The sequence below is a fragment of the Erwinia papayae genome (genome assembly GCF_058241465.1).
Genome location: NZ_JBZCHT010000002.1, coordinates 1 through 230,686 on the forward strand (window position 1 = coordinate 1; position 230,686 = coordinate 230,686).

At 51.9% G+C, this 230,686-nt stretch carries 196 protein-coding genes, 5 tRNA genes and 8 pseudogenes (1 of these 209 cut by a window edge); 85 read left to right on the forward strand and 124 right to left on the reverse strand.

All coding sequences use genetic code 11. From position 1 onward, the window contains the following. The first annotated feature begins 174 nt into the window (after positions 1-174). From AC3RPL_RS00025 to AC3RPL_RS00035, 3 genes and pseudogenes are all read left to right on the forward strand, one after another. Positions 175-1,399: pseudogene (locus tag AC3RPL_RS00025) on the forward strand (tyrosine-type recombinase/integrase). A gap of 931 nt (positions 1,400-2,330) precedes the next feature. After that, positions 2,331-2,634 (forward strand): annotated as a pseudogene (locus AC3RPL_RS00030) (helix-turn-helix transcriptional regulator). 9 nt (positions 2,635-2,643) lie between these two features. Further along, positions 2,644-3,354 carry an antA/AntB antirepressor family protein gene (locus tag AC3RPL_RS00035; protein WP_490738510.1) on the forward strand — a complete coding sequence of 237 codons (711 nt, stop codon included), beginning with the start codon at positions 2,644-2,646 and terminating at the stop codon, positions 3,352-3,354. A 377-nt stretch (positions 3,355-3,731) separates the two neighbouring features. Here AC3RPL_RS00035 and AC3RPL_RS00040 read toward each other — a convergent pair whose 3' ends face one another. Further along, positions 3,732-3,914, reverse strand: a complete 183-nt coding sequence (locus AC3RPL_RS00040) for a DUF3950 domain-containing protein (RefSeq protein WP_490738511.1) — start codon at positions 3,912-3,914, stop codon at positions 3,732-3,734. 145 nt (positions 3,915-4,059) lie between these two features. Here AC3RPL_RS00040 and AC3RPL_RS00045 point away from each other — a divergent pair, with 145 nt between their 5' ends. The 21 genes from AC3RPL_RS00045 (at position 4,060) to arsC (ending at position 17,815) form a co-directional block, all read left to right on the forward strand. After that, on the forward strand, positions 4,060-4,263 hold the full coding sequence (locus AC3RPL_RS00045) for a host cell division inhibitor Icd-like protein (RefSeq protein WP_490738512.1): 204 nt from the start codon (positions 4,060-4,062) through the stop codon (positions 4,261-4,263). Continuing rightward, complete coding sequence (locus tag AC3RPL_RS00050; RefSeq protein ID WP_490738513.1) at positions 4,256-4,468, forward strand: hypothetical protein; 213 nt, start codon at positions 4,256-4,258, stop codon at positions 4,466-4,468. The genes AC3RPL_RS00045 and AC3RPL_RS00050 overlap by 8 nt, the downstream gene beginning before the upstream one ends. Next, a complete protein-coding gene (locus AC3RPL_RS00055) occupies positions 4,461-4,769 on the forward strand; it encodes a hypothetical protein (protein WP_490738514.1) in 309 nt (102 codons plus the stop codon). Before AC3RPL_RS00050 ends, AC3RPL_RS00055 begins: the two co-directional genes overlap by 8 nt. Beyond that, positions 4,766-5,134: a hypothetical protein gene (locus AC3RPL_RS00060; RefSeq protein ID WP_490738515.1), complete on the forward strand. Its 369-nt coding sequence runs from the start codon at positions 4,766-4,768 to the stop codon at positions 5,132-5,134. Before AC3RPL_RS00055 ends, AC3RPL_RS00060 begins: the two co-directional genes overlap by 4 nt. After that, positions 5,131-6,903: a DNA primase family protein gene (locus tag AC3RPL_RS00065; protein WP_490738516.1), complete on the forward strand. Its 1,773-nt coding sequence runs from the start codon at positions 5,131-5,133 to the stop codon at positions 6,901-6,903. Before AC3RPL_RS00060 ends, AC3RPL_RS00065 begins: the two co-directional genes overlap by 4 nt. Before the next feature lie 379 nt (positions 6,904-7,282). Next, on the forward strand, positions 7,283-7,525 hold the full coding sequence (locus AC3RPL_RS00070; protein WP_490738517.1) for a hypothetical protein: 243 nt from the start codon (positions 7,283-7,285) through the stop codon (positions 7,523-7,525). 84 nt (positions 7,526-7,609) lie between these two features. Beyond that, positions 7,610-8,056, forward strand: coding sequence for an STM2901 family protein (locus AC3RPL_RS00075; RefSeq protein ID WP_490738518.1), 447 nt, complete (start codon positions 7,610-7,612; stop codon positions 8,054-8,056). Beyond that, positions 8,050-8,376 (forward strand): DUF1493 family protein, encoded by a 327-nt coding sequence (locus AC3RPL_RS00080; RefSeq protein ID WP_490738519.1) that lies wholly within the window; start codon positions 8,050-8,052, stop codon positions 8,374-8,376. The genes AC3RPL_RS00075 and AC3RPL_RS00080 overlap by 7 nt, the downstream gene beginning before the upstream one ends. A 250-nt stretch (positions 8,377-8,626) precedes the next feature. Beyond that, a complete protein-coding gene (locus tag AC3RPL_RS00085) occupies positions 8,627-9,799 on the forward strand; it encodes a phage major capsid protein (protein WP_490738520.1) in 1,173 nt (390 codons plus the stop codon). Between the two features lie 51 nt (positions 9,800-9,850). Beyond that, on the forward strand, positions 9,851-10,414 hold the full coding sequence (locus AC3RPL_RS00090) for an HK97 family phage prohead protease (protein ID WP_490738521.1): 564 nt from the start codon (positions 9,851-9,853) through the stop codon (positions 10,412-10,414). Position 10,415: 1 nt separating this feature from the next. Further along, positions 10,416-11,630: a phage portal protein gene (locus AC3RPL_RS00095; RefSeq protein WP_490738522.1), complete on the forward strand. Its 1,215-nt coding sequence runs from the start codon at positions 10,416-10,418 to the stop codon at positions 11,628-11,630. Next, the gene (locus tag AC3RPL_RS00100) at positions 11,627-11,962 is read left to right on the forward strand and encodes a phage head closure protein (RefSeq protein ID WP_490738523.1); all 336 of its coding nucleotides are present in this window, start codon (positions 11,627-11,629) and stop codon (positions 11,960-11,962) included. The genes AC3RPL_RS00095 and AC3RPL_RS00100 overlap by 4 nt, the downstream gene beginning before the upstream one ends. Beyond that, entirely contained in the window at positions 11,959-12,261 is a 303-nt protein-coding gene (locus tag AC3RPL_RS00105) for a head-tail connector protein (protein WP_490738524.1), read from the forward strand. The genes AC3RPL_RS00100 and AC3RPL_RS00105 overlap by 4 nt, the downstream gene beginning before the upstream one ends. After that, a complete protein-coding gene (locus tag AC3RPL_RS00110; protein ID WP_490738525.1) occupies positions 12,261-12,698 on the forward strand; it encodes an HNH endonuclease in 438 nt (145 codons plus the stop codon). Before AC3RPL_RS00105 ends, AC3RPL_RS00110 begins: the two co-directional genes overlap by 1 nt. 7 nt (positions 12,699-12,705) lie before the next feature. Further along, the gene (locus tag AC3RPL_RS00115; RefSeq protein ID WP_490738526.1) at positions 12,706-12,831 is read left to right on the forward strand and encodes a hypothetical protein; all 126 of its coding nucleotides are present in this window, start codon (positions 12,706-12,708) and stop codon (positions 12,829-12,831) included. Positions 12,832-13,006: 175 nt separating this feature from the next. Further along, positions 13,007-13,363 (forward strand): phage terminase small subunit P27 family, encoded by a 357-nt coding sequence (locus AC3RPL_RS00120; RefSeq protein ID WP_490738527.1) that lies wholly within the window; start codon positions 13,007-13,009, stop codon positions 13,361-13,363. Then, positions 13,341-15,008 (forward strand): terminase large subunit, encoded by a 1,668-nt coding sequence (locus AC3RPL_RS00125; RefSeq protein ID WP_490738528.1) that lies wholly within the window; start codon positions 13,341-13,343, stop codon positions 15,006-15,008. The genes AC3RPL_RS00120 and AC3RPL_RS00125 overlap by 23 nt, the downstream gene beginning before the upstream one ends. A 9-nt stretch (positions 15,009-15,017) precedes the next feature. Further along, entirely contained in the window at positions 15,018-15,212 is a 195-nt protein-coding gene (locus tag AC3RPL_RS00130; RefSeq protein WP_490738529.1) for a hypothetical protein, read from the forward strand. 65 nt (positions 15,213-15,277) lie between these two features. Continuing rightward, complete coding sequence (locus AC3RPL_RS00135) at positions 15,278-15,583, forward strand: DUF1889 family protein (RefSeq protein WP_490738530.1); 306 nt, start codon at positions 15,278-15,280, stop codon at positions 15,581-15,583. A 285-nt stretch (positions 15,584-15,868) separates the two neighbouring features. Further along, positions 15,869-17,299: a beta-barrel assembly-enhancing protease gene (bepA, locus tag AC3RPL_RS00140; RefSeq protein WP_490738816.1), complete on the forward strand. Its 1,431-nt coding sequence runs from the start codon at positions 15,869-15,871 to the stop codon at positions 17,297-17,299. A 162-nt stretch (positions 17,300-17,461) separates the two neighbouring features. Continuing rightward, a complete protein-coding gene (arsC, locus tag AC3RPL_RS00145; protein ID WP_490738531.1) occupies positions 17,462-17,815 on the forward strand; it encodes an arsenate reductase (glutaredoxin) in 354 nt (117 codons plus the stop codon). Positions 17,816-17,862: 47 nt separating this feature from the next. Here the strand turns inward: arsC and hda are convergent, their stop codons facing one another. After that, the gene (hda, locus tag AC3RPL_RS00150) at positions 17,863-18,564 is read right to left on the reverse strand and encodes a DnaA inactivator Hda (RefSeq protein WP_235192763.1); all 702 of its coding nucleotides are present in this window, start codon (positions 18,562-18,564) and stop codon (positions 17,863-17,865) included. Positions 18,565-18,804: 240 nt separating this feature from the next. On the opposite strand from hda, the gene AC3RPL_RS00155 reads away from it, so the two are divergent. Beyond that, positions 18,805-19,833, forward strand: a complete 1,029-nt coding sequence (locus tag AC3RPL_RS00155; protein WP_490738532.1) for a DUF4062 domain-containing protein — start codon at positions 18,805-18,807, stop codon at positions 19,831-19,833. A gap of 58 nt (positions 19,834-19,891) precedes the next feature. On the opposite strand, the gene uraA is transcribed toward AC3RPL_RS00155, so the two are convergent. Next, positions 19,892-21,175, reverse strand: a complete 1,284-nt coding sequence (gene uraA, locus AC3RPL_RS00160) for a uracil permease (RefSeq protein WP_490738533.1) — start codon at positions 21,173-21,175, stop codon at positions 19,892-19,894. Between the two features lie 252 nt (positions 21,176-21,427). Further along, entirely contained in the window at positions 21,428-22,054 is a 627-nt protein-coding gene (gene upp / locus AC3RPL_RS00165; protein WP_261639987.1) for a uracil phosphoribosyltransferase, read from the reverse strand. Positions 22,055-22,286: 232 nt separating this feature from the next. On the opposite strand from upp, the gene purM reads away from it, so the two are divergent. The 5 genes from purM (at position 22,287) to tehB (ending at position 28,508) form a co-directional block, all read left to right on the forward strand. Then, positions 22,287-23,327, forward strand: coding sequence for a phosphoribosylformylglycinamidine cyclo-ligase (purM, locus tag AC3RPL_RS00170; RefSeq protein WP_367166690.1), 1,041 nt, complete (start codon positions 22,287-22,289; stop codon positions 23,325-23,327). Beyond that, on the forward strand, positions 23,324-23,962 hold the full coding sequence (purN, locus tag AC3RPL_RS00175) for a phosphoribosylglycinamide formyltransferase (protein WP_261639981.1): 639 nt from the start codon (positions 23,324-23,326) through the stop codon (positions 23,960-23,962). Before purM ends, purN begins: the two co-directional genes overlap by 4 nt. A 344-nt stretch (positions 23,963-24,306) precedes the next feature. Then, the gene (gene ppk1 / locus AC3RPL_RS00180; protein WP_034938324.1) at positions 24,307-26,367 is read left to right on the forward strand and encodes a polyphosphate kinase 1; all 2,061 of its coding nucleotides are present in this window, start codon (positions 24,307-24,309) and stop codon (positions 26,365-26,367) included. Between the two features lie 6 nt (positions 26,368-26,373). Then, entirely contained in the window at positions 26,374-27,906 is a 1,533-nt protein-coding gene (ppx, locus tag AC3RPL_RS00185) for an exopolyphosphatase (protein ID WP_261639978.1), read from the forward strand. Further along, on the forward strand, positions 27,903-28,508 hold the full coding sequence (tehB, locus tag AC3RPL_RS00190) for a tellurite resistance methyltransferase TehB (RefSeq protein ID WP_490738534.1): 606 nt from the start codon (positions 27,903-27,905) through the stop codon (positions 28,506-28,508). Before ppx ends, tehB begins: the two co-directional genes overlap by 4 nt. On the opposite strand, the gene AC3RPL_RS00195 is transcribed toward tehB, so the two are convergent. Continuing rightward, positions 28,498-30,645 carry an EAL domain-containing protein gene (locus tag AC3RPL_RS00195; RefSeq protein ID WP_490738535.1) on the reverse strand — a complete coding sequence of 716 codons (2,148 nt, stop codon included), beginning with the start codon at positions 30,643-30,645 and terminating at the stop codon, positions 28,498-28,500. The genes tehB and AC3RPL_RS00195 overlap by 11 nt on opposite strands. Before the next feature lie 398 nt (positions 30,646-31,043). Here AC3RPL_RS00195 and AC3RPL_RS00200 point away from each other — a divergent pair, with 398 nt between their 5' ends. The 3 genes from AC3RPL_RS00200 to AC3RPL_RS00210 all read left to right on the forward strand — a co-directional run bounded on the left by AC3RPL_RS00200 (position 31,044) and on the right by AC3RPL_RS00210 (position 33,963). Continuing rightward, on the forward strand, positions 31,044-31,211 hold the full coding sequence (locus AC3RPL_RS00200) for a YfgG family protein (protein ID WP_437125093.1): 168 nt from the start codon (positions 31,044-31,046) through the stop codon (positions 31,209-31,211). Between the two features lie 97 nt (positions 31,212-31,308). Next, entirely contained in the window at positions 31,309-32,799 is a 1,491-nt protein-coding gene (mgtE, locus tag AC3RPL_RS00205; RefSeq protein WP_490738536.1) for a magnesium transporter, read from the forward strand. 93 nt (positions 32,800-32,892) lie between these two features. Continuing rightward, the gene (locus AC3RPL_RS00210) at positions 32,893-33,963 is read left to right on the forward strand and encodes a hypothetical protein (RefSeq protein ID WP_490738537.1); all 1,071 of its coding nucleotides are present in this window, start codon (positions 32,893-32,895) and stop codon (positions 33,961-33,963) included. Positions 33,964-34,206: 243 nt separating this feature from the next. Here AC3RPL_RS00210 and AC3RPL_RS00215 read toward each other — a convergent pair whose 3' ends face one another. Then, positions 34,207-34,431 carry a putative T6SS immunity periplasmic lipoprotein gene (locus tag AC3RPL_RS00215; protein WP_490738817.1) on the reverse strand — a complete coding sequence of 75 codons (225 nt, stop codon included), beginning with the start codon at positions 34,429-34,431 and terminating at the stop codon, positions 34,207-34,209. Next, positions 34,428-34,607, reverse strand: a pseudogene (locus AC3RPL_RS00220) (putative T6SS immunity periplasmic lipoprotein); the annotation flags it as partial. The gene AC3RPL_RS00215 and the pseudogene AC3RPL_RS00220, both read right to left, overlap by 4 nt. Before the next feature lie 257 nt (positions 34,608-34,864). Between AC3RPL_RS00220 and AC3RPL_RS00225 the strand changes: the two are divergent. Further along, the gene (locus tag AC3RPL_RS00225) at positions 34,865-35,368 is read left to right on the forward strand and encodes an alcohol dehydrogenase catalytic domain-containing protein (protein WP_490738538.1); all 504 of its coding nucleotides are present in this window, start codon (positions 34,865-34,867) and stop codon (positions 35,366-35,368) included. 677 nt (positions 35,369-36,045) lie between these two features. On the opposite strand, the gene AC3RPL_RS00230 is transcribed toward AC3RPL_RS00225, so the two are convergent. The 5 genes from AC3RPL_RS00230 to guaB all read right to left on the reverse strand — a co-directional run bounded on the left by AC3RPL_RS00230 (position 36,046) and on the right by guaB (position 41,853). Next, the gene (locus AC3RPL_RS00230) at positions 36,046-36,612 is read right to left on the reverse strand and encodes a hypothetical protein (protein WP_261639972.1); all 567 of its coding nucleotides are present in this window, start codon (positions 36,610-36,612) and stop codon (positions 36,046-36,048) included. A gap of 4 nt (positions 36,613-36,616) precedes the next feature. Then, on the reverse strand, positions 36,617-36,910 hold the full coding sequence (locus tag AC3RPL_RS00235; protein WP_490738539.1) for a hypothetical protein: 294 nt from the start codon (positions 36,908-36,910) through the stop codon (positions 36,617-36,619). Continuing rightward, on the reverse strand, positions 36,907-38,376 hold the full coding sequence (locus tag AC3RPL_RS00240) for a class I SAM-dependent methyltransferase (protein WP_490738540.1): 1,470 nt from the start codon (positions 38,374-38,376) through the stop codon (positions 36,907-36,909). The genes AC3RPL_RS00235 and AC3RPL_RS00240 overlap by 4 nt, the downstream gene beginning before the upstream one ends. 351 nt (positions 38,377-38,727) lie before the next feature. Continuing rightward, positions 38,728-40,308: a glutamine-hydrolyzing GMP synthase gene (guaA, locus tag AC3RPL_RS00245; protein WP_490738541.1), complete on the reverse strand. Its 1,581-nt coding sequence runs from the start codon at positions 40,306-40,308 to the stop codon at positions 38,728-38,730. Positions 40,309-40,386: 78 nt separating this feature from the next. Continuing rightward, positions 40,387-41,853 (reverse strand): IMP dehydrogenase, encoded by a 1,467-nt coding sequence (gene guaB / locus AC3RPL_RS00250; RefSeq protein WP_490738542.1) that lies wholly within the window; start codon positions 41,851-41,853, stop codon positions 40,387-40,389. 169 nt (positions 41,854-42,022) lie between these two features. Here guaB and xseA point away from each other — a divergent pair, with 169 nt between their 5' ends. Further along, a complete protein-coding gene (gene xseA / locus AC3RPL_RS00255; protein WP_490738543.1) occupies positions 42,023-43,390 on the forward strand; it encodes an exodeoxyribonuclease VII large subunit in 1,368 nt (455 codons plus the stop codon). 140 nt (positions 43,391-43,530) lie between these two features. Here the strand turns inward: xseA and AC3RPL_RS00260 are convergent, their stop codons facing one another. Continuing rightward, complete coding sequence (locus AC3RPL_RS00260) at positions 43,531-43,776, reverse strand: hypothetical protein (RefSeq protein WP_490738544.1); 246 nt, start codon at positions 43,774-43,776, stop codon at positions 43,531-43,533. An 800-nt stretch (positions 43,777-44,576) separates the two neighbouring features. Here AC3RPL_RS00260 and AC3RPL_RS00265 point away from each other — a divergent pair. Both AC3RPL_RS00265 and AC3RPL_RS00270 read left to right on the forward strand, forming a co-directional pair. Continuing rightward, complete coding sequence (locus AC3RPL_RS00265; RefSeq protein ID WP_490738545.1) at positions 44,577-45,590, forward strand: M4 family metallopeptidase; 1,014 nt, start codon at positions 44,577-44,579, stop codon at positions 45,588-45,590. Continuing rightward, positions 45,587-45,922, forward strand: coding sequence for a protealysin inhibitor emfourin (locus AC3RPL_RS00270; protein ID WP_490738546.1), 336 nt, complete (start codon positions 45,587-45,589; stop codon positions 45,920-45,922). Before AC3RPL_RS00265 ends, AC3RPL_RS00270 begins: the two co-directional genes overlap by 4 nt. Before the next feature lie 246 nt (positions 45,923-46,168). Here the strand turns inward: AC3RPL_RS00270 and AC3RPL_RS00275 are convergent, their stop codons facing one another. The 11 genes from AC3RPL_RS00275 to ndk all read right to left on the reverse strand — a co-directional run bounded on the left by AC3RPL_RS00275 (position 46,169) and on the right by ndk (position 59,122). After that, positions 46,169-48,601 carry a glucose/quinate/shikimate family membrane-bound PQQ-dependent dehydrogenase gene (locus AC3RPL_RS00275; RefSeq protein WP_490738547.1) on the reverse strand — a complete coding sequence of 811 codons (2,433 nt, stop codon included), beginning with the start codon at positions 48,599-48,601 and terminating at the stop codon, positions 46,169-46,171. Between the two features lie 380 nt (positions 48,602-48,981). Beyond that, positions 48,982-49,188, reverse strand: a complete 207-nt coding sequence (locus AC3RPL_RS00280) for a zinc ribbon domain-containing protein (RefSeq protein ID WP_490738548.1) — start codon at positions 49,186-49,188, stop codon at positions 48,982-48,984. Between the two features lie 172 nt (positions 49,189-49,360). Then, a complete protein-coding gene (gene der / locus AC3RPL_RS00285) occupies positions 49,361-50,848 on the reverse strand; it encodes a ribosome biogenesis GTPase Der (RefSeq protein ID WP_490738549.1) in 1,488 nt (495 codons plus the stop codon). A gap of 253 nt (positions 50,849-51,101) precedes the next feature. Next, entirely contained in the window at positions 51,102-52,283 is a 1,182-nt protein-coding gene (bamB, locus tag AC3RPL_RS00290; protein WP_490738550.1) for an outer membrane protein assembly factor BamB, read from the reverse strand. 45 nt (positions 52,284-52,328) lie between these two features. Then, entirely contained in the window at positions 52,329-52,949 is a 621-nt protein-coding gene (locus AC3RPL_RS00295) for a YfgM family protein (RefSeq protein WP_490738551.1), read from the reverse strand. A 13-nt stretch (positions 52,950-52,962) separates the two neighbouring features. After that, complete coding sequence (gene hisS / locus AC3RPL_RS00300) at positions 52,963-54,252, reverse strand: histidine--tRNA ligase (RefSeq protein WP_490738552.1); 1,290 nt, start codon at positions 54,250-54,252, stop codon at positions 52,963-52,965. A gap of 54 nt (positions 54,253-54,306) precedes the next feature. Beyond that, positions 54,307-55,428, reverse strand: a complete 1,122-nt coding sequence (ispG, locus tag AC3RPL_RS00305; RefSeq protein ID WP_034938352.1) for a flavodoxin-dependent (E)-4-hydroxy-3-methylbut-2-enyl-diphosphate synthase — start codon at positions 55,426-55,428, stop codon at positions 54,307-54,309. Positions 55,429-55,466: 38 nt separating this feature from the next. Then, positions 55,467-56,480, reverse strand: a complete 1,014-nt coding sequence (rodZ, locus tag AC3RPL_RS00310) for a cytoskeleton protein RodZ (RefSeq protein WP_490738553.1) — start codon at positions 56,478-56,480, stop codon at positions 55,467-55,469. Beyond that, positions 56,470-57,198 (reverse strand): type IV pilus biogenesis/stability protein PilW, encoded by a 729-nt coding sequence (gene pilW / locus AC3RPL_RS00315; RefSeq protein WP_490738554.1) that lies wholly within the window; start codon positions 57,196-57,198, stop codon positions 56,470-56,472. The genes rodZ and pilW overlap by 11 nt, the downstream gene beginning before the upstream one ends. Positions 57,199-57,280: 82 nt before the next feature. Then, entirely contained in the window at positions 57,281-58,450 is a 1,170-nt protein-coding gene (rlmN, locus tag AC3RPL_RS00320; protein WP_490738555.1) for a dual-specificity RNA methyltransferase RlmN, read from the reverse strand. 240 nt (positions 58,451-58,690) lie between these two features. Further along, positions 58,691-59,122, reverse strand: a complete 432-nt coding sequence (ndk, locus tag AC3RPL_RS00325) for a nucleoside-diphosphate kinase (RefSeq protein WP_379888244.1) — start codon at positions 59,120-59,122, stop codon at positions 58,691-58,693. Between the two features lie 423 nt (positions 59,123-59,545). Between ndk and sseA the strand changes: the two genes are divergently transcribed. Continuing rightward, complete coding sequence (gene sseA, locus AC3RPL_RS00330; RefSeq protein WP_490738556.1) at positions 59,546-60,394, forward strand: 3-mercaptopyruvate sulfurtransferase; 849 nt, start codon at positions 59,546-59,548, stop codon at positions 60,392-60,394. Between the two features lie 124 nt (positions 60,395-60,518). On the opposite strand, the gene sseB is transcribed toward sseA, so the two are convergent. From sseB to trmJ, 5 genes are all read right to left on the reverse strand, one after another. Beyond that, positions 60,519-61,292: an enhanced serine sensitivity protein SseB gene (gene sseB / locus AC3RPL_RS00335; protein WP_490738557.1), complete on the reverse strand. Its 774-nt coding sequence runs from the start codon at positions 61,290-61,292 to the stop codon at positions 60,519-60,521. Positions 61,293-61,371: 79 nt separating this feature from the next. After that, positions 61,372-62,655 carry an aminopeptidase PepB gene (gene pepB, locus AC3RPL_RS00340; protein ID WP_490738558.1) on the reverse strand — a complete coding sequence of 428 codons (1,284 nt, stop codon included), beginning with the start codon at positions 62,653-62,655 and terminating at the stop codon, positions 61,372-61,374. Between the two features lie 152 nt (positions 62,656-62,807). Continuing rightward, positions 62,808-63,971, reverse strand: coding sequence for an IscS subfamily cysteine desulfurase (locus tag AC3RPL_RS00345; RefSeq protein ID WP_490738818.1), 1,164 nt, complete (start codon positions 63,969-63,971; stop codon positions 62,808-62,810). Between the two features lie 110 nt (positions 63,972-64,081). Further along, the gene (iscR, locus tag AC3RPL_RS00350) at positions 64,082-64,579 is read right to left on the reverse strand and encodes a Fe-S cluster assembly transcriptional regulator IscR (protein WP_490738559.1); all 498 of its coding nucleotides are present in this window, start codon (positions 64,577-64,579) and stop codon (positions 64,082-64,084) included. A 155-nt stretch (positions 64,580-64,734) separates the two neighbouring features. Then, positions 64,735-65,463 (reverse strand): tRNA (cytosine(32)/uridine(32)-2'-O)-methyltransferase TrmJ, encoded by a 729-nt coding sequence (gene trmJ / locus AC3RPL_RS00355; RefSeq protein ID WP_490738560.1) that lies wholly within the window; start codon positions 65,461-65,463, stop codon positions 64,735-64,737. A gap of 118 nt (positions 65,464-65,581) precedes the next feature. Between trmJ and suhB the strand changes: the two genes are divergently transcribed. After that, positions 65,582-66,385, forward strand: a complete 804-nt coding sequence (gene suhB / locus AC3RPL_RS00360; RefSeq protein WP_490738561.1) for an inositol-1-monophosphatase — start codon at positions 65,582-65,584, stop codon at positions 66,383-66,385. Between the two features lie 52 nt (positions 66,386-66,437). Here suhB and AC3RPL_RS00365 read toward each other — a convergent pair whose 3' ends face one another. Then, entirely contained in the window at positions 66,438-67,439 is a 1,002-nt protein-coding gene (locus AC3RPL_RS00365; RefSeq protein WP_490738562.1) for a nickel/cobalt transporter, read from the reverse strand. Further along, a complete protein-coding gene (locus AC3RPL_RS00370) occupies positions 67,430-68,032 on the reverse strand; it encodes a DUF1007 family protein (RefSeq protein ID WP_490738819.1) in 603 nt (200 codons plus the stop codon). The genes AC3RPL_RS00365 and AC3RPL_RS00370 overlap by 10 nt, the downstream gene beginning before the upstream one ends. A 183-nt stretch (positions 68,033-68,215) precedes the next feature. Between AC3RPL_RS00370 and csiE the strand changes: the two genes are divergently transcribed. After that, on the forward strand, positions 68,216-69,484 hold the full coding sequence (csiE, locus tag AC3RPL_RS00375) for a stationary phase inducible protein CsiE (RefSeq protein ID WP_490738563.1): 1,269 nt from the start codon (positions 68,216-68,218) through the stop codon (positions 69,482-69,484). A 72-nt stretch (positions 69,485-69,556) separates the two neighbouring features. On the opposite strand, the gene glyA is transcribed toward csiE, so the two are convergent. Further along, the gene (glyA, locus tag AC3RPL_RS00380) at positions 69,557-70,810 is read right to left on the reverse strand and encodes a serine hydroxymethyltransferase (RefSeq protein ID WP_490738564.1); all 1,254 of its coding nucleotides are present in this window, start codon (positions 70,808-70,810) and stop codon (positions 69,557-69,559) included. Positions 70,811-71,135: 325 nt separating this feature from the next. On the opposite strand from glyA, the gene hmpA reads away from it, so the two are divergent. After that, positions 71,136-72,320 carry an NO-inducible flavohemoprotein gene (gene hmpA, locus AC3RPL_RS00385; RefSeq protein WP_490738565.1) on the forward strand — a complete coding sequence of 395 codons (1,185 nt, stop codon included), beginning with the start codon at positions 71,136-71,138 and terminating at the stop codon, positions 72,318-72,320. 119 nt (positions 72,321-72,439) lie between these two features. Here hmpA and glnB read toward each other — a convergent pair whose 3' ends face one another. The 5 genes from glnB to purL form a co-directional block, all read right to left on the reverse strand. Next, positions 72,440-72,778 (reverse strand): nitrogen regulatory protein P-II, encoded by a 339-nt coding sequence (gene glnB / locus AC3RPL_RS00390; protein WP_034938373.1) that lies wholly within the window; start codon positions 72,776-72,778, stop codon positions 72,440-72,442. Between the two features lie 142 nt (positions 72,779-72,920). Then, complete coding sequence (gene glrR / locus AC3RPL_RS00395) at positions 72,921-74,255, reverse strand: two-component system response regulator GlrR (RefSeq protein WP_490738566.1); 1,335 nt, start codon at positions 74,253-74,255, stop codon at positions 72,921-72,923. Continuing rightward, complete coding sequence (qseG, locus tag AC3RPL_RS00400; RefSeq protein WP_490738567.1) at positions 74,252-74,995, reverse strand: two-component system QseEF-associated lipoprotein QseG; 744 nt, start codon at positions 74,993-74,995, stop codon at positions 74,252-74,254. The genes glrR and qseG overlap by 4 nt, the downstream gene beginning before the upstream one ends. A gap of 2 nt (positions 74,996-74,997) precedes the next feature. After that, positions 74,998-76,425, reverse strand: coding sequence for a sensor histidine kinase (locus AC3RPL_RS00405; protein ID WP_490738568.1), 1,428 nt, complete (start codon positions 76,423-76,425; stop codon positions 74,998-75,000). A 688-nt stretch (positions 76,426-77,113) separates the two neighbouring features. After that, a complete protein-coding gene (gene purL, locus AC3RPL_RS00410) occupies positions 77,114-81,001 on the reverse strand; it encodes a phosphoribosylformylglycinamidine synthase (RefSeq protein ID WP_490738569.1) in 3,888 nt (1,295 codons plus the stop codon). A 270-nt stretch (positions 81,002-81,271) separates the two neighbouring features. Here purL and mltF point away from each other — a divergent pair, with 270 nt between their 5' ends. After that, a complete protein-coding gene (gene mltF / locus AC3RPL_RS00415; RefSeq protein ID WP_490738570.1) occupies positions 81,272-82,732 on the forward strand; it encodes a membrane-bound lytic murein transglycosylase MltF in 1,461 nt (486 codons plus the stop codon). Positions 82,733-82,740: 8 nt separating this feature from the next. Here the strand turns inward: mltF and tadA are convergent, their stop codons facing one another. From tadA to murQ, 3 genes are all read right to left on the reverse strand, one after another. Next, positions 82,741-83,247, reverse strand: coding sequence for a tRNA adenosine(34) deaminase TadA (gene tadA, locus AC3RPL_RS00420; RefSeq protein WP_490738572.1), 507 nt, complete (start codon positions 83,245-83,247; stop codon positions 82,741-82,743). Between the two features lie 44 nt (positions 83,248-83,291). Beyond that, positions 83,292-83,960: a phosphatidylglycerophosphatase C gene (gene yfhb, locus AC3RPL_RS00425; protein ID WP_490738573.1), complete on the reverse strand. Its 669-nt coding sequence runs from the start codon at positions 83,958-83,960 to the stop codon at positions 83,292-83,294. Positions 83,961-84,104: 144 nt separating this feature from the next. Next, positions 84,105-85,004, reverse strand: a complete 900-nt coding sequence (murQ, locus tag AC3RPL_RS00430; protein ID WP_490738574.1) for an N-acetylmuramic acid 6-phosphate etherase — start codon at positions 85,002-85,004, stop codon at positions 84,105-84,107. Positions 85,005-85,357: 353 nt separating this feature from the next. Here murQ and AC3RPL_RS00435 point away from each other — a divergent pair, with 353 nt between their 5' ends. After that, complete coding sequence (locus AC3RPL_RS00435) at positions 85,358-86,197, forward strand: MurR/RpiR family transcriptional regulator (RefSeq protein WP_490738575.1); 840 nt, start codon at positions 85,358-85,360, stop codon at positions 86,195-86,197. A gap of 214 nt (positions 86,198-86,411) precedes the next feature. After that, positions 86,412-87,698: an O-antigen ligase family protein gene (locus tag AC3RPL_RS00440; RefSeq protein ID WP_490738576.1), complete on the forward strand. Its 1,287-nt coding sequence runs from the start codon at positions 86,412-86,414 to the stop codon at positions 87,696-87,698. 144 nt (positions 87,699-87,842) lie between these two features. Here the strand turns inward: AC3RPL_RS00440 and AC3RPL_RS00445 are convergent, their stop codons facing one another. Continuing rightward, positions 87,843-88,166 (reverse strand): hypothetical protein, encoded by a 324-nt coding sequence (locus tag AC3RPL_RS00445; protein ID WP_490738577.1) that lies wholly within the window; start codon positions 88,164-88,166, stop codon positions 87,843-87,845. A gap of 364 nt (positions 88,167-88,530) precedes the next feature. Here AC3RPL_RS00445 and AC3RPL_RS00450 point away from each other — a divergent pair, with 364 nt between their 5' ends. Further along, positions 88,531-88,788 (forward strand): YfhL family 4Fe-4S dicluster ferredoxin, encoded by a 258-nt coding sequence (locus AC3RPL_RS00450; RefSeq protein WP_034938397.1) that lies wholly within the window; start codon positions 88,531-88,533, stop codon positions 88,786-88,788. A gap of 37 nt (positions 88,789-88,825) precedes the next feature. Here AC3RPL_RS00450 and acpS read toward each other — a convergent pair whose 3' ends face one another. The 12 genes from acpS to rpoE form a co-directional block, all read right to left on the reverse strand. After that, entirely contained in the window at positions 88,826-89,206 is a 381-nt protein-coding gene (gene acpS, locus AC3RPL_RS00455) for a holo-ACP synthase (RefSeq protein WP_034938398.1), read from the reverse strand. Continuing rightward, the gene (gene pdxJ / locus AC3RPL_RS00460; protein ID WP_367166725.1) at positions 89,206-89,937 is read right to left on the reverse strand and encodes a pyridoxine 5'-phosphate synthase; all 732 of its coding nucleotides are present in this window, start codon (positions 89,935-89,937) and stop codon (positions 89,206-89,208) included. Before pdxJ ends, acpS begins: the two co-directional genes overlap by 1 nt. An 82-nt stretch (positions 89,938-90,019) precedes the next feature. Then, on the reverse strand, positions 90,020-90,754 hold the full coding sequence (gene recO / locus AC3RPL_RS00465) for a DNA repair protein RecO (protein WP_490738578.1): 735 nt from the start codon (positions 90,752-90,754) through the stop codon (positions 90,020-90,022). A gap of 4 nt (positions 90,755-90,758) precedes the next feature. Beyond that, positions 90,759-91,664 (reverse strand): GTPase Era, encoded by a 906-nt coding sequence (era, locus tag AC3RPL_RS00470; protein ID WP_034938403.1) that lies wholly within the window; start codon positions 91,662-91,664, stop codon positions 90,759-90,761. Next, positions 91,661-92,341: a ribonuclease III gene (gene rnc, locus AC3RPL_RS00475; RefSeq protein WP_490738579.1), complete on the reverse strand. Its 681-nt coding sequence runs from the start codon at positions 92,339-92,341 to the stop codon at positions 91,661-91,663. The genes era and rnc overlap by 4 nt, the downstream gene beginning before the upstream one ends. A 122-nt stretch (positions 92,342-92,463) precedes the next feature. Next, positions 92,464-93,417 (reverse strand): signal peptidase I, encoded by a 954-nt coding sequence (lepB, locus tag AC3RPL_RS00480; RefSeq protein WP_490738580.1) that lies wholly within the window; start codon positions 93,415-93,417, stop codon positions 92,464-92,466. 26 nt (positions 93,418-93,443) lie between these two features. Next, positions 93,444-95,243, reverse strand: a complete 1,800-nt coding sequence (lepA, locus tag AC3RPL_RS00485) for a translation elongation factor 4 (RefSeq protein WP_490738581.1) — start codon at positions 95,241-95,243, stop codon at positions 93,444-93,446. A gap of 302 nt (positions 95,244-95,545) precedes the next feature. Beyond that, entirely contained in the window at positions 95,546-96,676 is a 1,131-nt protein-coding gene (locus AC3RPL_RS00490) for an ABC transporter substrate-binding protein (RefSeq protein ID WP_490738582.1), read from the reverse strand. 283 nt (positions 96,677-96,959) lie between these two features. Next, the gene (rseC, locus tag AC3RPL_RS00495) at positions 96,960-97,418 is read right to left on the reverse strand and encodes a SoxR-reducing system protein RseC (RefSeq protein ID WP_490738583.1); all 459 of its coding nucleotides are present in this window, start codon (positions 97,416-97,418) and stop codon (positions 96,960-96,962) included. Beyond that, positions 97,415-98,368, reverse strand: a complete 954-nt coding sequence (rseB, locus tag AC3RPL_RS00500) for a sigma-E factor regulatory protein RseB (protein ID WP_261639932.1) — start codon at positions 98,366-98,368, stop codon at positions 97,415-97,417. Before rseB ends, rseC begins: the two co-directional genes overlap by 4 nt. Next, positions 98,368-99,018, reverse strand: coding sequence for an anti-sigma-E factor RseA (gene rseA, locus AC3RPL_RS00505; RefSeq protein WP_490738584.1), 651 nt, complete (start codon positions 99,016-99,018; stop codon positions 98,368-98,370). Before rseA ends, rseB begins: the two co-directional genes overlap by 1 nt. Positions 99,019-99,048: 30 nt before the next feature. Beyond that, positions 99,049-99,624: an RNA polymerase sigma factor RpoE gene (gene rpoE, locus AC3RPL_RS00510; RefSeq protein ID WP_034938411.1), complete on the reverse strand. Its 576-nt coding sequence runs from the start codon at positions 99,622-99,624 to the stop codon at positions 99,049-99,051. A 484-nt stretch (positions 99,625-100,108) separates the two neighbouring features. Between rpoE and nadB the strand changes: the two genes are divergently transcribed. Next, positions 100,109-101,710 carry an L-aspartate oxidase gene (gene nadB, locus AC3RPL_RS00515; protein ID WP_490738585.1) on the forward strand — a complete coding sequence of 534 codons (1,602 nt, stop codon included), beginning with the start codon at positions 100,109-100,111 and terminating at the stop codon, positions 101,708-101,710. Here nadB and trmN read toward each other — a convergent pair whose 3' ends face one another. Continuing rightward, on the reverse strand, positions 101,711-102,448 hold the full coding sequence (gene trmN, locus AC3RPL_RS00520; protein ID WP_490738586.1) for a tRNA(1)(Val) (adenine(37)-N(6))-methyltransferase TrmN: 738 nt from the start codon (positions 102,446-102,448) through the stop codon (positions 101,711-101,713). A 132-nt stretch (positions 102,449-102,580) separates the two neighbouring features. On the opposite strand from trmN, the gene srmB reads away from it, so the two are divergent. Then, positions 102,581-103,912, forward strand: a complete 1,332-nt coding sequence (srmB, locus tag AC3RPL_RS00525; RefSeq protein WP_034938413.1) for an ATP-dependent RNA helicase SrmB — start codon at positions 102,581-102,583, stop codon at positions 103,910-103,912. 127 nt (positions 103,913-104,039) lie between these two features. On the opposite strand, the gene tyrA is transcribed toward srmB, so the two are convergent. Continuing rightward, the gene (gene tyrA / locus AC3RPL_RS00530; protein WP_490738587.1) at positions 104,040-105,161 is read right to left on the reverse strand and encodes a bifunctional chorismate mutase/prephenate dehydrogenase; all 1,122 of its coding nucleotides are present in this window, start codon (positions 105,159-105,161) and stop codon (positions 104,040-104,042) included. Positions 105,162-105,163: 2 nt separating this feature from the next. Continuing rightward, positions 105,164-106,243, reverse strand: a pseudogene (locus tag AC3RPL_RS00535) (3-deoxy-7-phosphoheptulonate synthase). A 486-nt stretch (positions 106,244-106,729) separates the two neighbouring features. Here AC3RPL_RS00535 and AC3RPL_RS00540 point away from each other — a divergent pair. The 5 genes and pseudogenes from AC3RPL_RS00540 (at position 106,730) to AC3RPL_RS00560 (ending at position 111,910) form a co-directional block, all read left to right on the forward strand. Next, entirely contained in the window at positions 106,730-107,245 is a 516-nt protein-coding gene (locus tag AC3RPL_RS00540; protein ID WP_261639927.1) for a GNAT family N-acetyltransferase, read from the forward strand. A gap of 568 nt (positions 107,246-107,813) precedes the next feature. Continuing rightward, entirely contained in the window at positions 107,814-108,473 is a 660-nt protein-coding gene (locus AC3RPL_RS00545; protein ID WP_490738588.1) for a hypothetical protein, read from the forward strand. Between the two features lie 44 nt (positions 108,474-108,517). After that, positions 108,518-110,686 (forward strand): M66 family metalloprotease, encoded by a 2,169-nt coding sequence (locus AC3RPL_RS00550; RefSeq protein WP_490738820.1) that lies wholly within the window; start codon positions 108,518-108,520, stop codon positions 110,684-110,686. 10 nt (positions 110,687-110,696) lie between these two features. Then, on the forward strand, positions 110,697-111,113 hold the full coding sequence (locus AC3RPL_RS00555) for a carbohydrate-binding protein (RefSeq protein ID WP_490738589.1): 417 nt from the start codon (positions 110,697-110,699) through the stop codon (positions 111,111-111,113). Positions 111,114-111,213: 100 nt separating this feature from the next. Next, positions 111,214-111,910: pseudogene (locus AC3RPL_RS00560) on the forward strand (CTP synthase C-terminal region-related (seleno)protein). Positions 111,911-112,003: 93 nt separating this feature from the next. Here the strand turns inward: AC3RPL_RS00560 and rplS are convergent. From rplS to ffh, 5 genes are all read right to left on the reverse strand, one after another. Further along, complete coding sequence (rplS, locus tag AC3RPL_RS00565; protein WP_034938423.1) at positions 112,004-112,366, reverse strand: 50S ribosomal protein L19; 363 nt, start codon at positions 112,364-112,366, stop codon at positions 112,004-112,006. Positions 112,367-112,411: 45 nt separating this feature from the next. Continuing rightward, the gene (gene trmD, locus AC3RPL_RS00570) at positions 112,412-113,182 is read right to left on the reverse strand and encodes a tRNA (guanosine(37)-N1)-methyltransferase TrmD (RefSeq protein ID WP_052018847.1); all 771 of its coding nucleotides are present in this window, start codon (positions 113,180-113,182) and stop codon (positions 112,412-112,414) included. Positions 113,183-113,217: 35 nt separating this feature from the next. Next, positions 113,218-113,766: a ribosome maturation factor RimM gene (gene rimM, locus AC3RPL_RS00575; protein ID WP_034938427.1), complete on the reverse strand. Its 549-nt coding sequence runs from the start codon at positions 113,764-113,766 to the stop codon at positions 113,218-113,220. A gap of 18 nt (positions 113,767-113,784) precedes the next feature. Further along, positions 113,785-114,033 carry a 30S ribosomal protein S16 gene (rpsP, locus tag AC3RPL_RS00580; protein ID WP_490738590.1) on the reverse strand — a complete coding sequence of 83 codons (249 nt, stop codon included), beginning with the start codon at positions 114,031-114,033 and terminating at the stop codon, positions 113,785-113,787. 134 nt (positions 114,034-114,167) lie between these two features. Then, entirely contained in the window at positions 114,168-115,529 is a 1,362-nt protein-coding gene (gene ffh, locus AC3RPL_RS00585; protein WP_490738591.1) for a signal recognition particle protein, read from the reverse strand. 160 nt (positions 115,530-115,689) lie between these two features. Here ffh and AC3RPL_RS00590 point away from each other — a divergent pair, with 160 nt between their 5' ends. After that, a complete protein-coding gene (locus tag AC3RPL_RS00590; RefSeq protein WP_490738592.1) occupies positions 115,690-116,481 on the forward strand; it encodes a cytochrome C assembly family protein in 792 nt (263 codons plus the stop codon). A gap of 25 nt (positions 116,482-116,506) precedes the next feature. Continuing rightward, complete coding sequence (locus AC3RPL_RS00595) at positions 116,507-117,799, forward strand: HlyC/CorC family transporter (RefSeq protein WP_490738593.1); 1,293 nt, start codon at positions 116,507-116,509, stop codon at positions 117,797-117,799. 56 nt (positions 117,800-117,855) lie between these two features. On the opposite strand, the gene luxS is transcribed toward AC3RPL_RS00595, so the two are convergent. The 14 genes from luxS to mltB all read right to left on the reverse strand — a co-directional run bounded on the left by luxS (position 117,856) and on the right by mltB (position 129,857). Then, entirely contained in the window at positions 117,856-118,371 is a 516-nt protein-coding gene (gene luxS, locus AC3RPL_RS00600) for an S-ribosylhomocysteine lyase (protein ID WP_034938434.1), read from the reverse strand. Positions 118,372-118,529: 158 nt separating this feature from the next. Next, complete coding sequence (gene gshA / locus AC3RPL_RS00605; RefSeq protein WP_490738594.1) at positions 118,530-120,086, reverse strand: glutamate--cysteine ligase; 1,557 nt, start codon at positions 120,084-120,086, stop codon at positions 118,530-118,532. A gap of 72 nt (positions 120,087-120,158) precedes the next feature. Further along, entirely contained in the window at positions 120,159-120,560 is a 402-nt protein-coding gene (locus tag AC3RPL_RS00610; RefSeq protein WP_490738821.1) for a YqaA family protein, read from the reverse strand. 23 nt (positions 120,561-120,583) lie between these two features. Further along, complete coding sequence (gene yqaB, locus AC3RPL_RS00615) at positions 120,584-121,150, reverse strand: fructose-1-phosphate/6-phosphogluconate phosphatase (RefSeq protein ID WP_490738595.1); 567 nt, start codon at positions 121,148-121,150, stop codon at positions 120,584-120,586. A gap of 303 nt (positions 121,151-121,453) precedes the next feature. Beyond that, a tRNA-Arg gene (locus AC3RPL_RS00620) sits at positions 121,454-121,530 on the reverse strand. Positions 121,531-121,744: 214 nt separating this feature from the next. Continuing rightward, positions 121,745-121,821: transfer RNA gene (locus AC3RPL_RS00625), tRNA-Arg, on the reverse strand. A gap of 3 nt (positions 121,822-121,824) precedes the next feature. Next, a tRNA-Ser gene (locus AC3RPL_RS00630) sits at positions 121,825-121,917 on the reverse strand. Positions 121,918-122,236: 319 nt separating this feature from the next. Beyond that, the gene (gene csrA / locus AC3RPL_RS00635) at positions 122,237-122,422 is read right to left on the reverse strand and encodes a carbon storage regulator CsrA (protein ID WP_004155916.1); all 186 of its coding nucleotides are present in this window, start codon (positions 122,420-122,422) and stop codon (positions 122,237-122,239) included. Positions 122,423-122,671: 249 nt separating this feature from the next. Then, on the reverse strand, positions 122,672-125,299 hold the full coding sequence (gene alaS / locus AC3RPL_RS00640; protein WP_490738596.1) for an alanine--tRNA ligase: 2,628 nt from the start codon (positions 125,297-125,299) through the stop codon (positions 122,672-122,674). Between the two features lie 138 nt (positions 125,300-125,437). Then, positions 125,438-125,950 (reverse strand): regulatory protein RecX, encoded by a 513-nt coding sequence (locus tag AC3RPL_RS00645; protein WP_490738597.1) that lies wholly within the window; start codon positions 125,948-125,950, stop codon positions 125,438-125,440. Positions 125,951-126,086: 136 nt separating this feature from the next. Beyond that, a complete protein-coding gene (gene recA, locus AC3RPL_RS00650; protein WP_379890615.1) occupies positions 126,087-127,154 on the reverse strand; it encodes a recombinase RecA in 1,068 nt (355 codons plus the stop codon). A 97-nt stretch (positions 127,155-127,251) separates the two neighbouring features. Then, positions 127,252-127,746, reverse strand: a complete 495-nt coding sequence (pncC, locus tag AC3RPL_RS00655) for a nicotinamide-nucleotide amidase (protein WP_490738598.1) — start codon at positions 127,744-127,746, stop codon at positions 127,252-127,254. Positions 127,747-127,869: 123 nt separating this feature from the next. After that, positions 127,870-128,643 carry a trans-aconitate 2-methyltransferase gene (gene tam, locus AC3RPL_RS00660; protein WP_490738822.1) on the reverse strand — a complete coding sequence of 258 codons (774 nt, stop codon included), beginning with the start codon at positions 128,641-128,643 and terminating at the stop codon, positions 127,870-127,872. Between the two features lie 134 nt (positions 128,644-128,777). Further along, positions 128,778-129,857 carry a lytic murein transglycosylase B gene (gene mltB / locus AC3RPL_RS00665; protein ID WP_490738599.1) on the reverse strand — a complete coding sequence of 360 codons (1,080 nt, stop codon included), beginning with the start codon at positions 129,855-129,857 and terminating at the stop codon, positions 128,778-128,780. 210 nt (positions 129,858-130,067) lie between these two features. On the opposite strand from mltB, the gene AC3RPL_RS00670 reads away from it, so the two are divergent. Then, on the forward strand, positions 130,068-130,658 hold the full coding sequence (locus AC3RPL_RS00670; protein ID WP_490738600.1) for a DJ-1 family glyoxalase III: 591 nt from the start codon (positions 130,068-130,070) through the stop codon (positions 130,656-130,658). A 52-nt stretch (positions 130,659-130,710) separates the two neighbouring features. On the opposite strand, the gene lldD is transcribed toward AC3RPL_RS00670, so the two are convergent. Then, positions 130,711-131,847 carry an FMN-dependent L-lactate dehydrogenase LldD gene (gene lldD / locus AC3RPL_RS00675; protein WP_490738601.1) on the reverse strand — a complete coding sequence of 379 codons (1,137 nt, stop codon included), beginning with the start codon at positions 131,845-131,847 and terminating at the stop codon, positions 130,711-130,713. A 397-nt stretch (positions 131,848-132,244) separates the two neighbouring features. On the opposite strand from lldD, the gene AC3RPL_RS00680 reads away from it, so the two are divergent. The 17 genes from AC3RPL_RS00680 to AC3RPL_RS00760 all read left to right on the forward strand — a co-directional run bounded on the left by AC3RPL_RS00680 (position 132,245) and on the right by AC3RPL_RS00760 (position 155,544). After that, positions 132,245-132,790: a YfaZ family outer membrane protein gene (locus tag AC3RPL_RS00680; protein WP_490738602.1), complete on the forward strand. Its 546-nt coding sequence runs from the start codon at positions 132,245-132,247 to the stop codon at positions 132,788-132,790. A 766-nt stretch (positions 132,791-133,556) separates the two neighbouring features. Beyond that, complete coding sequence (locus AC3RPL_RS00685; protein ID WP_490738603.1) at positions 133,557-134,141, forward strand: Pvc16 family protein; 585 nt, start codon at positions 133,557-133,559, stop codon at positions 134,139-134,141. Beyond that, positions 134,142-134,924, forward strand: coding sequence for a hypothetical protein (locus tag AC3RPL_RS00690; RefSeq protein WP_490738604.1), 783 nt, complete (start codon positions 134,142-134,144; stop codon positions 134,922-134,924). Positions 134,925-135,405: 481 nt separating this feature from the next. Then, a complete protein-coding gene (locus AC3RPL_RS00695) occupies positions 135,406-136,965 on the forward strand; it encodes a phage tail sheath family protein (protein WP_261639913.1) in 1,560 nt (519 codons plus the stop codon). A gap of 74 nt (positions 136,966-137,039) precedes the next feature. Then, complete coding sequence (locus tag AC3RPL_RS00700) at positions 137,040-137,510, forward strand: phage tail protein (protein ID WP_034938458.1); 471 nt, start codon at positions 137,040-137,042, stop codon at positions 137,508-137,510. Between the two features lie 49 nt (positions 137,511-137,559). Continuing rightward, a complete protein-coding gene (locus tag AC3RPL_RS00705; RefSeq protein WP_490738605.1) occupies positions 137,560-138,036 on the forward strand; it encodes a phage tail protein in 477 nt (158 codons plus the stop codon). 2 nt (positions 138,037-138,038) lie between these two features. Further along, positions 138,039-138,209 (forward strand): hypothetical protein, encoded by a 171-nt coding sequence (locus AC3RPL_RS00710; RefSeq protein ID WP_490738606.1) that lies wholly within the window; start codon positions 138,039-138,041, stop codon positions 138,207-138,209. Positions 138,210-138,234: 25 nt separating this feature from the next. After that, positions 138,235-138,888 (forward strand): CIS tube protein, encoded by a 654-nt coding sequence (locus AC3RPL_RS00715; protein WP_034938461.1) that lies wholly within the window; start codon positions 138,235-138,237, stop codon positions 138,886-138,888. Between the two features lie 14 nt (positions 138,889-138,902). Next, entirely contained in the window at positions 138,903-140,696 is a 1,794-nt protein-coding gene (gene vgrG / locus AC3RPL_RS00720) for a type VI secretion system tip protein VgrG (protein WP_490738607.1), read from the forward strand. A 19-nt stretch (positions 140,697-140,715) separates the two neighbouring features. Next, on the forward strand, positions 140,716-141,015 hold the full coding sequence (locus AC3RPL_RS00725; protein WP_034938464.1) for a PAAR domain-containing protein: 300 nt from the start codon (positions 140,716-140,718) through the stop codon (positions 141,013-141,015). Positions 141,016-141,121: 106 nt separating this feature from the next. Further along, complete coding sequence (locus AC3RPL_RS00730) at positions 141,122-141,493, forward strand: GPW/gp25 family protein (protein WP_490738608.1); 372 nt, start codon at positions 141,122-141,124, stop codon at positions 141,491-141,493. Continuing rightward, a complete protein-coding gene (locus AC3RPL_RS00735; RefSeq protein ID WP_490738609.1) occupies positions 141,493-143,844 on the forward strand; it encodes a baseplate J/gp47 family protein in 2,352 nt (783 codons plus the stop codon). Before AC3RPL_RS00730 ends, AC3RPL_RS00735 begins: the two co-directional genes overlap by 1 nt. A 102-nt stretch (positions 143,845-143,946) precedes the next feature. Continuing rightward, entirely contained in the window at positions 143,947-145,467 is a 1,521-nt protein-coding gene (locus AC3RPL_RS00740) for a baseplate J/gp47 family protein (protein ID WP_490738610.1), read from the forward strand. Then, positions 145,460-146,305 (forward strand): hypothetical protein, encoded by an 846-nt coding sequence (locus tag AC3RPL_RS00745; protein WP_490738611.1) that lies wholly within the window; start codon positions 145,460-145,462, stop codon positions 146,303-146,305. The genes AC3RPL_RS00740 and AC3RPL_RS00745 overlap by 8 nt, the downstream gene beginning before the upstream one ends. Beyond that, entirely contained in the window at positions 146,295-148,676 is a 2,382-nt protein-coding gene (locus AC3RPL_RS00750) for a hypothetical protein (RefSeq protein WP_490738612.1), read from the forward strand. The genes AC3RPL_RS00745 and AC3RPL_RS00750 overlap by 11 nt, the downstream gene beginning before the upstream one ends. Continuing rightward, positions 148,673-152,776: a contractile injection system tape measure protein gene (locus tag AC3RPL_RS00755; RefSeq protein WP_490738613.1), complete on the forward strand. Its 4,104-nt coding sequence runs from the start codon at positions 148,673-148,675 to the stop codon at positions 152,774-152,776. The genes AC3RPL_RS00750 and AC3RPL_RS00755 overlap by 4 nt, the downstream gene beginning before the upstream one ends. 11 nt (positions 152,777-152,787) lie before the next feature. Further along, positions 152,788-155,544 carry a hypothetical protein gene (locus AC3RPL_RS00760; protein ID WP_490738614.1) on the forward strand — a complete coding sequence of 919 codons (2,757 nt, stop codon included), beginning with the start codon at positions 152,788-152,790 and terminating at the stop codon, positions 155,542-155,544. Positions 155,545-155,717: 173 nt separating this feature from the next. Here AC3RPL_RS00760 and AC3RPL_RS00765 read toward each other — a convergent pair whose 3' ends face one another. The 4 genes from AC3RPL_RS00765 to AC3RPL_RS00780 form a co-directional block, all read right to left on the reverse strand. Beyond that, positions 155,718-157,679, reverse strand: a complete 1,962-nt coding sequence (locus tag AC3RPL_RS00765; RefSeq protein ID WP_490738615.1) for a hypothetical protein — start codon at positions 157,677-157,679, stop codon at positions 155,718-155,720. After that, a complete protein-coding gene (locus AC3RPL_RS00770) occupies positions 157,655-158,563 on the reverse strand; it encodes a hypothetical protein (RefSeq protein WP_490738616.1) in 909 nt (302 codons plus the stop codon). The genes AC3RPL_RS00765 and AC3RPL_RS00770 overlap by 25 nt, the downstream gene beginning before the upstream one ends. 462 nt (positions 158,564-159,025) lie before the next feature. Next, entirely contained in the window at positions 159,026-160,885 is a 1,860-nt protein-coding gene (locus AC3RPL_RS00775) for an eCIS core domain-containing protein (RefSeq protein WP_490738617.1), read from the reverse strand. 80 nt (positions 160,886-160,965) lie between these two features. Next, complete coding sequence (locus AC3RPL_RS00780) at positions 160,966-162,339, reverse strand: ATP-binding protein (RefSeq protein ID WP_490738618.1); 1,374 nt, start codon at positions 162,337-162,339, stop codon at positions 160,966-160,968. Between the two features lie 674 nt (positions 162,340-163,013). Here AC3RPL_RS00780 and mutS point away from each other — a divergent pair. Further along, the gene (gene mutS / locus AC3RPL_RS00785; RefSeq protein ID WP_490738619.1) at positions 163,014-165,569 is read left to right on the forward strand and encodes a DNA mismatch repair protein MutS; all 2,556 of its coding nucleotides are present in this window, start codon (positions 163,014-163,016) and stop codon (positions 165,567-165,569) included. 226 nt (positions 165,570-165,795) lie between these two features. Here mutS and rpoS read toward each other — a convergent pair whose 3' ends face one another. The 13 genes and pseudogenes from rpoS to cysG all read right to left on the reverse strand — a co-directional run bounded on the left by rpoS (position 165,796) and on the right by cysG (position 177,242). Continuing rightward, on the reverse strand, positions 165,796-166,788 hold the full coding sequence (rpoS, locus tag AC3RPL_RS00790) for an RNA polymerase sigma factor RpoS (RefSeq protein WP_490738620.1): 993 nt from the start codon (positions 166,786-166,788) through the stop codon (positions 165,796-165,798). Positions 166,789-166,838: 50 nt separating this feature from the next. Further along, entirely contained in the window at positions 166,839-167,981 is a 1,143-nt protein-coding gene (gene nlpD / locus AC3RPL_RS00795) for a murein hydrolase activator NlpD (protein WP_490738621.1), read from the reverse strand. 141 nt (positions 167,982-168,122) lie between these two features. Further along, a complete protein-coding gene (locus AC3RPL_RS00800; RefSeq protein ID WP_490738622.1) occupies positions 168,123-168,749 on the reverse strand; it encodes a protein-L-isoaspartate(D-aspartate) O-methyltransferase in 627 nt (208 codons plus the stop codon). Beyond that, complete coding sequence (surE, locus tag AC3RPL_RS00805; protein WP_261640868.1) at positions 168,743-169,504, reverse strand: 5'/3'-nucleotidase SurE; 762 nt, start codon at positions 169,502-169,504, stop codon at positions 168,743-168,745. Before surE ends, AC3RPL_RS00800 begins: the two co-directional genes overlap by 7 nt. Positions 169,505-169,927: 423 nt before the next feature. Further along, a complete protein-coding gene (truD, locus tag AC3RPL_RS00810) occupies positions 169,928-170,977 on the reverse strand; it encodes a tRNA pseudouridine(13) synthase TruD (protein ID WP_490738623.1) in 1,050 nt (349 codons plus the stop codon). Beyond that, positions 170,977-171,456 carry a 2-C-methyl-D-erythritol 2,4-cyclodiphosphate synthase gene (gene ispF / locus AC3RPL_RS00815; protein WP_379892952.1) on the reverse strand — a complete coding sequence of 160 codons (480 nt, stop codon included), beginning with the start codon at positions 171,454-171,456 and terminating at the stop codon, positions 170,977-170,979. Before ispF ends, truD begins: the two co-directional genes overlap by 1 nt. Continuing rightward, complete coding sequence (gene ispD, locus AC3RPL_RS00820) at positions 171,456-172,172, reverse strand: 2-C-methyl-D-erythritol 4-phosphate cytidylyltransferase (protein WP_490738624.1); 717 nt, start codon at positions 172,170-172,172, stop codon at positions 171,456-171,458. Before ispD ends, ispF begins: the two co-directional genes overlap by 1 nt. Positions 172,173-172,175: 3 nt before the next feature. Beyond that, positions 172,176-172,496, reverse strand: a complete 321-nt coding sequence (ftsB, locus tag AC3RPL_RS00825; protein ID WP_034938481.1) for a cell division protein FtsB — start codon at positions 172,494-172,496, stop codon at positions 172,176-172,178. A 186-nt stretch (positions 172,497-172,682) separates the two neighbouring features. Then, positions 172,683-172,847, reverse strand: a pseudogene (locus AC3RPL_RS00830) (DUF3561 family protein); the annotation flags it as partial. Between the two features lie 19 nt (positions 172,848-172,866). Next, positions 172,867-173,472 carry an adenylyl-sulfate kinase gene (gene cysC / locus AC3RPL_RS00835; protein WP_034938484.1) on the reverse strand — a complete coding sequence of 202 codons (606 nt, stop codon included), beginning with the start codon at positions 173,470-173,472 and terminating at the stop codon, positions 172,867-172,869. Next, positions 173,472-174,899 (reverse strand): sulfate adenylyltransferase subunit CysN, encoded by a 1,428-nt coding sequence (cysN, locus tag AC3RPL_RS00840; protein ID WP_490738625.1) that lies wholly within the window; start codon positions 174,897-174,899, stop codon positions 173,472-173,474. The genes cysC and cysN overlap by 1 nt, the downstream gene beginning before the upstream one ends. Positions 174,900-174,908: 9 nt before the next feature. Next, complete coding sequence (gene cysD / locus AC3RPL_RS00845) at positions 174,909-175,817, reverse strand: sulfate adenylyltransferase subunit CysD (RefSeq protein ID WP_034938487.1); 909 nt, start codon at positions 175,815-175,817, stop codon at positions 174,909-174,911. 9 nt (positions 175,818-175,826) lie between these two features. Then, on the reverse strand, positions 175,827-177,242 hold the full coding sequence (gene cysG, locus AC3RPL_RS00850) for a siroheme synthase CysG (protein ID WP_490738823.1): 1,416 nt from the start codon (positions 177,240-177,242) through the stop codon (positions 175,827-175,829). A gap of 317 nt (positions 177,243-177,559) precedes the next feature. On the opposite strand from cysG, the gene AC3RPL_RS00855 reads away from it, so the two are divergent. Next, a complete protein-coding gene (locus AC3RPL_RS00855; RefSeq protein WP_261640872.1) occupies positions 177,560-177,844 on the forward strand; it encodes a YciI family protein in 285 nt (94 codons plus the stop codon). A gap of 371 nt (positions 177,845-178,215) precedes the next feature. Here AC3RPL_RS00855 and cysH read toward each other — a convergent pair whose 3' ends face one another. The 3 genes from cysH to cysJ all read right to left on the reverse strand — a co-directional run bounded on the left by cysH (position 178,216) and on the right by cysJ (position 182,621). After that, a complete protein-coding gene (gene cysH, locus AC3RPL_RS00860) occupies positions 178,216-178,947 on the reverse strand; it encodes a phosphoadenosine phosphosulfate reductase (RefSeq protein ID WP_490738626.1) in 732 nt (243 codons plus the stop codon). A gap of 12 nt (positions 178,948-178,959) precedes the next feature. Then, complete coding sequence (cysI, locus tag AC3RPL_RS00865; protein WP_490738627.1) at positions 178,960-180,675, reverse strand: assimilatory sulfite reductase (NADPH) hemoprotein subunit; 1,716 nt, start codon at positions 180,673-180,675, stop codon at positions 178,960-178,962. A gap of 134 nt (positions 180,676-180,809) precedes the next feature. Next, positions 180,810-182,621, reverse strand: coding sequence for an NADPH-dependent assimilatory sulfite reductase flavoprotein subunit (gene cysJ / locus AC3RPL_RS00870; protein ID WP_490738629.1), 1,812 nt, complete (start codon positions 182,619-182,621; stop codon positions 180,810-180,812). A 304-nt stretch (positions 182,622-182,925) separates the two neighbouring features. Between cysJ and queD the strand changes: the two genes are divergently transcribed. After that, on the forward strand, positions 182,926-183,288 hold the full coding sequence (gene queD, locus AC3RPL_RS00875; RefSeq protein ID WP_367166763.1) for a 6-carboxytetrahydropterin synthase QueD: 363 nt from the start codon (positions 182,926-182,928) through the stop codon (positions 183,286-183,288). 17 nt (positions 183,289-183,305) lie between these two features. On the opposite strand, the gene queE is transcribed toward queD, so the two are convergent. The 7 genes from queE to rlmD form a co-directional block, all read right to left on the reverse strand. After that, a complete protein-coding gene (gene queE / locus AC3RPL_RS00880; RefSeq protein ID WP_490738630.1) occupies positions 183,306-183,977 on the reverse strand; it encodes a 7-carboxy-7-deazaguanine synthase QueE in 672 nt (223 codons plus the stop codon). A 146-nt stretch (positions 183,978-184,123) separates the two neighbouring features. Further along, positions 184,124-186,010: an acyltransferase family protein gene (locus AC3RPL_RS00885; RefSeq protein WP_490738631.1), complete on the reverse strand. Its 1,887-nt coding sequence runs from the start codon at positions 186,008-186,010 to the stop codon at positions 184,124-184,126. A gap of 206 nt (positions 186,011-186,216) precedes the next feature. Beyond that, positions 186,217-187,512 (reverse strand): phosphopyruvate hydratase, encoded by a 1,296-nt coding sequence (gene eno, locus AC3RPL_RS00890; protein WP_034938499.1) that lies wholly within the window; start codon positions 187,510-187,512, stop codon positions 186,217-186,219. A gap of 78 nt (positions 187,513-187,590) precedes the next feature. Then, on the reverse strand, positions 187,591-189,228 hold the full coding sequence (pyrG, locus tag AC3RPL_RS00895) for a glutamine hydrolyzing CTP synthase (RefSeq protein WP_490738632.1): 1,638 nt from the start codon (positions 189,226-189,228) through the stop codon (positions 187,591-187,593). A gap of 187 nt (positions 189,229-189,415) precedes the next feature. Then, complete coding sequence (gene mazG, locus AC3RPL_RS00900; RefSeq protein ID WP_490738633.1) at positions 189,416-190,222, reverse strand: nucleoside triphosphate pyrophosphohydrolase; 807 nt, start codon at positions 190,220-190,222, stop codon at positions 189,416-189,418. Positions 190,223-190,427: 205 nt separating this feature from the next. Beyond that, on the reverse strand, positions 190,428-192,656 hold the full coding sequence (relA, locus tag AC3RPL_RS00905; protein ID WP_490738634.1) for a GTP diphosphokinase: 2,229 nt from the start codon (positions 192,654-192,656) through the stop codon (positions 190,428-190,430). Between the two features lie 13 nt (positions 192,657-192,669). Continuing rightward, complete coding sequence (gene rlmD, locus AC3RPL_RS00910; protein ID WP_490738635.1) at positions 192,670-194,004, reverse strand: 23S rRNA (uracil(1939)-C(5))-methyltransferase RlmD; 1,335 nt, start codon at positions 194,002-194,004, stop codon at positions 192,670-192,672. A 111-nt stretch (positions 194,005-194,115) separates the two neighbouring features. Here rlmD and barA point away from each other — a divergent pair, with 111 nt between their 5' ends. After that, positions 194,116-196,836 (forward strand): two-component sensor histidine kinase BarA, encoded by a 2,721-nt coding sequence (barA, locus tag AC3RPL_RS00915; RefSeq protein WP_490738637.1) that lies wholly within the window; start codon positions 194,116-194,118, stop codon positions 196,834-196,836. Between the two features lie 58 nt (positions 196,837-196,894). Here the strand turns inward: barA and AC3RPL_RS00920 are convergent, their stop codons facing one another. From AC3RPL_RS00920 to AC3RPL_RS00945, 6 genes are all read right to left on the reverse strand, one after another. Continuing rightward, on the reverse strand, positions 196,895-198,043 hold the full coding sequence (locus AC3RPL_RS00920; protein WP_490738638.1) for a glycerate kinase: 1,149 nt from the start codon (positions 198,041-198,043) through the stop codon (positions 196,895-196,897). Positions 198,044-198,120: 77 nt separating this feature from the next. After that, positions 198,121-199,005: a 2-hydroxy-3-oxopropionate reductase gene (gene garR / locus AC3RPL_RS00925; protein WP_490738639.1), complete on the reverse strand. Its 885-nt coding sequence runs from the start codon at positions 199,003-199,005 to the stop codon at positions 198,121-198,123. Positions 199,006-199,027: 22 nt separating this feature from the next. Continuing rightward, the gene (garL, locus tag AC3RPL_RS00930) at positions 199,028-199,798 is read right to left on the reverse strand and encodes a 2-dehydro-3-deoxyglucarate aldolase (RefSeq protein ID WP_490738640.1); all 771 of its coding nucleotides are present in this window, start codon (positions 199,796-199,798) and stop codon (positions 199,028-199,030) included. Positions 199,799-199,817: 19 nt separating this feature from the next. Continuing rightward, positions 199,818-201,158, reverse strand: coding sequence for a glucarate dehydratase (gene gudD / locus AC3RPL_RS00935; protein ID WP_490738641.1), 1,341 nt, complete (start codon positions 201,156-201,158; stop codon positions 199,818-199,820). A 27-nt stretch (positions 201,159-201,185) separates the two neighbouring features. Further along, a complete protein-coding gene (locus tag AC3RPL_RS00940; protein ID WP_490738642.1) occupies positions 201,186-202,523 on the reverse strand; it encodes an enolase C-terminal domain-like protein in 1,338 nt (445 codons plus the stop codon). 9 nt (positions 202,524-202,532) lie between these two features. Further along, positions 202,533-203,876, reverse strand: coding sequence for an MFS transporter (locus AC3RPL_RS00945; protein WP_490738643.1), 1,344 nt, complete (start codon positions 203,874-203,876; stop codon positions 202,533-202,535). A gap of 512 nt (positions 203,877-204,388) precedes the next feature. On the opposite strand from AC3RPL_RS00945, the gene garD reads away from it, so the two are divergent. Next, positions 204,389-205,948 (forward strand): galactarate dehydratase, encoded by a 1,560-nt coding sequence (garD, locus tag AC3RPL_RS00950; protein WP_490738644.1) that lies wholly within the window; start codon positions 204,389-204,391, stop codon positions 205,946-205,948. A gap of 45 nt (positions 205,949-205,993) precedes the next feature. Here the strand turns inward: garD and AC3RPL_RS00955 are convergent, their stop codons facing one another. The 4 genes from AC3RPL_RS00955 to syd all read right to left on the reverse strand — a co-directional run bounded on the left by AC3RPL_RS00955 (position 205,994) and on the right by syd (position 208,826). Then, positions 205,994-206,443 (reverse strand): flavodoxin, encoded by a 450-nt coding sequence (locus AC3RPL_RS00955; protein WP_490738645.1) that lies wholly within the window; start codon positions 206,441-206,443, stop codon positions 205,994-205,996. A 103-nt stretch (positions 206,444-206,546) separates the two neighbouring features. Beyond that, on the reverse strand, positions 206,547-207,368 hold the full coding sequence (truC, locus tag AC3RPL_RS00960; protein WP_490738646.1) for a tRNA pseudouridine(65) synthase TruC: 822 nt from the start codon (positions 207,366-207,368) through the stop codon (positions 206,547-206,549). Next, on the reverse strand, positions 207,368-207,694 hold the full coding sequence (locus tag AC3RPL_RS00965; RefSeq protein WP_261640887.1) for a YqcC family protein: 327 nt from the start codon (positions 207,692-207,694) through the stop codon (positions 207,368-207,370). Before AC3RPL_RS00965 ends, truC begins: the two co-directional genes overlap by 1 nt. A 568-nt stretch (positions 207,695-208,262) precedes the next feature. Further along, positions 208,263-208,826, reverse strand: coding sequence for a SecY-interacting protein (gene syd, locus AC3RPL_RS00970; RefSeq protein WP_490738647.1), 564 nt, complete (start codon positions 208,824-208,826; stop codon positions 208,263-208,265). A gap of 126 nt (positions 208,827-208,952) precedes the next feature. On the opposite strand from syd, the pseudogene queF reads away from it, so the two are divergent. From queF to xni, 3 genes and pseudogenes are all read left to right on the forward strand, one after another. Continuing rightward, positions 208,953-209,118: pseudogene (queF, locus tag AC3RPL_RS00975) on the forward strand (NADPH-dependent 7-cyano-7-deazaguanine reductase QueF); the annotation flags it as partial. A 308-nt stretch (positions 209,119-209,426) separates the two neighbouring features. Further along, entirely contained in the window at positions 209,427-210,785 is a 1,359-nt protein-coding gene (gene ppnN, locus AC3RPL_RS00980; protein WP_034938524.1) for a nucleotide 5'-monophosphate nucleosidase PpnN, read from the forward strand. Between the two features lie 43 nt (positions 210,786-210,828). Further along, positions 210,829-211,614: a flap endonuclease Xni gene (xni, locus tag AC3RPL_RS00985; protein ID WP_261653501.1), complete on the forward strand. Its 786-nt coding sequence runs from the start codon at positions 210,829-210,831 to the stop codon at positions 211,612-211,614. Between the two features lie 18 nt (positions 211,615-211,632). Here xni and rlmM read toward each other — a convergent pair whose 3' ends face one another. The 4 genes from rlmM to AC3RPL_RS01005 all read right to left on the reverse strand — a co-directional run bounded on the left by rlmM (position 211,633) and on the right by AC3RPL_RS01005 (position 214,657). After that, positions 211,633-212,733: a 23S rRNA (cytidine(2498)-2'-O)-methyltransferase RlmM gene (gene rlmM / locus AC3RPL_RS00990; protein ID WP_261640892.1), complete on the reverse strand. Its 1,101-nt coding sequence runs from the start codon at positions 212,731-212,733 to the stop codon at positions 211,633-211,635. Continuing rightward, a complete protein-coding gene (locus AC3RPL_RS00995; RefSeq protein ID WP_261640893.1) occupies positions 212,726-213,121 on the reverse strand; it encodes a DUF423 domain-containing protein in 396 nt (131 codons plus the stop codon). Before AC3RPL_RS00995 ends, rlmM begins: the two co-directional genes overlap by 8 nt. A 48-nt stretch (positions 213,122-213,169) precedes the next feature. After that, complete coding sequence (locus tag AC3RPL_RS01000; RefSeq protein ID WP_490738648.1) at positions 213,170-214,087, reverse strand: transcriptional regulator GcvA; 918 nt, start codon at positions 214,085-214,087, stop codon at positions 213,170-213,172. Between the two features lie 345 nt (positions 214,088-214,432). Continuing rightward, positions 214,433-214,657 carry a YgdI/YgdR family lipoprotein gene (locus AC3RPL_RS01005; protein WP_490738649.1) on the reverse strand — a complete coding sequence of 75 codons (225 nt, stop codon included), beginning with the start codon at positions 214,655-214,657 and terminating at the stop codon, positions 214,433-214,435. 210 nt (positions 214,658-214,867) lie between these two features. Here AC3RPL_RS01005 and csdA point away from each other — a divergent pair, with 210 nt between their 5' ends. Further along, positions 214,868-216,073, forward strand: coding sequence for a cysteine desulfurase CsdA (csdA, locus tag AC3RPL_RS01010; protein WP_490738650.1), 1,206 nt, complete (start codon positions 214,868-214,870; stop codon positions 216,071-216,073). Further along, positions 216,073-216,519 carry a cysteine desulfurase sulfur acceptor subunit CsdE gene (gene csdE / locus AC3RPL_RS01015; RefSeq protein ID WP_490738651.1) on the forward strand — a complete coding sequence of 149 codons (447 nt, stop codon included), beginning with the start codon at positions 216,073-216,075 and terminating at the stop codon, positions 216,517-216,519. Before csdA ends, csdE begins: the two co-directional genes overlap by 1 nt. On the opposite strand, the pseudogene tcdA reads toward csdE, so the two are convergent. Beyond that, a pseudogene (tcdA, locus tag AC3RPL_RS01020) lies at positions 216,520-217,330 on the reverse strand (tRNA cyclic N6-threonylcarbamoyladenosine(37) synthase TcdA). 54 nt (positions 217,331-217,384) lie between these two features. Further along, a complete protein-coding gene (gene mltA / locus AC3RPL_RS01025) occupies positions 217,385-218,524 on the reverse strand; it encodes a murein transglycosylase A (RefSeq protein ID WP_490738652.1) in 1,140 nt (379 codons plus the stop codon). Between the two features lie 205 nt (positions 218,525-218,729). Between mltA and AC3RPL_RS01030 the strand changes: the two genes are divergently transcribed. Further along, positions 218,730-218,806: transfer RNA gene (locus AC3RPL_RS01030), tRNA-Met, on the forward strand. A gap of 62 nt (positions 218,807-218,868) precedes the next feature. Further along, a tRNA-Met gene (locus AC3RPL_RS01035) sits at positions 218,869-218,945 on the forward strand. Positions 218,946-219,014: 69 nt separating this feature from the next. Here AC3RPL_RS01035 and amiC read toward each other — a convergent pair. After that, on the reverse strand, positions 219,015-220,265 hold the full coding sequence (gene amiC / locus AC3RPL_RS01040) for an N-acetylmuramoyl-L-alanine amidase AmiC (protein WP_490738653.1): 1,251 nt from the start codon (positions 220,263-220,265) through the stop codon (positions 219,015-219,017). A 237-nt stretch (positions 220,266-220,502) separates the two neighbouring features. Between amiC and argA the strand changes: the two genes are divergently transcribed. Next, positions 220,503-221,852, forward strand: coding sequence for an amino-acid N-acetyltransferase (gene argA / locus AC3RPL_RS01045; RefSeq protein ID WP_490738654.1), 1,350 nt, complete (start codon positions 220,503-220,505; stop codon positions 221,850-221,852). A 100-nt stretch (positions 221,853-221,952) separates the two neighbouring features. Here argA and recD read toward each other — a convergent pair whose 3' ends face one another. The 4 genes from recD to recC form a co-directional block, all read right to left on the reverse strand. Continuing rightward, the gene (recD, locus tag AC3RPL_RS01050) at positions 221,953-223,803 is read right to left on the reverse strand and encodes an exodeoxyribonuclease V subunit alpha (protein WP_490738655.1); all 1,851 of its coding nucleotides are present in this window, start codon (positions 223,801-223,803) and stop codon (positions 221,953-221,955) included. Further along, the gene (gene recB, locus AC3RPL_RS01055; protein ID WP_490738656.1) at positions 223,800-227,336 is read right to left on the reverse strand and encodes an exodeoxyribonuclease V subunit beta; all 3,537 of its coding nucleotides are present in this window, start codon (positions 227,334-227,336) and stop codon (positions 223,800-223,802) included. The genes recD and recB overlap by 4 nt, the downstream gene beginning before the upstream one ends. Beyond that, positions 227,333-230,221 carry a pitrilysin gene (ptrA, locus tag AC3RPL_RS01060; protein WP_490738657.1) on the reverse strand — a complete coding sequence of 963 codons (2,889 nt, stop codon included), beginning with the start codon at positions 230,219-230,221 and terminating at the stop codon, positions 227,333-227,335. The genes recB and ptrA overlap by 4 nt, the downstream gene beginning before the upstream one ends. Before the next feature lie 131 nt (positions 230,222-230,352). Beyond that, positions 230,353-230,686 carry the end of an exodeoxyribonuclease V subunit gamma gene (recC, locus tag AC3RPL_RS01065; RefSeq protein WP_490738658.1) on the reverse strand. Its footprint extends 3,044 nt past the window's final position, so only the last 334 of its 3,378 coding nucleotides appear in the window; its start codon lies off the right edge, out of view; it ends in the stop codon at positions 230,353-230,355.

The following is a 230,686-nucleotide window of genomic DNA, read 5'->3' on the forward strand; positions in this document are numbered from 1 at the left end:
ACGATTTTCATTTCTGGTTTTAATGCTTTCTCATGCTTACCTAGTTTGTATGTTTATCAATAAGTTAACCTCAAAACCACACTGTATATTGTTCCAGTGTTTTTTGACGTTTGCGCAGTTATGCGGCAAACTGTGGGGTAATCGGTGGGTAACGAAAACGGTTAAGAACTGAAGATGGCAACGTCAATCAATAATTGGCTCAGTGACAAAAAGTTACGTGCTTTACTTGGCGTACCAGCGGAGAGGCTTACAAAGATTTCTGACGGTGCCGGATTGATGGTGCGCGTCACGAAAGCGGGATCAATCACCTGGCTGTATAAATATCGCCTGGGTGGCCGTGAGACAGAGGCAAACCGGCACACTTGGCCGTTATCCCGATCTGAGTCTGGCAAAGGCGCGTGAAATGCGTGACCAGTGCCGCCAGTGGCTGGCAGAAGGGCGTGATCCGCAACGTATGCTAAAGCTTGACAGGCAAACCACGTTAAAGCCCGTCACGGTGAAAGATGCCATAGATTACTGGCTCACTCAGTATGTCGATGGGAATCTGGTTAATGATGTTCGATACCGCGAGCGATTTGATAATCACAATCTCCCCGACATTGGCGATATGGCACTCTCAGACTGCGAAACGCATCACTGGCTTACCTGCCTTGCCCCAACAAAGAAAACAGCCCCAAGCATTGCCGGAATGCTTCTACAGATGTCACAGCAGGCATTTAAATTTTGCCGTGTTCGCCGCTATGCGGTTAGTCACGTTCTGGACGGGTTAACAATGCAGGATATAGGCGTCAAAGTTAATCGCCGCAAGCGCGTTCTATCCAGTCGTGAATTGCGCGATACTCGCCGCCTGAATAGAGATTTCTTTGCGCCTTATTATCAAAATATCGTTTATTTGCTGCTGGTGTTTGGTGCCAGTACGGTAGAGCTGAGACTTCCAACACCCGGCGAATGGGATTTAAAGACCGGCTCTGGACAGGCCAGAGAACCACAGTAAAACCGGAGAGAAAATTATCAGGCCGATACCTGACAAACTGATGCCGTTGATTACCCAACTTCTGGAAGAAAATAAACGAAGTGGTTACCTGCTGGGCGAGCTAAGAAAAACACCGCCGTTAGCCAGGTGGGAGCATACATAGCGCACAGGCTTGATCACGCTGAGCACTGGCGACTTCATGACTTGCGCCGCACCTTTTCAACCGGAATGAATGATTTAGGCATACCGCCACACATCGTTGAATTGCTTCTGGGGCACTCGCTGGGCGGGGTAATGGCCGTGTACAACCGTAGCTAATACCTGCCCGAAAAACTGGATGCACTGAATAAATGGGTTGAACGTCTCGATGTTCTGGCCGGTAATCACAGAAACGTAGTATTACTTAAGGCTGGTGGAGATGAATAACTATCCTGATTATGTTCACGATGAAATGATAGAAGATATTATGAAGTCCAACCTATTAATATTGGTGAATGTAAACCAACACAGCCGGTAAGTTAATTTTTGATGAGCGGATGTCTTTCGTTGGAGCGCACTTTCAAAAAGAGCCAATTCTAAGGAAATGCCATACTTTTTCTTTGCGAGTCTGACAGAGAAGATAGAATTGTTAAATAAAGGCCCTTGTGAATGGGATTTAATAACCCATAGAAACAAGATGGCTAAGCTAAAAAGGATTTCTGAACTTTCCAGGCTGCTCTCGTTGGAGATTGAGGGTACGCCAGTTGACATTTCAGTCACATCTTTCATGAATCATAGGGTTTTCGTTCAAGTTTCCAAGATAAGTGGGAAGGCAATGATAGATTAAAAATGATGAATTTTACCCTTGAAAAATATTGCTCGAAGGAAATGGCTTTTACTTTGATAAAACGGGCAAACGATTTAGGAATTTCAAATGTATGGAGTTCTGTTGGAGAAATTGGGCCGCATGTAAGCTCTGTTCTACTCGTTTGAGCAGAAAGGCCGCAGAATATAGCCCAGCATCGGTAATAAAAAGAAAAGGTGACAATCCCGAAAAGACTTATTTTGTCAGGTCTTTAAGTGATTTTTTCAAAGACTTTTTTGGTGAGTCTCTATATAACATCACAGCCGTTATAAGCAGCATTTTTCTCAACATTGAAATTGATATCGAGACAGTGGTCAGCATTACAAAGTCAGGTAAGCCATTGGCGTAAAACCATTATAAAGCCCCTGTTTTATGCCAATGTTGCTTAATCGACATAAGAATCGCTTTTTGTGCCAATGATGTATAAATAGCGATTTATAGAGGTTTAGCGCAAATTACATAATCATTTTTGACACTGCACAATCTCCATAACACCAAAACGGAGAAGTAAACATGTCAAATAATGCACCTGCGCAAGCTCAACAATTTACCCCCCCGACTCCTGAGCAACGCCGCACTATTCTCAATGAGTACGCTTTCAAATACGACAAGCGCATTCGTGAGGACCAGTGCGTGGAAATCACCAGCCTTTCCCTATTTACCCGCTGGAAGATGGAGCAGGAAGGCCGCTTTCCCGCACGCTGTCACTTTGGTCGAAATAGCTGTGCTTGGCTCCTTTCTGATGTTCTCTGGCTGGGTACGTAATCCACCGGCAGTAAATAACGTCAACAACCCATACAGCCGCAAATCGGCTTAAGGGGGCACTATGCAGAATTTAAATCAATTGGTACCCATCCATCGTGGAAACATTGGCGGCGAGATTGCATCCCTCGCCAGCGCCAAAAAGCTGCATGCCTTTCTGGAGGTTGGCCGCGACTTCACTACATGGATTAAGGGACGCGTCAACCAATACGGATTTACAGCGGGTGTGGATTTCATAGTCGTGGAAAATTTGAGCTCCCCCGTTTCGGGGAGCGCAAAATATCGCCAACAGCTTGAACATGATTACCTGATCACCACAGATATGGGTAAAGAACTGGCAATGGTTGAGCGCAACGATAAGGGCAGAGAGGTTCGCCGGTATTTCATCAACTGCGAACGACAAGCGAAGGCCGCTGCTATTCCTCAGTCACTTCCCGAGACATTGCGCCTCGCCGCTGATATGGCAGAGAAAGCCACGCGCCTTGAAATCCAGTTGCAGGAGATAGCCCCAAAAGCTGATTTCGTTGACCGGTTCGTAAATGCCTCTGGAAGTATGGGATTCAGGAAAGCGGCAAAACTTCTGAACATCAAAGAGACTTTGTTGCGCCGCTTCCTGATTGATAAAGGGATCATGTATGCGCTGGCAGGAAAATTGACACCTTACGCCCATCACATCGAGTCCGGGCGCTTTACTGTCAAAACTGGCGAGAACATGACTAATGGGCCTCATTCATCCAGCGAAATTTACGCCAAAAGGTATTCAGTGGATGGCTAAAAAACTTTTTGAGGCTGGGATGCTGGGAGGTCGAAATGCGGGAGCCTAATAAAACAAAGGCGACCTTGCAGGGTCGCCAGTGGAGCAGAACAGAATTAACTCAGGGCCAATAGCACACTGATCATTCTGGTCAATCCTGATATAGCTGCTAATTCGAGCGAAGTCCAAGCGCCAAAAATGGCGTTAGCCTGCCGGGAGGGATGCTCAGATGTGAGCAACGGTCAGCCGTTTGGCTCTGTGCCAACAAGCTTCTCACAGGTTGGGCGCAACAAATCATGTTCTTTACTCCCACACACTAAATGTGAGGAAGAACAGGATTTAAAGATAATAAGCGCGATTATTACTGCGGCTAACACCAAGACTATTTTTTTCATTACTTATCCCTTTGGTTCGATGCCTAAATGGCCGGAGCTGTCCCGGCAAGCCTCTTTAACCCAGGCGCTAAATTGTCCGGGGCCAGCTTCTGAATCAATTTGCTGTAAAAGTGAGTCTTCGAAGCGGATATTTTTCTTTGTGCTGCCTGAACGTTCGAAAGCAGATTTGGTAATTTTATCTTGCACTGGTACGTACCGGTATTATAGGATGAAACCCAATGGTACGTACCACGATGTTTTTGTGCAACCATTAAATACAGCGAAGCCCGGAAGTGTTACCAGCACTAACGGGCCTCTAACCACCACCGTTAGAACAAGTAACGAGGCAGCTATGAAAGATCATACCACACACCCGCAAGGGCGGCATTTCTACACCTGGCGCTTTCTGGCACTTAACCGTCACGATAAGAACGCCACACTGTGCCGCCTGTCCGTTGAGGCTCCCACAGAACGCGAAGCCCGCCGCATTCTGGCACCACACTTCATCCTCTCGCTGGCTGCACGTTTGCCGCTTCAGGAGGTGCACCATGTCTAATCGCACAGTAGCCCAAAACCATCACTACAAGCTGGCCTGCACCGCCATGCATCATATAAACGCCCTGCTGATAGCTGTAGAGCAGCACGGCATTGAAATGGATAGCGGGGATGTTCTTGCAGCAATTGGCGGTATTCAGGCTATTGCCATAAACGTGAGTAGATCACTGGAGAAGCTTGGAGATATGGAGGTGAAGCATGGCTGATATGCATGGTATGCAAAAGCTCATCAACACTTATTACAACATCACCAGTAATGATGCTAAAGATGTGCTGAGGTTGGCGGAAGAGGCTGAAGATACGCTTTGTTCTGGCATTGTTGCCATCGGTGATCTGATGCATCACGCCTCTGAAAATAGTGATTATGGCGAAAATTCAATGCGTTCTGACATGTTCAATATTGGCTTGTTACTGCGGTGCCTGGGTAATTTTCAGGCTGCTATTGGCACTACCATTGAGAACTGTAAGCACTCTATCAGCCAGGCCAAAAGGGAGAAGCGCCAATGATCAGCAATGTAAAATTTAATGAGCTGTCTGGTCGTGTTGATTCTTTGCTTCAGCGTGTGGATGAACTTGACTCAAAAATTAAATCGCTGGTGGCTACACAGGGTGGTGAAATTCCGCCTGGCATGTCCCCTGTATCAACACTTGCGGCTGAATATGGTATTTCGACGAAGAAAGCTGAGGAGCTGGCACAGAACACCGGCGTGATGATAGTTAAACACAAAGCTGGTGGCTATCTGGTCCACGATGAGAAGTTCAGGGAGGCGGCACGGCTTGTACTTAAAGCGGCCAAACGTAAATATGGTTCGGCGTACTGGTATCACCCACTGATTGGCAAATTCCAGATGAGCGGGGGGATACCGAAATGACAGATACCGCAATCACGCATGAAGAAATGTCTGATGCGCTGTTCACCTGCGTTTACAGCTGGATAAATGGTCACGTACTGGACAAAAAAGAAACGGTGGCCGCAGCAGCGCGGCACAAGGATAAATCCACGCCATACGGCGCACTGGCGCAACGCCTGAAGGGCTTTGTGGTTGGTGCCGGGGTTACCTATGAGGAACTGAGCGAAAACGGCCTGTTGATGACCGACAAAGCCGCGCAGAAGAAAAACCGTATAGAGCTGGTGGCCGATCTGATTGGCAATGACGGTGTTAAAGCTGTTCTGACCGATTCCAGTCGGATCAACCGGGTATTCCCACCTGAAAAACCGGAGAAGAAAAAGAAACGTGTGGCTGATGCGGCCACATCTTCTCTGGCGCATATGGGACCAAGCCAGCGAGGGGAGGTGTTACTTAGTCACTATGATGGCCTTCTGTCGCTTCATGATGATTCAAATACCGTTCATCACTACACCGGAATTCTGTGGCAACCGCTGAACGATAAGGAACTGACGCGGGAGATGGCCGCTATTTTCATTGAGGCAGATGTACCCTATTCGATGCCAACCGCGAGGAACGCCGTTGATACGATGAAGCTGAGTCTGCCACTTATGGGGATCACTGCCCGTAATCTGATTGGTTTTCGCAACGGGGTTTTTGATACCCGGTCTGGGGTTTTCAGGGAACACAACCGGGAAGACTGGCTGCTGATCGCCAGTGATGTGGATTTTGTGCCGCAGCAGGATGGCGAGACACTGGAGAGCCATGCCCCGGCGTTCTGGAAGTGGCTGACCTGGGCAACCGGAGGCAACAGCCGTAAAGCGGATCGTGTTCTGGCCGCACTTTATATGGTTATGGCCAACCGCTTTGACTGGCAGTTGTTTCTTGAGGTTACCGGGGCTGGTGGCAGTGGTAAGAGCGTCATGGCTGAGATTTGCACCATGCTTGCAGGCAAGGCCAATACCGTATCGGCCAGCATGAAAGCACTGGAGGAACCGAGGGAAAGAGCGCTTGTCGTGGGCTACTCATTAATCATTATGCCGGACATGACGCGCTATGCAGGTGACGGCGCAGGCATCAAGGCGATCACTGGCGGTGATAAGGTGGCTATCGATCCGAAACATAAAGCTCCCTATTCCACCCGTATCCCTGCGGTGATTCTGGCCGTAAACAATAACGCTATGACGTTCAGTGACCGTAGCGGCGGCATATCCCGGCGCAGGGTGATATTCAACTTCTCACAGGTGGTGCCTGAGAACGAGCGTGATCCGCTGCTGACGGAGAAAATAGAGTCAGAGCTTCCGGTTATCATTCGCCATATGCTCACCCGGTTTGCTGATCAGTCAGAGGCAAAGCGTTTACTGTTTGAGCAGCAGAAGTCCGAAGAAGCGCTGGCTATCAAGCGTGAGGGAGATTCCCTGGTGGACTTCTGCGGCTATCTGATGGCTATGGTTGAGTGCGAGGGAATGATTGTGGGCAATGCTGAAATGGTGCCGTTCAGTCCGAGGCGTTACCTCTACCACTCCTATCTGGCGTATATGTCCGCGCATGGCCTGGGCAAGCCTGTTTCCCTGACGCGCTTCGGTACGGATATGCCGGGGGCAATGTCTGAGTACGGCAAAGAGTACAAGCGTAAGCAGTGCACCAGAGGGGCCGATAAGGGCAGAACCATTTCCAATATTCTGCTGGGTGACGATGCTGACGGCTGGCTCCCTGCTGCCTCAGGACTCCCCGATACAGATGTAAAAAATTAAAATAACTGGTTTAAGTGTCTACCGTGTCTACTGATGAAAATAATCATCTATAAATCAGTTAATTAGTACGGTAGACAGTTGGTAGACACTAAGGGTTAAAGTGTCTACCGTGTCTACTTTTTGATTGTTTTATATACAAAAGGTAGAGAGTCGGTAGACAGTAGTAGACACTTAAAAGGTCAACTCCCTACCACTTAACCTACTGAATTAAATGTAAAATATCGCTGCGGTAGACAGGTAGACACTTAAACGCATAAATTTTATTTTTCTGTGTTTTATTTTTTGTTTAAGCACCGTCAAACGCTTCCTGAATGAGAGGGAATAACGTTTGTGAAAAACCTGTACCAGCAACAACTGGCCCTTTAACCGGAGTTTTAAAATGCCAAAAACGCTTAAAGAAATTCGTGACCATTATGATCACTACGGTATCACCGACATTCCGACAATGGACTTACCTCACTATCAGCAGGTGCTGGCTGATGGCGCTTTCTTCTGGATAGATCACCATGATTTTGTGAGAAGCACTTTTTCTGAGGAAATCTTCGCCACAAACCGTGAACAGCTTGATGCGCTGATAGCCCACCTTCAGAAGTACAGGGAAAAGATGCAGGGGCAGGGTTGAAGCCTTTGCCAAAAAAAGCATTTGACCTGTCCCAACTGTAACAAAGTGATCTAAGATAGGCTAAATCATTAGCAAGGAGCATGTATGGATACGGTTGAAGAACTTAACGGGACGTACTTCTATAACGGTATTCCCAACCTTTCTGCGGGAGAATTATTCTTCTGGGTATTTCTGGATAAAATTGATGAGCAATACGGCATACATGATTTAGTCGCTGTCAGCAGCATTATCCTTGGGTTACCCTTACTGAAAACTCGTGCTAAGCCGGGTGCGGCAACCAAAGGGACTTCGATAGCCTCTAAAATGTCCCGTCAGTATCTTGATATACATTTGCCATTCAGGCTTCCCACTATCACGAATAAAAGCATTAAACTTTTAAAACCCATGTATGTGAATAACCTGGGGGCATTTGTTGGAAGAACGGTGCCGGTAGTCGGCTGGCTACTACTCGCGAATGATTTCGCCCAAATCACATTTAAAACGATGACCACTTATAATCGTATAGTTCGAGATGGTGATAAAGTATGGTAACTGAAAATGAGGTCCTCACTTTTTTTCAGGATGAGTTGCCCATATTAGGCTTGCTTCCAACTAAAAGTAATGCTGTGGGAATGGATGATATTCTTCAGGAATACACGGAACAAGAAGATCTATTTCCTACTCTTGATAAGTTCGGGCATCATTTCGGTATTGATTTATCTGCAATGGATATGAACAAATATTATCCGTGGGTTACGCCCTGGTTCTTCCGCAAGTGGTTTACCAGTAAACCTCTTAAACAAGAAAAGAAACCGCTCACGGTCAGGATGTTTGCTGAATCAGCCGAAGCGGGGCGCTGGCTTTATGACTGAGCAGTTAGATAAATAATTTTGTAAATTATTCGTACCCATGTTTACCCGTGATTACCCCTGTCTCTGACGGGGGTTTTCTTTATATTTTTCATGTATATCTTGAAAAGTGGCACTCAGACGTGAGCCGCCACTGGCCGTTAAATCAAGCTGTAGCGAGTGCAGCCTGTGGGATGCAGAAAAAGATTTAGCGGCCTCCCTATTCCCGGACTGGTTTCACGTCTCAACATTTAACGTTACGAGAAACCACGACATGAAAAAATTGCTTGAACTCCGCCAGGAGAAAACCGCCCTCAAAACCCGGATGCGCTCCATCATGGATAAAGCCACTGAGGAAAAACGCAACCTGAACGCTGACGAGGGTAAACAGTTTGATGAACTCCGCGCCAGAGCAGAATCCCTTGATACTGATATTTCCCGCCTTGAAGCGTTGGCCGATGAAGAACGCAATCAGCCGGGTAAGCCAGTGGACGGTAAAAAAGTCTCTAACGACGAGCTGCGTCACTACATCCTGACAGGCGAAACCCGCGCCCTTTCCACTGCGGTTGGCTCCGATGGCGGCTATACCGTTATTCCCGATCTCGACAAAGAGATTATGCGCCAGCTGACCGATGATTCCGTGATGCGTCAGATCGCCACCGTGAAGACCACCAGCAGCAATGAATATAAAAAGATGGTATCCGTGGGCGGTGCAGTAGTGAATCACGGCGAAGAAGGTGTGGCCCGTACCGAAACCAGTACGCCAAAGCTGGAAGAAGTAAGCATTAAGCTGTTCCCGATCTATGCCTATCCGAAGACCACCCAGGAAATTCTGGACTTCAGCGATGTGGATATTCTGGGCTGGCTGTCATCTGAAATCAGCGACACCTTCACCGAAACCGAAGAAACCGACCTGCTGACCGGAGACGGGGCTAAAAAGTCCAAAGGCTTCCTGTCCTATCCCCGCGCGGCCACTGGCGACAAAACCCGCCCGTTCGGTACGCTGGAGAAAATGGAGACTGCCGGAGCCTCGCCCGTTGCTGACGAGCTGATCGACCTGTTGTTTAAGCTGAAGGCCAAATACCGCAAAAATGCCGTATGGGTGATGAACTCCAGTTCAGCCGCTGCCCTTCAAAAGCTGAAGAACGGTAACGGTGACTACATCTGGCGTGATCGTCTGACTGAGGGTTCCCCTGATCTGCTGCTGGGCCGTCCGGTTTACTACCTTGAAAACATGAGCGATGCAGCAGCAGGCGAACCGGTGCTGGCCGTGGGCGACTTCAGGCGCGGTTACTACATCGTGGATCACACTACCGGAGTGCGTACCCGCCCGGACAACATTACCGAACCGGGGTTCTACAAGGTGCACACCGATAAATACCTGGGCGGCGGGCTGGTGGACTCCAACGCCATCAAGGTACTGGAAATTCCGGGTTCAGGTTCCTGATCCGATGATTCAGGGGCTGCGGCCCCTTTCCTGCCTTCTGGAGTCTGACCCATGAAAAATAATGATTTTGAAATCCGCACCTCTGAACTGAGCGCCGCCGATAAAAAGCTGGTGGGCTATGCCGTCCGTTACAACAGCCTGTCAGAGGTTATCTGGGACGAGTTTGTAGAACAGTTCGCACCCGGTGCCTTTGCGGCCAGTCTCGCCAGCGGTACTGACTGCCGCGCACTGTACGAACATGATTATACCCAGCTGCTGGGGCGCACCACGTCCGGCACTCTGATCCTCACCGAAGACAATACCGGACTGCGCTTTGAGCTGACGCCACCCGATACTCAGCTGGGCCGCGATGTGCTTACGCTGGTGGAGCGTGGCGATATCTCCGGAATGTCCTTCGGCTTCAGAGCGCTCAATGAGGAATGGAACGTTGCCGCCTCGCCCTATGTCCGCACCGTGACCGCCGCCGAGCTGCGGGAGATCACCGTCACCAGTATGCCCGCCTACACAGAGAGCAGTGTGGAGATCGCCCGCCGTTCTCTCTTGTCACAGCATCCTTCGCTGGCTGGCCTGAGTCTGGACATGCGCCGCCGTCAGGCCGAACTGGCGGGGTTGTGATATGTGGCCTTTTCGCAGAAAAGACGAGCAGCGGAGCATGACCATTGATGAGTTTCTGGCGATGGCAGGGATTCCCAATACCGGTTCAGGCGAATACGTGTCTGCGGGTACAGCGGAGTCTCTGCCTGCGGTGATGAATGCCGTGGCGGTAATCAGTGAGGCCGTGGCAACAATGCCCTGCTATCTGTATAAAGTCCGTAATGATAAAGGCCGTGAAGCGCGTGAATGGCTGGACGGTCACCCGGTGGATCACCTGTTGAACGAAGCGCCCAACGACTGCCAGACCGCCTACCAGTTCAAACGTACCATGATGCGCCACTGCCTGCTGAACGGTAACGCCTACGCGGTGATCCAATGGGGCCGTGATGGACAACCGCAATCATTATATCCGTATGTACCCGGCGCAGTGGTGCCGGAGCGCATTGCCGAACATCGCTATAAATACACCATTACCGAACCCTACAGCGGCACGGTGCGCACCTATCTACAGGAAGAAATCCTGCATCTGCGTTATGCCACGGACGATGGATTTCTGGGCCGTTCGCCGATCACCATCTGCCGGGAAACGCTGGGTCTTGGTCTTGCCCAGCAGCGGCACGGGGCCAGCATCATGAAAGATGGCATGATGGCAGCGGGTATCGTCAAATCAAAGGACTGGCTGGATAGTGTGAAGGGCAAGCAGGCGCTGGACGCACTGGAGCGTTACAAAGGTGCGAAGAACGCCGGAAAAACACCCATCCTCGAAGGTGGCATGGAGTACGAACAGCTTGGCATGAGCAATCAGGATGCCGAATGGCTGGCCTCCCGACGCTTCACGATTGAAGACATTGCCCGCATGTTCAACGTGTCGCCAATCTTCCTTCAGGAATACAGCAACAGCACCTACAGCAATTTCAGTGAGGCCAGCCGTGCCTTTCTTACAATAACCATGCGTCCGTGGCTTGCCAACTTTGAGCAGCAGATTAAATCCTCCCTGCTGGTGGCCTCGCCCGTTCCCGGCATCCGGTATCAGATGGAATTCGACTCTGCCGATCTTCTCCGCGCCACACCTACCGATCGTTATGCCACCTATGAGAAAGGCATTAAGTCCGGCGTGATGTGTCCTAACGAAGCCCGCGAACGCGAAGGGATGCCCCCACGTGAAGGTGGTGACGAGTTCAGCCAGGCATGGAAACAGGAGTTCAGCGTGAAGAAGTCCGGGGAGGCTGAACAGTGAGAGCCGGAACCATGCGTCACCGCGTGACCATTCAGAATTTCAAGTCAAAGCGCCTGCCGTCCGGGCAGATTCAGCAGGTATGGACAGACACTGCCACCGTATGGGCCGAGGTGAAAGGCGTGAGCGGGCATGAGGTTATCGCCAGCGGTGCGGAAAAATCAGAGGTCACCTTTCGCATGTGGATACGCTACCGGGCCGATGTGACCAGCGCCAGCAGGATACTCTGGCAGCAGAAAGGCCAGACCAGACAGGGTTATGCCGTGGTGTCAGCCCTGCCGGATGAAAAGAACACGCGGCTTGAACTGTTATGCAAAGGAGGCGTTAAGCCATGAGTGAACTGATCACGCTGGCAGAGGCAAAGCTGCACTGCCGCATTGATGATGACTATGAAGACACGCTGATTGAGGCCTATATCACCGCCGCGCTTGAGGTCTGTCAGAAGCATATCGGCAAACGCTTTGACACCGAGCCGCCGCAGATTGCTTTCAATCCTGCCCTGAAGGTGGGCTGCATGATGTACGTCTCACAGCTGTATGAATACCGCACCACTATCAGTGAAGTGGAAACCAGCGAAGTATCGATGGCTATATCCGCGCTGTGGTCAGTCTATCGCGATGTGGGAGTGTACTGATGCCGTGGCAACCCTTACGCCGCTGTAGTGAGGCTGGCTGTAATGTCCGGGTGAAGTCAGGCAAATGCGATACCCATAAGCGGGCGGCATCCAGACAGCAGAACGCCAGACGAGACGGACGCCGTGAACGGGGATATACGCCTGAATGGGATAAGTATCGACTGGTCTTTCTGAAGGCTAACCCGTTATGTGTTCACTGCCTCCGTCTGAACATCTATACGGCTGCAACCATTGTTGATCACATCATCCCTATTGAAGGTGGCGATGATGTGCTGTTCTGGCCTGCCAGCAATCATCAGCCGCTATGTCATTCCTGTCACTCCCGCAAGACCACAACCACAGACCCGGTGACCAAGCAGCAGCGTAAGGCAGGTAAGTACCGTGAGCAGGAAGAAGCCGCACGTCACCGTAACGACTGGATGTATACCCATGACTGAGCAGGAGATGAGGCAGCTTGTGGCCGCACTGACCCGCAGCCGTGAGCAGTTCACCCGCAGACAGCACGCCAGCCCGCGCAGGCGAACGTCAGAGCGTGATCGTGATATTCGGGAGGCGATACGCAACCGCTGACCGTTCAGGAGTGAAATGATTGCAGATGCAACTATATCAATGAGAACGATTATCATCGGGAGGGTGGGGGTGTCCGGCATGACAACACCCTGACCCGGTGGCACCACCCGCTCCCTCAAATTTTTACGCGCGGCATTTTTTTTAACAGCAGAAAGTCACAGGGAAACAACAAATTATGGCAAGACCCCCAAAACCGCCCATCTATCTGGATGATATTGCGGTACAGCAGTGGAAGGCAAAGTCTAAGCAGCTGGCGGATCGTGGTGATCTGACGCCTGCCGACTGGAACAGCCTGGAATTGTATTGCGTCAACTACTCAATGTACCGGAAGGCTGTTGAAGATATTGCCCAGCGCGGGTTTTCTGTTGAGGGTTCCCGGGGTGCCACCACCAGTAATCCGGCCCTGAAGGCGAAATCAGATGCTGAAAAAATCATGATAAAAATGTCGGCACTGCTGGGCTTTGACCCGGTAAGCCGTAACCGGACACCTGTTAACGTGGAAAAGAAAGATGGACTGTCAGCCCTGGAATAAGTACGCCAGCGACATTAAAAGTGGTGTAATTCCGGCCTGTAAACGGGTTAAACAGGCAGTGGAACGGTATTTTTCAGACCTGAAAGACCCCCGTTATACATTTGACGTTGAGAATGTTGAGCGGTTTATAGCGTTTTCAGCCTTCTGTCCGCACGTCAAAGGCCCGCTGCGCGGCCAGCCGATTATGCTGGAACCGTGGCAGCAGTTCGCTTTTGCCTGCCTGCTGGGCTTCCGGGTGAAAGCAACCGGACGCCGGAAATACAAGAGCGCCTATATTCAGGTGCCGCGCAAGAACGCTAAATCCACCGTGGCCGCAATGCTGGCTAACTGGTTTCTGGTGATGGAGCACGGGCAGCAGGATATTTACACCGCCGCCGTGAGCCGGGATCAGGCCCGTATCGTGTTCGACGATGCCCGCCAGATGTGCCTGTTATCAAAGCCGCTGAAAAAACGCCTGACCATTCAGCAGCATAAAATGATTTACGCGAAGTCCAACAGCCTGCTCAGGCCACTGGCGGCCAAAGCAGCGACCATCGAAGGGACTAACCCCAGCCTGGCGATTGTGGACGAGTACCACCTGCACCCGGATAACGGCGTTTACTCCGCGCTTGAGCTGGGCATGGGCGCACGGCCCGAGGGTATTCTGTTCGCCATTACCACCGCAGGCAGCAACGTGGTATCAGCCTGTAAGCAGCATTACGATTACTGTTGCCAGATACTGGCCGGAGAGGAAACTAACGAATCACTGTTTGCCCTGATTTACGAGCTGGATGACGAAAGCGAGATAGACTCCCCGGCGTTGTGGATAAAGGCCAATCCCAATCTGGATATTTCCGTTGACGGTGCGGCGCTGGCTGACACCATCCAGAAGGCCAGAGGCATTCCCTCGCAGTGGGTTGAAATGCTTACAAAGCGTTTTAATATCTGGTGCCAGGGTGCCACGCCGTGGATGGGGTCCGGCGCATGGGACGCCTGCAAGGACGATTACAGCGAGTCTGACCTGGCCGGAATGGAGTGTTACGCCGGGCTTGACCTGTCATCTACCGGAGACATTACCAGCGTCTGCTATGCGTTCCCGTCTGACCGGAAAATCCGGCTGCTGACCCGCCACTACCTGCCAGAAGCGCAGCTGAACAACGTAGCCAATAAAAATCGCGCCATTTACCGCCAGTGGGCTAAATCGGGCTGGATACGCACCACGCCGGGTGACTGCATCGACTATGACCGCATCCGTGACGATATTCTGCGTGATGCTGAGGTGTTTGGAATAAAGCTGGTAGGCTTCGATACCTGGAACGCCACGCACTTACGCACCCAGCTACAGGGCGCGGGCCTCGACGTGGAGCCGTTCCCGCAGACCTATCTGAAGTTCAGCCCGGTAGCGAAGTCGCTGGAGGTGTTCGTAAACCGCAGGGTTATACGGCACAACGGCGATCCGGTTCTGGCCTGGGCGATTGGTAACGTGGTGATGGAGTCTGACGCCAACGCGAACATTAAGCCGAACAAAAAGAAATCGGCCAACAAGATAGACCCGGCGATAGCGGGATTAATGGCGTTCGGCACATGGCAGGCCGAGCATGAAGATTTCAGCTTTGATATGTCCGAGGCCCATAAGCAGCGCCTGGCAACTTTTACCGGGATTTGAGGATTATCCATGCCGCACAAAAACATTGCTGAAGCACTGGCCGGAGCCATGCGGGAGGATGGCTGCGAGCTGGACTGCACAGACCGCCTGATTATCCGGCAAACCCTCTACCGTGCACTGACCGCACAGCGCCGCAGGGCAGACCGTGAGCGTTCAGCCAGCAAAACTTATATCTGGCGTAAACCTTCACCACGAAGAAAGTAGGGATTTCTGTATGTTCTTTGTGCTAATTTATTAGACGTTTAGATTAATTACAGGAGGTTACCAGTATGAATCCGATACTGGAAAAGGCATTAGAACATTTAAACGTTATCAATAATTCATCGGCAGGAATGCTTGCTCATCCACTGGATGAGAGCAGAACAAAAGAAATGCTGAAATTCCTGAAAAGCGAAGGTGTTCCCTTTAACCATAGTGATATTTTAGAATGGGCGCGTTCGAAAGGATGGGCAGAGCGAAACTCGAAAGAACTTGCTGACCTTGCCGAAAGAACAGGGGCTGGTGGACGTGTGGTAATTAAATACCCTGGGCGGCTTGGTGATAAAATCACCTCAGAGTTACGAGCCATGAAGTAAGTTTTAGATCATATTAAACAGGTCGCTTTTGCGGCCTTTTTTATGTTCGAAGTTACCCGGCTACGGTATACACAGCAGCGATTTGTTCCCATGCTTTCAGCCCATTCAGCAACCATCCCTGATATAATCCCCTGCTTCAAAATGTTCTCATGCTTTTTCCTGCATCCGTTGCTGTGCGCCGTTCTGTGGGGTAATCCGTGGGGTAATATTTGTAATTATTTGATTCAATACAAATTAAAACCATTTAAATTCAACAGGATATTTAAAAATGCTCAGCTATCGACACTGGCTTCGCTCATTGTTACTCTTTCAGCCAGCTCACTGCCAGCCTCTGCTGATGTCAGCGATAACCTCCCCGATATGGGCACTACCGCTGGAAACACGCTTTCCATTAATCAGGAAATGCAGATGGGCGACTTTTATGTTCGCCAGCTGCGTGCCAGCGCCCCACTGATTAACGATCCGCTGCTGAACAGCTACATCAATCAGCTGGGACAACGTCTGGTCGCCCACGCCTGGTCCGTGAAGACCCCTTTTCATTTTTTTCTGATCAGCAATGACGAGATTAATGCCTTCGCCTTTTTTGGCGGCAATGTAGTGTTGCACTCAGCCCTGTTCCGTTATACCGACAACGAAAGCCAGCTGGCTTCGGTGCTGGCTCACGAAATTTCTCACGTCACCCAACGCCATCTGGCGCGGGCGATGGAAGCCCAGCAGCGCAATGCCCCACTGACCTGGGTGGGTGCGCTGGGGTCGATCCTGCTGGCGATGGCTAATCCGCAGGCCGGAATGGCGGCGCTGAGCGGGACGCTGGCCGGTACTCAGCAGGGTGTCATCAGCTTTACCCAGCAAAATGAGCAGGAGGCGGACCGTATCGGGATCCAGGTATTGCAGCGCGCCGGATTCGATCCGCAGGCCATGCCTGATTTCCTGCAAAAACTGGCCGATCAGTCGCGTTTTACCTCCAAACCGCCGGAAATGCTGCTCACCCACCCCCTGCCTGACAGCCGCCTCTCTGACGCACGTAATCGTGCCAGCCAGATGAAACCGGTGGTAGTGCAGTCTTCGCAGGATTACTACATGGCAAAAGTCCGGGTATTGGGCATGTACGCCACCGGAAAGAATCAGCTGACTGATGACCTGCTGGACAGCCTGAGTAAAGGGAATACCCGGGAACAGGCAGCCGCTCACTACGGTAAAGCGGTGCAGTTTTTACAGGCAAAGAGTTACGAAAATGCAAAAAAAATCATTGCGCCGCTGCTGGCTAAACAGCCGGCAAATGTCTGGTATCTGGATATCATGACCGATATCGATATCGGTCTGAAACAGCCACAGCAGGCCATAGCCCTGTTGCTTGCCGCCAAAGCGGCCAGCGAGAATCCAGTGGTTCAACTTAACCTGGCAAATGCCTATGTTGAGGCGAAGGATCCAGCCAGTGCCAGCAGGGTTCTTTACCGCTATACCTGGGCTCACAAAGACGATCCCAACGGCTGGGATCTGCTGGCGCAGGCCTGCGCCGCGCAGGGACTCACCGATGAAGAACAGGCTGCACGCGCCGAGAGCCTGGCCCTGAATGGTCAGCTTGACCAGGCCATCCGCAGTCTGAGCAGTGCCAGCGCCGCCGTACCGCTGGGTAGCCTGAAACAGGCGCGTTACGATGCCCGCATTGACCAGTTGCGTCAGCTGCAACAGCGTTTTCGAACTTATCAGAAATAATGAAACGGGATGACTGTCGGCCTGTCTCATCAGGCTGTTTTATCTGCCATTCCCGGCCCGGCCAGCACCATAATCCTTACCTACCACCTGTACGCGCCGGGTAGTACGCCCTGTCCGTGTCCGGACTGACCAATACAACCTGTGCCAGGAGGAAAAGACTCTGTGTCTGATGTGAAGATTTACCATAACCCCCGTTGTTCCAAAAGCCGTGACACACTGGCGCTGTTGCAGGCGCAGGGTGTTAACCCTGAGGTGGTGCTTTATCTGGAAACCCCACCCGACACTGAAACCCTGCAATACTGGCTGAAAAAATTGGGATTCCAGTCCGCACGTCAGCTGATGCGCACAAAAGAAACCCTTTATCAGCAACTTAATCTGGCGGATGAATTATTAAGTGAAGCGCAGTTGCTTAAGGCAATGGCAGAGCACCCAAAACTTATCGAGCGTCCGGTGGTCGTCGCCAACGGTCAGGTCAGGCTGGGGCGTCCCCCCGAGCATGTACTGGAGATTCTCTGAACTGGCGGGTGTATCAGGAGATTAAGCCAGGCAAAACCCAAAATGGCCTACAGCGCCAGCGCTTCTTTAACAAAAGGAATGGTTAATTTACGCTGGGCGCTGATCGATGCGCGATCCAGCCGGTCAAGGGTGATAAACAGCGTGCGCATTTCACGATCGAGCCTTTTCAGCAGAAAGCGCCCCACGTCTTCCGGTAACTCAAAGCCACGCAATCTGGCCCGCAATTGCAGCGCCTGCAATTTATCGTCGTCCGACAGCGGTTGCAGGCGGTAAATTTGCCCCCAGTCAAGGCGGGATGCGAGGTCAGGGAGTTTCAGATTCAGCTGGCGCGGAGGACGATCGCCGGTGATAAGAAGACGCGTTCTGCCGGTTTCCAGAATACGGTTGTAGAGATCAAACAGCGCCATCTCCCACAGCTCGTCTCCGGCTATACATTCGATGTTATCGATACAAATCAGCGCCAGCTGCTCCATTCCGTCGAGCACTTCTGGCACGAACCAGGTGCGCTTATCCAGCGGAACATAACCCACTGCTTCCCCTCTGGCCGACAGTTCCGCACAGGCGGCATGCAGCAGATGGCTGCGCCCGCCGCCCTCCCGCGACCAGAAATAGAGATAGCTGCCATGTTCCTGTTGCAGCGCACTTCGTAATGCTGCAATCAGCGACGGATTCTCTCCAGGCCAGAAGCTGGCAAAGGTTTCGTCATCTGGCAGATAGAGTGGCAATGACAGCTGTGCCGGTGTGTTCAGAAGCACCTCAGAGTTGGTCGGCTAAATCCGGCGTGAGTTTATCACAACTTTCCGGTGAGACTCACTATACCTTTAAATAATACTTTCTCCGCTACTTGCGAATATAACTGAAACATTCTATGTTATTTAGCATCTGGCATAAAAATCTGAAATAACATTGAATTATTTATTTTCCCGGCATTTTAAAAAATCCTTTTTTTTAAAATTCAAACTCTGCTTTATTATTAAAGGAAAGATTAATTGGACAAGAAATATCAGATATTTATTAGTTCAACTTATGAAGACCTGAAAAATGAGAGAGAACAGGTCATAAAAGCCATTCTTGAACTTGGTCATATTCCCGTCGGAATGGAAATGTTCAGTGCCGGAGATGAACAGCAATGGGAATTGATCAAAAGGCAAATTGAACAAAGTGATTATTACATACTGATCATCGCCCATCGCTACGGCAGCGAAACCGATGAAAAAATAAGCTACACCGAAAAAGAATTCGATTACGCAAAAAAAGCCGGTATCCCAACCCTGAGCTTTATCATTGACGATAAGACTTCCTGGCCTGTTAGTTTTGTCGATAAAGCAAGTGTTAAAAAGAAGAAAATTGAGAAATTTAAAGATAAAGCGAATGATAAGCTGGTGCAGTTCTGGAGCAACAAAGATGAGCTTTATGCCAAAGTTTCCGTTTCACTGGTTAAAACCATCAATTTAAAGCCTCGGCAGGGGTGGGTTCGTTCATCAGAAGCAGTCAGTGCCGAAGTGACAAAAGAGCTTTCCAGACTCAGTCACGAAAATGCCGTACTGCGGACAGAACTTGATGGATTAAGAAAAGCAGCCTCAGAGCATTCCGATGCGGTAGCTGAGGTTGTAAAAATAATGGGCGCCAACAAAAGAAAAATAAAGGTAAGAAAAACGGCCAACTGGGATGGGGCTGAAAAGTTCAATACCACATTACTGATAGTATTCTTAATTGCCGCACCCAATCTAATCAATGAAAACTCATCAAGTGAAATCTCAAGAAATATTGCACTGGGTTATCACGGTACGGGATACTATAAAAGCTGGCCGGTTGGAAAAAATATTATTACCGCTTTAATTGCTGACTGGGTGGCGCTGGATATTGTTGAACCATCCCGAAAAAAACACTCGGTTAATGACGAAAATAAATACTGGTCGTTGACTGATATTGGAAAACAGGTTTTGAAACGTGCGCACAGAATACAACTTGAAGAAGGTATGATACCGGAAAGCGACCCGCAGGAAGATCAAAGCTAATTATTCTTACCGCACTTGTTACCGGCAGAAAACAGGGCAGCTGGCGCTGCCCGTTAATTTATCTCTGCTGCTGGTCCGGTGCATCGAGCACCACTTCTTCCGGACGCAGCAGGCTGAACACTTTAAAGATCAGACTCAGGCTAATTCCCACAATGGTTGCCAGCGCCATGCCTTTCAGTTCTGCCGCACCAATATGTATCGTCGCGCCGCTGACGCCAATAATCAGGATCACCGAGGTAAGGATCAGATTTTGCGCCTTGTTGTAATCCACTTTTGATTCGATCAACACCCGAATACCCGATGCGCCAATGACGCCATACAACAGCAAAGATACCCCGCCCATCACCGGCACCGGCACCGCCTGAATGGCCGCAGCCAGTTTACCGACGCAGGAGAGCAGAATTGCCAGAATGGCCGCTCCACCGATCACCCAGCTGCTGTAGACGCGGGTAATCGCCATCACGCCAATATTTTCGCCGTAGGTCGTATTCGGCGTGGAGCCGAAGAAACCAGAGATTACCGTCGAGATACCGTTGGCAAACATGGAACGGTGCAGCCCCGGATCCTTTAACAGATCTTTTTTGACAATGTTCGCCGTTACCACCAGATGACCAACATGCTCCGCAATCACCACCAGTGCGGCAGGCAGGATGGTCAGCATCGCATACCACTCAAAGCGCGGTGTATAGAAAGTCGGCAGCGCAAACCACGGCGCGGCTTCTACCGCCGACCAGTTCACCATGCCCATGCCCCAGGAGAGGATATAGCCCACCAGAACCCCAATCAGGATCGGGATAATGGCGAGAAAGCCACGAAACAGCACCGAACCAAACACCGTCACCCCCAGCGTAACCAGCGAGATAAAAATGCTTTTACCCTCAACGGCCGCACCAGAAGCAGGCAACAGACCGGCCATCTTTGCCGCCACGCCCGCCAGCTCCAGACCAATGACCGCCACAATAGCCCCCATCGCCGCAGGTGGAAACATCACATCCAGCCAGCCGGTGCCCGCTTTTTTGACAATCAGCGCGACCAGGCAGAACAGCACACCGCAGAGAATAAAGCCCCCCAGCGCTACCTCATATCCCAGTGGCAGCAGCAGTAACACTGGCGAAATAAAAGCAAAGCTGGATCCCAGATAGGCCGGAATTTTCCCCTTACAGATAAACAGGTACAGCAGCGTGCCGATGCCGTTAAACAGCAGCACGGTGGCCGGATTAATATGAAAAAGGATGGGAACCAGCACCGTTGCGCCAAACATGGCGAACAGATGCTGGAAGCTGAGTGGAATGGTTTGCAGCAGCGGAGGCCGCTCACTGACGCCAATCGCGCGACGTGTCATTGTGTTTACCCTTCTGTTTTGCCGAAAAAAAACCGACTCTCAGGTCGGCTTAAACTAAAAATTAAACTATCAGCCCTTGATGCAGGGCACCTTGTTGCTGATGGCGTACAGGCAATGCCGCCGGGCGCAAGCCAGATGACACAGCCCTGGCGCGGGACAACACGGCAGGTGCAGCGCCTGTCAGCGCCTTTACCACGCCAGAACGGGCATTCTGAGCCCGGCGCAGCGTCAACGTCCCCCGCCAGCAGACCATTACTTAGTACCAAAAATCTTGTCGCCCGCATCGCCAAGGCCCGGAATAATATAGCCTTTCTCGTTCAACCCCTTGTCCACGGAAGCGGTGTATAACTCCACGTCCGGATGCGCTTTCTCCAGCGCGGCGATCCCTTCCGGGGCCGCCACCAGCACCAGCACTTTGATGCTGCTGCAACCCGCTTTCTTCAACAGGTCAATGGTGGCAATCATCGAACCGCCGGTCGCCAGCATCGGGTCAACCACCAGCGCCATACGCTCTTCGATATTGGAAACCAGCTTCTGGAAATACGGCACCGGCTCCAGCGTCTCTTCATCGCGATAGACGCCCACCACGCTGATGCGCGCGCTGGGGACATTTTCCAGCACGCCCTCCATCATGCCCAGCCCGGCACGCAGAATCGGCACCACGGTAATCTTTTTCCCCTTAATCTGCTCGATGGTCACCGGGCCATTCCAGCCTTCAATCGTCACGGTTTCCGTCTCTAAATCGGCAGTGGCTTCATAGGTCAGCAAACTTCCCACTTCTGAAGCAAGCTCACGAAAGCGCTTGGTGCTTACGTCATGCTCGCGCATCAGGCCCAGTTTATGTTTGACCAGCGGGTGTCTGACTTCCACGATCTTCATTGTTGTTCTCCCGGAGTGTTAAGCTTGAAAAAAAATCGGGCGATTATAGCCTTTTTTGGCTCCTGAGCCCTATCACTTAATCTCACTTCTGCACGTCCCGTCCCCTCCGACAAAACGACGCCCGGCACAACGGTGCTGAAGAACGCACTCGCAAACGTTTGCCTGCGCTGTTAGAATTGCCGCGCTTTATTTTCCATACCACCACAACCGCAAATCGCGTGGGGATTTCGCAGTGACCGACAAAACCTCTCTCAGTTATAAAGACGCCGGCGTTGATATTGATGCGGGCAACGCTTTAGTCGATCGTATCAAAGGCGTAGTGAAAAAGACCCGCCGCCCGGAAGTGATGGGTGGACTGGGCGGTTTCGGTGCCCTTTGTGCCCTGCCGCAAAAATACCGCGAGCCGGTTCTGGTTTCCGGCACCGACGGCGTCGGCACCAAGCTGCGTCTGGCGATGGATCTGAAGCGCCACGATACCATCGGTATCGACCTGGTTGCGATGTGCGTAAACGATCTGGTGGTCCAGGGTGCCGAACCGCTGTTTTTTCTCGACTACTACGCCACCGGCAAACTGGATGTCGATACGGCGGCCAGCGTGATTACCGGTATTGCTGAAGGATGCTCTCAGTCTGGCTGCGCGCTGGTTGGTGGCGAAACGGCAGAAATGCCCGGCATGTATCACGGAGAAGATTATGACGTGGCTGGTTTCTGTGTCGGCGTGGTGGAAAAATCAGAAATTATCGACGGCAGTAAAGTGCAGGATGGCGACGTACTGATTGCGCTGGGTTCAAGCGGTCCGCACTCTAACGGCTACTCACTGGTACGTAAAATCCTTGAGGTCAGCAACAGCAATCCGGAGTCGGTAATGCTGGAAGGTAAACCGCTTGCAGACCACCTGCTGGCCCCTACCCGCATCTATGTGAAAAACATCCTCAGCCTGATTGAGCAGGTTGATGTCCATGCGATAGCGCATCTCACCGGCGGCGGCTTCTGGGAAAATATTCCACGGGTGCTGCCAGAAAACACCCAGGCGGTACTGGATGAATCCAGCTGGCAGTGGCCGGCGGTCTTTGACTGGATGCAGCAGGCCGGTAACGTCAGCCGCTTTGAGATGTACCGCACCTTTAACTGCGGTGTGGGCATGGTTATCGCTCTCAGCCCATCTGATGCGGACAGAGCCGTGCAGCTGATGCAGGATGCCGGTGAGAAAGCCTGGAAAATTGGGGTGATCAACGCCTCTGACGCCACCGAGCGTGTGGTCATTAATCCATGAAACGTCTGGTAGTGTTGTTGTCCGGCAACGGAAGCAATCTTCAGGCAATTCTGGATGCCTGCCAGCAACAGCGGATCAACGGCAGCGTGGCTGCCGTGTTCAGCAATCAGCCCGCCGCTTATGGCCTTGAGCGTGCGCGCGCTGCCGGTGTGCCCGCGTATGCCCTGCTCCCTGCTGAATTTGCTGACCGGGAGGCCTTCGACGCACAACTGATGCAGGAGATCGATGCCTGTGCCCCCGACCTGGTGGTGCTGGCAGGCTACATGCGTATCCTCAGCCCGGCTTTTGTTGCCCACTTCGCCGGGCGGATGCTGAATATCCACCCTTCTCTGTTACCGAAATATCCCGGCCTGCATACTCACCGTCAGGCTGTCGCCAATGGCGATCGGGAGCACGGTACTTCGGTACATTTCGTCACCGAACAGCTGGATGGTGGCCCGGTGATTTTACAGGCGAAAGTGCCGGTATTTAACGGTGATACAGAGGAAGACGTTAAGGCCCGGGTGCAGCATCAGGAACATGCCATCTACCCACTGGTGGTGAACTGGTTTCTCAGCGGACGTCTGAAGATGCAGGATGATGCAGCCTGGCTGGATGGCAACAGGTTGCCGCCGGAAGGACATGCTCTGGACTGATACCCCGCCACGCGTAACCCTCTCCTGCACGTCACCACCACTTAAGAATGCAGGATGAGTATTTCATCTGAACCCGTTGCCCTTTACGCTGTGTCAGTTTGAAGAGCACAACGATTTTTCAGAAACAATCTGCAACCTTCCAGGGCTGGCACTGACAGCGAAACCGGTTACCCCGCCCTTAATCCATCAGCATTCCACGGTGACAGAACACCGGCACCCGCCCGTAGCCCGTGTGGGGCTGATAAGGCATTCAACAATCGCCGTGGACATTGCTGCCATACTCTCGCCATAATGCTACGGAACAATGACCAGTTTCAGGCAGGTTCTGCTTAAACGGAGTAAAAATGGGTCAGGAAAAACTGTATATCGAAAAAGAGTTGAGCTGGTTATCGTTCAATGAACGCGTGTTACAGGAAGCGGCAGATAAAACCAACCCGCTGATCGAGCGTATGCGTTTTCTGGGCATCTATTCCAATAATCTGGAAGAGTTTTACAAAGTTCGTTTTGCAGATTTAAAACGCCGCATCCTGATTGGTGAAGAACAGGGCTCTCCCAATACCCCACGCCATCTGCTGAAAAAAATTCAGGCCAGGGTACTGAAAGCAGACCAGGAATTTGACGGTCTTTATAACGATCTGCTGTTGGAAATGGCCCGTAATCAGATCTTCCTGATTAATGAACGTCAGCTCTCCCCCAACCAGCAAAGCTGGCTTCGTCATCACTTTAAACACCATCTGCGCCAACATATCACGCCGATTCTGATCAACCACGACACCGATCTGATTGAGTTTCTCAAAGACGATTACACCTACCTGGCGGTGGAGATCATTCGGGGTGAAGAGATTCGTTATGCGTTGCTGGAGATCCCTTCCGATAAAGTGCCGCGTTTTATCAATCTGCCGCCGGAAACCCCTCGCAGACGCAAACCAATGATTCTGCTGGACAATATTTTGCGTTATTGTTTGGGCGATATTTTTCGTGGCTTCTTTGATTATGATGCGCTGAACGCCTACTCAATGAAGATGACCCGCGATGCTGAATATGATCTGGTTACCGAAATGGAATCCAGCCTGCTGGAGCTGATGTCTTCCAGTCTGAAACAGCGCCTGACGGCGGAACCGGTACGTTTTGTCTACCAACGCGACATGCCGGACGCGATGGTATCCATGCTCAGCCAGAAGCTGAATATCTCTAATTATGATTCCATCGTACCCGGTGGCCGTTATCATAACTTCAAGGATTTCATCAGCTTTCCCAATGTGGGAAAAGCGAATCTGGTTAACAGACCGCTGCCTCAGTTACGCCATATCTGGTTTGATCGCTTTCGTAACGGCTTTGACGCCATCCGTAACCGCGATGTGCTGCTTTATTACCCTTATCACACCTTTGAGCATGTGCTGGAGCTGTTACGCCAGGCGTCGTTCGACCCAGCGGTGCTGGCGATCAAAATTAACATCTACCGGGTGGCAAAAAACTCGCGCATTATTGATGCCATGATCCACGCGGCTTACAACGGTAAAAAAGTCACCGTAGTGGTCGAGCTTCAGGCGCGCTTTGATGAAGAAGCAAATATTCACTGGGCAAAACGGCTGACTGAGGCCGGCGTGCACGTTATCTTTTCCGCACCCGGCCTTAAAATTCACGCCAAGCTGTTTCTGATTTCCCGTCGCGAAAATGATGAGATCGTCCGCTACGCTCATATTGGCACCGGCAACTTTAATGAGAAAACGGCCAGGATATACACCGATTATTCGCTGCTCACCGCCGATGCACGTATCACTAATGAAGTGCGTCGCGTGTTTAATTTTATCGAAAATCCCTACCGCCCGGTGCACTTTGAACATCTGATGGTTTCACCACAAAACTCACGCCAGATGCTCTATCAACTTATTGATACGGAAATTGCCAATGCGCAGCAGGGCATTCCTTCAGGCATCACTCTGAAGGTCAATAACCTGGTGGATAAAGGGCTGGTTGACCGGCTTTATACCGCTTCAAGCGTTGGTGTTAAGGTCAATTTGCTGATCCGTGGTATGTGTTCACTAATCCCCAATCTGGAAGGCATCAGCGAAAATATTCGCGTTATCAGTATTGTGGATCGCTATCTTGAGCACGATCGCGTCTACGTTTTTGAAAATGCCGGTGACAGTAAGGTATTTCTCTCCTCTGCCGACTGGATGACGCGCAATATCGACTACCGGATTGAAGTCGCCGTCTCGATTCTTGACCCCATTCTGAAACGCCGGGTGCTGGATATCATTGCCATTCTGTTCAGTGATACCCTGAAGGCACGCTTCGTGGATAAAGAACTCAGCAATCGTTATGTACCACGCGGCAACCGTCGTAAGGTACGCGCGCAGCTGGCTATTTACGATTACATCAAATCTCTGGAACAACCTGACTAACTCACTATGCCAATATCCCAGAAAAAAATGCCTAAACCGCAGGAATTTGCCGCGATCGATTTAGGTTCGAACAGTTTTCACATGGTGATTGCCAGGGTGGTCGATGGTGCCATGCAGGTGCTCGGCAGGTTGAAACAGCGAGTACACCTGGCTGACGGTCTGGACTACAACAACATCCTGAGTGAAGAAGCCATTCAGCGTGGTCTTGCCTGTCTGGCTCTGTTTGCCGAACGTTTACAGGGCTTCAGTCCCGCCAACGTCACCATTGTTGGCACCCACACGCTGCGCCAGGCGATCAACGCTGAGGAGTTTCTGCAACGTGCCGCCGAAGTCATCCCCTACCCGATTGAAGTCATTTCTGGCCATGAAGAAGCGCGCCTGATCTTTATGGGCGTCGAGCATACCCAGCCGGAAAAAGGCCGTAAGCTGGTGATCGATATCGGTGGCGGTTCGACTGAAATGGTCATTGGTGAAGATTTTGAGCCTCGCCTGGTGGAGAGCCGCCGCATGGGCTGCGTCAGTTTTGCGAACCTCTATTTTCCTGGCGGCGTAATCAGTAAAGAGAACTTTCGCCGGGCGCGGCTGGCGGCCAGACAGAAGCTGGAAACGCTGGCATGGCAGTATCGCCTGATGGGTTGGCAATATGCTCTGGGTGCCTCCGGAACCATAAAAGCCGCCTGTGAAGTTCTGCTGGCGATGGGCGAAAAAGAAAAGTTAATCACCCCTGAACGGCTGGATAAGCTCTACGATGAAGCCATCAAACACAAATCCTTTGATGCGTTGAGCCTGCCGGGACTGTCTGATGAGCGCAAGGCGGTGTTTATTCCGGGGCTGGCTATCCTTTGCGGGGTGTTTGATGCGCTGGCTATCCGGGAACTGCGCCTGTCTGATGGCGCACTGCGCGAAGGGGTGCTGTATGAAATGGAAGGCCGTTTTCGTCATCAGGATATCCGCAGCCGGACGGCGCAAAGCCTTGCTAACCACTACGCTATCGACAGTGACCAGGCCCGGCGCGTGCTTGAGACGACCGAGCTGCTTTATGCGCAGTGGCGCGAGCAGAATCCGAAACAGGCTAACCCTCAGCTCTCTGCCCTGCTGAAATGGGCGGCGATGTTACATGAGGTTGGGCTGACTATTAACCACAGCGGTCTGCAACGTCACTCGTCCTACATTCTGCAAAATACCAATCTGCCCGGCTTCAACCAGGACCAGCAGACGTTGCTGGCCACGCTGGTGCGCTACCACCGCAAGGCAATAAAGGTTGACGACATGCCGCGCCTGACGCTGTTCAAAAAGAAACAGTTTCTGCCGCTGGTATTTTTATTGCGCCTGGGTGCGCTGCTTAATAATCAGCGTCAGGCCACCACCACCCCCTCTTCACTGCAACTGGAAACCGACGACGGCCACTGGACGCTCACCTTTCCTCGTGACTATTTCAGCCAGAATAACCTGGTGCAGCTCGATCTGGAGCGTGAGCAGAGTTACTGGAAAGAGGTGACCGGCTGGCAGTTGAAAATTCAGGAACAAACTGACGAATGAATGCCAGAGCAGATAATTACTACACGGAAAAATATCGGCTGACCGCCACGCACTCTGAAGTGGTGGAAGCGGTACGACAGATGGTTCCCGGACGGGCTTTAGACCTGGGTTGCGGTAATGGCCGCAATGCGCTGTATCTTAATCTGAAAGGGTTTGAGGTGAGCGCCTGGGATTGCAACCGAGACAGCCTGGCTCGCCTTGAGCAGATTATCAGGGATGAAGGGCTGAGCAGCATCACCACCGCAGAAAAAGATCTCAATAACCTGCGTTTTAACGGCGCATGGGAGCTGGTTATTTCAACGGTGGTGATGATGTTTCTGCAACCGGCCACCATCCCACAACTGATTGCCGATATGCAGGCCAGTACGGTTCGCGGCGGCTACAACCTGATTGTTGCCGCCATGGATACCCCGGACAGTCCCTGTCATGTCGGCTTCCCGTTTACCTTTAAATCCGGGGAGTTGAGCGCATATTACCGAAACTGGCATATTCTGAAGTACAACGAAGAGTTTGGTCAGTTGCACCGCACCGATGAGCATGGCAATCGTATCTCCATGCGCTTTGCGACTTTACTGGCGCAAAAAGAGCTGGTCAAAGACTGATGCCCTGATAATTTTTGTCCGATTTATCTGGGTTCTCACCGGTCAGGTCTTCCAGACTGAAGGGCTGGCCAAAAAGTGGCCCCTGCAAGTAATCCACTCCCAGCTTGCGTAACACACCGGCGACTTCCTCAGTCGCCACGCATTTCGCCACCACCTGCATGTTCCTCAGTCTGGCAAGCGCACAGATTGATTCAATAATCTGGTTGTCGAGGCTGTTGTTCGCCATGTTGCAGACAAAGTTGCCGTCAATGGTCAGCATGTCAACCTGTACATCCTTCAGACTGGCGAAACTGGAGTAACCGCTGCCAAAATTATTAATCGCCACCCGGCTTCCCTGCTGTCGCAGTTGGGCTATGGAACTGTTTCCCCAGCTGTAGTCGGTGAGAATGGGTGATTCTGCCAGCACCAGAATCAGCTGCCATGCTTCGACATCGAACTGCGCTAACAACGCTTTTACCTCGCCCGCCAGTTTGGGTCGACACAAACTGGCAGTATACAAATTGACTGAGACCCGCAGCCCCGGCATGGTTTCCCGATGTCGGTCAATAAAAGCCAGCGTGGTAGCGATAACCCACCGGTTGATCGCCCAGTGCAAACCAAACTCATTGATCACCATAAAGAGTTCAGCGGGCTGCACCAGGCCGCCATTACGGTCCGGCATCCGCAGCGTGATTTCGTAATAATCATCACCCCGAATACCACAGTTTTTTTGCGCCATCAGCAGGAAACCATTCGTCCTCAGCGCCAGCTGGATCTCATCTAACAATGCGATCTTTTTGGTGATCTGGTGCTGCACCGGCAGGTTGATATTTTGTTGCAGGTTTTCTGCCATTCCACTGGTCAGCGAGACTTCTGCCATACGTCCCATTTCCCCCAGCAATTCATAAAGGTGCAATACGGGTGGACGGACGCAGCAATAACTGACACCCAACTGAGTATGGATGGGCAGGCCATTCCAGCTCAGGTGATAGTCTTTCAGCCTGGCCGCAATGTTTTCGATTCTTGCCGTATGCTCCCTGTCAGTCAGGCGCATAACCAGATCGAATCCCGGCAGTTGATAAACCTCCTCCCCCGGAAGTAACTCAGGCTTGAGATAGTTTGCCAGCCCACGTTTGTACTGAATGCGCACCCGTAAACCGTATGTCCGGGTGAGACGATCAAGATCGGGAATACTGATAAAACAGAGCGTGGAACATGGATGGCTGCTCAGTGCATTATTCAGCGCCCGAAGATTGGGCAAGTTCATGACGGAATCATTCAAGGCTGCCGCCCTGACTCTGGCGATGGTACGCCGCTGTCGTGAACTGATGACGGAGATAAACAAAATGCTCAGGCTGAACACCAACAGATTGGCCGACAGCACCGATAAATATCGGGGATCAACAGATATATTTATAAAACGTTCGTGGAGCTGATACAGGACAATCAATAGTATCCCCCAACTGAGCGAAGTAAACAGATAACCAAAACGCACCGCCGCCCAAAGCATCAACGGCAGCAGTAAGGGTAGGCCGTAGTCGGTGTTCAGCAGATTATGCTGAGGTTCACTGACGCGGGTCAGCGCCACCAGAAAAAAAACGATCACACCCCACCAGAGCAGATACTCCATCAGCCTGACATTGGGGGAAGACTGAGACCTGATGCGCAGGTAACAGAGATAAATAAATCGCGGGTTACGAAGGCTGCGAATAAATAGATAGCAGATTTGAATCATGGTCAGACAGGTCAGCTGTAAGGACTGCAAATTGACCAGCGCATGCAGGGAAAAAGGCTCACGCGAGAAGACGGACTGGTATAAGGGCAGCAAACCAAGAGAGGTCATCAGTTGCATCAGCGAGGTCAGCAGGGTGGGAACAAAAAAAACCAGCCAGAATAAACGTGCCGGCATCACCTCCAGATTGCCATAATCCACACGCCATCTGCGCAACGTCTGCAAGCGATAACCCGTCCAGCCACACAGCAGAGTCAGAAGGAATATGCCAACGATTATGATCGCCTGCATCATATCGTAACGGAAAAAATAGCTGCTGCTCAGACTAAGAATAATGCCCGGAACAGCTCTCCAGTCAAATACCAGCAGCATCGCTACCATCAGAGCCAGCGGGAAATAGATCAGGTAGAAATAGCCGTCCGACATCCATAGCCTCACCGACAGGCATTAACAACAGAGGCAAAAGTAAAGCTAATCCCCAATTACTTCGGGAAAAACGGTTAAGCCATAGGGAGAGGTTCATTGAGCTATTTACAGGTTTTCTGAACTGGGTATACCCAAACAAGGGTGGGTGTTCAGGCATGACCAGATGGATAGTGCGCAATACTAAGCATAATGAGCTTATATAATTTGACTTAAGTCAATAACAGGTTTTTTTCTTTTGGAATGCCGGCTGTTCAGCCATCATTTATAATTGGCAATCTATCCTTCGTCAGCCATGTTGACAGACGGCTGGCGGTTGACATTGACCCATTAGTCAAGCTGTGACTAAATGGCACTCTCGCCTTCAGGCTAATTTCGGGATTAACTGCGTGAACCACGCTATGCCATTCAAAAAACGTAAAACAACCAGCCGGATGACCCGCATTATATTACTGGTAAGCTTTATCATCTTACTGGGGCGACTGATTTATGTTGTGCCCGGTGCTATCGCTCACCATCAACAGAAAAAGCAGGATATCGCCGCCCCCGTTACCGCCAGCAAAGAGTGAGGTTGACGGTCAGCATGTCTCACCTGGTTGTACGTGTCAGCGCAACCTTTTTTGTTTCACCTGATTTAAATCATACTTAAACCTGCTCCGCCAGCTGGTGGGACAGCCTCTAACTCCAGCGGCAGCCTTCGCAGGCACAAGGGAATTTTTTATGTCTGTCATTCACTCACACGCCCAGCAACTCTCTGAAATCCGTGCCCGTATTCTTAATCTGTTGCTTAACGACAGTGACCTCGTTGATACCCTGCTACAACGGTCTCCTGAAAAGAGTGAAACCGACAGCAAAGCACACGAGCAACACATTAAGGAGATAAAAAGCTATATCACCCTGCTTCATGCGGCTGACCTCGCAGACCTGCTGGAGGCACTGCCCGGGGATGAACGCCTGGCGTTGTGGCAGCTTATCGGGACCCGGCGGCGTGGTATGGTGCTGGTTGAAGCCTCAGAGAGTGTCTGGGAAAGTCTGACCGAAGAGATGAGCGACCGCGACCTGCTACGGGCGATTGAACCCCTGGATATCGACGATCAGGTTTACCTTGCCAGATATTTGTCACGTGACTTAACCGGTCGGCTGCTGACATCGCTTGAGCCTGCACAGCGCTCTCGCGTGCTTGAAGTGATGGACATTGACCGCGATCGGGTGGGTCGCATCATGGACTTCAAGCTGGTGACCATGCCTGGTGATGTCTCACTGGCGACCGTCCAACGCTACCTGCGTCGAAAAAAATCAATTCCTGACGGCACCGATAAGCTGTTTATTACCGATGAAAACAATATGTTGCTGGGCGAACTGTCACTGACCGATATTCTGCTTAACCAGCCAGAAATGTTGGTTGCAGAAGCAATGAATGATATGCCGGTGACATTCCGGATCGATGATAAAGCTGAAAACGCGGCGGGCGCGTTTGAGCGCTACAATCTGATTTCTGCTGCGGTAATCGATGCCAAAGGCAAATTGATGGGCCGGGTTACCGTGGAAGACGTCATCGACCTGGTCAACGAAGAGAATGACAGCAACATCCGTAAGATGGGCGGGGTGAATCCCGACGAAGATGTGTTTGCGCCGGTACAAAAAGCCGTAAAAACCCGCTGGACATGGCTGGCAATTAACCTGTGTACCGCATTTGTCGCATCCAGGGTGATAGGTTTGTTTGAAGATACAATCTCCCAACTGGTGGCGCTGGCAACATTGATGCCCATCGTTGCCGGTATTGGCGGCAATACCGGTAATCAGACCATTACCATGATTGTACGGGCGCTGGCACTGCATCAGGTTGAGCCCGGCAATTTTACCTTTCTGATTGCCCGCGAGCTGGGCGTGGCGTTGATCAACGGCCTGTTCTGGGGAGGGATTATGGGGGGCGTCACCTGGGCAATGTATGGCAATCCGTCACTGGGCGGTGTGATGATGCTGGCAATGATGCTGAACCTGCTGTTGGCTGCGTTGATGGGGGTGCTGATCCCGCTGATTATGATCAAACTTAAACGCGACCCGGCGGTCGGTTCCAGCGTGCTGATTACCGCACTGACCGACACGGGGGGCTTCTTTATTTTCCTTGGCCTTGCCACTCTTTTTCTGCTGCATTAAGAGAACCGCGCCATTTAACGGGGCAACCGCATTTTTGTGCCATGTTGACTCGCTGTCAGCAAGGCCATTGTGCTTATCTTTGAAGGTATTAACATGCGCGAAAACTTCAGCCAGGATACGATTGCAAAACTCGCTGCACGAGCTGGCTATGTCTGTTCCTTTCCGGGTTGTCATATTTCGACGTCCGGCCCTTCACTGGAGTCTGCCACTCAGACAGCCAATACCGGGAATGCGGCGCATATTTGTGCCGCATCGCAGGGAAAAGGCGCACGCAGACGCCTGGATATTTCCAGATTCGACAAAAGTCTGTTGTCAGACTACAGCAACGGCATCTGGATGTGCGAAACCCATGCCAAAACCATCGATACCGATGAGGTACGTTTTACGGTGGAGATGCTGAATCGCTGGCGCGAACTGGCAGAACTTCGTGCGCACTTACAGCAGACAATCAAAAGCCCGCTTTGTGATTTTCTGCACAAGGGAAATGAGGTTCCGCTGGCACAGGTTAACCGATCGGTTATGCAAAACGACCTCGCTGCCATATCTGAAATCTGCGACGCAGTCGAGCTCAGTTATATTTTTGACGTCTGGGGTAAAGATGTTGGCATTGCCATCAGGGACATCGCCGCTGAATTACTGATTAATGCCTTCAGGCATGGCGGCGCAACTGAATTCAAAATTGATATTAATTCCGATCGGGTATTGATCAGGAGCGATGACAGGCCGTTCAGTTTTGAACAGTTACTCACCGATCCGCAATGTCATGGAGGACAGCAGGCTGCCGCATCGCTGATGAAGCGAGGTGACCGTCTGGTGACTGCATATCGCCGGGAAAATAACACTAACATTCTGGAAATTACCTTTATTACCTCGCAGGAACAGATCATTAAGAGCAACAGTTGTGCCATCAGCTTCACCGACTTCTTTTCAGATCTGTCGCGTCGTAGTGAGCTACCCGATGTCTATATCAGTTGCGAAACCATCTATATTGTTGCGCCTTCGGGTTTTCATATTATTCCCAGCACAGGGCTTGAAATGGGCAGGCATTTAAAGGAGCTGGCGCAAACCGGTAAGAAAATGGTGTTAATTTGCTCCAGAACCTCAGAGGATGTTATCTCAAAGCTGGAGTCTTTCGTTCCGGGCCTTGAGGTCAGGCAGATTTGAAGCGCCGTAGCCAGAGCGATACAGCCCCTTCAGTCATCTGTATAAGAGAACAAGGTGACCCGTTTACCGGTCACCTCTCAGCCGCCCGGGTGGAGTGAGGTAACCATCCATTGATGACTAAACAGCGGTGATAAAAGCAGGCTGACGTAGTTTCAGCTCTTGTTTTCGAGCTGGAGTAATGATCGCAGCGTTTATATTCTGAGACAGCCACTTCCTGCCACGAAGGCAGAAGGATTTATCTTATCAACAGATAAACTCGCTGAGAGACCAGTTAATATCCACCACCTCTAACGTCTCTTTATCCCGCCATAAATAAAATGTCACACTATAGCTATTTCCGCTTCTGGCAACTTCACCTTCTCGTATTGAATTAACGGAAAAAACATATTTCTTACCATCCTCGAATTCAAAACAAAAAACAGGAACACATTTATCTGAATATATTTCAACAGCATTTTCGCTGTAAATTCCTTATCTAAAAAATGCTTACCATTACCGATTTCCTTAATGGTCAATGACGATATTTTTTCTCCCTCAGAATCAGGTAATTTGACACATACCTGATTATCAACGGTTGTGATATCAGCACGATGAATTTCTGACCGTGGATCATTTATGTGACAGGATGTGATAAGTAAAACCAAAAAAATTCGCCTATGATTTTCATCTTATCGCCCTCTTATAAAATTGATGGGAGTAATATTTTTCTGTACAAAGACAGCGTATTACCATCCAACTCCCCCTGATAACCAGCCTGATGGCCGATTTCTTTTTTCAATCCATTTACACCATAAGTCTTTAACAAAAAATAATCAGCAATGCTCGTCAACAATTAAAATTGAATACTCACCACAGACCTCATTTAATAACCGTTTTATACAACCTTTGTAAGGCTCCTGAAATGCGTAACGATGCCATCTGCTACAACGAGTTTGGTGTGCCAGAAAAAATCATGCAACTGGAGAACAGAGACTTCAAACCCTACAGGCAGGGTGTGTTGCGAGTGAAAATGCTCTTTTCACCGGTTAATGCTTCCGATCTTATTCCGGTGACGGGTGATTATCATCACCGGATCACACTTCCCATGGTTGCAGGTTATGAAGGAGTCGGTTATGTCACAGCAGCACCGGACTCCCACAGGTATCTCACAGGGCAGCGAGTATTACCGCTGCGTGGAGAAGGGACATGGCAAACACTGGTCGACTGCCCTGTTGAATACGCAATTCCTGTAGCCGAAGAGATCAGTAACGAACTGGCAGCGCGGGCATATATCAACCCCGTTGCCGCATTAATGATGCTACGTCTGTATCCTCCTGCTGACAGACATATACTCCTGACCGCTGCCGCTTCAGATTGCGCACTCCTGCTCGGACAATGGGCGCTTCGCTTCGGCGCAAAAAGGTAACAGGGATTCATCGGTCACCGCTTCACGCGAAAAGATTGAGTGAATGCGGCATTATCCCTGTCTCACAACACGACAGTGCAGCGGTGCAAAAAGCTATTGCAGCTTCCGATCTGGTTTTTGATGCTGTAGGTGGAGAACTTGCTGAAATTATCTTGCAATAACTTGTCTCGTCCGCAACGTTCGTTTGCTATGGATTGTTATCCGGCAAATCTTTCCGCCAGCGAGATCGTTTCCCGACCGTTCACTGGTTCCACATTCGAAATCACCTGAATAATGTTGATGTGATTCAATGGCATGCCATGTTCAGGGATATATGGAAACTGATGAAATCAAGCTATTACAGTGAAGTGGTAAAATTTCCCTTCGACCACTGGGAAAGCGCAATAAATTTTTACCGCCATTCAGGGCGTCAGGCTAAACCGCTTTTACAATGGGGATATCTCCCGAATATCTGAGTCGACTTTCGCTGTCCGGACGTCATCGTTCTTCAGTTTGTTTTTTAACCGCTCTGAATTCGCTGCATTTGGGGACAATAATCACCTCGGTGGAAAGGCCCGGTCCGCTAACCCGATCTGCCTTTCACTGGCACCATCCTCCTTACAAAGAGCAGAGTTCCAATATCTACGTGTGTGGTGCAGGCGGCCTGAACAGAATATTGTCGGGCCACTTAACTCAATTCAGGCCACCGTTTTAATCCACGTCCTGGGCGAAATTAACTTAGCGATCTCAATGTTGTAAATCTCATGCCCTGGTCGGATTTTGTAGTTAGCATGAACCGATTCTCCGGCACCGTAGTAGCGAGCTTGCTGCAGAAAGCTCTCGCGGCTGATACCACCCAACAACCACATACGTCGCTTTGCAAGCTCGTAGGTCATGAAGAAGAACTGGTCGATGGGTTCCTCCGCATGGCGAGCCGTAATCTGAGCGGTATAATCCTCACGGGGCGGGACTTTGCGTTTCACCGTCTTGACGCCGACGCGAACGTTCAGTGCCGTCACGAAATCAGGCTTACCGGCCGCATCGTCCAGCACCCACTCAAAGTCCTGGATGCCCTCATGCTTAAACCACGAGTTAAAAACCATCTCGCCCAGGTCACCCACCCATCGTTCATCAGTAGTCGCCTCGGTGTAGATGTTTCCATACTGACGATCACGTTCGGCCCGCATTCGCCTGGCCCGCTCTTCATGTTCTGGTGCTATCAAAAGAGAAATCCAGCCTTGCGGATGGATTTGGCTGTTTGCCATTGCCTCAGTCCCCCGCCGGACACGGCCCGGGGAAGCGGACGCCGTTGAAGTGAATTAAGTCGCACGCTGCAATTTCAACCTCGATACGGGGCCGTTCACGCACTTTGGCAGAGCGGGCAACCAGGGTTTCACGCTCTGCCAGATAAGCAACAAGACTGTCGTGCCGGGCATGGGCTTCGAAGCTGCTGGGCAGGGCCAGAAGGCGAAGAGCCGAGCGCTCGTTATGCTGCGCCTTCGGTAGTTCGCAGGACATAATGATTTGCTGCGCGGCCTCAATGTAATCGTTCTTATCTTTCATACCGTCAGGGTCCCCAGCTTGCTATCGATCAGGTCTTGCGTGAGCGTTCCTTGCTGCATGGCCCACTCGCCAAGCTCGGTCAGGGTGTCACGGCTCGGGTACTTCATCAGCCTGAGATCGGTTGCGTTGACCTGCGTATGGCCGTTGAAGCGCCGGAAGTGCTCATCAACGGCTGTCGTATTCAGGAACACGGTCAGCCCGCGGGCCAGTGCCTCGGGCAGACCGCCTTTATTCTCGTGAAACAGGTTCATGTGGTTTTCGAAGCCCAGCACCGCATGATCGCCAAAGGCAGCAGGATCAATGAGGCTCGCCACTACGCGGCGTCTTTCCTCCTTCGATGAGAAACGGCGCACCACGCAATAGAACCCATTTGGGTAAAGCCATTTTTCCGTCTCGTTATTTCTCATGATCGCGTTGGACTTCTTCAAGCCCGGTATGGGCCAGAGGGAGCCTGTCATGCTCAGGTGCCCGGGGTAAATCAGGGGCACGGTGCCCGGCTCTGGCATATCTCGCAGATGCGCTTTCAGACGGAAATCAACTACCGGTCCGGTCGATACCTTCACGCCAATATCGGCCAGCGAATAGCGCACGGCAGGTGACAGTTCGATAGCGCTTTTCTCAGTCGTGGTCGGCACATGAATAAATCGTTCCGGGTCATCCGGAAATATGATCCGGTCGAACGGATGTTGGTGGGTGGTCAGGTCGGAAAAGCTGTCATCGGTGGAAGTTGAAATCGTGACCGACTCCTGCAGCCCACCACGCTCCAGACGGATAATGATGTTTTCCTGCAGCACCTCGTCATCACTGAAAACTTTGTTGCGCGACTGAAACAGATGCATGTGACGGATCGCTGCCCGCGCAAGGATGAAATCACGAAACGGGCGGTAATACGGCCCATTGCAAAAGCTGCGTGGGATGATGGCAACGATCTGCCCCCCTGGCGCTGCCTCGCCCACGGCAAGTGCGACAAAAGCGGAATAAAGGTTCACTGTTTCTATGCCGACACTGCGCAATGCCAGCCGATGAGCTGACTGGCTGTTGATCTTCTTATACGGCGGATTGAGGATCGCATGGGTATAGCCTCGATCCTTCAGCCCCTCAGCAGTAGCCAGCTTAATGTAATCTCCCGCGATGATGCGGGGCTTCACATCACTGTATCCGCCTAAGTGCTGCGCAAGATGGCTGCACAGGTTCTCGTCGACCTCACAGGCCGTCGCCTCAACCGACTTAAAGCTAAACTCCCCCGTCCCGCAACGATCAAGAAAGGCACAAGACAGAGCGCCTACCCCCGCACCAGCATCCAGCAGACGGCAGATCTGCTGGGTGCTGGGTGGGAACAACGATGCCATGAAGCGGGCCACGCTCGAAGGCGTCATGAACTGGCCAAATTCGGCTTTATGTTTCTGCGCGGTACGAGGTGCTACCTTGCGGCGCACGCTGTCTGCAGTCTCCAGCTGCTGGGTCATGCAAATTCCTCATTGGCGCGGCGTAATAACGCCAACGTGCTTGTTAAGGGTGGTTCGGTACAGGCCATAGCGGCGGACTACCTTGATCACCTGAATATCTGGTCACACAACAGGGTTGTGATCTCGCGAACCTGGTGCGCGTCTGACTTCGATTTCTGGCCACCGGCATGGTATTGAGTACCAGACATGGCATCAGCTTCAAATCGTACCCTCTACCATGCCACAGAAACGGGGTGCCTGGTGATGCGAAAATTTGCCAGACAGCGCCAGACCAGGCATTAAAAAAGCCCGCATTAATGCGGACTTAGTTTGTTTAATGCTGATTAGTGCCGGTCTTAGCCAGAGGAAAAATCATTCCCACTCAATCGTCGCTGGCGGCTTACCGCTGATGTCATACACCACGCGGGAAATGCCGTCGATCTCATTGATAATACGGTTAGAGACGCGGCCCAGAAACTCATAGGGCAGATGCGCCCAGTGCGCAGTCATAAAGTCGATGGTTTCCACCGCGCGCAATGACACCACCCAGTCGTATTTGCGTCCATCGCCCATCACCCCGACCGAACGCACCGGAAGGAAGACGGTGAATGCCTGGCTGACTTTGTCATACAGCTCCGCTTTGCGCAGCTCCTCGATAAAAATGGCATCGGCACGGCGCAGCAGATCGCAATACTCTTTTTTCACTTCACCCAGCACGCGTACGCCCAGCCCCGGCCCCGGGAACGGATGGCGGAACAACATGTCGTAAGGCAGCCCCAGCTCCAGACCAATCTTACGCACCTCATCTTTGAACAGCTCTTTCAGCGGCTCAACCAGGCCCAGCTTCATCTCTTTTGGCAGACCGCCAACATTGTGATGCGATTTGATTACGTGTGCTTTACCGGTGGCAGAGGCCGCAGACTCAATCACATCCGGATAGATTGTCCCCTGTGCCAGCCAGGAAACGTCCGTCAGCCGGGTGGCCTGCTCATCAAAGACCTCGACAAATACCCGCCCGATGGTTTTGCGCTTGGCTTCCGGTTCGTCAATACCGGCCAGCGCATCAAGGAAACGCGCCTCGGCAGGAACGTGAACAATGTTCAGACCAAAATGATCGCCAAACATATCCATTACCTGCTCGGCTTCGTTCAGGCGCAGCAGACCGTTATCGACAAAGACACAGGTCAGGCGATCGCCAATCGCACGGTGCAGAAGCATTGCCGTCACCGAAGAATCCACCCCGCCTGACAGGCCGAGGATCACTTTATCATTGCCCACCTGCTCACGCAGACGCTCCACCGCATCTTCGATAATTTTTGCCGGTGTCCACAGGGCTTCGCACTGGCAGATATCGCGCACAAAGCGTTCCAGCAAACGCAGCCCCTGACGGGTATGAGTCACTTCCGGATGGAACTGGACGCCATACAGACGCTTTTCTTCGTTGGCCATAATGGCAAACGGACAGGTTTCAGTGCTGGCCACGGTAACGAATCCCGCCGGGATCCCCGTGACTTTATCGCCGTGGCTCATCCACACGTCCAGTAGCGGCTTGCCTGCGGCGCTGAGAGAGTCTTCGATATCGCGGGTCAGCACACTTTCGACGCCGACTTCAACCTGCGCGTAGCCAAACTCACGCTCGCTGGAGCCAGAAACTTTACCGCCCAGTTGCAGTGCCATGGTCTGCATTCCGTAGCACACACCCAACACCGGAATACCGGCATTGAATACGTATTCTGGCGCACGCGGGCTGTTAAGTTCAGTGGTACTTTCCGGGCCACCAGAGAGAATAATGCCATTCGGGTTGAACTGGCGAATCTGCTCTTCCGTGACGTCCCACGCCCACAGCTCACAGTAAACGCCCAGCTCACGCACACGGCGAGCAACCAGTTGCGTATACTGCGAACCAAAATCGAGGATCAGTATGCGGTGTTTATGAATGTTTTCCGTCGTCATTGGGTATTCCAGAGCAATAACACATTGAGGGTTCAGGATTAAAACGCCCGGCAGTGCCGGGCATATAAGCAGGGGTTATCAGGAACCCATACGGTAGTTCGGCGACTCTTTGGTGATGGTCACGTCATGGACGTGGCTTTCCGAAATACCGGCACCGCTGATACGGACAAATTCCGCTTTGGTGCGCAGGTCGTCGATAGTACCACAGCCGGTCAGGCCCATACAGGAACGCAGGCCACCCATCTGCTGGTGAACGATCTCTTTCAGACGCCCTTTATAGGCCACTCGCCCTTCGATCCCTTCCGGAACCAGCTTGTCAGCCGCATTATCAGTCTGGAAATAGCGGTCAGAGGAGCCTTTCGACATCGCGCCCAGCGAGCCCATACCGCGATAAGATTTGAAGGAGCGTCCCTGATAAAGTTCGATCTCACCCGGCGACTCCTCCGTACCCGCCAGCATGGAACCCACCATCACCGCAGATGCGCCCGCCGCAATCGCTTTGGCAATATCACCGGAGAAACGAATACCGCCATCAGCGATAACCGGAATGCCGGTGCCTTTCAGTGCGCTGACAGCATCAGCCACCGCAGTGATTTGTGGTACACCCACGCCCGTTACAATACGGGTGGTACAGATAGAACCCGGGCCAATACCGACTTTCACCGCGCTCACTCCGGCTTCGACCAGTGCCAGCGCACCGGCCGCCGTTGCCACGTTACCGCCCACAATTTGCAAATCGGGGTATTTGGCACGCGTTTCACGAATACGTTGCAATACCCCTTCGGAATGACCATGAGAGGAGTCGATCAGCAACACATCCACGCCTGCCGCCACCAGCGCATCGACGCGCTCTTCGTTACCGGCTCCTGCGCCCACCGCCGCACCGACACGCAGACGGCCATGCTCATCTTTACAGGCGTTTGGCTTACGCTCGGCTTTCTGGAAATCTTTCACGGTGATCATGCCCAGCAGATGAAAGCTTTCATCCACTACAAGCGCTTTTTCAACGCGCTTTTCATGCATTTTCTGCAACACGACTTCGCGCGCTTCACCTTCATGCACGGTGACCAGTCGCTCTTTTGGCGTCATCACGGCGGAAACAGGTTGGTTCATATCGGTAACGAAACGCACGTCACGACCGGTGATGATGCCCACCAGCTCATTGTCGCCATTGACCACCGGGTAACCGGCAAAACCATTCTGCTCAGTCAGGCGCTGAACTTCGCTCAGGGTCGTGGTGGGCAGCACGGTTTGCGGGTCGGTCACCACGCCGCTTTCATGTTTTTTCACCTTGCGAACTTCTTCCGCCTGGCGTTCAACCGACATATTTTTATGAATAAAACCCAGACCGCCTTCCTGCGCCAGAGCAATAGCCAGACCGGCTTCGGTGACGGTGTCCATTGCAGCAGAGAGCATGGGGATATTCAGACGGATGGTTTTGGTAAGCTGGGTGCTGAGGTCGGCGGGGTTGGGCAGAACGGTCGAATGAGCGGGAACGAGCATAACGTCGTCAAATGTCAGGGCTTCTTTAGCGATTCTTAGCATGGCAATATCTCAACCTCAGGGTGAATGAGAACATATAAAATATTGCCGCGGCATTATACAGGCCGTAACCGATTGCCTCCAGCTTTATTTCTGAAAACTCTTGATCCCTGTCACCAGCCATGTAGTATCGGTCAATTAACCCTATGATTTAAAATTTGATCTTAATCACATGTCGCTACCGTCTTCTGCAAATATTTTTACCGTCAGCCGTCTCAATACCACGGTGCGTAAACTGCTGGAGATGGAGATGGGGCAAATCTGGTTAAGCGCTGAAATTTCGAATTTTTCCCAACCCTCTTCCGGTCACTGGTATTTCACCCTGAAGGATGATGCTGCTCAGGTGCGCTGTGCCATGTTTCGCAACAGCAACCGCCGGGTGACCTTCCGTCCGCAAAATGGTCAGCAGGTGTTGGTACGCGCGACCATCACTCTGTATGAACCACGTGGCGACTATCAGCTGATTGCTGAAAGTATGCAGCCTGCTGGTGAAGGGCTGTTGCAACAGCAGTTTGAGCAACTTAAGCAGAAACTGCTGGCTGAAGGTTTGTTTGACCAGAGATACAAACAACCCCTGCCCGATCCCGCCCGTCAGGTTGGCGTTATTACCTCGGCCACCGGAGCTGCCTTACGTGACGTACTGCACGTATTGCATCGCCGCGATCCGTCACTGCCGGTAGTGATTTACCCTACCCCGGTTCAGGGTGTGGATGCGCCGGATGCGCTGGTCCGGGCGATTGAACTGGCTAACCTGCGTGGGGAATGTGATGTACTGATTGTCGGGCGCGGCGGCGGTTCGCTGGAAGACTTATGGAGCTTTAATGACGAACGGGTGGCGCGGGCGATTTTTGCCAGTCGTATCCCCATCGTCAGCGCCGTAGGTCACGAGACAGATGTCACCATAAGTGATTTTGTCGCCGACTTGCGTGCGCCCACCCCTTCAGCGGCAGCGGAGCTGGTCAGTCGCAATCAGACGGAGCTGCTGCGTCAGCTGCAATCGCTGCAAACCCGGCTGGAAATGGCGACAGATTACTATCTTGCTGAACAGCGTCGTAAATTTGCCCTTCTGCATCATCGTTTGCAGCAGCAGCATCCCCGGCTGCGACTGGCTCGCCAGCAAACGACGCTGATGAAGCTGCAAGCTCGTCTTGCCGAAGCTATACAGCGCAAACTGCGCCAGGCGGATCGTCAACTGGAACGTCCCGCGCAGCGCCTGGGAAGCTTCCAGCCTCAGAGTAAAATTCATCAGGCTCAGCAACAAATGCAGCAGCTATATTATCGACTGCAACAGACTTTACAGCAGCGTTTACATGCCGATAAACAGCGTTTTTCCACGCTGGCCGGTCAGCTGGAGGGCGTCAGTCCACTGGCCACGCTGGCTCGTGGCTTCAGCGTGACCACCGCGACTGACGGACAGGTGATTAAAAAAACCCGGCAAATAAAACCAGGCGAGATTCTGAAAACCAGGCTGGATGATGGCTGGGTGGAAAGCGAGGTTACCTCGGTGAAGCCATTGAGAAAATCAGTTAAAACCAAATAAATGTCACGATAAAGTTGTAAAAAGTCATCGGAAGTCGTTAAGGCTGGAGTTTTTATACTCTCTGCTGAGATCCCCACCCGAAAAGGGCGAGGATTTGCATCGCAATCTGGTTATTCAAGCATCTCTGAACATTCTTAAATTTAAAGACCTGTTTTTTCGAGCGCTGGGTTTTTACTGTTTATCTCAAGTGCCGATTTCTTTAACTCTTCCTTACTACTGTTCGCACTATCGCTTAGATTTCCTTTTTTAATTCGAAGACAATCAAGCACTGCACTTTCTGATTTAATCTTTCCTCTTATTTCTTCTGACTTTGAATTTAACTTATGAATTTCATTTTTTAGACCGACAACCCTTTTTTCAAGCGCTCTTTTATTAACCAGTAACATACTGTTTTGCATCTCCAGTCTGTGATTTGCGTCTACCATTTTTTCTGTTGAATGGCAGACTTCACATACTTTGGCAATAACAGGTTGCTGGTCTATGACAACATATTTTTTTCAACATTCGCTGAAAAAAAATATTCCTGTTCTGGATAACGTCGCCACACGACCTGGCACATGAACTAAACATAATAACTCTATTTTTTAACATCACGTTGAAATAAATATAATATTACCGCATATTCTCAGGTTCTTATGCAACGCTGTTATTTAAACAGTTTAATTCTCAACTGAGAGTTTCACAATTAATACTCTACTCAGTTCTCCATATCTATCAGGAAACGTTTTTTCGATATATTTACACTCTGAATTTTCCATCCTGGATTTATAATTAGCGGAAAGACATTTACCCTTAATTAATTCCTGCTAAAACGCACGAAAAAACTCAGTTTAAAACCACATACGCATCGCTTTCCTGCATGATACAAAAGGGCAGCCTTGATAACTGAATGATAAAAAAAGTCATTAGCCTGGCTGCTGGTGACTGTTCTATGATTTTAAAATATGACTCTGATGGGTATTTAACCCTGACCTACCCTTTTACGTTATTAAATCTCTCAGTCATAACCGACAATAATCACCTGTATCCAACTGCAACTTAATCTACGCTCATGATCGGCAAATTCTGATAATCCGTGAACATGACACAGGTCAATGATTAAAGTTTAAACACAAAAACTCTGATCAAAAATGGCCTCAATTTCCTATACTCAAACGACATCCTCTGAGAATCAGGGAGTTCTGGTATGAAGCATAGTGTTATTCCCCCCTACATCCTGCGCAAAATTATCGATAATGGCTCGGGTCAACAGCAAAGCTGCGCACGCAATACCCTGACCCATGTTCAGACTTTGATGGCCGAAAACTGGGTAAAACCGGGCGGCGTCAGTACGCCACAAGCCGGTCAGGTCCAGCGTGAAATCTACGATGCCGGACATAGCCAGACGCTACCTGGCAAGCTGGTGCGTAGCGAAGGTCAACCCGATAACGATGATGTCGCCAGCCGCGAAGCATATGATTATCTGGGCGTAACTTATGATTTCTTCTGGCGTGCATGGCAACGTAATTCTCTGGATAACAAAGGCCTGACGCTGAAAGGGACCGTACATTACGGCAAGGATTATCAGAATGCCTTCTGGAATGGTCAGCAGATGGTGTTTGGTGATGGTGACGGGGAAATTTTTAACCGCTTCACCATCGCGCTGGACGTTGTGGGTCACGAACTGGGGCACGGCGTTACCGAAACCGAAGCCGGACTGATTTATTTCGGTCAGGCTGGCGCACTGAATGAATCGCTGTCTGATGTATTTGGTTCGCTGGTGAAACAGTTCCATCTTCAACAAACTGCCGACCAGGCCGACTGGATAATCGGTGAAGGGTTGCTGGCAAAAGGAATTAACGGCAAGGGACTGCGTTCGATGTCTCAGCCAGGTACGGCTTATGACGATCCCCTGTTAGGTAAAGATCCACAACCGGCAGATATGCAAGGTTACGTTCAAACCCGGGATGACAACGGCGGCGTCCACCTGAACTCAGGTATCGCTAACCGGGCATTTTATCTGGCGGCAAAAGCTCTGGGCGGCTATGCCTGGGAGCAGGCGGGCTATGCCTGGTATGATACTGTTTGTGATAAAACGCTGCCCCAGGATGCCGACTTTAAAACCTTTGCCCAGTTCACGATTAAACATGGGCAGACACGCTTCAACGCCTCTGTCGGACAGGCCATTGAGGATGGCTGGAAGCAGGTTGGCGTATTATGAGCAACGCCCTTCCGGAACTGAGTGACGACGCGGTGATTGACGTAGCGCGTGAAGGCGGTTTCGCTTACATTCCCAAACTGGCTGCGGCAAAACGTATCACTCTGGCTCAGCTCAGTGCCTCCGAGCGTGAACATGTCTGCAACGTGTTACGCCAGTCTCTGCCATTAGGAGAGCCGCAAGGTGAGCAGAGTTGTGCCGGAAGCGGCGACAGGCGTTACTATCGCGTGGCTATCAGCTACGCCACGCAACAACAGTCCGGTAGTATCGTGATTGTCATTCCGGAAGAACTCGCCCCGGCTGAACTGGTTGAGCTGTGGCAGAACGGTCAATAAAAACGTCGTGATATCAATAAAAAAGGCCCCCTGATGCGCTGTGCTGGCAGAGTCGGATTTTCAACTTTTCCAGTACAGCCCATCAGGAGGCCTTTCGTCACTTCCTGAAAACATTCTTTCCTTCAGAGCTGACTGAGTTTCCCTCATGGGTTACGGCCAGTCAGCAATCTGTTTTCAGAGGCATCAGCCTGTTGTTTACGCATAGCCACCTTCTGCGAAGATGGCTATGCCATTACCACATCGTGCTTATTTATCCAGCGCAAAGGCGATAACGTAGTCACCCCTGTCCGGTGACTGACGGGCACCGCCTGCGGAGATCAGAATATACTGCTTACCGTTTTGCGGTGAAACATAGCTGATTGGGCCACCCTGGCTGCCCACTGGCAGACGCGCTTTCCATACCTCTTTGCCCGTGGCGCTGTCGAAAGCACGCAGATAATAGTCCTGGGTTCCGGCAATGAAGACCAGTCCACCCTGCGTCGCCAGAGATCCGCCCAGAGAAGGCATCCCGATTGGCATTTTGGCATGCATTTTAATACCAAAAGGTCCGGTATCCTGCACCGTGCCCAAAGGCACCTGCCAGACAATTTTCTGCGTTGTCAAATCAATCGCAGACAGGGTGCCAAACGGTGGCTTCTGGCAGGGAATGCCCAGTGGCGACATAAAGCGGTTTTTGTTCACCGCATATGGCGTACCCTTCATCGGAACCACACCCATACCGGTATTAACCGCTACGCCTCCATTACTTACCGCGCCGTTTTTCGCCGGTGCCGCAGGCACCATCTGCTGCCACAGCCCCAGACGCATATCATTAACGAACAGGTAGTTGTGCTCTGGATCCGTCGACATGCTGCCCCAGTTCATGCCGCCCAGAGAGCCGGGATAGCTGAGTGATTTATCGGTGCCCGGAGCAGTATACAGGCCGTTGTAGCGCATTGACTTGAAGCTGATGCGGCAGGCCAGCTGATCAAACGGCGTGGCTCCCCACATATCCGACTCTTTCAGCGTCTCATTACCAATCTGCGGCATGCCAACCGAACGCGGCTGAGTTTTGGAATATTGCTCATTGGGAATATTAGCCAGCGGAACCGGCTGCTCTTCCACTTTGGTCAGCGGCTGCCCGGTCTGACGATCCAGCACATAGATCTGACCGGATTTTGTGCCAATCACCACCGCCGGTTTGCTGCTGCCATCTTTCAGCGGGAAATTAACCAGGCTCGGCTGCATCGGCAGGTCAAAATCCCACAGATCGTTATGCACGGTCTGCCAGACCCATTTTTCTTTGCCGGTAGTGGCATCAACGGCCAGCACTGACGCGCCATATTTATGGTCAAGACGGGTACGATTGACGCCCCACAGATCAACCGATGAGCTCCCCATAGGGATAAACACGGTATTCATGTTGGCATCATAAGACATCGGTGCCCATGAGTTAGGCGTGCTGCGCGTGTAATGCTCACCCGGCATCAGTTGCGCATTAGGATCGTCTTTACCCGGATCAAACGCCCAGCGCATTTTGCCGGTGATGACATCAAAGCCACGCATCACGCCGCCAGGCATATCTGTGCTGACGTTGTCCGCTACCCGGCCTCCCACCACCACGGTGCTGCCCGCAAGCGTGGGTGCTGAAGTCAGCACATAGCTCGGATCTTTAGCATCACCCATGCCTTCGCGCAGATTGACAGTGCCGTTGTTACCGAAATCGGCACACAGCTTGCCGCTGTCGGCATCAATAGCCATCAGGCGTGCGTCAATGGTGTTCATCAGAATACGACGCTGGCAGGCCGCATCAGCAGCGAGGCTGATCGGGGCCGGAGGAACGGAACCCGGTGCACCAGGTTGGGTCAGCGGCTTAGTTGCATCAAAATATGCCAGCCCACGGCAACGCATCCAGACCGAGGATTTGGCATTGATCTCTGCTTTCCAGATCTGTTTACCCGTATCAGCAGCCACGGCAATAACATTGTTATGCGGAGTACAGAGGAAAATGGTGTTGCCCACCTGCAACGGCGTTTGCTGATCTTCCGCGCCATTACCATCGGGGCTGAGGGGGGTATCACCCGTGTGATAGGTCCAGGCGACTTTCAGATCTTTAACATTGTCGCGGGTAATCTGGTCCAGCGCGACAAAGCGACTGCCGCCAGGCGTGTTGCCGTAATTATCCCAGTTTTTTTGCTGCTGATCTTTTGCCACCGGCACCAGAGGCAATGTCTGACCATCCTGCACCGTCGGATGGGGCTGAAACATCTGTACAAGGGTGGCCACCATACCAACCAGTACCACCGCAGCCACAGCATAAGCGGGCACGGCAACAGAGGTTTTACCTTCATGTCTGCGCAGAGCGGGCAGTGTGATCATCGCCAGCAGCAGGAATCCGGCCAGCGTCATCAGGCGGGAAACCAGCGGCCAGAAATCAAAGCCGGCATCTTGCACCGCCCAGATAGCCGAGCCAATAAATACCAGTAAGAAGATGAAAACGGCAGATGATTTACGGCGGAAAAACTGTATAGCGGAAATAACCGTAAAGATGCCTGCAATAAGAAAATACGCGCTGCCGCCCAGTGAAATCAGTTTGCCACCACCGATTACAAAGAACAGGCCGGTTGCAAGAAATATCAGGCCCAGCACAACGCACCATAAGCCCAGCCATTTCGACGACCGTGCATTCATTTGGGACATGGCAAAAATACTCCTTAAGAAGAATAAGGCTCAATTGATTGTTTAAATAACGGCAAAAATTGTACCATGCGGTTCATAATTCAATAAACATAAAATTAACAAACCGTAAACTTCTCGCCATTTTTAGCTAAATCAGGCAAGAGGTATTGCACCGTCAATAAACAGTTCAGTCAGATAAATATCCATTTTTACTGAAGATTAGATGCCTTGTTTAGCAGACATCCGATCTTACTCCATTAAATTATAGATAGTTTCTTAAAGGGCGAAGATACTGGATGGCAGAATAATAAAAATGAAATTAATCAGTCGATAATTATCGTTGTAGAGGGGAAATCAGACGAATGGCTTAACCACTCAACGTCATCCGTCGTCAGTGAAAATTATTGTTGTGCGATATAGCGCACCCGTTTTTTTGATATCAGGCCGTGTCCATGCGTACAAAAGAAATCTACGGCACCACAGGCTTTTAAAACCTGCAATGGCCGGGCGCATTCAGGACAGATGGGCTGTAATTCAATACTGTGCTGACAGCACAGACATCGCCCCTCCTGCAGATTAAGGGGCTGCTGACAAAACGGACATATCATACTCTTGATGAACTCCTGTCGTCGTTAAGACAGAGTACCCGCGAAACAGCGGGCTTTAATTTAAAAAAAACCACTGCCATTAGCAGGCGCAAAAACGTCAGTCATCAATTAATCCATCCGCCGCGAAGCTATCTGACTGGCAACAAAAAGGGGCCAGAAAGGCCCCAATATATCAACGTTTGTTTTTTTTCAAATGGCTCATCAGACGCTTGCGTTTACGTTGCTGATTCGGTGTCAGCAGGTTACGTTTACCTGCAAACGGGTTGTCACCCTCTTTAAACTGGATACGGATCGGCGTACCCATCACATCAAGCGAACGACGGAAATAATTCATCAGATAACGTTTGTATGAGTCAGGCAGATCTTTAACCTGATTACCGTGGATTACCACGATCGGCGGGTTGTAACCCCCTGCATGGGCATATTTCAGCTTAACCCGACGTCCACGAACCAGCGGTGGCTGATGATCATCTGCCGCCATATTCATGATGCGAGTCAGCATTGAGGTGTTCACCCGGCGGGTTGAGCAGTCGTAAGCTTCAGTAATGGATTCAAACAGATTACCAACGCCGCTGCCGTGCAACGCAGAAATAAAGTGCACGCGCGCAAAATCGATAAAGCCCAGACGATAATCCAGCGCCTCTTTGACTTCATCACGCACTTCCTGTGACAGCCCATCCCACTTGTTGACCACGATCACCAGAGAGCGTCCGCTGTTCAGGATAAAGCCCAGCAGCGAAAGATCCTGATCGGAAATACCCTCACGGGCATCAATCACCAACATGACCACGTTAGCGTCTTCAATCGCCTGTAGGGTCTTTATCACCGAAAATTTCTCAACGGTGTCGGTAATTTTGCCACGCTTACGTACCCCGGCAGTATCAATCAGGATATATTCGCGGCCATCTCGTTCCATCGGGATATAAATACTGTCACGGGTGGTGCCCGGCATGTCGTAAACCACCACCCGATCCTCCCCCAGAATCCGGTTGGTGAGCGTGGATTTCCCCACGTTAGGACGCCCGACAATCGCCAGCTTGATCGGCAGATCCAACGGATTGAAGTCATCTTCTGGCTCGGGTGGTTCCTCGCCGCTCTCTTTTGCCGCCAGCGCAGCCCAGTAAGCTTCGTTCTCGTCTTCTTCGGTCACTTCCCGTGGATCGATTTCGTCCATCCAGGGCAGCAAAACCATCTCCAGCAGGCTGGTCACACCCCGCCCGTGCGATGCGGCGATAGGATGGATGTCACCCAGTCCCAGCGACCAGAAATCCACAACTGCCGAATCCGGATCCAGCCCGTCAGTTTTGTTAGCAACCAGAAAGGTGGGTTTCTCACGGGTACGCAGATGTCTGGCTATCCCCTTATCCGCGTCCATCAGACCGGCACGCGCATCGACCATAAACAGCACCACGTCAGCTTCCTCAATCGCTAACAGTGACTGCTCGGCCATACGCATTTCGACCCCCTCTTCCGTACCGTCGATGCCGCCGGTATCAATACAGATGAATTCCCGGCCTTCAACCTCAGCCCGACCGTATTTACGATCGCGGGTTAGTCCGGGAAAGTCTGCCACCAGCGCGTCTCGCGTGCGTGTTAAACGGTTAAACAGGGTGGATTTTCCCACATTGGGACGCCCGACCAGCGCGACCACAGGTACCATATGAAGCCTCATAGCAAAAAATAAACGCCTGACAAAAAGACGGTACTGCCGAAATCATGAACAGAACGGTGAAGTTATCTGTCCGGGCAATTAAGTAAGTCGCGACAGAGGCAGACAACTGCCATCAGCGACGATTGCGATAATTTTGGCTGTACCACCCGCAGGCTGACGGCGTAAAGGATACCACGCCCCGGAAAAAACGAAACGGCCCCTGACGAATCAGGAGCCGTGGCAGACCTCATGCTTAATGCAGTTAGCGAGTGAAGGCGTAAACTTCGCCACCCTTCGCCTGAATCAGCAGTTTGTCGCTGGCAACAACGGGTTCCGTCTGAAAACCAGAGCTGTCGACTTTCTGCTGAGCAACAAAGCGTCCATCGGTGGTGTTAAGCCAGTGCAGGTAACCTTCGCTGTCACCCACCACAATATAACCATTGTAGAGCACCGGCGAGGTCAGATTACGGTGCAGCAGATCGCTCTGACGCCAGACGGTGACCCCGCCTTCCGTGCTGAGTGCGACGACACGGTCATCCTGATCGACCAGATAAATACGTCCCGCATCGACGATCATATCGTGAACCGAACCAATTTCACGTTTCCAGATTATCTGACCAGAACGCAAGTCCAGAGCAGCGAGATTGCCATTGTATGCCAGCGCATAAACCACCCCGTTAACGATAATTGGTGTGGTGTCCACATCCGCCAGGCGGTCAATTTCGGTTGCACCGGTTGGCTGGGAGATACGCTGCTGCCAGATTATCTGGCCCTGATTCATCATCACTGCACTGACGCGACCATTATCACCGCCTAAGATAGCCGCACCAAAAGCCGTGGCCGGAGCCGACTCTCCACGCAGTGAGAGCGAAGGCACATCAAGATTCACACTCCACTTCACCACGCCGCTGGCTTGATCAAGCCCCTGCAACATGCCATTGCTGGTGTGTACCAGTACCAGGCCATCGCTGACAACCGGGCGGGAGAGGACTTCACCTGCGGCTTTGGTCTGCCAGGCAATCGATCCATCTTTAGTATTCAGCGCATAGACCTGACCACGTTCACTGCCAAGGTAGAGATGCTCTGCATCAACGGTCACGCCGCCTGACAGTAAGGCAGACAGATTTTTGGAGAAAAAACCGGTCTTCTCAGACAGATCGACCTTCCACTGCTCTTTACCATCAGAGGCATTCAGCGCTTTAACAATACCAAAACGGTCAGCAGCATAGACACTGCTCTCAGACCACGCCGGATGGAGGTTGGAGTAGTAATCACCTACACCATCACCGACGGAGGCACTCCAGATTTTTTGCGGAGTGAACTGATTTTCAACTTTTGGCAGCGGAGACATTTTAACGACGTCTTCTTCACCGCTGAACCATGAACATCCGCTGAGTAAGGTAACTGAAATCAGTCCCGGCAGAAGTATCTTACGCAATTCCATGAAATCCCTCTTGTGCCTGTAGCGGCTGTTTTACCCGTGGTGAATTTAACCCGGAAGATTATTCATTTTCATTTGCAGCATCTCTTTTAATGCCGGAGACGCATCAGAAGCGATGCCTTTATTCCAGGCATCACGGGCACCGTTGTTGTCACCCTTGCTCAGCAGCGCTTCGCCGCGTACATCCGCCACAATAGCCGTCCAGCCATCCCCTTTCACCGCGTCAAGGGTTTTCAGCGCTTCCTCTGGCTGCTTCAACTGCAACTGAATACGGGCCAGGCGCAAATTGAGCACGGCCTGAAGGTTAGCATCTTTGGTGTCTTGCAATCCGCTCTGCAACTGCGCGGCGGCCTTGTCCAACTGATTGTTGTCAACATAGCGTTTTGCCAGTTCCAGTGAGGCTATTGCCCCATAGGTATTCGGATTTTCACTGACAAACTTTGTCGCCGCATCCAGTGTTTCTGGTTTGCTGTTATCAAGCCGGGTGGCTACCTGTTGCCATGCCGCCGATGCCTCGATATGACGGTTATCCTGATGGCTGCTCCAGTAACGCCAGCCAGCCAGCGCGGCAACACCAATTACCACGCCAATCACCAATGCTTTGCCATTCTGGGCAAAAAAGCCCTTCAGCGCATCGATCTGTTCGTTTTCGTTGCTATACACTTCCACGCAAACCTTCTCCTTAAATAGCGGCTGTCTGCTGCAACAGCGTGGTCAGCCTGGCAGAGGCATCACCCTGACTGACTGTCTGCTGCTCACCGTTACGTAAATCTTTAATCACCACTTCACCGTTAGCCACTTCCGCCTCGCCCAGTACCAGCGCAATGCGAGCGCCCCATTTATCAGCACGGGCAAATTGCTTCTTGAAATTACCGCCACCAAAATTCGTCATTATCTTCATTGAGGGGGCGATATCGCGCAGCTGTTCGGCCAGTTGCATCGCAGCGGACTGCACACCCTGACCTGAAGCGATAACATAGACATCGACAATGCGTGACGGTTCAAATTCCGGATTCACCGCCTGCACCAGCAGGACTAAACGTTCCATTCCCATGGCGAAACCAACAGCCGGCGTGGCACGACCACCTAACTGCTCGACGAGACCATCGTAACGTCCACCACCGCACACCGTGCCCTGCGAGCCCAGACTGCTGGTGACCCACTCAAAGACGGTACGATTGTAATAGTCCAGACCGCGAACCAGCCGCTGATTGATGGTATAGGCAATACCTGCGGCGTCCAGTAACTGACACAGACCGGCAAAGTGCTCACGAGAATCCGCATCCAGATGGTCAGCCAGCTGTGGCGCGTCGTTCAGTAACGCCTGCACCTGTGCATTTTTACTGTCCAGCACCCGCAGCGGATTGCTGTACATGCGGCGTTTACAGTCTTCATCCAGCACATCCTGGTGCTGTTCCAGAAAAGCAACCAGCGCATCACGGTAGCTGGCCCGCGCCTCCAGCGAACCAATCGAATTAAGCTCCAGACTGACGTGCTCCGCAATGCCCAGAGCTTTCCACCAGCGGGCGGTCATCATAATCAGTTCGGCGTCGACGTCCGGTCCTTGCAGACCGAAAACCTCTGCGCCAATCTGGTGAAACTGACGATAGCGCCCCTTTTGAGGACGCTCATAACGGAACATCGGCCCGCTGTACCACAAACGTTGTTCCTGATTGTACAGAAGACCGTGTTCGATACCGGCACGCACACAGCCTGCCGTCCCTTCCGGACGTAGCGTCAGGCTTTCGCCATTACGGTCGTCGAAGGTATACATCTCTTTTTCAACCACGTCGGTCACTTCACCAATAGCGCGTTTGAATAACGGGGTCTGCTCTACAATCGGCAGGCGGATTTCGCTGTAACCATAGCTGGCCAGAACCTGCCTGAGAGTCTGCTCAATACGTTGCCAGACTGTGGTATCTGCCGGCAGGTAATCGTTCATGCCACGAATTGCCTGAATATTCTTTGCCACTGCCTTTTTCTCACCATGTAAATTGAGCATGGACCCGTTGGTCCATGCATCAGATTATTTTTCAACCTGCTGAACATCAATGCGACGGGATTCATCCATCATTGCCGCTTTGGCACGGATACGTGCCTCCAGTTGGTCAATCATGTCATGGTTGTCCAGGCGCTCGCGCAGGCGCACGCCATCTTCATAGAATCCGCTTTTCTTATTGCTACCGGTCACGCCCAGCGTTGAGACCAGCGCTTCGCCCGGCCCGTTTACCACGCAGCCGATAATGGAAACATCCATCGGCGTGATAATATCTTCCAGCCGCTGCTCCAGCGCGTTTACCGTGCCGATAACGTCAAATTCCTGACGTGAGCAGGTAGGACAGGCAATAAAATTGATGCCGCGTGAACGGATACGCAACGACTTGAGGATATCAAAGCCGACTTTCACCTCTTCAACCGGATCCGCAGCCAGTGAAATACGCAGCGTATCGCCAATCCCTTCTGACAACAGCAGCCCAAGGCCGATGGCGGATTTTACTGCGCCTGCTCGCGCCCCACCGGCTTCGGTAATCCCCAGGTGCAACGGCTGTTCAATCTGCTTTGCCAGCAGGCGATACGATTCTACCGCCAGAAAGACATCGGACGCTTTCACGCTGACTTTAAACTGATCAAAGTTAAGGCGATCAAGGTGATCCACATGGCGCATAGCTGATTCCAGCAGGGCCTGTGGCGTTGGTTCACCGTATTTTTCCTGAAGGTCTTTTTCCAGCGATCCGGCGTTAACGCCGATGCGGATCGGGATATTGTTATGACGGGCGCAGTCAACCACCTGGCGGATACGCTCTTCATTACCGATATTGCCGGGGTTAATACGCAGACAGTCCACCCCGTACTCAGCGACCTTCAGGGCAATACGGTAGTCAAAATGGATATCTGCGACCAGCGGCACACCGACCTGCTGTTTAATCAGACGGAATGCTTCGGCGGCATCCATGGTGGGAACGGAAACGCGAACAATGTCCACGCCAACGCGCTCAAGCGCCTTAATTTGATTAACTGTCGCCGCGACATCGGTGGTGCGCGTATTGGTCATCGACTGGACGGCGATGGGTGCACCATCGCCAACAGGCACCTTGCCGACGTAAATTCGCTTCGATTTGCGACGGATAATGGGTGCTTCGTTATGCATATTCTTTCTCCGGAATTACCCGCGACCGGTAAGATGCTTTAGTTTGCACCAACGGACAGGCGCGCAACCTGGTTGGAACGGATGAATCGGCTTAAATCGACTGGCTGTCCCTGATACTGGATCTGTACAGCACCGGGCGCACCGATTTTGAGGCGATACGGCGCGGTCCCCGCGAGGCTGAGTTTACCACCGCTACGTTGCATTCCGCTGAACAGTTTCTTGCCTGTTGCATCGCTCACTTCCAGCCAGCAATCTTTAGTAAAATTCATGACCAGCGCATTGGCATCAGCAGCTGGCGTACTGACGCCGGCAGCACTGGTTGGCATCGGTGCAGCGGTATTACTGTCAACCGGAGCCTGAGACGGAGAGACCACCGCGGGCTGCGTGCCAGCGCCCGCAGAGGAGGTCGATGGCGCATTTGACGTTGAAGAAGATGCCGCCTGATTAGTAGCGGGAACTGATGGAGCTGAAGCAGACTGATTGGCCGTCGGTACAGAAGGTGCCGCAGGTTGCGCAGTTGAGGTATTCGCTGCGGGGGTGCTGTCAGCACTGGTAGTATCTGTCAGGGGAATTGACTGACTATTATCCGCGTGGGTGCCAGCGTTCTGATCGGACATCGAAACCAGATCGTCCTGCGCTGCTTTGTGGTTCTGCCACCACCATGCGCCGGTAAGGCCCACCACCACAAATAACACCAGCCAGGTGAAAATCATCAGCCAGCCATCACGTTTTTTGCGCCGTTTGCCCAGCGCAAAGCCCTGCATTGGCTGAACCTTTGCAGCGCGTACAGGAACCTGTTTAGCCATCATTGGCAACAGTTCCTCTTCCGGCACATGCACCAGACGCGCATACGAACGGATGTAGCCGCGAAGAAACGTTGAAGCCAGATCGGCCGGGGACTTATCCTCTTCAATGTCTCTGACGGTAGAAAGTTTCAGGCACAGGCGTTCTGCAACGTTCTGCTGAGTCAGGCCCATGTTTTCACGGGCTTCGCGCAGGCGATCGCCCGTTGAGTTTGGTGCTGATTTGTCTTGAATGGCTTCAGTATTCATTAGCTAAAAAATGCAGGTACTGTATCGATTGTGGAAAATTTCGCGCCAGCTTCTCCCCTGCCTGTCTTAAGTCTTCAGGGTGCCTGGCCTGCGCGGCGAAGCGAATCTCTAGCCACAAGCTTTCTGCCGAGGCAGCAAAGTTGCGTTGATAAATATCTAACAGGAGCCGCGAGCTATCGCGCTCATTCTTTCCAAATCGCCTTTCGGCTTCTGCCAGCAGTGCCAGCCCTCTGAGCGAATCGTTTTGCGTCGCTTGTATTAACGCCGCTTCAGCCTTCTGCATCTCTCCTGCACGGAGATAGCAATATCCGGCATTTTCGATTGCATCGGCATGACCCTCGTTTTCAGATAATTCTGCGGCCTTACGGAACTGCTGCTGAGCCGCATCATACTGCCCTAAACCACAGAGAAACGCACCGTAATTATTGATTACATCACGGTTTTGTCCTGCCAGGCGCACCGCTTTTTGGTAATACTGGCCTGCCGTTCCATCGTTACCCAGTCGCTGTTGATAGCGCGCCATCGCCAGCTGGCAGCGGTAATCATCAGGTGCCAGAGAGAGCGCCTGCGCAAGATTACGCCTCGCTGGTTCAAGGTCATCGCGGGCAAGATATTCCAACCCCAGTTGTAACCTTGTGAGTGCCAGCTCACTATGATGTGGTGACTGGCTACATGCACTCAGCAAAAAAGCCAGCCAAACCGGTAGTCCTTTACCCATACGGCCTCCTGATTGACTTGCGAAATATCCTACGCCAATCGAATCAGGGCTGACAGTCGCCTGCTGGTTAAAAATCAGGCTTTCAGAGCGCTTTCACAGAAATCGTCTCACCCGCCATTTTTTTACGCATCGTCCGCCGTGTACGGTCAATAACCTCACCCGCAAGCTGACCACAGGCAGCATCAATATCATCACCGCGAGTCTTACGCACAATAGTGGTAAAACCGTAATCCATCAACACTTTAGAGAAACGGTCAATACGACTGTTGGAGCTACGACCATAAGGTGCCCCAGGGAAGGGGTTCCACGGGATAAGGTTAATCTTGCACGGGGTATCTTTCAGCAACGCGGCCAGCTCATGGGCATTGTCCGTGCTGTCGTTGACATGATCAAGCATCACATACTCAATAGTCACCCGGCCCTGATTGGCATTGGATTTGGAAATATAACGACTGACCGAGCCCAAAAAGGTCGCAATATTGTACTTTTTATTGACAGGCACAATTTCGTCACGAATTGTGTCATTCGGCGCGTGCAAAGAGATGGCCAGCGCCACGTCAATCATATCGCCCAGCTTATCCAGAGCCGGAACCACGCCGGACGTAGAGAGCGTCACGCGACGTTTAGACAGCCCGAAGCCGAAATCGTCGAGCATGATTTCCATTGCCGGGACCACATTATTCAGATTAAGCAGGGGTTCTCCCATGCCCATCATCACCACGTTGGTAATGGGTCGTTGTCCGGTGACTTTCGAGGCGCCAATAATTTTAGCCGCGCGCCAAACCTGGCCGATAATCTCCGAAACCCGCAGGTTACGGTTGAAACCCTGCTGAGCCGTGGAACAGAATTTACATTCCAGCGCGCAACCCACCTGGGAAGAGACGCAGAGTGTCGCGCGATCTTTTTCCGGAATATATACCGTTTCAACCTGCTGGCCGCCCACGGTGATGGCCCATTTGATGGTTCCATCGGCAGACCGCTGCTCTTCTGCCACCTCAGGCGCACGAATTTCTGTTAATGCTTTTAATTTGCCGCGAAAAACCTTGTTGATATCGGTCATCTGATCAAAATCATCGCAGCAATAGTGGTAAATCCACTTCATCACCTGGTCGGCGCGAAAAGGCTTTTCACCAAGGCTGACGAAAAATTCACGCATTTGCTGGCGATTCAGATCGAGCAGGTTAATTTTGGCTTTTTCTGGCGCGATAACCACAGGAGATACGGACGACAAAGTCACATTGTGTTCAGACATAATTTTCTCTGGCCTCGTTATTACACGTTATGGCGCTGGGGGTAAGGTACAGCTCTGAAAGAGTCTGTTGCTGACTGCGGGTATATTATTCAGGCAAAGTCAGCGATGACAAACACGGTCAGAAATAAATGAAACGCCCCTGAAGGACGTATCCTCATCAGGGGCGGGTATTCTACAGGTGAGCTAAAACAGGTTAAAGCGCGTCAGCAAAATTATTTGTAAACACGCGAAGCCAAAACCTTAGCGGGTACGTGGGCAAACTTCGCCTTCACCAAAGAAATAAGCGATTTCACGTGCTGCCGATTCAACGGAATCGGAACCGTGGGTCGCATTTTCCGTAAAGCTGTCAGCGTAGTCAGCGCGCAGGGTGCCAGCCAGTGCATTGGCCGGATTGGTTGCGCCCATCAGATCGCGGTGACGCTGCACAGCGTTTTCGCCTTCCAGCACGGAAACAACAACCGGACCGGAGGTCATGAATTCAACCAGACCATCAAAGAAAGGTTTACCCTGATGCTCAGCATAGAAACCTTCTGCCTGCTCTTTACTCAGATGCAGCATTTTGCTGCCAACGATTTTGAAACCCGCGCTTTCAAAACGGTTAAAAATGGCACCAATTACGTTTTTTGCCACCGCGTTTGGCTTTACGATAGAAAAAGTACGTTCAATAGTCATGTGGACCCCTGTTTGATGTCGAGTGTGACCAGCGAAATGCTCTCCGGCCCTGAAAATGGCGCCGATTATAGGGCGCATCGACTGGCTTGCCTATCAGAGATTCAACAAATTTCTAAACAATTCACACTAAGAAATCTAAAATTTAACAGAACAGAAACATCTATTGGTCACAGAACAGAGTCTGGCCCACCAGAAGAGTATTGTTGTATACGCTCCGGACACTGGCAGTACGGAACCAGTGGAGCGTTCAGGTCATGCTCGAAGATTGTGAGCTCTGCCTGGTCCGGAATGGCAAATAAAATAGCATGATGGCTCAAACTGTTATGCTCAGGTCCTGGTAAATCCTGCTTTTACACTGAACGACTTGTGATACCCCCCAGGATCGTTAAAACTCTGGATGCTGACACTGACGACGAGGCCACAATGACAACCTCTTTCTTTATTACCGCCGACTGGCTGGCGGAACATTATGCCGATGAAAATATTCAGGTACTTGATGCGCGGATGCTGCCACCGGGTCAGGAGAAAACGCGTGATATCCATGCTGAATATCTGAGCAAGCATCTTCCCGATGCGCCTTTCTTTGATATTGAAACGCTGTCTGACCACAGCAGCCCTTATCCACATATGCTGCCTCGTGCTGAATCTTTCGCCGTCGCCATGCGTGAACTGGGCATAAACAGTGACCGGCATCTGGTGGTGTATGATGAAGGGAATCTGTTTTCCGCACCGCGCGCCTGGTGGATGTTGCGTCAGGCAGGCGTGGAACAGGTTTCAATCCTTGCTGGTGGCATAAAGGCCTGGGAAGCTGCGGGTCATACGCTGACCAGTGGCGTAGTCAGCCTGCCGGAAGGCGAATTCACCGCCAGTTTCGATCCTCAGGCAACGGTGAAAGTTACTGACGTACTGTTGTTCAGCCACGAGGGGGGAGCGCAGCTGGTCGATGCCAGAGCAGCCAATCGCTTCAGGGGAGAAGTGGATGAACCCCGTGCCGGTTTACATCGTGGTCATATCCCCCGTAGCCTGAACGTGCCCTGGAATGAACTGGTGGAAAACGGGCAGCTGAAACCTGCCGCCGAGCTGAGGGCCATTTTGCAACATCATGGCGTCAGTCTCAGCGAGCCGGTCATCGCCAGCTGTGGTTCTGGTGTAACGGCCATCGTGCTGATACTGGCACTGAATACGCTGGGAGTCAGAGACGTCAGACTTTACGACGGCTCATGGGCTGAATGGGGAAGTCGCGACGATTTGCCCGTCAGCCTGGGTGAATAAACGCCAGCTGCCGGGGAAATTTCTCCGGCAGGCTGGCTGTTTTCAGTAATCCTGCCGGTCGCGACCGGCGCAAGGTATCAAACCATCACGCACGGGTACCATGCGTGACTGCCGCAATAAAGGGCTATCGCGCGACGCCCGCCTTGAACTCCCGCAGAAAACTTCCCCAACGACGCTCATAAAAAGGCGTGATATGGGCGATGAAAAAATGACTGATACCTGATTCATGCTCCAGCACTTGACAGATATCAATCGGCTCATCAGTCAGCAAGGTATCTGTCGCCACACTGCCCGCAGCCTGGATAATCGTATCGATATCACTGTCAGCCTCAATACCCATCAGCAAAACCGGCTGCTCGCCGGAAGATTCACGAATGTGCGCGATAAAGGCCCGGCGAACCTGTCGGTATTTTGCAAACAGTGCTGTCAGTGACTCAATCATTTGCGCCGGGGGTTCAGTCACTTCAGAAAGCAGCAACGGGGTGCCCCCTTCCAGCACCTGGTGCTGTGTCAGCGCATTGCCGTTTTCTGCCATCAGGTGTGCAATTTCCTGGGGCAAAAACTCTTTCCCGGAGGGAAGTTCAGGATTAAGGAACAGAGTTTCTCCCTGGGTAAGCGCAAAGAGTGTGCGAACCGGCATCACCAGGAAAGGTTGTTCCTCACCGGCGACCTGTTGCATTACATTGGCGGAGGTGAAAAAAGGGATCACCGAACTGCCGTCCTCTCTTTTCCAGTGCTTCAAATCCACAGCAGAGGCGTTAAGTTCTCCTGGCTCAGTCGTTTCACCCGGCACCCAGACGCTGGCTGCCATCAGTAAGGTAAAAAATTCCGGACGGTGTGCCGGCTGCGTCGCCGCCAGCTTTAGCACCTCTTCCAGGCGCTGATTACTTTCATTCATCGATTGATTCCGCATATCACGCCAGCTGTCAACGGGCGCGGCAAAGCGCCCGAGCGACAGCGTTGGTTCAAACAGCTGATTATTTCAGTAGCATGCTGGCGACGGTGCGCACACCCAATCCTGTCGCCCCGGCTGACCACTGATCCACTGCGCCTTTACGATAGGTGGCAGAGCAGTCGATATGCAGCCAGCCCTGCTGATAGTGCTTCACAAAATATGACAGGAACGCAGCGGCAGAGCTGGCACCAGCCGTGTGCGACGGAGCGGCAATGTTATTGAGATCGGCAAAGTTTGACGGCAGATGACCGCGATGAAATTCTGCCAGTGGCAGACGCCAGAAAGATTCATTTTCACTGGCAGCCGTACTCAACAACGACTGCGCCAGCCGATCATCAAAACTGAAAAGCGCATGATAATCATTGCCCAGTGCAGTTTTTGCTGCACCAGTCAGGGTCGCAGCATCGATTAACAATTCAGGCTGCTGTTCACTGGCATCAATCAGGCCATCAGCCAGCACCAGTCGCCCTTCAGCGTCAGTATTCATCACTTCAACCGTTTTGCCGTTGCGATAATGAATGATATCACCCAGACGGAATGCGTTACCGCTGACCATATTGTCAGCGCAGCAGAGATAGAGCTTAACGCGCTTTTTCAGTCCTCTGGCGATGGCCAGCGCCAGCGCACCGGTCAGCGTGGCGGCACCGCCCATATCTGATTTCATCGAATCCATCGAGCCGCTCGGTTTCAGACTGTAGCCACCCGTGTCGAAAGTGATGCCTTTACCCACCAGGCAGGCAAATACCGGGGTGCTCTCCTCGCCTTCCGGGTTGTAATCCAGTGCCAGCAGCGCAGGACTGCGGGTAGAACCACGCCCTACGGTGTGTAAGCCCAGATAACCTTGCTCACGCAGATCGTCCCCTTTGGTGATGCGGTAACTGATTTTATCACCGGCCACCTCGCACAGCAGATCAACCGCACGCTGGGTCAGTTGCTCCGGACTGAGATCTTCAGCAGGCAAATTGATGGTGTCACGTACCCAGTCAATAGTCTTCAGGCGACGGGCGAATTCGCTGCTGTCCGCCTCATTCAGTTTGGCCCACTCCACTTTGCGCTCGCCTTTAGGTGCGCGATAACCCTGCCAGAATGCCCAGCTTTTCTCCAGATCCCAGTCGCCGCTAAGGCTGACGGCACGGATCCCCTGAGCGTCAATTTTACGTGCCGCGCGCTGAATGGTGGTCAGGGCATCGCCGCCCGTCAGATGAATGGTCAGGCCATCGTCATTGCTGGTGAGAATGGCTTTATCGCCCCAACGGGGGTCGGCCTCTGCCGTTGACAGTGATATTTTCATTGGCGTAGTTGTCATCGCATGGCTCCTTATTTGTTCTTAAACAGAGTCCGTCGTAAAACGGCCGGACACTACAATAAACCTTTTTTCGTTATTGTCTGCGCAGACTGAGAAAATTGCCCCGCCTGAGGTTAAGGGAACCTTTCCTGCCGTGCTGATGGCTGGGTGATTCAGACGGCTGACAGGTCGCCACGCAGGCGGCTGATGGCGCTTTTCACCGCGTGGACAGCAAAGTCAATGTCCTCTTCGCTGGTGAAACGGCCCGCAGAAAAACGGAGTGAACTGTGCGCCAGCTCACTGGAGAGGCCCATGGCGCGCAACACATAGGATGGCTCCATACTCGCTGAGGTACAGGCAGACCCCGACGACACCGCCAGATCCTTGAGTGCCATCAGTAACGTTTCGCCGTCCACAGAGCCAAAGCTGACATTCAGAATGCCCGCCACGCCTCGCGACAAATCGCCGTTCAGTGTGACGCCATCAATCTGGCTGATGCCCTGCCACAGTTTGTTGCGTAAGGCGGTGAGACGCGGAATTTCCGCAGCCATTTCTTCTCTGGCAATGCGATACGCTTCCCCCATCCCGACAATCTGATGGACGGGCAGCGTACCGGAACGCATTCCGCGCTCATGCCCCCCACCGTGAATTTGTGCAGCAATATGGATACGGGGTTTCCGACGTACATACAGACCACCAATGCCTTTCGGGCCGTATAGCTTATGCGCAGAAAAAGAGAGCAAATCAACCGGAAGCTGGCTGACGTCGAGAGGCAATTTGCCGACGCTCTGGGTGGCATCAACGTGAAAGAGAATATCCCGGCTGCGGCAGAGCTCACCGATTGCGGCAATATCCTGCACAATACCCGTCTCGTTATTGACATGCATGATTGATACCAGCACGGTGTCGTCGCGCATGGCCGCCCGTAATTGTTGCAGGTCGATTAAACCTTCTGGCTGTGGGGCAAGACAGGTGACGGTGAATCCCTCACGTTCCAGCTGAGCACAGGTGTCCAGCACCGCTTTATGCTCGGTCTGGCTGGTAATAATATGACGGCCTTTCTGCTGATGTTGCTGCGCAGCACCTTTAATCGCCAGGTTATCTGATTCCGTTGCACCAGAAGTGAAGACGATTTCACGCGGATCGGCACCGATCAAATCGGCTATCTGGTTACGTGCGACATCGACCGCTTCTTCAGCCTGCCAGCCAAAACGGTGTGATCGTGAAGCGGGATTACCGAAGGTTCCGTCGAAGGTGAGGTACTGCATCATTTTTTCAGCAACGCGGGGATCGACCGGGGTGGTCGCTGCGTAATCAAGATAAACCGGTACTTTCATTGCCATTGAACTCCGTGCATTAACGTCATTCAATGCTGTCTGCGGCGGGCCAGTTGCCGCCGTCCATAAACACCGATGCGTATGGACGACGGGTTTCAGCCCTGATTTATTCAGGCACGCAGATTGACGTTAATGGTTTCATGCATGCGGCCAGTTGGCACGCGGGTTTTTTCGCTATTGTTCTGGCGGTCGGCTACGTCCAGGATCTCCTGGTTGTTAACCAGCTCAGCCAGCGTGATGTTATTCAGGAAGTCGCTGATGCGCTCGCTGAGGTCGCGCCACAGAACGTGAGTCAGGCAACGCTCTCCACCCTGGCAGCCTTCTTTACCCTGACATTTGGTGGCATCTACAGACTCATCCACGGCAGTGATCACCGCGCCAACCACAATCTGACTGGATTCTTTACCCAACAGATAACCACCGCCGGGACCACGCACGCTGGCCACCAGGCCGTTTTTACGCAGGCGTGAGAACAGCTGTTCCAGGTAAGACAGGGAGATGCCCTGCCGCTCGGAAATATCAGCTAACGGCACCGGCCCTTCATGGGAGTGAAGCGCAACGTCGAGCATAGCAGTAACGGCATAGCGGCCTTTGGATGTCAGTCTCATGGCGTAAACAACCTCAGTTTTACCCAGCTGTTGGGTGTTAACAAGAAGATAGACGCAAGTCTGACATTCCTGAGTGATTTGGTCAACTATTTAACCTGGTAAAACACTCAACTATTTAACCTGGTAATTTACTCAACTATTGTGGTGCGCTGCGCTCACTTCTGCCCTTTGGGTTTTTCCAGCGACGAGAGCATACCCCGCAGGATATTCAGCTCATCCCGTTCCGGACGGGCGCGGGTGAACAGGCGACGCATTTTGCTCATTACCTGCCCCGGACTGCCTTCGCGGATAAAACCACTGCCCGTCATCATCTTTTCCATATGCTGGTAAAAACGTTCGAGATCTTCAACCAGCGGATAGGGAGAGGCGTCATACTCAGGCTGGGCTGCTTCCTGCCATTGCAGAAAGGCCATACGGACTTCATAAGCGATAATCTGCACCGCCATTGCCAGGTTCAGTGAACTGTATTCAGGATTTGCCGCTATCGCCAGGTGATAGTGGCACTTTTGCAGCTCTTCATTGGTCAGGCCAACACGCTCGCGGCCAAACACCAGTGCCACAGGTGCCTGCTGGCCCTCCTGCACACTTTTCACCCCGCATTCACGTGGGTCCAGCATTGGCCAGGGAAGAGAACGGGAACGTGCGCTGGTGCCAACCACCAGGCTGCATCCCGCCAGCGCTTCATCCAGTGTGTCAACAATATGCGCCTCGCCAATCACATCGCTGGCACCAGCAGCCAGCGCAATCGCCTGGGAGTCGGGCTTAACCAGAGGATTAACCAGATAAAGGTTGCTTAAACCCATTGTTTTCATAGCGCGGGCGACGGAACCCATGTTGCCGGTGTGAGACGTTTCCACCAGCACGATTCGGATGTTATGCAGCATAGTTATTCAGATCTGAGAGATAATTTGACGATGCTAACATATTTTAAGGACATTTGCCGTTCCTGCTGTTATAATCCGCGCCGTTTTCCCGTTCTTTAACATCCAGTGAGAGAGACCGATGCATCCGATGCTCAACATCGCCGTGCGCGCTGCGCGCAAGGCCGGAAATTTAATTGCCCGGAGTTACGAAACCCCGGACGCCGTCGAAGCCAGCCAGAAAGGCAGCAATGACTTCGTTACCAATGTTGATCGCGACGCCGAGCGCCTGATTATTGAGGTGATCCGCAAGTCTTACCCGAAACACACCATTATTACTGAAGAGAGTGGTGAACTGGCCGGTGAAGACCAGGATGTGCAATGGGTTATCGATCCACTGGATGGCACCACCAACTTCATCAAACGTCTGCCCCACTTTTCGGTTTCTATTGCGGTACGCATCAAAGGCCGTAACGAAGTCGCCGTGGTTTACGATCCCATGCGTAATGAACTGTTCAGCGCGGTACGTGGTCAGGGCGCTCAGCTCAATGGCTACCGACTGCGCGGCAGCAGTGCCCGCGATCTGGATGGCACCATCCTGGCGACCGGCTTTCCGTTCAAAATGAAGCAACATGCCACACCTTACATCAACATCCTGGGCAAACTCTTTACCCAGTGCGCTGATTTTCGTCGTAATGGTTCCGCCGCGCTTGATCTGGCCTATGTTGCCGCAGGCCGGGTGGATGGCTATTTTGAAATCGGTCTCAAACCCTGGGATTTTGCCGCCGGAGAACTGCTGGTGCGTGAAGCCGGTGGTCTGGTCACCGACTTCGTTGGCGGACATGGCTATCTGACTTCGGGCAACATCATTGCGGGTAATCCTCGCGTGGTGAAATCGATGCTGGCCACCATGCGTGATGAACTGAGCGAAGCGTTAAAACGCTGATCCTTCCTCCGCTTGCAGTCGGGCCGTTGGCATTGCCGCAGGCCCGGCTATGTTAATTCAGTAACACTGGCCGGATACCGCCGGATATCGCCGGTTGGGCCGTCAGCCATAACAACACGCCCACCCCCATCAGCACCATCCCTCCCGCCAGGGAGAGACACGACCAGCCTACTCTCTGCCAGCGGGCCTGCGGCATATTCCGACTCAGTTTCACTGCCAGCGCACGGGACACCTGCACCAGCAGGGCCATTGCGGATACCGTCATCGCTGTACCCACCGCCATCGCCAGCGCTGAAAGCACACCCCACAGATAGACACCGATCACTTTTGAAAATAACAGCATCATAATCGCGCCGGAGCAGGGCCTGAGGCCCATTGACAGCACCACGATTATTTTGGTTCTGCCACTGACCGCTTTGTCGAGCATCCCGCTGTCAGGCACATGCTGGTGCCCGCATCCACAGGTCGCGCTGTGCTGATGGTCATGTGGCACAATCCGCCGGATAGTGAGAGTTTGCGTTGTCCGCAGCACCCGAATAATTTTTCCCAGTGCTCGCCAGCACAGCCAGGCTCCCAGGCCAGTAACCAGCAGATAGCTGGCCTTCTCCAGCCAGAAGCTACTGAGATGAAGCTGACGGGATGACAGTTGCAATATCACCAGCATTACCGTAACCAGTGCAATGGCCACCCCGCCCTGCACCACGGCAGCGGCCAGGGTCAGTTGCAGACTGGTTTTTACCTTCGTCGGATGCGTTGCCAGAAAGGTAGCGATAACGACTTTGCCATGACCCGGCCCCAGCGCATGTAACACGCCGTATACCAGGCTGAAGCCCATCAGCGTCAGCCCGGCCTGATGGGGATGCGTGGCGACCTGTTGCAGCAGGATGGTCATTTGCTGATGCAGCGATTTCTGCCAGAGAATGCTTTGCAACAGGATTTGTGGCCAGTGCAGCCAGGCGGCCACGCCGGTCATCAGCAGGAGCACCAGCAGCAGTATCAGCGGCCAGAGATGTCGCCAGCCCACAGATTTTGACGGCAGAATAGTTACTGACATGTCAGAGTCACCGTCTGGGCAAACTGCCTGCCAAGATCCATCTCTGCCGGCGGCGCATCGCCCTTATCCAGCGACAGCGCGTAAGCTTTCATTGAAGCATCGGCTTTTGGGGTGTGCAGAGTCAGCTTACACTGCTGCGCCAGGTCGGTGGGAAGGTGCAAAGATTTTTCAGAATCGTAATACATATCAACAAAGTAAGTCGGATCAAAAGTAGAAAACGTGTAGCGCTGACCGGCCAGTGGCTGCGGTTCGCCCAACGGTAAAATAAACTCCAACACGGCTTTATGTCCCTCTCTGAAAAGCTGATATTCCGGAGGCAGGTTGTAAAACTTCACTGCCTTACCGTTATGCCAGAACTCGCTGAAATAGTGCTGACCAAGCACATTAGCCATGACTTCAGCCGCCAGTTTTTTCCACACGGGCGATCCCGGTTGCGCTTTACCTGCATCGTAGAGCAGATCGGCAGAGGTTATTTCATCCATGACCCAATGCATTTTCAGTCCGGTCAGTTGGTTACCTTTGTCTACCGGCGTCACCTGCATCGCAATAAAGCTGTGGGGATGGCTCCATGCCAGCGGCGTTGTCAGCAGCATAACTGCCGCGATCGCCCGCCTGAAAAATACGTTATAACATAACAAATCTTATTCCTTCCTGTTATCTGGAAAAAATTCTGTGACCTGTGCTAAAAGACGTGAATAAATCTGCCCGACCCGAAATCATCCCGCTACTGTCGGACTATCCTTAGCGTTGTCTTTCTTTCACCTGGATGGCAGACGATGAGTTTATCCCCCCAAAATCCCTCTGCTTTCTCCCGTTCTCAACGTCACTGCCATCTGCTGTTATTACTTTATCTTCCGGATACCACGGTCACCCTGGCGTCACTATGCCAGTTGAATCAGGTGGAGCAATCCGTCACCCGGCAAGATATAGCGGAGGTGGCAGCAGAAATCCAGCGCTATCACCGTCTTGTCCTCGACCAGGATACGCGGGGAGACTATCGGATCGACGGCAAGGAGCTGGATCAACGATTGTGCCTGCTGCACTGGCTACGCCGTGCAATTCGCCAGTCACCGGATTTTATTCAGCACTATTTCGCGCCTGGCGTTAAACGGCAGTTGAAACGACAGGGTCTCGCAAAAGCGCTGTATGACGATCGTAATCTCCAGGCGCTGGTCGGGCATTGCGCCAGGGGACTGTCACGGGATTTCAGCGATCGCGATCGCCAGTTTCTTCCGCTTTTTATGCAGCATTCGCTGGCTCGCTGCACTGCCACGGAATTCAGTGACGCTCAACTGGCGTGGCTGTCAGTTCGTCCTGAGTATCAGCTTGCTGTGGAAATAGTGCAGCACTGGCAGAAACGCTGCAAAACCACCCCGGACGCCAGCGAGGCCGGATTATTCGCTTTGGTATTCAGTCAGTTGTATGCACCCGTTGCAGATAAGGCCCATCATCAGCACGAGCATCAACTGCTCTCTGCGGTTCGCAGGATGATTGAACGCTTTCAGCAGCTTTCAACGCTGCATTTCAGTGACGAACAGGGACTGTGCGCCCAACTTTATACCCATCTTGCCCAGGCGCTGGAGCGTAATCTGTTTGCCATTGGCATTGACAACAGTCTGACAGAAGAGGTGGTGCGCCTCTATCCACGATTGCTACGAACCACGCGTGAAGCGGTGTCAGAGGTTGAACAGCTTTATAATCTGCGCTTTTCACAGGAAGAGCTGGTACTGATTGCGGTGATTTTTGGTGCGTGGTTGATGCAGGAAAATGCATTACAGGAAAAACAGGTGCTGTTGCTGACCGGAAAGGATCGCCAGCTAGAGCTGGAAGTTGAACGCCAACTGCGTGAGCTGACCTTACTACCGCTGAATATTAAATATCTCGATGTGGAAACTTATCAACGAGACAGTGCGCCCAAAGGCACTGCGCTGGTCATATCACCCTACGCCACGCCATTGCCACTCTATTCCCCGCCGCTGATCCATGCTGAGCTTCCGTTACAGAATCAGCAGCAGCAACGGATTAAAACCTTGCTGGAGTCGTGATGTGTAATCTGTTCAGCGCCATGATCAAACAGCGGGACAAGATGTCCCGCTGATATTTCGGCTCGGTGCGGTTTACGCGTAAACCGGGAAGCGTTCGCAGATTTCAAGCACCTGCTTTTTGACGCGCTCCTGAACACCCTGGTCGTTGATATTATCGAGGATATCGCTGATCCAGCCAGCCAGCTCACGCACTTCGGCCTCTTTGAAGCCACGACGGGTGACTGCCGGAGAACCAATGCGAATGCCAGATGTGACAAACGGGCTTTTTGGATCGTTCGGCACGCTGTTTTTGTTAACCGTGATATTGGCACGGCCCAGAGCCGCATCAGCCTCTTTACCGGTCAGGTTTTTATCAACCAAATCAAGCAGGAACAGGTGGTTATGCGTGCCGCCGGAAACGACATTGTAACCACGCGTCAGAAACACCTCTACCATCGCTTTGGCGTTTTTCGCAACCTGCTGCTGATACACTTTGAACTCCGGCTCCATCGCTTCTTTCAGCGCTACCGCTTTACCGGCAATCACATGCATCAGCGGGCCGCCCTGACCACCAGGGAAAACCGCTGAGTTCAGTTTCTTATAAAAATCTTCGTCGCCACCTTTCGCCAGAATCAGACCGCCACGTGGACCCGCCAGCGTTTTGTGCGTGGTAGTGGTGACAATGTGAGCGTGTGGAACCGGGTTAGGATAAACGTCTGCGGCAATCAGGCCGGCAACGTGCGCCATATCGACAAACAGGTAAGCACCGATGCTGTCGGCAATTTCACGCATTTTTGCCCAGTCACAAACGCCAGAATAGGCAGAGAATCCGCCAATGATCATTTTAGGTTTATGCTTCTGCGCCTGTGCAGCCAGATCGTCATAATCGATTTTACCGCTGTCATCAATGCCATAAGGCATCACATTATACAGCTTGCCGGAGAGGTTGACCGGAGAACCATGAGTCAGATGGCCGCCGTGTGCGAGGTTCATCCCAAGGATGGTATCGCCGGGTTGCAACAGGGCAGTATAAACCGCGAAATTAGCCTGTGAACCGGAGTGCGGCTGGACGTTAGCATAGTCAGCGCCAAACAGCGCTTTGGCACGGTCAATCGCCAGCTGTTCGACGATGTCAACATATTCACAGCCACCGTAGTAGCGCTTGCCCGGATAGCCTTCGGCGTATTTGTTGGTCAGCTGAGATCCCTGTGCCTGCATCACTCGCGGACTGGTGTAATTTTCCGAAGCAATCAGTTCAATATGCTCTTCCTGACGCACTTTCTCCTGCTCCATTGCCTGCCATAATTCGGCATCATAATCGGCAATATTCATATCACGCTTTAACATCCGCTTCTCCTGACTCTGCTAACTACTGTTCGGCTTTGAATGGCCCATAGGGGCGAAGGCAAACAGTGTAAACCGTTTTGCCTGCCGACTACCAGCCGCAAAGCATGCTTTTTACGCAATCGTTTGGCTCCAGCAATGGCAAGCCTTCGTTACTATTTTTCAGCGCCCGGCGTTCAGGAGATTTGATCATCCCCTGGATGCAAAATTTTCATCATCCTCATTAAAAGCGCAGGGAAAATACCCGGAATATTAAAGAGGTATTTACAATGCGTGTTAAAGCGAAATAAGATGCATTTAAAATACATGTTATTACAAGGAGCATACCATGACCGATGCACGGACAATCGCCACAATAAAAGCCACTCTCCCTGCTCTGCTCGCCTCCGGCCCCAGCCTGACGGCCCATTTTTATCAGCGCATGTTCACGCATAATCCGGAACTGAAGAACATTTTTAACATGAGTAACCAGCGTAACGGCCACCAGCGCGAAGCGCTGTTTAATGCCCTCTGCGCTTATGCCAGCAATATTGAAAACCTGCCAGCTCTGCTGCCGGTGATAGAGAAAATTGCGCAAAAACACACCAGCTTTGCTATCCAGCCTGATCAATACCAGGTTGTTGGCACACATTTACTTGCGACACTGGACGAGATGCTCAGCCCGGGTCAGGAGGCTCTGGATGCGTGGGGCAAAGCTTACGCCGTACTGGCAGAGGTGTTCATTCAGCGCGAAGAGGAGATTTACCGTGAAGGCGAGAACAAACCGGGCGGCTGGCGGGCACCGCGTCTTTTTCATATCAGCGAGATCGTCACGCAAAGTGAGGTGATTAAAAGCTTTACCCTGTCCCCCTGCGATGGACTCCCGGTCGCTGATTATCAGCCAGGGCAATATCTGGGCGTCTGGCTTGACAAGAAAGGGTTTCCCAACCGGGCCATCCGTCAGTATTCCCTGACGCAGGCGCCCAATGGCCGTGATTATCGCATCGCGGTACGCCATCATGCAGGCGGCACGGTTTCTGGCTGGTTTCATCGGCAGGCAAAAACCGGCGATGAACTACATCTGACTGCACCAGCGGGTGACTTCTTCCTCGACGTAAAACCAGAAACACCGGTCACCCTGATTTCGGCTGGTGTGGGGCAAACACCGATGCTGGCGATGCTGGAGTCACTCGCCAGGAAGCGGCATCCGTCACTGGTGCAGTGGTTTCACGCTGCGGATAATGGCAGGCGGCTGGCCTTTTACGAAGAGATGACCGCCGCAGGCAGATTACTCGGTAACTTCAGGCAACATCTCTGGTACAGCCAGCCTCTGCCGCAGGATAACGATAACAACCACACTAAAGGTGTAATGGATCTGCTACCACTGGCAGGCCAACTGAGCGATCCGTATATGCAGTATTACCTGTGCGGGCCACTGGCATTCATGCAGCATATTGCCAGTCAGTTGCTGAGGACAGGCGTTAAGAAAGAACACCTTCACTATGAGGTGTTTGGGCCGCATAAAGTGATTTAACTGAGAATAATTTGGCGTGCTCACAACGCTAATTGCCATCACATAAATGGAAAGCGAAAAGTAAAAAGGGCAGCTACTCTCAGATAACTGCCCTTTTCAAACCCGGCCACTGGCGAGAGCTAAATGGCTTCTTCGTCTTCTTCACCGGTACGAATACGCACCACGCGTGATACGTCGAAGACGAAAATTTTACCGTCACCGATTTTACCGGTCTGCGCCGTACGAATGATGGTGTCCACACAGGTATCAACCAGATCGTCTGCAATGACGATCTCAATCTTAACCTTTGGCAAAAAATCGACCATATATTCAGCACCGCGATACAGCTCTGTATGCCCTTTCTGACGGCCAAACCCCTTCACCTCAGTGACGGTCATACCGGTGATACCCACTTCCGCCAGCGCTTCGCGTACGTCATCGAGTTTGAACGGTTTAATAATTGCATCAATCTTTTTCATGGCTGACCCTTTTTACACCCCCCTCGGCCGGAAGGTAATTATCACAGTATAAGTGCAGCGGACAGCGCCCGCAGCGGGGGTCTGTCTCCATTTTCAGGACGCCTAAGCTACCATATCCTGTAAACTTAGCGGCAGGAAAAAACTACACTTTAAAATCAGACGCATCCAGTTCATGGCGCGACAGTAACTTATAAAACTCCGTGCGATTGCGTCCGGCAAGTCGTGCTGCGTGCGTGACATTCCCTTTAGTCATCTGTAACAGTTTACGCAGGTAATTCAGTTCAAACTGGTTTCTTGCTTCAGCGAAGGTGGGCAGAGCGGTGTTTTCACCCGCCAGCGCCTGCTCAACCAGCGCTTCACCGATCACCGGCGCAGAGGTCAGCGCCACACACTGCTCGATAACATTGACCAGCTGACGTACATTACCCGGCCAGCTGGCAGCCACCAGCCGTTTCATGGCATCGGTAGAAAAGCTGCGAACGAAGGGTTTATGCCGCTCCGCCGCCTGCCTGAGCAGATGGTTTGCCAACAGCGGAATATCTTCCGCACGCTCGTGTAGCGCCGGGATTTTCAGATTGACTACATTCAGCCGGTAAAACAAATCTTCCCGAAACTCTTTCTTTTCCATGGCTTTGGGCAGATCGTGATGGGTGGCGGAAAGAATGCGCACATTGATGTCAAGATCGTGGTTACTGCCCAGCGGGCGCACTTTTCGTTCCTGTAGCACGCGCAACAGTTTGACCTGTAGCGTTGGCGGCATGTCACCAATTTCATCAAGAAATAACGTACCGCCCTCGGCGGCCTGAAACAGGCCTTCACGGTTGCTGACCGCCCCGGTAAATGCCCCTTTCGCATGACCAAACAGCTCTGACTCCAGCAGCTGTTCTGGCAAAGCGCCACAGTTAATCGCAATAAACGCGTTGCCTGCTCGTGGGCTGGCAGCATGAATAGCCTGAGCCAGAATCTCTTTGCCCGTGCCGCTCTGTCCATTAATCAGCACGCTGACATCTGACTGAGCAACCATTCTCGCCTGCTCCAGCATGCGCAGCATCAGCGGGCTGCGGGTCACAATGCTTTCCCGCCAGGCATCATCACTGGCTGGCGCGCGGTGAGCCAGCGCCTGGTCGATAGCGCTGTACAAGGCATCGCGATCCACCGGTTTGGTGAGAAAACTGTACACGCCCTGTTGGGTGGCCGATACCGCATCAGGAATAGAACCGTGGGCCGTGAGAATAATCACCGGCATGCCGGGCTGGATCTTCTGAATTTCACTGAACAGCGCCAGGCCATCCATTTCGTCCATCCGCAGGTCGCTGATCACCAGATCGGTCTTCTCACGCGGCAGGATGCGCAACGCTTCCGGTCCACTTTCCGCCGTAAGCACGCGAAAACCTTCACTGCCCAGTCGCATTCCCAGAAGCTTGAGCAGGCTGGGATCGTCATCCACCAGCAGCAACGTTGCCGATCTCTTTCTCATGGCTGGCTGGTATCCTCTGTGCTGTTATGCGGTGAAAGGTTTTCTGTTGTGCCGCTTTTTTCCGGATGACCGTTATCCGTACTGTCAGCAGAGCGACGCGACGACAGCTGACGTTCGATATCGGTCAGCCTCTCCAGTTTACGGCGGGTGAGGTTCAGTTCTTTGTTCAACGTAAGCTGCTGCTGACGCAGGGCATCGAGCTGTGCATCGCTTCCCTGTTGCAGATGATGATAACGCATACGCTCTTCTGACAGCTGTAACTGTCCCATCTGATCGTCCCACCAGAGCTGCATCAGCGGCCGGACAGCGGCCGGATAACGCTGGCTGAAAGTATCCAGCCGTTGCAGATATTCCCGGCGTTCCAGCGGCGTGACGTTGCCGTTGGCCAGCAGCACAACCTGTTTGAAAGCGCTCTGCCAGTTATCATCCGGCCAGTTACGCGCCTCACTTCGAGCGTCGGCTGCTGATAGCCTGGCGGCACAATCCATAGCCCGCAGCCAGTAAAGCGCATTCCCGGTAACAACCTCATCATCAGCAGGCCAGATGCGATCGCATGGCACCTGCTGGTAATCAAGAACTTTGCTTTCCGGTTCGATCAGGCTGCGATGTTTAGCCGCTGTCGGGGAAACGTTACTATTGCTGTGACAGGCGGTAAGTAATGTCGTCAGAAACGCCGCCGTGATAGCTGTTGCAATGCGAGGAAAACACTTCACGGCGGCAGAAAAGACATGCGTTGTCATTATTATTCATTCCCGGCGATGGTATTGAGTTCAATTCTGAAGCAAACATCCGCCTCATCGCTGCTGACCAGTTGAAGATCGCCCTGCAAACGATGCAAACAATCTTTGGCAATGCTAAGCCCAAGTCCGCTGCCTTTCACTGCGCCTTTGCGCTGCTGACTTCCCTGGAAGAAAGGTTCGAAGATCATTGCCTGTTCGGCCAGAGGGACAGAAGGACCGGTATTAGCCACCTCGATAATCACCTTGCGGCCAGTCTGGTAACTACGGATCCAGATGGTACCCGATTCAGCACCGTAGTGTATCGCATTCGAATAGAGATTATCGATGGCTCTGGTCAGCAAATCAGCCTCTGCCAGACAGACATGAGCCGAGAGCGCAATCTCAGTGCGCATTTTTTTCGCCCTGGCAGTCAGGCTGTGTGTGGTAACGATATTGTCCACCAACGCCGCCAGTTGCACCGGCTCCATCGCGATCTGGGCTTCTGACAGTTTGCGGTTGTAATCCAGCAGTTGTTCGATCAGCCGTTGCAGATGTCGGCTGCTCTCATCCAGAATGCTGACCACCTCATGCTGGTCGGCGGTTAAGGGACCGACCACCTCATCTGCCAGCAGGGCCGTACCTTCACGCATACTGGCAAGCGGGGTTTTCAGCTCGTGGGAGAGATGACGCAAAAATTCATGGCGCTGAGATTCCAGCCAGGCAAGGCGTTCACTCAGCCACAGAATCCGCTGCCCCAGCGATCGCAGTTCACGCGGGCCTTTAAAAGCCAGGCTGTGATTAAGCGACCGCCCTTCTCCCAGACGGTTGATCATTCGCTCCACTGCTTTCACCGGCCCGATAATCATCCGGGTGAACAATAAAACCAGCCCAAGGCTGAGCAGAAAGAGTATCAGGGCCTGCCAGCCAAAATACTGACCACGTTCAGCGATTTCACGCTGTAACTGAAGCCCTCTGGAAAAAACCACCTCGCGCGTGGACTGTACCAGCTGAGCATTCGCGGCAGAAAAGGCTTCCAGCGTGTCAGAAGCCGCCTTAACCGGATTGTTGTTGTCACAGGTCATTTTATTCAACTGCATCAGCGACTGACGCAATGAATCATAAATATGGGCGTCCGGCAGCACTGAAGCCTGGGCATCCAGCAACTGGGAATATTTGTTGCGCTGAGTCTGATAAAGGCTGGCCAGCATGGGGTCATCCAGCACGCAATACTGCCGGTAGCTGCGTTCCAGTTCCAGTGCGGTACGGGCCATCACCTCGCTGCGACGAACGTCAGTCAGGGTCGTCCGGTTGGTATCGGCCGCGCGATCGCTCAACGCCGACAGGCTTTCCCACGCCTGCCAGGCCAGTACCAGCAGCGGCAATAACACCAGCAGAAAAGCCATCAGCACCAGCTGACGCAGGGAACGGGGGAAGATACGCCATGTTTTCAATCAACACTCTCCTCAACACTCTTTCGTCATGCTAACGGAGTACATCCGGGGAAGAAAGTGCTGGCGTTAAAACGAAAAATGGCAGATTCGCGGAATCTGCCATTCTGCTGTAACGGGACAAATCATTACAGTAAATGAGGTGGTGCCTGGCTCAACGTTGCGTCCGATGCTTGATAAAGCCACTGAAGGTCTGTTATCGGTTTTTTTGGACGGCAGGCACCGTTTTGTGCGTCATTCGGGTTGTTAAGAAGCGCTTGACCGCTTTCGCAGGGCTGTCTTAACCAGGTGAATGAGCCACTGCGAACATTTAAGCAAAAAATATGCCATAATTCAAAAAATATTTTATCCAACTGTTTTTATTCATAAAAATAATGCTGTCATCCCTCGTATACGCCCACATCGCTTTAATGCTGTCTGTAAACGTCGTCAGGAGGAAACAGTAAATGAGCATGAGAGGTATATTCTTTTAAATCAATAAATTAAATGTCACCTTTTAGCGACATACTGACCAGGGAAATGTCGTGAAATTGCAACATCCACACTAATCCTCTGATAAGAAAAGTTTTTAACCGGCACTAAAAAGGCAACCTTAAAGGGTTGCCTTTTGCACTGACGTGCTATCAGGCTGACGTTAATCTCACCACCCGATCTGCGCTGACATTATCGCGGCGCGGGACCCGTGAGAGCATCAGCCCAGCTGCCTGCGGGCGTTACGGAAAATCCGCATCCACGGGCTGTCCTCCCCCCACTCTGCCGGATGCCAGGAGTGACTTACCGTGCGGAAGACACGTTCAGGATGCGGCATCATAATGGTGACGCGACCACTTTCATTGCTGACGGCAGTGATGCCGTTTGGCGAACCGTTCGGGTTTGCCGGATACGCCTGCGTCACCTTACCGAAGTTATCAACAAAGCGCAGAGCCACCAGCCCTTTCTGTTCCAGTCTCGCCAGGTGCGCGTCGTCGCGGACTTCGACAAAACCTTCGCCATGCGATACCGCAATCGGCATTCTCGACCCGACCATCCCCTCCAGTAGCAGTGACGGACTGGCGGCCACTTCCACCAGGCTGAATCGGGCTTCAAAACGTTCAGACTGATTGCGAACAAAACGCGGCCAGGCCTCACTGCCTGGAATCAGCTCACGCAGATTGGACATCATCTGACAGCCGTTACAGACGCCCAGTGCCAGCGTCTGCGGACGATGGAAAAAGGTTTCGAACTCATCACGGACACGGTTGTTGAACAGGATCGATTTCGCCCAGCCCTCACCCGCCCCCAGCACATCGCCATAGGAGAAGCCACCGCAGGCCACCAGCGTCTGGAATTGATCCAGGCCAGAACGTCCTGCTAACAGATCGCTCATATGAACATCTATGGCATCAAAACCGGCACGGTGGAAGGCGGCCGCCATTTCAACATGGGAGTTGACGCCCTGCTCACGCAGGATGGCAACTTTGGGACGCGCACCGGTGGCAATGAATGGTGCGGCAATATCTTCCTGTGGCTGGAAGGTCAGCGCGACATTCAGGCCAGGATCGGCATCGTTTTTCTTCGCGTCATGTTCCTGATCGGCGCACTGTGGGTTATCGCGTAACCGTTGCATTTGCCAGGTGGTTTCTGCCCACCAGGTGCGTAGGGTGGTCCGGCTTTCACTGTAAAGCGTCGAACCGTCAGCGATTACCACAAAGCGATCGCCTGGCTGAGCACTGCCCAGGTAATGAACACAGCCCGACAGACCGTGATCGGCTAACAGTTGCTCCACCGCCGCACGTTCGCTGGCAGCCACCTGAATCACCGCGCCCAGCTCTTCATTAAACAGCGCGGCCAGGGCATCACTGCCCAACGCGGAGATATCCGCTGTCAGGCCACAGTGACCGGTGAAGGCCATTTCCGCCAGAGTAACCAGCAGACCACCATCGGAACGATCGTGATAGGCCAGCAGTCGCCCGTCAGCCACCAGTGCCTGGATGGCGTTAAAGAAGCCCGCCAGTTGCTGTGCATCGCGCACGTCTGCCGGTTTGTCGCCTAGCTGGCGATAAACCTGAGACAACGCGGTTGCCCCCAGGGCGTTAACGCCCTGCCCTAGGTCGATCAGCAGCAGGGCGTTGTCCTGTTGCGGCTGCAATTGAGGCGTCACCGTGCGCCGGACATCTTCCACTCTGGCAAACGCAGTGATCACCAGCGATAACGGCGAGGTCATTTCGCGTTGTTCACTGCCCTGCTGCCAGCGGGTTTTCATCGACATCGAATCTTTACCCACCGGGATAGTGATCCCCAGCGCCGGACAGAGCTCTTCGCCCACCGCTTTCACCGCCGCATACAGGCCGGCATCCTCGCCGGGGTGACCGGCAGCAGCCATCCAGTTTGCGGAGAGTTTGACACGTTTCAGTGAGCCAATTTGCGTCGCGGCAATATTGGTGAGCGCTTCCCCGACGGCGAGACGCCCGGAGGCGGCAAAATCCAGCAGCGCCACCGGCGCGCGTTCCCCCAGCGCCATCGCTTCACCGTAGTAGCTGTCAAGGCTGGCAGTGGTTACCGCACAGTTGGCCACCGGGATCTGCCACGGACCCACCATCTGATCGCGGGCAACCATGCCGGTCACTGAGCGATCGCCGATGGTGACCAGAAAGGTTTTTTCCGCCACGGCGGGCAGGTGCAACACCCGGTTGACCGCGTCAGCCAGGGTTATCGCCTCACGCGCCAGCGGCTCACCTATGGCCTGCAACGAGGTGACGTCACGGGTCATTTTGGGGGTTTTGCCCAGCAGCACGTCCAGCGGCATATCGATCGGCTTGTTGTCGAAATGGCTGTCAGTCAGCGACAAATGCAGTTCTTCGGTGGCTTCACCAATCACCGCATAGGGCGCGCGCTCGCGTTTACACAGCGCATCAAACTGCGCCAGCTTCGATGGTGCCACGGCCAGCACATAGCGCTCCTGCGATTCGTTACACCATATCTCCAGCGGGCTCATGCCTGGCTCATCGCTGAGAATGTCACGCAGGTTAAAACGACCGCCGCGCTCGCCATCACTGACCAGCTCCGGCATCGCATTCGACAGGCCGCCTGCGCCGACGTCATGGATAAAGAGGATGGGATTATCTGCGCCCAGTTGCCAGCAGCGATCGATAACTTCCTGACAGCGACGCTCCATTTCCGGGTTATCGCGTTGCACCGAAGCAAAATCCAGATCGGCATCCGACTGTCCCGACGCCATTGAGGAGGCCGCGCCGCCGCCCAGACCGATATTCATTGCCGGGCCGCCCAGTACGATCAGTTTGGCTCCGACGCTGATTTCCCCTTTCTTCACATGGTCAGCACGGATGTTGCCGATGCCGCCCGCCAGCATCACCGGCTTGTGATAACCGCGCAGTTCAGTGCCGTTATGGCTGGTCACCCGCTCTTCATAAGTGCGGAAGTAGCCATTCAGCGCCGGACGACCGAATTCATTATTGAATGCTGCGCCGCCCAGCGGGCCTTCCAGCATAATATCCAGCGCATTAACAATCCGCTCCGGCTTACCAAAATCTTCTTCCCACGGCTGCTCAAAGCCCGGAATACGCAGATTGGATACGGAGAATCCCACCAGCCCGGCCTTCGGTTTAGCGCCTCTTCCGGTGGCGCCTTCATCACGGATTTCGCCGCCTGAGCCGGTCGCCGCACCCGGCCACGGCGAGATGGCCGTCGGATGGTTGTGGGTCTCCACCTTCATCAGAATGTGCGTATCTTCGTGGTGGAAATTATACTGCCCCTGGCTGTCAGCATAGAAACGCCCCACCTGTGAGCCTTCCATAACGGCAGCATTATCTTTGTAAGCGGAAAGAACGTGGTCAGGCGTCTGCTCAAAGGTATTTTTAATCATTTTAAACAGCGACTTCGGCTGCGCCTTGCCGTCGATGACCCAGTCGGCATTGAAAATCTTGTGACGACAGTGTTCGGAGTTAGCCTGAGCGAACATATACAGCTCAATATCATTCGGGTTGCGCCCCAGTTTTTCGAACGCCGCCAGCAGATAATCAATTTCATCGTCGGCCAGCGCCAGGCCCAGCCTGCGGTTGGCCTGATCCAGCGCTGAGCGTCCTTCACCCAGGACATCAACACTCTCCAGCGGGGCCGGTTGATGATGGGCAAACAGCTGTTCAGCCTGCGACATCTCACTGAGCACCACTTCCATCATCCGGTCATGCAACAGTGTCGCCAGCTGGGTCCACTGTGTCTCGTTTAGCTGTGGCGCCTTAATGTAGAAGGCGAGCCCGCGCTCAAGACGCAACACCTGCGGCAGGTCACAGTTATGGGCAATATCAGTGGCTTTAGAAGACCAGGGAGAGAGGGTTCCCGGACGTGGCGTTACCAGCATCAGACGGCCTTCCGGAGCATGTCCGGTGAGAGAAGGACCGTACTGCAACAGGCGGGCGAGGCGCGCTTTTTCATCAGCAGAGAGCGGCGCGCTGACCTCGGCAAAATGGACGTACTCGGCGTAAATGTCACTCACCGGCAGGTGAGCGTCCTGAAAGCGGGCCAGCAGTTTGTTAATACGAAATGCCGACAAAGCGGGCGAACCACGCAGTATTTCCATCATCAAAGATCTCTCGTCTTCGAAGCGCCGGACGACGCTTCTTTGGGCGCAACAGGGAAAACGGGCGGTATTATAAAGAATCCCTCCCCGTTACGAAACCGTTTGCGCATGATTTATCAGAACAGGAAATTGCCTGAAAATTACCCAATCACGGATGAATTTAGTTGCGCAGGGCAATTGAGTTGCGCAAAATGCCCCACGCTCAGGGCGCATTACAGACTACAAATACTGCCGGTACAGACAGAACCCTGAGAGCAATCGAGAGATAACTATTTGAAACGCCTCAAACTTAACTATCTGTTTATCGGGCTAATCACCGTGCTGCTGGCGCTGGCACTGTGGCCGTCGATTCCCTGGTATGGGGGCGCTCAGAACCGCACAGAACAGATAAAGTCGCGAGGAGTACTGCGTGTCAGCACGCTGGCCTCCCCACTGACCTACTACAGCGTAAACAGCGCACCGGCCGGAATGGATTATGAGCTGGCAAAGCGTTTTGCAGATTATCTGAACGTCAGACTGCAAATAACGGTCCGCCAGAACCTCAGTGAGCTGTTTAACGATCTGGCTGACGATAAAGCGGACATGCTGGCTGCCGGGCTGATCTACAACAGTGAACGGCAGTCCCATTTTCGCACCGGTCCTGCTTATTATTCCGTCTCTCAGCAGTTGGTTTACCGACTGGGCAAACCCCGGCCGCAGAACCTCGGCGAGCTGAAAGGCCGACTGACGGTTGCCTCTGACTCTGCTTATCTCTCCACCCTGCGCAACATCCGGCAAAGCCAGTACCCTGACCTGGACTGGGCCATCTCCGCCGATCAAAGCCCCAATGCTCTGCTGGAAGCGGTTGCCGATGGCAAACTGGATTACACAGTGGGCGATTCGGTGTCGATTGCCCTGTTACAACGTATCCACCCTCAGCTGAGCGTCGCTTTTGATATCACTGAGGAAGAACCTGTGACCTGGTACATGCCCCGTGACAATCACGATGACAGCTTTGAAGCAGCGATGCTCGACTTCTTCAACCGGATGAGTGAAGAAGGCACACTGGCCAGGCTGGAGGAAAAATACCTTGGGCACATCGGCACTTTTGATTACGTTGACACCAGCACCTTTCTGCGTGCGATAGACAGTACGCTGCCGGGCATCAAGCCTTTGTTTCAAAAATATGCCAGTGAAATTGACTGGCGGCTGCTGGCCGCTATCTCCTGGCAAGAGTCGCACTGGAATCCACAGGCCACCTCCCCTACCGGCGTGCGGGGAATGATGATGCTGACCCGCAACACGGCGGAGAGCCTGAGCGTTAACGATCGTACCGATCCGGAGCAAAGCATTCGTGGCGGCAGTGAATATCTGGTGCGGATGATGGCGAAAGTGCCACCGGGTATTCCGGAGGATGAGCGGATCTGGTTTGCGCTGGCGGCTTATAACATGGGCTACGCGCATATGCTCGATGCCCGCAAGCTTACCGAAAAACAGCAGGGTAACCCTGACAGCTGGGCCGATGTGAAACTGCGTCTGCCAATGCTGAGCCAGAAGCGTTATTACAGTCAGACCACCTACGGCTATGCCCGTGGACAGGAAGCCTATAATTACGTCGAAAATATCCGCATTTATCAGTTAAGTCTGGTGGGATATTTACAGGAACAGGAGCGCAGAATCGCGCTGCAGGCGGCAAAAGAGGCCGAACTGGGCAAAGGCTATCCGACGGTAGCCGCAGATATTGCGCTGCACTGACAGCGCACTCATTCGGCCTTCAGTGACCCGGGGCGGAGGCTGTCACGCAGCGCCCGTTTCTCTGCCCGTCGCTGACGGAAAAAATCGCTCAGCATCGCCGCACACTCTGCTGCCAGCACACCCTGAACGACATTGACCTGATGGTTCATTCCGGGGTGCCCCAACACATCCAGCAGCGAACCGGCGGCCCCGGTTTTTTCATCATTTGCGCCATACACCAACCGCCCAATCCTGGCATGAACCATCGCACCGGCGCACATCACGCAGGGTTCAAGGGTGACGTAGAGTGTGGTGTCTGACAACCGATAGTTACTGAGGACTTTGCCACCCTGACGCAGCGCCATAATCTCAGCATGGGCAGTAGGGTCATGGTGACCAATCGGGCGATTCCAGCCTTCGCCAATAACCCGCTCCCCCTGTACCAGCACGGCCCCTACCGGCACTTCGCCTTCATCCCAGGCCCGGCGGGCCAGCGTCAGGGCGTGCCGCATCCAGAATTGATCATTTGCCATCATGCTTACCTGAGTCCCGAGCTAACAACGGCGCGCAGTATACCTGTTTATTCAAGCTGTTGCAGTTCTCCCTGAGGGGTGACACGCCAGCGATGCTGGCAGAAGAACAGCAGTGGATTATCCTGCTTGCTGTCGCTGTAGCCGCTGTAAAGTTGCAGAGGCGTACCCAGTTGCTCCTCCAGCTGCGCCACTTTTTCATGACCGAGACAGCGCATGGCAAGTACCTGACCGCCATAACGACGCTCCATCTGACTGCCGATGAGTTTCACCCTGGGCAAAAATGGCGCATCGGCATAGACCTGCTCCACCAGCCGCTGCGGCGATCCGGTGATTAACCAGACATCAGCGTCAGCACTGTTCAGGTAGTCCGTCAGTCGTTGCTGAACCACGGGAAAGGCGATAACCCGCTGGCGAAACCACTGAACAAACTGTTGTTCTTTTCTTTTCAGGTGGTTTTCACTGTGACCAAAGGTGATTGCCCAGAGCAGCAGGCTCATTGGCCCACGGGATGCCCGGCCTTTCAGCAACAGCCAGACCGCAACAATCGGTAACGTGGGTATCACCAGCAGCAGATTCAGTGGCTGCCGCCAGAGCAGATAGCGCATAAAGGTGCCAAACATATCCTGCTGGTGCAAAGTGCCGTCGAGATCAAAAAACACCACGCGTCTTTCCTGGCCAGTGATCAAACATAACTCCTCAGGATGATGACATCCCATCAAACGGGTAAACCCCAAAAACCATTAAGTGATACAGCGTAGCTATCAGTGTAGTCACTGGCACAACCATGACCCGCTAAATCGATGGTCTTCGCCTGCAACAAGCATGACTTTTCAGGCCATCACGACCATGTTACTGCCCCTTTATTGTTGATCCTGAAGGGCCGCGCGCAGAAAGCCTTTATGCCTGATTAACCGGGCATCTGCCTGTTCAGCGGTCAGATTGGCGAGGATCATCAGAATGGCCGTTTTCACCGCATAGCCACTCTGCTGCAATGCGGCCTCAGCCTCCTGACGCTCACAGCCCGTGGCCTGGCAAACCATCCGGCTGGCACGATCCACCAGTTTGATATTGGTGGCCTGCATATCCACCATCAGGTTCTGATAAACCTTGCCGCTTTTCACCATTGCCCCGGTGGAGAGCATATTCAGTATCAGCTTCTGCGCAGTGCCAGATTTCAGCCGGGTGGAGCCGGTAAGCGCTTCCGGCCCCACTACCGGAGAGATGGCAATTTCGGCCTCAACAGCGACAGGGGAATCCGGATTACAGGATATTGCCGCAGTGCGGCACCCCCGTTGCCGGGCGAAGCGTAAAGCCCCGATGACATATGGCGTCCGACCGGAAGCAGCAAGCCCTACCACCATATCCTTTGCGGTCAGTGCCAGCGCGGCCAGATCGCTGACGCCCAGTTGTGGGTCGTCCTCCGCGCCTTCGACAGCTTTCAGCAGCGCCCCGGGACCACCGGCAATCAGGCCGATAACTACACCCTGAGCAACGCCAAAAGTAGGTGGGCACTCTGAAGCATCCAGCACCCCCAGTCGCCCGCTGGTCCCGGCACCGACATAGATCAGGCGTCCCCCTTCAGCCAGAGATGCCGCCGCCGCATCAACGGCACGAGCGACATCAGGCAGCGTTTTACGCACCGCCTCAGCGACGGTAGCATCCTGCTGATTGAATTTACTGACCATTTCGAGCGTGGAAAGAGTGTCCAGATCCATGGTGTCAGCGTTACGTGTTTCAGAAACCAGTGCAGCAAGATTCATGCTATCCTCACCTGAATTTTTAATTCTTAAACCAGATAAACTTCCGAATATTATATTCACAAGCACCAGCTGATTGCCCGATTTTACGCAGAGTTACCGCGTTGCCAGAGCATAAACTACGAGCCTGTCCCACCAGGCGTTATAGTTGCAGCCAGTCTGAACACGGACAGCGCGCAGAAACCGGAGCGTACACGGACCCGGTGAGGATTTCGAGCACTGCACGGGTTTAAAATGGCAGGTAAACCAGCCCTGATGGGCCGGGCTCTGAGCGGCGGGCGCTGCTGATATCTCAGGACCTCACTTTGCTTACGCTACCTCAGCGTGCAGGCAGCAGTTTCAGGAGATTTAAATCAATGAGTTCGTTATTACGGATCCGACAGCTTTATCCGACGCTGGCTCAGAATGAACGCCGTCTGGCAGATTTTCTGCTGACACAGCCAGAGCGGGCTTGTCATCTCAGTTCTCAGCAACTGGCGGAAGAGTCAGGCGTCAGCCAGTCAAGCGTGGTGAAATTCGCGCAAAAGCTGGGCTACAAAGGTTTCCCGGCGCTGAAGCTGGCATTGAGCGACTCGCTGGCTGCGAAAGATGCTATCACCGTACACAATCTGATCCTCAGTGATGACCCGCTCAAGACCGTCGGCGAGAAGCTGCTGGCAGAGAAACAATCCGCTATCAGGGCCACGCTGAATATTAACAGTGAAGAGATGCTGCTGGAGACGTTGCGGCTGCTGAAAGGCGCGCGGCGGATCGTGCTGGTCGGTATCGGTACATCGGGTCTGGTGGCAAAGGACTTTTCATGGAAGCTGATGAAAATTGGCATCAACGCCGTGGCGGAACAGGACATGCATGCCCTGCTGGCGAGCGTACAGGCACTGGCGGTTAATGATGTGCTGCTGGCGATCTCTTATACCGGCGAGCGACGTGAAATTAATCTGGCCGCGCAGGAAGCACAGCGGTTAGGGGCCAATGTGCTGGCCTTTACCGGCTTCAGCCCCAATACGCTCCAGCAATCCGCCACGCACTGCTTATATACCGTCGCCGAAGAACAGACAACCCGCAGCGCGGCGATTTCCTCAACGGCCGCACAGTTTATGCTGACAGATTTACTGTTTATGGCACTGGTACAACGCGATCCGGAACGGGCCTCCAGCCACATTCGCCACAGCGATGCGCTGGTGAAAAAGCTGGTGTGAGCTGCGCCAGCCGATCCCCTGATAACTGGATGCCCGCTTTGATTTTTTGTCACGAATAAGCTATAAACAAGCGTCCCGACAGGGCCGGAAATTCTTTATTTAAATAGTTACAGGAAAGACTTAATGACAAGCATTATAAAAAACCAATAACAGCATGAGAAGCAACGATAATAACCCATGCAATTATAATGTTCTTGTACCAGGAAACAGCATAATGTCATACCTGAATGTCTTTAAAAGTTATTCTGCACATGAACGCCTGACCCGTTCTACATTTATTCTCTCGTTTTTCCTCCTTCTCTTAATTCTGCCACTTGGCTTTGCCAGTGAGAAATCCGGCCGCATCGCTTTTTACTTTTGCAGTTATTTAAGTGCGCTGGGTATTTTAATTAATATGCGCAGTTGTCGTGAGATGTTTTTTTCATCTAAAATAGTTATTCCATTTCTGTTGCTGGCAGCAATGTATTCGATATGGTCTCTGATTGCTGCACATTATGCCATCCACGGTATGGATAATGGCTTATTATTCACCCCGGCCAAACGCTGGCTTCTTGCTGCTCTTATATCCATGTATATTCTGTGGGGCATCCGCAGGGATTTCATCAGCAAAAAATTACTCTTTAAACTGACATGGTTGTCATTGTCTTTTGCCTTTTTGCTGGCCAGCATCGAAGGTCTGTGGCAGCACTTTCACCATATTGACAGAATTACATTGGGTATTAATCGTGCAACCATGAGCGCTTATGCTTACAGCGCAATGGCGCTTGCATTAATGATTTTGCTTAACCAGATTCGCTCTGTCGTTACCAGACATATCGCCATAATCTTAACCTGCCTGATCTCTGTTTATATTATCTTTCTGACCGAAACACGCTCGGCGATGTTTATCCATATTCTGCTGGGTATCGTGCTGATTATCAATGGATTATGGCGCAGCAAATCATTCAGGATTTTTCCGGTGGCTGCCATTATTCTGGCTTTTATCGCCGTTGCTATCCTGGGTAAAAATATAATCGAGTCTCGTTATGACACTACCAGACAGGAAATTTCCCGTTTTAATAATGGCGATGACCATACTTCGCTGGGATCGCGATTTACCATGTGGAAATCAGGGATGGTGGCTATTGCAGAAAATCCACTGGGTGAAACGCAGATAACCCGAAATAAGATCATCCATGACTGGTTAATTTCATCCCACAATTCTGATTCCTTTGCCCTGGATTATATCGACGTACATTTGCATAATGAATTCATTCAGTACGCATCGCTTTTCGGTATTTTTGGTGCGATGATCCTGCTGTTCTTTTTCGTGAGACTATTATTTGACAATGGCTTAGCCGGTTTTTTGAATAATCCGGTGTCGATAATTACACTTTCCACCCTCCTTTACGGTATGACAGATGTGCTGCTAACATCCGTAGAATACGTCGTCGTATTTTCAACGCTGATATTATTAGTGAATGCAAATCTCTGGCATCACACATCAGCGGATAAGCGCTGAATTACGTTACAGCCTGTTATGGATAACAGGCTGTAACATCTTCCGGCGTTTCTTATCTTTCTTTAAAATATACACTCTTTCCGCTTTTTCCATCATCGGATGGCGATAATTGTTAAAACCTCCACCCCGGATTAAATAATCGTTTTATTCCTGATTCCATTCGCTTTCATCCAGTTCGATTACAATATGTTCATCTTCAATTTTGTACTTAAAATTCCATGTAACGGAAAATGTTTCGTTCTGATCGCTACAGCCTGCGTAAAAATTGACATCACAGCGATATTCAGCAAAATTTTCAGAGATGATGTTAATTCGTAGAGATCCCCTGACGAATGAATATCTCATATCGTCGCCATAGACAGAAAGTACTGAGTTCTCAAAAATCGACTCGTTTTTTTCCAGTAATTCGCGAATTTCTTCAGGACTGACACCGTTTAAGTCCAGGGTATAAAGCTGTAATTTTTTCATCAAATTATTCCTTCTCTTATTCTGACTCATAACAAATTCTCTTTTGACTGCCGCAGCTCAACGCTGCGCCTGAAGCAGTCAACGGCAACGTAGCAGACCTGAAGCCCGGGCCAGCAGGTTTGCGGCCGTGAAAGGTCAGAAAAGTTTCTGGTGCGATTAAAACCCATCGTTATTGGGGGAAATCCCTGTTTATGTTACAGTGCGCGCCACTATGAACTTTTCGGCTTTATGCCAGGCTGACAGCAGCGACCGATATCTTAAGCTTCAGTGTAATCGAAAACCACCTGCGTCGCCGTTGAGTGTTACGTATCGGTTAACACGACTCACTCACTGATGATAAAGTTTTCAAAAGGCAACTTATCCAATGGCTTTATTAATTACAAAGCGCTGTATTAATTGCGATATGTGCGAGCCGGAATGCCCTAATCAGGCGATTTCAATGGGCGACAGCATCTATCAGATTGATGTCAACCGTTGTACAGAATGCATCGGGCATTACGATACCCCTACCTGTCAGCAGGTTTGCCCTATCGTGAATACCATTATTATCGATCCGCAACATACTGAAAGTAATGACGCATTGTGGGAGAAATTTGTCCTGATGCACCACGCCGCATCCTGACTGGCGTCGGGGCGAAATGGTTTTCGCCCCTGGAGGGTTAACTTTCGATTATCACCGTTGCACAGGCGTAGCAACGCTCATCTGACAGGCTGACATGAACGTGATTAATGCCAAGTTTCTTCGCCAGTTCAGCGGCTTGTTGTAAAAAACGCATCTCTGGTTTGCCCATCTGATTATTACCGACTTCAAACTGGTTAAAGGCCAGACCGTCACGTATACCGGTGCCAAACGCTTTAGCTGCGGCCTCTTTGGCGGCAAAACGCCTGGCGAGGAAACGTGCTGGCTGCTGGTGCGCCTGATACTGTAACCACTCATTGTCGCTCAGTACCCGTCTTGCCAGCCTGTCGCCGGAACGGGAAATCACCCCTTCAATACGGGCAATTTCCACAATGTCAGTGCCAAGACCCAGTATAGCCATCAGCTACGTGCTTCCCGCATCAGCTGTTTCATCTGCCGGACGGCCTCTTCCAGACCACTCATTACTGCCCGACCAATAATTGCATGTCCGATGTTCAGTTCATGCATCTGCGGTAGTGCTGCAATTGGCTGCACATTGTGATAGGTCAGTCCATGACCGGCATTGACCTTCAATCCTTTGCCATCGGCATAGGCAGCAGCATCTCTGATCCGCCTGAACTCAGCATCACGCTCCCGCCCCTCAGCCGCCTCAGCATAGGCACCGGTATGAATTTCAATATAAGGCGCACCGGAAGCCATAGCCGCATCGATTTGCTGGTGGTCCGCGTCAATAAACAACGAAACCAGAATCCCGGCTTCCGTCAGACGCGATACTGCCACCGTGATTTTATCCAGCTGCCCGGCAACATCCAGCCCACCTTCGGTAGTCACTTCCTCGCGCTTTTCCGGCACCAGACAGCAAAAGTGCGGTTTGATTTCACAGGCGATATCCAGCATTTCATCCGTTACCGCCATTTCCAGGTTCATACGGGTCTGGATCGTCTGGCGCAGAATGCGCACATCGCGATCGGTGATATGACGGCGGTCCTCACGAAGATGAACCGTAATTCCATCCGCACCGGCCTGTTCTGCAACAAACGCGGCCTGCACCGGATCAGGATAATTTGTGCCCCGCGCATTACGCACGGTGGCGATATGATCAATATTGACGCCCAACAGTAATTCGGCCATGACAGTCCTCAAATTAAAAAACTCAGGTTGCAGCAGTGTACATTGTTCCGTTTCGCGCTGCGCGCCCTGCCATCCCCTGGCCTTACTCTGACGATGAGGAGGGTTCTGCACGTTTTTTCGGCACAAACTGACGAAACAGCTGCTGGCTTTTCAACGGCTTCCCCCCCAGCCAGGGTTTAAGCGCCATACGGGTGAATCTCTTAGCCGCACGCAGTGTATCTGCATCAGGGAAATCACGTTCGTAAAGTGCCCGTAACTGACGACCGGTAAAAGACCTGTTATTTATCACCATGCTGGCAATAAACCCTTTTTCTTCCCGGTAGCTGTATGTCATCTCATCGCTGATGGCATCGCCGCTGCCGGCACAATGCAAAAAATCCACGCCATACCCCAGGTGCCCCAGCATCGCCAGTTCGAAACGCCGCAGGGCAGGCTCCGGCGACCCGGTTGCCGCAGCCAGCGCCTGGATACAGTGCAGATAATCAAAAAAAAGTTCGGTGAAAGCAGTTTCATGCTCCAGTACCCTCGCCAGCAGTTCATTAACATACAGACCGCAATAGAGGGTAATACCGGTGAGAGGTAAAGCTAATGAGATGGGTTCGGTACCCCGCAGTGTTTTAACTTCACCACGGCCACCCCAGCGAACTAACAGCGGAGTGAAAGGTTGCAGAGCGCCTTTCAGACTGGAACGTTTGCCCCGCGCGCCTTTGGCAAGGACGCGAATACGACCATAATTTTCGGAAAAAAGATCAAGCAGAAGGCTGGTTTCGCTGTAAGGACGTCCATGCAGGACAAATGCGCGCTGCCAGCCTTCCATCAGACTACAGGTCGTCTACATAGCCCAGACTACGCAGAGCGCGCTCATCATCTGCCCAGCCGGACTTCACTTTCACCCATAGTTCAAGATGCACTTTAGCTTCGAACATCTCTTCCATATCTTTACGTGCTTCAATACCAATGGTTTTGATTTTTGCGCCTTTATTACCGATAACCATTTTTTTCTGGCCTTCACGCTCTACCAGAATCAGACCGTGGATGTCATAGCCGCCACGTTCATTGGTCACAAACTGTTCGATTTCAACAGTAACGGAATAGGGTAACTCGGCCCCCAGGAAGCGCATCAGCTTTTCGCGAATGATTTCAGAGGCCATAAAGCGTTGGGAACGGTCAGTCACATAATCTTCAGGGAAATGGTGCTCCGCTTCCGGCAGACGGTTGCGCACAATAGTGGCAATGGAGTCGACATTTTTACCGCTTTCCGCTGAAATCGGCACCACATCGATAAAATTCATTTGCTGACTGAGGAACTGGATATGCGGCAGCAGAATGCTTTTATCGCTGATGTTATCCACCTTATTGATCGCCAGCATGACCGGTACTTTATTGTCCTTCAGTTTGCTCAGTACCATCTCATCGTCGGCGGTCCAGCGGGTGCCTTCCACCACAAAGATCACCAACTCAACATCACCAATTGAGCTGCTGGCAGCGCGATTCATCAATCGGTTAATCGCCCTCTTCTCTTCCATGTGCAGGCCCGGTGTATCGACATAAATCGCCTGGTATTCACCCTCAGTATGGATGCCCATAATACGATGACGGGTGGTTTGCGGTTTGCGCGAGGTGATGGAAACTTTCTGCCCCAGCAACTGATTCAGCAGCGTTGATTTTCCAACGTTCGGGCGGCCAACGATTGCAATAAAGCCGCAGTGGGTGGTTTGTTCGTTCATTCAAGCCCCAGCTTCATGAGTGCCTGTTCGGCAGCTGCCTGCTCAGCTTTACGACGGCTTGATCCCGTACCTACAACCGGGTCCGCCATACCGCTGACCATGCAGTGGATAGTAAATTCCTGATCGTGTGCCTCACCGCGCACCTGCACCACCAGATAGGACGGCAAAGGCAGATGACGCCCCTGTAAGTATTCTTGCAGACGCGTTTTTGGATCTTTTTGTTTATCACTAGGACTGATGTGCTCAAGGCGGCTGGCGTACCAGTTCAGGATCAACTGTTCGACTGTCCGGATATCACTGTCGAGAAAAACACCGCCTATCAGCGCTTCGACCGTGTCGGCAAGGATTGATTCACGGCGAAAACCACCGCTTTTCAGCTCACCAGGTCCAAGGCGTAAACATTCGCCCAGATCAAATTCACGGGCCATCTCGGCCAGAGTATTGCCCCGAACCAGGGTGGCCCGCATACGGCTCATATCGCCTTCATCGACACGCGGAAAACGATGATAAAGCGCGTTGGCAATGACATAGCTGAGGATGGAGTCACCCAGAAATTCGAGTCTTTCATTGTGTTTGCTGCTGGCACTACGGTGAGTTAATGCCTGCTGCAACAGCTCCTGCTGGCTAAAAGTGTAGCCCAACTTGCGTTGTAGCTTGTTAATTACGATGGGATTCATGTGTTACCAGTATCTGAATGCGTCAATTGTACTGCATACGGAACAGGGCTGGACTCGCCAACACAAAACTGTTTCGTGTGCAGTGGCTTCCCGCAGGAAGCCAACCTGTTTAGTCAGAAGGATTAGTGGATGCCGCCGATACGACTCAGGAGAACCCCTGTCGGCCATTGTCCTTCCTGCTTTTCAAAACTCATCCAGATGGCCGTTGCTTTGCCAACCAGATTTTTCTCCGGGACGAAACCCCAGTAGCGACTGTCTGCACTGTTATCACGGTTATCACCCATCATGAAGTACATACCTTCAGGCACCACCCAGCTCGACTGCGGCTGGCCCGGCTGCTGATAATAAGAGCTGGCCTGATTTTGCGCCTGGGTCACCAGTAAAATTCGGTGAGTAACCTTATCCAGCGTTTCGTCACGGGTCGCCAGACGTAATCCACCCTGCATAGACTCACCCTGCGGCACCTGGTAGAAGCCATTACCCACTTCGTTACCATCAAAACCACTGAAGGTCTGGATAAAGTCGCTGGGTTTGACATCAGAATAGGTGACGGCCAGAGCTGTGTCACAGGTCTGTCCTGCCATGCAGGATGGGTTGATAGTCACTGTTTTGCTTTGTGGATTATAGGTCACCCGATCGCCCGGCAGACCTATAACACGTTTAATATAGTCTACGCTGGGATCTTTAGGGTATTTGAACACCGCGATATCCCCACGTTTGGGATGACCAGTAGGGATTAATGTTGTCTGGATAATCGGGTCTTTAATACCGTAAGCAAATTTCTCAACCAGAATAAAATCACCAATCAACAGCGTCGGCATCATCGATCCGGACGGGATCTGAAAAGGTTCATAGATAAAAGAACGCACAACGAATACCAGCAGCAGAACCGGAAAAACCGAGGCGACGGTTTCAATCCAGCCGGGCTGTTTCGCTGTACCTTTCCCTGCGCTACCCGTCTCAACGCTGCTATTTTTGATCCTGCGGGCGGGTGCCCACTTAATTTTATCCACGCACCAGATAATACCGGTTATCAATGTTGCTATCGCCAGAATCAGGGCGAATATATTAGCCATTCCAGTTCCCTCGCAGCCCTCAGGCTTTATTTACTGTCTTTACCGACATGGAGAATAGCAAGGAACGCTTCCTGAGGTAGCTCTACATTGCCGACCTGCTTCATACGTTTCTTACCGTCTTTCTGTTTCTGCAACAGCTTTTTCTTACGGCTGACGTCGCCACCATAGCATTTCGCCAGTACGTTTTTACGCAGCTGTTTCACGGTAGAACGGGCAATGATGTGGTTACCAATCGCTGCCTGAATCGCAATATCAAACTGCTGGCGCGGAATCAGATCCTTCATTTTTTCCACCAGATCACGCCCACGGTATTGCGAGTTGTCCCGGTGAGTGATGAGAGCCAGTGCATCAACACGCTCGCTGTTGATCAACACGTCTACCCGCACCATGTCAGATGCCTGGAAGCGCTTGAAGTTATAGTCCAGTGATGCGTAGCCACGCGAAGTAGATTTCAACCGGTCAAAGAAGTCCAGAACCACTTCCGCCATTGGGATTTCGTAAGTCAGCGCCACCTGATTGCCGTGATAAACCATATTAGTCTGCACACCACGTTTTTCGATGCACAGCGTAATCACGTTGCCCAGGTACTCCTGCGGTAGCAGCATATGGCATTCCGCTATCGGCTCGCGCAGTTCTTCAATGTTGTTCAGCGGCGGCAGCTTGGCCGGACTGTCAACGTACAGCGTCTCACGGGAGGTGGTCAGCACTTCATAAACAACCGTGGGTGCCGTGGTAATCAGGTCCAGATCGTATTCACGTTCAAGGCGTTCCTGAATAATCTCCATATGCAGCAGGCCAAGGAACCCGCAACGGAAACCAAAGCCCAGCGCGGTAGAACTTTCTGGTTCGTAAAAAAGCGAGGCATCGTTGAGGCTGAGTTTGCCCAGCGCATCACGGAAGGCTTCATAATCATCAGAACTGATGGGGAACAGCCCGGCATAAACCTGCGGCTTCACTTTTTTGAAACCCGGTAAGGCTTTTTCCGCCGGATTACGCGCCAGAGTAAGAGTATCCCCGACCGGCGCGCCCAGGATGTCTTTGATGGCACAAACCAGCCAGCCTACTTCACCACAATTCAGGACGTCGCGGTCAACACGTTTAGGCGTGAAAATCCCCAGGCGATCGGCATTGTAGGTCTGCCCGGTGCTCATCACTTTGACCTTATCGCCTTTACGAAGAGAGCCGTTTTTAATACGTACCAGTGAAACCACGCCAAGATAGTTATCGAACCAGGAGTCGATGATCAGGGCCTGCAATGGCCCCTGCGGATCACCCTCCGGGGGCGGAATATCGCGTACCAGTCGTTCCAGCACATCAGGTACACCGATACCGGTTTTCGCTGAGCAACGCACCGCGTCGGTGGCATCAATGCCAACGATATCTTCTATTTCCTGGGAAACGCGGTCAGGATCGGCTGCCGGAAGGTCAATTTTGTTCAACACCGGTACCACTTCCAGATCCATTTCCATCGCGGTATAGCAGTTCGCCAGCGTTTGCGCTTCCACGCCCTGCCCGGCATCAACTACCAGCAGTGCGCCTTCACAGGCCGCCAGCGAACGGGAAACTTCATAGGAGAAGTCCACGTGGCCCGGCGTATCGATAAAATTGAGCTGGTAAGTTTCAGCGTCTGGCGCATGGTAATCGAGCGTTACGCTTTGCGCTTTAATGGTAATACCGCGTTCGCGCTCCAAATCCATTGAATCCAGAACCTGAGCGGCCATTTCGCGTTCGGTAAGACCACCACAAATCTGAATCAGACGATCGGAAAGCGTCGATTTACCGTGGTCAATGTGAGCAATGATAGAAAAGTTTCTTATATGCTTCATTTATATGAATTTTTTCGCTTAAACGTACGGTTCGATTCCTGCGGTCGGGACAAGCATTAACCTTAACTTCTGCCCACCCGCCTTCAATGAGCACGCATCTTACACTGTTAGTCCCCATCACGAAAGAATTCACATAGATCTGAAAGTGTCAGATTCTGTGATATTGCCTGAAAGGGTGGAGGAAGATGTTCAACGACACGTTACCTGAATGGCTAAATGAAAAAAGGCTCCAGTAGCAGGCGTAAAAAAAGCTGCCGGAGCAGCCTTTAACTCGTCAGAGCCTGTGCATTCTGCCAACAGAATTAGTGCGTAGCAGGCAATGTTACCCAATAACCAGGCTGGTAACTGAGCGGCAAAAAGCGCTGATGAAATTCACGGAAGGTGGCGTCCGGATCAATATCGGCAAAAAGATCGGGATGTAACCATTTCGCCATAACCTGAATCACAACGAAGTTATACGGGCTGTCATAGAACTGATGCCAGATGGCATGCGCATTGCCATTGGTGGCGACCGGTAATGTTCTGAACGCAGGGCGAGCCATTAATGCAGTCAGGCGTTGTTTCGCCACGGTAAGATCGGCACCCGGGCCAACACCCACCCAGCCGTTTGCCGTGTTGTAATTTTTCCAGTTTGCGCCAGTCACAATCACCACGTCGGGCCGGGCACTGATTATCTGCTCCGGATTGAGGGTGCCGAAAGTACCTGGGATCAGGTTTTTCGCAATGTTGCTCCCACCGGCCACTTCCACCATCCGACCAAAGTTTTCATCGCCAAATGACATGCAGCACTCGTCTGTGTAGCCGCCTGCACGATCGATCATCACCGTTGGACGTTTGCCGTGATAATTTTTGAGTCGGTCCTGCACAATCGCTATCTGTTTGTTACGAAATGCAATTATTTCTTCAGCGCGCTGCGGATTTCCAACCAGCTGGCCCATAATCCTGATGCTTTTTTCCGCATTTTCGAATGGTTTTTCACGAAAATCGATAAAGACCACCGGGATACCCAATTGATCAAGTTTTTCAATCAGTTTGCCTTCGTCTGTTGCCGCTTTGGACTCAAGGTTCATCAGCACCAGATCAGGATGGAGGGTCAGCGCCTGCTCAACGTTGAAGGTGCCCTCTTTTGCCCCACCAAAGGTGGGTAATTTCACGATTTGCGGATATTTATTTTTGTAATTCTGGTAGCTGTCGAAATCGGCTTTGGGGAGATCGTCACGCCAGCCCACCACACGTTTGAAGGGGTCCTGAGTATCAAATGCTGCCAGCAGGAAAATCTGCCGACCTTCGCCAAGAATAACACGTTTAACTTCTGATTTAATTTCTACCTTGCGCCCACTAACGTCTTCCACCACAAACGGTGCAGCTAACACCTTGCCAGCCATCAGCAGACCGGCTAAAACAACACCACACCTTTTCAAAAACAATGACATAACACCCCCGCAGTCAACCCTAATGATAATCATTATCAATAAACAGCCAGCATGCTACGATGTTGTTAAAATTAAAACAATATGTGTCAGAAAATTTCATATATTTTCAGGAAAATTTCCCAGCTTTCAAACTGAGTGTGAATTTTGCGCAGCGGTCGCAATGGGCTGTGGGCTGTGGGCTGTGGGCTGTGGGCTGTGGGCTGTGGGCTGTGGGCAGGTATTTTCAAATCAGAAGAAAGGAAAATCCCTGGCTGCCGCTTTTACGACAGCCAGGAAATAAGCATTATGACTGAACGTGCAGTACGTCGGGCGGTAAAGAGACGCTCAAAATTACCGGCTTAAATGAGCTGGATTTACTCAACCATATAGAAATACCTTTAGCCACGATAAAGCCGCCAACACCGCCCAGTAGGGCACCAAATGCTGCGGCGGTGTCGGTGTGAAAAAGCATCTGAAACAACCCTGCACAGAGAAATAATCCAAGTAAAGGGGTCATATAAACCAGCAGTGCTGAACTGAGTAAACTTTTCTCTTCAATACCCAGTTCAATGCGCTGGCCGGGTATCAGCGGCTCAGCGCTGGCTATTTTCATGACGTGGGCATTTTTTGGCCCCAGCTTATTCAGCATCTGGCTGCCACATCCTTTACGCGCCGAGCAACTGTTGCAGGACGTTTTCATTTCGCTGTGCAGCGTTGCGATGCCGTCCTGCCACGAAACCACCGTGGCCCATTCTCTCATCATGGTGTCGACCTCAGATTAATACTGTCCGCAATACGTCTGGCGGTTGATGGCGGCAATTCGCCCACCACCGTGATTTCAGTATTATTACGTACTTCCGTCTGAACCGTTCGACGTCCGGTGCGTAACAGCTGAGAACCGCTATTTTTATCAGCGGCGGTTACATTTATTGAGAAGCTGAACAGCCCGTCTGAATACAGCCGTGATTCGACAGGTTTATTAAGCGATGGGATCTGTCTGCGACTCTGCATAACTTCCTTCATGCCATCCGGCAGCCAACCCGGAGTCCAGTTGAAAACAGCATTAGTACTGACCGGTACTGAGAGTGACGGCGGTAAATTTGCTTTTTCCAGCCCCTGCATCATCTTTTGCACGCCATTATCCACTGCAAAGCTGATTACCCGGTACTGTTCCAGCGTTTCGCCATCACGATCCAGCAGATCAATACGCAGCGGTAAGCGGGTGTCACTGTCCAGCCAGACGATATAGCTGTAACGAGTGCCATCACGCGCCACGATACGTATAACTTCACAGATTTGATCGGCAATGCGTGTTCGACCTACCGGTACAAAATCATAAGAGGCCGCAAGCTTAGGGAAATCGGCATAAACCAATGAGGGAAGTGCATCAACAATATGCTCTCCGCTCAGAGTGAAAGGGGCCAGTCCTGGCTCAAAATAGCTGACTTCGTTGCCCCGCTGGATAATCTCCCGACGCGGCCCGTCCATCTGCAACAGTTGCGCATAGACTTTGTTGCTCAAAACAGCATGTCGGTAACGTAACGATTCAATGCCAAGTCTTGAGACATTGATATAGGCAAGTTCATAACTTAGCGACTGGCTGGCCTGCTCCATTTGCTGCAACAACGCCCCGGGAGTTGTTTCCGCCGGGGCGACAGGAGAGTAAATCAGGCTGCCAGCAATAAGGCCGACGGCGTACCAGAGTTGCTTCATTACTGCTGTTGCATTCCCAACGACTGATTACCCGGAACCTGAACAGCAGCCTGTTGAGCAGGATTCTGATCGAAATGCAGCTGATCAGAATGTAAACGGCGCTGCAATTCATAATCCTGAAGCATGGCATTAACGCGACGGCGCTGTTCCTGCACCTGCTGCGGCGCATTACTGTTTATTGCGCTGTCAGACGGTACGCCAAGACTAACCGGTGAAGCCTGGCCCATCATTGGCAACGTATTGAATACCGGAGAATCAGACTGCGACTGCCCGTTTTGCGGCTGATTATAATACTGGACGCCGACGATTACCGCCAGAGAAACACAGGCAGCAACACCAACCTGGGTGATTTGCGCAGCCCACGGGCGCATCTTCTGCCAGAACGGCATCCTGCTGTAACGCTGGGGAGTCGGTTGCGGTTCAGGAATCAACCGGGTGGTTTTGTTTAACGGCTCATTTTCGATCGCTGCCGCCACACGAGCTGAGATATCAAAATGAATAACCTGTCCGATATCGCCACGCAACGTATCCCGGATAAGATGATAGCTCTCCCAGTTTTGCTGCAACACGACATCTTTAGACAATGCGGACAAAACTTCGTTATCCAAAGTTTCGCCGTCCATTAAAGCGGAAAGTTGTTCTTTCTGCATGCCTCAATACCCTTCCTGTATCCGCTATCGCTAGCGTTGGATAAGTGGTTGAATTTTATTATCTATAGCTTCGCGTGCACGGAAGATTCGTGATCGAACCGTGCCAACCGGACAATCCATAATAGCGGCTATCTCTTCATAGCTCAGACCATCCAGCTCCCGCAGAGTAATTGCCATACGGAGATCCTCAGGCAATGTCTCAATGGTGCGAAAAACCATTTGTTTCAGCTCTTCCGACAACATTAAGTTCTCAGGGTTCGAAATTTCTTTCAGCCCACCAGCACTTTCGAAGTTTTCGGCATCAATAGCGTCAACATCACTGGAAGGCGGTCGGCGTCCCTGAGCAACCAGATAATTTTTCGCCGTGTTAACGGCAATTCGATAGAGCCAGGTATAAAAGGCGCTATCTCCACGGAATGATTCAAGTGCACGATAAGCCTTGATGAATGATTCCTGTACTATATCAGGCACATCTCCTGAGGGAACATAGCGGGAAACCAGGCTCGCCACTTTATGCTGGTAACGCACAACCAGTAAATTGAATGACCTCTGATCTCCCTTCTGGACTCGCTCTACGAGTACCTGATCCGTTAACTGCTCGCTCATCCGAGGTAATGTCTCCCCAAATATTTTTCCACGCGACGCCGAAAACCCCGCAATAACTCGTATGTTTTGAGCAAGCATGCGCTTAGAGTGATTATCATATGTGAAGTTCCGTTGCGCCGTTCTGTTTCTGGTGCCGATGCCGGATAAGGTTAAATCCACAACCATTTTTTTGATTTCTGACGGATTGCGCGCGCCCAGCTTTTTAACTCTGGTTGTTTGCTGGTTCGTCTTACGCTGGCATGCAGCATCCTGTTAACGCCGCAGATTAACCCATGAAGACTGTTTTTTCATCTTTAAATCACACAGATTCACACCTGTTCGCAATATTAAACCTTCTTTTACTCAAAAATGAGAAAATGCTCAGACATCTGGCCATTTTCCCTGGCATCAGTGCCTGCCCGGAGGGAAAAAACGTAAAAAGGCTTTTAAATGAACAATGCTGAATGCTATGCTCTGCAAAAGTTTGTTTAGTAAATTAAACACCATGAAACCTCTCTGCAATCACAGTTGTGACATATTGATTATCGGTAGCGGGGCAGCCGGTCTTTCTCTTGCGTTGCGGCTGGCTGAAAAACATCAGGTTACGGTACTGAGCAAAGGGCCGGTCAGTGAGGGCTCAACATTTTATGCTCAGGGCGGCATTGCGGCGGTGTTTGATGAAAACGACAGTATCGGGTCGCACATTGCAGACACGCTCACTGCCGGAGATGGTCTTTGCGATCGCCACACTGTTTCTTTTATTGCCAGTAATGCCCGGCACTGCGTGCAGTGGTTGATTGATAACGGGATGTCATTTGACAGAGAAAGCCCGGAGTGTAATCAAAGCGCATGGCACCTGACCCGTGAAGGTGGACACAGCCATCGTCGTATTTTGCACAGTGCCGATGCGACCGGGCGTGCCGTTGAAAATACGCTGGTAAGTCAGGCGCTCCGTCACCCCAACATCCGTCTGATTGAACGTAGCAATGCCGTTGATTTGATTGTCTCCGATAAAATGGGTCTCTCCGGCGAACGGCGGGTTGTTGGCGCTTATATCTGGAATCGTGAACGCGAAAAGGTAGAGACCTGCAACGCGCGTGCAGTGGTACTGGCCACCGGTGGCGCAGCCAAAGTTTATCAATACACCACTAATCCGGATGTTGCGTCAGGAGATGGTATTGCTATGGCGTGGCGCGCCGGATGCCGGGTGGCAAATCTTGAATTCAATCAGTTTCATCCCACCTGCCTGTTTCATCCTGATGCGCGCAATTTTTTGCTGACTGAAGCCCTGCGTGGAGAAGGCGCGTACCTCAGACGTCCTGACGGTTCACGTTTTATGCCGGATTTTGATTCACGCGCGGAGCTGGCTCCCCGCGATATCGTCGCACGAGCCATCGATCATGAGATGAAACGGCTGGGTGCCGATTGCATGTATCTTGATATCAGCCATAAACCAGCGGATTTCATCCGTGCACATTTCCCGACGATCACCGAAAAACTACTCACACTGGGAATTGACCTGACTAAAGAACCGGTTCCCATCGTACCGGCAGCCCATTACACCTGCGGCGGTGTAATGGTGGACCAGCATGGGCGGACGGATGTCAGCGGTCTTTATGCCATCGGAGAGGTCAGTTATACCGGCCTGCATGGCGCAAATCGTCTGGCCTCCAACTCACTGCTGGAGTGTCTGGTGTATGGCTGGTCAGCGGCAGAAGATCTCCAGCACTACCTGAAGACAGTGACTGCGCTATATCCGCTGCCCACATGGGATGAAAGCCGGGTGGATGATTCTGATGAGCGAGTGGTCATCCAACATAACTGGCACGAACTACGCCTTTTTATGTGGGATTATGTCGGCATCGTCCGCACCACCCGACGCCTGGAACGCGCTTTGCGTCGCATTACTATGCTGCAACAGGAAATCGACGAATATTACGCGCACTTTCGCATATCAAATAATTTGCTGGAACTGCGCAATCTGGTTCAGGTGGCTGAATTGATGGTCCGCTGCGCGATGGCCAGAAAAGAGAGTCGCGGATTACATTTCACGCTGGACTACCCTCACCACTTACCTGAAGCAACACCCACGATACTGGTGCCCTGATCAACGAAACAGGTAAAAATCGCGGGTCAGGCTGCAATGTGCCTCTGAATAACGTTGGTCCGGCCCGCGAATCGTCATGCGTTCGGTAAAGGGTTCGCTAGGTTTGGGCGATAACGCCAGTAAAACGCGATTAGGTGGTCGCCGATCATTGTCAGCAATATCTGTGCGCAAATGCAGATACCAGCCCCGTTGTTGTGCCAGAGCGACCAGCTCGTTGCCGGCAGCTTCCGGCAGAATGACCGCGAAATAGCCCTCTTCGGCAATCAGTGCTTCAGCGCATTCCAGCAGCGCGTGATGGGTCAAACCAGTGGTATAGCGCGCCGCAGCACGTTGAGGGGTGGCACAGTCGACGCCCGCAGCAAAATAAGGTGGGTTACTGACAATCAGTGAGTATCGGTGGCTGCATGTTTGAGTCCAGGACAAAATATCGGCCTGGCAGACGTTAATCCGCTGTGCCCAGGGAGACGCGTCAGCATTTTCCCGCGCCTGTCCTGCAGCCTGTTCGTCCAGTTCAACAGCATCGATGATCGTTTCCTCGCAGGTTCTCTGTGCCAGCATCAACGCGATAAGACCGCTGCCAGTACCGATATCCAACACCCGCTCAGCTCCGGCAACCGGTGCCCACGCCCCCAGTAGCACACCGTCAGTGCCGACTTTCATGGCACATCGGTCATGGGCAACAAAAAATTGTTTGAAGGTAAAACCATTAGTACGAAGCGCAACTTTCTGCTGAGACATTTATCTGGCCTGTAGGGTAAACCGCGCCAGCATAGAACAACTGGTCGCCGGGGAAAAGTTATTCAGAACACACAAACAGATGAAGATCCTGTCCATTCTGTCTATAATCAGCGCCCCAAGCTGAGGTAGACCATGACTGTAACCACTTTTTCCGAACTCGAACTTGATGAAAGCCTGCTGGCTGCATTGCAGGAGAAGGGCTTCACCCGCCCTACTGCTATCCAGGCCACAGCTATCCCGCCAGCGCTGGAGGGTCGTGACGTTCTCGGTTCGGCACCAACCGGTACTGGCAAAACGGCCGCCTATCTGCTGCCGGTTCTACAACACTTACTTGATTTCCCACGTAAAAAATCAGGTCCTCCACGCATTCTGATCCTGACGCCAACCCGTGAACTGGCGATGCAGGTCGCCGATCATGCTCGTGAGCTGGCCAGGCATACGCATCTGGATATTGCCACCATTACCGGTGGCGTGGCGTACATGAACCATGCTGAAGTCTTCAGCGAAAATCAGGACGTGGTGGTCGCCACTACTGGCCGTCTGTTGCAGTACATTAAAGAAGAGAATTTCGACTGCCGGGCGGTTGAAACGCTGATCCTTGATGAAGCAGATCGCATGCTGGACATGGGTTTTGCGCAAGATATTGAAACCATTGCGGCAGAAACCCGCTGGCGTAAACAGACGCTGCTGTTCTCTGCCACGCTGGAAGGCGATGCAATCAAAGATTTCTCTGAACGCCTGCTAAATGATCCGGTGGAAGTTGAGTCGGATCCGGCACGTCGTGAACGCAAAAAAATCCAGCAATGGTATTACCGTGCTGATGATGTCACGCATAAAACCGCCCTGCTGCTCCACCTGCTGAAGCAGCCTGAAGTAACCCGTTCAGTGATTTTTGTTCGCAAACGCGAACGGGTACATGAGCTGTGCGGATGGCTGCGTGAAGCCGGCATCAACACCAGCTATCTGGAAGGCGAACTGGAACAGTACAAGCGCAACGAAGCCATTAAGCGGGTGGTCGATGGCCGCGTAAACGTGCTGGTTGCAACCGACGTTGCCGCACGTGGCATCGATATTGACGATGTCAGCCACGTGTTCAATTTTGATCTGCCGCGCACGGCCGATACTTATCTGCACCGGATTGGTCGCACCGGACGCGCAGGTAAGAAAGGCACGGCAATTTCGCTGGTGGAAGCTCATGACCATATGCTGCTGGGTAAAATCAGTCGCTACATCAATGAGCCGATGAAAGCACGAGTGATTGACGAACTGCGTCCCACCACCCGCGCGCCCAGTGAAAAGCAAAATGGAAAGCCATCGAAGAAAGCGCTGGCAAAACGCAAAGAGAAGAAAGAAAAGGATAGTGAAGCAGCAAAACCCAGGGTGAAAAAGCGCCATCGTGATACCAAAAATATCGGTAAGCGCCGTAAACCCAGTGGAACAGGTAACACCGGAAGCGCCGAATAACTATTCGTGGCGGCCAGCATCCTTCCTGCATGGCAACTGACACTAAAAAGCTCCCACTGGCGGGAGCTTTTTTTTGGTCAGAGCGCAACGAAAAGAACAGCCTCTGAAGCGCACGCCAGCGATCTTATTACTGGCGGCTGTCGTTAGCCTGGCGTAACAGCGTCCGACTTTCCAACATGAAGCGTTGAGCATAGTCTCCAAACCAGTGCTCGACCTTGCGAAAACTTTCGATAAACGCCTGTTTATCCCCTTTCTCCAGTAAGGCTATCGCCTCACCAAAACGCTGATAATAACGTTTGATTAATGCCAGATTGTTCTCTGAAGACATAATAATGTCGGCGTACAACTGTGGATCCTGCGCGAACAATCTTCCCACCATTGCCAGTTCAAGACGATAGATCGGCGAAGAGAGTGCCAGAAGTTGCTCAAGCTGAACATTTTCCTCAGCCAGATGCAGACCGTAGGCAAAAGTGGCAAAGTGACGAAGCGCCTGGATAAAGGCCATATTCTGGTCATGCTCGACCGCACTGATACGATGTAGTCTGGCACCCCACACCTGAATCTGCTCAAGGAACCACTGGTAGGCTTCCGGTTGTCGTCCATCGCACCACACCACTACCTGCATCGCCAGACTGCCGCTGTCCGGCCCGAACATGGGATGCAGTCCAAGCACCGGCCCGCCGTGTGCAGCTAACATTGCCTGTAATGGCGCGTTTTTTACCGACGCCAGATCGACCAGAATACAGTCATCAGGTAGCGGCGGCAGCGCAGCAATCACCTCTTCTGTCAGATGAATCGGTACGCTGATAATCACCATACCAGCATCCGCCAACAGTTTGTCGCCTTGCGCCCAGTCCTCTTTATCCAGTATTTTCACCTGATATCCGGACAGGGTAAGCATCTTTTCGAACAGACGCCCCATCTGACCTTTGCCCCCGACGATAACCACCGGACGCAGCTCAGGACAAAGAGTCTTAAAGCCTTTATCATTTTCGCTGGAATAGGATTCGCGCATGACCCGGCGCAACACGTCCTCGATCAAATCCGGCGGCACCCCCAGCAACTCAGCCTCCCTGCGCCGGGAAGCAAGCATTGAGGCTTCACGTTCAGGCACGTAAATCGGTAAACCGTAGCGGCTTTTCACCTCACCCACTTCGGCAACCAGCTGTAATCGTCTGGCCAGCAGATCAAGCAGCGCTTTATCAACCTCATCAATTTGATCGCGTAGCGCGGTAAGTTCAGTCACCATAATTAACCCTCTTGCGACAAGCGCGCCGCCAGCACTCCATTCAGATCCTGATAGATTTCACGCAGCAGATTCTCAGTCGTTTCCCAGTTGATGCAGGCATCAGTAACGGAAACGCCGTAACGCATTTCGCTGCGCGGTTGCTCGGAAGACTGATTGCCTTCATTAAGATGGCTTTCCAGCATCAGGCCAATAACTGAACGGTTGCCATCTTTAATCTGCGCAACGGCAGATTCAGCGACACCAGACTGGCGACGGAAGTCTTTGTTAGAATTGCCGTGGCTGCAATCTATCATCAAGGAAGGACGGAGTCCCGCCTGACTCATCTCTTTTTCACACAGAGCAACGTCTTCCGGCCCGTAATTTGGCTGCTTTCCTCCACGCAGGATCACATGACCATCCGGATTACCCTATGTCTGCAACAGACAAACCTGCCCACTCTGATTAATACCTACAAACCGATGCGGCATCGCCGCTGCGCGCATGGCATTAATTGCAGTGCCCAGGCTACCGTCTGTACCGTTTTTAAAGCCTACCGGCATGGACAGACCTGACGCCATTTCACGGTGGGTCTGAGATTCTGTTGTGCGGGCACCAATCGCCGACCAGCTGAACAGATCGCCAAGATATTGTGGGCTGTTAGGATCGAGCGCCTCGGTTGCCAGCGGCAGTCCCATATCAACCAGATCTAACAGCAGACGACGGGCGATATGCAGACCCGCCTCCATATCGAATGAGTTATCCATGTAGGGATCGTTGATCAATCCTTTCCAGCCCACAGTGGTACGCGGTTTTTCAAAATAGACGCGCATGACGATATACAACTGATCCTGCAACTGGTCTGAGAGCGCTTTAAGGTGACGGGCATAATCCAGTGCGGCTTCGGTATCGTGAATAGAACAGGGACCGCAAACCACCAACAAACGATGATCTTTTCCACTAATGATGTTGGAAATTACCTGCCGTGAAGCGGCAATTTGCCCGGCCTGTGCGGCACTTAATGGGAACTGTTTTTTCAGTTCCTCCGGAGTAATCAGTATCTGTTCATCAGCGATATGTACGTTATTCAGCGCGTCTTTTTGCATGGTGGTCATCCTGTTGCCGTCGTTATGCCCTTTAGCGTGGTGAGCAATGTATCAGAATGAGTACAAAACACAATGTTAATATGTACATTTTTATTACCAACAAATGAAAAACAGAAAATAAATTCTATAAAAAACAATATATTATTTAAAAATACAAAAAACACACCAAAGAAAAACGTAAATTTTAATTTACACCCCTGACAATATCACCGCAATAATTTCGCACTGGACGGGTAAAAATGCTGTGGAATGAGAGATGGCCTGCATACAGCTTCACCCTTTACTTGATTCACGGTTTCAAACAAACTTTCCTGGACGACCCGACAGCTGATTCGTAAATATCAGAATATGAAGTTATGGTGATCTGAAGGAGCACAGGGTCTGCCTTATCACTACATGACAACTCGCTCCCTTTCTGATTGTCCTCTTCCCGGCTACACAGCAATTGTCAGTCTGACGGTTAATTCATATCAGGGAGAAGTACGCATGAAAATTGTTTATCGCCCTTATCAGGATCAGGATGCTGAGGCTTTTGCAGCGGCGGTTAATCAGTCACTGGATACGCTTACCCCCTGGCTGGCCTGGGCCCATGAAGGTTTTACGACCCAGGAGGCCCGCCAGTGGTTTGCCACCACGCATACACTGAGAGAAAGTGGCAAAGCAAATGAAATGGGGCTTTTTGCCAGTGATGGCCGTTTACTCGGAAGTGCTGGCCTGCGCTATTCCGCCAGCCCGGACAATCACTGCTCGATTGGCTACTGGATACGCAGCAGCGAGCAGCGCCAGGGAATAGCTACCAGGGCAGTACGCTACCTTGTGGAGATGGCCTGGCAAAGTCCGCAACGCGATACCGTTGAAATTCTCGCCGCAGAAGAAAATATTGCCAGCCGACGGGTGGCGTTAAAATGCGGAGCTGATTTTATCGGCATTCAGTATGGATTGATTGTGTTAAATACTGGCCCGGTAAATACCGCCATCTACCATATACGTCGCCCGCAGTGACGAAATGTTGATTAACTGGCATGATAAAACCCGCCTTAAGGGCGGTTATGATTAATTCAGCTTTAGCTTAAAGCGATATTTTCAGGCTAAAAATGGAATTATTTTTTACGTTAAGATTATAATTTATTTCTTATACAGACGTTTTTACTAAGATATCAGGAAATATCATTACAGATATCTCTCCCATAAAAACCCACACATCAATCCGTATCTGACCCGCACAATGGGATATTAATTAAGAGCGTCATAAAAAAACATCATTAATAGCTAATGATGCCTCATAAAATACTGCATACTTTCTCTGCCAGGCAGTAATAATATGCGAAAATACACCTCACAACAATCCAGACAACATTACAAAAGTAATTTCAGAGCATTCATAGAGATGCTAATGTTTAAAACAAACCATGAATTATTAAAGTTGCACATCTCTTAGCAAAAATCCACTGTGCGTGAGTCCAAAAAAAATCACTTAAAACATTAAATTTCACTCACATCATTTTAATGAAAAAAATGACATCATCATGGATTAAATCATGCCTGACTATGAAAAAAAACAGAAAATGTCTTGAAAGTAAATACTGAGCAACAGGTGTTTAATGAAAGCGATAAAAGTAATGACCTGCAAGCAACATTACAAGCTAATGTTAAATTTGTTCAAAGTCAGATTATTCCCGCACGTCCGAAATCTGGCTATCAACAACCACACCTGATTGCAGGACGCAAAACACTGCTGCTGGTAAAACCACAAGGCCATTTCAGCCAGTTACATGTCTCGTTTTACGATCAATCGGGTAACTGCTCTGGCAAACTCCCCCTTCTGCCACCAGAAAAACTGCTAAAGAGCGCTTACTACGTTAACAATGTTCCTGACGACATTACTTTTTCTCCTTTACCTGGCAGCACCCTGTCGGTAAGTACCAGCGCTCAGTTAACTCTGCTTAGTGATCCTACAGCCGCTTTTTTACTGTCCCAGTTGCAGAATCATTCGATTGTCGAAATCAGAACAGCAGATGGTCGTTGGACAAGAAATATCTTTTTGCCGGAAAAAGGCGTTGCAGAAGGAAAATTAATTCGTTTCATTTCTAACGCAGGTTACACATCGACAATTACCTTCAGTGCCCGAACAACCATAATATCCAGGGGGGTACTTTTCATTTTAAATATATTTCCGGCCAGTGGATTCTCGATGCTGAACTGGCAAACTAGGGCATTACCTATGCATTAAATACCTGGAGCCTGAACATTCTCGGACGCTGGATTAAACCGGATATATCGCTCAACCTGGAGGCGGATCGGTTATCAGGGCAACTTGATAATATTAATGTCGGAGCACCAACAGAGTTACTGATTCATACCATTGATACAGGTATGCTGACAACGCCACGCAATCAACTTTCTTTCGAAAATGATACTGAGGCGCACAGAGAATATTTCCAGACCGCTCCCATTTCAAGAATGATTGTCAGTAATTACGAGTCCATTCATTTGACCGAAGTAAGGTTACCTGACGGTCGGCTGTTGACTGATTTCGATCCCAGTCAGGGCGGTATTTATGACGGCACAATGCGCCAGCGAATCGGTAAAGAATTAATCTCGTTAGGAATAAATAATGCTAATTACGGCATCAATTCATCAGAAGGTGAAGGTGAATGGAGCCCTTATCTCACCGCTCAACTTACCGCCCATAACAGTCGCGGTAATTACGCGAATGGTGTAGTGATCCACGGCCTGTCTGGCGGCGGCGGTATAGTTACGCTTGAAGATTCGCCTGGAAATGAATTCAGTCATGAGATTGGACATAATTATGGCCTGGGGCATTATCCCGGTGGCTTTGACGGCTTAGTACACCAGTCAGCCGACTCAATCAATTCCACCTGGGGCTGGGACAGCGATCGTAATTATTTCCTGCCAAACTTCTCAACAAAAATCACCCAACGCCCATCATGCTATGGCGATCGATGCCAGCCCCCTTTTTATGGGCGCTCTTACGGATTTGATCCCATGGCCGGTGGTGCACCAATGGCCCCCATTAACCGATTCACGCTTTATACCCCTTACACTGCGGCAATTATCCAGCAATTCATGGAGAGTAAGCTGGTGTTTTCACCCGACTCTCTCACCGGATTCAGAAAATGGGATGCAACGACTCAGCGGATGCAGCCCTGCGAGCACAGAATAAACGTTGTCAGCCCGGTAACCATATCAAACCGGGAATTGAGTGAGCAGACTTTTACATCGCTGCTTAACAATCACCAGGTGGTCAATGTCTACATGGCTGATGGCAACTGGGCGCAGAACATCCCTGTTCCACCAGCCAGCGCGTTGAACAGGCACAAAATAATCACTGTTGAACATCACGCCAGCTGGAACAGCCAGCTTCACCTGAATGGCAAAACGATTCTGGTCACCAAAGGATTTAGCCAGAGCTATCGTTCGGAAGAATCTGGCTGGAAAGCATGCATCCTGGTAGATGCGGATACACGCCGTATTTATGCCGGTCATAATCAACTTGGTGCGCAACAACTGAGCGATCTGCTGGCCCGCTATCAACTGGTTACCCTTTCACCCGATGATAAGTTCCTGCAAGAAGACATTCATCTACCCTCTGCATCCCGGGAGAATGCCGGCAAAACTATTCGTGTGGAAAATTCCACAAGCCATATGCTAACGCTGGTGGCTGACGGTCAGTCTGTTAAAACCGGACCTGGTGAAGAAAGACACTTTTTTTCAGATGGTGGAAAATGGCTTGATAACCTGACTTACCAGGATAACAGCGTTGCTGTTAAGCCAGTCTATTTTGGTGTGCCAGTAACAACCCTGGTCGGTTATTACGATCCCGAAGGCAAGTTGCCTGCATCTGTTCTTCCGGCGCTACATGGCGCATATGGTTATCTGTATCAGGAGCCCTCCTCGCAATTAACTGATACTGACTGCCAACTGATTGTTGAGTCTGAAAATCAGGTGCTCCGTTTCAGACTGGAGAACAAACGGTTGAGAAGTGGAGTAATGAATAAATTCCATGTCAACGTTGCAGAATCACAGCAATCCCGCACGGTTAAGCTGATGTGCAATGGCAAGGTCGTGTGTAGCAGAGTTATTCAGCCAGCCCGTACGGCGCTGAATTACACCATCAATGGGGAAGCCACGCCAGAAATCCCGGTGCCAGACGGACTTGTGGTTACAGAAACCACTGCTGATTCCGTGTCTCTGACATGGAACAGGTGGGATGAGGCTACGGAATACATTGTCTACCGTAATGATGGTCTGCTGGCATCCGTCTCTCTGCCCGGCTATACCGATGCCGGTCTGGAGGAAAACACAGAGTACCGCTACCGGGTTGGCGCAGTTTATGGCGACGGGCGCCACACTGCATTAAGTGATGAAATCATAGCAATCACTAAAGTCACATCAAATTTACCCCCCTGCGCCACCTGTTAACCTGCGCTCTGTGTCGGCAACGGAAACCAGTATCAGCCTGGTATGGCATATGCCGGTCGCCACCGCGCCGCTGGTATATTTCAACCTGTATCGCGGCGAAAATAACGGCATTATCAGCGCGCTGGCCTGCGTGCCTGCTTCACGCTCTGACTATCACGATACCGCGCTGAGTGCCAGCACAAGCTATCGCTACTTCGTTACCGCCAGCGACATTGACGACAACACCTCGACGCCAGGTAATACGCTGGAATTCACCACGGCGACGGCGAGTAGCCTGCCTCAGTGGGTACTCGGCGGCACCTGGCAGGCGGGCGAAAAAGTCAGCTATCAAAACAGGGAGTGGATTTGTATCCAGACGCACACCGCCTGGGTTATCTGCTGGGCTCCGGGTACTGCCGATTCCGTGGCCCTGTGGCGTTCAGCCTGACTGAATACGATGTCGGTGGGAGCCGGTATTTTTATTACCGTGCCAGATTGCTAACGTGCATAACACGCTGTAGCATCCTGTTTTACCTGTACAGGAAGTCATGATGAAAAACTTAACCCGAATTGCACTGGTCGGTGATTTCTGTTCTGACATCGTTGCCCACCAGGCGATCCCCCCCCTCCCTTCAACTTGCCGCCAACGCTCTCAATACCGAAGTGACCGCAGAATGGCTACCTACAGAGTCTGTTACCTCTACCGCCGTTTTAGCCCCTTTCGACGCAATCTGGGTAGTCCCCGGAAGCCCATATTTAAATGATGACGGCGCATTTCTGGCCATCACATACGCACGGGAAAATAACGTCCCCTTTCTTGGTTCGTGCGCCGGATTTCAGTATGCCGTAGTGGAATATGCACAAAATGTGATGGGCTGGCGTGATGCGGCTCATGCTGAAACTGAGACAACGGGCAGGATAGTCATCAGTCCATTAAGCTGCTCACTGGTGGAGCAAACCGGGGATATTATTATCGATCCTGACACGGTTATCGCCCGGGCTTATGGACGTCTTACAACGCATGAAGGCTATCACTGCAACTTTGGGATGAATGCGGATTTCATCGCTGAACTACGTGATTTTCCGCTGGTTATCAGTGCATGGGATACTGAAGGTGATGTCCGCGGCATTGAGTTACCGCAACACAAATATTTTGTCGCCACACTATTTCAGTCCGAACGTGCAGCCCTGCGCAACGAGCTTTCCCCACTGGTAGTTGAACTGATCAAAGCCGCTCAGGGTTAATCATTCTGGCGTTGAATCACTCTGCTTACCGGCAATAAAACAGAGATAAAAAAAGGGCCGACCTTGCGGTCAGCCCCTTATTTCACTATTAACTCAGGATGCTGCTTTAGCGCCCAGACGTTCTTTAATACGTGCAGACTTACCAGTACGCTCACGCAGGTAGTACAGTTTGGCCTTACGTACGGCACCACGGCGTTTAACAGTAATGCTGTCAACTACAGGTGAGTGAGTCTGGAATACACGCTCAACACCTTCGCCGTTAGAAATTTTACGAACAGTGAATGCAGAGTGCAGACCGCGGTTACGAATAGCAATAACCACGCCCTCGAATGCCTGCAGACGTTTCTTTGAACCTTCAACGACCCATACTTTCACTTCCACGGAGTCACCCGGACGGAATGAAGGTACGTCCTGTTTCAACTGCTCTTGTTCGATTTGCTTGATAATGTTGCTCATAACTTTGTCTCTTATCCTGGGTAAACTGATATTCAGACATCGCGGCTAACGCCGGGACTGTCCATCATCGTTATATTGCTGGCTGAATTCACAACGGAACTCGTTCAGCAACTTTGCTTGCTCTTCAGTCAGAGCCAGGTTTTCCAGAAGTTCAGGTCTTCTAAGCCAGGTACGACCCAGCGACTGTTTCAGACGCCAGCGGCGAATTTCAGCATGGTTTCCCGACAGCAGAACTGGCGGAACCTCCATCCCTTCTAACACTTCAGGTCGGGTATAGTGTGGGCAATCCAGCAAGCCATCGGAAAACGAATCTTCCTCGGCCGACGCCTGTTTACCCAGCACACCAGGTATAAACCGGGCAACTGAGTCGATCAACGTCATTGCGGGTAGCTCCCCACCGCTGAGAACGTAATCACCGATCGACCATTCTTCATCGATTTCAGTTTTGATTACGCGCTCATCAATCCCTTCATAACGACCACATACCAGAATCAACTTCTGGTTGGTCGCCAGTTCACAAACCCCATGTTGATCGAGTTTGCGACCCTGAGGTGAAAGATAAATCACCCTGGCACCTTCTCCTGCCGCCGCTTTTGCTGCATGGATAGCATCCCGTAGGGGCTGCACCATCATCAACATCCCTGGCCCACCACCATATGGACGTTCGTCCACGGTACGGTGCCGGTCATGAGTAAAGTCACGAGGACTCCAGCTCTGGATGCTGAGCAGGCCGTTTTTTACTGCCCGACCAGTCACTCCGTAATCAGTAATCGCGCTGAACATCTCAGGGAACAGGCTGATTATGCCTATCCACATCGACTGCACTGCTGTCTTACCGCTTTGAACGGAGCTCAAAAACCAGGATCCCAATCGACTTCAATAGAGCCGGTCGTGAGATCGACATTCTTGATAACCTGTCCATCAAGGAACGGAATCAGCCGCTCCTTCGCACCAAATGCATCCTTCAGGTTTGCCTTGACGACGAGTACGTCGTTTGAACCGGTTTCCATCAGCTCTGTGACTTTGCCAAGCTCATAGCCCTGAGTGGTGACTACCTGGCAGCCAATAAGGTCTTTCCAGTAGTAATCGCCATTTTCCAGCGCTGGCAACTGCTTCGAATCCACGACAATTTCACAATTTGTCAGCAGACCAGCAGTATCACGATCGTCAAAACCTTTGATTTTGATAATCATGTCCTGATTGTGGCGCTTCCAGCTTTCCAGCTCGATAAGCTGCCATTGACCCGCCCGCTGGATAAACCACGGCTGGTAGTCAAAAATGCTTTCGGCATCTTCGGTGGAGGAAAACACTTTGAGCCAACCACGGATACCGTAAGCCGATCCCATCTTTCCCAACACTAATGGGTTAGCGGGGGACGACGCGGTGAGTTGCTTGCTCATGTTGACCACCGTGACAGATTAAGCTGCTTTCTTAGCTTCTTTGATCAGCGTACCAACGCGATCAGAGAGAGTAGCGCCCTGGCCAACCCAGTGCTCAATGCGGTCCAGGTCCAGACGCAGTGCTTCAGCCTGACCAGATGCCAGCGGGTTGAAGAAACCAACGCGCTCGATGAAACGACCGTTGCCAGCATTACGGCTGTCAGTAACGACTACCTGATAGAACGGACGCTTTTTAGCGCCGTGACGTGCCAAACGAATTGTTACCATAACATCCTCTTTAGTGAAAAAACAACCGGGCCCCATTGAGGGAACGGGGCCAGGATGCAATATAAAAAGCCCGAAAATTTTACTCATTTTGGCGTAAAAAGCAATCTAAATCGCCTTAGTGAATTCCGATGGGGTTAACGGCCAGGGAAGCCCGGCGGCATCATGCCTTTCATGCCACGCATCATCTTCGCCATTCCACCCTTCTTCATTTTTTTCATCATGCGTTGCATATCGTCAAACTGCTTCAGCAGGCGGTTAACGTCCTGCACCTGCATTCCGGAGCCGGTAGCGATACGACGCTTACGGGAACCTTTGATAATTTCTGGTTTCTCGCGCTCTTTGCGGGTCATGGAATTAATCATCGCTTCAATCCGCACCAGCACTTTGTCATCCATCTGGGATTTGACGTTATCCGGCAACTGCCCCATGCCCGGCAGTTTACCCATCAGACTGGCCATACCGCCCATATTGCGCATCTGCTTCAGTTGCTCAAGAAAGTCGTTCAGGTCAAAACCATCGCCTTTTTTCAGCTTACTGGCGAGTTTCTCGGCCTGCGCGCGGTCAACCTTACTTTCAATGTCCTCGATCAGTGACAGCACGTCTCCCATACCGAGGATACGAGAGGCGATACGGTCTGGATAGAAAGGCTCCAGCGCTTCGGTTTTTTCGCCTACACCCATAAATTTTATGGGTTTGCCGGTAATATGCCGGATGGAGAGTGCCGCACCACCACGCGCATCACCATCAACTTTGGTCAGAACGACCCCGGTCAACGGCAACGCTTCGTTAAATGCTTTCGCGGTGTTGGCCGCATCCTGGCCGGTCATCGCATCAACCACAAACAGGGTTTCTACCGGATTAATGGCGGCGTGGACCTGTTTGATCTCGTCCATCATCGCTTCATCAACGTGAAGACGACCGGCGGTATCGACCAGCAGCACGTCATAAAACTTCAGCTTCGCCTGCTGTAATGCATTTTTGACGATATCAACCGGTTTGTGACTCAGATCGGATGGACAGAAATCCACCCCAACCTGCTCTGCTAAGGTTTCCAGCTGCCGGATTGCCGCCGGGCGGTACACGTCGGCAGAAACCACCAGCACTTTTTTCTTATGCTTTTCGCGCAGGAATTTACCCAGTTTGCCCACGCTGGTGGTCTTACCTGCCCCCTGCAAACCGGCCATCAACACGACAGCCGGAGGCTGTGCAGCCAGATTGAGCGTGTTGTTTTCCGCACCCATTGCGGCAACCAGCTCATTCTGAACAATTTTGACAAACTCCTGACCCGGCGTCAGGCTCTTGTTGACATCCTGCCCCACCGCGCGCTCTTTGACGCGGTTGATAAACTCCCGCACCACTGGCAGCGCAACATCTGCCTCAAGTAATGCCATGCGCACTTCACGCAGCGTGTCTTTAATGTTGTCTTCTGTCAGCCGTCCACGGCCGCTGATATTGCGCAGGGTCTGCGACAATCTGTCGGTTAAATTATCAAACATCGTCTCTCGCTCAACGTAATCAGAGGTCGCCAGGCGACACAATGGTGCGAATGATAGCATGAAGACATGGCGATCTCAGCCTTCTGCGTTGAGATCGTTTGGAGCCGACCGCCGCTGGCGTTATACTGCTTTTTTGCTTACCGGTACCAGACAACTTTTTATGTCCGTATTTGCGATTCTGGCGCTGCTCGCCTATTCCTTTAGTCTTGCTCTGATCATCCCCAGCCTGCTGCGTAAGCAGAGTACCTGGCGGCGACTGGCGGTGATTTCTGCCACCGCAGCGCTGGTTTTTCACGCAGTGGCGCTGCATCAGCGCATTTTTGCTCTGGGCAGCGGTCTTAATCTCAGCCTGCTGAATATTGGTTCACTGGTCAGCCTGCTGATCTGCGTCATCATGACCATTGTGGCCTCACGCAATCGTGGCTGGATACTGTTACCCATTGTTTACAGTTTTGCGCTGATTAATCTGGCGTTTGCCACCTTTGTACCCAATGCTTTTATTACCCATCTGGAAACCACGCCGGGCATGTTGGTACACATCGGTTTGGCGCTCTTTGCCTATGTCACACTGATCATTGCCGCACTTTATGCCCTGCAACTGGCATGGATCGACTGGCTGCTGAAAAACAAAAAGCTGGCGCTCAGCAATGATATTCCGCCGTTAATGACGATTGAGCGCAAGATGTTTCACATCACCCAGGTGGGTGTGGTGCTGTTGACGTTGGTGCTCTGTACCGGATTGTTCTATATGCATAATCTGTTCAGCCGTGAAAATGTCGACAAAGCGGTGCTGTCGATCCTTGCTTGGTTCACTTATATCGTTTTGCTCTGGGGCCACTATCATGAAGGCTGGCGGGGGCGACGTGTAGCCTGGTTCAATTTTGCCGGCGCGCTTCTGCTCACCATGGCCTATTTCGGCAGCCGTATGTTGCAGCACTTTCTGACTTCCTGATCCTCAACTACAAGGAATTGCCTCGTTGGAACAAGTTTCAACTTCGACCCTGATTGTCATTCTGGTGATTATGGTTCTGGTCTCCGCCTGGTTTGCCGGGTCTGAAACCGGCATGATGACGCTCAATCGCTACAAATTACGTCATCAGGCTAAAAATGGTAACCGCTCTGCCCGCCGGGTAGAAAAACTGTTACGCCGTCCAGACCGGCTGCTCAGTCTGGTGTTGATAGGCAATAACCTGGTAAATATTCTGGCTTCTGCGCTGGCCACCATTGTCGGAATGCGGATTCATGGCGATGAAGGCGTGGCAATCGCTACCGGCATTCTGACCTTCTGCGTTCTGGTTTTTGCCGAGGTTCTGCCGAAAACCATTGCAGCCCTGTATCCTGAAAAGGTCGCTTTTCCCAGCAGTCTGCTGCTGGGGCCGCTGCAACTGCTGATGATGCCGCTGGTCTGGCTGCTGAATACCATTACCCGTATCATGATGCGTCTGGTGGGAATGAAAACGGAAGGCGCTGTCAACTCTGCACTCAGCAAGGAAGAGCTTCGGACAATCGTTTATGAGTCACGTTCACTGATGTCCCGCCGTAATCAGGATATGTTGCTGTCGGTGCTGGATCTGGAAAAAGTTAACGTTGACGACATCATGGTGCCACGCAACGAAATCGTCGGCATTAACATCAACGATGACTGGAAATCGATTGTTCGCCAGCTGACCCACACGCCGCATGGCCGTATCGTGCTGTACCGTGATTCTCTTGATGACACTATCAGCATGCTGCGAGTGCGCGAAGCCTACCGCCTGATGACCGAGAAAAAAGAGTTCACTAAAGAGGTGATGCTGCGTTCCGCTGACGAGATTTACTATGTCCCGGAGGGGACACCGCTGAATATTCAGCTGGTGAAGTTTCAGCGCAATAAGAAGAAAGTTGGCCTGGTTGTGGACGAATATGGTGATATCAAAGGAGTGGTGACCATTGAGGACATTCTTGAAGAGATTGTCGGGGATTTCACCACCTCGATGTCACCGACACTGGCCGAAGAGGTTTTGCCTCAAAATGACGGTTCCGTATTAATTGAAGGTAGTGCTAACGTGCGGGAACTGAACAAAGCGTTTAACTGGAAACTGCCTGAAGAGGAAGCGCGGACCGTTAACGGCATGATTCTGGAAGCCATTGAGGATATCCCATTGCCCAATACCACAGTGCATATCGGCAATTACTCAATTGATATTCTCGACGTGCAGGAAAATATGATTAAACAGGTGCGCATCACGCCGAAAAAATCACTCAAGGAGTCAGTGGGATCCACGACGTAAGTCGATAAGAATTTACCGTCCCACCCTCCGGGACGGTAAAAAGAGCGAGCACAAAACTAAATGTGCAGCTCCTGTAGCTTTTCTTTTGGTAACGCCAGTTCGTCGTTGTGGTTAACGCGGATGTCGTTATCAATGATATGGCGGGCAATCTCCTGCGCTTCATCTAAAGAGTGCATTTCAAAAGTGCCGCACTGGTACTCATTCAGCTCAGGGATTTTACGCTGGTCAGACACTTTCAACACATCCTGCATCGCGCCCTTCCAGGCCTGTGCCACCCGCTGCTCATCTGGTGTACCGATCAGGCTCATATAGAAACCGGTGCGGCATCCCATTGGCGAGATGTCGATGATTTCAACCCCTTCACCATTAAGGTGATTACGCATAAAGCCAGCAAACAGATGCTCCAGAGTATGGATACCGCGTTCTGGCATCACCTCTTTGTTTGGCTTACAAAAACGCAGGTCAAACACGGTGATGGTGTCACCATGAGGCGTTTTCATGGTCTTGGCTACACGAACCGCCGGGGCCGCCATGATGGTGTGATCGACGGTGAAACTATCCAGCAATGGCATATTGTTACCTCAACTGATGAATTTATTTTTGCGACGATGAAACTTTCTTTGTCGTGCAGAGTCTGAATATTTGAAAGACGCGCATTTTGTTATCATCATCCCTGACAACAGAGATGTTAATTTGGCCACAGTGATGTGGCCTTTTTCTTTTGTATCAATCAGCTTCTGCTTTTCAGAAAATCTTCAAAGCCAAGCGTATCACTTTCTTCAATTTCCCGCTGTTTAACCTTTGAACGAACCGCTTCCTGCTCAAATTGCTGGTCCGTCAGGATGTCAAATGACTCTTCAGCCAGTTGATGGCGATACTGCTGAGATAACGCCAGCCCTGTTCCCACGATCCCCTTTTCTTTTAGCAGATCCAGGAAACGGGCTGAAAAGGTCAGAGAAGGATCGTCGAAAGAGGCTTCCAGGCGATCACACATCTGCTGGTAGTGGTGGTTACTGTGCTGGCTGTCCAGCGTTTCGGCCACGCGGCGTAAATCCCTGAATAACGTTTTACCAACGTCCTGGAGCGGATGTTGAGCCTCTCCACAACCCATACCCAGCATCAGCCCCGGCTTACGGCCTTCGAGGATCACCCGATTCCAGTTGGTACGGGTGCATGCAAGCTCTTCGCTACTCATTTCCGGCGCATCGGCTAAAGTGCACCAGATGAGGAAAAGATCGAGGAAACGCACCTGATTTTCATCAATGCCAACAGGGGAGAATGGATTAATATCCAGCGACCGCACCTCAATGTACTCTATGCCTCCCCGCAGCAATGCATCAGAAGGATTCTCTCCCGGACGAGTGACACGCTTTGGACGAACAGGCGCATAAAGCTCATTTTCAATCTGCAACACATTGGTGTTAAGTTGCAGCCAGTTGCCCTGCGTATCTTTAACGCCAAGCTTCGCATAGTCTGCTGATGGCGTTTTAATCGCTGCTTTCAGTGCCCGTACATAGTCTGGCAAATTGTTAAAAGTAATACCAAGGCCACTTTGTGACTTATTGGTATAACCTAAGTCGCTTAAACGCAAAGAGGTAGCATAAGGTAGCCAGAGCATACCGTTGTCAGTCCGCTCAAACGGCAGAGCGGTTTCTTTGCCCTGTAGAAATGAGGAACAAATCGCGGGCGAAGCCCCAAACAGATAAGGAATGATCCAGCCAAAGCGATAGTAGTTGCGAATCAGCCGCAAATAGCCATCAGAGATGGCATCCTGAATATGCACTGCATCATTACCAGTCCACGCCTGCCAGAAGGACATGGGTAGCGAGAAGTTATAGTGAACACCCGATATCACCTGCATCAGCGCACCATAACGATTTTTCAGCCCTTCACGATACAGCGTTTTCATCCTGCCGATATTAGAACTACCATACTGAGCCAGTTCAATATGCTGTGAGGCCTCAATCAGGCAGGGCATGCTCATCGGCCACATCCGCTCGTCACCCAGTTCGCGAGCAACGTGACGATGGATATCGCGCAGGAATGCCAGCAGATGCTCAATATTGTCATCAACTGGCGTAATAAATTCGAGCAGCGTTTCAGCAAAGTCAGTGGTGATCCACTTATGGGTCAGCGCTGAGCCAAACAGTTCAGGGTGTCTGGTGGTGGCCAGATGACCGTCAGAATTGACACGCAGCGTTTCGCGTTCAATACCACGACCAATACCTTTCATTGCGTCAGGGTGCGCCTCCAGCCAGGAAAGCGCCTGTGATACATCCGGGATCAAATTGACCTCCCGCTCGGGGAAAATTTATTATTGTTCGGCATAATGTTAATCGCAGCACCGATTATTCGCGAATCAGTGCCACCACTCCATGCCCTGTAATGTTACAAAAGCCAGCACAACATAGCGAAGCGTCTTACCGGCGGCGAGAAAGGACACCACCGGAAACCAGGGAAAACGCAGCCAGCCAGCCACAACACAAAGCAGATCGCCGATGAGCGGTAACCAGCTGAGCAGCAGCGCAGCGGGTCCCCAGCGGTGCAGCCACGCACGGGCTGTGTTGTGCCACCGTCCCTGCTTCCTGAGGGGCAGACAGCGACCAATGATAATATTTGTCAGGCCGCCCAGCGTGTTCGCAAGTGCGGCGGTGAAAACAATGCCAGGCACAGAAACTTTATCGGCTACCAGCAGGCCAACCAGCAAAAGTTCCGAACTACCCGGCAACAGCGTGGCGCTGAGAAAGCTGCTGACAAACATTGCGCCATATTCAGGCCATCCACTCACAGCTGGCGAACATCAACAACATCCATACCTGCGGCCTGCGCAGCACGGATGCCAAAATCAGCATCTTCAAACACCACGCAACGCGCAGGTGCAACGTTCATCAGTTCAGCGCAACGCAGAAAAGTATCCGGTTCAGGTTTATGGCGCATAACGTCATCAGCACCAACAATGGCGTCAAAACAGTCCAGTATTCCAACATGCCGTAACAGCGCCTCTGCCATTGCGTGTTCACTACCGGTCCCCACCGCCATTGGACGACGACCTGCGTATGCTTTTACGACCGCCACTAATGGCAGCGGCTTTACCGTATCAAACAGTATCTCTTTCAGAAGAGCTGTTTTCTCCGCCGCCAGGGCATGGGGATCCAGGTTACAGTGGCTGGCATTAATAATGATTTGTGCAATATGCCACGTAGGCGAACCATTCAGCCCAATGACCAGCTGTGGATCAAAATTAATATCATAACGGGCCAGCACGGTACGCCAGGCTTTGCGATGTGTCGGCTCAGTGTCGAGGATAGTACCATCCATATCGAATATCAGACCGTCATAGCCGTCGTACATAGTTTTTTCCATCCTTGCAGCAGTGAACAAATACTGTAGCGCAAAGCACACTTTTTGTCGCTGTTGATACAGGCGCAAAAATCCTTTGAATTGACAGAGTTTTTTGATTATCAGAATTTGGCAGGAGTAGAAAATTTTGGGCTCAGCAACAGATAATTCGCTGTTTGCAAGCCAGCTTTACTTTCAAAATTACAGAATGAAGCAGGGATAATAAAACAGAACCTGAAGCGGGCTGAAACAGGTTACCAGGCAGATATGTTCATTGTATTGCGTAAGAGCAAAGCTAATCAGGAAGGAGAGATATGGTGCATCCGGGAGGATTCGAACCTCCGACCGCTCGGTTCGTAGCCGAGTACTCTATCCAGCTGAGCTACGGATGCATGACAAAGCTTTTTTACAACGTGGATGTGAGAGACATCCCCTGACGCAAGTCGTTAGCACCGTGTTGATATGCATATCTTACGTGCTGACTACTTACACTCTGCATCAGACAAATTCGCTAACTACGTTCACCTGGCCTAATCAGTCATCGTGATGATCACTGAAACTCTTAACCTGCGCCAGCTAACAAGCTGCAACCAGCCTGACAAAATATGGTGCATCCGGGAGGATTCGAACCTCCGACCGCTCGGTTCGTAGCCGAGTACTCTATCCAGCTGAGCTACGGATGCAAATGGCGGTGAGGCGGGGATTCGAACCCCGGATGCAGCTTTTGACCGCATACTCCCTTAGCAGGGGAGCGCCTTCAGCCTCTCGGCCACCTCACCATACGCACTCTGACGAGTTGTGCTGCTGAACTTTGTTTCTGCTCATCGGCACTGCGTGGCGCACATATTACTTTCCCGGACTTATAAGTCAAACAATTTTTCCCACTACGCAGCTGTTTGCACACTTCACACTCAATACGGATATTTTGGCGGCAAAAAGAGTGAATTATCAACAGATACTGGCACAGCCAGAAGCAGCAAGTGATAAGCAGTTATACCTGTAGCATCGAATGGAAAGTGAGGAAATCAGAAGGTCAGAACAGAAAGGGAAAGGTGAAAGCCGGTGGTGCCTCGCCAGATTAGCGAGGCACCTGATCCGTTAGTAACTCGTTTGCTGAGTTTTTTCGGCCTGAATGCGCTGATAGATCTCTTCGCGATGAACCGAAACTTCTTTTGGAGCGTTCACACCGATGCGAACCTGGTTCCCTTTTACTCCCAGCACCGTTACAGTCACCTCATCACCGATCATGAGGGTTTCACCAACTCGACGAGTTAGAATAAGCATTCTTTGCTCCTTGAAAGATTAAAAGAGTCGGGTTAACTGTATCTCCCGGCATTATCCATCATACAACGCTAAATGTAGACTATGACAAATACACTACAAGTGCATCCTCATACCAATACATTCTGCTGATACTTAGTTTAGCCGAAATACACACCAGCAACCTGACTTTATGTTTTATTGGGATTACACCTGGCCGGGAAACGCCGTGGAACCCTTCCACAGCGCCCTCTGAGATGCTTATCTTAAATGTTACAGTTTTGCAACAACCCAGGCTTCGACGCCAGCCAGTGCCACAGGCAATGCCTGAACATCGCTGCCTCCAGCCTGAGCCATATCCGGGCGTCCCCCACCCTTACCACCAATCTGCTGGGCCAACTGCCCCACCAGCTCTCCAGCTTTCACGCGATCGGTCACATCTTTAGTGACACCAGCAATCAGCGATATCTTGCCTTCCTCCACCGTCGCCAGCACGATAATTGCGGACTTCAGTTGATTTTTCAGGTCGTCGACCATGGTGCGCAGCATTTTCGGCTCAACGTTAGTGAGCTCACTCACCAGAAGCTTCACACCCTTAATATCAAGCGCCTGACTGCTCAGTGAAGCACTTTCCTGCGCCGCCTGCTGATCTTTCAGCTGCTGTAACTCTTTTTCCAGCCCACGAACGCTTTCCAGCATTGCCCTCACTTTCTCATGAAGGTTGCCATGGTTAGCTTTAAGCAACTGGGCGATGTCCTGCAACTGTTCGCTCTGTACATGCACCTGCTTCAGAGCGCCTTCACCTGTCAAAGCTTCGATACGACGCACGCCTGCCGCAGTTCCTGACTCAGAAATAATCCGGAACAAACCAATATCACCGGTGCGCTCTGCATGGGTTCCACCACAAAGCTCGGTAGAGAAATCGCCCATTGTCAGCACGCGCACATGATCATCGTATTTTTCGCCGAACAGCGCCATCGCCCCCAGCGCTTTTGCTGCATCGAGCTCCATAATTTGGGTGTCAACGGCAAGATTCCGGCGGATTTGTGCGTTAACAATATCCTCTACCTGGCGAATTTCCTGCGGCTTCATCGCTTCGAAATGGGAGAAGTCAAATCGCAGGTATCGATCGTTAACCAGCGATCCTTTCTGCGCCACATGGTGACCTAACACCTGACGTAATGCGGCATGCAGTAAATGTGTCGCAGAGTGGTTCAGGCGGATGCGGCCACGGCGTAATTCATCAACCTGTGCCGCCAGGTGTTCCCCAACCCGCAGATGACCCGATGCCAGTTTGCCGTTATGACCAATCGCCTGACCATATTTTTGTGTGTCAGTAACGGTAAACACGGCATGACTGTTTTTCAGTTCGCCGGTATCACCCACCTGACCGCCCGACTCACCATAGAATGGCGTTTCATCGAGGACAATGACGCCCTCCTGACCTGCGGTGATTTGTTCAGCGGGTTGGCCGTCAACAAAGATAGCGGTTACTGATGCCGTCAGTTCGAGTTGCTCATAGCCTTTGAACGTTGAAGCCGCATCAACACGAATAGTATTGTTGTAATCAGTACCAAAGCCGCTGGCATCGCGAGCGCGCTGACGCTGCTGTTCCATCGCCCGCTCAAAACCGGGTTCATCTATTTTCAGGTTACGCTCACGACACACATCTGCCGTCAGGTCTACCGGAAAGCCGAAGGTATCATACAGGCGGAACACGGTTTCCCCATCCAGGGTATCGCCCTGTAATTTCGCCAGTTCCTCATCCAGCAGCGCCAGACCACGCTCCAGCGTTTTGGCAAACTGCTCTTCCTCGGTCTTTAACACCTGCTCGACCTGAGACTGCTGATTTTTTAAATCGTCACCGGCCGCGCCCATGACCTCAATCAACGGGCCGACCAGCTTCCAGAAGAAGGTGCCTTGTGCGCCCAGCATGTTGCCATGACGAATGGCACGTCGAATGATACGACGCAGTACGTAACCCCGGTTTTCATTTGAAGGGATCACCCCATCGGCAATCAGGAATGCACAGGAACGGATATGATCAGCAATCACGCGCAGTGATTTGCTGTTCAGGTCCTGGGCAGCGGTTACCGCGGCTACGGATTTAATCAATTTCTGAAACAAATCGATTTCGTAGTTAGAATTTACGTGCTGCAACACCGCCGAAATACGCTCCAGTCCCATGCCGGTATCAACCGAAGGCTTTGGTAGCGGCAGCATTGTGCCGTCAGACTGGCGGTTAAACTGCATGAAGACCAGGTTCCAGATCTCAATATAGCGATCCCCATCCTCTTCCGGGCTGCCCGGAGGTCCACCCCAGATATGATCGCCGTGATCGAAAAATATTTCGGTACAGGGGCCACACGGACCGGTATCGCCCATCTGCCAGAAATTATCAGATGCAAAGGCACCGCCCTTATTATCACCGATGCGGATGATGCGCTCACGGGGTACACCAATATGGTCGGCCCAGATGTCATAAGCCTCATCATCAGTTTCGTATACGGTGACCCACAACCTCTCTTTCGGCAGACTGAACCATTGCGCACTGGTCAGTAGCTCCCAGGCATATTCAATCGCTTCACGCTTGAAGTAATCACCGAAGCTGAAATTGCCCAGCATTTCAAAGAAAGTATGGTGACGAGCGGTATAGCCAACGTTTTCCAAATCGTTATGCTTGCCCCCGGCACGCACACAGCGCTGTGACGTGGTGGCCCGGGAGTAATTACGTTTGTCCTGGCCAAGGAAAACATCCTTGAACTGGTTCATACCGGCGTTGGTGAACAGTAAGGTCGGGTCATTCGTTGGTACGAGGGAGCTACTGGCTACAACCTGATGTCCCTTGCTGTGAAAAAAGTCGAGAAACGCCTGGCGAATCTCCGCAGTGCTCTTGCTCATAAATATCCTGGAATCACGCTAACGAACGTTTCGTGGGGCTGACATACCGGCAGGATTGATCTTTTACCGGTAACGCACGAACAAAAAGTGGTGAATAAGATAAATTTTCTTCGATGGGAAGTAAAATCCCATCGTTACTCAATCATCAAAATTTGAAAAAATGCTACGGATGTCTTCGGCAAGAAAACCCTTTGTCATCAGCCAGCGCTGTACTTTTGCTTTTTCCTTCCAGTCTGATGGCAGTGGCAGGCCAAACTTTCGTTCTGCCGCTTCACAGGTTTTGCTGCGCCAGTCTATTTCTGCGTTGGACAACGCGGCAGTTGTTACAGCCTGATCCACGCCCTTCTGGTTCAGTTCCATGCGAATACGCTGCGGGCCGTAGCCTTTACGGCTTCGACCGGCAATATAGCGCTGTGCAAAGTGGCTGTCATCGAGATACCGGTTTTCGTAACACCACGCCACCACCTGATCGATTTGTTCTGGTGAAAGGCTTTCTGATGGATGATCATTGCTGACAGAGAGAGCAGCGCGCTCTGCTGACAATGACAGCTTGCGGCGTAATTCGGCTTCGCTGTGATCACGCATGGCAAGGATACGCATGGCGCGCTCAAGCAAACGGGGAAACGAGCTACGATCTTTTGTTTCAGGCATCTTGCTCCAAAACTTTCAGCTTAATGAAATGGCGAAGGGTAAGATTAACGAGGAACAACGGAAGAAACAAAAAAAGGAACGGGCGAACCGTTCCTTTTCGTCAGACAGGGCGGGAAGAACTGCCCATCAGGCTACATCAAAAATTTTCATTTGCTTCGCTGATTTCACCCATCTCGCTCTCATCAGCGGCAAAATCAGGTTTACTGTCCGGATTGTTCAACAGCATGGTGCGCAGTTTGGTTTCGATTTCACTGGCCACCGCCGGATTTTCCTTCAGGAAGTTGCCCGCATTAGCTTTACCCTGACCAATCTTGTCACCGTTATAGCTGTACCAGGCACCGGCTTTTTCAATCAGCTTGTGTTTGACACCCAGATCCACCAGCTCGCCCAGTACGTTGATACCTTCACCGTACATAATCTGGAATTCAGCCTGTTTGAATGGCGCGGCGACTTTATTTTTGACCACTTTAACCCGCGTTTCGCTACCGACGACTTCATCACCTTCTTTTATCGCGCCAATACGACGGATATCCAGGCGGACAGAAGCGTAAAACTTCAGAGCGTTACCACCGGTAGTGGTTTCCGGATTACCGAACATCACACCGATTTTCATACGGATCTGGTTAATAAAGATCAGCAGGGTATTCGACTGCTTCAGGTTACCTGCCAGCTTACGCATTGCCTGGCTCATCATACGTGCCGCAAGGCCCATGTGAGAGTCACCGATCTCCCCTTCGATTTCCGCTTTTGGCGTCAGAGCAGCCACGGAGTCGACGATAATCACGTCCACCGCGCCGGAGCGGGCCAACGCATCACAGATTTCCAGCGCCTGCTCACCGGTGTCCGGCTGCGAACACAGCAGGTTATCAATATCCACGCCAAGCTTTTTAGCGTAAACCGGATCCAGCGCGTGCTCCGCATCGATAAACGCACAGGTTTTACCTTTGCGCTGAGCAGCCGCGATGACCTGTAGAGTCAGCGTGGTTTTACCAGAAGATTCCGGTCCATAGATCTCGACGATACGGCCCATTGGCAGGCCACCCGCGCCCAGCGCAATATCCAGCGACAGAGAACCGGTAGAGATGGTTTCCACATCCATAGTGCGGTCTTCACCCAGGCGCATGATAGAACCTTTACCAAATTGCTTTTCAATCTGGCCGAGTGCGGCTGCCAGTGCTTTTTGCTTGTTTTCGTCAATAGCCATTTCAACTCCTAATCACGCGGGGTAAAGCACACATACGCGGCTTTGTATCACATTCAAGATGACGATGATTATACTGTATGGTCATACAGTATCAAGTTTAATTTTTGAGAAAATGCGCGTACAACGTCTGTAACCCCCAGGCCGTCGCCTGACGGCGCACCGCTTCTCTGTCTCCGGAAAAGATCTGACGTTGTACCTTTGTTTCGCGGTTACGCGCCGCAAAACCAAAGCAGACGGTGCCCACAGGTTTGTCATCAGAACCCCCATCAGGTCCGGCGATACCACTGACTGAAATCGCAAAGTCGGCATCCGCCTCCACTCGCGCACCTTCAGCCATTTCGCGCACGACCTGCTCACTAACAGCACCGTGGCGCGCCAGCGAATCCGCAGTAACACCAATCATCTGCTGTTTAGCCTGATTACTGTAGGTGACAAATCCACGTTCAAACCAGCATGAACTGCCGGCAACATCGGTAAGTACCTTGGCAATCCAGCCACCGGTACAGGACTCGGCGGTAGTCAGGGTGGCCTGCAGGCGTTGCAACTGTCGGCCAATTTCCGCACTCAATTTCATTAACTCAGCGTCCGTCATCAGCGCTCAATCCCCTAATAAAAGAAACAGCAAGATTAGCACTTTTTCGTTTGGGGAAAAGAAGACACTGGCTACTTTGCGGCACGCTTTCCAGTCTCAGTCCAACTTCTGCGCCAGCCTGCGTTAACCCCTTTGTGCCACCATAAACAGGCGGGGAAAAGGCATCAGTATGCGGCCATCGTGATGAATGCGATAAGCCTGCTGCAACTCATGCAGGTAGCTGGCGATGAAAGACTGTTGATCATGTTCTGGCAGCGGGGCCAGAAAAGGCCGCAGACCTGTTGCCCGTAACCAGTCCACCAGCGCCTGATGCGAAGGCATAACGTGATAGTAAGTTGTGCGCCAGATGTCCACTGAACAACCGGCTGAACTGAGCAAATCATAATAATTTTCAGCGCTAAGTAACCGCTTACGCTCAGCCGCTTCCGCACCAATTTTGCTTTGCCAGGCGGGCATTTCACTGACCTTGCGCATCAGACTGTGACAGGGCTGGTCCAGATTATCCGGCATCTGTATTGCCAGCACACCGCGCGGCGAGAGCTGTGTAACCAGATGCGGCAGTAACTGAGCGTGATCGGGCAACCACTGAAGCGAAGCATTGGCGTAAATCAGATCCTGGGGCTTATCAGCATGCCAGCGGCGTATATCAACCTGCCTGAACTGACAATCAGGCAGGCGTTTTAAAGCCTGTTCGAGCATAGCCTGTGAGCTGTCCACTCCGGTGATCAGCGCATCCGGCCAGGCTTCACGCAACAAAGCAGTACTGTTGCCCGGACCACAACCGAGATCAACGGCAGAATGCACCGTTTTGAGAAGAACGCGATCCAGTAACTCTTTGGCAGGGCGCGTACGTTCAGCCTCAAACTGACGATAGAGATCGGGATTCCAGTCTTTCATCTGTGCCTCACGATATTTATTAACAACATCATTCACTGTAGAAGCCGGCCAGCCACGCAGAAAGAACAATATTGCAACAAGTCGTTCAGGACAGGGAAATCGCTAAAGGCCATCCGTCATTCACGGAATGCGCCTCAGAACCGCCCCGCATCGCGCACGGCTTCACCCAGTTGCCACACCGCCATCGCATAGTGGTTGCTGTTGTTATAACGAGTAATAACGTAGAAGTTTGGCAGACCATACCAGTACTGGTAATACTGCCCCATATCGAAACGTAACAGGCTGACCTGCTGATGACCATTGAGCGGTACCTGAGGTGACAGTCCGGCAGCCGCAAGCTGCGCCGGGGTATAGCGGGTTTTGAAACCGTTTTCCAGCAGTGGCGCCTGCCCGCTGGCCGGAACCGCAATGGTGCCCCCTCTCTGCCAGCCGTGAGCGCTGAAATAATGCGCGACGCTGCCGATAGCATCAACCGGGTCCCAAAGGTTAATGTGCCCGTCGTTGTTAAAATCCACTGCGTACTGTTTAAAGGAAGAAGGCATAAACTGACCGTACCCCATCGCACCGGCGAATGAACCGCGCAAATCGAGCGGATCATCTTTCTCTTCTCTTGCCATCAACAGAAAGGTTTCCAGTTCGCCGCTGAAATATTCAGCCCGGCGCGGATAGGCAAAGGAGAGCGTTGCCAGCGCGTCAATGATTCGGGTTTTGCCCATCACCCTGCCCCAGCGGGTCTCCACACCGATAATGCCAACGATGATTTCAGGCGGCACACCATACTGCTGCGAGGCACGATTCAGAGCATCCTGATACTGGTTCCAGAACTGCACGCCGTTTTGCACGTTATCCGGCACGATAAATTTGTTGCGATAACGGACCCATGCGCCGTTTGGACCTGAAGGGGGCTGGTAAGCCGGTGCCTGACGGTCCATCAAACGCAGCACCCAGTCCAGACGTTTCGCCTGTGCCAGCACATCATGCAGTTGCTGACGATCAAAATTGTGCTTCCGCACCATTTTCTCGATAAATGCCGCAGTAGCCGGGTTATCAGCGAAATCGCCGTCCAGGGGCGCGACATTATGCGAAGGTTCAAGCAGAAAACCGTTGTCACCTTTAAAAGGATTACCGTGTGGCTCAGGCTGCGGAAGTGGCTTACTGCTGCTACAGGCTGAAAGCAGGGCCAGTGGAAAAAGGAGTGTGAGCAAATAACGCATTGCATATCCATAGCGCGATAGAAGTAGCCATCATGTTAAAGCATGCTCTGAGCCGATGAAAAGCATATGTTGTGTAAAGGCATTGCACGGCCAGTGTTGTTAATGCTCTGCGGCCACGGTGCGCATCTTATCAGCACCGGCATTGACAATATAAAAATAAAACGTTATTTCAATAATATTTTTTAGCCATTTTATTATTCAGGAGGAATGATGACTAAACAGGCGGCAATACTGTTAGCGCCGGGCTTTGAAGAGGCGGAAGCTTTTATCATTATTGATATTTTGAACCGGCTGAGGGTAAAAGTGACTACCGTTGCCTGCCATACCGGACGTGAGGTGGCCAGTTATCATACTGTCCCGGTTGTGGCTGATGTACTGCTGAGCGACATCCAGCATGAGGAATTTGATGCAGTGGTGATCCCAGGCGGACCAGAAGGCACGGTAAATCTGGCGGCTAATCCATTGGTAAAAGCCTTTATCAGTCGCCATGACGAGGCCGGAAAATGGATAGCGCCGATCTGCTCTGCCGCCGCTCGGGTGCTGGGCGGCAATCATTTGCTGAAAGGACGACGCTACACCTGTTCTGGTGATCTGTACAAAGCGGTGACCGATGGCGTCTGGAGCCCGGATAATGTCGTGGAAGACGGTAATCTGATCAGTGGCAAAGGGCTGGGTAAAAGTTTTGAGTTTGCCTTTCAGCTGGCGTGGCGTTTAACCGGCGACACCGAAACCGCCGATTTTCAGGCCGATCATATTTATTTTGATTACTGGCGCAGTCATCAGGGAATGAATGCCGGATAAAAACCCACAGCGGGCCTCGCCGCCCGCTGCTCCTGCTTACAGCAGCGTTTGTTCACCACGAAACCAGTGAATCGCGGCCAATCTCCGCAATAGTTTTCGCCCCGGTCAGGGTCATTGCCACCCGCATCTCTTTTTCCATCAGCGACAGCAGATTTATCACCCCCGCTTCACCGCCTGTTGCCAGCGCGTAGACAAATGCTCTCCCCAGCAATACGCCGTCAGCGCCAAGCGCAATCATCCTTACCACATCAAGCCCGGTGCGGATACCGGAATCCGCCAGAACAGCTATCTCACCTTTCACCGCATCGGCAATTGCCGGAAGCGCTCTGGCTGTGGACAATACGCCATCCAACTGACGTCCCCCATGATTGGAAACCACAATACCATCCGCCCCAAAACCGATCGCATCCCTGGCATCCTGCGGGTCAAGAATACCTTTAATGATCATACGCCCCTGCCAGAAGTCGCGGATCCACTCCAGATCCTGCCATGATATTGAGGGATCAAAGTTTGCCCCCAGCCAGCCAATGTAATCCTCCAGCGTGGTTGGCTGCCCACGATAAGCCGAGACATTCCCCAGGTCATGCGGTTTACCCTTTACGCCAACATCCCATGCCCACTGTGGATGCAGAACCGACTGCAAAATCCGTCGCTGTGTGGCATAAGGGCCACTCATCCCCGAATGCGCATCCCGATAGCGTGCGCCGGGAACTGGCATATCGACGGTAAACACAAGTGTTTTCACGCCTGCTGCCTGCGCACGTTCCAGCACATTTCGCATAAAACCACGATCTTTAAGCACATACAGCTGGAACCATATCGGGCGAGCAATCGCCGGAGCCACCTCTTCCAGAGGGCAAACCGACACGGTGGAGAGTGTGAAAGGAATACCCTTTGCCGCAGCAGCACGGGCAGCCTGTACTTCGCCACGGCGGGCATACATCCCGGTCAGTCCAACCGGAGCCAGTATCAACGGCATCGCCAGTTGTTCATCAAACAGGGTAGTTTCGAGGCTCAGTTGAGACATATTTTTCAGGACTCGCTGACGTAACGCGATATTGGCTAAATCAGCGGTATTACGCCGAAGGGTATGTTCACTGTAGGCACCGCCGTCGAGATAATGAAACAGGAAGGGAGGCAATCTGCGTTTTGCCGCTTTACGGTAGTCCGTTGATGCAGAAATGATCATTCATTGTCACCTGTCTGTAAATATTCGCTGGGATCAGAAAGCCTGTAGCGCAGCGAAATAAATTTCCTGAGCCGTGCGCGACGGCAGCAGGGTTGTGTACAGAAGTGTAGTGGATAATCAGACGAGGTTGAGGCGCAATATTTCGACAGTACAAATACGCAACACGTTTGCAATATTTCGCGTGACAGATAACAAAAGATACCGGGCTACGGAAGCCTGACGGATTTTAAAAAAAAGGGCAATTAGCATTAATTTTTTGGATGCAAGTCAGGACAATTAAAAAAATCTGAAAGGCCAGATGCGTTATTAAAAAACAGATCGTTTTCTACTACTGGTTGATAAAGGGTTTAAGCAAAACGAATAAAATAACCGCACTAATTTATATCTGGACATTAAAATGAAAAAATTCACTTTAACAGCGCTGATATCATTACTGATTACCTCAACATCCGCAATCGCAATGGGTGTCAGTATGGAACAAGGTAAAAACTTTACCAATCTTAATGGTGAAATCGGTAAAGACTCAGGCGGCATATTCCTGGAGAGCAACTGGTTGAAAAATACCCAGGATGGTACTCAGGTGGGTTCAGTGGGTACGGGTTATAATCTGGAACTTGGCCCGGTTATGCTGACAGCAGGAGTAAAAGCGGCTTATCTCGGCCCCAAAAAGGGCGATAACGGCGTGGCGTTTCCTGTAGGTGGAGGCGTGAGAATCGCCTTACCTGCTAATTTCGCCCTGTATGGTGAGGGCTATTCTGCTCCACGCGGCCTGACTAACAGCGTAAATAACTATATTGAAGCCAACGGCGGCATCAGCTGGTCACCGCTGGGTCCATTGACCGTGAAAGCCGGATATCGTCACGCCAGCGTGGATGGCAAAAGTGGCCACCAGAATCATACGTTGATTGACGGTCCATTTATTGGTGCCGGTCTGACTTTCTGATTTGAACAACATTGTAGTTTGCTGATTTTGCATATCAGCAGATGCAGGAATAAAAACAATCATCAGCATGATTTTTTATCAGTGAAATTTACTGATACAGATATTGCTATTACGCCTCGTTTTCTTTCGGGGCTTTTTTTAATGGCCACAGAAATAAAACCATTAACAAAGAAAAAATCGCGAAATATATTTTGATAAATGCATCGGTAATTTTTTACACTGGAGAGAAAAAATTTAAAAGGCAGTCAAAATTTGCCGAAATTAACGTCCTGTTGGTGTCGCCTTCAGGCACATTTGCTGTAGCGGATATATCCCGGAAATAGTGCTATATAGCGGTTATAATCCCCGTAGCTCTGTTTTCTGCACGTTTGAACACCCGTTTTTATCCTGAGCTGTATTGCCATCTGTCGACGTAACTCCGGTATACTCAACGCCTGCCCCGCCCACATTTCAGGTCCATATTACCCTGCGAGAAATATGTCCTGTAAGCATTCCGGACACCTGTCGTAAAGCCGGTGCTCGGATGGCTTACACGCTCAGGTTTTATCGCTGGTTCTGTGTTTTTCAATAGCATTCTTCCGCATGCGGCATCTCAGAGTGAGATCGGCAGACCTCCCTGACCGCCTCGACGGAGTTCAGAATGGTGATCGCCTGGTGAGAAGCGCCACCGAAAACCGTTTAAGGTTGTAAAACATTCGGCAAATGCGTTATAGCTATGAAATCCCACTCAGGAACGTCATTTGCTATTATTGATCAGGAATATCTTATGCTGGCTTTGTGCTTAGATTACTTAAAAGAAAGGATGAATCAGTCTGTCAAAAGCGTGTTTGATTTAGCCGATGACCTGGTGATTGTCTCTCCGCCAGCGGACCTTGATGGCTCAAAGTCACCTGAAAGACAAAATAAGATCCTCATTTTTATCAACAACATCGAAAAAGACAAATTTTCAAAAAGTTACCGACCTGAGTTCAACCACACAAACAACAGAAAAGCGGTATCATCGCAGCCGCTTTTTATCACCATGACGGTGACCGTCGCAGCTAACTTTAGTACGAACCATTACTCTGACGGATTAAAAGTGCTATCCCACTTTCTTGCTTTCTTCAATCGTCATAACAGCTTCAACCGTCAGAACTCCCCTGACCTCCCTGAAAATATTGAACAAATTAACATGGAGATGGCATCCATACCGGGTGAACAATTAAACCATTTGTGGGGGATATTCGGCTCACACTATCTGCCTTCGTGCATTTACAGAGTGAGAGCACTGATCCCCGACAGTGAATCAGTTCTGTCTCAGGTAGGTAGCATTCATTTATCCAATACCACGATGGCAAAAAGAGAGAATTAAATGACAGGCTATCAATCAATCTTACTAATTAGCGTTATGCATGAGTATTACAATGCAAACAGCGATGGATTAGCGCCCTTTGAGATTATTCCAGACCGGGAAACAGCAGTGTTACTCCGTCAGTTCGGCATTCTGTTGAAATCAGCGCGGGGATTTACGCAGCTGATTGCTGAAACTGAACGGTTTGAGGATTTGGCGGAGTTGACTGACAAAATCACCCTGAAATTTCATCTTATAAGCACGGCCCCTGCTATCAGAAGCATCACAAAAATGCCCGGGATGTTCAATATTTCAACTATCAATGCAGAATTTACCGATAGCCCAGCGCTGGATATTACTGCAGAAAACTGGGCTGATATAAACCCGTCGAATACAACCATCGCCAACAATGATGTTGCCGTCTTTAATAAAAATTTAATCAGCATACTCACTATTACTCTTCCGCAGCGTCACTTAACTCTGGAGAAGAAATCTGTTACGGTCAGATTTAATGCCATCTCGGCCAGCTGGAAATACTATATATTTTCGTCGGATGGTAAAAAAAACCTCGGTATTTCTCACTTATTTACTGAGCAGCCGAATGAAAAAATCGCCAATAAAACGGCAAGAGTTTTTTTATCTGACAATCCAATATCCCTAAGGGAAGTTTACACAGAATATTTCTCATTATCAGATGACAAAAAAATCATCATGAAATCCCTGCCCCTCCCTGCTCCGGAAAATATTTCAACATTTATCTCTGACGGAATAAAAAAATCCATCGCTCATATTTACATCAACTGATCATACTGTGGCACCAACTCCTCTGATTAACAGCCTTCATAAGTGATGCGGTCTGAACGTTACGGTGAAAAAATGGCAGGCTGGCTGAAAACGCACACTGCGCGATTAATACCAGCATAAGCCAGATGGATTGTTTTTCGACTGCCTCCATTGCTGTGGACATTTTGATGACATGATAAAAGCCTTTAACACCAGCTCATGATTTTCATCATAAATTTCAATGAATTAAAAAAATAATCTCATAAATTCCCGGCTAAACAGCACCTGCACATCCCTGTAAACACATGGGTAATGATGAAAAATGTGATCTGACTTTTTCGACAACTTCAGTTGATAGTTGACAGAAAACTCAGAAAAAGTTATACAAACACATCAGTGTTCTTAATAAGATAGTTCTTAATCTCAGGCCTTTCTTAACAGCGTTTTTTCTGTGTGCTGGCAGTCGGCATGGTTGCAATTCAATTACATGAAGGTCCAAACTATGGGCGTAATGAAAACACCTGGCGTATATATAGTTGAGCAAAATGCATTCCCGAACTCTGTTGTTGAAGTTGCCACTGCGGTTCCCGCATTTATCGGATATACAGAAAAAGCGGATAACGGCGGTAAATCGCTGAGCAATCAGGGATGGCGTATTACTTCGATGTCCGAATATCGTCAATACTTCGGTGGAGAACCCCAGCATTTATTTGAAATAGCCGAAATTGGTAAAACTGCGGATGCTAATACCCGGGAAGCATTTAAGCAGTCGGGAAAAACTTACCAGATTACGCAATCAAATACCCGCCATCATCTTTATTACAGCATGCTATTTTTCTTTCAAAATGGCGGCGGCCCATGTTATATCGTTTCAGTGGGTAATTACTCAGACGATATCGATGCCGGGATATTAAAGGCAGGCATTATGCCTTTAATTAAAGAAGCTGAACCCACCATGCTGCTTATTCCAGAAGCAATACAGCTGGCAGAAGATGATTGTATTAATGTTCAGCAGGCCATGCTTGGCCATTGCGGTGGGAAGATGAAAAACCGCATTGCGATTTTAGATATCTGGAATGGTTACAAAGATCGTCAGCATCCTGATGGTGACTGTATTGAAAACTTCCGTTCTAAACTGGGTACTAATTATCTCGATTATTCATCTGCCTATTACCCGTGGCTGAACACCTCAATCGTGCAGGACAGCGACGTCAGTTTCCTTAACATCAGCAATATCGATAAGCTGGCAGAATTGCTGAACAGCGAAGTCGCTGCGGTGTTCAGTGATTTAGAAGGTCTCACTGAAGAAGAACTCAGCACAGGCGGTAATAAGCTGAGAGCAACACGCAAACAGGCCATGCTTGATGAAATTGCTAAGTTAAGCGGCGAGCTGTCAAGACCTGATGCGGTGCTACTGCATAAGATCCTTTCGAATATGAGTGCGCTGTACCAAACCATCATGGCGGACATCAAATTCCAGCAAAATATCCTGCCACCCTCTGCGGCGATGGCCGGTATTTATACCATGGTCGACAACTCACGCGGCGTATGGAAAGCCCCCGCTAACGTCAGCGTCAACGCGGTTGTCTCTCCAACCGTTAATATCAGCGATGATGAGCAGGAAGATTTAAACGTAACAACTCAGGGTAAATCGATTAACGCTATACGCCCTTTTATCGGTGAAGGTACGTTGGTCTGGGGAGCAAGAACGCTTGATGGCAACAGCCTGGACTGGCGATATATCAACGTCAGACGCACGATGATTATGCTACAGGAGTCAATTAAGCTGGCCTCCAAAGCCTATGTCTTTGAGCCCAATGTCGCCAACACCTGGGTTTCGATGGAAAGTATGCTGGGCAACTTCCTCTACGGTATCTGGAAACGAGGCGGATTAGCAGGTTCAACGCCGGGTGAAGCTTACAATGTGAGCGTCGGTCTGGGTAAAACGATGACCGGTAACGATATCCTCGAAGGAATTCTGCGTATTACCGTGCTGGTGGCGATGGTACGACCGGCTGAATTCATCGAAATCACCTTCCAGCAAAAGATGCAGGAATCGTAGATTCGGTCCTCTGCATGGCATGTGAATAGCATTCAATATTATCGAATATAACCAATTATTCTCAGGAGATACCTATGGCAGATGACGGTTCAGCTCAATCCGAAACAGTATGGCCAATGCCGAAATTTCATTTCGAAGTGAAATGGGATGGTGGCGCTGGCGCTGGCATGGTTTCTGCATTTCAGGAAGTATCCGGCCTTGATTTAGAATCACAACCCATCGAATATCGCGCGGGAAACAGCCCGGTATTTTCCACGATAAAAATGCCTGGATTGATTAAAACCGGCAACGTCACGCTTAAGAAGGGTATTTTTAAAAGTGATAACAAGTTCTACACGTGGTATTCGAAGATCAAGATGAACACCATCGCCCGAACCGCCGTCACGATAAATCTGTTAGATGAAAGCGGGGCGCCAGTGATGAGCTGGAAGCTAAAAAATGCCTGGCCGACCAAAGTTACCGGTACCGATTTAAAATCGGACAGTAATGAAGTGGCGGTTGAAACCATTGAACTTGCCCATGAAGGTCTGGAAATCTCCGTTTGATTTCTGTCATTGAGCAAAAACTTATTTCCTGAATACAGAAAGAATCACCATGGAAAGCCAAAAAGGTACGGGTGCAGTACAGGGCGATGGCGACTGGCCCCTTCCCGCTTTCTACTTCAGCGTTTCTGTCAGTGGCTGTGCTGATGACACAGCCTTTCAGGAAGTTTCCGGACTGGAGTTCCAGATAGAAACTGAAGAGTATCGCGAGGGGGGCAATAACCTGGTTTATCATCTGCTCAAAAATATAAAAACCAGCAATTTAACGCTAAAGAGAGCCGTGACGGATAAAACATCCAAATTACTGAGCTGGTGTCTTGGCATTTTGAATGATGAACTGTCCAAACCGATTGTGACGAAAAGTGTGTCGATAAATTTGTTAAATGAGAAAGGGACAACGTGCAGAAGCTGGACTGCCTCAAATGCCTATCCGGTGAAACTGAAGATGGCCCCTTTTAACTCGACCCAAAATGATATCGCCATTGAAGAAATCGAAATTTGTTTTAATCATTTGAAAAGGAACTTATAACCGTGCCAATAGAAATAAAGCAGCTTGTGATTAAGTCAAAAACAATAAATGACGATAATAAAAACGCGTCTTTCGACTCCGAACGGCCAGGTTATGATGCTGAAGAAAACCAGCCGGAGAAAACACTCCCTTATCACTTTATAAAAGCAACTGATGCAGTAAGAGAAAGATAAGTGATTTGAATAAAGGGAGTCCATCATGGAAAAAATAACGATAAAATCAATCACCTCTAAAGGAAGTGTTGCGCAAACATTTTCGGCGACGTTGAATCCGGGCAGCATTAAGCATAATTTTGGTATCAGCTATACCAACAGAGGTCCACAGCAGCAGGGGGACATTTCACCGACCACCACCTTTAAAGGCTATGACAGCGAAAAACTGGACTTCGAACTGCTTATTGATGGGACAGGGGTAACGGGCAATACCAGCACCAACACCGTGCAGAAGCAGCTTGCCACGCTAAAAAAAGTGACCTACGCCTATAATGGTGAGCAGCATGAACCCTATGCGGTGGTGATATCCTGGGGGACATCCGTCAGCTTTCAGGGACGTCTGACCTCTATCAGTATCAATTACTCTCTGTTTGACTCCTCCGGTAATCCATTGCGAGCGACGGTAGCGCTGAGCTTTGCAAAATATTTAACGCAAAAAGAAAAAAGCGCTTTAAAGAAGCAGTCCTCTCCTGACCTGACTCACATTATTGAATTCAGGGCAGGAGATACGCTTCCAATGCTATGTCACAAGATCTATAACGACAGCAGTTACTATATTGAGGTAGCCCGGAAAAATAATTTAGCCAGTGCACGACAGATCAAGCCCGGTACAAAAATTTACTTTCCACCTTTAATTTAAACATCGGGTTAATTATGGCTATATCTCCATTAAGTGATGACAGTACCGGGGTAACCACCTGGACCATTAAAATTGATGGCAAAGCGATTGACAGCGCCATTGGCGTTATCGCTATCCATGTTCGTTACCAGATAAATCATATCGCTACTGCGGAGATCACCATCAGCGATGGCGATATGCCTTCTCAACGCTTTGATGTCAGCGATGCCGATACCTTTAAACCGGGAGCGACTATTTCTGTTTCTGCTGGCTATGCAAGTGATGAAAAAACAATCTTCGAAGGGATTATTATCAGCCACGGACTCGAAATTACGGCGAATAACAGTTCATTCCTGAATATTGTTTGTAAAGATCAGGCAATAGCAATGACTATTGCTAAACACAGCCAGTGTTTTCTTGCTCAATCTGACAGTAAAATAATCAGCGCGCTGCTGGCTAAATACCCCAACATTACCAGCTCCGTCGGCAGCATTACCGACCCCTGGCCTGAGCTTGTCCAGTTTAACAGCACTGACTGGGACTTTATCCTTACGCGCGCCGAAGCAAATGGCTTTGTGGTCACCAATCAGTGCAATAAGGTGACGATTGATAAACCTGCAACAAGCACTGCGGCGGCCCTCGTGGTGACCTATGGAACAGATTTAATCTCGTTCTCGGCAAAAACAGATGCGCGAAACCAACTCAGTTCTGTCACCGCGACCGCGTGGGATTCTGCCAGTCAAAACATGGTAACAGGCTCCGGTTCAGCTCAGTCCATCGCAGGGCAAGGCACTTTCACCAGCGCAGATTTAGCGAAGGTACTGGGCATCAGTGATTACCGGCTACAAACCGCCTCAACCATCAGCACTGATGCTCTGACTCGCTGGGCTAATGGTCATCAGGTAAAAGCCATGCTGAGTAAGGTTCGGGGCAGCGTCACTTTTCAGGGAAACGCCAGCGCCACCATTAACAGCTTACTGGAGCTCTCTGGTGTGGGTGAGCGCTATAACGGTTCACACTATGTTGGTGGCATTCATCACAGTATTGAGAAAGGTCAGTGGATTACCACGGCTGAACTGGGAATGTCGCCGATGTGGTCGGCTGAACACCGTGATATCGCCGCCCCGCCAGCGTCAGGGTACTTACCCCCCGTCGATGGGCTGCAAATCGGCATCGTGACCAAATTAGACGGCGATCCGGATTCCAGTTATCGCATTCAGATAAAACTGCCGACGCTGGATAACGACTCCAGTTTAATCTGGGCGCGATTAGCCAGCTTCTACGGTTCATCAGGCTGCGGAAATTTTTTCATTCCTGAAATCGGTGATGAAATGATTGTGGGCTTTATCAATCAGGACCCCAGCAATCCCGTTATTCTTGGCTCACTGTACAGCAGTAAAAATATAATGCCTGAAGAGATTACGGCCGATAATTATATCAAAACCATCGTAACCAAAAGTAAGATGAAAATTATTTTTGACGATGAAACCAGCATCATGACCTTAATAACACCCAACGGCAACTCTGTGGTGATGAGCGATAAAGACAAATCTGTCACTCTGACCGATCAAAACAGTAATACGGTAAGCATGGGTGAAAGCGGTATTGCTATTAACAGCAGTAAAGATATTACTATTACAGCGAAAGGATCAGTCAGTATTAACTCCACACGCGATACCATCGTTAAAGCGACGGGCGATGCTAACATCTCCGCTTTAAATGTTTCAGCACAGGCCAATACCGGGTTAACGCTTAAAGGAAATACAACCGCTGAACTTTCCTGTTCAGGAATAACGACCATCAAAGGCACGCTGGTCAAAATTAATTAGCAACGCGCGGAATTGATATATGTCCTTTGCAGCAAGAATTACGGACCTACAGATGTGTCCGATGGCCACCCCGGCGCTTCCCCCTGTTCCTCATGTTGGTGGCCCAATTGCAGGACCGGGTGTCCCGACGGTGTTAATTGGATCGTTACCCGCCGCGGTGCTGGGGGATAGCTGCGTCTGCGTTGGCCCGCCATCTACCATCATCAAAGGTTCTGCCACCGTGCTGATTGGCGGCAAACCTGCGGCAAGAATGGGTGACAGTACCAGTCACGGAGGCACTATCGCGCTGGGGTGCCCCACGGTCATTATTGGCGGTTAATTATCGCCAACGGGATAGCGTGAAATTTATGGCAAACAACAACGCATTTTTAGGAACAGGCTGGGCATTTCCCCCCAGCTTTACCGGGCCTCATCACTAGGTCGTGATGAGTTCTGATATTCAGGATATTGAACAGAGTTTAACCATTCTCCTCTCCACTACGCCTGGGGAGCGCCTGATGACGCCTGATTTCGGCTGCCGGATTAATCATTTTGTCTTTGAAGAACTCACACAGACGGTATTAACCCAGCTGACAGCGGAAATTCGCCATGCCATTTTATTTTTCGAATCACGCATTAATGTCGAGGATGTTCATTTTTTGCCCGATCCACTCTCAGGGAAATTGCTTATTCAAATTGACTACAGCGTTATTACCACCAACACCCGTAGCAATATGGTTTATCCCTTCTATTTAAACGAAGGCACCTTAATATCGCCGCAGCTACTCCCGTTATCTGACGAGTGGGATATCGCTTAATGACCTCACGGCAACAGCGGCAGGATGAGGCGATAAACTCATCCATATTCAATCCCCATGAACTCAGCTTTGAGCAACTAGTCGTTTGGGCGTATCAATTTGCTCAACAGTTGCCGTTCAGAAACCTGGCGGATCAGCCTGACTGTCACTGGGGGAATCTGTTTCAACAAAGTGAAATCGTGGTCTGTGCCGCGATATCCACCTGTAATACAAAACATATTCAGGCAGAATTTAAGCAAGCCCTGGCACGTGGTGAAAACGTGACCGTCGAGTTTTTACTCATTTTGTTAAAACGGATGCAGGAGTGGTATCAACATCTGCCAGACACCCCGGAAACCGCTTACCAGCTTAAATATCATCTGCTGCATGAATATCAGTATCACCTTTCATTACCGCTAAGCCTGGTGATAACCCGCTTACCTGAGCAATTCCGTCACAGCCTGCAATCGCTTGATCCGTTATGGAATCTTGATCAACACACGCTGGATAGCGCATCGCCGGTATTGCAGCACAGCAGCTTTGGTGAACAAATGCGTCACTGCTTTGCCAAAATAGTCTATGTCATTGAACAGATAAAACAGCAAAGCCAGCAGGTATTGCAGGCCGCGTTGATGCATCAGGAAAATAACCCGCAGCAGGCGCTTTATTTTGCCTTCCTGAAGTTGTTCGAACGAGCACAACAGAGCCTGAATCAGTTCACGGAAAAACATCTGCAATTTTATTATCAGCAGGTTTTGCAACAGGATAAGAATCCGCCACCAGAGAATTCGATCTACCTGAAGCTCTCATTAAACAACCGAACCCAGAATACCCTTCTGTTTGAGCAAGGTGCCGGGTTCAGTCCAGGCGATGACCCTGACTTTAAGCCGATCATTTATCGTAGCCTTTACCCGATTGAAGTCACGGATGCCGAGGTGTCGCACATCTTCAACCTGACTTTACAGCGCGACCCGCTGGTTTCACCCGAAAAGGAATCGGGCCTGGTGTGCGGCGTCAGCGGACAGCGTCTGCGGATAGCGGCAGCTACCGCCGGGGACAATTTCCCGAAAGAACAGCAATTTAATATATTTAATAACAAGTACAAAACCGAAGACAGCACGCAGCCGATGGGGCTGGTCATCACCGATCCCTTATTTTCGATGCAGCAGGGCAACCGCAGCATCGATATCGTGATTCATCTCAAGGAGGTACGTTCGGGCATTGTTGCCCAGGAATTACTGGCGGTGGATGATGATAATAAAACCAGCGCAGCCCTGACGCGCGTATTCACCCATTTACTCACTCTGCATGCCCATCTGCTGGAAGACTGGTCCGTGCGGATAAGCGCTGTCAGGCTGGCAGAGCAGGTAAAAGCAGAGCAGCTCAGCCGGTTTCGGCATCTCAAACCGTCACAGCGTGTCTGGGGGGCCTGTAAATTATTTTTTCTGCAAATGCTCCAGTTTATATGTTCAACCCCGGACGAAGGGATGCAATATGGCCTTGCCAGGACAGAGCTGCTGTTTCGGGTCATCGGTCAGATAGTCAGCCGACGCGCACTGTACACGGTACAGTGGTTAACCGAATCCGAGAGCGCAGAGATCCTCAGCCGTTTAAAACCCATTATTGCAGAAGATTCAACGGCTTACACTACGATAAAAGCGCTGCTCTGCCACTCGGCCACGGCGACTTTTTATCAACTCTTTGAGGGTGTATTCCATATTGAAGCCTCAACCGAAAATGGTTGGGAGGTGCTTGATAATGTGGAAATTTATCCCTGCGCCCCCCACGAGTGTGAAACGGGATTCAGGGTGAAATGTCATGTGGATACCGGCTTTGCGCCCGTCATCTCCCGCCATGCACATCTGCTGCACAGTGCATCGCTGAGAATAACCCTGAAGCGACAAAGCAACTGCTTTCCCTACGCTATTTTCCGCGATTTTGAATTAGCAAAACTGGCGATGTCGGCACAGGTCAGCGGCGTAACCCGGATGCAATTATTTAACCCTGAGGGGCAAATTGATTCCTCGCAGCCCTTCTTCTTATTTGGTTCCCAGCCTTATCCCGATGCTTATGCGGTGATAGCTAACGAAGAAATTGCCCGAAAAAACCTTAACCAGTTGCTGCTGCACCTTGACTGGGGGAATCTGCCGCGAGGTTCAGATGGCTTCAGCGAATACTATGCTGAATACCCTTATCCCTACACCAACGCCAGTTTCCAGATTCGTGCAGAAATGCTCAGTAACGGGCAGTGGGTTGAACCCGCCCCGACTTCCTTACCATTATTTACGCCAGCCAGCGGCGCACTTCACCATCACAGACATTTTCATTTTCCGCATATGAAAAACGGCTACACGCCGGTGACCCGCCCCTAGCCCAGGACGCCCTACAGTAACCAGTCTGGGTTACGTAACGGGTTATTTAAGCTGAAGTTAACCGGCCCGGAGCCGGCATTTGGCCACAAAAGCTACGCCCCGTTGCTGAGTGAGACACTCACTTACAACGTCAGCAAAAAGCATAAAAGAACGCTGCCCGCTCCGCCTTATACGCCGCTGGTCACCCGGATTGCCATCGACTATTCCGCGGAGTCGACCATTGATTTATTAAGCGTCGACGGTCACAGCCAGAGTGAAATTGTGCACCTGCACCCTTTTGGCGAAAACGTCATTTATCCGCCAAAGCAGACTCACCAGCTCCACAGGCCGCGATTCTTTCCGAATTACGAAGAAGACAGCCACTGCTTTATCGGGATCACCGCAACCGAATTATCGGGATATTTAAATATTTTCTTTGTGTTTGACGGTAACTCCCGACTGCTGACGCCCTTTCCGTCTACCGCTTATCGCTGGTATTACCTGGTGGATAATGAATGGCAGACACTTCATCCACACCAGATTATCCATGACACTACCCTTAACTTTCTTACCACCGGTATTGTCACCTTAGACCTGCCCGATGACATCAACAGGGAACACACCGTGATGCCATCGGGGCTGTTCTGGATCCGTGTCAGCACCAACCGGGGGATCGACCGCTATCCCGACTTTCTGCATGTCGCCACGCATGTTGTAAAGGTCACGGGGAAAGGCGCTCCCCTCGCCGATGACGGTATCACCCCGCTCTCATTTTCTGCATGGCGTAGCACACCACGAAAACCGAATCTGGCGGCGATAGCACAAATTAATGCGATGATAAAAATCCCCGAAACGGAGAGCGATCGGCACTTTCAGATGCGGGTGAGTGAACGCCTGCGTCACAAAGGCAAAGCCTTAATCCCGTGGGATTACGAGCATCTCATTCTGGAAAACTTCCCGGAGGTGGGTGCCGTACACTGTTTCCCTGCCCGCAGCTATTATTCTCTTAAGCAGCAGCAAGGCCGCGTACTGATCATCGTGACCCCGGTCAATACCCATTGCGATCACTCACTCTGTTCGCCAAAGCAGTTAGATTCTTCCTGTCTCCTCAGCATTCGTCGTTACCTGTTGGCCGTGTCTCGCCCGCACGTCGAGATTGAAGTCCGTAATCCTGGCTACGAAAAAATCCAGATCAGATGCAAAGTCATCTTAAAAGACGGCGTCAGCCATGGCCCCGCCTTGCGAAGACTGGAATATGCTGTCAAATCACAATTATGCCCCTGGGCAGCGGATACCCTGAACACCGGGCTGGGATTCTGCTTATCACTTGAGAAGCTCAGCGCCTTTATTCTCAGGCAAAAAGATGTGGTAAGCGTCAGTGCGCTCTCCGCACTGAAAATCAGCATGGATGAAGATGCGGAATACACCCTTCAGGACAGTGCGGCAAACAGTCAACCTGTTCGGGCTGCCTTTCCGTGGTATTTACTGATCCCGGAAGAGCATCAGTACATTCAAATTTCAGCCGATAGCCTTACCCATAAACCCGTTACCGTCGGTATTGGCGAACTGGTTATCGGGGAACAATTTATTGTCGGCACATCAACAACTCCCTCTCTCCCCGAAGGCGAAAAAAATAATGGCTAAACGTAACCGCAGCACGCTCAAGAACTATTTTCGTCATGGGACCATGCCGTCAGCCGAACATTTTTCAGACCTGATTGATTCATGCGTTAATCACAGTGATGAAGGCTTTATTAAGCCAGCGGAAACGGGCCTTCAGCTCAGGGCATTGGATCAGCAGCATCTGCTGAGCTTTTACCAGCAAAACAGTCCCGATACTCCGCTGTGGCACGTCGGATTTTCCCCTCAGGGTAGCAATTTACAGATTTTCGCAAACCCCAGTGCAGATATCACCGATGAAAACCCGGCGGAGAGCGAAGCCACCCAGGCGGTCAATCTCTCAATGACGCCCAAAGGACAGGTGGGGATCAATACCGCCACGCCGCAGCAGACGCTTGATGTCAACGGCACGATCGCCTCGCAGGCCAGAATGGGCAGTGTATTAATAGATACGCCGATCCCCGCCGACGGCGAATGGCACGATATCACCCCCGATCTGGAGGGGTGCCATATGTTCGAAATCGTCGCGGGTATTGGCATCCGCTACAGCGGTCGTTATGCGCTTGTGCATGCCATCGCCATTAATACCTGCGCACCAAACAAGCGTTGGTGGCAGCGGGGAGATAAGAACCCCATTCATCTGACTCAGGCATTCTTTCACTCGTCGGCTGACAAAATCCAGCTGCGCTGGCGGCAACATAACCACCGAGGCACCGTCCGCCCTTACGCGTTACAAATTCGCACCACTACGCCATTTGGTGAAGGCCAGACCATCCGCTACCACATTACGCAACTGTGGAATGACCCCTTTATGCAGCAATGCCACTCCATGGCAACGGGGAATAAAGTCAATGATGTCTGAAGCTATTTCCAAACAGCGCCATAATGATAATCCGAATAGCTTCGAACATCTTTATCAGCTTGGTCTGACATACATCCAGCAGATGAGTGGTCGTCTCTGGACTGACTACAACACGCACGATCCGGGTATGACGATCCTGGAGCAGGTGTGTTATGCCCTGACCGACCTTATTTACCGCTGTGAGTTTGAGGTGACCGATTATCTCTGTGATCCCTCAGGGAAGATTGATTACCGGGCTCATGGCTTAGCGCTGCCGCAGGATATCCTGCCGGCATACCCGCAGCAGCCAGAAGAATATGAAACATGGTTATTAGCCCGGTTGCCTGAGCTGGATAAAGTGTGGTTACGCCTGGCTGAGCATGCCCCGCAGCTGGGTATTTACACCCTTAATGCGCAGCTCAATCATTTTTACGCGTTAAGCCAGCAGCGTTCAGTTTCAGGTCAGCATTCGGTTTACAGCCAGCAACATGCCGCGGTGGATCATATTCGCCAGACGTTTTATCGGGTACGGGCAGTGGCAGAAGATTTATCCACCATTGAATTAACCGGGCAACACCCGCTGACGCTCAACGCTGTCATTCACGTCAGTGATGATATCGAGGATGTCACCGGGTTTGCTGCCCGTATCTGCCACCGGATTGGCCTCTGGCTGGAAGCAAATGTGCAAATCACCCCCACGACGGTGATTAAAGAATCACTACTGGCTGAAGATGGGGTCCAGAATATCGAGCGGCTGGCGTTTATTCAGTACCGGGATAACACCGGTTATGCTGAACCTGTGCCGCTTGATGATATTGCACCTTTTTCATATCTGACCCTGCCGCAACCCTCTGCCCATTCAGGGATTGAGATTATTCAGTTTCAGCACCCGGTTGATATCGACTACGCCGATCTCGCCATTCAAATCGAGCAGATTCAATATCAGCAACGTTTTGCCCGGCTGAACGCGGCCACGCCTGTGGCGCTGCCCGTTGGCCATCACGTTGAGTTCAGCCACTATGAGTCCATTCAAACGCTGTTCCCGAGGAACTATCATTTAGCGCCGGGGATGCCGAATGATTACCATGCGCAACAACAGGCTCAACGGCATCAGCTTCGCAGCTACTTACTGCTGTTTGATCAACTGATGGCTAATTTTTGTGATGACATTGACGGCTTGAATACCCTGTTCTCGCTGTCATTAACGCCTGAGACCACCTATCACGCGCATCTGTTACAGGATGAAGAGTTTTATAATATCGCCAGGCATTACCCGCCGGATGCCGCAACGCGTCTGGATCAGTTACGTGCCCGGCTTGATGATTATCCTGAACGGAAAAATCGCATCTTTGATTATTTGCTCGCCCTATACAGCGAACGGTTTCCGGCAGGATTACATCGCCAGTTCAATCCCTATTTTCCGGCCCCGATATTAGAAAAACAGCTACTGAAATATAAACAGGCCTTTATCCTGAATATCGTCACCATGACCCGTGAGCGGGGCATGGGTGATAATTTGCTTCAGCCTGAACATCAGGGGGGATACCGTCAGCGCCTTTCGCTGCTGCTGGGACTCCTGCCACAGGCATCCTCACAGGGAAATTGTACCGAGGCTATTACCCGCTACTCACTGAAGCTGGTGCCGGACCCGCTCCACTTCCCCAGCGATGCAGGCAAAAAAGTGTTGTGGTTACTCAGCCCCGGCGCACAGACAAACCTGCTGCCTTTAGCTGCTAACCGTTTAGCGGAATACCCAAACGAAGAGGATATTCAACATCGTCTGTTAGCCACCTCGCTGTTCCACGAGCGAATGCTGCCGGACGCGCTGATGCGGTTTGGCATTGATAACAGCAGATACCGTCTGCTGCATTGCCCGGAGCATGGTTATTACCAGCTGTTTTTTAACGCCGATATTGCAGGTCCCCGGCAGTGGTTTTATATCGCCAGCCACCCTGACAAACAGACACTCACCGGGCTTTGCCACCTGTTGCAACGTTGGCTGACCGGGCTGAACCAAAGCAGCGAAGGGCTTTATGTCGTTGAACCGATTTTACTGCGTACCGGGGACGATAACGCATCGTTGAGCGACTATGCCAACCGGGTAATTGTTGTGTTGCCGGGCTACACCGCTCGCTTCAGCAACGTCAGATTTCGGGAGCGGGCGGAGCAATTAATCATCGAAAACAGCCCGGCGCATCTGCTGACGCAGTGCCTGTGGCTTGATTTCTCCGCACTTGCCCAATTCGAAACGCTCTACAGCCGATGGCGGCAGGCAAAATCCAGCGCGCTACAGCATAAAGAACAGCAGCCGGCGTGCGATGCCATTGCCAGGCAGCTGTATCTGTTTATACAACGTTCGCGCAATGAACCGGATGAGGCGTTGAGTCTGTGAGCCAACTTCACAAAATTAATCACGCCAGCCTTGAATTTAATTTCAGCGGAGTTGCTGATGCAGAAGCCTTTGAGCTACGCGCCGCACAGTGGGTTGTGCAGCAATTCATCCCGGCGATGGAAGCGGTATTTGACGAGGTCTGTCCTGAGCACCAGACCCTGGTTATTGACACGCTGACGCTCGATCTTGGTGTGCTGAGCGCAGGGGCATTTTACCAAGAGGCACCAGAAAGGCTCAAACAGATACTACAAACCACACTGCGCTCACAGCTACAGATCGCCAGGCAGACACCTCAGAGCAGACCACCGGCTGAACCTCATCACATGCAGGTGCTGAGCCAGCAGCAACAGCGCTGGAACCTGCTCTGGCAATTCCTTCGTACCGGTGCGCTTCCGTGGTCTGTTGCAGGCAGACAATTGCCGGAATCACTGGGGTTGCCGGATATGCTGACCGAGCACTCGGCCCGGCTGATTAACGCACTCAGTACCGCCAGTCGGCCTGAGCAGATAGTTCGACGGCTGGTTGAGCAATTTCCTGCCAGTCACATTGCCGCGCTGTTTCCCTCGTTAGCGCCAGCCTGGCAATGGCAGATGATGTCACTGTTATTAACGCACCCGGTCAGCCGCCAGGGAGAATTAACCGATCGGCTGGCACTGGCGTGGTTCAACCGCTTCAGCCAGCTGTTAGCACAACACAACCTGACTCCGCTGCGTGCCGACTGGCAAAAGCTGATTCAGCAGTATGCACCGCAGCTGATTAACGCGCTCCGGCAACGGCACAGCGACAGCCAGCTGCCCTGGTGTCTGGTGCAGGATTTAACGGAAGCTGAGCGTTTGCTGCTGTTAAGCGTATTAACGCCGCAGGAATATCCATTTCTGAGCGCTATTCTACAAATGCCAGACTGGTGGCAGTTTAAAAGCCGGGCAGATTTAACCTCGCGCGATGTTTACGCCACGCAGGCATCAGGCGCAGAGAAATCCGTCACGCTGTTAGCCACCTCGCAAATCCACCAGCATTTATGGCTGTTCACCCTCCAGTACCTGCTCATCGATCGTGGCAGTGCCTTTAACCGCCAGAGCTACATGGCAGGCCTGGTGACCCGGATGGCAAATGCGCAAAACCAGAAGGCAGAGACGCTGCTGGCATCGTTAATCTCAACGCTGAACAGCATCACCCTCCATAGCGCACTGCGGGAGCAGTTATTGCATTTACTCCATGCCATTGCGCCCGTCATTGCTTCACCGACAAGGTTAAACGCGTCCGATAAACAGGAAACCGCTAAAATCAGCCTGGCCGCTGGCGCACCCGCTGACGAGGCACATCTGCCGATCGGCACGGTGCCATTTCTGCATATCAATGAGCTGGTTATGGCGCTCTGTGCCGGTAAAGAAAAACAGCTCCTGCTGCACTGGCCACCACCTTCGCAGCCGTTTGCCGCCTTATTACGCTGGTGTGGCCAACTGGACTATGTGCGACGCCATTGGTGTGAAACCTATTCTGATAAAACCTTATCAGCGCTGGTCGGGATACTGGAACCGAGTGCCACGCCTTTAATACAGATCCTCAGCGTGCAACATCGCCTGTTTACACCCCAGCACACCACGACGATCGGCCGCACAACAACGATGAATTTATGGCGATTCACCTTTGCCTTTCTGATTGTGGAAAGCAGTGGCGCATTTAATCCCAAAAGCTATCTGCGTTATTTAATCCGCCAGATGGCACGCTGGCATCATGTCTCTTATCGCCATCAGCTGGCGTCAATGAGCAACAGCGTTATCGATGCCGGTGATTTTTTACTGCACGGTGTCCCCCTGAGCCGTCTGCTTGAGGAGGTCGCATCCTCCGGTTCCGCGGAAAAATCCGTTCAGGATGACGCACCCTCACCTTCTTTTTTCCGGCTGTCACTCTCACCCTCGCTGATAAGCGGGCTCTCTCTGGCCCAGCTCGCCGACATCGAGCAGATCATTCTCACGCTGCAAAGTGCCCGGCTGATTCAGTGGAATAACCACATTAAGCAATGGCAGCGCGACCACGGGAAACGACTGCCGCTGCTGATTGTCAGCCTGGGAAGCTCGCTGCCGATAATTAAGCGCTGGGTGGCCCAGTTTGATGACCCCGCTCTGTTCACATTAACCAGCATCGTCAGTCCACAGGCCACCGAGAGCGTACGTACGGTGATTGCCGGGCGTCAGACCATCGCCCTCGCCCTGAGTCATGGGGCAAATCCACCCGACGCCAGCAACACCAGAACTGCCCTGTGGGAGCTGACGCTGCACTACCTGATAAGCCGCCGGGGAAGTGAATTTAATCACTACCAATATTTGCTGAATATCACTGAACAGCTTTCTGCCCGCTATCAGATTAACGTTGCGCTATTAATTCATGAGTGGCTGCGTCTGAGCGATAGCGGCTTTTTATGGCGTCAGCAGTTAATCGACCTTGTTGAACATCATCAACGGCCACCGGTCACGGCACCTCAGTTACTCAACCGTGTGCAGGCCGACGGTCAGACAGTGGCTGTAAACCAGCAGCAACAAACGCTTTTACAGCACTATGCCGCGATCAACGCGTCGGCAACCGCCATGCAGCTTCAGACATGGAGCATCCCCCAGCTGACGCGCCTGATACGCATCATGCAACCGCAATGCAGTGAGCGCCTGACCGCGTTGTTGCCTTTACTGCTTGCGATAGTCAATCAATTTAAAATAGCCCCTCACTGGTTTTACCCACTGCTGCTCAGCCATGACTGTCCTGCCACGCCAGAGCAATGGCTTCAACGGTTTCTACAACAGATAAACAGGCAAAATGCATCACCAGACCGAACGCTCCACCATCAGTTGCAACAGCTGGTGCTCAGCAGTAATGACATTCATCACCCGCTGGCGGAACGCCGGCGATGGACAGAGAACCTTCTGCCGGAAGAGGCGCTGCCTGAAAAATTACAGCTATGGCTGGAAGGTAAAGCCCCGGCTCCGACACAAAGCATACTGGCAGGCTTATCGCCGCGCGGGCCGCAGCTCCCGCTACTGCAATGGCTACAGCGCGCGCTGGCAAACCCACGCCATATGCAAAGCTGGCTTGAAGGACTGTCGGTTGAAACACACCAGGCGATTTTGTTCCCGAGACTGACCAGCACCACCCTCGCATTGCTGGTATTGCGCCAGGCATTTTGTCAGCTCTTTGCCTCGCCAAAACAGGGAGAGGTTTTTTTCTGGCAAACGCTGTATCGCCAGCACTGGCTCAGAGGGATCGCCATGACCGGCGACAGGTTCATGCAGGAAGTACTTATTGAGCTGACGCAATTATGGCGAACTCACGCCGTGCAGGACAAAGCATCAGACGACAGGTCGGTTGCTGCGCTGACTGAACGGCTACTGCCGTTGATATCCTCCACCTCACAGCGAAAAACGTTAGTACAGATAGCCCGTCAGGGGAAACAACACCCGCCGGGAAAAGCCCCCTGGGCGGCACATCTTAATCATCAGCAACCTGAAATCAGACAGCTTGCAGAGGCCATTGATATGACAGACAAAGGCATGAAAAAAAGCACGGAGAATATACGGGAAAAATCGCAGGATAATGCAGAAGTCAGCGCGGATCCCATCGTCATTCACAATGCGGGGCTGGTTCTCGCTTCAGTCTATATTCCGGTGTTATTTCAGAAATTAGCCCTGACCGATGGGCGCAATTTCGTTGACGGTCAGGCACAGTTGCAGGCGCTGTTCTGCCTGCAATGGATGACGGATTACACCAACAGCGCGCCTGAATATCAGCTGCTGCTGAATAAGGTGCTCTGCGGGATTGCTCCATCTACTGCTATACCCCAGCAGGTTACCTTGCCGGAAAGGGCAGAAACGCTGATAGAGGGTTTACTCACCGCCATTATTACCCACTGGCGGGCCATAGGAAAAACCAGCATCAGCACGCTGCAAGCTTCTTTTTTTCAACGTGAAGGCATGCTCACCTCAACCCCTGAACACTGGCAGCTGAAAATCTTCCCCGCCCCCTTTGACATGCTGATCGACCAGTTGCCGTGGAGTTTTCAGACCATCAAATACCCATGGATGGATCTCCCCCTTTTTGTTTCATGGCGCTAAGGACAAAAATAATGATGAATCCTGGTTTCAGTCTGCTGTTACTCAGTCGTCAGCCGACACGCTGGTTCGCCGGACGTGTGGCCTGCTGGCTGTTGTGTGGTGGTTTGCTTGGCGCCGTGCCCGCGTATGCTGACACCGCGCAGAACGAGCTGGTCGACAGCGTCCAGCCGGTTAAAACGTGCAGCAAACAGCTAACGTGGAGCGATAAACGCAATCTGGGGAGATCGATACAAACGCAGCTTGCCGCGTTGTATCAGAACAACAGTGATTTTCAGGCCCAGTTGCAAAGAGGGCAACGGCTTAACGATGGCGTCGTCGGTCCCACAACCCGTTACTGGCTGGATTACTTCTGCGGTGAATTTGCCTTTGCCACGCCAGAGACGTCCAATGACCCGCACCAGGTTTTTGTTGAATCATTAATGATTGCGCTAAATCGCGCCGCCGAGCGCAATGCGCTGTATCCAACGTGGCGTACGGCAATTACCCCGCCCGAACTGCTTGGTTTAACCTCCGCGCAGATCGAGCAAAAACTCAGCCCCAATGGCGCAGGCTCTGCTAAAAGTGACGATGGGGCAAAACCAGCGCAGCCGCCTGTAGCGCAGAGGCCCGACAGCGATACCGCCCCCTATTATTACCAACTGACAAAAAAAGACTTCGCCAGCCTGACGTTGCGTCAGACAGTACTGGCAACCTTTGCAAAACTGGAAAAGCAGCAGTTCGATCAGCGCAGTCAGCTTTATAATCAGCTCAGTGATTTATTTTCTCAGTTGAATATTCCGATTGCGCCACCGCTGAATATCGATAATTTGATTGATTCTTACACCATCGAGAGTTCGCAACCCAGCACGAGCACAAGTACCAGCACCAGCGCCAGCACCAGCACCAGCACCAGCACCAGCGCCAGCACCAGCACCAGCACCAGCACCAGCACCAGCACTAATACCAGTGCCAGTACCAGTGCCGGCAACAATACCAGTGCCAGTAACAATACCAGTGCCGGTAAAAGTACCAGCAGTAATGCCAGCACCAGTGCCAGTCCCGGCGCAAGTCAGAATACCCCCGCTGGCGGCAGTGATAGTGAGAAAGATAAGCAAAATCCTGATGACAAAAACGGCGATATCTCTGAGCCATCAACCCAGGTCATTGAAACCAACACGCAGAGCGATACACAAACATCGGCACAACAGGTCGTGTGGCAATTAAATCCGCAGGCGTTAAATGACACCATCCGGGAATTGGGGATCACCGCCCTGTCTGAAGAGGTATTAAAAACGCTGGCACCGTTGCAGGATGAAGTCTTTCCCAGCCTCTATTTATTACAGATCGCGATTAATGAGTCGGGTATCCCGCCAGAGAGTCTGCAGGACAAGGGCGTATTTACCTTAGCCAGGAAAAGTGGTCCCAGCCCCACTCACGCTGTCCCGGTCAACTGGCAGGCGCCGCCGGACTGCGGATGTCAGGACAGTGCTAAATCTATTTTTACCATGGGGACTTTTTATGGTTTCTATCCTTACTGGCAACACCTCGAAACGGGACAAAATATTGATTTCAGTCGCTTAGACCGCATTGGCTATCTTGGTGCAGTGATGAAGCCGGAAGGGAGCGGCAATACGCTGGTTCTGCCACAAAACTGGCAGGCCGCCCCCGGATTCAGCCAGTTTATTCAGATTACCCACCGTTACAGGACTAAACTTGATCTGGTCGTGACCACGCCCATGGATCTTTCCCGGGAACAGCTGGTTGGGCTGTTTACCGATGATATGGTTAAACAGCTGGTGAAATCCGTGACCACGCCAATGGATAAGTACCTGATTAATAATCTGAAGCCGTGGGTGAGCTTCGGGCTGGAAAGCGTTCCGTCGATGGCAGACGGCATTACGCTGGATATCGACCTGTCCATCCTCGACACGCCGCAAAGCCAGCAGGCTTTTTTCACATTTCTGGACAAGCTTAAGATTGCGCTCCGTCAGAGCTATCACCCGCATGCCAGCAGCAGTGAATCAGGTGGCCCTGCTACCGACGGTGATAAATATTATTTAAGCGTAATTGTTCCTGTTAAAGATGTGGTAGAGACAAAAAATGGTTTCTACAGCTTTACCAATTTCGATGCATTATCACAACGCACCAACCTGCTGATCGTCCGGCCGGGTTCACCGGCAACGCTTGATAAAGCCAGTGATGAACTCGATCAAATAAAAGCACTACAGCAATGGTTAAGCAATCAGCCAAACCAACTGGAAGTCCAGCAGGTGTATAAGCGACTGGTCCCGGTGCTGATCAGTGAGGATAACCGTAATCAACCCTCCGCCCTGACCCAACTGGTCAATCTTTCCAGCTGGACTTTTTTGGGGGCTGGCTACTGGCCGTTACCATTAAGTGAGGCCAACGAAAAGCTGATAGATAAAACGTTCTTCCCGGAAATACAGCAATATCCGCAGCCACTTAATCAGCTGACAAACAGCATTGCCAGCCTGTTGAACTGGGTTTGTGTGCATCGCTGGGTGCTGAGAACCGGGTTATTTGTATCATTTCTCTTTATTCTGCTGATCCTGGTCATCTGTATCTGGTCGTTCCCACTCAGAAAACATTTGAGCCGCTTCCCTTTTGTAGCGCTGACGTCGCTGTCCATCAGTGGACTGATGCTGGTATTTGTCGCCGACCCTGCGTTTCAGGATTACCAGGGGCCTATTCTGCTGATTTTTATGGTGGTAATTGGCTGGATATTATTTGCGGTGCGAATGGTGAGGAAGGAGGGGGATAAACCTTAATCGTTGTTTCAGACTGGGGATAGCTGCTGTAGCTGTTATCCCCCAGTGTTTTTATAAGTATTAGTGCGTACGAACAAAAATTATCTCCTGATATATGGAAAAATAACGCCCTCTTTAGCCTTTCCGAAATTAACCAGAGACTCTATCAATGGACTTAAATTTTGTTATGACACTTACAAACGTTTGAGTGGAACCCAGTGATCGTTGCCGCCTCCACTGGCATGCGGCACCCTACCAATATGTATTGTTGCACCAGCTTCATCGCCAGCCACAAATACCCATCGGCCATATTGCTGGTTAAACTCATAAACTGCCAGTCTACGGTTGGCGAGCGTAGCAAGTTCTACCAGATTGTTCTGATCGAGCCAGTCATTAGCTTTTGACAAAACAGAAAAAGTCTCATCACTCAAATTACCCCTGAATTCGTTTAACCAGTTTTGTCTTGAGTAAGCTTGTCCCTCGAAATAGTTCAGGGAATGAATACCGCACTGATTATCGGAAGCAACCCATTTGGCAATCTCGAGGGTATAGGCTCCATGCCAGTCTGAAAATTTATGCCCCATAAAAAACGTTTGTGGATCATCTCCTTTTTCTTTTTTATCTTTGCTGCGCCCATCTCCTGTTTGTGCGTCAAGTAACAAAGCTGCGTGGTGGTACAATTGCGAAGGAACTACAGGTACACGTACATCTGATCTCTGATTCAGATTACCCACTGCCCCCTGTGGGACATAGCTATCCAGATCTTTTTTGTCGCCTGCTTTGCCACTCTCATTCTTCTGTAAATGAATAACTAACCCCAGAGTTGTACTGTCGCTGCCAAATTGAAAATGTTTCGACAAACTGGAATAAAGTGTTACTTTTTCATTGATATTATTAGTGAGCACGGAAATAAGTTTCGCCGGATCAAGGTTGGTTATATCATATATCTGAGCATCAGCGATCGCAGTACCTGAAAAAGTTTCCACTTCTTCTTTACAGGTAAAATTATATACCGGGTCAAGCAATTTAATTTTTCTTCCTTTTGTTTTGCTGGTCAGAGTTTCGAAATATACAGCCCCACGTTCTGCGATTTTTTTCTTCAAGAAAACAACGTCAGCTTCATGAAATAACATGGCACTGCTTGAAGCTTGTTGCCCGCTATGGGTAAGATAAAAAGAATCCATTCTGTAACCTGTTTTTTCAATGTGTGGACGATAATGGTTGAGCATTGCCATTTCAAATGCCCCCTGAGCTGTGCTCTGGTCGTATTCGCTTGATAAATGAAGTACTGCTTTGTTTAAGTTCTCAATGATCTGCGCAGCTTCTGCAAAAAAAGCATCCATTTTCCAGTGCTCCCACTGGTTTAATATTTCAAGACCTTTACCATAATTACTGGCGATGCGATTAAATAAAACCTCTACTTTCTTGCCAAGATTTTTTACTCTATCAACAGCAGCAGTGGCCAGATTCATGCTTCTTCTTAGCGTGCTGTTTAGCAAAGGTAATACCTCGCGGCCCGTGCCCCCTTGATTATTATCCATGTTACTTGCCTGAACATTCAATGGTTCAATAACTTTTTGTAAGATTAGCAAAAACTCTTCTATCTGATATTGCCCTGGCCATATTCTTACCGACTTTTCAAGATCGCTGATACTGGGATATAAAAAACCAAAGCTTTGCCGCTCGGTCATTTTTATTTCACTGAGCTCGTTCCATTTTTTTATAATTTTTTGTTTGATTTCGCCCAATTCACTTTTATTGTCCGGTTCAAAAATAACAGCCGGGTAATCAAAGAAATTAGATTCCCCGCCCATACTGGCATGCACCAACGTAAGCGTATAATCATCAATACTACCTGAGCTGCGATTATAAATGTCCCTGGCACCTGATACAATGTGCTGGTAATGATCAAATAACTCAGCCTCGTAGTTTTTATCATTTTTCTGATGCCTGTCAGTCATATACCATAGTTCGTCAAAGTAATGGTCTTGATTAAGATATTTTTTTGGAGTTCCTGGTTTGTTAACAGCCAGTGGGGAGGCATCTGATAGCAATGTATTGTAGGTAAAACTGTTTATTTCGGCACCTAATTTTGGACCTGGGTGCCCCTGCCCCAGCCTCTCATAGTGCATTATTTCAAACAAACCCTCCTCCATTTTTTTTCCAGTAAAGGTTTTTTTGTTTCTCCACCTTCAACAGAATGTAACGCATCCAGATTATTCACAAAACCGGCATCACCCATCTGATTACTTTTTCCTTCCACTCCCAATATTTTTCTCTGTGGATTTTCAGCTCCGGTACGGAAATAATCATACTGGTTTTTTTTAGTAAACACACTTTTACCTTGAGTATGAGGCTGCTGTTGAGCATTTATTGGAGCCGTCTTGGTATGATATAACCTCAAACCGTCTACGCCAGAATTCATCATTTTTTTACGCTTTTTGTTTCCATCGGAACTTTTTCCCGCTCTCCTTGAGATACCTTTTTCAGCTAACTTACTGCTCCATTTTTTTATTCGCTTATTAATTATGGAAGGCACAGGCTCCCACGTCGAATCCTTTTTCTTCTCTCTTGCTATTGCTGTCTCTCTTGCTCTTGCTATTTCGATCTCCAATGAAATATTGACATCATTAATAGTCGGTGGATCATAACCATCCGTTGCTGGCACCTGTTTATCAGGTAGGTTAGCAATGAGTTGTTGATATACAGAATCAAACTCAGGTGAGCATTCGAGATAAAGTTCGGCCATGAGTTGAATTAAATTCAGCCCAGGCCTCCTCAAACCTTTTTCTGTGACATATTTGTTGGCCTGCCATTCTGAACGCTGTATTGTTGCATTGTTATGATTATCCTGAAAGGGCATAAATTGTGAGACTTGCAGGTCAGCATTCGATATTTTTTGCTGCTGACGTTGAGCTACCGCCTCCGCTCTGTTATCCACAAGTTCAACGCCCTGAATGCCATTTTTTTTATTCTTAGTAGCAGTAAAATTGCCTGCCTTACTTTTATTCTCTTTGCGTTTTCCTGCTTGTGAATACATAGCTCAGGCCTTTTTGTTTTATTCTTACAGTCGTTATTATTGACGTCCTCAGCTACCTGTAAGATTATGTTGAGAGATACTTTCAAAGATATTTATTCTGGTTACTGTCTTATGATTCAGTGAAAGTTTATGGTTTACCACCAACATCCTCATATTCAATGTCATCCACTGTATCCTTACCAAAATCTTAGTCGATCGTTATAGTCATCGGCCAGTTCACGGTAACAATAAATGTATCAGATGAAACGCCCATTATATTACAAGCTTTCGGTACACTGCTGAGTTCTTCCACCAGATTGAGAAAACCGGCTTTGTTTAACGGGATTGGTAGTATGAAACATGAGAGTTACATCATCATTTCTATAATGGTTTCGCCCCCATATCAAAACTGGTAACTCCCACCCTCTCAAGATTCGGTGTCAGATCAAGTCGCAGCTGAGACAGCTTAAACAGGGTTAACCATTATTTCTTTGGGATAACAGCATAACTTTCATATCCCTCTATCCATTCCCTGAACCTCAATATTTTAGATATAAGTGCGCTGATATTAACGACTAGCTGCTTTCTTTTTTCAGCCTCTGACTTTGAAAGCATATCTTCCAGAATGACTAAAATCGTGTCCAGATAACTATTCCTTGCTGTTTTTATTTCTCCTGGTAATATTTTTTTACCAGTTAAAAATGTAGATTTTATAGCGTCTAATTTTTCGCTAACGAAGTCGGCTTCTTCATGTTTCAGCCCACCTATTAACCCTCGAGTTTCATCCTTAGACTTTCTGTCTAAATAAAGACCTCTGAGTGTACTTTTTACGTCTCCGATATGCATTGCATTATTCGTTATGATAAAACTTAGCGACTCTAACCTTTTTTCTGACTCTCCAGCTAACACCAGGGCATCCATCAACGTCTTATAGATTTTATCTGGTCTTGAGAGTCTTTGCTCCAGGGCTGATTCAGTCATGGACCAATGACTTTTATCGTTAATCACCGAAAACGGCCCTGCATCAGGAGATGCCATTTCTTCTGACCCCAACATCTCTTCAGTCTTCCCGTCAATAAAGTGAAAGGAATACTCCAAATCGTAGCTTTTAAAAATAATAGTTGTTCCCATTGTAATAGAAGGTTCACCCGTAAATAAAGCCGCTGAACTCTCCCCTAACCGACTGATTTCGTCTGCTATTTGATCCTTTACTTTAATAATCAGACCAAATATTCCCGACTTATCTTTTGGAACATGCTTAGGATCCGCTCCTTTTTTAAACTGAAAATCCATATCTATATCTCTCATATTCTCTGAAGGTCTCCCCAGCCTTCCGTCACCGGGATGTTTTAGTGTCAGTGCGGACCCACCACCTAAAATAAAATCAAAGTTATCTAAAAGTTCGTTTTTAGCAAATGCAGTTGTAAGCAATGCAACAAGATTGGGAATTTGAATGAGCCGACTTCGATGTCTGGGACTGACTGGCTCGCCACCTTTAGATTCATGATCAGCTTCATGAGCTTTTATCGCCTCCAAATCCAGACGAAGAGAGGGCTTCTTCGATTCAGCAAACTCTCCACCCACAGAATTTAGCGCTGTACTGAATTTAGAAGGAATAACGCCAGCTTCATGAGCCATTGCTGCAACCCATCCTGCTTGCTTTTTATCACGGGCGGTTGATAACAAATAATCGAATAACTGACCGTTGTCCATTTCATTCTTGTTGAGAATATTAAATTCTCGCTCTTTAATTTTCAAATAGTCGACCCTGGTCTTAACTGCCTGAAACTTTTCTGCCATTTCTTTTTCGGTCCCTTTCACCATTCCATTCATGAAATAACCTTGTAAGATATTAAATTTAGAAAATGAAGGGGCTTTTAGTCTTTCATTTCCTCTGTTGAATTCAATTTCCTTTAATTGAACCGCCCTTCCACCCAGTACATCTGCCTCATGCTCCAGCGCCGGACTGTCATTCACCGCCATTCCTGCCACCGAGGTTGTGGCCGAAACCCGTCCCTGCGCCTGCTGCACCACGTGCCCCAGCTCATGCGGCAGATGTTTTTCCTGCCCGGAAGCCAGATGGATATCGCTGCCCTGCGCGTAAGCGTGCGCCTGCACGGTGGCCGGTTTTGCAGAGTTATAATGCACCCGCACGTGATCCAGGCTCATGCCGCTGATATTCTCCATACCGCTTTTCAGGTTATCGGGCAGCCCGGTTTTATTTGGCTGTCTTTGCACCGTCTCCGTGCGGTTGTCCTCCAGCGTTGCCGATGCATGACTGACCTTGCGCTGCGAAACCGTCCTGCGGGTTGTTTGATGTCGTGCCGTCTTTTTTGAATACATCACGAATCGTCCTCTTTCTTAATTCTGCTCAATCAAATAGTGCGTTCCGGTTATTTGCTCTTCGGGCGCGGACGCCACATTCACTCAAAGAATATTTTGTTATCTTTCCTGAATTCCTGACGGATGCTGGCAATGATGTCGTCCTGCGTAACCATGCGTTCGCCGCGCTGAACGGCAGTTAAGGCACACTGGCGCAGCACGTTAATGATTTGCCCGCCGGCAACCTCATAGCGGTCGGCGATGGCCGGTAAATTGACATCCTCGGCGAGTTCGCACGTACCGTTAAAAGCGTTTTGCCAGAGTGTCAGGCGCTCTTTCGGCCCCGGAATAGTAAACTGCACCATGTTCTGAAAGCGCCGGGTAAAAGCTTCATCCATATTGTTTTTCAGGTTGGTGGCAATGATCACCGTGCCGGGGAAATCTTCTATCTTTTGCAGTAAATAACCCGTCAGCTGGTTGGCATGTCTGTCGTTGGACGAACTGCCCTCCGAGCGTTTACCAAACAAGGCATCCCCTTCATCAAAAAACAGGATCCACTCTTTATAGCTGGCGGCGTCAAATACACGGGACAAGTTTTTCTCGGTTTCACCAATATATTTAGAAACCATCATGGATAAATCGACGCGATAGACATCCCGCCCGGTAGCCTTACCCAGCAGCGCGGCGGTCAGCGTTTTACCGGTCCCTGGCGGCCCAAAGAACACCGCCCGATACCCCGGCTTCACCTTTTCTGCCAGTTGCCACTCATTCATCAGCGTCTGACCATGCCTGAGCCAGGCATGTAGCTCTTCGACTTGCGTCATGACGTCTTTATCCAGCACCAGATCGCCCCATTCCAGTGGAGATTCCAGCAGATGAGCCGGGAAGCTGGCGCTTAATTCCGGACGCAACCGCTCACCGGTAGTAAAATAGTGCAGCCACTCATCGTTTAACCGATAAATACCGGCCCATTTAGGCACGCCATCATCAACAGACAGCAACTGGGTGACCTGTTCAGCCATCAGCCGATGTTTGTTTGCAAGGATGGCGTGAGCGTGGATACGCCAGTCGGGATCGTTGGCGCTAATGAGAAAGTTGAGCGTCTGCCCGGTAGGGATAAAACCGCTGAAGGCTTTATCGCTGACGCCTCCAAATTCGGTGAAAGGACGATCGATAAGGCTGTTAAGTCCAAAGAAAATATCAAGTACATCAGGTTTCACACCGGGTACCATAGCAAGAGCCAGCGCCAGGCGTTCAAATACAGACAGTTGCCAGTCAATATTTAAATCGGCATAGGGCGTGCCTTTAACCAGTTCCGGCGGCGCAATATCTGACCAGTGCCGTTCATGCCCCTCTTGTTTGAGATAGCTACAAATAACCTGATTAATGACCTGCGACAGCCACCCCATTTCGCGGTAAAGCACAAGAACGTTATCTGCCTGTTGATGATTTTCGACATCTGCTTGTGGGGCCATGGCACATCCTTGAATAAGGAAGCTTTATGATTCAGATTACGTTCAGCCAGAAGCGTATGCAATGATTCATTTATAATCGTTTTTATTCAACAACGCTAAGTACCGTCAGGTACAAACGGTAATCAATATCACCTCACTCACAGTGATGAATAACTTAACAAATCGTCGATAAGACAATGAATTTAAAGGCTTCAGAAAAATGTATCAATACTCAGATATCTGGCCATTTACAGGTAAATATAAGAAGAAATCCTTAATAATGGTCATAGATAGCTTAAAATAAGGCGTGAAGGGAAGTTGTTAATGCTGACTTAAACCCGCTTTCCAGTGACAGAACTTGTGCAATGATAAAAAAATCTGACGCCGTGTTTTGCACATCAAACATAAATACCCCGATTTGCACCGATAACAGCTTTATCACTTCTCAGATTTTCAATGTTTCGAGCGTGCTCGAAGAAAGTGGCCTGCCCGCTGGTTTTCCTGTTATACAGACTCCGTTATCATATTCACCACGTACTCGTGAAAGGGCATCCGGGTTGTAGCCCGTGAGGCTACGCCTTAACCCAGAGTAAAATGTGGGATTTCATGAGCTCCAGTGAGACATCGTGAGAACTAACAATAATGATAAAATCACTTAACTCTCTAATTTTTAAGATAATGGATATCTCAACACTATGAGTACATTAGAAAACATCGGTACACACACCCCAATGATGCAGCAGTATCTTCGCCTGAAAGCCGAGCACCCGGAAATCCTGCTCTTCTATCGTATGGGGGACTTCTACGAGCTGTTTTATGATGATGCGAAACGCGCCTCACAGTTACTGGATATTTCGCTGACCAAACGCGGAGCCTCGGCGGGCCAGCCAATTCCGATGGCGGGTGTGCCCTATCATGCGGTGGAGAACTATCTCGCCAGGCTGGTGCAGCTGGGAGAATCCGTCGCCATTTGTGAACAGATCGGTGACCCGGCGCTGAGCAAAGGTCCGGTAGAACGCAAAGTCGTCCGTATTGTGACTCCCGGCACCATCAGCGATGAAGCGCTGTTGCAGGAGCGTCAGGATAATCTGTTAGCGGCCATCTGGCAGGATGCACGTGGCTTTGGCTATGCCACTCTGGATATCAGTTCCGGGCGGTTCCGGCTGGCAGAGCCTTCTGATACCGAGACAATGGCAGCAGAACTCCAGCGTACCAATCCGGCAGAACTGCTCTATCCTGAGGATTTTGCCGCCATGTCGCTGATTGAAAACCGTCGGGGGCTGCGTCGCCGTCCTTTATGGGAGTTCGAGATCGATACCGCCCGCCAGCAGCTTAATATGCAGTTTGGCACCCGAGATCTCAGCGGTTTTGGCGTGGAACAGGCCCAGCTGGCGCTGCGTGCCGCAGGCTGTTTGTTACAGTACGTCAAGGATACCCAACGCACTTCTCTTCCTCATATTCGCTCACTGACGATGGAACGCCAGCAGGATAGCATCGTCATGGATGCGGCCACCCGGCGTAACCTGGAGATCACTCAGAACCTGTCCGGTGGCAGCGAAAATACGCTCGCCTCTGTGCTGGACAAAACTGCCACGCCAATGGGCAGCCGTATGCTGAAACGCTGGTTGCATATGCCTGTCCGGGATACCAGCACGATTGTTAATCGTCAGCAGTCGATTGGTTCGCTCCAGGATATTTGCGCAGAACTCTCTCCGCTGCTGCGTCAGATTGGCGATCTGGAGCGGATCCTCGCCAGACTGGCTTTGCGCACTGCCCGCCCACGCGACCTTGCCAGAATGCGCCATGCCTTCCATCAGTTACCTCAGTTGGATGCAATGTTGCTGGATAGCACCACACCTCACCTGCAAACACTGCGTCAGCAGATGGGGCAATTTACTGAACTGCGAGAACTGCTGGAGAAGGCGATCGTTGAAACGCCGCCTGTGCTGGTTCGTGATGGCGGGGTGATTGCGCCGGGTTACAACGCGGAACTGGACGAGTGGCGCGCACTGGCCGATGGCGCAACCGATTATCTGGATCGCCTGGAGATCCGCGAACGGGAAAAGCTCGGGCTGGATACCCTGAAGGTCGGTTTCAATGGTGTGCATGGTTACTATATTCAGGTCAGCCGTGGGCAGAGCCATCTGGTGCCAATTCATTATGTGCGTCGCCAGACGTTGAAAAATGCCGAACGCTACATTATCCCGGAGCTGAAAGAATATGAAGATAAGGTGCTCACCTCCAAAGGAAAAGCACTGACGCTGGAAAAAGCACTTTATGAAGAACTGTTCGATCTGCTGCTGCCGCATCTGGAGGCGCTCCAGCTGAGCGCTTCCTCACTGGCTGAACTGGACGTGCTGGCAAATCTTGCAGAGCGTGCCTGGACGCTTAATTACAGCTGTCCGACGCTCACCGACAGGCCTGGCATCAAACTGAGTGGCGGACGTCATCCGGTGGTCGAACAGGTGTTGAAAGAACCGTTCATTGCCAATCCTCTGTCGCTGTCACCTCAGCGCAGAATGCTGGTGATCACCGGTCCAAATATGGGTGGTAAAAGCACCTATATGCGCCAGGCAGCGCTGATTACATTGATGGCCTGTATTGGCAGCTATGTACCTGCTGATGAGGCTCAGGTTGGTCCGGTGGATCGTATCTTCACCCGTGTGGGGGCAGCGGACGATCTCGCCTCTGGCCGTTCAACCTTTATGGTGGAAATGACCGAAACGGCCAACATTCTACATAATGCGACAGAACACAGTCTGGTGCTGATGGATGAAATTGGTCGTGGCACCTCCACCTACGATGGTTTGTCACTGGCCTGGGCCTGTGCAGAGAGTCTGGCTAATCGTAATAAAGCGATGACGCTGTTTGCTACTCACTACTTTGAACTGACCACGCTGCCGGAGAAAATGGAGGGCGTGGTAAATGTGCATCTGGATGCTGTTGAGCACGGCGATAACATCGCTTTTATGCACAGTGTTCAGGAAGGGGCAGCCAGTAAAAGTTATGGTCTGGCCGTCGCGGCGCTGGCAGGCGTGCCGAAGGAAGTGATTAAGCGCGCCAGGCAGAAACTGAGAGAGCTTGAGGCTATGTCTGGCAACAGTGCGGCAACCGGGGTGGATGGGTCGCAACTGCCGTTGCTGGTGGAGGAAACGTCTCCGGCCGTTGAGGCACTGGAAGCCCTGGATCCTGATTCGCTCTCTCCCCGACAGGCGCTCGAGTGGATTTACCGTCTCAAGTCTCTGGTCTGAAAACAACTGCGCTGAACTCAGTCAAAAGCCGCCTTTAAGGCGGCTTTAATGTGCTAATAACCTGAGAACAGGCCTCAGCCCGTTTTGTTAACTTCAAATATCCGGACAATCAGGCAGGGCCAAACCCGTTAATGACCACTTTACGGGGACAGGGTTTTCAGTTAGCAATAAAAAAGCGGTGATCGTCAGACCACCGCTTTTCGCATCAACAATATAAAATGCCGGTTTACTCGCGGAACAAAGCTTCGATATTCAGCCCCTGTGCCTGCAAAATTTCCCGCAGACGACGAAGACCTTCCACCTGAATCTGACGAACCCGCTCACGGGTCAGACCGATTTCACTCCCCACATCTTCCAGCGTCGCCGCTTCATAGCCTAACAGGCCGAAACGACGTGCCAGCACTTCTCGCTGCTTGGCGTTCAGTTCAAACAACCATTTGACGATGCTCTGCTTCATGTCATCGTCCTGAGTACAGTCTTCCGGACCGTTGTCTTTTTCGTCAGCCAGGATATCGAGCAGTGCTTTGTCAGAATCTCCGCCCAGCGGCGTGTCAACTGAAGTGATGCGTTCGTTGAGACGCAGCATACGGCTGACATCATCAACAGGCTTATCGAGCTGTTCAGCAATCTCTTCTGCGCTTGGCTCATGGTCCAGTTTATGGGCCAGTTCACGCGCTGTACGCAGATAGACGTTCAACTCTTTAACAATGTGGATTGGCAGACGAATTGTCCGGGTCTGGTTCATAATAGCCCGTTCAATGGTCTGACGAATCCACCAGGTCGCATAGGTTGAGAAACGGAACCCTCTTTCAGGGTCAAATTTCTCAACCGCACGAATTAACCCAAGGTTACCTTCCTCAATCAGATCCAGCAAAGCCAGACCGCGATTGCTGTAACGACGGGCAATCTTAACAACCAGACGTAAATTACTTTCAATCATGCGGCGACGGGAAGGAACATCACCACGCAAAGCACGACGTGCGAAGAAAACTTCTTCTTCGGCAGTTAGCAGTGGAGAGTAACCAATTTCTCCCAGATATAACTGCGAGGCATCGAGTACACGTTGGGTCGCACCTTGCTGTAGCAGCTCTTCCTCAGCTAAATCGTTATCAGCAGGATCATTTCCGACAAGAGCCTTCTCATCAAAAACTTCAGCTCCGTTTTCGTCGAATTCCGCATCTTCATTTAAATCATTAACTTTTAGCGTATTCTGGCTCATAAGCGGCTCCTACCCGTGATTTCAGGGCAGAACACCAGGGTTCTGCCGGCTTATCGCTGCGGTAAATAACGCAACGGGTTTACGGATTTCCCCTTGTAACGTATTTCAAAGTGTAATCTAACAGAACTGGTGCCTGTACTACCCATGGTCGCTATCTTCTGACCCGATTTTACTTCCTGCTGTTCGCGAACCAGCATTGTATCGTTATGGGCGTAGGCACTCAGGTAGTCATCATTATGTTTGATGATAATCAAATTACCGTAACCGCGTAGCGCATTCCCGGCATACACAACCCGCCCGGAGGCGGTTGACAGGACGGGTTGTCCTCGCGATCCCGCGATATCGATGCCTTTATTTCCGCCTTCGGAAGCAGAGAAGTTATCGATAATCTTCCCATCTGTCGGCCAACGCCAGCTTCCCACAGGGGTTGTGCTGTATGTTGTGCTACTGACGGTCGGTACAGTAACCGGCGCTGTCGTCGTTGCAACAGTATTGGTGCCGGATGAAGGTAACATTTTGCCTTCACTTGGTTTACCTGAATCCTCAGAATACGTAATAACTGGCTGATGTGCAACCGTTACGCCTCCGATTTGTCCTGGAGAGGATTTAGTAACCACACCACTGGCTTTATCATCTGCGGCGGTGATGGCATTACCGCCGGTCAGCGTGCCTCCGGAACCATTACTGACCTGCAATTGCTGACCAACATTCAGGCTGTAAGGCGCAGGGATATTATTTCGCTGGGCTAAATCACGAAAGTCATTACCGGTTATCCAGGCAATATAGAACAAAGTATCGCCATGTTTAACGGTATAAGTCTGACCGCTGTAACTGCCTTTAGGAATGTTGCCGTAGGCGCGGTTGTATACAATGCGTCCGTTTTGAGTAACAACATTTTCATTTTCGCCAGCGGCAACCGGAGCCGTTACCGGCGTACTGACCATTTTAGGCTGGTTGACGGCTATAGAAGGAGGAGGTGAGATGAGTCCGCCGCCACCACTTGTTGCTGATTCACTGGCTATGCCAGAATTGCCACCCATGCCTGAACTGCTGTTCATACCGTCATTGTTGCCGCCGCCAACCGAACTGATGGGGGCCTGCGTGCCATTGCTGGAACAACCCGCCAGCCAAAAACTTACCAGTGAAATGGCCGCAATACGGCGCAATTTGAATACCGGGCTTCCCGTGCTCATTTCCATCCCCCAATACGGCAAAACAGTGTTAACGCGACACCCTGCCCCGCGCCAGCAGTAATAAAAACCTTAATTTACGAGATAGTAACAATATCGCGGGCCGGGTGCCAATTCGCAGATGTATACAATTGCTAACGTCGGTCAGGCCAGATCGCCTTTTACCAGCGGCACAAATCTGACTGGCTCTACGGTTTCCACCACAAACTCATCGCCCTTACGGATGATTCGTTTCAGCTGCTGCTGCTCATCTCCAACGGGCAGCACCATGATGCCCCCTTCACTTAACTGCGACATCAGCTCCTGGGGGATTTCCGGCGGGGCGGCGGTCACGATGATGGCATCAAAAGGCCCGCGAGCCGACCAGCCCTGCCAGCCATCTCCGTGGCGGGTAGAGACATTATGCAGATCAAGCTGCTTCAGTCGCCGTCTGGCCTGCCATTGCAGCCCTTTAATTCGCTCTACAGAATAGACGTGTTCTACCAGGTGAGCCAGAACGGCGGTCTGATACCCCGAACCGGTGCCAATCTCCAGCACCCGTGAAGTCGGCGTTAAGCCCAGCAGCGAAGTCATTTTAGCGACCATATAGGGCTGGGATATGGTCTGACCAGAACCAATTGGCAGTGCCGTATTTTCCCAGGCTTTATGCTCGAACGCTTCATCAACAAAACGCTCACGCGGCACTTCCTCAATCACTTTTAACAATCGCTCGTCGTCAATACCCTGCTGGCGCAATTGTGAAACCAGCGTTCCGATGCGCCGACTCACCATTTGCCACTGACCTCCACACGCGCCAGCCAGTCAGCCACCACGTTCTGCGCGGCGTGGGCAGTTAAGTCAACATGTAAGGCCGTAACCGAGACATACCCTTCGTCGATGGCGGCAAAATCCGTGTCCGGCCCTGCATCCAGTTTTTCACCCGGGGGGCCAATCCAGTAAAACGTATTGCCTCGCGGATCCAGCTGAGGGATCGCCCGATCGCTGGGATGACGACTACCACAGCGCGTGACCCGAATCCCCTTAAGCTCGGCGAGAGGAAGATCGGGAACGTTGATATTCAGTATCCGCCCGGTGTGCAGCGGTTCATGCTGTAAGGCGCGCAGGATGGAACAGGTGACGGCAGCGGCGGTGTCGTAATATTGATGACCATTAAGTGAAACGGCAAGCGCAGGCAGCCCCAGATGTCGCCCTTCCATCGCCGCAGCCACCGTGCCTGAATAGATGACGTCATCGCCCAGATTGGGGCCGGCATTGATTCCGGACACCACAATATCCGGTTTTGGGGTCATCAGCGTGTTCACCCCGAGCCAGACGCAGTCGGTTGGCGTTCCCTGCTGGACAGCAATATCGCCATCAGGATAGCGAAAGGTGCGAAGCGGCGTTTCCAGAGTCAGAGAGTTGGATGCGCCACTACGGTTCCTGTCTGGCGCTACCACCTGTACTTCAGCAAACTCCCGCAGCGCTTCTGCCAGCACCTGAATACCCGGCGCATGAATGCCGTCATCATTACTCAGCAATATTCGCATCTACAACTCAACCCCTTATTCTGATTCTGTTTTTCATCCCGATGTGCTCTGCCGTATCCTGCCGGGCTACCTGGCTTGTTATTGTTGCAGACTGACTGAAGGGCAATTCCAGATAACAGGCCGAAATATTCTATCGCGTGGTGGCGAACAGTGGTAGAAGCAACAGACAGTCGGATATCCTGTTGTTTTTGCTTTAGTGGCATCAACTTCGCAATAACGTTAACGCCATTCGCTTCATTTGGTCATATGACGCACATATCATAACCAAATGAAATAACAGAAAAATAAAAACAACCCTGGATTAAAAACGCGTCCTTACGAGGAATAATATAAGCAGCAGGATTAATGCAGAGAGGCGAATTCTCTGTGGCTGTGCCTGCGGGCGGCCAGGGGACACGCCGTAATGACAGGCACCGTGCGCTGCTATTCATCCCCCCCGGCATCACCTTCCATCTGTTGCAAAACTTCACGCAGAACGCTGGTCGCAAAGCTGCCAGCCGGTAACCAGAAATTCAGCTCAACGGTAACATCATCCTGCCAGCACCAGCGGAGATCACGGGGAATCAACAGCATCGCGCGCCTTGCAGCATCAACACCTTCCCGCTCCAGCAGTGCATTAAGTTCAGCATCATCGGCAAGGCTTTGCTGCTCAAACGCCAGCGCAACGGACTCGCTTCCCCAGGGACCTCGTCCTGGCAAGGGTGCCGTAATCCGCAACTCGTTGCTCTCGACCCGTTTTTGCAACTCGCCCAGTTCGCCCTCCTGCGCCACAAACCAGCTGCCGCGACCGGTTAATTGCAACGCATCACCGGGCTGTACACGCAGTAGCGAGCCGTGGGAGGACAGACGGTCACTGACCACCCGATTAAACAGCGCGCTGCGGGCAGCGGAAAGCAGAAAGCTGCGTTTGTTACGCTCGCGCACCACGAGGTTATTCGCCGCCCAGCGTTGTGCCATCAGCAGGTTATTGCCGTTATGACCAAAACGCTGCATACCAAAATAATTGGGAACGCCAACAACCGCGATCTGCTGCAACCGTTCTTCCACCGCAGCTCGATCGGAAATCTGACGCAGAGTCAGTCGAAACGCATTGCCCTGTAGCGCGCCGGTTCGAAGCTTACGACGATGGCGGGCGCTTTCCAGTACCTCGCAACCTTCAGGCTGAAAAGCGGATAAATCAGGCGTCTGTTTGCCGGGAATACGCAGGCAGAACCACTGTTCAGTCACCGCATGACGATCTTTCATCCCGGCAAAACTGACATCACGGGGAGGTATACCGGCAAACTTCGCCAACGCTTCAGCAACAAACCGGGTATTACAACCGACCTTGCGGATGCGAACCAGCAACTGCTCTCCTTCACCATCAGGAAGATAGCCAAGGTCTTCAATGACAACAAAATCTTCAGGAAAAGCCTTCACCACGCCCCTGGCGGTAGGTTGTCCATGCAACCAGCACAGATCGCTGAATACCATTACTCTTCTGTCCTGAACAGCGTTGCCACAGCTTCACAGGCAATACCCTCGCCGCGCCCGGTAAAACCCAGCTTCTCTGTGGTAGTGGCTTTAACATTCACATCATCCATGTGAATGGCCAAATCTTCCGCGATATTGATTCTCATCTGCGGAACATGCGGCAACATTTTGGGAGCCTGAGCGATGATAGTGACGTCAACGTTACCCGGCCGGAAACCTTTTTTCTCAATCTGTCGCAGGGCTTCACGCAGTAGTTCCCGACTGTCTGCCCCTTTCCAGGCCTCATCGGTGTCCGGGAACAGTTTGCCGATATCGCCAAGAGCCGCCGCGCCAAGCAGGGCATCGGTCAGCGCATGCAGGGCCACATCACCATCGGAATGGGCCAGCAGTCCCTGAGGGTATGGAATTCGCACGCCGCCTATGATCAGCGGGCCTTCGCCACCAAAAGCATGAACATCAAAACCGTGGCCGATACGCATCATGCGCTCTCCTTGTTATGTAATTGGGTCAGATAAAAGGACGCCAGTGCCAGATCTTCCGGGCGCGTCACCTTGATATTATCGCTACGTCCGGTAATCAGCTGAGGCTGATAGCCACAATATTCCAGCGCAGAGGCCTCATCAGTGATTGTCGCACCCTCATGCAGGGCTTTTTGCAGGCAGTCGCGCAGTAGCGCCAGGGGAAACAGCTGCGGCGTCAGCGCATGCCATAGCGCCTCGCGATCCACGGTGTGGTCTATTACCGATGCATCCCGGCGTCCACGCTTCATGGTGTCGCGGACGGGAGCAGCCAGAATGCCGCCAGTGCAGCCGTCAGAAGCTATCGCCAGTAAACGTGTCAAATCGTCAGGATGCAGGCAGGGGCGCGCCGCATCATGCACTAAAACCCATTGTGAGGCCGATGCCGTCTGTAATCCCGCCAGCACAGAATCTGCACGCTCTTTACCTCCCGCGACGCGGATGATGCGAGGATCGCTGGCGATGGGCAGTGCGGCAAAGTAGGGATCGGTTGGGCTGACAGCGACAATAATGCGGTTAATGGCCGGATGGGCCAGCAGGCTGTCGATAGCATATTCAAGAAGGGTTTTACCCCTGATGGTCAGATATTGCTTGGGGCACTCTGCCAACATACGGCTGCCAATCCCGGCTGCGGGAACAACGGCAATAACGTCCGGAAACGAATCTGTACTCTTCATGCGTTATCGCTGCTGGCTGCTCAGATTCCCCTGCTGCGCGTTTCGTTTATTCTGATCCGGCACCAGGCGATAAAAGGTCTCACCGGGTTTAATCATCCCCAGCTCATTACGTGCGCGCTCCTCAATTGCTTCAGAACCGCCGTTAAGGTCGTCGATTTCTGCAAACAGCTGATCGTTTCGCGCTTTTAATTTGGCGTTACTGCTCTGTTGCACCGCAACATCGTCATTAACCCGTGTGAAGTCATGTATGCCGTTCTTGCCCAGCCAGAGCGAATATTGCAACCAGCAGAGTAAAGCAAGCAGCAGCAGTGTCAGTTTTCCCATCCCCGCCCCCTGAAAAACGGCTCAATCATCCCATAACTTTCCATCTGACTCCACTACGCAGTGAAATAGCTGTCAATTGACGCATCGCTGAGCAATCACCGTGATGACGGCAATCTGGCAAAATTTTGTAACCGCCGTAAGCAACCAGAAACCAGTGCCTGGCGCAGGGATGGGCCTTTTTTTAACTCACCAGCCGCTAAGCAGGGTGAATAACAGCCAGAAAAGGGCAATAACTAACAGTGAGGTGAGCAACAGCGTCCAGATCAGATGACCACGCAGCAGCGCGCTAATCGCAATGCCAATCAGCACGGAGGCCGGTAAAAGCGCAAGGAAAAAGGGCCAGGTATAGAGGCGTTTCGTTATGGCTATCTCAGGACCTGATGATATCGCGCTGACGAAGCAGATCTAACACTTGAACCAGCAATTTTGTTACCAATTGTTGACCATCAAGATGCAGTTCAGCCGCGTCGGGAGCCTCATAAACAGCATCGATTCCGGTAAAATTACGCAATTCTCCGGCCCGCGCTTTTTTATACAGCCCTTTTGGATCGCGCGCTTCGCAAATTGCCAGCGGGGTATCGACAAAGACCTCAATAAAGCGTCCTTCTCCCAGCATATCCCGCACCATCTGGCGCTCTGCCCGATGCGGAGAGATAAAGGCACTCAGCACCACCAGACCGGCATCAACCATCAGCTTTGCCACTTCACCAACCCGACGAATATTCTCTTTGCGATCTTCGTCGCTGAAGCCCAAATCGCGGCATAAGCCGTGGCGCACATTGTCACCATCCAGCAGATAGGTGCTGACACCCATCTGCTGAAGTGCCTGTTCCAGCGCGCCCGCCACGGTCGATTTTCCGGAACCCGAAAGCCCGGTAAACCACAGCACCACGCCCTGATGACCGTGCTGCTGCTCACGTTCAGCCCGCGTTACCGCGTGGCTGTGCCAGACCACGTTTTCATCATGACCCGCCATTATTCACCGCCTGAAATATCGCGCGCGCCCCAGTGGGGAAAATGACGACGCACCAGCGCATTGAATTCCAGCTCGAACGCGCTGTAATTCCCGGCCGCCTGCACCCGATCCTGTCTGACTTCGCGGATCATGGCGGCACCCACGGTCACATTGCTCAGACGATCAATAAAGATCATGCCGCCGGTCACCGGATTTTGCTGGTAGCTGTCCAGCACCATCGGCTCGTCAAAAATCAGATCGACCAGACCGATGCCGTTCAGCGGCAGACTTTCCACCTTACGCTGCGTCAGGCTGTTGATCTCCACCTGATACTGAATGCTTTCCACCCTGGCGCGGGTTTTCTTACCGGCAATTTTGATGTCAAAACTCTGTCCCGGCACCAGCGGCTGTTCAGCCATCCATACCACATCCACGCTTGCGGCCTGGACCGGTTTCAGTTCCGCACTGGCATCCACCAGTAAGTCGCCCCGGCTGATATCGATTTCATCTTTCAGCACCAGAGTGATCGCTTCCCCGGCCTGCGCTTCCTGAAGGTCGCCATCAAAGGTCACAATACGCGCAATGGCTGACTCCACGCCGGATGGCAGGACCTTCACCCGCTGCCCCACCTGCACAACCCCGGACGCCAGCGTCCCGGCATAACCACGGAAATCCAGATCCGGACGATTAACATACTGCACCGGGAAGCGCATCGGCTGCTGCTCCACCACGCGGGTCACTTCAACAGTTTCGAGCACGTCAAGCAGCGTCGGGCCGTTATACCAGCTCATCGCCTCACTGCGGGCGGCAACGTTTTCACCTTCCAGCGCAGAGAGCGGCACGAAACGAATATCCAGATCAGCGGGTAACTGACTGGCAAAATCCAGATAGTCCTGGCGGATTTGTTCAAAACGCGCTTCGATGTAATCAACCAGATCCATCTTATTTACGGCGACAATCAGATGCTTAATCCCCAGCAAGGTGGAAATAAAGCTGTGACGACGGGTCTGATCCAGCACGCCTTTGCGGGCATCTATCAGCAGGATAGCCAGATCGCAGGTGGAGGCACCGGTTGCCATATTACGGGTGTACTGCTCATGTCCGGGCGTATCGGCAATGATAAATTTGCGTTTTTCAGTGGAAAAATAGCGATAGGCGACATCAATGGTGATGCCCTGCTCACGCTCAGCCTGAAGGCCATCCACCAACAGCGCCAGATCCAGTTTTTCACCCTGTGTACCGTGACGCTTACTGTCGTTATGAAGGGATGACAGCTGGTCTTCATAAATCTGCCGCGTATCGTGCAGCAGGCGACCGATCAGCGTGCTCTTGCCATCGTCGACGCTGCCACAGGTGAGAAAGCGCAGCAGGCTTTTGTGTTGCTGGGCATGTAGCCAGGCTTCCACGCCACCCTGATCGGCAATTTGTTGTGCAATGACGGTATTCATGTTGGCTCCTCAGAAATAACCCTGGCGTTTTTTCAGCTCCATCGAACCAGACTGATCGCGATCGATCACCCGGCCCTGACGCTCGCTGGTGGTGGAAACCAGCATCTCTTCGATAATCGCAGGCAGGCTCTGGGCCTCAGACTCCACCGCGCCGGTCAATGGCCAGCAGCCCAGCGTACGGAAACGCACCATCCGCTGCTTAATCTCTTCGCCAGGCTGTAAATCAATTCGTTCATCATCAATCATCATCAGCATGCCATCGCGCTCCAGCACCGGTCGACTGGCGGCCAGATAGAGCGGAACGATCTCGATATTTTCGAGAAAAATGTACTGCCAGATATCCAGCTCGGTCCAGTTGGAGAGCGGGAAGACGCGGATGCTCTCGCCTTTATTAATCTGACCGTTGTAGTTGTGCCACAGCTCAGGACGCTGATTTTTAGGGTCCCAGCGGTGAAAACGGTCGCGGAAGGAGTAGATACGCTCTTTGGCGCGGGACTTTTCTTCATCGCGACGGGCACCGCCAAATGCGGCGTCGAAACCATATTTGTTCAGTGCCTGCTTCAGCCCTTCGGTTTTCATAATGTCAGTGTGCTTTGCGCTGCCGTGCACAAAGGGATTTATCCCCATCGCCACGCCTTCCGGATTGCGATGCACCAGCAGTTCCGCACCGATCTGTTTCACCGTACGGTCACGGAATTCGTACATTTCGCGGAATTTCCAGCCGGTATCAACATGCAACAGCGGGAATGGCAACGTACCAGGCCAGAACGCCTTGCGCGCCAGATGCAGCATCACCGAGGAATCTTTCCCGATGGAATACATCATTACCGGATTACTGAATTCTGCGGCGACTTCACGGATGATATGGATACTTTCCGCTTCCAGTTGACGCAGGTGGGTGAGTCGTTTTTGATCCATAACTTTTCCTCAAGCCAAATTTACAACGGCGGAGTCGCGTCCGGCCTGCTGTGCTGAATGTTGAAACCACGCCAGCTGCTGATGAAGATTAACCACTTCGCCAATCACAATCAGCGCTGGCGTCGGTGCGCGTTGCGCCAGTTCATCGAGAGTCTCCAGCGTGCCGGTCAGCACCTGCTGGTCCTGTCGCGTTCCACGACCAATCACCGCCACGGGGGTATGCGCATCGCGACCATGAGCAATCAGCCTGGCAGAAATCTCTGCCGCTTTTACCGTGCCCATATAAATAGCCAGGGTTTGCCGGGCGCGGGCCAGGGAAGGCCAGTCCATCTCTTCGCCGCCTGCACGGCAGTGGCCGGTAATAAACAGGGCGCTCTGCGCATGGTCACGATGGGTTAGCGGGATGCCCGCATAGGCCGTCGCGCCGGCAGCGGCGGTGACGCCAGGCACCACCTGAAAGGGGATGCCTGCCTCCACAGCGGCCTGTAACTCTTCTCCGCCGCGGCCAAAGATAAAGGGATCGCCGCCTTTCAGACGCACCACCCGTTTTCCTTTGCTTGCCAGCTCTACCAGCAGGCGATTAGTCTCTTCCTGCGGTACGCTGTGGGCATTGGCGCGCTTACCTACGCAGATGCGATCGGCATCGCGCCGGACCAGGTCCAGTACCTCGTCGCTGACCAGATGGTCATATAACACCACGTCTGCCAGCTGCATCACCTGTAAACCGCGCAGGGTCAGCAGACCGGCATCGCCGGGGCCCGCTCCCACCAGGATGATTTCTCCCTGGCTGGCATCAGGATTTTCCAGTTGTTGATCGAGGGTGCGTTTGGCGCCAGCGACGTTGCCGGAAGCAATCTGACTGGCAAACAGCCCATTGAAGGCCGTTTCCCAGAACCGACGGCGCTGGGACATTTTACTGAAGCGCTGTTTAACCTTATCCCGCCACTGTCCGGCAATTTCCGCCATTTGTCCCAGATTGCCAGGCAGCAACGCTTCCAGCTTTTCACGCAGCAGACGCGCCAGAACCGGCGCGGTGCCGCTGGAAGAGATCGCCACCACCAGCGGTGAACGATCGACAATGGAAGGAAAGATAAAGGAGCACCTGGGCTGGTCATCCACCACGTTGGCAAGCAGTCGTCGTTCTCCGGCATCAGTATAGACGCGGCTGTTCAGCTCACCATTATCCGTTGCGGCAATCACCATCCAGACGTGGTCAAGCTGGCTGCTCTGATACTCTTCAGCCAGCCACTCAACGGCTCCGCTGGCGTGCAGCGCAGTCAGCTCGGCGCACAATTCGCGTGCAACGATCTGCGCCCGCGCGCCCGCACGACGCAGCAGCTCAATCTTGCGTGCGGCGACATCACCGCCGCCAACAATCAGCACAGGTTTATCACGGAGGTCGGCAAAAATCGGGAGATAGTCCACGTCAACCCTGTTGTTAATCACAAAAAGTTCACGAGACTATACGGCCCCGGCGGAAGCCTTATGAAATTACTAATTGGAATGAGTAGTTACCGAATGGAATAACAATCTGACTAAGCTAAGAAAAAAAAGTGCTTAACGGATGATATTCGGGCCATTTTGAGCTGAATCAAATTGCGCGACAGCGGTCACAGTTTGATGCTGAAGCAGAAATTTTTTGTCACCCGGAGCGGATAACTGACCTGAAACGGTCGTTACGGTCCGGATATTCTATGCCAGCGGCAGTTCCGTCACTGGCAAACTGAGCCTGAGGAGCCCGAATGTACATTGTCAGCCTGAGTTACACCCGCCCCATCGTCGAAGTCGAACCCTTGCTGGAAGCTCATCTCAGCTGGCTGAATCACTATCTTGCGGCCGGGGTGTTTATTGCCGCCGGACGCAAAGAGCCGCGTACCGGAGGGGTGATCATAGTTAGCGATATGGAGAGCGATCGGCTGGATGCCATTCTGGCAGAAGATGCTTTCCAGGCGGTAGCCGACTATGAGGTCACAAAAGTTAACGTCACCGTTGCAGGCGATGAATTTGCCAGCCTGGTGGGCCGCTGATTATCGCTGTCAGAGAATGAGGATACCGGATGCCACCGATCTGCTGTGGGTGATGAAAGAGAGCGATCGTGTGGCATGCAGCATGCTGTGCAGTTAAACGGACCTGTGGGTTATCCAGGAAGCAGAGTCTGCCTGGCGGATAACCTAGGTGCGGGCGGCAAGAGCCCGCGTTCAGTTTGTCAGGATCGATTCAATCCCGTATATCAACGCGGGGAAATAAGACCGATCGATGATAATTCCTCCGGTTAGTTTCCAGCTGTCATATACCTGAGGCGAAGCGCTGGAGGTAAAGCCCACCGAATCACTTCCCACAATCGTATTGAATCTACAGGTAAACATCTGGCATAACACAATGCCATGCAGCAACGGGATTACTCGTGCAGGCCGCATTCACGTTTCAGGCCAAAGAAACGCGTCTCTTCCTCCGCCATCCCCGGTTCCCATTTACGCGTGGTGTGGGTATCTCCCACCGAGAGATACCCCTGATCCCACAAAGGGTGATAATCGAGGCCATGCGCTTTAAGGTACTGATAGACCTGCTTGTTATCCCAGTCGATAATCGGCAGCACCTTAAACACGCCGCGCTGAATCGCCAGCACTGGTAAATTAGCCCGGCTGCCGGATTGTTCGCGGCGCAAACCGGCAAACCAGGTCTGACCGTTGAGCGTTTGCAACGCACGGTTCATCGGCTCGACCTTGTTAATCTGGTTGTAACGCTCAATGCCTTCGACGCCCTGCTCCCACAGCTTGCCATAGCGCGCCTCCTGCCAGGCGGGGCTCTGCTTAGCACGGAAAATTTTCAGATTGAGATTGAGCTGCTCAGTCAGCCGGTCAATAAACTGGTAGGTTTCCGCGAACAGATAACCGGTATCGGTCAGGATCACCGGAATGTCTGGCTTCACCTGGCTTACCAGGTGCAGGCTGACCGCCGCCTGGATACCAAAGCTGGACGAGAGCACCGCTTCACCGGGCAGGTTTTCCAGTGCCCAAATCACGCGATCGGTTGCTGACAGTTTTTCCAGCCTGTTATTCATTTCCGCCAGCACCATCACCCGCTCAACTTTAGGCAACGCGTTCAGTGCAGAGAGATCGAGTACAGCCATATCACGCCTCCGTTATTGCCAGAAATCACGAGCCGGATCGACAACCGGTTTCACAATGCCTGCCCGCACGGTGAAATCGCCAAAGCCTTCACCCGCTTCGCGCTCTGCTGCCCAGCGGCTAATTAATTCATCAAGGGTAGACAAAATTTCGTCTTCGGTAATGTTTTCACGGTACATCCGCGGGATGCGCGTGCCGATACGGTTACCTCCCAGATGCAGGTTGTAACGTCCCGGGGCCTTGCCCACCAGGCCAATCTCCGCCAGCAGCGCACGACCACAACCATTCGGACAGCCGGTGACGCGCAGCACAATGTGCTCATCACCGACGCCGTGTGCGCTCATGATACCCTCCACACGGGTAACAAACTCTGGCAGGAAACGCTCGGCTTCGGCCATCGCCAGCGGGCAGGTGGGAAAGGATACGCAGGCCATCGAATTTTCACGCTGAGCGCTGACGCTTTCCATCAGACCATGATCTCGCGCCAGTTGCTCAATGTGTGATTTATCCGCTTCCGGCACGCCCGCGACGATCAGATTCTGATTTGCCGTCAGGCGGAAATCGCCTTTGTGTACTCTGGCAATCTCCGCCACGCCCGTTTTAAGAGGGCGGCCGGGATAGTCCAGTAAGCGGCCATTTTCAATAAACAGCGTCAGATGCCATTTATCATCAATGCCTTTTACCCAGCCAAACCGGTCGCCGCGCGTGGTGAATTCGTAGGGGCGAACAGGCTCGAAGGTGATCCCGGCGCGACGCTCAACTTCCGCTTTAAACGTCTCCACGCCGACACGTTCCAGGGTGTACTTGGTTTTGGCGTTTTTGCGATCGGTACGATTGCCCCAGTCACGCTGGGTGGTGACCACGGCCTCCGCCACCGCCAGGGTTTTATCCAGCGGCAGATAACCGAACTCACTGGCGGTGCGGGCATATGTCGCTTTGTTACCATGATCGATTGACAGTCCACCGCCAACCAGCAGGTTAAAACCAACCAGCTTACCGTGCTCTGCAATGGCGATAAAATTCAGATCGTTAGCATGCAGATCGACATCATTGTGCGGCGGCACCACCACGGTGGTTTTGAATTTACGTGGCAGATAGGTTTCACCCAGGATCGGCTCTTTATCGGTGGTGGCCACCTTTTCCTGATCCAGCCAGATTTCAGCATAGGCGCGGGTTTGCGGCAGCAGATGTTCAGAGATCTTTTTCGCCCACTCATAAGCCTGCTGATGCAGTTCAGATTCCACAGGATTGGAGCTGCATAACACGTTACGGTTAACATCATTAGCCGTCGCCAGCGCGTCCAGCCCCACCTCGTGCAGCATCTGATGCGCAGGTTTGACATTGCCTTTCAGAATGCCGTGAAACTGGAAGGTCTGCCGGTTAGTCAGGCGAATACTGCCGTAAATAGTGTTTTCTTCGGCAAATTTATCAATGCCCAGCCACTGCTGCGGGGTAATAATGCCACCCGGCAGGCGACAGCGCAGCATCATGGCATGACGAGGCTCCAGCTTCTGCGCGGCACGCTCGGCGCGGATATCCCGGTCATCCTGTTGGTACATACCGTGAAAACGGATCAGCAGAAAGTTATCGCCGGTAAAGCCTCCGGTCAGACCATCCTGCAAATCGTCAGTAATGGTACCACGCAGGTAGTTGCTCTGTTTTTTCAGGCGCTCGGCATCGGTGAGTTTACCTTCAACCACCAGTGGACCGGGATGTTTGTCATTGCTCATCAGGCTGTATCTCTCAATTGTTCGTGAATGCCGCGGGTGGCTATCTTTCCTGCCAGCAAGGCGCGAGCGGGGCAATCAGGCGATCTGAAGGGCAGCGGTGAATACGCAGCTGTCCCTTAAATTTTCGCCACCGTTTAGTAAACGTCTCGCTGATAACGGCGCTCAATGCGCAGTTCACTTAAAAATTCATCGGCAGTTTCCAGATCCATCCCACCCTGTTCAGCCACTACATCCAGCAATGCCTGTTCCACATCCTTCGCCATCCGGTTGGCGTCACCACAGACATAGATGTGCGCGCCCTGTTCAATCCAGCGCCAGACCTCATCACCTCTGGCACGAATTTTATCCTGGACATAAACCTTATGCTGCTGGTCGCGGGACCAGGCAAGATCGATATGCGTCAGCAGGCCGTCTTTCACATAGCGCTGCCATTCAACCAGGTAGAGAAAGTCTTCGGTAAAGTGTGGATTACCAAAGAACAACCAGTTTTTCCCTTCCGCCCCGTCGTTGTCACGCTGTTGCAGAAAAGCGCGGAATGGCGCAATGCCGGTGCCGGTGCCGATCATAATCACCGGCGTTTCCGGATTGGCGGGCAAACGGAAGTTGTCGTTATGTTCAATAAACACCCGAATCTCGCCGTCTTCTTCCAGGCGATCGGCAAGGTAGCTTGAAGCGCCGCCCGCACGGGCACGACCTTCGATATCAAAACGCACCGCCCCGACGGTGATATGCACCTCGGTTTCATTTTCAGCCTGCGATGAAGCGATGGAGTAGAGCCGTGGCGTCAGTGGCCGCAGCAGTGCAATTAGCTGTTCCGCCTGCAACGCTACCGGTGCCTGACGTACCATATCGACGATGGGCGTGCTCTGCGCGTACTGCTGTAAATGGTTCTTGTCGCCGGTCAACGTCAGAAGTTTTTCATCGCGAGAATGTTTGCCGTACTCCGCGACAATCTGCGGTGTATTGACGGTCAGTTCAAAATGCTTTTGCAGCGCTTCAGACAGCGTCAGCGTCTGACCGTTGACCTCTGTCGTTTCGTCGCCTTTCAGCCACAACAAGTCGAGCAGTTCCTGCACCAGAGCCGGATCGTTTTCGTACCAGACGCCCAGCGCATCCCCAGGCTGATAGCGCAAACCTGAATCACCCAGGTCGATTTCGATGTGGCGCACATCCTTATCGGAGTTGCGCCCGGTAATTTTCTGGTTAATCGCCAGGCTCGCCGTCAGCGGGGCTTCTTTGGTATAAGGGCTGGTAAAAACTTCATTAACTGCACCCGCCACCGATACCGTCGGCCCTGTTGGCACATCGTCTGGCACTCTGGCTTTGAGGATAGCAACAATCTCTGTTCGCCACTTTTCAGCTTCCGTCGCATATTCAACATCGGCATCAACGCGTGCCAGCAAACGCTCCGCGCCCATCTCTGCCAGCCGGGTATCAAAGTCTTTTCCGGCCTGACTGAAAAATTCATACGAGGTATCACCCAAACCAAATACCGCAAAGGCCGTGTTGTCCAGTTTTGGTGCCTTTTTCGACATCAGAAACTTATGCAGGGCCACAGCTTCTTCCGGTGGCTCGCCTTCGCCCTGGGTGGAGGTCACCACAATCAGCAACTTCTCCTGAGCGATCTGCTTGAACTTGTAGTCACCGGCATTGACCAGGTTGACCTTAAGCGTGGCCGCCAGCAAATCATCCCGCAGCTGTTCCGCCAGACGACGGGCATTGCCGGTTTGTGAAGCTGACAGCAGCGTAATGGTTGGTGTTTCCGTCGGAGCAGGCGCACCGGGCGAGGCAGACGCAGATGTCGACGTCTGATTCACCATGCCCCAGAAGTAACCGGAAAGCCATGCCAGCTGGGTAGTGGAAAAATCACCGGTCGCGGCTTGCAGGCGAGCGAGTTGTTCAGGAGTGAGCGGAAGCAGTGAGCCTGGAGGTGCCTGAGTCGTCATTAGCTTGAGTGTTCCAGTGAAGGCGCTGAGCCATAAAGTCAGAGATATAGCATTAGGGTAACGACTGGCATAATAACCCTTAAATAAGGGTTGGTAATAATAAATAACCAAAATGACTAAACGGTTTTATTGCTAAGATATAGCAGCAAAACAGGTTAATTAATTCCTTTTTTATCATCACGTTATGCCGTGTTACATTCTGTTGCCTGCCGCTTAATATGAAAAGGCCGGGAAACGGGTGCGAAAAAAGCAATTTTCCGGTAGACTTCGCCGGTTTTTTTCAGGAAATAACCGGGACTGTGTCATGGCCACCACGCTGTTTAAAGATTTTCAATTTGAGGCTGCTCATCATCTGCCTAATGTTCCTGCTGGTCACAAATGCGGGCGTCTACACGGGCACTCTTTTCTTGTGCGGCTTGAAATTACCGGCGAAGTGGATGCGCATACCGGCTGGGTGATGGATTTTGCCGAACTGAAAGCGGCATTCAAGCCCATTTATGATCGTCTGGATCACTATTATCTCAATGAGATTCCGGGGCTTTCTAACCCGACCAGCGAAGTGCTGGCGAAATGGATCTGGGATCAGATGAAGCCAACCCTGCCGCTGCTGAGCGCGGTTATGATCAAAGAAACCTGTACCGCAGGCTGCGTCTACAGGGGGGAATAACGCCAGCCGCAGCCCGGTCAGGCAATATTCAGGTATTTGTGGGTCTGCATGGATAAACGCCAGTTTCGTGCGATGCAGGTTTCAATGCAGAGCTCTGTCGCGTCTTTCTTCTGACTGATAGGTTGCAACGCCACAATGCGGCTTTTCTGATCGTCCAAGGTTGCCAGCAGGGCATCCAGTGCATCGATATCACGCTGACGCGCCACCGGATGTTTAACTTCATCGGCACGGACCAGCGCCTGGTTCAGTACGTCATAGCCCCCACGCATATTGACCTTTGGTGACACCGTGACCCAGGTAGCTGAACTGCAAAGCACCTGATGAGTGCCGCTGGTTTCAATCTGGCAACGGTAGCCCTGCTGTTCAAGATATTCCGTCAGCGGGGTAAGATCGTAAATGCAGGGTTCACCGCCGGTGATCACCACATGTCGGGCGGTCCAGCCATTTTGCCCTATCACTGCCAGCAGAGCCTGAGCATCTGCCATTCCCCAGGCATCTGACTCTACCGTTTTCAGCAGGATATCGCCCAGCGCCGTTTCCCGACTGGCCAGCTTATCCCAGGTGTGTTTGGTATCACACCAGCTGCAACCGACCGGGCATCCTTGCAGGCGGATAAAAATTGCCGGAACGCCTGTATAAAAACCTTCGCCCTGCAATGTCTGGAACATCTCATTTATCGGGTACTGCATCACGCTCTCAACTGACCGGAAAAAAACAGGAGCGGAAGTATGACAGAAAGCCCCCTCTTAACCAAACGGCTTCGTGCGCAGCGGATAATTTGATCTGCCACTAAAATATCGGGGCGGTGCTGGCCGGCAGCGCCCCGGCAGAGTGTTTACATAAAGTTATCCTGGTGCATCTCCTGCATCGCCTGCCCCATCACATCCTTCGCACCACTTAACGTCAGATGACCATAGTCATTGGAGATGGGGTGACCATCGGAAGCCAGTCCACGGCAGACATCGCCGGGGCAGATAATGGCGTAGACCGAGATATAGGGTATCTGCATATCCAGCATCGCCTGCTTCATCGTCAGGTCGGTGGTTTTGATACTGCGATCGATGGAGGATGCCACCAGGTCCTTACGCCCGTCTGTCTGGTAGGCCAGCAAATCCGGCAAGGCTTCCGAATACTCAATAGTTGGTACCAGAACAATAATGTTGTCTGATACGGTTTTCAGATGCGCCAGCGTGGCTTTCAGCGGTGCGATGTCCTGCGGTAACCAGCGGGCAGAGATAATCACACCATCAATTTTATGTTGTGGGATCCAGCTTTCGTACAGCTCATCCACCAGCTCAGTACAGGGATTGCGCAATGACTGATGATAGAGGGGTTTGCAACCCGCCGAGGTGGCCTGAATGACATTGACGCCCTCGCCCGCCGCCAGGCTCATCGCCCGCCAGAGATGGGCCGCATGGCTGTCACCAATCAGCACATAGTTGCGGGCAGTGTCGGACATTTTCAGGCAGTATTCGCGATCGAAAGGCTTATCCTCCTGACTTTTTCCATCAACAAAACAGCGTCCCGGACGGTACTGATAGCTAAACTCCGGCATATCTTTGTACTGAGAATAGTTCGCCAGCGCCAGCGCCTGCTGGGAGAACTGCCCGGCATTATTACTCACATGGCCTTTATACAAGGTGCCGGAAGCCATCAGCACCAGGGCTGCGACCGAGGCCGCCACAATTCTGGCTGGTGGTAACACCGCCAGCTTGTAACGAAACGGGATCTCAATCAGATAACGCGAAGCCACCGCCAGTCCCAGTGTCAGGCCCGCAATCACGCCTTCACGAATGCCCGGTGCAAAGTTAAAGAACATGCGGCTGTAAACAATAATCGGCCAGTGCCACAGATAGAGGCAGTATGAAATCATACCGATATAGACCACCGGCCTCAGCGCCAGCATTCGGGAAACCACCGCTTTCTGCCCCGCCAGAATGATTAAAAAGCTCCCCAAACAGGGCCAGAGCGCATTCCACGCCGGAAAAGGTTTGCTGGTGTCCAGCCAGAAAAATCCGCCAAGGATCAGCGCCAGTCCGCTAAGGCTCATCAGGTGTTTCACTCCCTGTGATACCTTGACCATTTTCGCTTCAAGGCCTGCGACAGCAATCAGCCCGCCCAGCGCCAGCTCCCATGCCCGTGTTGGCAACATGTAGAAGGTGAAGGTCGGTTTTCGGGTGACGGCATAAAGGCTGAGAAGAAAAGAGACAAAGATAATCAGCAACATCGCCTGAACGACCCGCTGGCGAAAAAAACGCATCACCAACAACAGGATTACCGGAAAAACAATATAGAACTGTTCTTCAACGGCCAGTGACCAGGTGTGTAACAGGGGTTTCAGCTCAGCAGGTCCGGCAAAGTAACCGGTGGTTTTCCAGAAAAAGATATTGGAGGAAAAAAGCAGCGTCGGCAGTGAACTATTGCTGAGGTCATTGAACTGAACCGGCAGCAAATGGTAGTAGCCAAAGATGAGCGTAGCCAGTAAGACCACAAACAGAGGTGGCAAAATACGCAGGCAGCGGCGCTTATAAAAATTCAGATATGAGAACGTATTGTTAACCGCGCCGGAATAGATAATGCCGCAGATCAGATAACCCGATATAACAAAAAAGATATCCACCCCGGTGAAACCGCCGGGGATGCCGGTGATCCCCATGTGATAAGCAATGACTGGCAGCACCGCCAGTGCCCGCAGTCCATCCACGTCCGCCCTGTATTTCATTTTTCAATGGTCCTGATTACATTTACTTACCGGAAATTTACATAAAATTGATTAGAAATTCTGTAATAAGCGGATAAATCAGACCATTCCGCAATCAGCGAGGTGGCTTAACAAATTGATTTCATTGGATAAAAAATAAAAAAGCCCCGTCCTGAGACGAGGCTTTTCAGAAAATCCTCAACCATAAAGGCGAGGAATAATCAGATTTACTGACCTTTAACTTCTTTCAGACCGTTGAATGGCGCACGGCTTCCCAGCGCTTCTTCAATACGGATCAGCTGGTTGTACTTGGCAACACGGTCAGAACGGCTCATAGAACCGGTTTTAATCTGGCCAGCGGCAGTACCAACCGCCAGATCAGCGATGGTGGCATCTTCAGTTTCGCCAGAACGGTGAGAGATAACGGCAGTGTAGCCAGCATCTTTCGCCATCTTGATTGCAGCCAGAGTTTCGGTCAGAGAACCGATCTGGTTGAATTTAATCAGGATAGAGTTGGCGATACCTTTATCGATACCTTCTTTCAGAATTTTGGTGTTAGTCACGAACAGATCGTCGCCCACCAGCTGGATTTTGTCGCCCAGTACTTTGGTTTGATAAGCAAAACCAGCCCAGTCAGATTCATCCAGACCATCTTCGATAGATACGATTGGGTACTGTTTGGTCAGGTCTTCTAGGAAGTGGGTGAACTCTTCAGAGGTGAACGCTTTGTTGCCTTCACCAGCCAGCACGTATTTGCCGTCTTTGTAGAATTCAGACGCGGCGCAGTCCATCGCCAGAGTGATGTCTTTGCCCAGCTCGTAACCGGCTGCTTTTACTGCTTCAGCGATAACCGCCAGCGCTTCAGCGTTGGAGCCCAGGTTTGGTGCATAGCCGCCTTCGTCACCCACAGCGGTGTTCATGCCTTTAGACTTCAGCACTTTAGCCAGGTTATGGAAAACTTCTGAACCCATACGTACAGCTTCTTTCAGGGTTTTAGCCCCAACTGGCTGGATCATGAATTCCTGGATATCAACGTTATTGTCCGCGTGCTCACCACCGTTGATGATGTTCATCATTGGCAGCGGCATGGAGAACTTGCCTGGGGTGCCGTTCAGTTCAGCAATGTGCTCATACAGCGGCATACCTTTTGCCGCTGCGGCAGCTTTAGCCGCAGCCAGAGAGACAGCCAGAATGGCATTAGCGCCGAACTTAGATTTGTTCTCAGTGCCATCAAGATCGATCATGATCTTGTCGATGTTCGCCTGGTCTTTGGCATCTTTACCGGTGACCGCATCTGCGATTGGACCGTTAACAGCCGCCACGGCTTTAGTCACGCCTTTACCCATGAAACGGGATTTGTCACCGTCACGCAGTTCCAGTGCTTCACGTGAACCGGTAGACGCGCCAGAAGGTGCAGCAGCCATACCGACGAAACCGCCTTCCAGGTGAACTTCTGCTTCAACGGTCGGATTACCACGAGAGTCGATGATTTCGCGACCGATGACTTTAACGATTTTGGACATTAGTTTTTCCTCAGTACAAGTTAACTTAAACTCAGACAAACAACGCGGGGAAATGTGCCCGCGCCGTTATGAAAATACTTATTTTGCCAAACGCTTCTGATACTCGCTGGCCGCTTTAACGAAACCGGCAAACAGTGGATGACCATCACGGGGCGTTGAAGTAAATTCCGGATGGAACTGGCAGGCAACAAACCATGGGTGTTGAGGATTCTCGATAATCTCCACCAGCTGATCGTCACCGGAACGCCCCGCCACGCGCAAGCCTGCGGCTTCAATTTGTTTTAACAGCAGATTATTAACTTCATAACGATGACGATGGCGCTCGACAATGGTGTCGGAACCATACAGCTGATGAACCAGACTGTTGCTGGTCAACTGACACTGCTGGCTACCCAGACGCATGGTGCCGCCCAGATCGCTCTGCTCGCTACGGACTTCCACATTGCCTTCTTCATCACGCCATTCGGTGATTAACGCCACCACCGGGTACTTACAGTCTGGCACAAATTCCGTGGAGTTTGCCCCTTCCATACCGGCAACGTTACGCGCGAATTCCATCAGAGCAACCTGCATCCCCAGGCAGATGCCAAGGTAAGGAACGTTGTTCTCACGCGCATAACGAGCGGTCATCAGTTTGCCTTCCACACCACGGTAGCCGAAACCACCAGGGATCAGGATAGCATCCAGATTTTTCAATAACTCAACACCGCGGCTTTCCACATCCTGCGAGTCGATCAACTTGATGTTCACCGTTACGCGATTTTTCAGACCACCGTGTTTCAGCGCTTCAATCACTGACTTATAGGCATCCGGTAACTCTACATACTTACCGACCATACCAATGGTTACTTCACCGCCCGGATTAGCCTCTTCATAAATTACCTGTTCCCACTCGGACAGGTTTGCTTCCGGTGCGTTCAGATTAAAACGCTTACAAATGTAATCATCCAGACCCTGTGATTTCAACAACCCTGGGATTTTATAAATAGAATCAACATCTTTCAGTGAGATGACTGCTTTTTCCGGCACATTACAGAACAGGGCGATTTTTGCACGCTCATTGGCGGGAACCGCACGATCGGAACGGCAAATGAGTACGTCAGGCTGAATACCAATCGATAACAGTTCTTTAACGGAGTGCTGAGTCGGTTTGGTTTTTACTTCACCGGCAGCGGCCATGTAAGGCACCAGCGTCAGGTGCATATACATGGTGTGTTCACGGCCCACATCCACCGCCATCTGACGGATAGCTTCAAGGAACGGCAAAGACTCAATATCCCCAACCGTACCACCGATCTCAACCAGCACCACGTCATGTCCCTCACCACCTTCGATGATGCGCTCTTTAATGGCGTTAGTGATATGAGGAATGACCTGAATGGTTGCGCCAAGATAGTCGCCACGGCGCTCTTTGCGCAGGACTTCTGAATAGATACGGCCTGTCGTGAAGTTGTTACGGCGGCTCATTTTAGTGCGGATAAAGCGCTCGTAGTGGCCCAGATCCAGATCGGTTTCAGCACCGTCATCGGTAACAAAAACTTCACCATGCTGAGTAGGGCTCATGGTGCCGGGGTCCACGTTGATATACGGGTCCAGCTTCATGATGGTCACATTAAGACCACGCGCTTCAAGAATGGCGGCCAGGGAGGCTGCGGCAATGCCTTTTCCCAGAGAGGATACGACCCCGCCGGTCACAAAAATATAATTCGTTGTCATGCTGAACCTGAGAAAGTAGGTTTAAAGACGATGGAATAACCAGGACGGGAAAACAGTATACCGGAATCCCTGCATTGCCACAATTGCTCGTTTCTGGTTATCAGCCAGCCATCGCACAGACCGCCATAAGGTTACCCTGGCAGGCACGCTCAGAGGTTGAGCCAGGTCACATTTTTGTTGAATCGAGTCAGCAAATTATTCCTTCAGACGATGACTCTGCCGCTTTCACCTGCTGCCAGGCGGCTTCCATCTGTTCCAGCGAGGCATCCTGCATCTTCATGCCCTGCGCAGCAATAATCTCTTCTACTTTGCGGAAACGCCGTTCGAACTTATCATTGGCCTTCTGCAAAGCAACTTCAGCTTTGCTGCCGAGGTGGCGGGAAAAATTAACGGTGGCAAACAGCAGGTCACCGATCTCCTCTTCCAGCTTTTGTTGACAGACCACCGCCTGCTGAGCTTCATGCATCACTTCGTCGATTTCTTCATACACTTTATCCAGCACCGGCCCTAACGTGTTCCAGTCAAAACCCACGTTGCTGCAACGTTTCTGGATTTTATGAGCCCGCATCAGCGCAGGTAACGCGCGTGGAATATCATCCAGCGCCGAGTGCTGTTCTTTATCCGCACGTTCATCACTTTTGATCTGTTCCCAGTTGGTCACCACATCCCCGCTGTTACTGACCTTTTCGTCGCCAAAAATATGCGGATGTCTGCGCTCAAGCTTATCGCTGATGGTGTTGCAGATGTCGTTAAAATCAAACCGTCCTTCTTCTTCCGCTATCCGGGCGTAGAAAACCACCTGAAACAGCAGATCGCCCAGCTCACTCTTCAGCGCATCAAAATCCTGCTGGCTGATGGCATCGAGCACTTCATAGGTTTCTTCCAGCGTGTAGGGGGCGATGGAAGCATAGGTCTGTTCACGATCCCACGGGCATCCTTTTTGCGGATCGCGCAGGGAGGTCATGATGCCCAGCAGGCGATCGAGTGACTTCATAAAAAATCCTTACGTCGAAAAAAGAGGAAAACAGCAATATAAATGAGCAAAATTTGTGCGGGGAACATCCATTAAATCAGGCCATGCGCTGGCGCTGTGGACCCGGCCCGCTGGCAAACCGCCAGCGCGTTATCCACCTGGCCACATACCGGTGTCGGTGACCAGGGGAAGCACTCGCCGGAGGCGAAAGAGCGCCGCTTTAAAATCAATGCAACCTTTTAGCGTCGATAATATCCGGCACCTGATTCAGCCGTGCCAGTACCCGGCCCAGTACCTGCTGGTTATAAATTTCAATATCCATATCAATGGTCGCCAGCTGTTTTTTGGTATCGCTTCTGCTGGAGACGCCCAGCACGTTGACCTTTTCATTAGCCAGAATCGTGGTGATATCACGCAGCAAGCCGCTGCGGTCGTTGGCAGTAACGCGCACCACCAGCGAATAACCGCTGGAATAACTTTCTCCCCAGACCGCATCAACGATACGTTCAGGCGCATTGGTCATCAGCTCGCTCAGCTGGTCACAGTCAGCACGATGGATGGAAATACCACGGCCGTGGGTGATAAAACCCACAATTTCATCACCAGGAATAGGCAAACAGCAACGGGCGATGTGGTGCATCAGGTTACCCACGCCTTCCACCACCACCCTGCCACTCTCTTTACTGCGCGGTGCTGCCGATTTCTGCGTCAGCTGACGCAAGGCTTCACGATCTTCTTCTTCTGCGCTGGGCTTATTCAGTTTAGATTGCAGGAAATTAGTCATCTGGTTCAGGCGAATATCGCCGCCACCAATTGCCGCCAGCAGCTCATCCAGCGAGTTAAAGTTATAACGCGGCAGCAGCAGTTTTTCGGCCTCTTTCAGGCTGATATCCAGGCTTGCCAGCTCGCTGTCGAGGATCTGCCGCCCCGCGACAATATTTTTGTCGCGATCCTGCTTGCGGAACCAGGCATGAATTTTCGAGCGTCCACGGCTGGTAGTAATGTAGCCAAGGTTGGGATTCAGCCAGTCGCGGCTTGGATTGGGTTGTTTCTGGGTGATGATATCGATCTGATCGCCCATCTGTAACTGATAGGTAATAGGCACAATGCGGCCGCCAATTTTCGCACCGATGCAGCGGTGTCCAATGTCGCTGTGAATATGATAAGCAAAATCCAGCGGCGTGGATCCGGCAGGCAGATCAACCACATCGCCTTTTGGCGTAAACACATAGACACGATCATCAAAAACCTGACTGCGCACTTCATCCAGCATTTCGCCGGAATCAGACATCTCTTCCTGCCAGGCAATCAGCTTACGTAGCCAGGCGATCCGCTCTTCATGACCTGATGCGCCACGGGCGCTACCGACGGAGCCGCCCTCTTTATACTTCCAGTGTGCGGCCACGCCCAGTTCGGCATCTTCATGCATCTGTCGGGTACGAATCTGAATTTCTACCGTTTTACCCTTTGGCCCCAGCACAACGGTATGAATCGACTGATAGCCATTAGGTTTTGGATTGGCGACATAGTCGTCGAATTCACTGGGCAGATGGCGATAGAGGGTGTGTACAATCCCCAGCGCTCCATAGCAATCCTGCAGGCGTTCCGCCACGATACGCACTGCCCGTACGTCAAACAGCTCATCAAAAGTCAGCGACTTTTTCTGCATTTTGCGCCAGATGCTGTAAATGTGTTTGGGACGACCATATACCTCGGCCTTTACACCCTCTTTAACGATTTCGGTGCGCAACGACTGCACGAAAGTGTCGATGTATTGTTCACGATCGATTCTTCGCTCGTGCAGCAGTTTAGCAATGCGCTTGTATTCATCCGGATGCAAATAACGGAAGCAGAAATCCTCCAGCTCCCATTTCAACTGCCCGATACCCAGGCGATTGGCCAGCGGCGCATAAATATTGGTGCACTCTTTGGCTGCCAGCACCCGTTCATCTTCCGGGGCATCCTTTACTTCACGCAGGTGGGCGATACGTTCAGCGAGCTTGATGACCACACAGCGGAAATCTTCCACCATCGCCAGCAACATACGACGAACATTATCGACCTGTTCCGACGCCATCGAGTCGTTATGTGTGGCTTTAAGCTGGCGAATAGCATCCATATCACGCACGCCATGAACCAGCGAGACGATAGCTTTACCAAATTTCTCTTCCAGCACCGCTTCCGACACGACGCTGGCATCCGCCAGCGGGAACAGCAGGGCTGCACGTAAACTTTCGCTGTCCATGCTCAGCATCGAGAGGATTTCCACCATCTCCACGCCGCGCCACAGCAGGAGCGCCGCATCCGCATGGTGCTGCGTCGCCTCCTGACAATAACGCCAGGTATCGGCCAGTCGTTCACATGACTGCTGGTTGGAGATCCCTAAACTGCTTATCCATTGATCGAGAGCAAACTCGCCAGCCGTGTTCAGATGTGCACTTCTTACCGCAACCATAACCTCTCCTGGCTTACTCCCGCTCGGGAGCCTGTTTTCGGCTAAATAACACCATGGACTCCACGTGCCCGGTATGCGGAAACATATCAAGCAGCGAAACCCTTTCCAATTGATAACCGGATGCCAGAAGTTTCTGGCTATCCTGGGCAAGTGTAGTCGGATTACAGGAAACATAGACCACGTTTTGCGGGGCAAGTTTAATGATGTGAGACATCACTGCCGCCGCTCCCGCACGGGCTGGATCCAGTAAAACTTTATTAAATCCTTTGGCAGCCCAGGGCTGCTTAACTACGTCTTCTTCCAGATTGTGCTGAAAGAAATCAATATTATTCAGATTATTTCTGTCGGCATTACGGGCCGCCTGGCTGACTAATGCCGCTACCCCTTCCACACCGGTGACATTTTCAACCCGCTTTCCTGCCGGAAGCGTGAAATTACCCATACCGCAAAACAGATCCAGTAACCTGTCTTCCGGTTGGAGGTCCAGCCATTCCAGAGCCTGAGCGACCATCTGTTGATTCAGTTCGCCGTTAATCTGGATGAAATCACGAGGGCTGAATGTCAGTGTAAGACCATCGATACGATAAAAAGGCATCTCGCCTTTAACCTGAATCAGTGTATCGCTGTCTGGCGCAAGAAACAGGGCGACCTGATGATTATGCGAAAAGCGTTCCAGTTTTTGCTGGTCCGCATGGTTCAGCGCATCAAGATGGCGCAGAACCAGCAGCGGACCATTATCCGCCAGCACCAGTTCGACATGCCCCAAACGCCGCACAGCCTGCAAACTGTTCAGCAACTGATGCAATGGCAGGAGCAACGCATTAAGCTCGGGCTTCAAAACGGGGCATTGGGTCACCGAGACCAGAGCGCTGGAAGCAGCCTGACGAAATCCCATCTGCATTGTCTGACTGCGCTTATCATAATTCAGGCTTAGCCGCGCCCGCCGACGGTAACCATAAGCCGGGCCCGAAATAATGCTGTCGAGGGTAACATCATGCCCACTTTGATGACTGAGCAGGCGGACCAGTGCGCTGGCTTTGCTTTGTTGTTGCAGCTCAGGTGCAGCATGTTGCAACTGGCAACCGCCACAGCGGGAAAAATATGGACAACGCGGCACCACACGCTGCGGGCTGGCAGAGAGAATACGTGTTGCCTTGCCGCGCGCCCAGGCACTCTTCTGCTGGGTAATTTCGACTTCTACCTGCTCACCGGGCAATGCACCACTGATAAACAGCGCTTTACCCTCTATCCGTCCGACACCCTGTCCCAAACCATCCAGCTCATTAACTGTCACAGTGATGATCTGGCGGGTCGTCACGCGCCGTTTTGCAGAGTAGAATTGCGCCATTATTCAGTTTCATCCGGAAAAGAGTTAGCAGGAAAGCGTGCGTAGCCTACACCAGCGATCAAAAAAATTCGACCTGTGTAGCCCGGACGGGCAGCGCACTACAGGACCATTATGACCAAATACAGCCTGCGGGCGCGCATGATAATTTTGATTCTGGCTCCCACGCTAATGATTGGGCTTCTGCTCAGTACTCTCTTTATCGTGCATCGCTACAACGAATTACAGCATCAGTTGGTGGATGCGGGGACGAATATCATTGAGCCGCTGGCCACGGCCAGTGAATATGGCATGACCTTTCACAGTAAAACATCGGTGTATCAGCTGGTCAGCCTGTTACACCGCCGCCATTCCGGTATTGTCCGGGTGATTGCTGTATTTGACGCGCAGAATAAGCTGTTTGTCACCTCTAATTATCATCTGAACGTTGAAAAACTGCGCATGCCGGAAGGCACCCGGTTTGGTTCCGCCTACACCAATGAGCGCCGGGGCAATTCGGTCATTTTACGCACCCCAATTCTTGCTGAAAGTTATTATCCTGATGAGTCGCCGGATGAAAATGCCAAACCTGACCATAATCCCCTGGGCTATGTAGCCATTGAACTGGACCTACAGTCAGTCAGATTACAGCAGTATAAAGAAGTGTTTGTCTCCACCCTGTTGCTGCTGTTCTGTTTGTGTCTGGCTATGCTGTTTGCCTACCGGCTGATGCGCGATGTCACCGCACCAATACGTAATATGGTCAACACCGTTGACCGCATCCGCCGTGGGCAGCTCGACAGCCGGGTCACGGGACATATGCTTGGCGAACTGGATATGCTGAAAAACGGCATCAATTCTATGGCCATGTCATTAACGGCTTACCACGAAGAGATGCTGCAAAATATCGACCAGGCGACCTCCGATCTGCGGGAAACGCTGGAGCAGATGGAGATTCAGAACGTGGAGCTGGATCTCGCCAAGAAGCGAGCTCAGGAAGCCGCCCGCATTAAATCTGAATTTCTTGCCAATATGTCTCATGAACTGCGCACACCTCTTAATGGCGTGATTGGTTTTACCCGACAGACGTTAAAAACCACGCTGAACGCCACCCAACGCGACTATCTGCACACGATTGAACGTTCTGCTAATAATCTGTTGAGCATCATCAATGACGTGCTTGATTTCTCCAAACTGGAGGTGGGAAAACTGGTGTTGGAAACCATTCCTTTCCCCTTACGCGCGACGCTGGATGAGGTCGTGGTGCTGCTGGCGCAGTCTGCCCACGAAAAAGGTCTGGAATTAACGCTGAATATTCAGCATGACGTGCCGGATAATGCCATTGGCGATCCGCTGCGTCTGCAACAGATCATCGTTAATCTGTTGGGGAATGCCATCAAGTTCACCGAGCACGGCAATATCGACATCCGCGTGGAAAAACGCTCGATGAGTAATAACCGGGTCGATCTGGAGGTACAGATCCACGATACCGGGATAGGTATTGCTGAGAAGCAGCAGTCGCAACTTTTCCAGGCCTTCCGCCAGGCCGACGCCAGCATATCCAGACGGCACGGTGGGACCGGGCTGGGCCTGGTGATCACCCAGAAGCTGGTTAACGAAATGGGCGGTGAGATCTCGTTCCACAGCCGACTCAACCAGGGGTCAACATTCTGGTTTCATATTAACCTGGCGCTCAATCCGAATGCCGCAAGCGATCCCCGCGCCATCGACTGTTTGCAGGGTAAAAGCCTGGCTTACGTCGAGGCCAATCCGGCAGCCGCGCAAGCCACCCAGGATCTGCTGGCTACCACCCGCATGAATGTCAGCCACAGTGACACACTGGAGGGTCTGCCCGGCGAGCATTATGACGTCCTGTTGATGGGTTTGCCGGTAAGCAGACAGCCGGGGCATGAAATCGCCAGTCATGAACTGCTACCGGCGTTGAAACGTGCTGATAATGTGATTATGGCACTGCCCTGTCAGATGCAGGTTTACGCCGAAGACCTGAAAGCACGCGGGGTGAGCGCCTGCCTGATAAAACCTGTCTCCCTGTCGCGTTTGCTGCCGGTACTGCTGGAAAATCACCTGCGCGATGCAGAATACCGACCAGAGAAGCAGCGTCTGCCTCTGACCGTGATGGCAGTGGATGACAATCCCGCCAATCTCAAGCTCATCGGCGCATTGCTGGAAGAACAGGTTGAGCATATCGTTCTTTGCGACAACGGAATTACCGCTATTCAGGAGGCACAAAAGCAGGCGCTGGATATTATTCTGATGGATATTCAGATGCCGGAAATTGATGGCATCCGCACTAGTGAGCTGATCCGTGAACTGCCGCAACATCATTCCACCCCGATTGTCGCCGTCACCGCCCATGCACTGGATGGTGAACAGGAGCACCTGTTTAACGTTGGCATGATCGATTATCTCGCCAAGCCTATAGATGAAATTAAACTGCGCCATTTGCTGTCGCGTTACTCAGCGGCTCCGGTCAGCAAAGTACCGACGTTTTCCGCTTCTCTGGACTGGAATCTGGCACTGCGTCAGGCAGCCAACAAAGAAGATCTGGCGCTTGACCTGCTGCAAATGCTGGTCGATTTCCTGCCCGATGTGCAGATGCTGGTTGAACACCATATGCGAGAAAATAATACGGAAGGCTTGCTCGATATCATTCATAAACTTCACGGCAGTGCCAGCTACAGTGGCGTTCCCAGACTCAAGAAGCTTTGCCAGCAACTGGAGCAGAACCTGCGGGCAAATAACAGTATTGAAGCGGTTGAACCTGAGCTGCTGGAGCTGCTGGATGAAACAGAGAATGTGGGCAGGCTGGCAAAAGAGAGGTTGGGATTAACATAGTGAAGAGCCGGTACTCCGGGGCGGAACAGCCTCCGCCCTGCCGTGCTTTTTCGTCAGATTATTCCATCCGGATGCTGTTACCGATGGCGATAGCCGCCGCAATATTACGCGCAGCCATCCTCACATTGGCAGCCGCATCTGACAGCGCATCTTCCAGCTTACAAATTCGGTAGATGACACTAAAAACGGCATCCAGACCATGCTGATGAACCACGGCTACATCCGCAGTCAGACTACCGGCAATGCCAATGACCGGCTTGTTATAGCGCTTCGCCACCTTCGCCACGCCAATCAGCACTTTGCCGTGAATGGTCTGACTGTCAATGCGCCCTTCTCCGGTGATCACCAGGCTGGCATCTTTCACCAGTCGATCCAGACCTAACGCTTCGGTCACTATCTCCACTCCCCGGCGCAACTCTGCCTGACAGAAGGCATGTAACCCGGCACCCATGCCACCGGCAGCCCCGCCCCCCGCAAGAGACAATACGTCAATGTCCAGTTCGCGATGGATGACTTCAGCATAGTGGGCCAGGGCCCGATCCAACTGTTGCACACGCTCCGGCGTCGCTCCTTTTTGCGGGCCGAATACCGCCGATGCGCCCTCCTCTCCCAGCAACGGATTACTGACATCACAGGCAATCTCAAAGCGACAGTTTTTAATCCGCGGGTCAAAATCCTGCATATCGATAGCCGCCAGCTCTGGCAACTGTCCACCGCCGTAACCAATCTGCCGCCCCTGCCTGTCCAGCAGCTTTGCCCCCAGCGCCTGAACCATCCCCGCACCACCATCGTTAGTGGCGCTGCCGCCAATACCAATAATGAAGTGTTCAACCCCTTTATCCAGTGCGCTTCGTATCAGCTCTCCGGTGCCATAAGACGTGGTTATCCAGGGATCGCGACGGGCTGCGGGAACCAATTCCAGTCCACTGGCTGCCGCCATTTCAATAAAGGCGCAACTTTTATCCCCGGACAAGCCGTAAAATGCCTCCACCGGCTCGCCCAACGGACCGGTGACCGTACGGCGGATCACACTGCCGCTGGTCGCCGCGACCATCGCCTCAACCGTGCCTTCCCCCCCATCGGCCACCGGCAATTTGACGTAGTTTGCATCAGGAAAAATTTCACGGAATCCCAACTCAATCTGCGTGGCAACTTGCTGGGCGGAAAGACTCTCTTTATATGAATCCGGTGCGATTACTATTTTCATACAGTATCCGTGCGCTGTTGAACTAACCCGAACAAAGCGGGCACAGGGTGCGGCCCGGTATCAGCCGGGCCACGCTGTTATTTACTGATTTCAACTTTGGCTAATTTCTCGTAGTAGCAGGCCAGCGCGCTGTGATCGGCGGTGCCGAGCCCATCGGCGCGCAGTGCCTGCATCATCTCCATCACTGCGGCGGTTAATGGCAACTGAGCGCCCACGCCATGTGAGGTATCCAGCGCGTTAGCCAGGTCTTTGATATGCAAATCGATGCGGAAACCCGGTTTGAAGTTGCGATCCATCACCATTGGTGCTTTCGCATCCAGTACGGTACTGCCTGCCAGTCCACCACGGATGGCCTGATAGACCAGGTCCGGATTAACACCGGCTTTTGTCGCCAGCGTCAGCGCTTCAGACATCGCAGCGATGTTCAGCGCCACAATCACCTGATTCGCCAGCTTGGTGACGTTACCCGCACCGATTTCACCAGTATGCACCACCGATCCGGCCATCGCTTTCATAATGTCGTAGCATTGATCGAACAGCGCCTTATCGCCGCCCACCATCACCGACAGCGTACCGTCGATGGCTTTTGGCTCACCGCCGCTAACGGGCGCGTCCAGTAAGGCAATCCCTTTTTTCGCCAGTTCAGCATGAATTTCACGGCTGGCCAGCGGCGCGATTGAGCTCATATCGATAATCACCGTTCCCGATTTCGCCCCCTGAATCACGCTCTCTTCACCCAGCACCACCTCTTTCACCTGGGGTGAATTGGGCAGCATGGTGATGATCACCTCACACTGTTCAGCGACGGCTTTTGCCGATCCGGCAACCGTAGCACCCAGCTGTTCCAGCTCCGCTTCACTTTCCCGATTATTGTCGCGTACCACCAGGCTGTATCCGGCTTTCAGCAGATTTTTACTCATGGGTTTGCCCATGATGCCCAGTCCAATAAAACCAATTTTCATGATATTTCTCCTGAAGGGTAGATTATTTTTTGAAGCGATCGCACAAAGCCTGAGTGGCTCCACGGAAGACACCCACATCGCTGCCTACCGCCACAAAGCCGGCCCCCCATTCCAGATAACGGCGGGCATCAGCCTCTACCGGTGCCAGAATGCCGCTGGGTTTCCCTGCCACTTTCGCCCGTTCAAAAATATGTTTGATCACTTTCAGCACTTCCGGATGTGCCGGCTGGCCGAGATAGCCTAACGCCGCCGAAAGATCGCCCGGCCCGACAAAAATCCCGTCCACGCCGTCAATCGCGGCGATAACGTCAATGTTGTCCACCGCCTGTTGTGTTTCAATTTGCACCAGCACAGTGATGTTTTCATTGATGGTCAGGTTGTAATCCAGCACGGTGCCATACATGTTGCTGCGATGAGAAACGGAGACACCACGAATACCCAGTGGGGGATAACGGGTGGAGGCCACGGCCCGCGCCGCTTCCTCTGCGGTTTCCACAAAAGGGATAAGAAAGTTGGAAAAACCGATATCCAACAATCGCTTGATAATCACCGGCTCGTTGCAGGGCGGCCGCACCACCGGCGCGCTGACGCTCCCCTTGAGCGCCATCAACTGCGGAACAAAGGTGGTGATATCGTTGGGCGCATGTTCCCCGTCCAGCACCAGCCAGTCAAAACCGGCCAGTCCCAGAATTTCAGTGGTAACCGGATTAGCCAGCGCACACCAGCTGCCGATTAAAGTCTCTCCGGCCAGCAGTCGCTGACGAAAACTGTTAGGGGTATTGACGTAGCTCATCACACTCTCCTGAAAAAAGTTAGCGCACCAGACAAGGGCGTTTGTTGTCGAAGGTCCAGTCCGGCACCAGGAACTGCATCGCCTGTGCATCATCACGTGCGCCAAGCCCGTGCTGTTGATACAGCTGATGCGCCTTCATCACCTGGTCCATATCCAGTTCAACACCCAGTCCCGGTTTTTGCGGAACCTCAACCTGGCCGCCTTTGATTTGCAGCGGCTGGCGAGTCAGACGTTGATTGCCTTCCTGCCAGATCCAGTGGGTGTCAATAGCGGTGATTTTGCCGGGCGCAGCGGCAGCAACGTGAGTGAACATCGCCAGCGAGATATCAAAGTGGTTATTGGAGTGAGAACCCCAGGTCAGCCCGAAATCGTGGCACATCTGCGCCACGCGCACGGAGCCCTGCATGGTCCAGAAGTGAGGATCGGCCAGCGGGATATCGACGGATTGCAGTGAAAGCGTGTGTCCCATCTGCCGCCAGTCAGTGGCAATCATATTGGTGGCCGTCGGCAGACCCGTAGCACGCCGGAACTCTGCCATCACTTCCCGTCCGGAATAGCCCTGCTCAGCACCACAGGGATCTTCTGCATAAGCCAGCACGCCGCGCAGCGATTTGCCCAGTTCAATCGCCTCATTCAGTGACCAGGCACCATTGGGATCGAGGGTGATACGCGCCTCAGGAAAGCGTTTCGCCAGTGCGGTGACCGCCTCGGCTTCTTCATTGCCTGCCAGTACGCCTCCCTTCAGTTTGAAATCATTAAAGCCGTATTTCTCATAAGCCGCTTCGGCCAGCCGGACCACACCCTCCGGGCTGAGCGCCTCTTCATGCCGCAAACGATACCAGTCGCACTTCTCATCTGCCTGACTCTGGTAGGGCAACGAGGTTTTACGGCGGTCACCGAGATAAAACAGATAACCCAGCATTTCAACCTGACGACGTTGCTGCCCGTCACCCAACAGAGAGGCAACATTGACTCCCAGATGCTGCCCCAGCAGATCGAGCAGCGCAGACTCAATTCCCGTCACCACATGAATGGTGGTACGCAGATCAAAAGTCTGATTACCGCGCCCGCCCGCATCACGGTCGGCAAAGGTGTTGCGCACCAGGCTTAGCAGATTTTTATATTCGCCGATGGTATGGCCCGTCACCAGCGATGCCGCGTCTTCCAGGGTCTGACGGATTTTTTCACCGCCGGGAATTTCTCCCGCGCCGGTATGGCCGGAGTTATCTTTAATAATGACAATGTTACGGGTGAAAAATGGCGCATGGGCACCGCTCAGGTTAAGCAACATACTGTCGTACCCGGCAACGGGGATCACCTGCATTTCGGTGATCTTCGGCGTACTTATAGCTTGATTCATAAAGCGTTCCTTTTGAAGAATCGGGGGTTAACGCCCAAAAACCGGGCGCTTACGATCGAATGTCCAACCAGGGATCAGGTATTGCATGGCGACGGCATCGTTACGCGAGCCGCCCGCCAGCGTCTTATACAGCGCATGTGCCTGCTCCAGCCTTGCCCAGTCCAGCTCCACACCCAGACCAGGGGCATCCGGGACGGCAATTCTGCCGTTTACTATCTTCAGCGGTTCTCTGGTCAGACGTTGATTGCCCTCCTGCCAGATCCAGTGCGTATCGATTGCCGTAGGTTTGCCCGGCGCGGCAGCGCCAACATGGGTGAACATCGCCAGTGATATATCGAAGTGGTTATTGGAGTGACATCCCCAGGTCAGGCCCCATTCATCACAGAGCTGAGCGACTCGCACCGCACCGCTCAGCGTCCAGAAATGTGGGTCGGCCAGCGGAATATCGACCGCATTCAGCTGCACCGCATGGTTCATCTCACGCCAGTTAGTGGCAATCATATTGGTGGCGACCGGCAGCCCGGTGGCCCGCCGGAATTCGGCCATCACTTCCCGCCCTGAATAGCCCTGCTCCGCACCACAGGGATCTTCGGCGTAGCTGAGCACCCCCTGTAAGTCTTTGCACAGTGCAATCGCTTCATCCAGCAGCCAGGCACCGTTGGGATCAACGGTAATACGGGCGTCAGGGAAGCGTTTTTTTAATGCCTTTGCGGTTTCAATTTCCTGTTCACCCGGTAAAACGCCGCCTTTGAGTTTGAAGTCTTTGAAGCCGTATTTGTCCTGCGCAGCTTCCGCCAGTCGCACCACAGCAGCACTGTCCAGCGCCTGCTGATGACGCAGGTGATACCACGCATGACCGCTCTGTTCGCCTGCCAGATAAGGCAGATCGGTTTTCTCGCGATCGCCGATATAGAACAGATAACCCAACACCGTCACTTCATCACGCTGTTTACCTGGCCCCAGCAGTTCTGCCACCGGTACATTCAGGCACTGTCCGAGCAGATCCAACAGCGCGGCCTCCAGCGCGGCCACCGCGTTAACCCGCAGTTCGAAAGTCCAGGCTCCCTTACCAAAGGTATCGAAATCCGCCGTCTGATTGCCGCGGTGAACCCGTTGCACCAAGCTGTTCATCCGCGCTACCTCACTCCCCTGCACCTGGGGAACGGCGGCCAGCAACGTCTGATAAATGGTTTCTCCCCCCGGCGCTTCTCCCACGCCGGTATGTCCCGCACTGTCGGTCAGCACCACGATATTGCGGGTAAAATAAGCACCATGTGCGCCGCCAATATTCAGCAGCATACTGTCATGACCCGCCACCGGAATAACTTTCATATCAGTGATAACCGGGCTGCTTTGCGTGTTCATATCGCGTCCTCAGAGGGGTTTCAGCTCAATGCGTTTGATATCTTTCACCAGAACCAGATAGCTCAACACGGCGACGAAAGCATGGATACCGACATAAATCAGCGCGCCGTTGTAAGAGCCGGTGGTGGCGATGATATAGCCGATAGCAATCGGCGTGATGATGCCGGAGATGTTGCCGAACATATTGAATAACCCACCACTGAGGCCACTGATCTCTTTCGGTGCGGTATCTGCCATCACCGCCCAACCCAGCGCACCGATGCCTTTACCGAAGAAGGCCAGCGCCATAAAGAACACCACCACCCATTCGGTATCGACGTAGTTACACACCACCATGGAAATCGACAGCAACATGCCCAGCACGATGGGCGTTTTGCGGGCAATATTCAGCGAGCCGGTTTTGCGCATCAGCCAGTCGGAGATAATCCCTCCCAGTACGCCACCAAGAAAACCGCAGATGGCCGGTATCGAAGCCACCATCCCGGCTTTGAGGATCGACATACCCCGAGCCTGCACCAGATAAACCGGAAACCAGGTAATAAAGAAGTAGGTCAGGGCATTGATACAGTACTGGCCGAGATAAATACCAATCATCATTCTGGAGCCAATTAGCTGTTTGATTTGATACATTTTTTCAGCCCAGCTGACTTTAAGCGACTCTTTTTTCTGATCCATATTAATCAGCGCGCCACCCTGCTCCATGTACTCCAGTTCCGCTTTGTTCACCCCTGGATGATCGTTAGGGTCACGGATGACCCGGAGCCAGATAAAGCTGAGAATGATGCCAAGGCCCCCCATAAACCAGAACACGTGCGCCCAGCCGACGGCAGAGACCAGCCAGCCCATGATCGGGGCGAAAATCACCGTGGCGAAATACTGAGCCGAGTTAAAAATAGCAACGGCGGTGCCGCGTTCCTGGGCCGGAAACCAGGCGGCGACAATGCGGCTGTTGCCGGGGAAAGAGGGAGCTTCTGCCAGACCGACCAGAAAGCGCAGCATAAAAAGCACGGCGATAACGGTAAAACCACTCAGCAGATCGACAAACCCCTGAAGCAGGGTGAACAAAGACCAGAGGAAGATACTCCAGAAATAAACCCGTCGTGATCCAAAACGGTCCAGCAGCCAGCCGCCAGGGATCTGGCCGATAACATAAGCCCATGAGAAGGCAGAAAAGATATAACCCAGACCGACCGGATCAAGACCTATCTCTTTCGACATTGCCGATCCGGCAATAGCGATAGTTGCCCGATCGCCATAATTAAACGAGGTGACAATAAACAGCATCACCACTATCCAGTAGCGGGCATTAGTTCTTTTTTGCACGTTGCTCGCCGTACCAGTGATTGAATTCATGATGCACTCCTGAAATATAGCCCGCAGGCTACCTGCACTCTGAACTGCATACACATCGCGTTGGGTATCAGAATGATGTTGGGTTAAACACAGCGATTAATATTTACTGGCAGAAAAGTTAAAACGCAGCGTGGCAATCATCGTCAGTGAAGAGAAGTATAAAAACCGGGAAGCAGGAACACATCGGAATAACGCACAACTAAACCGATACAAAACGGATAATATTATTGCATTTGCACAATACATTGCGGGATGGCTCACGTAACGTCGTTAATCTGCGGGGCCAGCCACACTCTGGTGTGCTTTGTGAGGGTTATCACTGAAACCTGTTCTTACGCCAGAAAAAGTATCGCCGTCTCAGGCCATTTGTCAGACATTTGCATAATGTTTTTGCGCCTTTGGCTTTTTATACTGTTCACAGCAGAAAGGTTTAAAACGCTGGCGAGCCATCATCGTTGTTCAGGGAAAGATAAAAACGACCCTACATTCATTTAGTCAGGACTTGTCGAGCAATGAACAACTCAAGAAATGATCCCCCACTCTATATTCAGGTGCATGAAAACGACAATGTTGCCATCGTGGTCAATAATAATGGCCTCCCCGCGGGCACGGAATTTCCCTGTGGCCTGCGCCTGAAAGAACATATTCCGCAGGGCCATAAAGTGGCATTGCAGGATATATCCCACGGCGGCAACATTGTGCGTTATGGCGAGATTATCGGGTATGCCGTGCGGGATATTGCCCGTGGTAGCTGGATCGATGAATCGCTGGTGCTGCTGCCGGAAGCGCCCGCGCTCTCCAGCCTGCCCCTGGCCAGCAATATTCCGCCAACCCTGCCCCCCCTCACCGGCTATACCTTTGAAGGCTACCGTAATGCAGATGGCAGCGTAGGCACGCGAAATCTGCTCGGCATCACCACCAGCGTCCATTGTGTGGCGGGGGTGGTGGATTATGTGGTGAAAATCATTGAGCGTCAGTTACTTCCGCGTTATCCGAATGTCGATGGCGTGGTGGCGTTAAATCACTTATATGGCTGTGGTGTGGCGATCAACGCCCCGGCTGCGGTGGTGCCAATCCGTACTATCCACAATCTGGCGCTCAACGCCAATTTTGGCGGTGAGGTAATGATTGTCAGCCTGGGGTGTGAAAAGTTACAGCCGGAAAGACTGCTGGAAGGCACACCGGATGTGCAGGCCATTTCCCTGGGTGAAGAAGATGTGGTTCGCCTTCAGGACGAGAAACACATTGGTTTTGAATCCATGGTGAACGATATTCTTCAGGTCGCGGAGCGCCATTTACAACGTCTCAATCGACGTCAGCGTGAAACCGTTCCGGCTTCTGAGCTGATTGTCGGGATGCAGTGCGGTGGCAGCGATGCGTTTTCCGGCGTGACCGCCAATCCCTCGGTCGGATTTGCTTCGGATCTGCTGGTACGCTGTGGTGCCACAGTAATGTTCTCAGAGGTGACAGAAGTACGGGATGCCATTCATCTGCTGACCCCCAGAGTGATCAACGAAGAGGTAGGACAGCGCCTGCTGGAAGAGATGGCCTGGTATGATGACTATCTGAACATGGGCAAAACCGATCGCAGTGCTAATCCCTCCCCCGGAAATAAAAAAGGCGGTCTGGCAAACGTGGTGGAAAAAGCCCTGGGCTCCATCGCCAAATCAGGCCGCAGCCCGATTGTGGAAGTCCTCTCCCCCGGACAACGCCCCACTAAGCGCGGATTAATTTATGCTGCCACGCCAGCCAGCGATTTTGTCTGCGGTACACAACAGATGGCATCCGGCATCACCTTACAGGTGTTCACCACCGGACGCGGCACCCCTTACGGGCTGGCCGTCATACCGGTGATCAAAATGGCTACCCGCACTGCGCTGGCGGACAGATGGCATGATTTGATGGACATCAATGCGGGCACTATCGCTACGGGAGAGGAAAGCATTGAACAGGTTGGCTGGAGGCTGTTTGAGCTGATTCTGGATATTGCCAGCGGCCGAAAACAGACCTGGTCTGACCGCTGGGGAATTCATAACGCGCTGTCAGTGTTTAATCCTGCACCGGTAACCTGAAAAAAGCATTGCAGCAGGCCACCAGTCCGGAGCAGAGCAGTGGCATTAACCGAGGCGCTTCGCCCATTGTTCAACCCAGGGCGAAGTCACTTCTTCCGGTTCCGGATTTTCGCTGGCATCCACCATCAGCACTTCTGCCACGCGCTGTGCAGCATGTTCCTGTAACAGCGCATCGAACTTTTTGCCACCGCCACAAAAATCATCATAGCTGCTGTCGCCAAGGGCTATCATGCCATAACGCAGCGTCGGCTGATGCCCCAGCGTCTCTCTTATACTGTGAAACAATGGCGCAATACTGTCAGGCAAATCGCCCTGGCCGGTAGTGGAGGTGATTACCAACGCAACCTGATCGCTGTAGCGCTGCCAGTCTTCAAGCGTGGGATCTTCAAAAATTTTAACCTGATGGCCCTGCTCAGCCAGTAACGGCTCTGCTTCTTCAGCAACCAGCAAAGCATTACCGTAAACTGTGCCAACAAAAATACCTATCTGAGCCATGCTTTTCTCCTGTGCTGGCGCTTATGCCCTTCATACTTCAGTTTGCAGATGCCCTGACTGCACAGCGCACCCCGGCCACTTACCTGAGCAAGCTCCCGGGGATTTACTCGCTGGCCCTCTTCCTGCAACCCAAATTCTTTTGGCTGTATGTTGAGGCTTTATCCTGAAGATAAACCGATGCAAACTCAACCCCGGCTGGATGGGAGAAGCAATCCTGCCAGCCAAAGGCGTTAATCATATTCTGCCAGACAGCATCTATCCCGGCGCGTAGTCGCAGCGTTTCACCGGTGACAGGATGCGTCAGATGCAACTCACTGGCATGCAACATCAGCCGGTTCATACCGAAGTTCTGTGCAGCATGGCGATTCTGTCGCAGATCGCCGTGCGCCGTATCGCCAATAATCGGATGACGAAGATGCCGCATATGTCGGCGCAACTGATGCTTACGCCCGGTCTGCGGTAGCAGTTCGGTAAGTGTGTAACGCGAAGTCTGATAGCGACTGACCGGCACCGGCAGCTCTACCGTGGCCAGAGTACGCCAGTGGGTTACCGCAGGCTGCGGTGCTTTATCGGGTTGCGCGAATTTATCGGCAATTTTGTCGACCTGTTCGCTCAGGGGATAGTCCAGCGTATCCTCACCCGACAGCCATCCCCTGACCACCGCATGATAGACCTTCTGCATCTGGTGCTGAGCAAATTGTTCTGATAGTTGACGGGCAACTTCGCTCGACAGTGCCAGCAGCAGCACCCCTGAGGTGGGCCTGTCCAGACGGTGAACGGTGTAAACGTGCCGACCAATCTGATCCCGAAGCGTTTGCATCACAAACACCGTTTCATGGCAGTCCAGCCAGCTACGATGTACCAGCCAGCCAGCGGGTTTGTTGACTGCAACCAGCCATTCATCCTGATAGATAATTTCCAACATCAGGAATGCGACTCAAAAAGTTGATCCATCTGGTTCAGAGCATGCAACAACGCCGCCCGGCACGGGATCTCCCCTTCCAGCGCAACCTCAAAATAAGGTGCAATAGCCAGCTTAGCCGGCAACTCTGCCCCGGCACAAAGCAGGGCATCCATCCTTGCCAGAAAAACCCATTGCAGCCACTGCAATGGCATCATGGTATCAACGCAAAATGGCTCCTGGCTTTCAAAGGCCGCAGCGTTTGGGGCGCAGGTTTGCCACAGCCCGGCGTCCTGTAAAATTTCTTCAATTGCTACCAGGCATTGCCTGACCTGCATTTCGCGGCTCATCAGCCCTCTCCTCTGGGTTTACAGCTGGATGCCAGCATACCATTCTCCATCAGCAGCGGTAAAAAGTACCGACGAAAAAAAGGGAGCACTGTAATAACAGTGCTCCCGATTCGTTCGCAGCCATCCCGCTACATTAATGCTCCCTGCTCGTCCTTGATAACTTTGTCCTTGAATGTTTCATACAACTCACCATCAATGGTGATATTCCCTGAGCATCCTGCCTCACTATCTATACTGATAGCTCTCATTCTCCATCCTGGAGGTGTCCCTTATCTCGTCCTGAGATGTTCCTGTTCTTCGTCCTGAAGACTATCCCTGCGTCATCATCCAGATGTGTCCTGATTCATTCCATGAATCACAGCATCCTTTCCGATGAGAGGTATTCTGCCCTAATATGATAAGCAAACAATACGGGGCACATTCGTTTTTGATTAAAATAGTATTTTTACAAAATAATGCTGTAAACAAGATTATGATTTACAATGTTTTTAATCAAAAAGCTTGAGAACATTCCGCCCGTTAAATAGCGATCTCTTACAATCCATGTAAGATATATCTCACAAATTCATCAGCAGTTTTCCGCAGAATTGACTGAATTTCTTAATAATGAAAGAAAATCAATGAGATTCGGGGCCAGTACATTGCGCTTTTTTGTTCCCGTCTTTTCCAGCACCACTTCACCTGTGAGATTACATACCGCAATCACCTCCTGCTCGCTGGCGGATGTCGCGATAAACAGCGTCGGAGAAAGTTTCAGGCGACGTTGCATAACCAGGTGCCCAATCAAATTTTCCTGTAAACGTAGAAAATCTTCTTCGCTCCATGTTTGCAGCAGCGTATACATTTGCCCTGCCAGAGTAACAGTCATATCACCGGAAAATTGCGCTGTATACCAGTCAACCACTGATGGCTGAATACGCAATTCCATTGCACGCTCAACTGCATCAAGATTTTTTGCCAGAGTAAAAGGCTGTGGCAGCCAGAAAACCTGATCGTCACAGCTGCTTTGTATGCACGGCGATGGCACACCGTACAAATCATGGCTGGCAGGAGGGTGTCCACAGATACGCTGCCAGTCTTCGCAATAGCCCCGGGTAAAATCGGTCAGGGCGCGGGTCGTCTCTTCAGTCATTGTTTTTTCACTCCTGGTGGCCTGAGTTACACTAAGGCGATGCTCATCCTGGCAGTCGGATAGATAGTGTCCGCTTGCCAACAATTTTTTCACTCTACCTGCCGGTAGCAGGCCGCAAGGTAAACCATGTCTTTACAGGATACAAATCGGGCGCTGAATGGTCTGACGCTGGGAAAACCGACAGAATATCACGATATTTATCAACCCTTTTACTGCAAGCCGTGCCACGAAGTTTGAACCGTGAAACCCCCGCCTCTTTCCTGAAAGCTTACCCTTTCATGGTGCCAACATCTGAACGCTATATGAACTGTCCTGGCTGAATGCACGAGGCGTGCCACAGGTGGCGGCCTTGATATTAATCCGTGGCGAAGCAATGGAACATTCAAACCCGCACGTTCCCGTCTGGTAAGTCAGTGATTGACTGCATTTTGCGTACCGTTACGCATAAGCACAAGGTACGCTATTGTTAAACCCTGCTGTACAACGCTACTCTGAGAGTGGGCTAAGGTTTTCCTGCCCACGGAAATTTCCTCTTCACGACGAGAACGCCTTGCTGTCGTCGGGAGTGACTACTGCCCGGAGGGGTATAAAGGAGTTAAATTGATTACACAAATCAGCCCGTTAGGCTCAATGGATCTGCTTTCCCAGCTGGAAGTCGACATGCTGAAAAGAACCGCCAGCAGCGACCTCTATCAACTGTTTCGCAACTGTTCTCTTGCCGTACTTAACTCCGGCAGCCAGACCGACAGCAGTCATGAATTGCTCTCCCGCTTTGAAAATTTCGATATCAACGTGTTACGGCGCGAACGCGGCGTCAAACTTGAACTGCTCAATCCCCCGGAAGAAGCCTTTGTCGATGGGCGAATTATCCGTTCGTTGCAGGCCAACCTGTTTGCCGTCCTGCGCGATATTCTGTTTGTAAATGGTCAGATCGACAGCGCCGCGCAGTATCAGAACAGTGATGACCCGGTACATATTACTAACCTTGTATTCTCCATCCTGCGTAATGCCAGAGCGCTGCATGTTGGAGAAGAACCGAATACCGTGGTCTGCTGGGGCGGACACTCAATTAATGACATCGAATACCAGTATTGCCGTAAGGTCGGTTCCCAGCTTGGCCTGCGCGAGCTGAATATCTGTACCGGCTGTGGGCCCGGTGTCATGGAAGCGCCGATGAAAGGGGCGGCGGTGGGTCATGCACAACAGCGATACAAAGAAGGACGTTTTATTGGCCTGACTGAACCGTCAATTATCGCCGCCGAGCCGCCAAATCCGCTGGTTAACGAACTGATCATCATGCCGGATATTGAGAAGCGACTGGAAGCGTTTGTGCGTATTGCGCACGGTATCATCATCTTTCCTGGCGGGGTGGGCACCGCTGAAGAGCTGCTCTACCTGCTGGGCATTATGATGAATCCGGAGAACCACAATCAGGTGCTACCGCTGATACTGACCGGTCCAAAGGAGAGTGCAGACTATTTCCGGGTAATGGATGAATTTATCGTCAACACCCTGGGGGAAGCCGCTCGCCAGCACTACACCATCATTATTGATGATGCGCCTGAAGTCGCTCGCCTGATGAAAAAGGCCATGCCGAAAGTTAAAGAACATCGTCGTGAAACGGGTGATGCCTACAGTTTTAACTGGGCAATACGCATTGCGCCGGACCTTCAGGTGCCGTTTGTGCCAACGCATGAAAATATGGCTAACCTGAATCTTTCACCTGACCAGCCTGCCGAGCAGCTTGCCGCCGCCCTGCGTCGGGCTTTCTCCGGAATTGTGGCCGGAAACGTCAAGGATGTGGGTATCCGGGCGATCAAAGAGAAAGGACGTTACAAAATTCATGGCGACCCGGAAATAATGCGCCGTATGGACGATTTGTTACAGGGATTTGTTGCCCAGCACCGCATGAAGCTGCCGGGAACCGCTTACATCCCCTGCTACGAAATCATTAAATAACTTCAACCCGGGGCGGCATCAGCCGCTCCCTTATTAGCCGATCATGACTATTCATTTGTTAATTGTTGATGCATTGAATTTGATCCGCCGTATTCATGCGGTTCAGGGATCGCCCTGCCTGCAAAGCTGTGTTCAGGCGCTGCAACAGCTGATTGTGCACAGTCAGCCCAGCCATGCCGTGGCGGTATTTGATGATGATGACCGCCACCAGAGTTGGCGTCATCAGTTGCTGCCGGATTACAAAGCAGGAAGAACCCCGATGCCAGATACGCTGAGGGAAGAGATGCCCCGGCTGCGTGACGCCTTCGCTGCGGCAGGCGTAAACTGCTGGCACGCTCCCGGCGAAGAGGCAGACGATCTGGCCGCCACGCTGGCGACAAAAGTGGTCACCAGCGGCCACCAGGCGACCATTGTCTCTACCGATAAAGGCTATTGTCAGTTAGTGGCACCGACTATCCGCATCCGGGACTACTTCCAGAAACGCTGGCTGGACGTGCCTTTTATCAGCAATGAGTTTGGCGTAAGCCCGGCACAACTTGTCGATTACTGGGGACTAGCCGGGATTAGCAGCAGCAAAATTCCCGGAGTAGCAGGTATTGGAGCTAAAAGTGCGGCTCAGCTGCTTCAGCAATTTGGTACGCTGGATGCGCTCTATGAAAACCTGCCTGCGGTGGCCGAAAAATGGCGCAATAAGCTGGAGAAAAATCGTGAGATGGCGCTAATCTGCCGCCAGGTTGCCAGGCTGAAAACCGACCTGGAACTGACAGGCAACCTGAAAGAACTCCGGCTGAATCCCGTTCCTCTTCAGGCTGACCCGTTCAGCAACTGAGTTAATTGTGCATGGCCGTCATCTTTCGTCACGACGGCCCGGGGTTGCCCCCCAAATCCGCCGGATATGTACTGTGACTTCCTCTCGATCATGGTAAAGCTGGCGAGCCTGAATCTGTGCATTAATACCGTTGGCTTTCAGCTTCTCATTGATCATCGCCAGATTTTGCGTCACTTCTTCATAACGCTTTTTCATCGGCAGCTTCAGGTTAAATATCGTTTCACGGCACCAGCCATTAACCAGCCAGTCCGCTATCAGGTTAGCGACACGCACCGGTTTCTCCACCATATCGCAAACCAGCCAGTAAATGTTGTTGCGCGTGGGACGATATTTAAAACCGTCTTCACGGTGATGGAAAACCTGCCCGCTATCCATCAGGGCAGGAGCCATCGGCCCATTATCCACGGCGTGGACCATCATGCTGCGTTTGACCAGTTGATAAGTCCATCCACCGGGACAGGCCCCCAGGTCGACCGCATACATGCCGCTGCCCAACCGCTCATCCCATTCGTCGGCAGGAATAAAAACGTGAAACGCCTCTTCCAGCTTCAACGTAGAGCGACTGGGCGCATCCGCCGGGAATTTCAGCCGGGGAATCCCCATAAAGAACGGCGAATTATTCTGCGTCAGCGAGTAGCCGACGTAGCAGCACCCCGGAGCAATGAAGAAGACATGTACCACCGGACGCTTTGAATTTTCATGATTAAGCAGCACACCAGCAGCACGCAGAGAACTGCGCAACGGGACGGTGAATTTCCGGCAGAACTTTAACAACTCTTTGCTCTCATTGGTGTCTGGCACCTCAACGCGAAGCTCTCCGCCTTTCTCTACTTTGCCGTTCAACGCCGCCGTTATCGGTGTTACCCGATCATCCGGGGGCAGGTCACGTAATAACTCCCCCACGACAATCATCTGGCGGGAAAAGATAAGTTCGCTGAACGGCAGCTCGCCGATAAGCTTTTCTGCGTCCTGCGGCTGATAGCACTCAAACAGCACGTAACCCGACTCTTCTTTGACCCTGGCAAAGCCGAAAACCTCACGTGCTGCGGCTCTGGCCGTAATTTCTGCCGCACACTCTTTTTCAAAGCCCTGGCGGCAGTAAAGTAAAATTTTATTCATGGCCCATCGCCTTTTTTTTCAGACGCAGTGCGCCAACTAACATTAATATCCACCCCACCAGAAAACAGGTGCCACCTACAGGAGTCACATAAACCCACAATCGCAGGTGAGAGAGCGCCAGGCAGTAGAGACTGCCACTGAATAACACCGTTCCCAGCGCCAGAAACGCGCTGCTCCAGTAAAACCAGATATTGGCCCGGCGCAGCATGGCAGCCGCTATTCCCAGAATAGCCAGAGTGTGAAATCCCTGATACTCCAGGCCGGTTCTCAGCCAGGCCATTTCACTTGCACCCAGCGATTTACTCAGCACATGAGCACCAAATGCCCCCAGCATCACAAACACAAATCCACTGATGGCTGAAAAAATCAGCATTGCACGACTCGACATTGACTCATCCTCAAAGATTGCCTGCACCGCACACCGGATAACAAGGCCTCAGCTGTCATAGCGAAAACGAAACTTTTCCTGTTCACTGGCGGCTTTTGCCAGAATCCACCGACGAAAGGCGGCTATTTTACCCAGTTCTGCCTGACTGTCATGACAAACCAGATAAAAAGCATTTTTACTCACCAGCACGTCATTAAAAGGACAGGCCAGTCGCCCGGCCTCAATTTCTGTCTGTGCCATCACATTATTTGCCAGCGCAACGCCCTGCCCATGGATAGCGGCCTGTAACACCATCGCGCTGTGGCTGAAAATCGGCCCGTGCTGCACATTGATATGTGCCACGCCAAGCTGACGGGTATAAGATTGCCAGTCACGACGTGATGCGTCATGCAGCAGGGTATGACTTGCCAGGTCCTGGGGGGTTTTCAGGGGGCGATCGCCCGTCAGTAAAAGTGGAGAACAGACCGGCAACAGATATTCAGCATACAGTTTTTCCACCCTCAATCCCGGCCAGTTACCACGGCCATAAAAAATGGCCACATCGACATCATCAGCCAGTTTCGCCTCATCACGGTCTGTTGCCTGGATGCGCACATCAATCCCCGGATAAGCTGAATTAAAGCTGGCAAGCCTCGGCACCAGCCACTGAATGGCAAAACTGGGCAGCAGACTGACGGTCAGCGCACCTTTGGCGCTGCGAGCCTGAAGCTTGCGGGTGGCCTCATTCAGATCGGAAAAAATCTCTTTAATGTCCAGATAGTAACTCTGCCCTTCTTCGGTCAGCAGCAGCGATCGATTACGTCGACGAAACAGCTTCAGCCCCAAAAAATCCTCAAGTGATTTAATTTGATGGCTGACCGCAGCCTGGGTGACAAACAGCTCTTCAGCCGCTTTAGTAAAACTAAGATGTCTGGCCGCAGCATCAAACACACGCAGCGCATTCAGAGGAGGGAGACGTTTGGACATGATTACCGGACAGTTGTTGGCTGTGACAAAACGTAAGACGCCTGACAGAGTTTTACGTATTAGTTTTTTTTATCCGAGGCATTATAATTTGTCCGTTGAGGATGCACCAGCAAATACCTATAGTTGCGGCACTTCCAGAGCCGGAACGAAAAGCAGGTCAGAAATTCAGGCAGTTAAGTGAGATTTTGGCAGGCTTTTGGCTGGTGGTCGTGATGTTGTGTTTGCAATTGGTCTGACGATTTTCAGACCGTGGGTGGTTCAGCTACCTTTTATCAGTCCCGGATTTATCCTGTCTGTCCACAAAATTAACAGCACCGCAGTTGCGGTGCTTTTTTTTACGTTAGCTTACTGCCCCATCTCAACCATTTCTTTTACATCAGAACGATGGATCTGTTGTTTGTTACCATTAGCATCTTTGTAGCTGATCATTCCGGTATCACTGTCCACCACTGGTTTGCCACTGGAGACAATGGTCCGGCCATCATTGGTGTGCATCACATAGTTGCTGGAACAGGCAGCCAGAGTAAAAGTCATGGCGCAGGCGGCCATAATAGCAGCGAGTTTTTTCATCTTTTTGTATCTCCTTGCAGTAGTAATGCGATAAACCCCCGCAGATGGCGATAACTTAAGGCCTTTCAGCCGAATACGCATTTGCGAGTGATAGTTTAAACCTTGCATAATTGAGGATAACGCGCTTTTTCAACATTGCCAGCCGGGCACCTGCAATTCAGAGTGGTCCTGAATGAAAGCGCATCAATTCATCATCCGCCAGAGGAGAGTATGACGTCATTTATTCCAGCACAGTTTCGCCAGCAGTTTCCGGCACTGGCCGACGCCGGTGTCTATCTGGACAGCGCCGCCACGGCACTCAAACCCGAGGCGGTGATTGAGGCGACACGGCAGTTTTACAGCCTGAATGGCGGAACGGTCCATCGCAGCCAGTTTGCCGCAGCCCGCCAGTTAACTGAGCGCTATGAGCATGCCCGCAGCCAGGTCGCCCGCTTGCTGGCTGCTGCAACAGCCAGCAGTATTATCTGGACAAAAGGCACCACCGAAGCCATTAATCTGGTGGCCCAGGCCTGGCTACGTCCTCGTCTGCAACCAGGAGATGAGATCGTCGTCAGCGAGGCTGAGCACCATGCCAACCTGGTGCCCTGGTTGATGGTGGCAAAACAGTGTGGCGCGAAGGTCATCCGCTGGCCGCTGGGAGAAGATCTTCTACCTGACATGTCGCTACTGCCAGCATTGCTTAACTCATCCACACGGCTACTGGCGCTGGGCCAGATGTCGAATGTCACCGGCGGCTGCCCGGATCTGACGCAGGCCATTTCGCTGGCCCACCAGGCAGGCGCAAAAGTGATGATTGACGGTGCGCAGGGCGTGGTGCATAGCTCAGTTGATGTGCAGGCGCTGGATATCGACTTTTATGCTTTTTCAGCACACAAGCTGTATGGCCCGATGGGAACCGGGGTACTTTATGCCAGACCCGAACTTCTGGAAATCATGGAACCCTGGCAGGGTGGAGGCAAAATGCTCTCATCCGTCACCTTTGAGGGCTTTACCGCCATGCCTGCCCCCTGGCGGTTTGAAGCAGGGACGCCTAACGTTGCTGGCGTGACAGGCCTTAGCGCAGCACTGACATGGCTGGAAGATCAGGACCGGACTGAGGCTGAGAACTGGAGTTGCGGACTGGCTGAACTGGCTGAACAACGTCTGAAGACCCTTCCCGGCTTTCGCAGCTTTCGTGCCGGGCGCTCCAGCCTGCTGTCGTTTGACATTGCCGGTATCCACCACAGCGATGTGGTGACGCTGCTGGCAGAAAGTGGCATTGCGCTGCGTGCCGGCCAGCACTGTGCCCAACCTCTGATACAGGCACTGGGCGTGAGCGGTACTTTGCGCGCCTCATTTGCCCCTTATAATACGCACAACGATGTTGACGCGTTGGTACGCGGTATGACTACCGCGCTGGAAATACTGGCAGACTAATGATGACTCTACTCCTCGCTCCCCACCCGTTCGGCACACTGATTACCGCCGACGAACTGAAACAGCAATTTGCTGCTTATACTCAGTGGGAAGAACGTTACAGACAGCTCATCCTGTTGGGCAAACAGCTACCGGGCCTGCCGGAGGAACTGAAAACCGCTGAAAATGAGCTGCGTGGCTGTGAGAATCGCGTCTGGCTGGGGCATCAACAGCTTGCCGACGGTAACCTGCATTTTTACGGCGACAGTGAAGGTCGCATCGTGCGGGGATTACTGGCCGTCCTGCTCACTGCGATGGAAGGCCAGTCTGCCACGTTACTTTCGCGGCAGTCGCCGCTGGTACTGTTCGATGAGCTGGGCCTGCGCAGTCAGCTCAGTTCTTCACGCAGTGCAGGACTTCAGGCGCTGGCAAACGCGGTAACGGTCGCTGCCAGCCATGCGCAGTAATCAACCGCGTGCCGCTCTGGCCATCATCTTTTTCAGCACATGAGCAACGGCAACAAAGCCAAAAGTCGCGGTCACCATGGTTGCCGCGCCAAATCCTGACGCACAGTCCATGCGTTTTGGCCCTTCTGCCGTGCTGCGGGAAGCACAGACCGAACCGTCCGGCTGGGGATACATCAGCGCTTCGGTAGAGAACACACAATCTATTCCCAGTTTACCTTTACTGTTTTTAACCACATTAAAATCGTGCTTCAGCCGCTCGCGCAATTTAGCCGCCAGCGGGTCCTGAATGGTTTTTGCCAGATCGGCCACCTGGATCTGCGTCGGATCAATCTGTCCACCTGCGCCACCAGTGGTCACCAGTGGTCACCAGTGGTATTTTATTACGCCGACACCAGGCCACCAGCGCGGCTTTTGGCCGGACACTGTCGATAGCATCAATCACATAACTGAAGGAATTCGTTATCAGCGTGGCGGTATTTTCTGCCGTGAGAAAATCGTCCACGCAGGTAACCCGACACTCCGGATTGATAGCCAGAATCCGCTGCGCCATCACCTCTGTTTTCGCCTGTCCGACCGTTCCCTTCAGGGCATGGATCTGACGGTTAGTGTTAGTGACACAAACATCATCCATATCAATCAGGGTGATAGCACCGATACCGGTGCGGGCTAGCGCTTCAGCCGCCCAGGAACCGACGCCACCAATACCTACCACGCAGACATGCGCATCGGCAAACAGTTGCAAAGCAGATTGTCCATACAGCCGCGCCGTGCCGCCAAAACGTTGCAGCCAGGCGTCAGAATGAGAAGTCATGGATTACCTCAGAATTGACCAGCAGGCGGAAAAGTCGCCTGCTGTCAGAACAGATTACTGCGTTAACAGAGCCGAACCACCGGAGCTGTTTTGCGCAGCAGAGAAAAGGGGCGCGCCAGCGCCAGGCGCAGATTTCAGTACCCAGACACGGCCATAGTGATTAAACCAGCCGGCCATATGCCCCGCATCAGGTCCAATCCCCTGATAAATATCGAAATGCTGTCCTTTTATCGCGCCGCCCACATCCAGCGATACCATAATGCGCATCTCGTACTTTCCGCTAAATTTACCGTTATTATCCAGTAGAGGCACTTCGGCCAGCAGCGCCGTTCCCGGTGGAATCAGCGAACGGTCAGACGCCACGGAGGCTTTCGCCACCAGCGGCACCGCGCTGGCACCGCGCACTGGCGCAAAATTTTCCGGTTTGAAAAACACAAAGGAGGGATTTTGCTCCAGCAGTTCCCTGACTTCCGCCTCGCTGTGCTCTTCACCCCACTGGCGAATGGCCTGCATTGACATATCTTCGCGCTTCACTCCGCCACGATCGATCAACACTTTGCCAATACTGCGGTAAGGATGACCATTTTTACCGCCATAACCAAAGAACATCAGCGGACGGCCATCGCCGTAATCAACATAGCCGCTGCCCTGCACATCCATAATAAAGTTATCCATCAGCGAATTGCTGTAGCCGATGACATACCGCTCATCCAGCGCTCCGCTGTAGATTTGCGCACGAGAGGGCAGACGGCGCTTACCGGCGGGCATACGGTAGAGCGGGTACTGAAATTCACCCTGCCGGGTGTAACGTGCCTTAATAACCGGGGTGTAATAGCCGGTAAACTGCACATTTCCGTAATTATCCGCCCCTTCCATCTGATAAGTATCCAAGCCGAACTGACGCAGTTGCCGGGTGTCTCCCCCCGCCATCAGCCAGCTTTTAATCGCGCTGTAGGTACTGCTCTGACGGGCAAACATGCCGGGCGAAGCGTACTGGATTTCTGACACCTGGTCGGCAAAGTCTTTACCGTTAACCGGACGCCCTTTCACATTGGGCTGATTGACCAGTCCCAGAGGTTCTTCGAGCTTTCCGTCTTTATATTGCTGCCCGCGATCGGTCGGTCTGGAAGAACATCCCGCCAGCAGGGCGATCAGCACCCCGCTAATAACATACTTCGCCCAACGTCCTTTCATTACTTTGCGCCCTCTTCGCGAAATTGCTGGCCGAAGATAGCAAAGCCATCAGCGTTTTGAAATGTGCTGAGCGTAAAGATCGTCCGGCGCTGTTCAACTACAGTACAGATGGCGGAAAAATTAAGCAGGCGGCGCTGTTTCTGAGACTTTCTATAAAAAAGAGGTTGCAACAAAACTCACGGCGAGTATAGTGCGCATCCACGGACGCGGGATGGAGCAGCCTGGTAGCTCGTCGGGCTCATAACCCGAAGGTCGTCGGTTCAAATCCGGCTCCCGCAACCAATTTCCTTCAGGGAAAAGCAGTAAAAAAAAGACTGTCGTGACGGAAGCGACAGCAACGCGGACGCGGGATGGAGCAGCCTGGTAGCTCGTCGGGCTCATAACCCGAAGGTCGTCGGTTCAAATCCGGCTCCCGCAACCAATCAAACACCCTTAAGGGTGTTTTTTTGTTTCTGCCCTCCGCTCATTGTTCATTCACCACCCGCTTCTGTTACTTCGCTACCCGTGAAGCGCTCCGGGCAAAATACGCTTTTATTCCTGACAGAATGGCCTCCGCGACCTGCTGCTGAAAATGCGCGGTGCGAAGCTTACGCTCTTCTTCCAGATTACTGATAAATGCCGTTTCCATCAGAATGGATGGGATGTCCGGGGCTTTTAACACCGCAAACCCGGCCTGATCCACCGTTTTTTTATGCAGATGATTGATTCTGCCCATCCGTAATAACACTTCATGACCAAACTTCAGAGTGTCATTCACCGTCCGGCTTTGCACCATGTCGAAAAGGGTATGATCAAGGTAGCGATCGCCACTCAGGCTGACGCCGCCAATCAGGTCGGATTCGTTCTGGGTTCGTGCCAGATAGCGGGCGGCGGTACTGGTCGCGCCTTTGGTCGAGAGCGCGAAAACTGAGGAGCCTCTGGCCGCACGACTGGTAAATGCATCGGCATGAAGCGAGATAAACAGATCGGCGCGCAGCCTGCGGGCCTTTGCCACTCTCACTTTCAGCGGGATAAACACATCTTCATTGCGGGTCATGTGCGCGCGCATACTGCCTTCTTTATCAATCAGCGTTTTTAGCCGCCTGGCAATTTTCAGCACGATGTCTTTTTCCCGCGTTTTGTTTTTGCCAATCGCACCGGGGTCTTCCCCGCCATGTCCGGGATCGATCATGATCACCAGCGGGCGATCTTTTCCCGCCTTGCCCGGCAGCGGGGCTTCGACAGGCTGATGCTGCGCCAGCCTGCCCTGATTGTAATCTTCCAGTAATGCCAGCAGTGGATCATCCTGATGATGGTTGCTGATGCCCTTTGCCGGATAGAGATCCAGTACCAACCGGTTTTTAAACCCGGCCACCGGCTCCAGAGTAAAAATTTGCGGCGTGACGTTTTGCTTCAGTTCCACCACCAGGCGCACAGTATTGCTGTTGAACTGTCCTACCCTGACGTGGCGGATCCAGGGATCGTCACTGCGCACCAGATTTCCGACATTTTTCAGTACCGGGTTAAGATGCAGATCAGTGATATCCACCACCACCCGCTCAGGATGGCTGAGGACAAACTGCTTATATTTTAGCGGCGTGCTGGATTCCAGCGTTAAGCGAGAGTAGGTCGAAGACGGCCAGATGCGGATAGCCACCACCTGCGCCAGCGCCGCGAAACCCACTTTGCTGACGCTGAGCAACACAACTGCGCCGACGCTTTTTAACCATCGGCGTCGACCGGGGGAAGGTAAATCGGACATGCAACTCCAGGTTGTTTGCTGTTTTTAATCAGAAAGTCGAGCCAAATCACTGCCATAAACTGAAACTTTAGCGAATCCTGCTAAGGGTGTCATGCGGAAAAAGGTCAGGTAATGCAAACTGTAAGCGACCGTTGACAGCTATAGTTAAACAGCCTCGGGATCAATTGTCCCTTGCACCCGGCTCACAAAAGAATAAAAATACATTTTTATCGAATAATCATTCACAGAGGGTTTGCCGTGAAGGAACGGAGTACCGAGCTGGTTCAGGGCTTTCGTCATACAGTCCCCTACATTAATGCCCACCGTGGTAAAACGTTTGTCATTATGCTGGGTGGTGAAGCTATCGGGCATGAGAACTTTTCCGGCATCGTTAATGATATCGGCCTGCTACACAGCCTTGGCATCCGGCTGGTGCTGGTGTACGGTGCCAGACCGCAAATTGACGCCAATCTGGATGAGCATCATCTGGAGCCGGTCTATCACAAGCATACCCGCGTCACTGATGCACAGTCGCTGGAGCTGGTCAAACAGGCTGCGGGGCGTTTGCAGTTGGACATCACCGCCCGCCTGTCAATGAGTCTGAACAATACCCCCCTCCAGGGCGCTCACATTAACGTGGTCAGCGGCAACTTTATTATCGCGCAACCGCTGGGCGTGGACGATGGTGTTGACTACTGCCACAGCGGGCGCATCCGCCGCATAGATGAAGAAGCGATACATCGCCAGCTTGACAGCGGTGCCATTGTGCTGGTTGGCCCGGTGGCGGTGTCAGTGACCGGCGAAAGCTTTAACCTGACCTCAGAAGAGGTCGCCACCCAGCTGGCGATCAAACTGAAGGCTGAAAAGATGATCGGTTTCTGCTCAGGTCAGGGCGTGACTGACAGCGAAGGCGAGATTATCTCTGAACTCTTCCCGAACGAAGCGCAGCAGCGCACCGAAGAACTGGAGCAGAGCGATGATTATCTTTCCTGGACGGTGCGCTTTCTGCGTGGCGCGGTAAAAGCCTGTCGCAGCGGCGTTCGCCGCAGCCATCTGATCAGCTACCAGGAAGATGGCGCGCTGATCCAGGAACTCTTCTCCCGCGATGGTATTGGCACCCAGATTGTCATGGAAAGCGCCGAGCAGATCCGCCGGGCAACCATCAATGATATCGGCGGCATCCTTGAGCTGATCCGCCCACTGGAACAGCAGGGAATTCTGGTGCGCCGCTCCCGTGAGCAGCTGGAAATGGAGATTGATAAGTTCACCATTATTGAGCGTGACAATCTGACTATTGGCTGTGCCGCGCTCTATCCCTTTCCGGAAGAACAGATTGGCGAAATGGCTTGTGTGGCGGTACATCCGGACTACCGCAGCTCATCCAGGGGAGAAGCGTTACTGGAACGCGTCGCGCTTCAGGCACGTCAGATGGGACTGAAAAAGCTGTTTGTGCTGACCACCCGTAGCATCCACTGGTTCCAGGAGCGCGGTTTCATGCCGGTGGATGTGGATCAGCTGCCTGAAAGTAAAAAACAGATGTACAACTATCAGCGCCGCTCTAAAGTGCTGATGGTCGATTTGCGTCACGCCGCCAGGTCTGAAGCCTGAAAATCAGGGGCGGGACAGTATAATCCGCCCCAGCCAGGCGGCTGAAAATTAATCCGCTGGCGGGCCTGCCGACGCATTTTTCAGACCGGCCGTGCCCTTTTCACCTGCACTCCGCCGCTCCCCGCAGACGTTCGACCAGTCCGCTACGTCTCAGGGTGCGGATTTTTACCGCGTTACTGAACACCGTCATCTCGGCAAACAATGTCAGCTTTAAGCGGGCACGGGTGATGGCGGTATAAATCAGTTCCCGGGTCAACACCGGAGCAAACTGTCCCGGCAATACCAACAGTGTGTGCTCAAACTCTGAACCCTGCGATTTATGCACGGTCATGGCAAATGCCGTCTCGTGCGGGGGCAGACGACCTGGTTGCACCGCCTTGATGGAGCCGTCAGGCAGCGGGAAAAACACTTTCAGTCTTCCCTCTTCATCGTTCATCGCAATGCCGATATCCCCGTTGAACAACCCCAGCACGCTGTCGTTGCGGGAGATCATCACTGGACGCCCCGGATACCATTTGCCGCTGACGCCCGGCGCGCGATGGATCAGGCGATTCTGCGCCAGAAAGCTTTCAATCCGCTCATTGAGTCCGGTAACCCCAAATGGCCCTTCACGCAAAGCGCAAAGCAGACGGAAACGGCCGAAAGCTGCGATCACTGCTTCGGGTGCGGCTTCTGCTTTTAACAGCAGCAGATAATCCTGATATCCCGTCAGACAACTGTTCAACAGCTGCTGATAATCTTCACTGCTGTGCATTGAAAACCGAGCAATATCGTTAAAACCGGCGGCGAAGACCTCATCCGCCCGACGGATGTCCCCGGCGTTGACGGCCAGCGCCAGTTGCCCGATACCGGACGAACGGTCAAAACGATAGCTTTTACGCAGCAGACAGATACTGTCGCGCACGCTGACCGCCCCGCCATCGTCATGCCCCACCACCTCACAGCCGGTCAGGCTACTGAGCTCCTTCGCCCTCGTCTCGCTGTATCCCGCCTCGGCACAGCGACAGATGTCGCCCAGTATCGCCCCGGCTTCCACCGACGCCAGCTGATCGCGATCGCCAAGAAAAATCACTCTGGCCTGCGGCGGCAGGGCCGCAATCAGGCTGGCCATCATCGGCAAATCCACCATAGAGGCCTCATCCACCACCAACAGATCCAGATGTAGAGGATTACCGGCGTGATAGCGCATTCGCTGGCTGCCGGGAATGGCACCAAGCAGGCGATGCAGAGTGGTGGCTTCCGTCGGAAAGTCTTGTTTTACCGTCTCACTGACATCCAGATTTTGCAGGGCTTTTCCCAGCGACTCGGTGAGACGTGCTGCCGCCTTGCCGGTGGGTGCCGCAAGGCGGATACGCAGGTTTGCGCCGGAAAGCGCCAGCAGAGAGGCCAGCAGCTTAGCCACTGTGGTGGTTTTACCGGTGCCGGGGCCACCGGAAATGACCGCGATCTGCCGGGTAATGGCAACCGCTGCGGCAATTTTCTGCCAGTCATCACGCTGACATCCAAAATGGCGGTCGAGAATGGCCCGCAGTTGCTCAGGCTGGGCAATGACAGGCGAGACATCGTTAACAAAAAATCGCGCCACTTCGCCTTCAGACTGCCACATCCGGTGCAGATAAAGCCGCTGCTGCCAGAGAACCAGCGGGGTGGCCGAAGAACCATCGCCCACCGCCTCTTCGGCTGATAACAGGCTCTGCCAGTCCGGTTCGCCAGCTTCCTGCCAGATCTGTCGGGCCAGTTCCGGATGGCGACCGGCAAACAGCAGCTGGCCGGTAAATTGCGCCAGTGGCAGACAGACATGCCCTTCCCCCGCGCCAACGCTGACACAGGCGGCTGCCAGCATCAGCGCCGGCCTGTCATCACCGGCTATCAGGCGCGCAAACTGCACATCCAGCGGCCGGAACAGTCGCTGCTCGCAGGCTTCTGCTAACAGTTCAGCCATCCTGCTCATAAATCTTCCTCATTCTCACCGGCAAACAACGCATCCATCCCGCCAATCAACGTGGCATCAGGCCGGTTGAACCAGACGCCGTTTTCCCGGCACTCGCCGTCAACACCCCGTAAAAACAGATAGATAACGCCACCAAAATGCTGCTGATAGTCATAGTCCGGCAACCGGTGCCGCAGATAGCGGTGCAATGCCAGCGTATAGAGCTGATACTGCAAATCGTAACGGTGAGAACGCATCGCCTGAGCCATGGCTTCCTGGGTGTAATCTGCTGCCGCGTCACCCAGCCAGTTTGATTTGTAATCCAGCAGGTAATATTTGCCCTGCCAGCGGAAAACCAGATCAATAAATCCCTTCAGCATCCCCTGTACCTGCTGAAAATTCAGCGGTGGACATCCGGCTGACAGCGGGTCATAGCGCTTCACCAGCTGGTCAAGCGTTTCAGCCCTGAGCAGACGCCCGACGGGCAGAAAAAATTGCAGCTCAACCTGATAACAGGCAGGCGGTAGCTGATGCAGACTGGCCCCGCTGTCATTCAGCGGGGTCTGCAATATCCGTTCAATCCACGCCAGCATTACCGGCAACCAGGCCGCATCGTAACCCTGCCGGGTCAGCTGTGCACTGAGCCACTGCGGGTCAACCGGTTGGGTAAAATCGATATTTTCAAACAGGGCATGAAGAAATGTTCCCGGCGCGGCCCCTCGCGGAAAGTTGTATGGCGTCAGCTGCACGGCCTGGTGGCCCTGAGCTTCACCCGCCGCATCCACGTCGAGGCGCGGTAACAACTCAAAACCAGCATTGTGACCATGCTGCTGCAATCCGGAATAGCTGGTAACCCGCCAGTCATCGCGCAACGAGCGGGTCATCTGTCGGCTACTAAGAGGCGGCAGCGACAGCGAAAGCGGTTGCCATGTCCGATCGTTAACCTCGCCCGCAACGCCGATCGCCAGCGCATCGCTGCTGAGCGCCCGCAGATGCTGTTGCAACCCGTCGGCATCCGCCGCTTCTCCCTGTTGGATAAGGTAACCCACCGCGCTGCGATGCAGGTCACTGAGTCCCTCTTTCTTGCGGTTACCCTTCACCAGAGGCGCGATACCCACGCTACAGTGCCAGACTGAACGGGTCAGTGCGACATAAAGCAGGCGCAGATCCTCCGCCAGTCGTTCCTGCTCGGCCAGCTCAAGGCTTTCAGCATCGTCGTGTAAATCGAGCAGTGCCTGAAAACTTTGCCGGTCGTGATAGACCCCCTGTCCCCCTTCACGAAAAGTGGCAATAAAGGGCAACCAGACCAGCGGATACTGCAATCCCTTGGATTTATGGATAGTGACAATCTGCACCAGATGGCGATCGCTCTCCAGCCGCAGCTGCTGGCTGGCGGACTGACCATCAGGCTCGGCCACTTCCTGCGCCAGCCAGCGCAGTAGTGCATGTTCACTGTCCAGCTGCGTCGAGGCTTCCTGTAACAGTTCCCCCAGATGCAACAGGTCGGTCAGACGACGTTCACCGCTTTCAGAGGCCAGCAGATTTTCGGCAATGTGCCGCCGAACCATAAGCTCGCGCAGCATGGGCAGCACGCCTCGCTTCAGCCAGCGCTGTCGGTAAAGATCTAACTCCTCCACCAGCGCATCCCACTGGCGTTCATCCTGGCTGAGCGCTTCCAGCGTTAACGCATCCAGCCCGAGAATGCTGGTCGCCAGCGCGTTGCGTAAAATGCGCTCCTGGTCGGGAGCCAGCACCGCCTGAAGCAGCCATACCATTTCACGCGCTTCCTGAGTACTGAAAACGCTGTCACGGTTAGAGAGGTAAACGGAGGGAATGTGCAGGCGGTTCAACGCGTCGCGCATCAGCGCAGCCTCCTGACGACTGCGCACCAGAATCGTGATATCGCAAGCCTGCACTGGCCGCAGCGTATCGCCTTTCCCGATTAACGCTTCACCCTGCTGTCCGGCGGTCAGCCAGTGGCAGATATCCGCCGCGCACTGTCGCGCCATAAACTGCTGGTAATCACTTACTCCGACGCCTTCGCCAGGCTGTAACCAGAAGCGTAACGCGGGCTGCTCCTCGCCATCCAGCATAAAACGTAATGCTGCATTTGCGGGGGCGGGCTGGACGGGGATAAAAGGGATCTCACTGAACAGAAAAGGCGCAGGCAGACGGCTGAATAACTGATTTACGCTGTCCACCATCGCCGGGGAAGAACGCCAGTTAGTTTCCAACGTGTAGTGAGCGCTGACTTCATTACGTGCCCGCATATAGGTGAAAATATCCGCCCCGCGAAAAGCGTAAATTGCCTGCTTGGGGTCGCCGATCAGCAGCAGTGCATGGTCCGGCTGGTGGGCGTAGAGCTTGCTGAAAATGCGGTACTGCTGCGGATCGGTATCCTGAAACTCATCGATCAGCGCCACCGGATAACGACTGCGGATAGCCGAAGCCAGTGCGTCTCCCCCGGCCTGCTGTAAGGCACTGTCCAGTCTGCCAAGCAGGTCGTCGAAACCGAGCAACGCCGTGCGCTGCTTCTCTTTTTGCGTAGCGGTGCGGATTTCACTCAGCGCGCGCGCAATCACCAGATCGCGCAGGGAGAGGGGTTCAGCAAGAAAGAGATCGATCTGTGCAAACAACGGATGGTGAGGCGGCTCGCCTTTTTTGGTCTTCTCCAGCAACATACGCTGTCCGAAACGTTCCAGTTCCGGCGGAGTTTGATAATCTTCCGTCTCGCTTTGCGCCCACTGGTTAACTTTTTCCAGCCAGACGGGTAAGTGCTTACTGCTGTAACTCCGTTTGTCCACACCAGACTGCACCAGCAGATCGTGCAGATTACCCGCCGCCAGCCACAGCGCCTTCAGTTCATTGATACGGGTAATAATTCTCTCGTGTCGCTGGACAAAGCTTTCCTGCAAATCGGGCGGATGTTTCAGGGTTGGCGTTTCGCCATTCAGCCAGGGCGAGAGCGATGAGAGCAGCTGTTCCGGCCCCTGCCACATCTGCACCATCACCCGCGCCACCGGCAGCGGCAATGGATAACAGTGGCGTCGCCAGAAATCTGCGGCGGCGCGATGTCGCAGCGGCAACTCATCTTCAATCAGTTGCTGCTCAAACAACATACCCGACTCAAAAGCATTGAGGTTGAGCATCCGCTGGCAGAAACCATGAATGGTGAAGATCCCGGCATCATCCATCTGCCGCTCGGCTGCCAGCAGTTGTGCCGCCGCGCGTGGTATATCGTCAATCTCCTGCATCAACTGTTGCAACATGCTGTCTGTGGTGTGACCACGGACACAGGCGATACGCAACTGATGGATGTTCTGCCGGATACGGCCCCGCAGCTCTGCCGTGGCCGCCTCGGTAAAGGTCACCACCAGAATCTCCTCCACCGCCAGCGGACGGGAAAAGGCGGCTTCACCGCCCAGTCCCAGTAGCAGCCGCAGATAGAGCAGGCCGATAGTGAAGGTTTTTCCCGTGCCTGCCGAGGCCTCAATAAGCCTTTCGCCGTGCAGCGGCAGCGTCAGGGGATCAAGACGGCGGGCAGCTTCATTCATGGTTTATCATTTTTCGTCGGAAAAGATTGCTGCAAACGGGTCACGTCCGGCCAGGTGGTAAACCCTGCCGGTGCCGCATAGTCTGCCTTATCGTGCTGGCTGCCGGAGATCTGTGACAGCAGTACCAGCCCCTGAGGTTTAATCACCGCGTCATGGAAAAAGGTTGCCAGTTTTTCTGGCGTCAGCGCGCCGATCGCGGCAATCAATCTGGCGCGGGTATCAAAACGGTAATTCTCGCGGTTAAAGTCCTTACTGAAGCGTCCGGCCTCTTCATCCAGCGTTTGCGGGCGCTGTTTCAGCTCATTGATCATCGACGCCTGATACTGAGCAAAGTCCTCTTTGCTGATAGCACGCAGGCGCTTCTCCGCCGTGGGATAGAACGCCTCAAAACGGCGCAGCAGATAAGCCGGTTGTTTAACATTGCTTTGTAACAGGAAACCCAGCCCCCACTGACGCCCGACCGGCATCTGGAAGGAAAACACCGCGTAGCCCAGCTGTTCTTCCGTCCGCAGTTGGTTATAGAACCACGGCTGCACTATCTGGCTGAGCATCGCACTGCTGGCAATGCTGGTTAATTCGTCATAGCCCAGAGGCACATACAGTGCCGCCAGTGCAGAATCGGTGCTGCTGCCCGGCTTTTGCAGGTTTGCCAGCGTTTTTTTGTCAATCTGAATGTACTGACTGTGCCACCAGCTGTCGCCCTGGCAGTTAAGCTGCGATTTAATCTCCGTCGCCAGGGTTTTACTGCTCTCCGCCGTCATATTCCCCACCACCAACAGTTCCGGAGTGGATTTTTGCAGCAGCATCTGCCGGTAGTCATTGAGATCCTGCAAGGTGATAGCGGTCAGCTGCTGGCGACGCTCGGCACGCGGCGTGTATGGCAACTGCGGCAGCACCTGCGCTGGCTGAATCGCCAGTTCAAAAGCTTTACCCTTCTCCGCCGCATCCAGACGCTCACGATACCAGGATTTGGCCTGCTCCAACTGTTGCTCCGTCGGCTGATAGCTGGCATAGCCCTTCAGCAGCGCCTTCATCAGCTCCGGCAGGTGCTGGGTAAAGCCGCTGACGTTAAAGGTGACGCCGTTATCCTCCCCGGTGGAAAAACTGATCCCGCCCACAGAGGCCTGGGAGTTCAGCTCATCAAGCGCCAGCCCGGCAAGGTAATCGTTCAGCCCGAACAGCACCTGATTTTTCGCGGTGCTCATTGCCTCTTTGTTACGCAGATAGAGGGTAATGTTGGCTTTGGGATCGTCAGCATAGTACTGGCTCGGCATATAAAACACCCGCAGTCCCGGCTGGCTGATAAGCGGCTCAGGATGCGCCGAGGCACGCTGAGTGGGGATCAGCGTGAAATTATCCGGGATCCACGGATTCAGTACCGGCAATGATAAAGCGATTTTCTCACTGGCGGTCTGCCAGGCGGCAAAGCGCTCCGGGGCGATAGTGTCCACCTGATAAGGGGCGTTAACAAAATAGGCAACTTTATTGTGCGGCTCATCCGGGCTGATAAACCAGATCCGTGCGTTCTGCGGGGTCATTCCGTCCAGACGCGCTTTAATAGCCTGTGGATCGTAACGGTCAGCAATGTAGCCAGCATCAAGGATATTTGCCACCGGCACACGCAGCATGGTATCAGCCAGCCACTCAATGTAATCCATATCACGGGTAATTGACGGATAGCGGAAATCGAGGTCCAGCACGTGGGCCATTTCATCAAAGTATCTTTTATCGATTCCGCCACTGCGTAAGGTATGGAGATAGCTGAACACCGCCGCAATCACCCGATCGCGCTCTGCCAGCCCTTTATCGGTGAGCGACACCGAAATGGAGAATACGCCCCCATTACGGTCCACCATCGGGTCGGCACCGGCATCAACCGCGTCGGCCAGCCCACTGTTTTGCAGCCAGTCTGAGAGGGTATTTTTGCTGCGATTACCGATCAGATAAGCAATGAGGGTATCGGTTTTGCTGCGGAAGCGATCGCTGTTATTTTCAATACGAAATTCTATTTTCAGCTGCTTACGAGGCTGCGCGGGCACATAGTGAATGATGATGCCCTTCTGTTTTTCGGTGACCACCGGTACGGTAATTTCCGGCACCTCTGCGTTGCGGTTCTCCACCCGGCCAAAGGTGCTGACGGCAACCTTTTGCAGCTCCTCAAGCGGCTTATTGCTGTAGATCACCGCCTTCATCAGGTTGGCCGAGTAGTAACGGTGATAAAACGCCTTCAGCGCGTCATGCAGCTTACTGCCGGGTTTATCCTGCAATGTCTCCAGATTGCCACCGGAAAACAGTGAGCCCGGATGCTGCGGGTTTAAGGTTTCTGCGCCAACCTGCGCCATGCGCAATCCATCACGGGAGCGCGCCATGGTCAGTTCGGCATTGACCGCATGGCGCTCCCGGTCGGCATTGATCGGATCCAGCAACGGCTCTGCGATAGCGTCCGCCAGCCGGTCAACGGCGGGTTGCAGCGCGTCATTTTCCACCTCAAGATAAAATGCCGTACGATAAGACGCGGTGCTGGCATTGTGGCTACCACCATGTTTTTTAAGGAATTCAGCAAGGTTATCGGGTTGCGGATAGCGCTTCGAACCCATCAACAGCATGTGCTCCAGATAATGGGCCAGCCCCTGTTGATTACGGGGATTCTCCAGCGAACCTACCGGCAGGGTCAGCGCAGAGAGGGATTTAGTTGCCTGCGGATCGGAAACCAGCAGCACCGTCATGCCATTATCCAGACGGATGGCCTGATACTGACGCGGGTCTTTTTCACTTTTACGTATCGTTTCAGGGATCGGTTGCCAGCCAGGCTGAGCCTGAATCAGTGGACTCCAGAATGTGGCAATAAGAAACAGAGTGGTGAACCAGACTGCAAAACGACGCATTCAAACTCCTCGACAATCTCATTATTTGTCAGCCCCCATGCAGCCGGGCGACCGGTATTTACCCTGGATAGTTCACTTTCGGCTGTGAGCGAAGGTGAACAGAAAAACAACAAAATAGTTATAAAATAACACTACAGGATGTCTGACTTAATGTCATTGATCTGCGCAAGAGGCAGCAGCCAGGCCTGCGCATTAGCGATTATCGCCTGCACGGTCGGCTCATCCAGCGTGCGAAACAGGCGGGCCAGACTGGGATCGCTGCCTTCGCCCTCAATCTGGGCATTTCCCTGCCAGGCCTGTAACAGCTTCATGCGCGCTTTTGCCCGGCTGGCATCATCATCAGACAGGGTCTGCGTTTTTTTATCAAAGCAGGCCTCCAGCCAGGCGCCACCTGAACGGGGCAGCAGCAGCAGCGGTGTGCACATTCCCTGTCGGTATCCTTCGACATAGCGTTGCAGCCAGTCA

Excerpts from the sequence above, each read along its gene's own strand:
- AC3RPL_RS00370 (WP_490738819.1), bottom strand. The coding sequence starts at position 68,032 with ATGCTGCTGACAACGCCGCTGGCATGGAGCCATCCCCACAGCTTTATT.
- upp (WP_261639987.1), bottom strand. The coding sequence starts at position 22,054 with ATGAAGATCGTGGAAGTCAGACACCCGCTGGTCAAACATAAACTGGGC.
- AC3RPL_RS00105 (WP_490738524.1), top strand. The coding sequence starts at position 11,959 with ATGAGTGAACTGATCACGCTGGCAGAGGCAAAGCTGCACTGCCGCATT.
- rimM (WP_034938427.1), bottom strand. The coding sequence starts at position 113,766 with ATGAGCAAGCAACTCACCGCGTCGTCCCCCGCTAACCCATTAGTGTTG.
- AC3RPL_RS00590 (WP_490738592.1), top strand. The coding sequence starts at position 115,690 with ATGTCCGTATTTGCGATTCTGGCGCTGCTCGCCTATTCCTTTAGTCTT.
- AC3RPL_RS00365 (WP_490738562.1), bottom strand. The coding sequence starts at position 67,439 with ATGTCAGTAACTATTCTGCCGTCAAAATCTGTGGGCTGGCGACATCTC.
- pdxJ (WP_367166725.1), bottom strand. The coding sequence starts at position 89,937 with ATGGCCGAATTACTGTTGGGCGTCAATATTGATCATATCGCCACCGTG.
- AC3RPL_RS00965 (WP_261640887.1), bottom strand. The coding sequence starts at position 207,694 with ATGAGCCGCGAAATGCAGGTCAGGCAATGCCTGGTAGCAATTGAAGAA.
- AC3RPL_RS00690 (WP_490738604.1), top strand. The coding sequence starts at position 134,142 with ATGACAGGCTATCAATCAATCTTACTAATTAGCGTTATGCATGAGTAT.
- AC3RPL_RS00540 (WP_261639927.1), top strand. The coding sequence starts at position 106,730 with ATGAAAATTGTTTATCGCCCTTATCAGGATCAGGATGCTGAGGCTTTT.
- recB (WP_490738656.1), bottom strand. The coding sequence starts at position 227,336 with ATGAATGAAGCTGCCCGCCGTCTTGATCCCCTGACGCTGCCGCTGCAC.
- trmN (WP_490738586.1), bottom strand. The coding sequence starts at position 102,448 with ATGTCTCAGCAGAAAGTTGCGCTTCGTACTAATGGTTTTACCTTCAAA.
- suhB (WP_490738561.1), top strand. The coding sequence starts at position 65,582 with ATGCATCCGATGCTCAACATCGCCGTGCGCGCTGCGCGCAAGGCCGGA.
- mltA (WP_490738652.1), bottom strand. The coding sequence starts at position 218,524 with ATGAAAGGACGTTGGGCGAAGTATGTTATTAGCGGGGTGCTGATCGCC.
- mutS (WP_490738619.1), top strand. The coding sequence starts at position 163,014 with ATGAGTACATTAGAAAACATCGGTACACACACCCCAATGATGCAGCAG.
- tyrA (WP_490738587.1), bottom strand. The coding sequence starts at position 105,161 with ATGGTGACTGAACTTACCGCGCTACGCGATCAAATTGATGAGGTTGAT.
- tam (WP_490738822.1), bottom strand. The coding sequence starts at position 128,643 with ATGAAAGACTGGAATCCCGATCTCTATCGTCAGTTTGAGGCTGAACGT.
- AC3RPL_RS00070 (WP_490738517.1), top strand. The coding sequence starts at position 7,283 with ATGCCAAAAACGCTTAAAGAAATTCGTGACCATTATGATCACTACGGT.
- qseG (WP_490738567.1), bottom strand. The coding sequence starts at position 74,995 with ATGACAACGCATGTCTTTTCTGCCGCCGTGAAGTGTTTTCCTCGCATT.
- AC3RPL_RS00730 (WP_490738608.1), top strand. The coding sequence starts at position 141,122 with ATGAGTTCTGATATTCAGGATATTGAACAGAGTTTAACCATTCTCCTC.
- tadA (WP_490738572.1), bottom strand. The coding sequence starts at position 83,247 with ATGATGGCAAATGATCAATTCTGGATGCGGCACGCCCTGACGCTGGCC.
- AC3RPL_RS00885 (WP_490738631.1), bottom strand. The coding sequence starts at position 186,010 with ATGAAATACAGGGCGGACGTGGATGGACTGCGGGCACTGGCGGTGCTG.
- AC3RPL_RS00095 (WP_490738522.1), top strand. The coding sequence starts at position 10,416 with ATGTGGCCTTTTCGCAGAAAAGACGAGCAGCGGAGCATGACCATTGAT.
- queD (WP_367166763.1), top strand. The coding sequence starts at position 182,926 with ATGGCCACCACGCTGTTTAAAGATTTTCAATTTGAGGCTGCTCATCAT.
- tehB (WP_490738534.1), top strand. The coding sequence starts at position 27,903 with ATGAATGCCAGAGCAGATAATTACTACACGGAAAAATATCGGCTGACC.
- syd (WP_490738647.1), bottom strand. The coding sequence starts at position 208,826 with ATGACTGAAGAGACGACCCGCGCCCTGACCGATTTTACCCGGGGCTAT.
- AC3RPL_RS00940 (WP_490738642.1), bottom strand. The coding sequence starts at position 202,523 with ATGAACACGCAAAGCAGCCCGGTTATCACTGATATGAAAGTTATTCCG.
- AC3RPL_RS00955 (WP_490738645.1), bottom strand. The coding sequence starts at position 206,443 with ATGGCTCAGATAGGTATTTTTGTTGGCACAGTTTACGGTAATGCTTTG.
- truD (WP_490738623.1), bottom strand. The coding sequence starts at position 170,977 with ATGGTATTCAGCGATCTGTGCTGGTTGCATGGACAACCTACCGCCAGG.
- rlmN (WP_490738555.1), bottom strand. The coding sequence starts at position 58,450 with ATGTCTGAACACAATGTGACTTTGTCGTCCGTATCTCCTGTGGTTATC.
- yfhb (WP_490738573.1), bottom strand. The coding sequence starts at position 83,960 with ATGGGATGTCATCATCCTGAGGAGTTATGTTTGATCACTGGCCAGGAA.
- AC3RPL_RS00750 (WP_490738612.1), top strand. The coding sequence starts at position 146,295 with ATGATGTCTGAAGCTATTTCCAAACAGCGCCATAATGATAATCCGAAT.
- ppk1 (WP_034938324.1), top strand. The coding sequence starts at position 24,307 with ATGGGTCAGGAAAAACTGTATATCGAAAAAGAGTTGAGCTGGTTATCG.
- csdA (WP_490738650.1), top strand. The coding sequence starts at position 214,868 with ATGACGTCATTTATTCCAGCACAGTTTCGCCAGCAGTTTCCGGCACTG.
- eno (WP_034938499.1), bottom strand. The coding sequence starts at position 187,512 with ATGTCCAAAATCGTTAAAGTCATCGGTCGCGAAATCATCGACTCTCGT.
- AC3RPL_RS01000 (WP_490738648.1), bottom strand. The coding sequence starts at position 214,087 with ATGTCCAAACGTCTCCCTCCTCTGAATGCGCTGCGTGTGTTTGATGCT.
- ispG (WP_034938352.1), bottom strand. The coding sequence starts at position 55,428 with ATGCATAACGAAGCACCCATTATCCGTCGCAAATCGAAGCGAATTTAC.
- recA (WP_379890615.1), bottom strand. The coding sequence starts at position 127,154 with ATGGCTATTGACGAAAACAAGCAAAAAGCACTGGCAGCCGCACTCGGC.
- AC3RPL_RS00240 (WP_490738540.1), bottom strand. The coding sequence starts at position 38,376 with ATGACCCAGCAGCTGGAGACTGCAGACAGCGTGCGCCGCAAGGTAGCA.
- pilW (WP_490738554.1), bottom strand. The coding sequence starts at position 57,198 with ATGGGTAAAGGACTACCGGTTTGGCTGGCTTTTTTGCTGAGTGCATGT.
- rlmD (WP_490738635.1), bottom strand. The coding sequence starts at position 194,004 with ATGGCGCAATTCTACTCTGCAAAACGGCGCGTGACGACCCGCCAGATC.
- AC3RPL_RS00200 (WP_437125093.1), top strand. The coding sequence starts at position 31,044 with ATGCCATTCAAAAAACGTAAAACAACCAGCCGGATGACCCGCATTATA.
- rlmM (WP_261640892.1), bottom strand. The coding sequence starts at position 212,733 with ATGAATAAAATTTTACTTTACTGCCGCCAGGGCTTTGAAAAAGAGTGT.
- rseA (WP_490738584.1), bottom strand. The coding sequence starts at position 99,018 with ATGCAGAAAGAACAACTTTCCGCTTTAATGGACGGCGAAACTTTGGAT.
- der (WP_490738549.1), bottom strand. The coding sequence starts at position 50,848 with ATGGTACCTGTGGTCGCGCTGGTCGGGCGTCCCAATGTGGGAAAATCC.
- AC3RPL_RS00725 (WP_034938464.1), top strand. The coding sequence starts at position 140,716 with ATGTCCTTTGCAGCAAGAATTACGGACCTACAGATGTGTCCGATGGCC.
- AC3RPL_RS00745 (WP_490738611.1), top strand. The coding sequence starts at position 145,460 with ATGGCTAAACGTAACCGCAGCACGCTCAAGAACTATTTTCGTCATGGG.
- AC3RPL_RS00445 (WP_490738577.1), bottom strand. The coding sequence starts at position 88,166 with ATGAAAAAATTACAGCTTTATACCCTGGACTTAAACGGTGTCAGTCCT.
- era (WP_034938403.1), bottom strand. The coding sequence starts at position 91,664 with ATGAACGAACAAACCACCCACTGCGGCTTTATTGCAATCGTTGGCCGC.
- AC3RPL_RS00775 (WP_490738617.1), bottom strand. The coding sequence starts at position 160,885 with ATGTATTCAAAAAAGACGGCACGACATCAAACAACCCGCAGGACGGTT.
- AC3RPL_RS00280 (WP_490738548.1), bottom strand. The coding sequence starts at position 49,188 with ATGATATGTCCGTTTTGTCAGCAGCCCCTTAATCTGCAGGAGGGGCGA.
- murQ (WP_490738574.1), bottom strand. The coding sequence starts at position 85,004 with ATGAATCTTGCTGCACTGGTTTCTGAAACACGTAACGCTGACACCATG.
- garR (WP_490738639.1), bottom strand. The coding sequence starts at position 199,005 with ATGAAAATTGGTTTTATTGGACTGGGCATCATGGGCAAACCCATGAGT.
- AC3RPL_RS00695 (WP_261639913.1), top strand. The coding sequence starts at position 135,406 with ATGGGCGTAATGAAAACACCTGGCGTATATATAGTTGAGCAAAATGCA.
- sseA (WP_490738556.1), top strand. The coding sequence starts at position 59,546 with ATGACAACCTCTTTCTTTATTACCGCCGACTGGCTGGCGGAACATTAT.
- AC3RPL_RS00765 (WP_490738615.1), bottom strand. The coding sequence starts at position 157,679 with ATGGAGGAGGGTTTGTTTGAAATAATGCACTATGAGAGGCTGGGGCAG.
- AC3RPL_RS00945 (WP_490738643.1), bottom strand. The coding sequence starts at position 203,876 with ATGAATTCAATCACTGGTACGGCGAGCAACGTGCAAAAAAGAACTAAT.
- barA (WP_490738637.1), top strand. The coding sequence starts at position 194,116 with ATGACCAAATACAGCCTGCGGGCGCGCATGATAATTTTGATTCTGGCT.
- AC3RPL_RS00275 (WP_490738547.1), bottom strand. The coding sequence starts at position 48,601 with ATGTCCCAAATGAATGCACGGTCGTCGAAATGGCTGGGCTTATGGTGC.
- lldD (WP_490738601.1), bottom strand. The coding sequence starts at position 131,847 with ATGATCATTTCTGCATCAACGGACTACCGTAAAGCGGCAAAACGCAGA.
- AC3RPL_RS00115 (WP_490738526.1), top strand. The coding sequence starts at position 12,706 with ATGAGGCAGCTTGTGGCCGCACTGACCCGCAGCCGTGAGCAGTTCACC.
- hmpA (WP_490738565.1), top strand. The coding sequence starts at position 71,136 with ATGACCGATGCACGGACAATCGCCACAATAAAAGCCACTCTCCCTGCT.
- cysI (WP_490738627.1), bottom strand. The coding sequence starts at position 180,675 with ATGAGCAATGACAAACATCCCGGTCCACTGGTGGTTGAAGGTAAACTC.
- AC3RPL_RS00920 (WP_490738638.1), bottom strand. The coding sequence starts at position 198,043 with ATGAAAATAGTAATCGCACCGGATTCATATAAAGAGAGTCTTTCCGCC.
- AC3RPL_RS00680 (WP_490738602.1), top strand. The coding sequence starts at position 132,245 with ATGAAAAAATTCACTTTAACAGCGCTGATATCATTACTGATTACCTCA.
- AC3RPL_RS00050 (WP_490738513.1), top strand. The coding sequence starts at position 4,256 with ATGTCTAATCGCACAGTAGCCCAAAACCATCACTACAAGCTGGCCTGC.
- xseA (WP_490738543.1), top strand. The coding sequence starts at position 42,023 with ATGTCGCTACCGTCTTCTGCAAATATTTTTACCGTCAGCCGTCTCAAT.
- AC3RPL_RS00085 (WP_490738520.1), top strand. The coding sequence starts at position 8,627 with ATGAAAAAATTGCTTGAACTCCGCCAGGAGAAAACCGCCCTCAAAACC.
- cysH (WP_490738626.1), bottom strand. The coding sequence starts at position 178,947 with ATGGCTGTACTCGATCTCTCTGCACTGAACGCGTTGCCTAAAGTTGAG.
- cysN (WP_490738625.1), bottom strand. The coding sequence starts at position 174,899 with ATGAATACCGTCATTGCACAACAAATTGCCGATCAGGGTGGCGTGGAA.
- AC3RPL_RS00685 (WP_490738603.1), top strand. The coding sequence starts at position 133,557 with ATGCTGGCTTTGTGCTTAGATTACTTAAAAGAAAGGATGAATCAGTCT.
- alaS (WP_490738596.1), bottom strand. The coding sequence starts at position 125,299 with ATGAGCAAGAGCACTGCGGAGATTCGCCAGGCGTTTCTCGACTTTTTT.
- pepB (WP_490738558.1), bottom strand. The coding sequence starts at position 62,655 with ATGACAACTACGCCAATGAAAATATCACTGTCAACGGCAGAGGCCGAC.
- AC3RPL_RS00670 (WP_490738600.1), top strand. The coding sequence starts at position 130,068 with ATGACTAAACAGGCGGCAATACTGTTAGCGCCGGGCTTTGAAGAGGCG.
- ffh (WP_490738591.1), bottom strand. The coding sequence starts at position 115,529 with ATGTTTGATAATTTAACCGACAGATTGTCGCAGACCCTGCGCAATATC.
- AC3RPL_RS00125 (WP_490738528.1), top strand. The coding sequence starts at position 13,341 with ATGGACTGTCAGCCCTGGAATAAGTACGCCAGCGACATTAAAAGTGGT.
- gudD (WP_490738641.1), bottom strand. The coding sequence starts at position 201,158 with ATGAATCAAGCTATAAGTACGCCGAAGATCACCGAAATGCAGGTGATC.
- csiE (WP_490738563.1), top strand. The coding sequence starts at position 68,216 with ATGAGTTTATCCCCCCAAAATCCCTCTGCTTTCTCCCGTTCTCAACGT.
- rodZ (WP_490738553.1), bottom strand. The coding sequence starts at position 56,480 with ATGAATACTGAAGCCATTCAAGACAAATCAGCACCAAACTCAACGGGC.
- AC3RPL_RS00440 (WP_490738576.1), top strand. The coding sequence starts at position 86,412 with ATGTCATACCTGAATGTCTTTAAAAGTTATTCTGCACATGAACGCCTG.
- AC3RPL_RS00130 (WP_490738529.1), top strand. The coding sequence starts at position 15,018 with ATGCCGCACAAAAACATTGCTGAAGCACTGGCCGGAGCCATGCGGGAG.
- AC3RPL_RS00705 (WP_490738605.1), top strand. The coding sequence starts at position 137,560 with ATGGAAAGCCAAAAAGGTACGGGTGCAGTACAGGGCGATGGCGACTGG.
- AC3RPL_RS00230 (WP_261639972.1), bottom strand. The coding sequence starts at position 36,612 with ATGGCAAACAGCCAAATCCATCCGCAAGGCTGGATTTCTCTTTTGATA.
- AC3RPL_RS00855 (WP_261640872.1), top strand. The coding sequence starts at position 177,560 with ATGTACATTGTCAGCCTGAGTTACACCCGCCCCATCGTCGAAGTCGAA.
- AC3RPL_RS00080 (WP_490738519.1), top strand. The coding sequence starts at position 8,050 with ATGGTAACTGAAAATGAGGTCCTCACTTTTTTTCAGGATGAGTTGCCC.
- sseB (WP_490738557.1), bottom strand. The coding sequence starts at position 61,292 with ATGAATGAAAGTAATCAGCGCCTGGAAGAGGTGCTAAAGCTGGCGGCG.
- AC3RPL_RS00270 (WP_490738546.1), top strand. The coding sequence starts at position 45,587 with ATGAGCAACGCCCTTCCGGAACTGAGTGACGACGCGGTGATTGACGTA.
- AC3RPL_RS00045 (WP_490738512.1), top strand. The coding sequence starts at position 4,060 with ATGAAAGATCATACCACACACCCGCAAGGGCGGCATTTCTACACCTGG.
- AC3RPL_RS00780 (WP_490738618.1), bottom strand. The coding sequence starts at position 162,339 with ATGGCCCCACAAGCAGATGTCGAAAATCATCAACAGGCAGATAACGTT.
- AC3RPL_RS00715 (WP_034938461.1), top strand. The coding sequence starts at position 138,235 with ATGGAAAAAATAACGATAAAATCAATCACCTCTAAAGGAAGTGTTGCG.
- bamB (WP_490738550.1), bottom strand. The coding sequence starts at position 52,283 with ATGGAATTGCGTAAGATACTTCTGCCGGGACTGATTTCAGTTACCTTA.
- ftsB (WP_034938481.1), bottom strand. The coding sequence starts at position 172,496 with ATGGGAAAACTGACACTGCTGCTGCTTGCTTTACTCTGCTGGTTGCAA.
- AC3RPL_RS01005 (WP_490738649.1), bottom strand. The coding sequence starts at position 214,657 with ATGAAAAAACTCGCTGCTATTATGGCCGCCTGCGCCATGACTTTTACT.
- guaB (WP_490738542.1), bottom strand. The coding sequence starts at position 41,853 with ATGCTAAGAATCGCTAAAGAAGCCCTGACATTTGACGACGTTATGCTC.
- lepA (WP_490738581.1), bottom strand. The coding sequence starts at position 95,243 with ATGAAGCATATAAGAAACTTTTCTATCATTGCTCACATTGACCACGGT.
- pyrG (WP_490738632.1), bottom strand. The coding sequence starts at position 189,228 with ATGACAACGAATTATATTTTTGTGACCGGCGGGGTCGTATCCTCTCTG.
- luxS (WP_034938434.1), bottom strand. The coding sequence starts at position 118,371 with ATGCCATTGCTGGATAGTTTCACCGTCGATCACACCATCATGGCGGCC.
- queE (WP_490738630.1), bottom strand. The coding sequence starts at position 183,977 with ATGCAGTACCCGATAAATGAGATGTTCCAGACATTGCAGGGCGAAGGT.
- ppx (WP_261639978.1), top strand. The coding sequence starts at position 26,374 with ATGCCAATATCCCAGAAAAAAATGCCTAAACCGCAGGAATTTGCCGCG.
- AC3RPL_RS00260 (WP_490738544.1), bottom strand. The coding sequence starts at position 43,776 with ATGTTACTGGTTAATAAAAGAGCGCTTGAAAAAAGGGTTGTCGGTCTA.
- srmB (WP_034938413.1), top strand. The coding sequence starts at position 102,581 with ATGACTGTAACCACTTTTTCCGAACTCGAACTTGATGAAAGCCTGCTG.
- yqaB (WP_490738595.1), bottom strand. The coding sequence starts at position 121,150 with ATGTACGACGGCTATGACGGTCTGATATTCGATATGGATGGTACTATC.
- AC3RPL_RS00225 (WP_490738538.1), top strand. The coding sequence starts at position 34,865 with ATGCGTAACGATGCCATCTGCTACAACGAGTTTGGTGTGCCAGAAAAA.
- AC3RPL_RS00055 (WP_490738514.1), top strand. The coding sequence starts at position 4,461 with ATGGCTGATATGCATGGTATGCAAAAGCTCATCAACACTTATTACAAC.
- cysJ (WP_490738629.1), bottom strand. The coding sequence starts at position 182,621 with ATGACGACTCAGGCACCTCCAGGCTCACTGCTTCCGCTCACTCCTGAA.
- rseB (WP_261639932.1), bottom strand. The coding sequence starts at position 98,368 with ATGAAGCAACTCTGGTACGCCGTCGGCCTTATTGCTGGCAGCCTGATT.
- AC3RPL_RS00760 (WP_490738614.1), top strand. The coding sequence starts at position 152,788 with ATGATGAATCCTGGTTTCAGTCTGCTGTTACTCAGTCGTCAGCCGACA.
- nadB (WP_490738585.1), top strand. The coding sequence starts at position 100,109 with ATGAAACCTCTCTGCAATCACAGTTGTGACATATTGATTATCGGTAGC.
- AC3RPL_RS00235 (WP_490738539.1), bottom strand. The coding sequence starts at position 36,910 with ATGAAAGATAAGAACGATTACATTGAGGCCGCGCAGCAAATCATTATG.
- amiC (WP_490738653.1), bottom strand. The coding sequence starts at position 220,265 with ATGTCCGATTTACCTTCCCCCGGTCGACGCCGATGGTTAAAAAGCGTC.
- AC3RPL_RS00090 (WP_490738521.1), top strand. The coding sequence starts at position 9,851 with ATGAAAAATAATGATTTTGAAATCCGCACCTCTGAACTGAGCGCCGCC.
- trmD (WP_052018847.1), bottom strand. The coding sequence starts at position 113,182 with ATGTGGATAGGCATAATCAGCCTGTTCCCTGAGATGTTCAGCGCGATT.
- cysC (WP_034938484.1), bottom strand. The coding sequence starts at position 173,472 with ATGGCGGGTCATGATGAAAACGTGGTCTGGCACAGCCACGCGGTAACG.
- pncC (WP_490738598.1), bottom strand. The coding sequence starts at position 127,746 with ATGACGGACGCTGAGTTAATGAAATTGAGTGCGGAAATTGGCCGACAG.
- lepB (WP_490738580.1), bottom strand. The coding sequence starts at position 93,417 with ATGGCTAATATATTCGCCCTGATTCTGGCGATAGCAACATTGATAACC.
- rpoS (WP_490738620.1), bottom strand. The coding sequence starts at position 166,788 with ATGAGCCAGAATACGCTAAAAGTTAATGATTTAAATGAAGATGCGGAA.
- AC3RPL_RS00700 (WP_034938458.1), top strand. The coding sequence starts at position 137,040 with ATGGCAGATGACGGTTCAGCTCAATCCGAAACAGTATGGCCAATGCCG.
- AC3RPL_RS00735 (WP_490738609.1), top strand. The coding sequence starts at position 141,493 with ATGACCTCACGGCAACAGCGGCAGGATGAGGCGATAAACTCATCCATA.
- cysD (WP_034938487.1), bottom strand. The coding sequence starts at position 175,817 with ATGGATCAAAAACGACTCACCCACCTGCGTCAACTGGAAGCGGAAAGT.
- csdE (WP_490738651.1), top strand. The coding sequence starts at position 216,073 with ATGATGACTCTACTCCTCGCTCCCCACCCGTTCGGCACACTGATTACC.
- rpoE (WP_034938411.1), bottom strand. The coding sequence starts at position 99,624 with ATGAGCGAGCAGTTAACGGATCAGGTACTCGTAGAGCGAGTCCAGAAG.
- uraA (WP_490738533.1), bottom strand. The coding sequence starts at position 21,175 with ATGACACGTCGCGCGATTGGCGTCAGTGAGCGGCCTCCGCTGCTGCAA.
- AC3RPL_RS00265 (WP_490738545.1), top strand. The coding sequence starts at position 44,577 with ATGAAGCATAGTGTTATTCCCCCCTACATCCTGCGCAAAATTATCGAT.
- ispD (WP_490738624.1), bottom strand. The coding sequence starts at position 172,172 with ATGAAGAGTACAGATTCGTTTCCGGACGTTATTGCCGTTGTTCCCGCA.
- rnc (WP_490738579.1), bottom strand. The coding sequence starts at position 92,341 with ATGAATCCCATCGTAATTAACAAGCTACAACGCAAGTTGGGCTACACT.
- glnB (WP_034938373.1), bottom strand. The coding sequence starts at position 72,778 with ATGAAAAAGATTGATGCAATTATTAAACCGTTCAAACTCGATGACGTA.
- AC3RPL_RS00120 (WP_490738527.1), top strand. The coding sequence starts at position 13,007 with ATGGCAAGACCCCCAAAACCGCCCATCTATCTGGATGATATTGCGGTA.
- mltB (WP_490738599.1), bottom strand. The coding sequence starts at position 129,857 with ATGCGTTATTTGCTCACACTCCTTTTTCCACTGGCCCTGCTTTCAGCC.
- AC3RPL_RS00060 (WP_490738515.1), top strand. The coding sequence starts at position 4,766 with ATGATCAGCAATGTAAAATTTAATGAGCTGTCTGGTCGTGTTGATTCT.
- AC3RPL_RS00035 (WP_490738510.1), top strand. The coding sequence starts at position 2,644 with ATGCAGAATTTAAATCAATTGGTACCCATCCATCGTGGAAACATTGGC.
- AC3RPL_RS00610 (WP_490738821.1), bottom strand. The coding sequence starts at position 120,560 with ATGTTTGTCAGCAGCTTTCTCAGCGCCACGCTGTTGCCGGGTAGTTCG.
- relA (WP_490738634.1), bottom strand. The coding sequence starts at position 192,656 with ATGGTTGCGGTAAGAAGTGCACATCTGAACACGGCTGGCGAGTTTGCT.
- rpsP (WP_490738590.1), bottom strand. The coding sequence starts at position 114,033 with ATGGTAACAATTCGTTTGGCACGTCACGGCGCTAAAAAGCGTCCGTTC.
- AC3RPL_RS00645 (WP_490738597.1), bottom strand. The coding sequence starts at position 125,950 with ATGCCTGAAACAAAAGATCGTAGCTCGTTTCCCCGTTTGCTTGAGCGC.
- AC3RPL_RS00065 (WP_490738516.1), top strand. The coding sequence starts at position 5,131 with ATGACAGATACCGCAATCACGCATGAAGAAATGTCTGATGCGCTGTTC.
- vgrG (WP_490738607.1), top strand. The coding sequence starts at position 138,903 with ATGGCTATATCTCCATTAAGTGATGACAGTACCGGGGTAACCACCTGG.
- AC3RPL_RS00800 (WP_490738622.1), bottom strand. The coding sequence starts at position 168,749 with ATGGTGAGTCGGCGCATCGGAACGCTGGTTTCACAATTGCGCCAGCAG.
- AC3RPL_RS00210 (WP_490738537.1), top strand. The coding sequence starts at position 32,893 with ATGCGCGAAAACTTCAGCCAGGATACGATTGCAAAACTCGCTGCACGA.
- AC3RPL_RS00435 (WP_490738575.1), top strand. The coding sequence starts at position 85,358 with ATGAGTTCGTTATTACGGATCCGACAGCTTTATCCGACGCTGGCTCAG.
- recD (WP_490738655.1), bottom strand. The coding sequence starts at position 223,803 with ATGAGCAGGATGGCTGAACTGTTAGCAGAAGCCTGCGAGCAGCGACTG.
- truC (WP_490738646.1), bottom strand. The coding sequence starts at position 207,368 with ATGTTGGAAATTATCTATCAGGATGAATGGCTGGTTGCAGTCAACAAA.
- ispF (WP_379892952.1), bottom strand. The coding sequence starts at position 171,456 with ATGCGTATCGGCCACGGTTTTGATGTTCATGCTTTTGGTGGCGAAGGC.
- AC3RPL_RS00110 (WP_490738525.1), top strand. The coding sequence starts at position 12,261 with ATGCCGTGGCAACCCTTACGCCGCTGTAGTGAGGCTGGCTGTAATGTC.
- rplS (WP_034938423.1), bottom strand. The coding sequence starts at position 112,366 with ATGAGCAACATTATCAAGCAAATCGAACAAGAGCAGTTGAAACAGGAC.
- AC3RPL_RS00995 (WP_261640893.1), bottom strand. The coding sequence starts at position 213,121 with ATGTCGAGTCGTGCAATGCTGATTTTTTCAGCCATCAGTGGATTTGTG.
- garD (WP_490738644.1), top strand. The coding sequence starts at position 204,389 with ATGAACAACTCAAGAAATGATCCCCCACTCTATATTCAGGTGCATGAA.
- AC3RPL_RS00770 (WP_490738616.1), bottom strand. The coding sequence starts at position 158,563 with ATGTATTCACAAGCAGGAAAACGCAAAGAGAATAAAAGTAAGGCAGGC.
- AC3RPL_RS00195 (WP_490738535.1), bottom strand. The coding sequence starts at position 30,645 with ATGTCGGACGGCTATTTCTACCTGATCTATTTCCCGCTGGCTCTGATG.
- AC3RPL_RS00075 (WP_490738518.1), top strand. The coding sequence starts at position 7,610 with ATGGATACGGTTGAAGAACTTAACGGGACGTACTTCTATAACGGTATT.
- recO (WP_490738578.1), bottom strand. The coding sequence starts at position 90,754 with ATGGAAGGCTGGCAGCGCGCATTTGTCCTGCATGGACGTCCTTACAGC.
- ptrA (WP_490738657.1), bottom strand. The coding sequence starts at position 230,221 with ATGCGTCGTTTTGCAGTCTGGTTCACCACTCTGTTTCTTATTGCCACA.
- iscR (WP_490738559.1), bottom strand. The coding sequence starts at position 64,579 with ATGAGACTGACATCCAAAGGCCGCTATGCCGTTACTGCTATGCTCGAC.
- csrA (WP_004155916.1), bottom strand. The coding sequence starts at position 122,422 with ATGCTTATTCTAACTCGTCGAGTTGGTGAAACCCTCATGATCGGTGAT.
- trmJ (WP_490738560.1), bottom strand. The coding sequence starts at position 65,463 with ATGCTGCATAACATCCGAATCGTGCTGGTGGAAACGTCTCACACCGGC.
- glyA (WP_490738564.1), bottom strand. The coding sequence starts at position 70,810 with ATGTTAAAGCGTGATATGAATATTGCCGATTATGATGCCGAATTATGG.
- purN (WP_261639981.1), top strand. The coding sequence starts at position 23,324 with ATGAAACGTCTGGTAGTGTTGTTGTCCGGCAACGGAAGCAATCTTCAG.
- guaA (WP_490738541.1), bottom strand. The coding sequence starts at position 40,308 with ATGACGACGGAAAACATTCATAAACACCGCATACTGATCCTCGATTTT.
- AC3RPL_RS00490 (WP_490738582.1), bottom strand. The coding sequence starts at position 96,676 with ATGTCATTGTTTTTGAAAAGGTGTGGTGTTGTTTTAGCCGGTCTGCTG.
- acpS (WP_034938398.1), bottom strand. The coding sequence starts at position 89,206 with ATGGCTATACTGGGTCTTGGCACTGACATTGTGGAAATTGCCCGTATT.
- garL (WP_490738640.1), bottom strand. The coding sequence starts at position 199,798 with ATGAGCTACGTCAATACCCCTAACAGTTTTCGTCAGCGACTGCTGGCC.
- surE (WP_261640868.1), bottom strand. The coding sequence starts at position 169,504 with ATGCGAATATTGCTGAGTAATGATGACGGCATTCATGCGCCGGGTATT.
- glrR (WP_490738566.1), bottom strand. The coding sequence starts at position 74,255 with ATGAGAAAGAGATCGGCAACGTTGCTGCTGGTGGATGACGATCCCAGC.
- nlpD (WP_490738621.1), bottom strand. The coding sequence starts at position 167,981 with ATGAGCACGGGAAGCCCGGTATTCAAATTGCGCCGTATTGCGGCCATT.
- AC3RPL_RS00135 (WP_490738530.1), top strand. The coding sequence starts at position 15,278 with ATGAATCCGATACTGGAAAAGGCATTAGAACATTTAAACGTTATCAAT.
- mazG (WP_490738633.1), bottom strand. The coding sequence starts at position 190,222 with ATGAAGTCACTCGATCGCCTGCTGGGCATCATGACCTCCCTGCGCGAT.
- purL (WP_490738569.1), bottom strand. The coding sequence starts at position 81,001 with ATGATGGAAATACTGCGTGGTTCGCCCGCTTTGTCGGCATTTCGTATT.
- rseC (WP_490738583.1), bottom strand. The coding sequence starts at position 97,418 with ATGATGAGAGAATGGGCCACGGTGGTTTCGTGGCAGGACGGCATCGCA.
- AC3RPL_RS00345 (WP_490738818.1), bottom strand. The coding sequence starts at position 63,971 with ATGAAAGTACCGGTTTATCTTGATTACGCAGCGACCACCCCGGTCGAT.
- AC3RPL_RS00450 (WP_034938397.1), top strand. The coding sequence starts at position 88,531 with ATGGCTTTATTAATTACAAAGCGCTGTATTAATTGCGATATGTGCGAG.
- ndk (WP_379888244.1), bottom strand. The coding sequence starts at position 59,122 with ATGACTATTGAACGTACTTTTTCTATCGTAAAGCCAAACGCGGTGGCA.
- xni (WP_261653501.1), top strand. The coding sequence starts at position 210,829 with ATGACTATTCATTTGTTAATTGTTGATGCATTGAATTTGATCCGCCGT.